General features: G+C 66.9%; 189 protein-coding genes, 7 tRNA genes, 6 pseudogenes and 1 riboswitch (2 of these 203 only partly in view). Of the genes and pseudogenes, 83 read left to right on the top strand and 119 right to left on the bottom strand.

Going from position 1 to position 230,686, the window contains the following annotated elements:
- The 13 genes from QFZ69_RS12130 to QFZ69_RS12190 all read right to left on the bottom strand — a co-directional run.
- Positions 1-196 carry the 5' end (the start) of an ABC transporter ATP-binding protein gene (locus QFZ69_RS12130; RefSeq protein WP_306918462.1) on the bottom strand. It extends 593 nt beyond the left edge of the window, so only the first 196 of its 789 coding nucleotides appear in the window; its start codon is at positions 194-196; its stop codon lies off the left edge, out of view.
- Between the two features lie 16 nt (positions 197-212).
- Positions 213-986, bottom strand: coding sequence for an ABC transporter permease (locus QFZ69_RS12135; RefSeq protein WP_307000149.1), 774 nt, complete (start codon positions 984-986; stop codon positions 213-215).
- A gap of 101 nt (positions 987-1,087) precedes the next feature.
- Positions 1,088-1,924 (bottom strand): ABC transporter permease, encoded by an 837-nt coding sequence (locus QFZ69_RS12140; protein ID WP_306918467.1) that lies wholly within the window; start codon positions 1,922-1,924, stop codon positions 1,088-1,090.
- A 38-nt stretch (positions 1,925-1,962) separates the two neighbouring features.
- A complete protein-coding gene (locus QFZ69_RS12145) occupies positions 1,963-2,493 on the bottom strand; it encodes a DoxX family protein (protein WP_306918469.1) in 531 nt (176 codons plus the stop codon).
- Positions 2,493-3,593, bottom strand: coding sequence for an LLM class flavin-dependent oxidoreductase (locus QFZ69_RS12150; protein ID WP_306918471.1), 1,101 nt, complete (start codon positions 3,591-3,593; stop codon positions 2,493-2,495). Before QFZ69_RS12150 ends, QFZ69_RS12145 begins: the two co-directional genes overlap by 1 nt.
- Positions 3,594-4,239: 646 nt before the next feature.
- Entirely contained in the window at positions 4,240-5,550 is a 1,311-nt protein-coding gene (locus QFZ69_RS12155; protein ID WP_306918473.1) for a Xaa-Pro peptidase family protein, read from the bottom strand.
- Positions 5,547-6,482 (bottom strand): NAD(P)-dependent oxidoreductase, encoded by a 936-nt coding sequence (locus QFZ69_RS12160; protein ID WP_306918476.1) that lies wholly within the window; start codon positions 6,480-6,482, stop codon positions 5,547-5,549. Before QFZ69_RS12160 ends, QFZ69_RS12155 begins: the two co-directional genes overlap by 4 nt.
- 79 nt (positions 6,483-6,561) lie before the next feature.
- Positions 6,562-7,296: an ABC transporter ATP-binding protein gene (locus QFZ69_RS12165; RefSeq protein ID WP_306918478.1), complete on the bottom strand. Its 735-nt coding sequence runs from the start codon at positions 7,294-7,296 to the stop codon at positions 6,562-6,564.
- Positions 7,293-9,236, bottom strand: coding sequence for a branched-chain amino acid ABC transporter ATP-binding protein/permease (locus QFZ69_RS12170; protein WP_306918480.1), 1,944 nt, complete (start codon positions 9,234-9,236; stop codon positions 7,293-7,295). The genes QFZ69_RS12165 and QFZ69_RS12170 overlap by 4 nt, the downstream gene beginning before the upstream one ends.
- Positions 9,233-10,114, bottom strand: coding sequence for a branched-chain amino acid ABC transporter permease (locus QFZ69_RS12175; RefSeq protein ID WP_306918482.1), 882 nt, complete (start codon positions 10,112-10,114; stop codon positions 9,233-9,235). The genes QFZ69_RS12170 and QFZ69_RS12175 overlap by 4 nt, the downstream gene beginning before the upstream one ends.
- Positions 10,115-10,132: 18 nt before the next feature.
- The gene (locus QFZ69_RS12180; protein ID WP_306918483.1) at positions 10,133-11,341 is read right to left on the bottom strand and encodes an amino acid ABC transporter substrate-binding protein; all 1,209 of its coding nucleotides are present in this window, start codon (positions 11,339-11,341) and stop codon (positions 10,133-10,135) included.
- 861 nt (positions 11,342-12,202) lie between these two features.
- Positions 12,203-12,871, bottom strand: coding sequence for a GntR family transcriptional regulator (locus tag QFZ69_RS12185; RefSeq protein WP_306918485.1), 669 nt, complete (start codon positions 12,869-12,871; stop codon positions 12,203-12,205).
- Positions 12,872-12,879: 8 nt separating this feature from the next.
- Positions 12,880-13,422, bottom strand: coding sequence for a VOC family protein (locus QFZ69_RS12190; protein ID WP_306918487.1), 543 nt, complete (start codon positions 13,420-13,422; stop codon positions 12,880-12,882).
- A 171-nt stretch (positions 13,423-13,593) separates the two neighbouring features.
- Here QFZ69_RS12190 and QFZ69_RS12195 point away from each other — a divergent pair, with 171 nt between their 5' ends.
- The 7 genes from QFZ69_RS12195 to QFZ69_RS12225 all read left to right on the top strand — a co-directional run bounded on the left by QFZ69_RS12195 (position 13,594) and on the right by QFZ69_RS12225 (position 25,249).
- On the top strand, positions 13,594-15,783 hold the full coding sequence (locus QFZ69_RS12195) for a thiamine pyrophosphate-dependent enzyme (protein WP_306918489.1): 2,190 nt from the start codon (positions 13,594-13,596) through the stop codon (positions 15,781-15,783).
- Complete coding sequence (locus tag QFZ69_RS12200; RefSeq protein WP_306918491.1) at positions 15,783-17,093, top strand: dihydrolipoamide acetyltransferase family protein; 1,311 nt, start codon at positions 15,783-15,785, stop codon at positions 17,091-17,093. Before QFZ69_RS12195 ends, QFZ69_RS12200 begins: the two co-directional genes overlap by 1 nt.
- A gap of 41 nt (positions 17,094-17,134) precedes the next feature.
- Positions 17,135-18,517, top strand: coding sequence for an aldehyde dehydrogenase family protein (locus QFZ69_RS12205; RefSeq protein ID WP_306918493.1), 1,383 nt, complete (start codon positions 17,135-17,137; stop codon positions 18,515-18,517).
- A 473-nt stretch (positions 18,518-18,990) separates the two neighbouring features.
- A complete protein-coding gene (locus QFZ69_RS12210; protein ID WP_306918495.1) occupies positions 18,991-20,541 on the top strand; it encodes a Re/Si-specific NAD(P)(+) transhydrogenase subunit alpha in 1,551 nt (516 codons plus the stop codon).
- Positions 20,538-22,010: a Re/Si-specific NAD(P)(+) transhydrogenase subunit beta gene (pntB, locus tag QFZ69_RS12215; RefSeq protein ID WP_306918497.1), complete on the top strand. Its 1,473-nt coding sequence runs from the start codon at positions 20,538-20,540 to the stop codon at positions 22,008-22,010. The genes QFZ69_RS12210 and pntB overlap by 4 nt, the downstream gene beginning before the upstream one ends.
- A 904-nt stretch (positions 22,011-22,914) precedes the next feature.
- Positions 22,915-23,913 carry an ABC transporter substrate-binding protein gene (locus QFZ69_RS12220; protein ID WP_306918499.1) on the top strand — a complete coding sequence of 333 codons (999 nt, stop codon included), beginning with the start codon at positions 22,915-22,917 and terminating at the stop codon, positions 23,911-23,913.
- 586 nt (positions 23,914-24,499) lie between these two features.
- On the top strand, positions 24,500-25,249 hold the full coding sequence (locus QFZ69_RS12225) for a Crp/Fnr family transcriptional regulator (RefSeq protein WP_306918501.1): 750 nt from the start codon (positions 24,500-24,502) through the stop codon (positions 25,247-25,249).
- Positions 25,250-26,155: 906 nt separating this feature from the next.
- Here the strand turns inward: QFZ69_RS12225 and QFZ69_RS12230 are convergent.
- Both QFZ69_RS12230 and QFZ69_RS12235 read right to left on the bottom strand, forming a co-directional pair.
- A complete protein-coding gene (locus tag QFZ69_RS12230; RefSeq protein WP_306918503.1) occupies positions 26,156-27,190 on the bottom strand; it encodes a LacI family DNA-binding transcriptional regulator in 1,035 nt (344 codons plus the stop codon).
- 292 nt (positions 27,191-27,482) lie between these two features.
- Positions 27,483-29,081: an IS1182 family transposase gene (locus tag QFZ69_RS12235; protein WP_306918505.1), complete on the bottom strand. Its 1,599-nt coding sequence runs from the start codon at positions 29,079-29,081 to the stop codon at positions 27,483-27,485.
- A gap of 793 nt (positions 29,082-29,874) precedes the next feature.
- Here QFZ69_RS12235 and QFZ69_RS12240 point away from each other — a divergent pair.
- The 3 genes from QFZ69_RS12240 to QFZ69_RS12250 are packed head-to-tail and all read left to right on the top strand — an operon-like array spanning position 29,875 to position 34,247.
- Entirely contained in the window at positions 29,875-30,255 is a 381-nt protein-coding gene (locus tag QFZ69_RS12240) for a hypothetical protein (protein WP_306918507.1), read from the top strand.
- On the top strand, positions 30,252-33,815 hold the full coding sequence (gene mobF / locus QFZ69_RS12245; protein ID WP_307000151.1) for a MobF family relaxase: 3,564 nt from the start codon (positions 30,252-30,254) through the stop codon (positions 33,813-33,815). The genes QFZ69_RS12240 and mobF overlap by 4 nt, the downstream gene beginning before the upstream one ends.
- A gap of 21 nt (positions 33,816-33,836) precedes the next feature.
- On the top strand, positions 33,837-34,247 hold the full coding sequence (locus tag QFZ69_RS12250; protein WP_306918511.1) for a hypothetical protein: 411 nt from the start codon (positions 33,837-33,839) through the stop codon (positions 34,245-34,247).
- A gap of 15 nt (positions 34,248-34,262) precedes the next feature.
- Here the strand turns inward: QFZ69_RS12250 and QFZ69_RS12255 are convergent.
- Positions 34,263-34,344 (bottom strand) — tRNA-Leu (locus QFZ69_RS12255).
- 205 nt (positions 34,345-34,549) lie between these two features.
- On the opposite strand from QFZ69_RS12255, the gene QFZ69_RS12260 reads away from it, so the two are divergent.
- Positions 34,550-35,155, top strand: a complete 606-nt coding sequence (locus tag QFZ69_RS12260; RefSeq protein WP_306918512.1) for an ANTAR domain-containing response regulator — start codon at positions 34,550-34,552, stop codon at positions 35,153-35,155.
- 88 nt (positions 35,156-35,243) lie between these two features.
- On the opposite strand, the gene pyk is transcribed toward QFZ69_RS12260, so the two are convergent.
- The 11 genes from pyk to hisI form a co-directional block, all read right to left on the bottom strand.
- Entirely contained in the window at positions 35,244-36,743 is a 1,500-nt protein-coding gene (pyk, locus tag QFZ69_RS12265) for a pyruvate kinase (RefSeq protein WP_306918514.1), read from the bottom strand.
- A 94-nt stretch (positions 36,744-36,837) separates the two neighbouring features.
- Positions 36,838-38,295 (bottom strand): glutamate synthase subunit beta, encoded by a 1,458-nt coding sequence (locus QFZ69_RS12270; RefSeq protein ID WP_306918516.1) that lies wholly within the window; start codon positions 38,293-38,295, stop codon positions 36,838-36,840.
- A complete protein-coding gene (gene gltB, locus QFZ69_RS12275) occupies positions 38,288-42,904 on the bottom strand; it encodes a glutamate synthase large subunit (protein WP_306918518.1) in 4,617 nt (1,538 codons plus the stop codon). Before gltB ends, QFZ69_RS12270 begins: the two co-directional genes overlap by 8 nt.
- A gap of 258 nt (positions 42,905-43,162) precedes the next feature.
- The gene (lgt, locus tag QFZ69_RS12280) at positions 43,163-44,329 is read right to left on the bottom strand and encodes a prolipoprotein diacylglyceryl transferase (RefSeq protein WP_306918520.1); all 1,167 of its coding nucleotides are present in this window, start codon (positions 44,327-44,329) and stop codon (positions 43,163-43,165) included.
- Positions 44,330-44,332: 3 nt separating this feature from the next.
- Positions 44,333-45,166 carry a tryptophan synthase subunit alpha gene (trpA, locus tag QFZ69_RS12285; RefSeq protein WP_306918523.1) on the bottom strand — a complete coding sequence of 278 codons (834 nt, stop codon included), beginning with the start codon at positions 45,164-45,166 and terminating at the stop codon, positions 44,333-44,335.
- Complete coding sequence (gene trpB, locus QFZ69_RS12290; RefSeq protein WP_306918524.1) at positions 45,163-46,485, bottom strand: tryptophan synthase subunit beta; 1,323 nt, start codon at positions 46,483-46,485, stop codon at positions 45,163-45,165. The genes trpA and trpB overlap by 4 nt, the downstream gene beginning before the upstream one ends.
- 110 nt (positions 46,486-46,595) lie before the next feature.
- A complete protein-coding gene (trpC, locus tag QFZ69_RS12295; protein ID WP_306918525.1) occupies positions 46,596-47,414 on the bottom strand; it encodes an indole-3-glycerol phosphate synthase TrpC in 819 nt (272 codons plus the stop codon).
- A 2-nt stretch (positions 47,415-47,416) separates the two neighbouring features.
- Positions 47,417-47,710, bottom strand: coding sequence for an HGxxPAAW family protein (locus QFZ69_RS12300; protein WP_306918527.1), 294 nt, complete (start codon positions 47,708-47,710; stop codon positions 47,417-47,419).
- An 88-nt stretch (positions 47,711-47,798) separates the two neighbouring features.
- On the bottom strand, positions 47,799-48,437 hold the full coding sequence (locus tag QFZ69_RS12305; protein WP_306918529.1) for a Trp biosynthesis-associated membrane protein: 639 nt from the start codon (positions 48,435-48,437) through the stop codon (positions 47,799-47,801).
- Positions 48,434-50,053 carry an anthranilate synthase component I gene (locus QFZ69_RS12310; RefSeq protein ID WP_306918531.1) on the bottom strand — a complete coding sequence of 540 codons (1,620 nt, stop codon included), beginning with the start codon at positions 50,051-50,053 and terminating at the stop codon, positions 48,434-48,436. Before QFZ69_RS12310 ends, QFZ69_RS12305 begins: the two co-directional genes overlap by 4 nt.
- A gap of 110 nt (positions 50,054-50,163) precedes the next feature.
- On the bottom strand, positions 50,164-50,637 hold the full coding sequence (gene hisI, locus QFZ69_RS12315) for a phosphoribosyl-AMP cyclohydrolase (RefSeq protein ID WP_306918533.1): 474 nt from the start codon (positions 50,635-50,637) through the stop codon (positions 50,164-50,166).
- A gap of 153 nt (positions 50,638-50,790) precedes the next feature.
- On the opposite strand from hisI, the gene QFZ69_RS12320 reads away from it, so the two are divergent.
- Complete coding sequence (locus QFZ69_RS12320; protein ID WP_306919668.1) at positions 50,791-51,435, top strand: TIGR03085 family metal-binding protein; 645 nt, start codon at positions 50,791-50,793, stop codon at positions 51,433-51,435.
- 103 nt (positions 51,436-51,538) lie between these two features.
- Here QFZ69_RS12320 and hisF read toward each other — a convergent pair whose 3' ends face one another.
- The 12 genes and pseudogenes from hisF to def all read right to left on the bottom strand — a co-directional run bounded on the left by hisF (position 51,539) and on the right by def (position 61,958).
- Positions 51,539-52,315, bottom strand: a complete 777-nt coding sequence (gene hisF / locus QFZ69_RS12325; protein ID WP_306918535.1) for an imidazole glycerol phosphate synthase subunit HisF — start codon at positions 52,313-52,315, stop codon at positions 51,539-51,541.
- A 79-nt stretch (positions 52,316-52,394) separates the two neighbouring features.
- Positions 52,395-53,237: an ATP phosphoribosyltransferase gene (gene hisG / locus QFZ69_RS12330; RefSeq protein WP_306918537.1), complete on the bottom strand. Its 843-nt coding sequence runs from the start codon at positions 53,235-53,237 to the stop codon at positions 52,395-52,397.
- Positions 53,238-53,365: 128 nt separating this feature from the next.
- Entirely contained in the window at positions 53,366-53,629 is a 264-nt protein-coding gene (locus QFZ69_RS12335) for a phosphoribosyl-ATP diphosphatase (RefSeq protein ID WP_123254457.1), read from the bottom strand.
- A 156-nt stretch (positions 53,630-53,785) separates the two neighbouring features.
- The gene (ribH, locus tag QFZ69_RS12340; protein ID WP_306918542.1) at positions 53,786-54,271 is read right to left on the bottom strand and encodes a 6,7-dimethyl-8-ribityllumazine synthase; all 486 of its coding nucleotides are present in this window, start codon (positions 54,269-54,271) and stop codon (positions 53,786-53,788) included.
- A 59-nt stretch (positions 54,272-54,330) separates the two neighbouring features.
- Positions 54,331-55,002 (bottom strand): GTP cyclohydrolase II, encoded by a 672-nt coding sequence (ribA, locus tag QFZ69_RS12345; RefSeq protein WP_306918543.1) that lies wholly within the window; start codon positions 55,000-55,002, stop codon positions 54,331-54,333.
- 48 nt (positions 55,003-55,050) lie between these two features.
- Positions 55,051-55,719, bottom strand: coding sequence for a 3,4-dihydroxy-2-butanone-4-phosphate synthase (gene ribB / locus QFZ69_RS12350; protein ID WP_373461938.1), 669 nt, complete (start codon positions 55,717-55,719; stop codon positions 55,051-55,053).
- A gap of 14 nt (positions 55,720-55,733) precedes the next feature.
- On the bottom strand, positions 55,734-56,387 hold the full coding sequence (locus tag QFZ69_RS12355; RefSeq protein WP_306918547.1) for a riboflavin synthase: 654 nt from the start codon (positions 56,385-56,387) through the stop codon (positions 55,734-55,736).
- Positions 56,387-57,589, bottom strand: a complete 1,203-nt coding sequence (gene ribD / locus QFZ69_RS12360; RefSeq protein ID WP_373461892.1) for a bifunctional diaminohydroxyphosphoribosylaminopyrimidine deaminase/5-amino-6-(5-phosphoribosylamino)uracil reductase RibD — start codon at positions 57,587-57,589, stop codon at positions 56,387-56,389. Before ribD ends, QFZ69_RS12355 begins: the two co-directional genes overlap by 1 nt.
- Positions 57,590-57,743: 154 nt before the next feature.
- Positions 57,744-57,894: riboswitch (FMN riboswitch) on the bottom strand.
- A gap of 126 nt (positions 57,895-58,020) precedes the next feature.
- Positions 58,021-58,678: pseudogene (rpe, locus tag QFZ69_RS12365) on the bottom strand (ribulose-phosphate 3-epimerase).
- Between the two features lie 75 nt (positions 58,679-58,753).
- The gene (locus tag QFZ69_RS12370; RefSeq protein WP_306918550.1) at positions 58,754-60,391 is read right to left on the bottom strand and encodes an RsmB/NOP family class I SAM-dependent RNA methyltransferase; all 1,638 of its coding nucleotides are present in this window, start codon (positions 60,389-60,391) and stop codon (positions 58,754-58,756) included.
- A complete protein-coding gene (fmt, locus tag QFZ69_RS12375; protein ID WP_306918552.1) occupies positions 60,388-61,308 on the bottom strand; it encodes a methionyl-tRNA formyltransferase in 921 nt (306 codons plus the stop codon). The genes QFZ69_RS12370 and fmt overlap by 4 nt, the downstream gene beginning before the upstream one ends.
- Positions 61,305-61,958, bottom strand: coding sequence for a peptide deformylase (gene def, locus QFZ69_RS12380; protein WP_306918554.1), 654 nt, complete (start codon positions 61,956-61,958; stop codon positions 61,305-61,307). The genes fmt and def overlap by 4 nt, the downstream gene beginning before the upstream one ends.
- Before the next feature lie 276 nt (positions 61,959-62,234).
- On the opposite strand from def, the pseudogene QFZ69_RS12385 reads away from it, so the two are divergent.
- Positions 62,235-64,098: pseudogene (locus QFZ69_RS12385) on the top strand (DUF222 domain-containing protein).
- Between the two features lie 540 nt (positions 64,099-64,638).
- Here QFZ69_RS12385 and QFZ69_RS12390 read toward each other — a convergent pair.
- Positions 64,639-65,484: a cytochrome gene (locus tag QFZ69_RS12390; protein ID WP_306918559.1), complete on the bottom strand. Its 846-nt coding sequence runs from the start codon at positions 65,482-65,484 to the stop codon at positions 64,639-64,641.
- Between the two features lie 185 nt (positions 65,485-65,669).
- A tRNA-Val gene (locus tag QFZ69_RS12395) sits at positions 65,670-65,741 on the bottom strand.
- Between the two features lie 348 nt (positions 65,742-66,089).
- On the opposite strand from QFZ69_RS12395, the gene QFZ69_RS12400 reads away from it, so the two are divergent.
- From QFZ69_RS12400 to QFZ69_RS12425, 6 genes are all read left to right on the top strand, one after another.
- Positions 66,090-66,162 (top strand) — tRNA-Gly (locus tag QFZ69_RS12400).
- A 46-nt stretch (positions 66,163-66,208) separates the two neighbouring features.
- Positions 66,209-66,279: transfer RNA gene (locus QFZ69_RS12405), tRNA-Cys, on the top strand.
- Between the two features lie 39 nt (positions 66,280-66,318).
- Positions 66,319-66,393, top strand: a tRNA-Val gene (locus QFZ69_RS12410).
- Between the two features lie 56 nt (positions 66,394-66,449).
- Positions 66,450-66,522 (top strand) — tRNA-Gly (locus tag QFZ69_RS12415).
- Between the two features lie 48 nt (positions 66,523-66,570).
- A tRNA-Val gene (locus QFZ69_RS12420) sits at positions 66,571-66,645 on the top strand.
- Positions 66,646-66,790: 145 nt separating this feature from the next.
- Entirely contained in the window at positions 66,791-67,099 is a 309-nt protein-coding gene (locus tag QFZ69_RS12425) for an antitoxin (protein WP_306918561.1), read from the top strand.
- Positions 67,100-67,312: 213 nt separating this feature from the next.
- On the opposite strand, the gene zapE is transcribed toward QFZ69_RS12425, so the two are convergent.
- Positions 67,313-68,350: a cell division protein ZapE gene (gene zapE, locus QFZ69_RS12430; protein WP_306918563.1), complete on the bottom strand. Its 1,038-nt coding sequence runs from the start codon at positions 68,348-68,350 to the stop codon at positions 67,313-67,315.
- A 241-nt stretch (positions 68,351-68,591) separates the two neighbouring features.
- On the opposite strand from zapE, the gene QFZ69_RS12435 reads away from it, so the two are divergent.
- The 3 genes from QFZ69_RS12435 to ybaK are packed head-to-tail and all read left to right on the top strand — an operon-like array spanning position 68,592 to position 70,532.
- Positions 68,592-69,509 carry a sulfurtransferase gene (locus QFZ69_RS12435; RefSeq protein ID WP_306918565.1) on the top strand — a complete coding sequence of 306 codons (918 nt, stop codon included), beginning with the start codon at positions 68,592-68,594 and terminating at the stop codon, positions 69,507-69,509.
- Positions 69,510-69,559: 50 nt separating this feature from the next.
- A complete protein-coding gene (locus QFZ69_RS12440) occupies positions 69,560-70,018 on the top strand; it encodes a SufE family protein (RefSeq protein WP_306918567.1) in 459 nt (152 codons plus the stop codon).
- A gap of 16 nt (positions 70,019-70,034) precedes the next feature.
- Positions 70,035-70,532, top strand: a complete 498-nt coding sequence (ybaK, locus tag QFZ69_RS12445) for a Cys-tRNA(Pro) deacylase (RefSeq protein WP_306918568.1) — start codon at positions 70,035-70,037, stop codon at positions 70,530-70,532.
- 89 nt (positions 70,533-70,621) lie between these two features.
- On the opposite strand, the gene QFZ69_RS12450 is transcribed toward ybaK, so the two are convergent.
- Positions 70,622-71,986 carry a S9 family peptidase gene (locus QFZ69_RS12450; RefSeq protein ID WP_306918570.1) on the bottom strand — a complete coding sequence of 455 codons (1,365 nt, stop codon included), beginning with the start codon at positions 71,984-71,986 and terminating at the stop codon, positions 70,622-70,624.
- Between the two features lie 116 nt (positions 71,987-72,102).
- Here QFZ69_RS12450 and QFZ69_RS12455 point away from each other — a divergent pair, with 116 nt between their 5' ends.
- From QFZ69_RS12455 to QFZ69_RS12505, 11 genes are all read left to right on the top strand, one after another.
- Complete coding sequence (locus tag QFZ69_RS12455; RefSeq protein ID WP_306918572.1) at positions 72,103-72,591, top strand: hypothetical protein; 489 nt, start codon at positions 72,103-72,105, stop codon at positions 72,589-72,591.
- Between the two features lie 14 nt (positions 72,592-72,605).
- Positions 72,606-73,100, top strand: a complete 495-nt coding sequence (gene msrB / locus QFZ69_RS12460; RefSeq protein WP_306918575.1) for a peptide-methionine (R)-S-oxide reductase MsrB — start codon at positions 72,606-72,608, stop codon at positions 73,098-73,100.
- 229 nt (positions 73,101-73,329) lie between these two features.
- Complete coding sequence (locus tag QFZ69_RS12465) at positions 73,330-74,754, top strand: DUF6421 family protein (protein ID WP_306918576.1); 1,425 nt, start codon at positions 73,330-73,332, stop codon at positions 74,752-74,754.
- The gene (locus QFZ69_RS12470) at positions 74,751-75,530 is read left to right on the top strand and encodes an SDR family oxidoreductase (protein WP_306918578.1); all 780 of its coding nucleotides are present in this window, start codon (positions 74,751-74,753) and stop codon (positions 75,528-75,530) included. The genes QFZ69_RS12465 and QFZ69_RS12470 overlap by 4 nt, the downstream gene beginning before the upstream one ends.
- A 63-nt stretch (positions 75,531-75,593) precedes the next feature.
- Positions 75,594-76,682 carry a low specificity L-threonine aldolase gene (locus QFZ69_RS12475; protein WP_306919670.1) on the top strand — a complete coding sequence of 363 codons (1,089 nt, stop codon included), beginning with the start codon at positions 75,594-75,596 and terminating at the stop codon, positions 76,680-76,682.
- Between the two features lie 135 nt (positions 76,683-76,817).
- Positions 76,818-77,465: a DUF3000 domain-containing protein gene (locus QFZ69_RS12480; RefSeq protein WP_306919671.1), complete on the top strand. Its 648-nt coding sequence runs from the start codon at positions 76,818-76,820 to the stop codon at positions 77,463-77,465.
- Between the two features lie 74 nt (positions 77,466-77,539).
- Positions 77,540-78,886 carry an HRDC domain-containing protein gene (locus QFZ69_RS12485; protein ID WP_306918580.1) on the top strand — a complete coding sequence of 449 codons (1,347 nt, stop codon included), beginning with the start codon at positions 77,540-77,542 and terminating at the stop codon, positions 78,884-78,886.
- A gap of 289 nt (positions 78,887-79,175) precedes the next feature.
- Positions 79,176-79,859 (top strand): hypothetical protein, encoded by a 684-nt coding sequence (locus QFZ69_RS12490; protein ID WP_307000153.1) that lies wholly within the window; start codon positions 79,176-79,178, stop codon positions 79,857-79,859.
- A complete protein-coding gene (locus QFZ69_RS12495; RefSeq protein ID WP_306918583.1) occupies positions 79,856-82,201 on the top strand; it encodes a multicopper oxidase domain-containing protein in 2,346 nt (781 codons plus the stop codon). The genes QFZ69_RS12490 and QFZ69_RS12495 overlap by 4 nt, the downstream gene beginning before the upstream one ends.
- Before the next feature lie 272 nt (positions 82,202-82,473).
- Positions 82,474-83,721 carry an acetyl-CoA C-acyltransferase gene (locus tag QFZ69_RS12500; RefSeq protein WP_306919672.1) on the top strand — a complete coding sequence of 416 codons (1,248 nt, stop codon included), beginning with the start codon at positions 82,474-82,476 and terminating at the stop codon, positions 83,719-83,721.
- Positions 83,718-85,883, top strand: a complete 2,166-nt coding sequence (locus tag QFZ69_RS12505) for a 3-hydroxyacyl-CoA dehydrogenase NAD-binding domain-containing protein (protein ID WP_306918584.1) — start codon at positions 83,718-83,720, stop codon at positions 85,881-85,883. The genes QFZ69_RS12500 and QFZ69_RS12505 overlap by 4 nt, the downstream gene beginning before the upstream one ends.
- A gap of 104 nt (positions 85,884-85,987) precedes the next feature.
- Here the strand turns inward: QFZ69_RS12505 and QFZ69_RS12510 are convergent, their stop codons facing one another.
- On the bottom strand, positions 85,988-86,359 hold the full coding sequence (locus QFZ69_RS12510) for a hypothetical protein (RefSeq protein WP_306918586.1): 372 nt from the start codon (positions 86,357-86,359) through the stop codon (positions 85,988-85,990).
- Positions 86,360-86,493: 134 nt separating this feature from the next.
- Between QFZ69_RS12510 and QFZ69_RS12515 the strand changes: the two genes are divergently transcribed.
- Positions 86,494-87,816: a glycosyltransferase gene (locus QFZ69_RS12515; RefSeq protein WP_306918587.1), complete on the top strand. Its 1,323-nt coding sequence runs from the start codon at positions 86,494-86,496 to the stop codon at positions 87,814-87,816.
- Positions 87,817-87,851: 35 nt separating this feature from the next.
- Here the strand turns inward: QFZ69_RS12515 and QFZ69_RS12520 are convergent, their stop codons facing one another.
- The 11 genes from QFZ69_RS12520 to QFZ69_RS12570 form a co-directional block, all read right to left on the bottom strand.
- Positions 87,852-89,351 carry an ABC transporter ATP-binding protein gene (locus tag QFZ69_RS12520; RefSeq protein ID WP_306918588.1) on the bottom strand — a complete coding sequence of 500 codons (1,500 nt, stop codon included), beginning with the start codon at positions 89,349-89,351 and terminating at the stop codon, positions 87,852-87,854.
- Complete coding sequence (locus tag QFZ69_RS12525) at positions 89,348-90,121, bottom strand: energy-coupling factor transporter transmembrane component T (protein WP_307000155.1); 774 nt, start codon at positions 90,119-90,121, stop codon at positions 89,348-89,350. Before QFZ69_RS12525 ends, QFZ69_RS12520 begins: the two co-directional genes overlap by 4 nt.
- A 3-nt stretch (positions 90,122-90,124) precedes the next feature.
- Positions 90,125-90,958 carry an ECF transporter S component gene (locus QFZ69_RS12530; protein ID WP_306918591.1) on the bottom strand — a complete coding sequence of 278 codons (834 nt, stop codon included), beginning with the start codon at positions 90,956-90,958 and terminating at the stop codon, positions 90,125-90,127.
- Between the two features lie 114 nt (positions 90,959-91,072).
- Positions 91,073-92,107: a nucleoside hydrolase gene (locus tag QFZ69_RS12535; RefSeq protein ID WP_306918593.1), complete on the bottom strand. Its 1,035-nt coding sequence runs from the start codon at positions 92,105-92,107 to the stop codon at positions 91,073-91,075.
- A gap of 9 nt (positions 92,108-92,116) precedes the next feature.
- A complete protein-coding gene (locus QFZ69_RS12540; RefSeq protein ID WP_306918595.1) occupies positions 92,117-93,094 on the bottom strand; it encodes an aldo/keto reductase in 978 nt (325 codons plus the stop codon).
- Between the two features lie 38 nt (positions 93,095-93,132).
- Positions 93,133-93,351, bottom strand: a complete 219-nt coding sequence (locus QFZ69_RS12545; protein ID WP_306918597.1) for a hypothetical protein — start codon at positions 93,349-93,351, stop codon at positions 93,133-93,135.
- A gap of 68 nt (positions 93,352-93,419) precedes the next feature.
- Entirely contained in the window at positions 93,420-93,977 is a 558-nt protein-coding gene (locus QFZ69_RS12550; RefSeq protein ID WP_306918599.1) for a hypothetical protein, read from the bottom strand.
- Positions 93,978-94,070: 93 nt separating this feature from the next.
- Positions 94,071-96,044, bottom strand: coding sequence for a 1-deoxy-D-xylulose-5-phosphate synthase (dxs, locus tag QFZ69_RS12555; RefSeq protein ID WP_306918601.1), 1,974 nt, complete (start codon positions 96,042-96,044; stop codon positions 94,071-94,073).
- A 221-nt stretch (positions 96,045-96,265) separates the two neighbouring features.
- Entirely contained in the window at positions 96,266-99,088 is a 2,823-nt protein-coding gene (locus tag QFZ69_RS12560; RefSeq protein WP_306918603.1) for an aconitate hydratase, read from the bottom strand.
- Between the two features lie 171 nt (positions 99,089-99,259).
- A complete protein-coding gene (locus tag QFZ69_RS12565) occupies positions 99,260-100,600 on the bottom strand; it encodes a class I SAM-dependent RNA methyltransferase (protein ID WP_306918605.1) in 1,341 nt (446 codons plus the stop codon).
- Positions 100,597-102,540 carry an APC family permease gene (locus QFZ69_RS12570; RefSeq protein ID WP_306919673.1) on the bottom strand — a complete coding sequence of 648 codons (1,944 nt, stop codon included), beginning with the start codon at positions 102,538-102,540 and terminating at the stop codon, positions 100,597-100,599. Before QFZ69_RS12570 ends, QFZ69_RS12565 begins: the two co-directional genes overlap by 4 nt.
- Before the next feature lie 178 nt (positions 102,541-102,718).
- Here QFZ69_RS12570 and QFZ69_RS12575 point away from each other — a divergent pair, with 178 nt between their 5' ends.
- The 3 genes from QFZ69_RS12575 (at position 102,719) to QFZ69_RS12585 (ending at position 104,899) form a co-directional block, all read left to right on the top strand.
- Positions 102,719-103,390, top strand: a complete 672-nt coding sequence (locus tag QFZ69_RS12575) for a TrkA family potassium uptake protein (RefSeq protein WP_306918606.1) — start codon at positions 102,719-102,721, stop codon at positions 103,388-103,390.
- Positions 103,391-104,137 carry a TrkA family potassium uptake protein gene (locus tag QFZ69_RS12580; protein ID WP_306918608.1) on the top strand — a complete coding sequence of 249 codons (747 nt, stop codon included), beginning with the start codon at positions 103,391-103,393 and terminating at the stop codon, positions 104,135-104,137.
- A 135-nt stretch (positions 104,138-104,272) separates the two neighbouring features.
- Positions 104,273-104,899, top strand: a complete 627-nt coding sequence (locus QFZ69_RS12585; RefSeq protein WP_306918609.1) for an Ig domain-containing protein — start codon at positions 104,273-104,275, stop codon at positions 104,897-104,899.
- Between the two features lie 117 nt (positions 104,900-105,016).
- Here the strand turns inward: QFZ69_RS12585 and QFZ69_RS12590 are convergent, their stop codons facing one another.
- The 4 genes from QFZ69_RS12590 to dut form a co-directional block, all read right to left on the bottom strand.
- A complete protein-coding gene (locus tag QFZ69_RS12590) occupies positions 105,017-105,763 on the bottom strand; it encodes a DUF3159 domain-containing protein (protein WP_306918610.1) in 747 nt (248 codons plus the stop codon).
- Positions 105,760-106,113 carry a hypothetical protein gene (locus tag QFZ69_RS12595; RefSeq protein ID WP_306918612.1) on the bottom strand — a complete coding sequence of 118 codons (354 nt, stop codon included), beginning with the start codon at positions 106,111-106,113 and terminating at the stop codon, positions 105,760-105,762. Before QFZ69_RS12595 ends, QFZ69_RS12590 begins: the two co-directional genes overlap by 4 nt.
- The gene (locus QFZ69_RS12600; RefSeq protein ID WP_306918614.1) at positions 106,106-106,825 is read right to left on the bottom strand and encodes a DUF3710 domain-containing protein; all 720 of its coding nucleotides are present in this window, start codon (positions 106,823-106,825) and stop codon (positions 106,106-106,108) included. The genes QFZ69_RS12595 and QFZ69_RS12600 overlap by 8 nt, the downstream gene beginning before the upstream one ends.
- A gap of 216 nt (positions 106,826-107,041) precedes the next feature.
- Positions 107,042-107,572: a dUTP diphosphatase gene (dut, locus tag QFZ69_RS12605; protein WP_373461893.1), complete on the bottom strand. Its 531-nt coding sequence runs from the start codon at positions 107,570-107,572 to the stop codon at positions 107,042-107,044.
- A 130-nt stretch (positions 107,573-107,702) separates the two neighbouring features.
- On the opposite strand from dut, the gene QFZ69_RS12610 reads away from it, so the two are divergent.
- On the top strand, positions 107,703-108,191 hold the full coding sequence (locus QFZ69_RS12610) for a DUF3093 domain-containing protein (protein WP_306918616.1): 489 nt from the start codon (positions 107,703-107,705) through the stop codon (positions 108,189-108,191).
- Positions 108,192-108,210: 19 nt separating this feature from the next.
- On the opposite strand, the gene QFZ69_RS12615 is transcribed toward QFZ69_RS12610, so the two are convergent.
- Positions 108,211-108,510 (bottom strand): DUF4193 domain-containing protein, encoded by a 300-nt coding sequence (locus QFZ69_RS12615; protein ID WP_306918619.1) that lies wholly within the window; start codon positions 108,508-108,510, stop codon positions 108,211-108,213.
- A 322-nt stretch (positions 108,511-108,832) separates the two neighbouring features.
- On the opposite strand from QFZ69_RS12615, the gene sepH reads away from it, so the two are divergent.
- A complete protein-coding gene (gene sepH / locus QFZ69_RS12620) occupies positions 108,833-110,242 on the top strand; it encodes a septation protein SepH (protein ID WP_306918620.1) in 1,410 nt (469 codons plus the stop codon).
- Between the two features lie 93 nt (positions 110,243-110,335).
- Here sepH and QFZ69_RS12625 read toward each other — a convergent pair whose 3' ends face one another.
- The 3 genes from QFZ69_RS12625 to QFZ69_RS12635 all read right to left on the bottom strand — a co-directional run bounded on the left by QFZ69_RS12625 (position 110,336) and on the right by QFZ69_RS12635 (position 115,112).
- A complete protein-coding gene (locus tag QFZ69_RS12625; protein ID WP_307000157.1) occupies positions 110,336-111,580 on the bottom strand; it encodes an alkaline phosphatase family protein in 1,245 nt (414 codons plus the stop codon).
- 1 nt (position 111,581) lies between these two features.
- The gene (locus QFZ69_RS12630; RefSeq protein ID WP_306918621.1) at positions 111,582-112,325 is read right to left on the bottom strand and encodes a DUF5998 family protein; all 744 of its coding nucleotides are present in this window, start codon (positions 112,323-112,325) and stop codon (positions 111,582-111,584) included.
- 84 nt (positions 112,326-112,409) lie between these two features.
- The gene (locus tag QFZ69_RS12635) at positions 112,410-115,112 is read right to left on the bottom strand and encodes a GNAT family N-acetyltransferase (protein WP_306918622.1); all 2,703 of its coding nucleotides are present in this window, start codon (positions 115,110-115,112) and stop codon (positions 112,410-112,412) included.
- A gap of 67 nt (positions 115,113-115,179) precedes the next feature.
- On the opposite strand from QFZ69_RS12635, the gene QFZ69_RS12640 reads away from it, so the two are divergent.
- Complete coding sequence (locus tag QFZ69_RS12640; RefSeq protein ID WP_306918623.1) at positions 115,180-117,723, top strand: DNA topoisomerase (ATP-hydrolyzing) subunit A; 2,544 nt, start codon at positions 115,180-115,182, stop codon at positions 117,721-117,723.
- A gap of 130 nt (positions 117,724-117,853) precedes the next feature.
- Here the strand turns inward: QFZ69_RS12640 and QFZ69_RS12645 are convergent, their stop codons facing one another.
- Positions 117,854-118,237 (bottom strand): VOC family protein, encoded by a 384-nt coding sequence (locus QFZ69_RS12645; RefSeq protein ID WP_306918624.1) that lies wholly within the window; start codon positions 118,235-118,237, stop codon positions 117,854-117,856.
- Between the two features lie 153 nt (positions 118,238-118,390).
- Here QFZ69_RS12645 and QFZ69_RS12650 point away from each other — a divergent pair, with 153 nt between their 5' ends.
- Complete coding sequence (locus tag QFZ69_RS12650; RefSeq protein WP_306918626.1) at positions 118,391-118,909, top strand: DinB family protein; 519 nt, start codon at positions 118,391-118,393, stop codon at positions 118,907-118,909.
- 72 nt (positions 118,910-118,981) lie between these two features.
- Here the strand turns inward: QFZ69_RS12650 and QFZ69_RS12655 are convergent, their stop codons facing one another.
- Positions 118,982-119,995, bottom strand: coding sequence for a GNAT family N-acetyltransferase (locus tag QFZ69_RS12655; protein WP_306918628.1), 1,014 nt, complete (start codon positions 119,993-119,995; stop codon positions 118,982-118,984).
- 188 nt (positions 119,996-120,183) lie between these two features.
- On the opposite strand from QFZ69_RS12655, the gene QFZ69_RS12660 reads away from it, so the two are divergent.
- From QFZ69_RS12660 to QFZ69_RS12670, 3 genes are all read left to right on the top strand, one after another.
- A complete protein-coding gene (locus QFZ69_RS12660; RefSeq protein ID WP_306918630.1) occupies positions 120,184-120,798 on the top strand; it encodes a Rho termination factor N-terminal domain-containing protein in 615 nt (204 codons plus the stop codon).
- The gene (locus tag QFZ69_RS12665; protein WP_306918632.1) at positions 120,785-121,273 is read left to right on the top strand and encodes a hypothetical protein; all 489 of its coding nucleotides are present in this window, start codon (positions 120,785-120,787) and stop codon (positions 121,271-121,273) included. Before QFZ69_RS12660 ends, QFZ69_RS12665 begins: the two co-directional genes overlap by 14 nt.
- Positions 121,274-121,368: 95 nt before the next feature.
- Positions 121,369-122,043: a DUF6766 family protein gene (locus QFZ69_RS12670; RefSeq protein ID WP_306918634.1), complete on the top strand. Its 675-nt coding sequence runs from the start codon at positions 121,369-121,371 to the stop codon at positions 122,041-122,043.
- Between the two features lie 88 nt (positions 122,044-122,131).
- Here the strand turns inward: QFZ69_RS12670 and cydD are convergent, their stop codons facing one another.
- Genes cydD through QFZ69_RS12685 form a run of 3 tightly spaced genes read right to left on the bottom strand, consistent with a single transcriptional unit; the run spans position 122,132 to position 128,489 of the window.
- A complete protein-coding gene (cydD, locus tag QFZ69_RS12675; protein ID WP_307000159.1) occupies positions 122,132-125,794 on the bottom strand; it encodes a thiol reductant ABC exporter subunit CydD in 3,663 nt (1,220 codons plus the stop codon).
- 6 nt (positions 125,795-125,800) lie between these two features.
- Positions 125,801-126,850 (bottom strand): cytochrome d ubiquinol oxidase subunit II, encoded by a 1,050-nt coding sequence (cydB, locus tag QFZ69_RS12680; RefSeq protein WP_306918636.1) that lies wholly within the window; start codon positions 126,848-126,850, stop codon positions 125,801-125,803.
- A 37-nt stretch (positions 126,851-126,887) separates the two neighbouring features.
- Entirely contained in the window at positions 126,888-128,489 is a 1,602-nt protein-coding gene (locus QFZ69_RS12685) for a cytochrome ubiquinol oxidase subunit I (RefSeq protein ID WP_306918638.1), read from the bottom strand.
- A 285-nt stretch (positions 128,490-128,774) separates the two neighbouring features.
- Between QFZ69_RS12685 and QFZ69_RS12690 the strand changes: the two genes are divergently transcribed.
- Positions 128,775-129,161: a BlaI/MecI/CopY family transcriptional regulator gene (locus QFZ69_RS12690; protein ID WP_306918640.1), complete on the top strand. Its 387-nt coding sequence runs from the start codon at positions 128,775-128,777 to the stop codon at positions 129,159-129,161.
- A gap of 6 nt (positions 129,162-129,167) precedes the next feature.
- Positions 129,168-130,157 (top strand): M56 family metallopeptidase, encoded by a 990-nt coding sequence (locus QFZ69_RS12695; RefSeq protein WP_306918641.1) that lies wholly within the window; start codon positions 129,168-129,170, stop codon positions 130,155-130,157.
- 11 nt (positions 130,158-130,168) lie between these two features.
- Here the strand turns inward: QFZ69_RS12695 and QFZ69_RS12700 are convergent, their stop codons facing one another.
- Together QFZ69_RS12700 and QFZ69_RS12705 are read right to left on the bottom strand one after the other, a co-directional pair.
- Positions 130,169-131,686 carry a M20/M25/M40 family metallo-hydrolase gene (locus QFZ69_RS12700; protein ID WP_306918644.1) on the bottom strand — a complete coding sequence of 506 codons (1,518 nt, stop codon included), beginning with the start codon at positions 131,684-131,686 and terminating at the stop codon, positions 130,169-130,171.
- Positions 131,687-131,843: 157 nt separating this feature from the next.
- The gene (locus tag QFZ69_RS12705) at positions 131,844-133,952 is read right to left on the bottom strand and encodes a type IIA DNA topoisomerase subunit B (protein ID WP_306918646.1); all 2,109 of its coding nucleotides are present in this window, start codon (positions 133,950-133,952) and stop codon (positions 131,844-131,846) included.
- A 224-nt stretch (positions 133,953-134,176) separates the two neighbouring features.
- Here QFZ69_RS12705 and QFZ69_RS12710 point away from each other — a divergent pair, with 224 nt between their 5' ends.
- Positions 134,177-134,398, top strand: a complete 222-nt coding sequence (locus tag QFZ69_RS12710) for a hypothetical protein (RefSeq protein WP_264356922.1) — start codon at positions 134,177-134,179, stop codon at positions 134,396-134,398.
- Between the two features lie 215 nt (positions 134,399-134,613).
- Here the strand turns inward: QFZ69_RS12710 and QFZ69_RS12715 are convergent, their stop codons facing one another.
- The 4 genes from QFZ69_RS12715 to QFZ69_RS12730 form a co-directional block, all read right to left on the bottom strand.
- On the bottom strand, positions 134,614-135,945 hold the full coding sequence (locus tag QFZ69_RS12715; RefSeq protein WP_306918650.1) for an RNA polymerase sigma factor: 1,332 nt from the start codon (positions 135,943-135,945) through the stop codon (positions 134,614-134,616).
- Between the two features lie 280 nt (positions 135,946-136,225).
- Positions 136,226-137,575 carry a DUF4192 family protein gene (locus QFZ69_RS12720; RefSeq protein WP_306918652.1) on the bottom strand — a complete coding sequence of 450 codons (1,350 nt, stop codon included), beginning with the start codon at positions 137,573-137,575 and terminating at the stop codon, positions 136,226-136,228.
- Between the two features lie 87 nt (positions 137,576-137,662).
- A complete protein-coding gene (locus QFZ69_RS12725) occupies positions 137,663-138,994 on the bottom strand; it encodes a nitrate/nitrite transporter (protein ID WP_306918653.1) in 1,332 nt (443 codons plus the stop codon).
- A gap of 35 nt (positions 138,995-139,029) precedes the next feature.
- Entirely contained in the window at positions 139,030-139,968 is a 939-nt protein-coding gene (locus tag QFZ69_RS12730; protein ID WP_306918656.1) for a proteasome assembly chaperone family protein, read from the bottom strand.
- A 329-nt stretch (positions 139,969-140,297) separates the two neighbouring features.
- Here QFZ69_RS12730 and QFZ69_RS12735 point away from each other — a divergent pair, with 329 nt between their 5' ends.
- The 4 genes from QFZ69_RS12735 to QFZ69_RS12750 all read left to right on the top strand — a co-directional run bounded on the left by QFZ69_RS12735 (position 140,298) and on the right by QFZ69_RS12750 (position 145,863).
- Positions 140,298-141,824: a leucyl aminopeptidase gene (locus QFZ69_RS12735; RefSeq protein ID WP_306918658.1), complete on the top strand. Its 1,527-nt coding sequence runs from the start codon at positions 140,298-140,300 to the stop codon at positions 141,822-141,824.
- A 239-nt stretch (positions 141,825-142,063) separates the two neighbouring features.
- Positions 142,064-143,449, top strand: a complete 1,386-nt coding sequence (gene lpdA / locus QFZ69_RS12740) for a dihydrolipoyl dehydrogenase (RefSeq protein WP_306918660.1) — start codon at positions 142,064-142,066, stop codon at positions 143,447-143,449.
- A 126-nt stretch (positions 143,450-143,575) separates the two neighbouring features.
- Complete coding sequence (sucB, locus tag QFZ69_RS12745; RefSeq protein WP_307000163.1) at positions 143,576-145,342, top strand: 2-oxoglutarate dehydrogenase, E2 component, dihydrolipoamide succinyltransferase; 1,767 nt, start codon at positions 143,576-143,578, stop codon at positions 145,340-145,342.
- A 170-nt stretch (positions 145,343-145,512) separates the two neighbouring features.
- Positions 145,513-145,863, top strand: coding sequence for a hypothetical protein (locus tag QFZ69_RS12750; protein WP_306918665.1), 351 nt, complete (start codon positions 145,513-145,515; stop codon positions 145,861-145,863).
- 171 nt (positions 145,864-146,034) lie between these two features.
- Here the strand turns inward: QFZ69_RS12750 and QFZ69_RS12755 are convergent, their stop codons facing one another.
- On the bottom strand, positions 146,035-146,622 hold the full coding sequence (locus tag QFZ69_RS12755) for a DUF4347 domain-containing protein (RefSeq protein ID WP_307000165.1): 588 nt from the start codon (positions 146,620-146,622) through the stop codon (positions 146,035-146,037).
- 390 nt (positions 146,623-147,012) lie between these two features.
- Between QFZ69_RS12755 and QFZ69_RS12760 the strand changes: the two genes are divergently transcribed.
- A complete protein-coding gene (locus QFZ69_RS12760; RefSeq protein ID WP_306918668.1) occupies positions 147,013-147,441 on the top strand; it encodes an OsmC family protein in 429 nt (142 codons plus the stop codon).
- 95 nt (positions 147,442-147,536) lie between these two features.
- Here the strand turns inward: QFZ69_RS12760 and QFZ69_RS12765 are convergent, their stop codons facing one another.
- Positions 147,537-151,112, bottom strand: coding sequence for a S41 family peptidase (locus QFZ69_RS12765; RefSeq protein WP_306918670.1), 3,576 nt, complete (start codon positions 151,110-151,112; stop codon positions 147,537-147,539).
- Positions 151,113-151,184: 72 nt separating this feature from the next.
- On the opposite strand from QFZ69_RS12765, the gene QFZ69_RS12770 reads away from it, so the two are divergent.
- Positions 151,185-152,087 (top strand): TIGR01777 family oxidoreductase, encoded by a 903-nt coding sequence (locus tag QFZ69_RS12770; protein WP_306918673.1) that lies wholly within the window; start codon positions 151,185-151,187, stop codon positions 152,085-152,087.
- 127 nt (positions 152,088-152,214) lie between these two features.
- Here QFZ69_RS12770 and QFZ69_RS12775 read toward each other — a convergent pair whose 3' ends face one another.
- Together QFZ69_RS12775 and QFZ69_RS12780 are read right to left on the bottom strand one after the other, a co-directional pair.
- Positions 152,215-152,811, bottom strand: coding sequence for a hypothetical protein (locus QFZ69_RS12775; protein WP_307000167.1), 597 nt, complete (start codon positions 152,809-152,811; stop codon positions 152,215-152,217).
- Entirely contained in the window at positions 152,799-153,959 is a 1,161-nt protein-coding gene (locus QFZ69_RS12780; protein WP_307000170.1) for a protein kinase, read from the bottom strand. The genes QFZ69_RS12775 and QFZ69_RS12780 overlap by 13 nt, the downstream gene beginning before the upstream one ends.
- Positions 153,960-154,057: 98 nt before the next feature.
- Here QFZ69_RS12780 and lipB point away from each other — a divergent pair, with 98 nt between their 5' ends.
- The 4 genes from lipB to QFZ69_RS12800 all read left to right on the top strand — a co-directional run bounded on the left by lipB (position 154,058) and on the right by QFZ69_RS12800 (position 157,101).
- A complete protein-coding gene (gene lipB, locus QFZ69_RS12785; RefSeq protein WP_306919675.1) occupies positions 154,058-154,735 on the top strand; it encodes a lipoyl(octanoyl) transferase LipB in 678 nt (225 codons plus the stop codon).
- The gene (lipA, locus tag QFZ69_RS12790; protein ID WP_306918677.1) at positions 154,732-155,739 is read left to right on the top strand and encodes a lipoyl synthase; all 1,008 of its coding nucleotides are present in this window, start codon (positions 154,732-154,734) and stop codon (positions 155,737-155,739) included. Before lipB ends, lipA begins: the two co-directional genes overlap by 4 nt.
- 89 nt (positions 155,740-155,828) lie before the next feature.
- Positions 155,829-156,590 (top strand): DUF4191 domain-containing protein, encoded by a 762-nt coding sequence (locus QFZ69_RS12795; protein ID WP_306918680.1) that lies wholly within the window; start codon positions 155,829-155,831, stop codon positions 156,588-156,590.
- A 154-nt stretch (positions 156,591-156,744) separates the two neighbouring features.
- On the top strand, positions 156,745-157,101 hold the full coding sequence (locus QFZ69_RS12800) for a DUF3817 domain-containing protein (RefSeq protein WP_306918682.1): 357 nt from the start codon (positions 156,745-156,747) through the stop codon (positions 157,099-157,101).
- Positions 157,102-157,114: 13 nt separating this feature from the next.
- On the opposite strand, the gene QFZ69_RS12805 is transcribed toward QFZ69_RS12800, so the two are convergent.
- Positions 157,115-157,552: an RDD family protein gene (locus tag QFZ69_RS12805; RefSeq protein WP_306918684.1), complete on the bottom strand. Its 438-nt coding sequence runs from the start codon at positions 157,550-157,552 to the stop codon at positions 157,115-157,117.
- A 295-nt stretch (positions 157,553-157,847) separates the two neighbouring features.
- Between QFZ69_RS12805 and glnA (QFZ69_RS12810) the strand changes: the two genes are divergently transcribed.
- On the top strand, positions 157,848-159,272 hold the full coding sequence (gene glnA / locus QFZ69_RS12810; protein WP_306918687.1) for a type I glutamate--ammonia ligase: 1,425 nt from the start codon (positions 157,848-157,850) through the stop codon (positions 159,270-159,272).
- 416 nt (positions 159,273-159,688) lie between these two features.
- Here the strand turns inward: glnA (QFZ69_RS12810) and QFZ69_RS12815 are convergent, their stop codons facing one another.
- Positions 159,689-160,153: a CoA pyrophosphatase gene (locus QFZ69_RS12815; protein WP_306919676.1), complete on the bottom strand. Its 465-nt coding sequence runs from the start codon at positions 160,151-160,153 to the stop codon at positions 159,689-159,691.
- A gap of 292 nt (positions 160,154-160,445) precedes the next feature.
- On the opposite strand from QFZ69_RS12815, the pseudogene QFZ69_RS12820 reads away from it, so the two are divergent.
- Positions 160,446-161,507 (top strand): annotated as a pseudogene (locus tag QFZ69_RS12820) (amidophosphoribosyltransferase); the annotation flags it as partial.
- A 38-nt stretch (positions 161,508-161,545) separates the two neighbouring features.
- On the opposite strand, the gene QFZ69_RS12825 reads toward QFZ69_RS12820, so the two are convergent.
- Complete coding sequence (locus QFZ69_RS12825) at positions 161,546-162,517, bottom strand: GlxA family transcriptional regulator (protein WP_306918689.1); 972 nt, start codon at positions 162,515-162,517, stop codon at positions 161,546-161,548.
- A 122-nt stretch (positions 162,518-162,639) separates the two neighbouring features.
- Here QFZ69_RS12825 and QFZ69_RS12830 point away from each other — a divergent pair, with 122 nt between their 5' ends.
- The 10 genes and pseudogenes from QFZ69_RS12830 (at position 162,640) to QFZ69_RS12875 (ending at position 170,001) form a co-directional block, all read left to right on the top strand.
- Positions 162,640-163,287, top strand: a complete 648-nt coding sequence (locus QFZ69_RS12830; RefSeq protein WP_306918691.1) for an isochorismatase family protein — start codon at positions 162,640-162,642, stop codon at positions 163,285-163,287.
- 332 nt (positions 163,288-163,619) lie between these two features.
- Entirely contained in the window at positions 163,620-163,820 is a 201-nt protein-coding gene (locus QFZ69_RS12835; protein ID WP_306918692.1) for a hypothetical protein, read from the top strand.
- A 132-nt stretch (positions 163,821-163,952) separates the two neighbouring features.
- Complete coding sequence (locus QFZ69_RS12840; protein WP_306918694.1) at positions 163,953-164,390, top strand: hypothetical protein; 438 nt, start codon at positions 163,953-163,955, stop codon at positions 164,388-164,390.
- Between the two features lie 64 nt (positions 164,391-164,454).
- Entirely contained in the window at positions 164,455-165,129 is a 675-nt protein-coding gene (locus QFZ69_RS12845; protein WP_307000173.1) for an MFS transporter, read from the top strand.
- A gap of 106 nt (positions 165,130-165,235) precedes the next feature.
- Positions 165,236-165,447, top strand: a pseudogene (locus tag QFZ69_RS12850) (rhodanese-like domain-containing protein); the annotation flags it as partial.
- 663 nt (positions 165,448-166,110) lie between these two features.
- Complete coding sequence (locus QFZ69_RS12855) at positions 166,111-166,323, top strand: heavy-metal-associated domain-containing protein (RefSeq protein ID WP_306918698.1); 213 nt, start codon at positions 166,111-166,113, stop codon at positions 166,321-166,323.
- Positions 166,324-166,553: 230 nt separating this feature from the next.
- On the top strand, positions 166,554-167,309 hold the full coding sequence (locus QFZ69_RS12860; protein ID WP_306918700.1) for a hypothetical protein: 756 nt from the start codon (positions 166,554-166,556) through the stop codon (positions 167,307-167,309).
- Positions 167,310-167,441: 132 nt separating this feature from the next.
- Positions 167,442-169,589 (top strand): annotated as a pseudogene (locus QFZ69_RS12865) (copper-translocating P-type ATPase); the annotation flags it as partial.
- A complete protein-coding gene (locus QFZ69_RS12870; RefSeq protein WP_306918702.1) occupies positions 169,492-169,755 on the top strand; it encodes a YHS domain-containing protein in 264 nt (87 codons plus the stop codon). The pseudogene QFZ69_RS12865 and the gene QFZ69_RS12870, both read left to right, overlap by 98 nt.
- A gap of 81 nt (positions 169,756-169,836) precedes the next feature.
- Positions 169,837-170,001: a hypothetical protein gene (locus tag QFZ69_RS12875; protein WP_306918703.1), complete on the top strand. Its 165-nt coding sequence runs from the start codon at positions 169,837-169,839 to the stop codon at positions 169,999-170,001.
- Between the two features lie 343 nt (positions 170,002-170,344).
- Here the strand turns inward: QFZ69_RS12875 and QFZ69_RS12880 are convergent, their stop codons facing one another.
- Positions 170,345-170,494, bottom strand: coding sequence for a hypothetical protein (locus QFZ69_RS12880; protein ID WP_306918705.1), 150 nt, complete (start codon positions 170,492-170,494; stop codon positions 170,345-170,347).
- A 324-nt stretch (positions 170,495-170,818) separates the two neighbouring features.
- Between QFZ69_RS12880 and QFZ69_RS12885 the strand changes: the two are divergent.
- Positions 170,819-171,025: pseudogene (locus tag QFZ69_RS12885) on the top strand (universal stress protein); the annotation flags it as partial.
- Positions 171,026-171,114: 89 nt separating this feature from the next.
- On the opposite strand, the gene QFZ69_RS12890 reads toward QFZ69_RS12885, so the two are convergent.
- The 5 genes from QFZ69_RS12890 to glnA (QFZ69_RS12910) all read right to left on the bottom strand — a co-directional run bounded on the left by QFZ69_RS12890 (position 171,115) and on the right by glnA (QFZ69_RS12910) (position 176,996).
- A complete protein-coding gene (locus QFZ69_RS12890) occupies positions 171,115-171,468 on the bottom strand; it encodes a hypothetical protein (protein WP_306918706.1) in 354 nt (117 codons plus the stop codon).
- A 108-nt stretch (positions 171,469-171,576) separates the two neighbouring features.
- Positions 171,577-172,092: a GNAT family N-acetyltransferase gene (locus QFZ69_RS12895; protein WP_306918707.1), complete on the bottom strand. Its 516-nt coding sequence runs from the start codon at positions 172,090-172,092 to the stop codon at positions 171,577-171,579.
- Positions 172,093-172,137: 45 nt separating this feature from the next.
- The gene (locus tag QFZ69_RS12900; RefSeq protein ID WP_306918708.1) at positions 172,138-172,554 is read right to left on the bottom strand and encodes a VOC family protein; all 417 of its coding nucleotides are present in this window, start codon (positions 172,552-172,554) and stop codon (positions 172,138-172,140) included.
- A gap of 80 nt (positions 172,555-172,634) precedes the next feature.
- On the bottom strand, positions 172,635-175,646 hold the full coding sequence (locus QFZ69_RS12905; protein ID WP_306918710.1) for a bifunctional [glutamine synthetase] adenylyltransferase/[glutamine synthetase]-adenylyl-L-tyrosine phosphorylase: 3,012 nt from the start codon (positions 175,644-175,646) through the stop codon (positions 172,635-172,637).
- Between the two features lie 9 nt (positions 175,647-175,655).
- Positions 175,656-176,996, bottom strand: coding sequence for a type I glutamate--ammonia ligase (gene glnA, locus QFZ69_RS12910; RefSeq protein ID WP_306918712.1), 1,341 nt, complete (start codon positions 176,994-176,996; stop codon positions 175,656-175,658).
- 263 nt (positions 176,997-177,259) lie between these two features.
- Here glnA (QFZ69_RS12910) and panB point away from each other — a divergent pair, with 263 nt between their 5' ends.
- On the top strand, positions 177,260-178,189 hold the full coding sequence (panB, locus tag QFZ69_RS12915) for a 3-methyl-2-oxobutanoate hydroxymethyltransferase (protein ID WP_306918713.1): 930 nt from the start codon (positions 177,260-177,262) through the stop codon (positions 178,187-178,189).
- Positions 178,190-178,268: 79 nt separating this feature from the next.
- On the opposite strand, the gene QFZ69_RS12920 is transcribed toward panB, so the two are convergent.
- Complete coding sequence (locus QFZ69_RS12920) at positions 178,269-178,433, bottom strand: SPOR domain-containing protein (RefSeq protein ID WP_306918714.1); 165 nt, start codon at positions 178,431-178,433, stop codon at positions 178,269-178,271.
- A 113-nt stretch (positions 178,434-178,546) separates the two neighbouring features.
- On the opposite strand from QFZ69_RS12920, the gene map reads away from it, so the two are divergent.
- Together map and ppgK are read left to right on the top strand one after the other, a co-directional pair.
- Positions 178,547-179,425 carry a type I methionyl aminopeptidase gene (gene map, locus QFZ69_RS12925; RefSeq protein ID WP_306918715.1) on the top strand — a complete coding sequence of 293 codons (879 nt, stop codon included), beginning with the start codon at positions 178,547-178,549 and terminating at the stop codon, positions 179,423-179,425.
- A 102-nt stretch (positions 179,426-179,527) separates the two neighbouring features.
- The gene (gene ppgK / locus QFZ69_RS12930; RefSeq protein ID WP_306918717.1) at positions 179,528-180,331 is read left to right on the top strand and encodes a polyphosphate--glucose phosphotransferase; all 804 of its coding nucleotides are present in this window, start codon (positions 179,528-179,530) and stop codon (positions 180,329-180,331) included.
- A gap of 215 nt (positions 180,332-180,546) precedes the next feature.
- On the opposite strand, the gene nrdR is transcribed toward ppgK, so the two are convergent.
- The 3 genes from nrdR to QFZ69_RS12945 form a co-directional block, all read right to left on the bottom strand.
- Positions 180,547-181,038 (bottom strand): transcriptional regulator NrdR, encoded by a 492-nt coding sequence (gene nrdR / locus QFZ69_RS12935; protein ID WP_306918718.1) that lies wholly within the window; start codon positions 181,036-181,038, stop codon positions 180,547-180,549.
- A 161-nt stretch (positions 181,039-181,199) separates the two neighbouring features.
- Positions 181,200-182,588: a histidinol dehydrogenase gene (gene hisD, locus QFZ69_RS12940; RefSeq protein WP_306918719.1), complete on the bottom strand. Its 1,389-nt coding sequence runs from the start codon at positions 182,586-182,588 to the stop codon at positions 181,200-181,202.
- Between the two features lie 40 nt (positions 182,589-182,628).
- Positions 182,629-183,198 carry a hypothetical protein gene (locus tag QFZ69_RS12945; protein WP_306918720.1) on the bottom strand — a complete coding sequence of 190 codons (570 nt, stop codon included), beginning with the start codon at positions 183,196-183,198 and terminating at the stop codon, positions 182,629-182,631.
- Positions 183,199-183,405: 207 nt separating this feature from the next.
- Here QFZ69_RS12945 and QFZ69_RS12950 point away from each other — a divergent pair, with 207 nt between their 5' ends.
- Positions 183,406-183,864: a flavin reductase family protein gene (locus QFZ69_RS12950; protein WP_306919678.1), complete on the top strand. Its 459-nt coding sequence runs from the start codon at positions 183,406-183,408 to the stop codon at positions 183,862-183,864.
- 33 nt (positions 183,865-183,897) lie between these two features.
- Here the strand turns inward: QFZ69_RS12950 and dnaE are convergent, their stop codons facing one another.
- The 23 genes from dnaE to dinB all read right to left on the bottom strand — a co-directional run bounded on the left by dnaE (position 183,898) and on the right by dinB (position 211,686).
- A complete protein-coding gene (dnaE, locus tag QFZ69_RS12955; RefSeq protein WP_306918721.1) occupies positions 183,898-187,455 on the bottom strand; it encodes a DNA polymerase III subunit alpha in 3,558 nt (1,185 codons plus the stop codon).
- Positions 187,456-187,615: 160 nt separating this feature from the next.
- Positions 187,616-188,560 carry an RluA family pseudouridine synthase gene (locus tag QFZ69_RS12960; protein WP_373461939.1) on the bottom strand — a complete coding sequence of 315 codons (945 nt, stop codon included), beginning with the start codon at positions 188,558-188,560 and terminating at the stop codon, positions 187,616-187,618.
- Positions 188,561-188,564: 4 nt separating this feature from the next.
- The gene (lspA, locus tag QFZ69_RS12965; protein WP_306918723.1) at positions 188,565-189,134 is read right to left on the bottom strand and encodes a signal peptidase II; all 570 of its coding nucleotides are present in this window, start codon (positions 189,132-189,134) and stop codon (positions 188,565-188,567) included.
- Between the two features lie 140 nt (positions 189,135-189,274).
- The gene (locus QFZ69_RS12970; protein WP_306918724.1) at positions 189,275-189,964 is read right to left on the bottom strand and encodes a DivIVA domain-containing protein; all 690 of its coding nucleotides are present in this window, start codon (positions 189,962-189,964) and stop codon (positions 189,275-189,277) included.
- 148 nt (positions 189,965-190,112) lie between these two features.
- Entirely contained in the window at positions 190,113-190,421 is a 309-nt protein-coding gene (locus QFZ69_RS12975; RefSeq protein WP_306918725.1) for a YggT family protein, read from the bottom strand.
- A 136-nt stretch (positions 190,422-190,557) separates the two neighbouring features.
- Positions 190,558-191,088, bottom strand: a complete 531-nt coding sequence (locus tag QFZ69_RS12980) for a cell division protein SepF (RefSeq protein ID WP_306918726.1) — start codon at positions 191,086-191,088, stop codon at positions 190,558-190,560.
- A gap of 89 nt (positions 191,089-191,177) precedes the next feature.
- Entirely contained in the window at positions 191,178-191,906 is a 729-nt protein-coding gene (locus QFZ69_RS12985) for a YggS family pyridoxal phosphate-dependent enzyme (protein ID WP_306918727.1), read from the bottom strand.
- On the bottom strand, positions 191,899-192,627 hold the full coding sequence (locus QFZ69_RS12990) for a polyphenol oxidase family protein (RefSeq protein ID WP_306918728.1): 729 nt from the start codon (positions 192,625-192,627) through the stop codon (positions 191,899-191,901). The genes QFZ69_RS12985 and QFZ69_RS12990 overlap by 8 nt, the downstream gene beginning before the upstream one ends.
- Before the next feature lie 112 nt (positions 192,628-192,739).
- Positions 192,740-193,960 (bottom strand): cell division protein FtsZ, encoded by a 1,221-nt coding sequence (gene ftsZ, locus QFZ69_RS12995; protein WP_306918729.1) that lies wholly within the window; start codon positions 193,958-193,960, stop codon positions 192,740-192,742.
- A 209-nt stretch (positions 193,961-194,169) separates the two neighbouring features.
- Positions 194,170-195,057 carry an FtsQ-type POTRA domain-containing protein gene (locus QFZ69_RS13000; protein WP_306918730.1) on the bottom strand — a complete coding sequence of 296 codons (888 nt, stop codon included), beginning with the start codon at positions 195,055-195,057 and terminating at the stop codon, positions 194,170-194,172.
- Positions 195,050-196,540, bottom strand: coding sequence for a UDP-N-acetylmuramate--L-alanine ligase (gene murC / locus QFZ69_RS13005; protein WP_306918731.1), 1,491 nt, complete (start codon positions 196,538-196,540; stop codon positions 195,050-195,052). Before murC ends, QFZ69_RS13000 begins: the two co-directional genes overlap by 8 nt.
- A 4-nt stretch (positions 196,541-196,544) precedes the next feature.
- A complete protein-coding gene (gene murG / locus QFZ69_RS13010; RefSeq protein WP_306918733.1) occupies positions 196,545-197,687 on the bottom strand; it encodes an undecaprenyldiphospho-muramoylpentapeptide beta-N-acetylglucosaminyltransferase in 1,143 nt (380 codons plus the stop codon).
- A gap of 6 nt (positions 197,688-197,693) precedes the next feature.
- Positions 197,694-199,262, bottom strand: a complete 1,569-nt coding sequence (ftsW, locus tag QFZ69_RS13015; protein ID WP_306918734.1) for a putative lipid II flippase FtsW — start codon at positions 199,260-199,262, stop codon at positions 197,694-197,696.
- 2 nt (positions 199,263-199,264) lie between these two features.
- A complete protein-coding gene (murD, locus tag QFZ69_RS13020) occupies positions 199,265-200,866 on the bottom strand; it encodes a UDP-N-acetylmuramoyl-L-alanine--D-glutamate ligase (RefSeq protein WP_373461894.1) in 1,602 nt (533 codons plus the stop codon).
- Positions 200,848-201,957, bottom strand: coding sequence for a phospho-N-acetylmuramoyl-pentapeptide-transferase (gene mraY / locus QFZ69_RS13025; RefSeq protein ID WP_306918737.1), 1,110 nt, complete (start codon positions 201,955-201,957; stop codon positions 200,848-200,850). The genes murD and mraY overlap by 19 nt, the downstream gene beginning before the upstream one ends.
- Positions 201,954-203,525 (bottom strand): UDP-N-acetylmuramoyl-tripeptide--D-alanyl-D-alanine ligase, encoded by a 1,572-nt coding sequence (murF, locus tag QFZ69_RS13030; protein ID WP_306918738.1) that lies wholly within the window; start codon positions 203,523-203,525, stop codon positions 201,954-201,956. Before murF ends, mraY begins: the two co-directional genes overlap by 4 nt.
- 6 nt (positions 203,526-203,531) lie before the next feature.
- Positions 203,532-205,184: a UDP-N-acetylmuramoyl-L-alanyl-D-glutamate--2,6-diaminopimelate ligase gene (locus QFZ69_RS13035; RefSeq protein WP_306918739.1), complete on the bottom strand. Its 1,653-nt coding sequence runs from the start codon at positions 205,182-205,184 to the stop codon at positions 203,532-203,534.
- Positions 205,185-205,302: 118 nt separating this feature from the next.
- The gene (locus tag QFZ69_RS13040; protein WP_306918740.1) at positions 205,303-207,099 is read right to left on the bottom strand and encodes a penicillin-binding protein 2; all 1,797 of its coding nucleotides are present in this window, start codon (positions 207,097-207,099) and stop codon (positions 205,303-205,305) included.
- A gap of 41 nt (positions 207,100-207,140) precedes the next feature.
- On the bottom strand, positions 207,141-207,806 hold the full coding sequence (locus QFZ69_RS13045) for a hypothetical protein (protein ID WP_306918741.1): 666 nt from the start codon (positions 207,804-207,806) through the stop codon (positions 207,141-207,143).
- Positions 207,803-208,798 (bottom strand): 16S rRNA (cytosine(1402)-N(4))-methyltransferase RsmH, encoded by a 996-nt coding sequence (rsmH, locus tag QFZ69_RS13050; protein WP_306918742.1) that lies wholly within the window; start codon positions 208,796-208,798, stop codon positions 207,803-207,805. Before rsmH ends, QFZ69_RS13045 begins: the two co-directional genes overlap by 4 nt.
- Positions 208,799-208,987: 189 nt before the next feature.
- The gene (gene mraZ, locus QFZ69_RS13055; protein WP_306918743.1) at positions 208,988-209,416 is read right to left on the bottom strand and encodes a division/cell wall cluster transcriptional repressor MraZ; all 429 of its coding nucleotides are present in this window, start codon (positions 209,414-209,416) and stop codon (positions 208,988-208,990) included.
- A gap of 380 nt (positions 209,417-209,796) precedes the next feature.
- Positions 209,797-210,171 carry a DUF3040 domain-containing protein gene (locus QFZ69_RS13060; RefSeq protein WP_306918744.1) on the bottom strand — a complete coding sequence of 125 codons (375 nt, stop codon included), beginning with the start codon at positions 210,169-210,171 and terminating at the stop codon, positions 209,797-209,799.
- 288 nt (positions 210,172-210,459) lie between these two features.
- Complete coding sequence (dinB, locus tag QFZ69_RS13065) at positions 210,460-211,686, bottom strand: DNA polymerase IV (RefSeq protein WP_306918745.1); 1,227 nt, start codon at positions 211,684-211,686, stop codon at positions 210,460-210,462.
- Between the two features lie 74 nt (positions 211,687-211,760).
- Here dinB and QFZ69_RS13070 point away from each other — a divergent pair, with 74 nt between their 5' ends.
- Positions 211,761-212,291, top strand: coding sequence for a hypothetical protein (locus tag QFZ69_RS13070; RefSeq protein ID WP_306918746.1), 531 nt, complete (start codon positions 211,761-211,763; stop codon positions 212,289-212,291).
- A complete protein-coding gene (locus tag QFZ69_RS13075; protein WP_306918747.1) occupies positions 212,288-213,382 on the top strand; it encodes a polyprenyl synthetase family protein in 1,095 nt (364 codons plus the stop codon). Before QFZ69_RS13070 ends, QFZ69_RS13075 begins: the two co-directional genes overlap by 4 nt.
- Positions 213,383-213,449: 67 nt before the next feature.
- Here the strand turns inward: QFZ69_RS13075 and QFZ69_RS13080 are convergent, their stop codons facing one another.
- Entirely contained in the window at positions 213,450-213,803 is a 354-nt protein-coding gene (locus QFZ69_RS13080) for an Rv2175c family DNA-binding protein (RefSeq protein ID WP_306918748.1), read from the bottom strand.
- A 299-nt stretch (positions 213,804-214,102) separates the two neighbouring features.
- Here QFZ69_RS13080 and QFZ69_RS13085 point away from each other — a divergent pair, with 299 nt between their 5' ends.
- On the top strand, positions 214,103-215,464 hold the full coding sequence (locus tag QFZ69_RS13085) for a lytic transglycosylase domain-containing protein (protein WP_306918749.1): 1,362 nt from the start codon (positions 214,103-214,105) through the stop codon (positions 215,462-215,464).
- A gap of 122 nt (positions 215,465-215,586) precedes the next feature.
- Positions 215,587-217,752, top strand: a complete 2,166-nt coding sequence (locus QFZ69_RS13090) for a Stk1 family PASTA domain-containing Ser/Thr kinase (RefSeq protein ID WP_306918750.1) — start codon at positions 215,587-215,589, stop codon at positions 217,750-217,752.
- 74 nt (positions 217,753-217,826) lie between these two features.
- On the opposite strand, the gene QFZ69_RS13095 is transcribed toward QFZ69_RS13090, so the two are convergent.
- Together QFZ69_RS13095 and QFZ69_RS13100 are read right to left on the bottom strand one after the other, a co-directional pair.
- Positions 217,827-219,218 (bottom strand): class II 3-deoxy-7-phosphoheptulonate synthase, encoded by a 1,392-nt coding sequence (locus QFZ69_RS13095; protein ID WP_306918751.1) that lies wholly within the window; start codon positions 219,216-219,218, stop codon positions 217,827-217,829.
- 63 nt (positions 219,219-219,281) lie between these two features.
- Positions 219,282-220,022 (bottom strand): 1-acyl-sn-glycerol-3-phosphate acyltransferase, encoded by a 741-nt coding sequence (locus QFZ69_RS13100; RefSeq protein ID WP_306918752.1) that lies wholly within the window; start codon positions 220,020-220,022, stop codon positions 219,282-219,284.
- 109 nt (positions 220,023-220,131) lie between these two features.
- Between QFZ69_RS13100 and QFZ69_RS13105 the strand changes: the two genes are divergently transcribed.
- The 4 genes from QFZ69_RS13105 (at position 220,132) to QFZ69_RS13120 (ending at position 223,720) form a co-directional block, all read left to right on the top strand.
- The gene (locus QFZ69_RS13105) at positions 220,132-220,950 is read left to right on the top strand and encodes a carboxylesterase (RefSeq protein WP_306918753.1); all 819 of its coding nucleotides are present in this window, start codon (positions 220,132-220,134) and stop codon (positions 220,948-220,950) included.
- On the top strand, positions 220,947-221,750 hold the full coding sequence (locus tag QFZ69_RS13110) for a carboxylesterase (RefSeq protein WP_306918754.1): 804 nt from the start codon (positions 220,947-220,949) through the stop codon (positions 221,748-221,750). The genes QFZ69_RS13105 and QFZ69_RS13110 overlap by 4 nt, the downstream gene beginning before the upstream one ends.
- Complete coding sequence (locus QFZ69_RS13115) at positions 221,743-222,342, top strand: hypothetical protein (RefSeq protein ID WP_306918755.1); 600 nt, start codon at positions 221,743-221,745, stop codon at positions 222,340-222,342. Before QFZ69_RS13110 ends, QFZ69_RS13115 begins: the two co-directional genes overlap by 8 nt.
- A 154-nt stretch (positions 222,343-222,496) precedes the next feature.
- Positions 222,497-223,720 (top strand): IS110 family transposase, encoded by a 1,224-nt coding sequence (locus QFZ69_RS13120; RefSeq protein ID WP_306919541.1) that lies wholly within the window; start codon positions 222,497-222,499, stop codon positions 223,718-223,720.
- A 499-nt stretch (positions 223,721-224,219) separates the two neighbouring features.
- Here the strand turns inward: QFZ69_RS13120 and QFZ69_RS13125 are convergent, their stop codons facing one another.
- Positions 224,220-225,323, bottom strand: a complete 1,104-nt coding sequence (locus QFZ69_RS13125) for an ROK family glucokinase (protein ID WP_306918756.1) — start codon at positions 225,321-225,323, stop codon at positions 224,220-224,222.
- A 175-nt stretch (positions 225,324-225,498) separates the two neighbouring features.
- On the opposite strand from QFZ69_RS13125, the gene QFZ69_RS13130 reads away from it, so the two are divergent.
- A complete protein-coding gene (locus tag QFZ69_RS13130) occupies positions 225,499-227,319 on the top strand; it encodes a long-chain fatty acid--CoA ligase (protein WP_306918757.1) in 1,821 nt (606 codons plus the stop codon).
- 78 nt (positions 227,320-227,397) lie between these two features.
- On the opposite strand, the gene QFZ69_RS13135 is transcribed toward QFZ69_RS13130, so the two are convergent.
- A protein-coding gene (locus QFZ69_RS13135) for a pyruvate carboxylase (protein ID WP_306918758.1) crosses the window boundary here: on the bottom strand, positions 227,398-230,686 show its 3' portion. It continues 107 nt past the right edge of the window; the window shows 3,289 of its 3,396 coding nt (coding positions 108-3,396); the start codon falls outside the window, past its right edge; its stop codon occupies positions 227,398-227,400.

Genomic DNA, 230,686 nt, shown 5'->3' on the forward strand with positions numbered 1-230,686 from the left:
TCTCGACCGAGCCCGTCGAGGGCCGAATGAGTCCGGCAATCGACTTGAGGAGCGTGGTCTTGCCGCAGCCCGACGGGCCGACGATCGAGACAAACTCACCGTCTTCGATGCTGAGGGTTATGTCACTGAGCGCCGTGCTGGCCGAGGCGCCCGACCCGTAAGTCTTGCTGAGATCACGTACTTCGAGAATCGACATGGAATGCCCTTTCTATTCAGGATTGAAGGGTGAGGCCGCGGTGCCAGCGCAGGAGGCGCTTCTCGCAGGCAAGGAACAGAACGTTGATTAGGAAACCGATGAGGCCAAGCAGCATGATGGCGGCCCAAAGGTCCACAATCTTGAAGCGACGCTGTGATTCGAGGAGGAAGAATCCGAGGCCGTTCGAGGCCAGCATCCACTCCGATAGCACCATGAGGATCAGCGCGAGCGACAGCGACACTCGCATTCCCGCAACGATTTTCGGCGATGCCGCAGGAAGGATGACCTGCAGGAATGTCCGCCAGAGGGGGATGTGGAATGCCTTGGCAGTCTCTCGGTAAGTCCTATCCACCGAACGAACGCCCTGCATCGTGTTCAGAAGCACAGGCCAGATGCAGCCGAAGACGATGAACGCCAGGCGCATCCAGTCGGTTCCACCCAGGATGATCAGGAAGATTGGAACCAACGCAGGCTTCGGCAATGACCGCATGAAGTTGACTGGTGGGTCGATGAACGCCGCAGCGCGGCTCCACTGGCCAGCGACTGACCCGACTGCGATTCCAATGACGACCGCAAGAAGCCACCCTGCGAGAGCGCGCGACATGCTGGGGATGACATCCGACCAGACAAGGTCGGTCGCGAACAGTGACGTCATCGGACCACTGAACCAGAGCTCGTAGAGACGTACGATGATGCGCGACGGAGAGGGAAAGAAGGGCGAAGCGGCGAGCGTGGTGAGGAGCTGCCAGAGCAGGATGAGTACGATCGCAGGGCCAAACCCCAAAAGCACATTTCTCGTGCGCCTCCCGACGCCACGCGGTGCGCCCCCTCGCCGAGCAGGAGGATTAGTTGCCCTACCACGCTTCGTTTGGATGATTTCGACGTGAGTCGTCATGATGCTGCTCCTCCTCGTGTGTCCCACGCGATGAATCGATCGGACAGCCTGGTCGTGAGCCAGTTCAGTCCGAAGCCCAGCACGCCCGCGAGGATGACCGCTGCAAACACCGTGTCGTGATTCAGGCCGGAGTAGCTGGCGAGAAGTATGTAGTACCCGACTCCGTCATTGGTACCCACCGTAATCTCAGCGGCAATGGCAACGGTCAACCCTGTCGAGAGGGCGAGCCGCAAGCCGGTGAGAATAAGAGGTAGCGCGCTCGGAAGGACAACGCGGAACCAGGTCTTCACCGTCCCCATCCGAAAGCTGCGGGCAGTTTCCAGCGCGACCCTGTCAACGCCTCGGACGCCGTACACCGTGTTGAAGAGCATCGGCCAGACGGCTACGTACAGCACAATGGCGACTTTCATGCTCAGCCCTTGGCCTAAGGTCAGGACGAGTAGAGGGATGATGGCAATTCCCGGCACGGACCTCAGGAAATCGATTATGGGCGTTGCCCCCAGTGAAACGGCCGAGTACGAGCCGATGAGCAAGCCGGCAGGCACGGCGATCACAAAACCAATTCCGACGCCGAGGAGGGTGGCCGTCAACGTCGCGCCAACCTCCGTCAGGAATGCGGGCTCGACCAGAAGCTCCACTGCTCGTGGCAATACGACGGATGCCGGCGGGAACAACTTCGGATTCACCAGTTCCATCCTGGCGATGATTTCGAAGGTCAGCGCTATAGCCGCGAAGCCAGCCATCCCGCTCAGCAGCAACTGGGCACGCCGCTTTAGGTGCGATTGTCGAGGCCAAACCCTCGATATCGGTGTTGTTTGTATTGAGGTTGTCATAGATTCGTATGTCTCCTTTGACATATTTTCTGTGCACGTCAGGCTTTTCTACGCCTGGTTGAGGCAACAACGATTCCACCGGCTGCACCAGCGAGAATCATGATGGCACCCCAAGCGATACTGGTATCGACGCCTACGAGGTGCGTGAAATATTTAGCTACGTCAACTCTGAACAGTGGGTCGAGCGCGTAAGCCCCGGGTCCCGTTAGTGCAATGCCCGCGACTGCGGCGAGCAGCACCAGTTCGTACTCGAATCCGTTCTTCTTGCGGTCCAGCCCGTTGCGCGCGTGGAGGATGACGACGTTCACCAAGGTGGATACGAGGAGTACCGCAGCTATCGAAACAAACAGTCCCGCGCCGAACAATGCGCCGCCGATGGTCTCGATGCAGCCGGCGATGGCGGCCATGACTTTTGGCGGACGAAAGCCCTGACGGTCGAAGAATGCGGCTGTCCCATTTAGACCCTCGCCGCCCCACCAACCGAGCAACTTTTGCGTGCCATGGAACATCATGACTCCCCCGACGACAACGCGGAGTATCAATAGCCCGGCATCAATCCCCGATTCCATTAGATCGGTCGTAACGAAGTCGACTCGAGCGTGCTGTACTCCGGGCGGAAAGCGGGAAGCACATCGTCGAGGAACAGGCGAAGTGAACGATCGGCTACCTCCGGGGTCATGAACCCGTAATTGAAGAGCAGCGCCATGTGCCGGATGCCCACATTTTCGTACTCGCGAAGCTGTGCCGTGACGGTCTCAGGGTCGCCGATGATGAGTGCCCGCTGAATGAACTCGTCAGGATTACTGGGCGATACCCCGACGACGCTCTTTAGGTGTTCCGAATCCTTGATGTGGCTGACCAGGCTAAAACTTCTTTTCTGGTTTTCGGCCATCAGCTCAAGACGTTCGCGTATGTCGCTTTCAGCCTGCTCGTTCGTTTCTGCCACGTAAATCTGCTTCTGAACCATGCTCCAATCAAGCAACTCCTGCACAGAAGCCTCTGGCACCCCTGAGCCGCGAAGTGCTTGCTCATACACCCTCCACCGGGTACCGAGCACGTCGGGGACATCCCGGGCAGAGAATAGATACCAACCTTTGTCCCCTGTCCAGGCCGCACCATCATCACTCTGGGCACCGCGCGCAAATTTCGGCATTCCTCCCCGGTACGAGCCTGGCATGATGCGCGTATGGAGGGTACCCCGCTCGAATTCAGTCTCCCACTCCATCGCAGGGTCCTCGATCCCCTTTGCCAAGGCCGCTTCCATAATCTCAAGGTTGTGGAACATCTGATCATGTCGGGTGGACGGGTTACGCCCCATTCCCGCATACTCGACCGGTGAACCACCAGGCGCGAAGCCAATGATGACTTCGCCTTTGGTCAGCACGTCGAGAAGATTAGCCTTCTGCGCCAACCGAAGCGGATTGTGCAGTGGGGGAACTGCTACTGCAAGGCTGAACCTGGTACCCGGGCGCACCTGAGGCGCGAGATGGGCTGCAAGCATAAAGTTATCGCCGTAAGTGTTGTAACCGGAGAAATGATGCTCGGTAAGAGCAATGCCATCGAAGCCAGCATCAGTAGCTTCACGGGCTTGCCGTATAAGGGTCTCGATGATCTCGACATCTTCTAGCGGGCCCCTGGTCTGCGCATTCAGGTAGATGGAAAATCGCACGGTTCTTGTCCTCCATTGGATGGGATGTGCATGTTGTTTTCCAAAGTCTCGCGTCGGCGGAACCTGGGTCAAAGCGCCTGTGGGGTATTGCACAATAACAGTGTGGAATTCTTCACACCTGTTGAGGACGGACTCAGACCTGTGAGTAAGAATGCCAATCTAACCCGCGTCCACTTTGGGTGAAGTGCAGCCTGATCCGGCCCCACTTCGTCGTCCCCTTGCCCTTCTCACATCGGAGACCCTCGTGAAGGTCTCGACCGTAAAGCTGGCCATTCAGAAGATGCCGCTTACCCCAATCAGCTGTCGGTGACGGTCGAAAAGTGAGCCATTGTCACGGCTTAGCCTCTGGTGGTCGTTGCCACACCTGAGCTCTTTTAGGAGCTGCAATTGGCAGAATCGAAAAGACCAAGTATGTCGCGGGGCTCCCCTCCCCCACGAACGCTGCACAAGCTCACTATGATCAGCTGACGAAACAGGGAATGGGCAATTCTGAGGCCTGCCGCATCGTCGGAATCAGCCGTAGTTCTGGCACGTACGGGTCCAGAGGACCGTGCCCTCTCCGGGTGCCATGGTTGTGCCGGGCGGCAAGAAGCGGGGCCTGCAACACGCAGACCCCGCTCCTTGCCGGTCCCGGCTATACGCGGAACTAATACTGTCCGGCCACGAAGAGCTCCTGGGCAGGGAACTTCGTGAGGACCTCGATACCGTAGTCGGTAACCACGACCTCCTCCTCAATTCGTGCTGCCGAAATGCCGTCGGAGCCTGGGCAATAGGTCTCCATGGCAAAGACCATGCCGGGCCGGATCTCCACCGGGTCCTTCATTGAATTCAGGCGGGAGATGATTGGCCGTTCGTGCAATCCCAGGCCCAGGCCGTGCGCGAACTGGAGACCGAAGGCAGCCAGCTCGTTGTCGAAACCGAAGTCCTGGGCCTTAGGCAGCACGGCCGCGACCTCGTCCGACCCCACACCCGGGCGGATGGCGTCGAGGGCGCGGTCCATCCATTCGCGAGCGGTGACATACGCATCGCGTTGCGCAGAGGTGGCCCACCCGACCCCGAACGTGCGGTAGTAACAGGTCCGGTAACCGTTGAAGGAGTGGATGATGTCGAAGAAGGCCTGGTCTCCGGGGCGGATGATACGGTCCGTGAAGTTATGCGGATGGGGGTTGCACCGCTCCCCGGAGATCGCATTGATGGCCTCGACCTGATCCGATCCATACTCGTACAGGCGCTTATTCGCGAGGGCGACGATCTCGTTCTCCCTGACGCCGGGGCGCAACGCCTCGGTAATGTCTTGGTAGACACCGTCGACCATCGCAGCCGCCTGGTTCAGAAGCATGATCTCGTCCCGGTTCTTGATCACACGGGCGTCCAGCATGGACTGCTGGGCGTCACTGACGGTAAGGCCTTGCCGTTGCATCTCGAACAGGAACGGTGGTTCGACGACGTCCAACCCGACAGGCATCTGCGCCAGCCCGTTCTCCTTGAGCAACGACACAATCTCCTTAACGGCTGTGACCATCAGGTCTGCACCCCCCTCAGGAGCAACAGCACCGCGGAATCCGAGGAAGCCGGGCCGGTGGTTCTCCGTCGGCATCCAGTCAGAGTAGAGCTGGTGGTGCCGCACAGCAGAACCAAAGTCCCACAGGATCGGATCTTTACCCCGCATCAGCAGCGCGTACCGGATCATCTTGTCCCCGAGCGCCCCGCCGATCCAGGTCTGCGTGGTGTACCGGATGTTATAGAAGTCGAAGAGCAGAAACGCGCCGCATTCACTTGCCTCGAGAGCCTCCTGAGCCCGGCCAAGCCGATACTTACGCAACCGGTCGAAGTCGACGCGGTGTTCGTAGTCGACCCCCATCTGGCCTGGTGCCCCGAGCGGCCTGACCTCGGGGGGACGCTGCGACGGACGCTCGAACCGGGCGGCGCCGACCGAGCCGTGGTTATGGTGCGTCACCGCTGAGGCTCGAGTCCGCTGGAGACGGACGCGTCCTCCGGGATCAGCTTCAGGCCGGCGCCGGCGGCAACAGTACAGATCAGGGTGGCGAAATCGTCCTCAGTGTTCCCATTGCCGACCTCCTGCGCAACGATGTTGCGGGTCATCGAAGCCACCGGCATCGGGACACCGAGCTCGTGACTGGCGGCCAGCCCGAGGTCGAAGTCCTTCTGCAGCAGAACCTGCGTGAAGGTCGGCGTGAAATCGAGGTTGACTAGCGCCGGGGTCTTGTAGCGGGTGAAGACAGAGCCCATCACGGAGTCGTTGAGGAAATCGAGGAGATCTTGTCGACGCACCCCGCCCTTCTCGGCCAGCACGGTAATCTCGGCCATGGACTGGGTGACGACTCCCAGGAAGATGTTGTGGGCAATCTTCACCAGGCGGGCCAATTCGCCCTCACCGACGTAGGTGACCTTTTGACCGAAGTGCTCGAGGACCGGCAGGGCTTCCTCATAGGCGGCCTGTGGTCCGGAGACCGCCACGGATAGTTTGCCGGCGGCGATGACCGCCGGGTTGCCGCTCACCGGGGTGGCCAACAGTGCCGTGCCGCGCTCAGCGGCGGCGGCGCGCAGCTTCTCAGAGGCGTCAATGGACACCGTGGAGGAGTCCGCTATCAGGTGGGGGGCACGGTCCGGATTGGTCAGCAGACCACCCTCCCCGGTCATCACCTGTTCCAGGTCCCGGGGCGCAGAAACCATGCTGAAGACGATGTCCCGGTCGGCCAGGTCCACGGGCCGCTCCACTTGGCGTGCGCCGGCGTCGACCAGGGGCTGCGCTTTGGAGGCAGTGCGGTTGTAGACCGTGACGTCAAATCCTGCCTTGAGCAAGCGCAGCACCAGCTGCGAGCCCATGCGTCCGGTGCCGATCCAGCCGATAGTGGGTTTCGTGTTCATTGGGATAGTCCTTTTCGTGTGTGTTTTTCTGGTGGTGGTGGTTCTGTTGCGGCCGGGGAGGCCGGCCGGGATCTGGGTGTCAGGCACCGGTGCTGCTCCCTTGGATGACGCCGCCGAAATACAGTGCGACCATCTCCGGGTTCTGGCTGATTTCTTCGGCCGGCCCCTCAAGCAGGACCCGACCGGATTCCATGACGATTCCTCTGCTGGCCATGCGCATCCCGAAGCGGACGTTCTGCTCGACCATGAGGATGGCCGTGCCACGTTGACGCATCATGGCCACGGACTCGTCGATTACGCCAAGGGACTTTGGGTCCAGACCCAGGGAAGGCTCGTCGAGGAGTACGAGCTTGGGGTCGAGCATTAGCGAGCGGGCAAATTCGACCATGCGGCGCTGGCCGCCCGAGAGCAGTCCGCACCGGGTCGAGAGGCGACCTTTGACCAGGGGGAATGCGTCCAGCACCTCAGCCAGCCGGTTCTTCACAAGCTGCCGATCGTGACGGATTACATAGGCGCCGAGGAGGATGTTCTCCTTGACCGTCATGTTGGGAAAGAGGCCGTTGGTCTGCGGGACTTGGGCCACGCCCTTGGTCAGGATCTGCTGTGGTGTCAGGTGGGAAATGTCCTCTCCATCTAGGAAGATTCGTCCCTCACTAGGATGAATGAGGCCGCTGACCGCCCGCAGGACGGTGGACTTACCTGCCCCGTTCGGACCGACGATGCAGCCGAGCTCGCCGCGGCCGATTTCGAAATCGACACCTTGGAGGACGTTTCCGCCACCATAGCCGGCGACTACGCCTTCAAGCCTGATCATGATGCACTCCCTTTGACGGCCATTCGCTTTGTGGCCGAGTTGTCGCTGTCGAGCAGGTAGTCGTCGCCCAGATAGGCGTCGATGACAGCATCGTCCTTCTGGATCTCGTCGGGGGACCCTGTGGCGATCACGTGGCCTTGGGCAAGGACACGGACCGGGTTGCAGAGACCCAGGACGAACGGCATGTTGTGTTCGACCAGCAGGAAGGTTTTGCCCTGGGCGTTGAGGTCACGGATGAGGTCCCCCATACGCTCGATGAGCGTCGGGTTGATGCCGCCGGCGGGCTCGTCCAGGAGGATGAGCTTCGGGTCCAGGACCAGAACCTGGGCCAGCTCGACGAGCTTCTGCTGACCGTAGGACAATGAGCCCGCCTTGGCCTGCTCGTAGCGGGACAGGCCTACGAAGTCCAGCAGTTCCCGGGCATGTTCTGCCTCCTTGCCGCTGACGGCGTCCAGACCCATCTGCGGGATTGAGAATGATCCGAGCGGCGCCGCGATATTCTCCAGCACCGACATTTCCTTGAAGAGCCTGGTGCTCTGGAAGGTTCGGCCGAGCCCGCGATGCGCGCGGCCCCAGGAGGGCATCCGGCTGATATCGGTCCCCCCAATCCGCACGGTGCCGGCGTCCGGCAGCAGGGTCCCGGAAATGAGGTTGAAAACCGTGGTCTTGCCGGAACCGTTCGGACCGATGAGTCCGGTGATGGACCCTTCGGGAACGGTGAATGTGCAGTCGTTGACGGCCTGGTTTCCACCAAAGGACTTGGATAGTCCTTCCACCTCGAGGATGGGAGGCGCCGCCTTCAGCCGTGCCTCCACTTCGGACGGGTTTGGCGCCTTGGGACGGTCACGGACCGACAGTTCGTCCGCGGCGCCGAGACGGGTTCCGGACAGGCCGGCGGTGCCGCGAGTCCGGATCCGTTCCAACTGATGTGACAGGGAGGGAAGAATGCCCTTGGGCAGCAGCACCACGAGGAAAATGAGCAGGAGCCCGAACATCACCAGTCGCGTGTTGCCTCCTCCACCGGTGTTGTTGGCAAAGATGTCCAGCGGAACCACGATGAACGCGCCCAGAACCGGACCGAAGAGTGTCCCGCGGCCGCCGAGGATTACGGCGAGCACCAACTGCACGCTGAGCAGGATCGAGAACATGTTCACAGGGTCAACGAATCCCATGAAGTATCCGTACACACCGCCGGCCATGCCGACGAACAGGGCGCTGGCACCAAAGGCGAGCAGCTTGTAGACCGGAGAGTTCACGCCCACCGTGCCGGCCTTACCCTCGTCCTCACGGATGGCGATAAGACCCAGACCGAACTTCGTGCGACGAATCCACCACGAAAGGGCCAGAGACAGGCCAAGCAGGACCACCAGGGAGAGGTGGATGGGCCAGTTGCCCCACTCGCGCGGCCAGGAGTACATCGGCATGGTGATACCCGACGTGCCGTTGGTGACGGCTTTCCATTCGGTCGCGACGAATCGCATGAGAAACAGCATCGCGATCGAGATGATCACGAACGACGGCCCACGGGAACGGTAGGTCACCAGGCCCAGGAGAACGGCCAACAGGGCAGTGACCAGTCCCGCCACGGGAACCCAGACCAATGGCGGCACCCCGGGAACGACCTTGGCCAAAATCGCCACGAAGTATGCCCCGAAGCCGATGAAGGCGAAGTGGCCAATGGACAGATACCCGGTGTAGCCGGTGATGATGTTCAGTCCGACAGCGCCGATGGCCACCACCAGTGCGATGATAACTGTCGATTGTGCGGAGCGGTTCGGAATGACGGGGAACAGCGCGATGACAACCGCTGCGATCCCCAGCAGGACGGTGACTATACGCCGGAGAGTCTCCGTCCTGGCCCACACCGGGACGTTAGCGGCCTCTGGCACCGTGACGGACTTTGGCGTGCTCGGCTTTGCATTCGTTTTGGTCGTGTTCATACCGTCGCGTCCTCCCTGAGTTTCTGCCCGAGAATGCCCTGAGGGCGCACTATCAGGATGATGAATATGATGAGGAAGGGCACGATCTCAACCCATGAGGCGCCGACGTACTGGGTGGCGAGTTGTTCCGCCACACCAATCAACAACGCTCCGATGACTGCGCCCATGAGGCTACCGAGGCCGCCCAGGACCACGATCGCCAGCAGTCGGGCGATCCACTGGTAGTGGGTTCCGGGGATGAAGGGGTACATCACGGCGATAATGGCGCCGCCTGCGCCAAGTGTGGCGATGCCAAGCGCGAAGGCGCTGGCAGAGATGGATTTGACGCTGACGCCGACAAGCAGTGCCCCGCTCTCGTTGACAGCAGATGCCCGGACTGCCCGGCCCATCCAGGTCTGGTTGAGGATAAGGAACAAGGCGCCCAGCAGGACCACCGCGATTGCCGCGGCGAGCAGCGTTGCTGTGGGCAGGAAAAACGGTCCGATCTGGACCGAGGTGTCCGTGTAGGCGGTGCGCACGGTTCTGGACTGGTTGCCCCAGACGAATCCGGCGATGCCCTCAATGGTGAGGGCGATGCCGAAGGTCACTAGGACAGTCATGGAGATGTGACTTCCACGCACGTGCCGCACCACGAGGTTGTAGCTGAGCCAGCCGACACCAAACATCACCGCGACGATGATGGGGACTGATAGCAGCGGGTCCAGGCCGGTCAAGGACCAGAGTGTGTAGGTGAGGTAGGCCGCGAGCACCGCGAAGGCACCGTGGGCCAGGTTGACGACACGCATCACGCCGAAAATCAGGGTGAGCCCCGATGACATGAGCGCATACACCGCGCCGACCAGGAGGCCGGTTATCAGGAGTTGGAGGAGGGTTATCATCTCTAGTGTCTCTCGGTCTTAGGATTCCCCGCCGCGCCAGCGGGTAATCCGGTCTGTAGTGGCGGCCTCAGCGGGAAGCACGACCTCGCTGACCTTGTTTTGCCACTGCCCGAGGAGGAACTCGCCCCGGGGGCTCCCGTCTTTGTTCCATTCCAGCGTTCCGAGGATGGTCTCCACCTGGTTGCCCCGCAGCCAGTCGGCCAAGGCCTTCTGGTCCTCGGTGCTGCCGACACTCTCAACGACCGAGGCCAGCACTTGGCCGGCCGCGTACCCGTCGGCTGCGTCTTCCGGCGGGAGTTCGCCGTGCATCTCGCGGTACTTGGCCACGAACTCCTTATTGCCGTTGGTATCAGCGTCGACGTGGTAGCTGGAGGAGAAGAGCACACCCTCGGTGTTTTCCACGCCAACGCCGTCCACGTATTGCTGGCCATAGGTCGGCGAAGAGCTCTGGTAGAGGATCTCCGGCTGGAAGTTCGCCCGGTTCAGAGCGCGGACAAAGTTCACACCGTCCTCAAACTGCGCCCCCTGGACGACCGCCTCGGCACCCGAGTCCCGAATGGCCGTCACAATCGCGTCGAAGTTCTTGGTTGCCGCGGGGTAGGTGTCAGCGTAGGCCGTTTCAATTCCAGCAGCCTCAAGCTTCTTCCTGACGCCCTCCACGGCCGGGGTGGCGAAGGGATCGTCCAATGAGGGATAAGCCACCTTCTGCGGGCGCTCCCCCTCGGGGAGGCCAATGATCCAGTCAGCGAAGGCGGCCCCCTGCTCGGAGGCCAGGGCCTGCTGCGAGAAGAAGCTGTACTCGAACCCGCGGTTGAACATCTCCGGTGAAGCGCACGAGGCACAGATGTAGAGCATCCCGGCACGTTCGGCGACTGTCGAGGCCGGAATATTCAGCAGCGAAGACTGGGTGCCCAGCAGCAGGTCCACGTTCTCATTGGAAAGCAGCTGGTTGTAGTTGGACACGACCGTGTTCTGATTGGTCGCGTCGTCCTTGTAAATCATCTCAACCTTGCGGCCAAGGATTCCGCCGCGCTCATTCTGTAGAGCTGCCCAGACCTCGTAGCCGCGCTGCGTATCCGCGCCGCCCTGGCTGAACTCACCCGTCAGGGGCAGCGAGGCACCGATTCGAATCGGGACCTCTGGCCCTGCGGCTGGGGCCTGGCATCCGGCCAGGGTCACCAGGAGTGCTGCCGCACTGGCCGCCGTAAAAAGCTTTTTTATGCTCACGATTTCCAACTTCCTTGTCAGACGGGGTCACGATTCAACGGACAGTAAACGCCGTTGTTGTGCAATCGATTTCCACTTGACTGTAGCGGGTGATGTGGATCATAGTCAACAGCAGGATCGGCAGGCTTTGACGTCACCCGGTGGACGTGAGGCGGGGCGGGGAGGCTGCTGATCCTCGAAGGCACGCAAGGCGGAAATTGGCATGGCTGCACCACCCGTTTCGGCGTCCAATACTCAGGCAAAACGTCCACTTTGAAATCGGTCCGCCATCTTTCGCGGCCCGGTTTTTCTGCGAGAGGATCACAAGAATGCGCGGAAACAGTACGTCAGCTAAGAAGCCGGCAGAGATGCCGGGTTCATGCCCGGAATGCGGACATCAGCAATGCCGCGACGGACAGTGGCACTGGTTAGGCGGAATGGTCGGAATTTCGCCGCAACCGGGACGGTGTTCTGATACGAGCCCTTCCGGAGGTCCTTGCACATGCACCTCGGGCAACCACCTGAATTTTTGAAGGCACTTTTTCTGACAAGACCCGGCTTACTGCTTACCGGCCCTTATCTATGACTTGTTTCCGGGCGACGGCGCTGCAGTGTGGCTGTCCGTAAAGCAATCCAAGGGGTCTGCTGTCGGTCGCAGGTTCGAAAACATCAGGCCAAATGTAACGATCCGGCGCCCCCCATGCCTCATCACACGCGGCACGAAAGAGCTCTCTGATCCGCGGCGGACATGCCGTCCTCCGCCGATCTGCCGGCCTCATCATCAGCCAGGGAATCTGACCGGAAGCATGCCTCCTCGGACCTCACCAGCTCGCGTTGTCGGTGGTGGCGAGGGTCATGCCGCACCAAAGTTGTGCCTGCGCTTTAGCTGTCCAGGAAGACGTCGGGATGGCTTGCCAGTCCAAGCCGGCTGCGGCGGATATGGCCCGCGAGCACCCACTCGGCCTCTTCGACGTCGCGCCGTCGAATCGCTCCGACGAGTAGTTGGTGGTCGAAGTGCAGGCTCCGGTCGCCGGTGCTGTAGAAGAGCCGGGTAGCGGCCCTCCGGTAATGCTGCGTCCGGTTCCACAGGCTGCGCACAGTGTCGCCCAGGACGGTCGTCTGCGCGGCTTCGAGGCAGCTGAGGTGGAATTCACGGTCCAGCTGCAAAAAGCGCTCGACGTCGGTCGTGGCCTCCATGGCGTCTGCCTGGCGCGCGAGGTGATCGATCTGCTCGTCAGCGAGGAGCGGGATGTTTATACCGAGCAACAGTGGCTCGAGCCGTTCTCTCATCCGGTACATCTCCTGGCATTCCGACAGGCTGATGCGGGTGACCCAGGCGCCGGCATTGGCCACAAGGGTGACCAGTCCTTCGGCCTCGAGGATCCTCAACGCGTCGCGCACCGGTAGGCGGCTCGCTCCATGCTGTTCTGCCAGTTCGTCCTGTCTGATCCGCTCGCCCGGACTGTAGTCACCGGCAAGGATGGCGTCGCGGAGCGTGGCCGCGATCCGTGCACCGGTCGCCCCATGGGCGGCCAGCTGGGGTGTAGTCATGGTTGTCCTCACTCCGCAGGATGGGCCGGGTGCCACAGCCGAGGCCCGTGGCTCTTCTCATATTCTTTACCATCGGGGAAGCTGACGAGTTCGAACTGCATGCCCCAAGGACTGCGGAAGTACACCCAGCGCTGCCCGGCAGCCGCCTGTTTGCTCGCTGTCGGTTCCCCCATGACCTCAACCCCTCGCTCGCGCAGATAGGTGACGGCGACGTCAAGGTCGTCAACGTAAAAGGCGATGTGATGGCCTCCGAGATCGCTGTTGCGGGGCTGGCCGTTTTGGCCGTCCGCCGATTCGTACAGGAAAACCTCGAAATTGGATCCGTGCCCAAGACGGTAGAACCTTATTTCGCGGATGACGGTGCGCGGGTGAACCCCCAGGTGAGTGCTCATCCAGTCCTCGTCGGACTGCTTTGACCCGAGCGTGTAAACCTCGTCGCAGCCCAGCACATCGACCAGGAAGCTGTGAGCCTCCTGGAGGTCCGGGACTGTGAAGCCAATGTGATCGGTTCCGCGCATCCCAGGGATCCCCGGTCGCTTTGCTGTTTCCATCGTTGTCTCCTTCATCTGACTAGGACACCTATTATATCCAATTGTCCGCGCTAGGGACGAAAAAGGCGCAGAAATCTCGGCATGTGGCTTGTATTGTATAAAATCTTAGGCTAGCCTCCTTGTCAGGACTTCAGCGGAACTTTCCGCCGGGCTAGGACAAAGGTGGCGATGATGCCAAATAGGAAACAACTGCAGACGGGGGCCGACTGGGTCGAGCTCACGACGACGGACGCCGATTGGGATGCCGCGGATCCGGTGTTGCTGGGCACGATGCTCAGTGAACTCCACCTGATCCGGGCTTTTGAGGAATCGGTTCTGGAGCTGGCAGGGGAAGGCCTCGTGCACGGCCCCGCCCACTCGAGCATCGGCCAGGAGGGTGGCGCGGTCGGCTCGATCGTCGGGCTGCGTTCCAGTGACGGTGTAAACGGCTCCCACCGGGGCCACCATCAATTCCTCGCGAAAGCGCTCACGCACGTTGGAGGGGGCAAGCTTGATCCCACGGACCCGGTGACGCCCGCGATACAGGCGGTCCTTCAGCGTACGCTTGCCGAGATTCTCGGACTTGCCCAGGGCTACTGCCGTGGCCGTGGAGGATCGATGCACCTGCAGTGGTTCGAAGCGGGGGCATTGGGCACCAACGCAATCGTCGGCGGCGGGGCCCCCATGGCAACAGGGAACGCCTGGTCCCAGAAGAACAGCGGGACCACGGACCTGACGATCAACTACTTCGGTGACGGTGCCGCTCAGATCGGCTCCGTGCTCGAATCGATGAACCTCGCGGCAGCATGGAAGCTCCCGGTGTGCTTCTTCATTGAAAACAACCTGTACGCCGTCTCGACCAGAGCCAATGAGATCACAGCCGACCCCCGATTCTCCGTTCGCGGGCAGGGCTTCGGCATCCCGTCATGGCGCGTCGACGGCATGGACCCGCTCGCGGTGTACCTGGCCATGGAAGAGGCGGCTGAGCGCATGCGCTCCGGCGAAGGCCCCACCGTGGTCGAGGTTGAGGTCTACCGCTTCTTTCATCAAAACGGCGCTTACCCCGGAAGCGCTTTCGGCTACCGAACGAAGGAAGAAGAGGCTGCCTGGCTGGCCCGTGACCCCCTGGACATGGTGGCGCGGAAGATGATCGATCGCGGGCAGCTGGACGAAGAGGGCGTCGCTGCCCTTCGCAGCCGAGCCCAAGAGGCCATGAAGCAGGCAGTCGACCAGCTTCTGGAAAGCGACCCGGAACGCCCCGGCAAGCGGCGCATCCGTCCTGAACTCTGGCCGGATGTCGGGTTCGTGAACGTCGGGATCCGTGGCGACGCGAGCGAGCTTGAGCAGTTGCGCGTAATGGACCCAGCCACGACGGAAGGTCCCCTCCGTGACGTCAAATTCGTTGATGCCGTGGCCGAGGTAATGAACCAGCGCATGGAGCAGGATTCCCGGATCGTAGTCATGGGCGAGGACGTCCATCATCTGAACGGTGGCACCAACGGTGCCACGAAGGGATTGGCCAAGAAGTTTGGCGACAGCCGGATCCTCGGTACCCCGATCAGCGAGAACGCCTTCGTCGGACTGGCCGGCGGCATGGCCCTCGATGGCCGATTCCGGCCTGTCGTTGAGTTTATGTACCCGGACTTCATGTGGGTCGCCGCCGACCAGGTATTCAACCAGATTGGCAAGGCCCGCCACATGTTCGGCGGCGATAACCCCGTACCGCTGGTACTGCGCACCAAGGTCGCCATGGGCTCCGGCTACGGATCGCAGCACCTGATGGATCCAGCGGGAATTTTTGCCACCAGCCCCGGCTGGCGCATCATCGCCCCCTCCACGGCGGCAGACTACATCGGGCTGATGAACGCCGCCCTTACCCTGCAGGATCCCGTCCTCGTGATCGAACATGTCGACCTCTACGGGGTCAAGGACCACGTGCCGGCGGAGGACCTGGACTACATCATCCCGCCGGGGTGCGCCGCAATCAGGCGCAGCGGATCGGAGGTCACAGTGATCAGTTACCTTTCGATGGTCAGGCACAGTCTCGAAGCCATCGAACAGACAGGCGTCGACGCCGAGCTCATCGATCTTCGGTGGCTCGATCGTGCGTCCATCGACTGGGAGACGATCGGCGCGAGCATCAAGAAGACCAACGCGGTGCTCATCGTCGAGGAAGGCGCCCAGGGAACGTCGTACGGCGGGTGGCTGGCCGATGAGATCCAGCGGCGCTACTTCGACTGGCTGGACCAGCCGGTGGCACGAGTCACCGGCGAAGAAGCATCGCCCAGCATCTCGCGCGTTCTCGAGCGGGCTGCCATCGCCCGGACCGAAGAAATCGTCGCCGGACTTGAGGCTGTGCGCGAGGGATTTGGGGCGCGGTAATGGCTGAGATTCTGCGTATGCCGGAAGTGCTCGCGGGCGCTTCCGAAGCTTCCATCCAAACCTGGCTTGTCTCGCAAGGCTCCGTGCTCGTCGTTGACCAGCCGATCGCGGAGATTGAGACCGAGAAGGCGACCGTGGAGCTGACAGCCGAGTTCGCCGGAGCTGTCGGCAGGATCCTCGTACTGGAGGGCGACAACGTCGCAGTCGGTGACCCCATTGCCGTGCTCCTGGGCGAGGGCGAGGCCGAGGACACTATCGAGGCGGCACTGGCGGGGGCAGGCTTGTCTGCTGCCGTGACACCGGAATCCGCGCCGCGGATATCCGAACCGACCGGGCAGCCGGCGTCCGGAGCTGAGGGGCTCTCGCCCAACGGGCGCGTCGCACATGCGCTCCCTGGCGCCGGCGACTCCGGGCGACGCTTCATGAGCCCTCTCGTGCGTCGCCTCGCTCGACAGCACGGGGTCGACGTAACTTCGGTAACTGGAACGGGTCCCGGCGGGCGCATCGTCCGCCGCGACCTCGATCGCCATCTCGCAGAACCAGACGAGAAGACGCAGCCCAGTGCCGCCGTCGAGCCCCCTGATTCCAGGCCGAAGGCTCCGCCTACCGCCCCGGGGCCGGTGTCGGCCGAATTCGAGGATGTTCCACTGGACCGGATGCGCAGGGCCATCGCGCGACGGCTCACTGAGAGCAAATCGACTGTTCCGCACTTCTACCTCACGGCTCATTGCAGGGCTGATGCCCTCTTAGCTCTGCGCCGTCAGGTCAACGAGACGGGAACGAGGAAGGTCTCCATCAACGACTTCGTCATTAAGGCGGTCGCCGGGGCGCTTGTTGACGTCCCCGAGGCGAATGCGATCTGGACAGGGGAGGCAATCCGCCGGTATTCGTCCGTCGATATCTCGGTTGCAGTGGCGACCGACGGGGGCCTCACCACTCCAGTGCTGCGGAGCGTTGAGCGTATGCCTTTGTCGGAGGTCAGCGCCGCAGTCGCCGACCTGGCCGAGCGAGGCCGTTCCGGCCGTCTTCGGCAGCACGAGCTCGAGGGAGGCAGCTTTTCGGTGTCGAACCTCGGCATGTACGGAACCACGGAGTTCACCGCTATCCTCAATCCGCCTCAGTCCGGGATCCTGGCCGTAGGCGCGGCGCGCCCGGCCGCTGTCGTTGGCCCGGACGGCGAGCTGGCCGTAGGGACGATCATGAGCGTAACGCTCTCGGCCGACCACCGCGTTCTCGATGGTGCCGTTGGCGCCCAGTGGCTTGCGGCCTTCCAGCGCCGCATCGAGAACCCCCTCTCAATCCTGATCTGACGCGCCGCGTCGCACCCCTAATGACTCAGAAAGGACCCCTTATGGGAACCATCCGAAGTATCGACCCGGCCAGCGGCGCCGAACTCGCGGCTTTCGAAGAGGACACCGCCGCCGTCGTGGAGCACAAGCTCGCGATGGCTGCTGCTGCCGTGCCACTGTTGTCCGCCGCCGGCTGGACCGCACGGGCTGCATGGATGCGCACCGCCGCGGACCTCTTGGAATCCGACATCGAAACGGTCTCGATGCTCATCACGAAAGAGATGGGCAAGCCCATCGCCCAGTCCCGGGCGGAGGTGGCGAAGTCGGCGCACGCGATGCGCTTCTACGCCGATAACGCCGAGCAGTTTCTTACCGGCAGGACGTTGGAAAACCCCGGTGCCGTGAATGCCTCCGCAGCGGGCACACGGTTCGACCCCCTCGGCGTCATACTTGCCGTGATGCCCTGGAACTACCCAATATGGCAGGTCGTCCGATTCGCAGCACCTGCCCTGATGGCCGGCAACGCCGGCGTCCTGAAGCATGCGTCCAACGTCCCGCAGTCAGCCGTCTACATCGGTGGGCTCTTCACCCGGGCAGGGTTCCCTGAAGGCTCGTTCTCGAGCCTTCTCATCAGCTCCCGCCGAGTCGCGGATATCGTTCGGGACCCACGCGTCACTGCGGTAACGCTGACGGGATCCGAGGGAGCCGGACGCTCCGTCGCAGCCACGGCAGGGGACGCGCTAAAGAAGGCCGTGCTGGAGCTGGGCGGCTCCGACCCGTTCATCGTCATGCCTTCTGCGGACATCGATGCCGCTGTCGAGACGGCCGTCAAGGCCCGGATGACCAACAACGGGCAGGCGTGCATCAACGCAAAACGCTTCATCGTGCAAGCGGACATCTACGACGAGTTCACCCGCAAATTCACCGAACGGATGTCCTCGCTCGTAATCGGCGACCCCAGCGATCCAGCCACCGACATCGGGCCCCTCGCGACGGAATCCGGCCGCCAGGAAATCATCGAGCTCGTCGAGGACGCTCGCGCCAAGGGGGCAAACATCATTGCCTCCGGGTCCGACAACGAGCAAGCGGGCGGCTGGTACTTCACACCGACGGCTGTGACAGGTCTGACCCCCGGGATGCGACTTTGGTCGGAGGAAGCATTTGGACCGGTCGCCTCCCTCTACGAGGCAGCAGACCTCACTGAGGCCCTAAAGATCGCCAACGGCCTCGAATTCGGTCTGGGCTCGGCGTTCTGGAGCACAGACACCGACGAGATTGACCGTGCGGTCCGTGAACTCCAAGCAGGAGCCGTGTTCGTCAACGGAATGACAATCTCCTACCCGGAATTGCCTTTCGGCGGCATCAAGCGATCCGGTTACGGACGGGAGTTGTCCATGGAAGGCATCCGGGAATTCTGCAACCTGAAAACCGTCTGGGTGGCCTGACCCAGAGCAGGGTGCGGCACCGGCCGGCTCACCGCCCAGGCGCCGATGCTCAGCTTCACCGGAAGGCATCGACTGCGCGTGGTTCGGTTGGCTGCATTTATTGGAGTGAGCTGCCGCCGCGACGGTTGACTCCCGTTTAAGGGGCGAGGGACGACAGATCCCGGGACCTGCGCATGGACTGTGAGCCAGGCCGTCGTAGGAGAACGGTCGTAAATGCCACGAGGTACAGGACATTGGGCAAGGTTTTCACGATGACCACCGGATGCCGCCGACCACTAGCGGCCATGAACTGCTAACCCCCTCAAGCTGCGTGTTGCCCCTGTTTGAGCACAGCGATGGTGCTGATGCCGTGTTTGCCGGCGCCAGCACCTCCACACCCGGTGGCCTGCTCCTGCGGATCAGTACCAACTCGTCCTGGATACCTGGCACCGGCAAACCACGGCATTGAACTGAATGAGAGAGGTAAGCACAACATGACCTGTATCGGGATCGTGGCCGAGTTAGGCAATGAAAAACGGGTGGCGGCGACGCCTGCCACCGTACGCCAGTTGTTGGGTTTGGGCTACGAGGTTGTGGTCGAGAAAGGCGCGGGTGAGGCCGCGTCCTTCCGTGACGAGGCCTACGCCGAAGCGGGTGCCCTGATTGTGGGGGCCGACGAAGCATGGGGCAGTGAGGTGGTGCTGCGGATTAACCCGCCCACCGAGGATGAGATCAGCCGTCTGGCCGACGGTGCGACGCTGATCGGGTCCCTAAGTCCAGGGCTGCGACCGGAACTGGTGGAAGCACTGGCCGCCCGACCGATCACCGCCTTGGCTTTGGACGCGGTGCCGCGGATCTCCCGGGCCCAGTCCATGGATGTGCTCAGTTCGATGGCGAACATCGCCGGTTACCGTGCCGTGATTGAAGCAGCCCATGAATTCGGCAGATTTTTCACAGGACAGGTGACCGCGGCGGGCAAGGTTCCGCCGGCGAAGGTTTTAGTTGCCGGCGCCGGTGTGGCCGGGTTGGCGGCGATCGGGGCTGCGAGCAGCCTCGGCGCGATTGTGCGGGCGACGGATCCCCGGCCCGAGGTGGCCGACCAGGTGAAGTCCATCGGCGGGACCTACCTCAAGGTTGAAGTCGCCGACGAGATGAAGTCCACAGACGGGTACGCCAAAGCCACATCCGAGGCCTACAACGCCCGCGCTGCCGAGATCTACTCAGAGCAGGCACGGGACGTGGACATCATCATCACCACCGCCCTGATCCCGGGGCGTCCGGCGCCGAAGCTGCTCACGGCCGAGGACGTGGCCGGGATGAAGGCTGGCAGCGTGATCGTTGACATGGCTGCCGGGCAGGGCGGGAACGTGGAAGGCTCGGTCGCCGGAGAACGCATCGTCACTGATAACGGTGTGGTGATTCTGGGGTACACAGATCTTCCGGCCCGTTTGCCGGCCCAGGCTTCCCAGCTGTACGGGACAAACATGGTGAACCTGCTCAAACTCCTGACCAAGGACAAAGACGGGCAGCTGAAGATCGACTTTGATGACGTGGTCCAACGCTCCGTGACGGTGGTCCGCGACGGTGAGAAGACCTGGCCCCCGCCCCCGGTCCAGGTCTCCGCCGCACCCGCAGCCACCACCCAGGCCCCCACCGAAAGCACTGCCCCGAAGAAGAAGGAAGGCCTCAGCCCGGCCGGCAAGGCCGGGCTCTTCGCCGCGGGCATCGCGGTGCTGTTCGGGATCAACGCGGTCGCCCCGGCGCCGCTGCCGCAGCACTTCACGGTGCTGATGCTCTCCATCGTGGTCGGCTTCTACGTCATCGGGAAGGTCCATCACGCCCTGCACACCCCGCTGATGTCCGTCACGAACGCGATCTCGGGGATCATCGTCGTCGGGGCTCTGCTGCAGGTCACCTCCGACAACGTCGAGATGCAGGTGCTCGCCGCCGTCGCGGTCCTGCTGGCCAGCATTAACATTTTCGGCGGCTTCGCCGTCACCCGGCGCATGCTCGCCATGTTCTCGGCCGGGAAGGCACGTTCATGAGCGCCGCCACCGAAGCAGCAGGAATTCTATCGAGGAGCCTTACCGTGTCTGACACCGTCTCCGGTCCGTTGACCGCCGACTCCATCGCGGGGGCGGCCTACATCGTCGCGGCCCTGCTGTTCATCCTCAGCCTTGCCGGGCTGAGCAAGCACGAGAAAGCCCGCGCCGGGGTCATCTACGGCATCACCGGGATGATCATCGCCCTGGCCGCGACGATCTGGCTGACCCTCCAGGACGCCTGGGGCACCGGCGCCGGCCTCACCGGCCTGGTCCTGCTCGTCGCCGCGGTGATCGTCGGCGGCGCCATCGGGCTCTGGCGCGCCCGCGTGGTCGAAATGACCGGCATGCCCGAACTGATCGCACTGCTGCACAGCTTCGTGGGCCTCGCCGCGGTCCTTGTCGGCTGGAACGGGCACCTCGAAGCCCCGGACCTGTCCCCGGACCTGACAGCGATCCACCACGCGGAGGTGTTCATCGGCGTGTTCATCGGCGCAGTGACCTTCACCGGATCGATCGTGGCGTTCCTGAAACTCTCCGCCCGGATGAAATCCTCACCCCTGATGCTGCCGGGCAAGAACGCCATCAACCTCGGAGCCCTCGCCGCCTTCATCGCCCTGACCGTCTGGTACGTCAACGACTCCCAGCTCTGGCTCCTCATCGTCGTCACCCTCCTCGCCCTCGGGCTGGGCTGGCACCTGGTGGCCTCCATCGGCGGCGGCGACATGCCCGTGGTCGTGTCCATGCTCAACAGCTACTCCGGCTGGGCCGCCGCCGCCGCGGGCTTCCTGCTCAACAACGATCTGCTCATCATCACCGGCGCCCTGGTCGGCTCCTCGGGCGCGTACCTGTCCTACATCATGTGCAGGGCCATGAACCGGTCCTTCATCTCCGTCATCGCCGGCGGCTTCGGCATCGCCGCACCGGCCGCGGCGGACGCAGAGTACGGCGAGCACCGCGAAATCACGGCCCAGGCCACCGCGGAAATGCTGACCAACGCCTCGTCCGTGGTCATCACCCCCGGCTACGGCATGGCCGTCGCCCAGGCCCAGTACCCCGTCGCCGAACTCGCCCACCAGCTCCGCGAGAAGGGCGTGAACGTCCGGTTCGGTATCCACCCGGTCGCCGGACGCCTGCCCGGGCACATGAACGTCCTCCTCGCCGAAGCCAAAGTCCCCTACGACATCGTCCTGGAAATGGACGAGATCAACGAAGACCTGGGCGACACCTCAGTAGTCCTGGTCATCGGCGCCAACGACACCGTCAACCCCTCAGCCGCCGAAGACCCGGGAAGCCCCATTGCCGGCATGCCTGTCCTAAGGGTCTGGGAAGCCGAGAACGTCGTTGTGTTCAAACGCTCCATGGCCGCCGGCTACGCCGGCGTCCAAAACCCCCTGTTCTTCCGCGATAACTCACAAATGCTCTTCGGCGACGCCAAACAACGCGTCGAAGACATCCTCCGAGCCTTTTAGCAGAGGGCGCCCCTTTTCGTAACCATCAGGGTCCGCAATCAGGCATGTTTTACCCAAGAAGACGAAAGAAGAGAGAAGAGACCATGCCCAAACGCCGAGTTCCTCCCATTGACTGTGTTCAAAAGGCCTTCCGATTTTGCATGCTGGAGCGGACTCCTTGCGCAGAAGAGGCACGAGCAACCCGCCAGGCTTTCAACATCGATGAACTTAACGCCTCGCCGTGGATTGGTCTCCACTACAGGCATGAGCTCTTGCTTCACTACAGGCACGAGCTGTTGGAGCAACATCCCATGGAATGACGTCACGGTTGGAGTTTGGAAGGCCACCTCAAAATTCAAGAATCCTGATTTCTGGATGGGCCTGACCCGGCCCGGCTACTCGGCTCAACACGGATATCGACCACAACCAAGGTCGACAAGACATGCCGCAGCTATCAGTCGTGGGCAGCATTTGCTCACAGCTTTCCTCCTGACCGCATCCCTGAAACACCATTTGGGATTGTTAGTTCTCCTGCAGGGTGCCCGAGCCGAAGAGGATCCGTACGCCGCGGTCCGTTAAGACCCTGGTTATCGGGCTCTATGGATCGTTCGACAAAGGCCTCATCGCTCTCAAAGCCTCGGCCTGTCCGGGACATCGTCGCAGGCCGTCAGATTTACTACGACATCGCCGGGGACGACTACTAAATCGACCCTACGACAAAACTCCCTGCAGCAGAGATGCGGGGTTTTCCTTTGATGAGGCCACCACCGCCCCCGGTATGTGAGATTATCCACACTCCCTTGGCGCGCGTGCTCATCCTTGGTCAGACTCGTGTGCAATCGATTGATTGTGTGCGGAACAAGCAGTGCACATTATCGGATGATGTCGGCAACGAGGCCGACACCCTTGAGCTGAGGAGTCCTAAATGTTTGGTTTGCTCGCTGGTGGACGGCGCATGGCAGCGCTGGCAATAGGCGCGACAGGGCTAATGATGCTGGGGGCGGGTTGCGCATGGCAGCCGACCCCCACTTCAGAGCTCGGTGCCGAGTTGACGAAAATAAAAGTGACGAACCCTTCGAACATGTCCAATGTTCCGCTGTACATCGGCATCAAGGAGGGATTCTTCGCCGAAGAAGGCCTCGAGATTGAGGCCGGAATCGACTTGGGCGCAGGCAGCACTGTGGAGGCTGTCATCGGCGGCCAGGTCGACATGGCCTGGGTCAACACCGGGGGGGCCCTAACTCCGTTTGGAGAGGGAATCGACATCAATCTGGTCGTCCTCACCGATCGTGGGACTCCCGGTAATCTTCAGGTAGTCGTGAAAGAGGATTCGCCGCTGAAAGAACTCGCTGATCTTCAAGGCAAAAAACTTGCAGTTCTATCCCCGTCTACGACATGTGTATGGCTCGTCAAGTCAGCCCTCGCCGCGCAGGGGCTTGATCCGGAGAGCGTCACCATGTCTGTCGTCTCGCCCCCGGAACACGCAATAGTGCTCGACACGGGTCAGGTTGATGCCACGTGTACGACAGACCCAACCAGGACCGCAATGGTCCAGGAATTGGGTGTGCGCTCGATCTTCGATCCGGCTAAGGAAGGAGTCGAAGCGCAACGAAGCTATCCCGTCGGTGGGTATGTCGTTTCCGGAAAGTACGCTGCCGAACACAAAGACGAGCTTCATGCCTTCCAGCGCGCACTCGCCAAATCGGCATCGTGGGCCAATGCGCACCCTGACGAGGTTCGCGCAACGCTCACCACCCTCGCCAGTGTCGATTCTGAGGTAGCGGCGGCTGTGACGCTCCCTGATTTTGTGGAGGAGGTTGGCGTTGCCGGGCTCGAATCGGAGATCCAAATGGTGGTCGACGCGACGTACGAGACCGGGATCTCGGAAACCAAAATCGATCAAAAGGGTTTCCTCTTTAACTAGCCCGGGTTCGCAGTTATGTCCCCAGCAACATCTCCTCCGGCCGCCGACAACGCTGGCGCGGGCGCAGTCAGTTAGAAGCCCTGGCCTCTGTCAGAAGGAGCGGGCAGGGACGAGTATGGGGGCTGGAACCTTCTCTTCAAGATGTCGTGGGTTGTCCCCAGACTTGATCCATTGGGGCGAGCCACATTTGAGGTTTGGAGGTTCCAGCCGTCCACGCTTTGATTCCGAGGCCCTGCAACTGACCTATGACCTCGCCGTCGAAACCGTCGCGGAAACCCTCGACCGGCGGAACGGCTCTCCAGCACCGGACCGCTTCCCCATGCCCTCTTGAGAGCATTCCGCTACATATCAGACAGGTATAGGGTCCGGGTAAGTAAAGCCGCGAGGCCGGCAGCAACAACCCTCGTGAGCAGCGCAGACCGAAGCAGCTTCACCATTTCTCCCAATGATTTGTTCCCTACGCACCCCACCCGACGACCTTTGCGGGGGGCTTGGCCGAGGCTACAGCTGTTTTGGGGCTTGTCTATAGGAACGCCTCCACCTTCGGTGAGGGGGAGGGAGGCGGAGACCGGCTATGATCTCTGGCATGCATGACACCGTGAAGTCGGCATTACCCATGCTCCTCTCCGCAGACCTATTGAAAGGTTTGCCGGAGTCGGTTGCCCGCGACTTCCTGAGTGTGCTCAACGTCGTGCGATTGCCCGCGCGTGGTGTCGTGTTCCGTGCGGGAGACCTTGGCGATCGAGTGTTCATTGTCATCAGCGGTAAGGTGAAGGTCACGCGTCCGAGTGATGATGGAAAAGACAACGTATTCACGATCGCCGGCCCCGGTGACCTGCTCGGGGAATTGTCGATTTTCGATGGAGCAGCCCGCCTCGCCACGGCTACTGCCATGCGTCCGACCCACGTCGGGTGGGTTGCCAACGCCGCAACGCGTGAGTGGCTTGAACGCCATCCCGAAGCTTCTCGCCGTTTCATGAGGATCCTGATAGACCGGATACGTCGGCAGAACGACGCGCTCGAAGACGTGTACGGGCTGGATGTGGGGACTCGTGTTGCCCGGGCGATTGTGCGACTGAGCGGGAGGTTCGGCCGCATTACGCAAGATGGCATACGCGTTGACCTCGGGATGAGCCAGGAGGAACTCGCCTTGCACGTACGTGCCTCAAGAGAGAGTGTCAACCAAGTGTTTTCCGTCTTCTCTCGCAATCAGTGGATCCGAAGGGACGGGAGCGAGCTCACGATCCTCGATGCACCTGCGCTTGCGAAGCGCACTCGCTATTCGGGCTCGGTTCTGCCCATCGGCGACGCGGGAGAGTCCTCATCGGAAGTGTGAAGTACTCGCATTTGAAATCCGTGGGAGGGCGTCCGCCGCCATCCGCCACCTGGCCGTTCGACATCGCACCTAAGAGGAGCGCATGTAACCCGTGGCGATGTCACCTCGCCGTCCTCTCCAGAGGCCGTATCAACGTCCTCTGGGCCATGCTCCACGAGCACATTATTTACCAGGAACCAATGCCAAGAATCAGCGCTCAAAGCTGCTTGACAGCAACATTGAGATTCCCAAGGCCCTGGCGCCAATCTGCCGAGCACTTCCGCAAGCCTCTCACGGATCATGACCGTGTCCGGGAAGCGCCTGGTCCGGTGCTCCTTCCGGCGGCGCGGCCGGTGACCTGTCCGTCCGCTGTGCAGGGCGACGGCCAAGTCCAGTCGTCCGCGCCCGTAGAGAGCCTGATAAACGGTTTCCGGGACGACCCGCATTTCGGGTTGTCCCGGGAAATCAGTGCGTAGACGGTTGCTGATCTGGCGGGGGGTCCAGCGCACCTGTTCGCGCACGAACTCCCGCAGCTGCGGGTTGCCGGCGATCTTCCCCCGTCCGCTGCCGGTTCCGTCTACGCTCCTCGCTGTGACGCCCATGAACGGCAGCTAGCAGAGGGTTCATGGATGTTCCGGTGGTTTTCCCTGCCCACGATCGACGGACTACGCCCGAGTTCCATGCGGCGCGGATGCTGCGCAAGGGCGGGCAAGAGGTCGGCCATCGTATCCGTTCCGACTGGGAGAGAAACCGGGCGGAGATAACGGCCGGCGTCTGATGCCAAATGGGAGCGTACATCTTGGCGTCGCCGGACTTCAGAACAACAGTGGCCGTGCCGCCATCGACAGTAGAAGAATGGCGCGGAAGTCCAGGTCAGTTGCGTCGCCGCCCCGGCACGGTCCGCAACAAACATCCGCCAACCAGGAATCAACCCCGCGGGGGTGCGGTGGATCCCCGGATCATGAGCGTTACGGGGAAGGTCAACTCCATCGCCCCGCGCCCCTCACCGTGTAACTGTCGGAGAAGTTGCCGGGCACTTTCAATGCCGAGTTGGCGCAGGGGCACCTGGACCGTAGTCAGCGGCGGGGAGAACTCGTCGGCGAACGGCATGTCATTGAACCCGACGATTGACATATCGCCCGGGCAAAGCAGACCGCGGGCACGCAAGGAACGCAGGGCCCCGAGAGCCATGAGGTCGTTGCCCGTTACCACGGCTGTCGGCCGCGACCGCGCCTCCGTGGAGGCGTCGAGAAGTGCGTCCATGATTTCTTGCCCTCCCTCCGGCGTTAGTGGCCCGCAATAGCTTGCGGTGACGGTCACCTCCGGATGTTGCCGGCACCACTCCTCGAATGCCGCGCGGCGCCCTGCCGTCGTAGATAGCCACTCAGGACCGTGAAGGTGGGCGATGCGGACGTGCCCGAGGGCTGCCAGGTGGTCGAGGGCTGCCCTCATTCCGCCGGTGTCGTCACCGTGTACTACCGGGAACGGACTCGACGCGGCCGCGCGGTTGACGAGCACGGCTCGAATTCCTTGCTCATGCAGACGATGGAACGACTCCCCCTCGTCCAATTGCGCCGTGGCTAGGATCAGCCCATCGACCCGCCGCTGCCGCAGAGACGCTAGGGCGGCCTCATAAGCGTCCTGACCCCCTTGGATGTCCGTCACCAGCGCCGTGTAGCCCGCCGGACGGAGGATCGAGTCTATTCCGCTGATGATCGGGGGGAAGATCGGGTTGAGGATGTCCGGGATTACCACGCCCACGGACATGGATTCATTGGTCCGCAGGCCTCGGGCCACGGCGTTGGGCACGTATCCAAGCTCGCGGGCAGCCCGCTGAACCCGACGGGTGGTTTCAGGGCTCAGCTTGACCTGCGTCCGTGGGTTTAAGGCACGGGAAACCGTTGATCTATGGACGCCGGCTACGCGGGCGACGTCGTCGATAGTGGCCGTCAAACGGCTCACCCCTCTCCCGCATGGTGCGGATCGACCTTCCGACTTCCCGATTCGCGACGCCGTCTAACAGCATAATAGGCCACGTTAGGCACCAGAGTGTTCAGCGCCAACTAGGAGCGCGCTGAACTAAGGGTTTTTGAGGGGCCTGCCCGGGCGTGCGGCGTCCGGACGGGCCCCTTCGTCGTGGCCGGCATCGCCCGGGAGCGATGTTTTCCGGTCGAGGGGCCGTTTCTGGGGGTAGTGGACGGCGGCCGGGTGGCCGTGAAGGGCGTGTGGAGGGGCACCCGTGGGCCCCGGGGGCCTATGCGGTGGCCCAGGCGCCGTCCCGGACGGTCAGCCCGAGGCTGAGAAGGCGTTTGAGGTTCACCGCGCCGGCCCGGAGCCGGAACCAGGCATCGTTTTTCGCCACGCCGAGGTAGCGCAGGCGCCGGTTGTTTCCGGCGGTGAGCCAGGCGATGGAGCGTTCGACCATGGGCCGGTGCTGTTTGTAGTCGGACTGGAAGTCCTCGTTCCGGGCTGCGGCGCGGTGGGTGCGCATCAGTTCGTGGTCGGGATGCAGTTCGATCTTGCGGCCGCTAGCCGCGGTCGTGCACCTGCCTTGCAGCGGGCACCCGCGGCAGGCGGCGCCGAAGGTGACGCGGCCCTTGGCCGTGATCCTGCGGCTGAGCCCGTTCGGGCAGGTCAGCGTCCCGGCGGCCTTGTCGTAGGCGAAGTCATCGATGGTGAATCCGCCCTCGATGGCCGCGGCCAGCGGTTTGGGTTTGACCAGGGCCCGGTGGCCGGCCGCGGCGAGGGCCTTGAGCATGTCCCCGGTGCCGTAGGCCGAATCACCGAGGGCGTCCACCTGCTGGCCGTTCTCCACGGTCGGGTCCGCGGCCAGCAGCCCGGCCCCGGCCTCGGCATCCGAGGAACCGGCACCGGCGGCCTTCGTCACCGCGGCGGCAGTCACGATCCCTGTCCCGGGCTCGTTGACGATGTGTGCCTTGTATCCGTCCCGCAGCGCCCTGCGGGTCTTGTGCGCGTGCCGCGCATCGGGGTCCACGATGGAGATCACCCGGTCCTTGACGGTTTTCCGGGCGATCTTCCACCGACCGTCCGTGCCGTCGGAGCCCTCGGCCGGTTCCACGTCCTGTCCGGCGACCAGCGCCAGCAGCGCATACGCTTCGGCGGCCTTCGGATCACCCTTGGCCTCCGGATCGTCCGGGTCCGCCGCGAACTGCTGCGGGTCCACCGCCGCCAGCAGCGCCAGCGCGTCGTTGACCAGGACGGAGACCAGTTCGTCCCGGGCCTGCGCGTCGTCCCAGGCGATGTCCGGTTTCCCGGCCCGGGTGTAGTCGTACCCGGTGGCGTGGGCCGCGATCAGGTCCTTGCCGCCGGGCACATCGCGGCCGAAGCGGCGCACGGCGGCGATCAGCTGCGTGACGGTGTCCTGCCGTGCGACCGCGTCATCCAGGACCGTCGAGTCAAGTGCCCTGCGGTTGCGGCCCTTGAGCACCCCGGTGGCGGTGACGACTTCGGTGACCGCGTCCATGATCCGGTGCGGGTCCGCACTTGCTGCCAAGCGCTTGCGCCAGTACACCAGCCTGGTCGGGTGGAACGCGGTATCCGTCAGCCCATACCCGCAGGCCGCCTTCCACCGCAGGTCATACGTCAACGCGTCCGCGGTCTCCCGGTCCGAAAGCCCGTGCAGGGCCTGCAGCACCAGCACCGAGCCGATCACCGACGCCGGCACCGAGGGCCGGCCCCGCTTCGACCCGAACAGGTCCTCCATCATCGAATCCGGGAACAGCCTGCCCCGGTGTTCGGCCAGGAACGCGAAAACGCTGCCCGGGGCCAACAGCTCCCCGGCCAGCGCTTCCACGTCCAACAGCGTCCGCTGTTCCCGCTCACGTCCTTGCATACCACCAGTCTTAATAACCAGCCCTGCAAGTCCAGCAGGCACGCCCTAAACTCTTCAGATTACGAACGAAGATTATTCAGCGCGCTCCTAGGCATTTTGTCTCGGCAAGTCGGAGGTACACAGCGCCAGTGAGTTGCTCCCCGCAAGATTAGGTCAGTCTGGACTACACCCCAACCTGACGTAAGGAGGCTAGGAGGAACGTGTGAGAGTAGAGCCTGTTCCCTACTTTGCTGACAGTGGCGCAAGAAGCTCATAGACCCAAACCGGACGCCGTGGGCTGTTATCTGTGATTCGTCAACTTGTCGCGACCGCTCTGGCGCCCCATAGTCGTCGGCACCGCGGACTGGAACAGACGGGAACCGTGCTGCCATCATTAGCAGTCAGGATTTCGGCTATGCGCAAGAAGCGTGCGATCCGAGGGCCAAAGCAGTACTCACGCATCAGCCGTACTCCCTCTGCGACGACACGAAAACATTCAGACCAACAGGCAACGAATGCCCTGCCGCACGACGCAAGGTAGAGCAGCGCACCACCATGCTCCGCCCGATCGACCACAGCTAATCTGCCCACCAACAGCCTCACACCTCTGGCATCCAAGGTCATCAGCGTGAGGACAGCACACGGATGGTCATGTCGGAACCGGGCCGCGGACTTATGAACCATCGTGACCCTCAAGAATTGCGAAGAGTGCGCGGCAGCCTTCGAGCCGTCCCGTAAGAGTCAGCGGTTTTGTTCAATCCGCTGCGGCAACAGGAAACGGGATCGTATACGTCGAGCTGCCCGCCGTCCTGCCATGGCGGTAGAGGCTGACGCCGGAGCCGTAGTTCCCAAGGACGAGCTGAAGGCACTGCAGCGAAGGCTTGCAACTAGGACAAGGATCTGCCAGCGCCGCGTCGAGATGCTCCAGTCCAAACTGCGCTCACAGTCCTGCGAGGTCGATCGACTCGAGGCAGAAAACGCCGAACAGCGTCGGAGCAACAATCTCCTGCAGTCGGAAATAGCTCGGCTAAAGCGTGCTCAGCGAACCAACGTGCAGGACCTCGCCCACATCGCTGCCTGGCTGGTCTCGCTGGCCAACGCCAAGGGCGTCGCTCTCGACTCCACGACGCTGAACATTCTCGACCGCCGCGGATGGCATCCATCCAAGCGCCAAGCAAGAGCGGCGCAGCCATGACGATGTCCATCGCACGACTCTCGGCACAATCCGGACTTCGCTACCTGTTCAAGACCACGATGATGGACGACCTCACCACTACTCCCCCGGACGCCTCCACCTACTACATGAAAGCCGGTACACCTGAGGGCCGATGGATCGGCAGCGGACTACAAGGGATCAACAGACGTGCCGGGGACGTCGTCACCGAAGCGGACGCGAAAGCCGTCTTCGATGCAGCTGTACATCCGGACACCAACGCCCCGCTGGGCCGACCTCACAGCCAACCCGCCGCTGTCGAAAAGAAAACCGGCCCGCACACCGTGAGGCACGCCGTCGTAGGTTTCGACCTGACCTTCAGCGTGCCGAAGTCAGTGTCAGTCCTCTGGGCACTCAGCCCTCGCAACGTGCAGGACAACATCCTCCGCACCCACCACGAGGCGGTGGAGGCAACCCTTGCCTGGTTGGAGGAGCAGGTCATCCACACTCGCGCAGGCCGAAACGGCGTCGCCCACGTGGGCACAAGGGGCGCCATCGCCGCCGCCTTCGACCACTGGGAATCCCGCACCGGCGACCCCCAGCTTCACACCCATCTCGTCATCGCCAACCGGATCCAGCGCATCACCGACGGCGCGTGGGTGACCCTCGACTCCCGCACGCTATACAAGGCTGCCGTGGCTGCCAGCGAACACTACAACGGTCTCTTATTCGACGCCCTTCACTGCCACCTCGGCAGCGACTCGGACATCCGCGTCCCCGTCGTCAATACGGGCAACCCCAGCCAGCAGCTCACCGGAATCGACGAGGACCTCATCCGCGAGTTCTCGAACCGGTCCCGGCTGATCAATCTGGAAACAGACCGCCTCGTCGCGGAGTGGACAAAGGAACACGGGCACCGGCCAAGCTCAGCAACGGTCATCAAGCTGCGCCAGCAAGCAACCCTGGCCACACGCGTCCCCAAGTCCGAGATTCCCACGCCCCTGCACGAGCTATCCAGGGCATGGAAGGCACGTGCGACCGCCAGAGGGTTCCCGCCGGACGACGTCATCGCGGCAACGATCAATCGCTCCAGAATTGCCCCTTTCGGCTTCACTGACTTCACCGCTGACTGGATCTCCGCCGTGGCAACCCTGACACGACAGCGGGTCGCTCACAAACGCTCAACCTGGAACCGCTGGAATCTCCTTGCGGAAGCCGAACGCGTCTGCGCCCACGTGCGTTGCAGCACCGCGGCGGCCAGGAGCGCACTCTTGGACGCCGTCGCCACCGCGGCCGAGCAGCAGTCCGTGCCTTTGAATGATTACCGGTACACCGTCCCTTCCCCCGCCGAGACAGACGTCCGGCACGGAACACGAAGCGTCTTCGACTTCCACGGATCGCGCCTCTACACCGATACGTCGACGCTCGCCTCCGAGGACGCGATTATGGCAGCAAGGAACGACGACGGCGGCCCAGCAATCCGCGCCGACGTCATCATGGATCTCCTTGACTATGTCCAACAACCCGAGAAGCGCATGCTTCACTCCGACCAGCGTGCCGCCGTTGCCGACGTGGTCCTGAGCGGCAACCGGCTCGACGCCATCGTGGGGCCAGCGGGCACGGGAAAGACGACAACCCTGAGTGCAGTGAAGGCAGTATGGGAAGCGGAGTACGGCGCCGGAAGCGTAGTCGGCCTCGCCCCGGCAGCTGCCAGCGCCGAAGTGCTGGGACGCGAGCTCGCTATGGCGGCGGAGAACGTCACGAAGTGGCTGCACGAATCGGCTGGCCAAGGGGCTAGTTCAAGGGCCGGACGCTTCTTCGACGTGCAGGCGCAATTGACCACGGCTCCTGTTGGCGAGCGCTGGAGCATCAAGTTAGCGCAGGAGGCTGCGCGGCTCGCTGCCATCCAGCAACGCTGGTGCTTCCATTCGAATCAGCTTGTCATCATCGATGAGGCTTCCATGGTCTCTACATTCCAACTTGCTGCGCTCGTGCAGCAGGCCCAGGAAGCGGGCGCGAAGATCCTCCTGGTGGGGGACCCCGGGCAGTTGGACGCCATCGACGCCGGCGGCGTGCTTGGTTGGCTGGACCGGAAGGGGAAGGCAACACGGCTGAGCACGATCTGGAGATTCCATGAGGAGTGGGAGCGCACAGCGTCGCTAAAGCTGCGGAAAGGTGACTATTCAGCCATCGCCGACTACGCGCACCATGGACGGATCCGGCACGGCACCTACCTCAATATGGCTGACCAGGCCTACCTCGCCTGGCAGGCAGATACTCGGGCAGGCAAGTCGTCCATCCTTATTGCCGCCGACAATGAAACGGTCGGCCTCCTCAACGAGCGCGCCCAGGCAGACCGCGTGGCGCAGGGTGAGGTGGATCCCGAGCAGACGGTGTTGCTCAGCGATGGCTTACGTGCCGGTTGCGGTGACGCCATCATCGCCCGGGGAAATGACCGGAAGCTAGTCGACAGCGGCGGTGCTTTCGTGCGGAATGGAACGCTGTTCGACGTCGAAGGCATCAGTCGGCGTCACGGCTCCCTGATCGCGCGGCGGCGGGACACAGGCGCGAGCGTCATACTCCCCCGGGCGTATCTAGGGACATCCGCCGAGCTGGGCTATGCAACAACGGCACACCGTTCCCAGGGCATTACGGTGGACACCGGCCACACGGTAGTCACTCAGGGCAGGCTCACCCGCGAGCTGCTGTATGTCAGTATGACCCGTGGCCGCTCTGGCAACTTCGCCTATGTCAGCGAAGGTGACGACGCCGACCATGCTGCCGTCGATCCATCCCTGCAACTCTCATGGCAGGGCATCCTTGGCGAGGTGCTGGCGGCTGAAGGTTCCGAGCGGACCGCCCACGAGGTGCGCGACGCGGAGCGCAGGAAGTCGGATAGCCTCGAGCGGCTCTACGCGGAGTATGACTATCTCGCGCAGATCGCTGCAGGGCTGGATCTTAGGCAGCATTTGGACGAACATGCCCGTGACGCCTCGCAGGAATTCGAACGGTCTCCGTCGTGGGGCGCAGCTGTCGCGGCATGGCGGAAAGCCACAGCCATCAGCCGGCAGGGTACCGAGCGCATGCTTATCCAGTTCTGCCAGGAAACTAGCAGTGCCAATGATCGCTGCGCTGTCCTGAGCATGCGCTTACGCCGGTTCGTGAAAGGACGGACGACGGCGGTTGAGGAACCTCTGGTTGAAAGGCTCACCATTCCGCGCCCTGATTTAGCGGCGATGATTCAGCAGGTCAGGGGACGCATCTCACAAAGGACGGAGACCGTGAGCATGGCAGCGCTGACAGAAGATCCTGAGTGGAAACGTGCTTTGCTCGAAGCCGTCGGAGATAGCACCAGCGGCGAAACGTGGCAGTTGGTCCGCGATGTGGCCATCTTTCGCGACAGGTGGGCCCTGCCGGATTCTCCCCTGCCCCTGGGCCCGGATCCGGCGGATTACGAATGGGAACAACGGGGCCAGCGTGAACGAATCAATGCAGCAATCAACAATGCTCATCGCCGTTGCACCGCTCAACTAGATGAATCAACCGTGGATTCAGCCCTCTCTCAGCAAGTCGTCCTTACAAGTGCCGGCTGGCAGCTCTAATCTGTTAAAGAGGTAATGCGAATGGTCGTCAATCCGGCGGTAAGACCCAAGGTAGCGACAACCGGACTAGTGATAGCCAGCGCGGTTGTCTTCATCGTCTTTGCCCTCTCATTCATAGCCTTGACTGCAACGGAACTTCTTCTCGTCGTGAAGATCATCGTTGGCAGCGTGTTGCTATCGACTGTTCTAGTGCTGGCGCTGTTATGGGGGAAAAGGTCCGCTCGACGGCGTACCTGGCTGGCTAACGCAGCACAAAGATGGCGATCCTTCAACAACGCCAAGCTGGCCAGCGGGACCACGGCAGAAGTGACCCTCCTCAGCGTGGACGCGGTGCAACCCACCGGCGCGTGGGTCACCATCATGTGGAACCGCTTCAACCACGTTCAGCAAGCCTGGATAGAAGCACTACCTGAACCAGTATGGCGGCTCTGACGTGCGAAAACACTGTGCCCGAGGTGGGACTCGAACCCACACACCTTTCGATACCGCATTTTGAGTGCGGCGCGTCTGCCAATTCCGCCACTCGGGCGCGGAGTACACCTTGTAACAATCAGCCTGCCCCAGTGCTGTGAGCAACGCGATCGCTTCCAGTGCGCGAAATTACTCTACATGCAGATAGGCTGAATTCCAGAATCGCGCCAGTGACGCCGCATCGAACCCAACCCGGTCCCAGTGCACCACGGGTCTAAACCTATGATGGTCTAGTTCCCGCCGTACCTTTCCAAGGAGTTCCCGTGTCAGAACAGACGGAGTCAACCCCCACTTCCAAGCCGGCGCGCCGCGTAGTCGTCGCCGAGGATGAGACCCTCATCCGCCTGGACATCATCGAGATCCTGCGGGGCGAGGGCTACGACGTCGTCGGCGAGGCGGACAACGGCGAGAAGGCCGTGCAGCTTGCCGAGGAACTGAAGCCGGACCTCGTCCTGATGGACGTCAAGATGCCCGTCATGGACGGCATCTCCGCCGCCGAGAAGATCGTCAAGGCCCGGATCGCCCCGGTGGTCCTGCTCACCGCCTTCAGCCAGAAGGAACTCGTCGAGCGCGCCCGCGACGCCGGCGCCATGGCCTACGTCGTCAAGCCCTTCACCCCGGCGGACCTCATTCCCGCCCTCGAGATCGCCCTGTCCCGGCACGAGGAGATCAAGGCCCTCGAGAGCGAGGTGACGGACCTGCAGGAGCAGTTCGCCACCCGCAAGCTTGTGGAGCGCGCCAAGAGCCTGCTGACCACCAAGATGGGCCTGACGGAGCCGGAAGCGTTCCGCTGGATCCAGAAGACCTCGATGGACCGCCGCCTCAGCATGCGCGAGGTTGCCGAGACCATCATCAACCAGGTCAACTGACCCGGTCGGTAAGAAACAAAGCAAAAGGGAGGGCCCCCACCGCGTGAACCGCGGCGGGGACCCTCCCTTCCTGCATGAACCTAAAGAACTAGCCCTGGTTGTTCTTCTTCTTCTTTTCCGGCCACGGGCCGAGCTTGTCCCTGGTAACCGCGGCTTCCCCGGTGCTGCCGAAGTCGGCGAGGTCGCCGACCTTGTGCACCTTCAGCATGTTCGTGGAACCGGCTTTTCCGGGAGGCGAACCGGCGGCAATGACCACCAGATCGCCGTCCTCCACTACGTCGAGTTCGAGCAGGCTGCGGTCCACCTGGGCGGTCATCTCGTCGGTGTGGCCTGCCATCGGGACCAGCACCGGCTGGATGCCCCACGTCAGGGCGAGCTGGTTCCAGACGTGCTCCACCGGGGTGAACGCAAAGACCGGACGGATCGGGCGCAGCCGGGAAAGGCGGCGGGCGGAGTCACCGGACTGGGTGAAGGTACAGATGTACTTCGCATCCAGCTGGTCGGCGATCTCGACGGCGGCCCGGGTGATGGCCCCGCCCCGGGTCTTGGGCTTGGTGCCCAGCGGGGGGACGCGTTCCAGGCCGTGGACCTCAGTGGATTCGATGATCCGGGCCATGGTCTTCACGGTCTCGATCGGGAACTTGCCCACGCTGGTCTCGCCGGAGAGCATGACGGCGTCCGCGCCGTCGAGCACGGCGTTGGCGCAGTCGGAAGCCTCGGCGCGGGTCGGGCGCGGGTTGTCGATCATCGACTCAAGCACCTGGGTGGCCACGATGACCGGCTTGGCCCAGCGGCGCGCCAGTTCGATGGCGCGCTTCTGCACGATCGGCACTTCCTCGAGGGGAAGTTCCACACCGAGGTCGCCACGGGCCACCATGATGGCGTCGAACGCGTCGATGATCTCATGAAGCTGCTCTACGGCCTGCGGCTTCTCGATCTTGGCGATCACCGGCACACGGCGGCCTTCTTCGTCCATGATCTCGTGGACCCGCTTGATGTCCGAGGCGTCGCGGACGAAGGAGAGGGCAACCATGTCCACGCCGCGGCGCATGGCCCAGCGCAGATCGCCCTCGTCTTTTTCGCTCAGCGCCGGGACGTTGACCGCAACGCCGGGCAGGTTGATGCCCTTGTTGTTCGAAACGTACCCGCCGACGATCACCTGGGCGACCACCTTGACGTCGTCGACGTCGATCGCGCGGAGCGCCACCTTGCCGTCGTCGATCAGCAGCGCGTCGCCGGGGTTGACGTCGTCGGTGAGGCTCTTCAGCGTCGTGGAGGCGATCTCCTTGGTGCCCGGAACATCCTCGGTGGTGATGGTGAACGTGTCACCGACCGCCAGCAGGTGCGGCCCGTCGACGAAGCGGCCGAGGCGGATCTTCGGCCCCTGCAGGTCCGCCATGATCGCGACGGGCTTCCCGAGCTGGCCTGCGGCCTTGCGGACGTTCTCGTACGTGGTGTCGTGCACGGCGTAGTCGCCGTGGCTCATGTTCATGCGGGCCACGTCGACGCCGGCTTCCAGCACGGCGAGCGTGTTCTCGAAGCTTGCGATTGCCGGTCCGAAGGTGGCCACTATTTTAGCGCGTCTCATATACCTACCCTAGTAGTCGATTTGCATGGATGAAGTTGTTGCCGGAGGGATCAGTCGGGGACGTCCGGACCCGGCGTTCGGACCGAGTGCCGGGCTAGAGGACGGCCATGGCCCGGTCGGTCGGGGCCACGGGGGCCGGAAGGATGGTGCTGCCCATCAGGAACTTGTCCACCGCGGCCGCGCAGGCGCGTCCCTCGGCGATGGCCCAGACGATCAGCGACTGTCCGCGGCCGGCGTCTCCGGCGACGAAGACGCCTTCCGTGTTGGTCATGTAGTAGCCGTCCCGGGCCACGTTGCCGCGGCCGTCGAACTCGGCCCTGACCTGCTCGGTGATCCCGGCGGGCTCTGCGCCGGTGAAACCGAGGGACAAAAAGACCAGGTCTGCGGGGATGATCCGCTCGGTGCCGGCCTTCGGGAGGCGCTTGCCGTCGACGAACTCGGTCTCGGCCACCTTCACGCCGGTCAGCTTGCCGTTCTCCCCCACGAACTCGACGGTGGAGACGAGGTAGGTGCGTTCGCCGCCTTCCTCGTGCGCGCTGGCAACCTCGAACAGCGTCGGGAACGTCGGCCAGGGCTGGTGGCCGGCGCGCTCCGCGGGGGGCTGCTTGCCGATCGCCAGGGTGGTCACCGAAGCGGCCTGGTGGCGGTGCGCGGTGCCGAGGCAGTCCGCGCCGGTGTCGCCGCCGCCGAGGATGACGACGTGCTTGCCGGCGGCGTTGATTTGGTTCTCGACCGTCTCCCCCGCCACAACACGGTTGGCCGGGACGAGGTAGTCCATGGCGAAGTGGACGCCTTCAAGATCACGGCCAGGGATCGGCAGGTTCCGCGGAACGGTGGCGCCGGTGGCAACCACGACGGCGTCGTACCGGCGTCGCAGCTGCTCCCAGGTCACGTCGGTGCCGACGGCGACGCCGGTCCGGAAGCGGGTGCCCTCGGCCTTCATCTGCTCGAGGCGGCGGTCGACCTGCTCTTTTTCCATCTTGAAGTCGGGGATTCCGTAACGCAGGAGCCCGCCGATCTTGTCGTCTCGTTCATAGACGGCAACCGTGTGGCCCACCCGGGTCAGCTGCTGCGCGACGGCCAGTCCGGCGGGGCCGGAGCCGACGACGGCGACCGTCTTGCCGGTGAGGCGGTGCGGCGGCAGCGGGTTGACCCAGCCGTTTTCGAAGGCCTGGTCGATAATCGACACCTCGACCTGCTTGATGGTCACGGCCGGCTGGTTGATGCCCAGCACGCAGGACGCCTCGCAGGGGGCGGGGCACAGCCGGCCGGTGAACTCGGGGAAGTTGTTGGTGGCGTGCAGCCGCTCGATCGCTTCCTCCCCCTTGTCCCGCCAGACCAGATCGTTCCACTCGGGAATGAGGTTCCCGAGCGGGCAGCCCTGATGGCAGAACGGAATGCCGCAATCCATGCAGCGGCCTGCCTGGGCCTTCAGGACACCCTTTTCCTGGGCTTCGTAAACCTCTTTCCAGTCCATGATGCGGACCGGAACGGGACGGCGTGGCTGGGTTTCACGCTGGCGTACTTTCAGAAATCCGCGTGGATCAGCCACCGGTCACCTCCAGGATTCGAGACCAAACTTCTTCGCCGTCGGGGTCAAGGCCCTCTTCGATGGCGTCAAGACGGGTTTGCAGTACGGCCGCGTAATCGCGCGGCAGCACCTTGGTTATGCGGGCTGCGGTGTCATCAAAGTTCTCCAGCAGACGGGCCGCGAGCAGCGACTCCGTTTCCTCGAGGTGCTTGACGAGCAGCCCGTGGACGATGTCGCGGTCCTCGGCGTCCAGTTCGCGCAGCTGCAGTTCCCCGGACTCCAGGGCCTGCTTGTTGACGCGGGTGGTCAGCAGATCCAGTACGAAGGCGGTGCCGCCGGACATGCCGGCGCCGAAGTTGCGTCCGGTGCGCCCGATGATGAGCGCCTGGCCGCCGGTCATGTATTCGCAGCCGTGGTCGCCGATTCCTTCGACCACCGCGGTGGCGCCGGAGTTGCGGACCATGAAGCGTTCGCCCACCTGGCCGCGCAGGAACAGCTCTCCGCTGGTGGCGCCGTAGCCGATCACATTGCCGGCGATGACATTGCGTTCCGCCGGGAAGACGTTGGTGCGGTCCGGGCGGACAATGATCCGTCCGCCGGAGAGTCCCTTGCCGACGTAGTCGTTGGAGTCGCCGTACATGCGCAGCGTGATGCCAGCCGGCAGGAACGCCCCGAGCGACTGGCCGGCGGTGCCGGTCAGCGTGATGTCGATGGTGTCGGGCGCCAGCACATCGGTGCTGAAGGTCTTCGTGACCACGTGGCCCAGCATGGTGCCCACGGAACGGTCCGTGTTGATCACATCGACGGCGATCTTCACCGGGGTGCGGTCGCTGAGCGCCTCGGCGGCCATCGCGATCAGGCGCTGGTCGAAGTGCTTGTCCAGCTCGTGGTTCTGGCCGGTCAGGTTGCGCAGCGGCGCGTCGTCGTCGAACTCCAGGCCGTGCAGGATCGGATCCAGGTCCAGCCCTTCGGCCTTCCAGTGGTTGATCGCCTCACGGGTGTCGAGCATTTCGGCGTGGCCGATCGCTTCCTCGATGCTGCGGAAGCCCAGCTCCGCCAGGATCTCGCGGACTTCCTCGGCGAGGAATTCGAAGAAGTTGACCACGAATTCGGGCTTGCCGTTGAAGCGGGACCGGAGCTCCGGGTTCTGCGTCGCGACGCCCACCGGGCAGGTGTCCAGGTGGCAGACGCGCATCATGATGCAGCCGGAGACCACCAGCGGAGCGGTGGCGAAGCCGAACTCCTCGCCGCCCAGCAGCGCGGCGATGACGACGTCGCGGCCGGTCTTGAGCTGGCCGTCGACCTGCACCACGACGCGGTCGCGCAGGCCGTTGAGCATCAGGGTCTGCTGCGTCTCGGCGAGACCCAGCTCCCACGGGACACCGGCGTGCTTGAGCGAGTTCAGCGGCGAGGCGCCGGTACCGCCGTCGTGGCCGGAAACCAGCACGACGTCGGCCTTCGCCTTCGTGACGCCGGCGGCAACCGTGCCGATTCCCACCTCGGAGACGAGCTTGACGTGCACCCGGGCCGAAGGATTCGCGCGCTTGGCATCATAGATCAGCTGCGCAAGGTCCTCGATCGAGTAGATGTCGTGGTGCGGGGGCGGGGAGATCAGCCCGACGCCGGGCGTCGAGTGCCGCGTCCGGGCCACCCAGGGGTAGACCTTCTGCGCCATCAACTGGCCGCCTTCGCCGGGCTTGGCACCCTGCGCCATCTTGATCTGGATGTCGTCCGCGTTGGTCAGGTACAGGCTCGTGACGCCGAAGCGGCCGGAGGCGATCTGCTTGACCGCGGAGCGGCGCTTGGGATCCAGCAGCCGGTCCACGTCCTCGCCGCCTTCACCGGTGTTGGACTTGCCGCCGAGCTGGTTCATCGCAATCGCGAGGGTTTCGTGCGCCTCCTGGGAGATGGAGCCATAGCTCATGGCGCCGGTGGAGAAGCGCTTGACGATGCTGGCGACGGACTCCACTTCTTCAAGCGGAACCGCGGGACGAAGCCCGGCCTTGAACTTCAGCAGCCCGCGCAGGGTCATCAGGTTCTGCGACTGGTCATCGACGCCGCGGGTGTAGGCCTTGAAGATGTCGTAGCGCCGCTCACGGGTAGCGTGCTGCAGCCGGAAGACGGTCTCCGGGTTGAACAGGTGCGGCTCGCCGTCGCGGCGCCACTGGTACTCGCCGCCGCCGAGCAGCGGCTGGTGCGGCTTCTCGATCCCGTTTTCGGGGTACGCCATCTGGTGGCGGGCAGCGACTTCGGCGGCGATGACGCCGAGTCCGACGCCGCCGAGCTGGGAGTGCGTGCCGGCGAAGTACTCGTCCACCAGGTCCTGGCCCAGGCCGAGAGCCTCGAAGGTCTGCGCGCCGGTGTAGGAGGCGACGGTGGAGATGCCCATCTTGGACATGATCTTCAGGACGCCCTTGCCGAGGCCCTTGATCAGGTTGTACACGCCGTCCTGCGGGGTGACCCCGACGACGTCGCCGGAGGTGATCAGCTGTTCCACCGATTCCATGGCCAGGTAGGGGTTCACGGCCGAGGCGCCGTAACCGATCAGGACGGCCACGTGGTGGGTTTCGCGGACGTCGCCTGCCTCGACCACGAGCGCGGTCTTGGTGCGGTTGGCGCTGCGCAGCAGGTGGTGGTGCACGGCGCTGACCAGCAGCAGGGACGGGATCGGAGCCCACTGGGCGTTTGAGTCACGGTCCGAGAGCACGACGTACTGGACGCCGCGGTTGATGGCGCCGGAAACCTGCTCGCAGATTTCCGTCAGCCGGGCGCGGAGCGCGTTCTCGCCGCCTTCGGGGCGGTAGAGGCCGCGGACCTTCATGGCGACCTTGTCGCCGTCGGCGTTCTCGATGTTCGCGATCTTGGCGAGCTGGTCGTTGTTGATCACGGGGAACGGCAGCGAGACCTGCGGCTGGCGGACCTGCTTGGTGTCCAGCAGGTTGCCGTTGGGACCGATAGCGCAGGTCAGCGAGGTCACCAGCTCTTCGCGGATGGCATCCAGCGGCGGGTTGGTGACCTGGGCGAAGGACTGCACGAAGTAGTCGAACAGCAGCCGCGGGCGCTTGGACAGCACGGCCACGGGCGTGTCCGATCCCATGGCGCCCAGCGGCTCGGCTCCGGTGCGGGCCATCGGGCCCAGCAGGATCTTCAGTTCCTCGGTGGTGTAGCCGAAGGTCCGCTGGCGGATGTTGACCGAGGCCGCGGTGTGCACGACGTGCTCGCGTTCCGGCAGGTCCTCGAGGTCGATCAGGTTGTCCTTGAGCCATTCGGTCCACGGGTTGGCCGCGGCCACCTCTGCCTTGACCTCGGCGTCGTCGATGATCCGGCCGGCCTCGGTGTCCACCAGGAACATTTTGCCCGGCGAGACGCGGCCCTTCTTGACGACCTTGGAGGGTTCGACGTCGATCACACCGACCTCGGAGGCGAAGACGACCAGGCCGTCTTCGGTGATCCAGTACCGGCCCGGGCGCAGCCCGTTGCGGTCAAGGGTGGCGCCGACGAGGTTGCCGTCGGTGAAGGAAACGGCTGCGGGGCCGTCCCACGGTTCCATCAGCAGGGAGTGGTACTCGTAGAAGGCCCGGCGGGCCGGGTCCATCGTGGCGTGGTTTTCCCACGCCTCGGGGATCATCATCATGATCGAGTGCGTGATGGGGCGTCCGGAGAGCCACAGCAGTTCCGCGACCTCGTCGAAGGATGCAGAGTCCGAGGCACCCGGGGTGCAGATCGGGTACAGCTCCTCGGGCGATTCCCCCAGCAGCGGATTGGCCAGCTGGGACTGCCGGGCGCGCATCCAGTTGCGGTTGCCCTTGACCGTGTTGATCTCACCGTTGTGCGCGATGGTGCGGAACGGCTGGGCCAGTGGCCAGGACGGGAACGTGTTGGTGGAGAAGCGCGAGTGGACGATGGCGAGCTTGGTCTTGAAGCGCTTGTCCGACAGGTCCGGGTAGAACGGCTCCAGCTGGGCGGTGGTCAGCATGCCCTTGTAGACGATCGTCCGCGAGGAGAGCGACGGGAAGTACACGCCGAACTTGTTCTGTGCGCGCTTGCGGATCCGCCAGGCGCGGGAGTCCAGTTCGTTGCGCTCCAGGACTTCCCCGGTGCTGGAGGCAAAGAACGGCTGCGAGAAGTAGGGCATGCAGGCCCGGGCCATGGCGCCGACGAGGTCGGCGACGATCGGGACTTCGCGCCAGCCGAGGACGGTCAGGCCCTCGTCGGCCGCGAGGCCTTCGATCCCGGCCTTGGCGGCATCGGCTTCGCGCTGCTCGGCGGGAAGGAAGGCGGTGCCCACCACGTACTGTCCGGGGGCGGGGAGTTCGAATTCGGTGACCGCTCGGAGGAACTCATCGGGCACCTGCATGAGCAGGCCGGCGCCGTCGCCGGTACCTTCATCGGCGCCGACGGCGCCGCGGTGCTCGAGGTTGCGCAGGGCGGTGAGGGCGGCATCGACGATGTCGTAGCCAGGTTCCCCGCGGAGGGTCGCGATGATGGCCAGTCCGCAGGCGTCCTTCTCCTGCTCCGGGTTGTACAGTCCGGCGGCTTCCGGCAGTGCCGCGAACCGCTTGAACGGAGACATGGCGGCGGCCGACTGATCGGACTCGGACCAACTGGGGCTGTGCAGGGTTTGGGTCATGGGAGACGTCCTTCCTCCTGATCGTGCGTATGGGAGGGACAACATTGGCCCGAATCGGTGCGCCGGCGTGACGGGCACAACAAAGAGTTTCTTACTGGAATTGTAGGTCAGCCGGGCGTCCTGTACGAACAAAATTACGCGGGCTGCTGACCCGGGATTGCGCGGACGGCTACAGTCCGCAGCATTCCCTGCTGCCACGACGCTGTGGATACGGGCCCGGCGAGCGGTGGCTCTGCGGCCCGGTTTGCCGTTGCTGGGCTACTTGCTACCGCCAGCTTCCGGCGCGGATCCGGCGGCGTGGTGGCCGGGTGCTCCGGCCGCCGGTGCTCCACTGGCGGGCGCGGTGCCGCCGGTGGGTTCCTTTGATGCTTCAGCTGGGGCAGAGGCATCTCCTGGACCGCTTTGGTTATCAGGGAGATTACCACGCGATTCACTATCTGAGACAGCGGCGTCCGAATGGCGGATACCTCCGGCGGGCGCCGGAACGGTCGCCGGTTCCTTGGTGCCGGCCCCGTCGGCCGCGGGCTCGCGTCCCGGCAGGTAGGGGGTGTCGGCGTCTGCGGGCTTACGCAGTCCCAGCACGATGAAGGCGGCCAGCGCCACCAGCAGGACGAAGATGCTGGTCCACACGTTGAGCCTGGCGGTGATCCCGAAGAGGTTGATCTGCTCGGCGTCGTCGATCCGCATCGCCTCGATCCACACCCGGCCGAGGGTGTAGTAGATCGCGTAGAGCCAGAACAGGCGCCCACGGCGGAAGTTGAAGCGCCGATCCAGCACCAGCAGGATGGCCACGCCGGCCAGGTTCCAGAGCGACTCGTACAGGAACGTCGGGTGGAAAAGCGTTTCGGCCGGCATGCCGGGCGGGAAGTTCGGGTTGTCGGCGTCGATCTGCAGTCCCCACGGCATTGTCGTGGGGCCGCCGAAGAGCTCCTGGTTGAAATAGTTGCCCCAGCGGCCGATGGCCTGGGCCAGCAGCAGCCCCGGCGCCGCGGCGTCGAGGAACGCCGTCAATTTGACGCCGGCCCGGCGGCAGCCGATCCAGGCGCCCACCGCCCCGAGCAGCACCGCGCCCCAGATACCCAGGCCGCCGCGCTGGATCTGCGGGATCAACGAGAGGTCACCGGTGCCGTCAAAGCCCGGGCCGAAGTACGCGTCCGGGGAGGACACCACATGGTAGAGCCGGCCGCCGATGATGCCGAAGGGAATCGCCCAGATGGCAATGTCCCAGACGCTGCCCTCCGGGGCTCCCCGCCTCGCCCAGCGGACCGAGGTCAGCCAGAGCCCGACGATGATGCCGGCCAGGATGCACAGCGCGTAAGCGTGGATGCGCAGCGACCCCCACGGCAGCGGGATGTCGAATCCGGACCAGTCCGGACTCGGAATGCTCGCGGGAACCATCGCCGCCATGTGGAGGACTGACTGCATTGCTTACGCTTCTTCCCTGGTAAGGCCGGTGCTGAGGTCTTTCGTCAAGGACGCTACCGCATCCACGCCGCCGTCGCGGATCGCGGCGACGAGGGCGGTCCCCACGATCACGCCGTCCGCGTACGCGGCAATCTCGCGGACCTGGTCCGCGTTCGACACGCCCAGGCCAACGCAGACCCGTGCGGCGCCGGCCGCGTGCGCCGCAGCCACGACGTCCTTGGCGGCCGAGCTGACCGAGGAGCGGGCGCCGGTGACGCCCATGATGGACACGGCGTAGACAAAGCCGCGGCTCGCATCCACGGTCCGCCTCATCCGTTCCGGGGAGGACGAGGGCGCCACCAGGAACACCCGGTCCAGGCCGTACTTGTCCGAGGCCGCCATCCATTCGGATGCTTCGTCGGGGATCAGGTCCGGGGTGATGAGCCCGGCTCCGCCGGCTTCGGCCAGGCGGCGGGAGAATTCGTCGACGCCCATCCGCAAGACCGGATTCCAGTAGGTCATGACAAGGACGGCGGCATCGGTCCTGCTCGTGATGCCGCGGACGACGTCGAAGACCTCGCGGACGCGGAAGCCCTTCGCGAGGGCTTCGGTGGTGGCGGCCTGGATGACCTGCCCGTCCATGACGGGGTCCGAATACGGGATGCCGATCTCGATCAGGTCGGCGCCGTTCTCGACAAGGGCGATGCCGGCAGCGATCGTGTCCTCAACGCTCGGGTACCCGGCCGGCAGGTAGCCGATCAGGGCCGCGCGGCCCTGCGCCTTGGCACGGTCAATCGCCGCCGCCGACTTGCTCGTGCCCGTCGTGTCCGGGCTGCCGGTCGATTCAACGCTGCTCACAGCTGCTCCCCCTCTTTGGCGATCTCCGACTCCGGTGAATCCTTGTCCAGCAGGTCAAACCATTCCGCGGCCGTGGCCACGTCCTTGTCGCCGCGGCCGGAGAGGTTCACGATCACGATCTTTTCTGACGCTTTGCCGTGGTCCTCGGCGGCGAGGCGCTGGCCTACCTTGATCGCGCCGGCGAGGGCGTGGGCGGACTCGATGGCCGGGATGATGCCTTCGGTGCGGCAGAGCAGCCGGAACGCGTCCATGGCCTCGCTGTCCGTGATGGGCTCGTAGCTGACCCGCCCGATGTCCGCAAGGTAGGAGTGCTCCGGGCCGACGCCCGGGTAGTCCAGGCCCGCCGAGATGGAGTGCGACTCGATGGTCTGGCCGTCGTCGTCCTGCATCAGGTAGGAGCGGGCGCCGTGCAGCACGCCGGGCTTGCCAAGCGTGATGGTGGCCGCGTGGCGTCCGGTTTCCACGCCGTCGCCGCCGGCTTCGAAGCCGTAGATCTTCACGGAGGGGTCGTCCAGGAAGCCGTGGAAGATCCCGATGGCGTTGGAGCCGCCGCCGATGCAGGCGCACACGGCGTCGGGCAGGCGGCCGGTCTGCGCCAGGATCTGGCCGCGGGCCTCCTCGCCGATGACCTCGTGGAAGTAGCGGACCATGGCCGGGAAGGGGTGCGCGCCGGCGGCCGTGCCCAGGAGGTAGTGCGTGTTGTCCACATTGGCGACCCAGTCGCGGAGCGCCTCGTTGATGGCGTCCTTGAGGGTCTGTGAACCGTTCGTCACCGGAATGACCGTTGCCCCGAGGAGTTCCATCCGGGCGACGTTCAGGGCCTGCCGGCGGCAGTCCTCGGCGCCCATGTAGACCACGCATTCCAGGCCCATCAGGGCGGCGGCCGTGGCGCTGGCGACACCGTGCTGGCCTGCGCCGGTTTCGGCGATGACGCGGGTCTTACCCATCCGCTTGGCGAGCAGCGCCTGACCCAGGACGTTGTTGATCTTGTGCGAGCCGGTGTGGTTGAGGTCCTCGCGCTTGAGGAACACGCGGACTCCCCCGGCGTGCTCGGCGAAGCGCTTCGCCTCGGTCAGCAGCGAAGGCCGGCCCGAGTAGTTCCGGTTCAGCTCGGCGATCTGCGCGGTGAACTCAGGATCGGCTTTGGCCTTCTCGAAGGTGTCCTCGAGCTCGTCCAGGGCCGCGATGAGCGACTCCGGCATCCATCGGCCGCCGTAGGAGCCGAAGTACGGTCCGGGGGCGTGCCGCAGGGATTCCCCACCCTGCAGGAACGCGTCCACGGCGCTTTCGTCTGAGCTGGCTGCTGGCGCATCGGCCATCAGTCTCACCATCCTGTTCCACTGCTCGCTAGTAAAGCTCTAAAAGTTCCTGCGGGTGCCCTGCGCCCGGTGCCGCTCGGGCCGTCAGGCTGGGACGTCCGGCGAATGCCTCAGGCGCGGGCGGCAATCTCTTCCGCTCCGGCTGCCATGAACTCCGCAATCCGCTCGCGCGGGGTTGCGTTCCTGACCAGGGCTTCGCCGACCAGGACCGCGTTGGCCCCGTTGGCCGCGTAGTGCCGGACGTCGTCGACGCCGCGCACACCGGACTCCGCGATCACGATCGCGGAGGACGGGATACTCCCGGCGAGTTCCGCGAAGACGGAGCGGTCGACGTCGAGCGTCTTGAGGTTGCGCACGTTGACGCCGATGATCCGGGCCTCGGCGGCGACTGCCCGCTCGATTTCCTCTGCCGTATGCGTCTCCACAAGCACGTTCATGCCGAGATCGCGGCTGAGGGCGCTGAACTCACGCAGTTGCGCGTCACTCAGGGACGCCACAATCAGCAGGATCAGATCGGCCCCGTGGGCGCGGGCTTCCCAGATCTGGTACTCGTCGATCATGAAATCCTTGCGCAGCAGCGGGAGATCCACGGCTGCCCGGACGGCGTCGAAATCGGCGAGCGAGCCGTTGAAGCGGCGCTGTTCGGTCAGCACGCTGATCGCTGCCGCACCGCCGCCGGCGTACTGCACGGCCAGCGAGGCGGGATCGGCGATGCTGGCGAGATCGCCTTTGGAGGGGCTGCGCCGCTTGATTTCAGCGATCACCTTCAGCTGGTTCCGCTCGGCCAGGTCGCCGCCCAGGGCGGCCCAGGCGTCGCGGGCTGGCGCCGCCCCGGCGGCACGTTCCTTCAGTTCCGCGAGCGGAACGAGGCGCTGGCGGGCCTCCATATCCTCCCTGACACCGGTGTTGATGTCATCGAGAACAGTCACGCTTAGTGGCCGGAGTTCTTCAGCTTGCTGCCACCGACGCCGTAGCCGGCCTTGCGCATGGCGAAGCCGACCAGCAGGCCGACCACCATGACCGCGCCGCCCGCGATGAAGATGGGGGTGTTGGCGATGACGAACGCGATGGACATGATGAGGGCGCCGAGGAGCATCACAAACACGGTGGTCCAGGCGGCGGGGCTGTTGCCGTGGCCGGTGGGTTCGCTGTGGCCGGCGCTGTCGTACGTGAAGGCGGCGGTTCCGGCAGCGGGCTTGGGGGGCGAAACGGTCTCTTTGCTCATTGAAATCTCCTCAGGACGAATACTGCTTACATTCTGCCATTTATTGGCGGCACTGTTTTTCCGCGTTGCTGGCCGCGCCCGCGCCGGCTCAGGTGGGATCGTCACCGCGCGACAGCCGGTCCCAGCTGTCAATCTCGTCCGCGGGCCCGGCCGGCGCTGCCGCCGGCCCGGCGCCGGCCCCGGTGGCCGCGGTCTCGTATTTGGTGCGGGCTTTCCAGTAACGTCCCGCGGGCACGATCGCCAGCGCGGTGAGGCCCAGCAGGGATCCGGCTACGACGGCGAGGGCCGGCAAGGCGGTGACGCCCACCTGGACGCTGCTCCCGCTGATCCCGGTGGCGGCGGCGATGGAGCCCTGGGCGGCGGCCAGCGGGTCGGCCTGGACGACAGCGGCGGCGCCGACGATGCCGGCGGCCGCGAGCAGGATGATGGCGGTGATGATCCACCGCGCGATCCGTCCGGCTATCGAGGCGGCAAGTCCACCGGCGAGGGCAACGAGCGCCAGTGCCGTCACCGTGGTGGCGGCCTTGCTGCCCTGCACCTGCAGCCCGTCCTGGCTGTTGACGGCCTGGCCCAGCTGCGTGGGGTCAAGGTGCACCGTGAGCCACGTCTGCGTGGTGGTGCCGAAGACGGCCAGGGCCAGGGCGGCGATGACCAGGACCAAGGTGGATTTCCGGGCCCAGCGCGGAACGGCGGGGCTGGTGCTCTGCACGGTGGTGTTGCGAGTCATTGCTGCTCTTTCCCGGCGTCCGCACTGCTCCCGGCGTCGTAGCTGATTTCGGCAGCCGGCTGGGAGGCGTCGGCGATCGCGTCGGCGGTGATGTTGCGCAGCGATCCGGCGGTGTGCACGGCGCGCATCGGGGCAGCTGCCTTGTTGACGGTCTCCAGGGCTTCGCTTTCGTTCACGGAGTCAGCGACGATCCCGCCGCCGGCCTGCACATAGGCCCGGCCTTCGCGCAGCAGGGCAGAGCGGATGGCGATTGCCATGTCCATGTCCCCCGCGAAGTCCAGGTAGCCCACCACGCCGCCGTAGATGCCGCGGCGGTGCGGTTCGAGTTCGTCCAGCAGGCGCAGGGCGCGCGGCTTCGGGGCGCCCGAGAGCGTGCCGGCCGGGAACGTTGCCCGCAGCACGTCATAGGCCTTGGCGGCCGGCGCGAGCTTGCCGACCACGGTGGAGACGAGGTGCATGATGTGGCTGAAGCGCTCCACCTCCATGAACTGCGTGACGTCGACGGAACCGGCGACGCAGACCTTGGACAGGTCGTTGCGGGAAAGGTCCACGAGCATCAGGTGTTCGGCGCGTTCCTTCTGGTCACCGAGCAGTTCCTCGGCCAGGGCCTTGTCCGCCTCGATCGTCTTGCCGCGCGGCCGGGAACCCGCGATCGGGTGGGTGATGACTTCCTCACCGGTCACGGTTACGAGCGCTTCCGGGGACGACCCGACAATCGAGTACTGCCGGCCGGCAGCGTCCTCGAGGCTGAAAATGTACATGTAGGGGCTCGGGTTGGTGTTCCGCAGCACCCGGTAGACGTCCAGCGGGTCAGCGCCGCATTCCATCTCGAAGCGGCGGGAGATGACCACCTGGAAAACTTCGCCGTCGACGATCGCCTCTTTGCCGCGGTCCAGTGCGGCCAGGTAGTCGGCCTCTTTCCAGCGTTCCTGCACGCTGGAGGCGAAGTCCAGGGCCGCGGTCTCCAGCACCGATACCGGCTGCTCGACCGGCGTGCTGACCTTGGCCAGCAGCGCTTTCACCCGGGCGACGGCGTCATGCCAGGCCTCGTCGACGCGCTCGGAACTGTTGTCGAAGTTGATGGCGTTGGCGATCAACAGCACGGTGCCGTCCATGTTGTCATGCACCGCCATATCCGTGACCAGGTTCAGGGCCATCTCCGGCAGTTCCAGATCGTCTTCCGGCGGGCTGGCGAGCTTCTCCCAGTGCCGGACCGTTTCCCAGCCCAGGAATCCGACCAGGCCCGAGGTGAACGGCGGCAGCCCTTCGAACCGTTCCGTGCGCAGCGCCTCGATGGTGTCCCGGATGGCGTCGACCGGGCTACCGTCCAGCGGCACCCCGACGGGCGGCCGGCCGAGCCAGTGTGCCTGCCCGTCCTTCGTGGTCAGGGTCGCCCGGGACCGGGCGCCGATGAACGAGTACCGTGACCAGGCGCCGCCGACCGCGGCGGATTCCATCAGGAACGTGCCCGGCTGGCCCTGCGCCAGCTTCCGGTACAGCCCGATCGGGGTTTCGGCGTCCGCCAGCACCTTGAGCCGGACGGGAATGACGCGGCTGTGGCCTGCGAGTTCACGGAACTCCGCCAGGCCCGGGCTGATGATTCCAAGGTCCTGCATGGCTGTGGTTTCCGCCTGTTCTGTCAGTTGTCCTGAGGGTCTATTGTGTGCCGGTGATTCCGCGGTCCGGAGCTGCAGCCCGTGGCCCTATGGGTGTGCGGGCGGCCGGTTCAGTCCGCGTGGCCGGCCACGGCGTCGAGCTCGCGGCCGTCGAAGCAGGTGCGGGTCCCGGTGTGGCAGGCGGCACCGACCTGGTCGACGCGGACCAGCAGGGCGTCCCCGTCGCAGTCCATGGCCAGGGACTTGACCCACTGCACATGGCCGGACGTGTCGCCCTTGCGCCAGTATTCCTGGCGGGAGCGCGAATAGAACGTCACGCGACCGCTGGTCAGGGTGCGGTGCAGCGCCTCGTCATCCATCCAGCCCAGCATGAGCACTTCATTGGTGTCGAACTGTTGGACGATCGCGGCGACCAGGCCGGCGCTGTCCCGCTTGAGGGCCTCGGCCAGTCCGGCGGGGAGGGGGCTGCCCGCCGGAGTCGCTCCCGGTCCCGGAGCCATTAGACCTGGGGCCGCCGAACTCGGGGCCGCCGAACGCGGGGCCGGCAAACTCGGGAGGGGGGCGGGGGCGGGCTGCTCAGACATCAGTTCAAGTCTAGTGCCTGCGCAGGATCAAAGCCTTGTCCCCCGGTGCCGCGCTTAACATCGGAGTCAACAAGGGGCGAAAAGCTCCGTGGCTGCCAAATCGGCGCCGGTCCAGTGCACACGCTCCGCCGTCTCGTGCTAGTTTCACAAGTGATGCATTTCGTCGACCCGTCCCGAGAAGTCCTGGCCGAAACCCTGCTGGCGGCCGGTCCCGACTCCCCCACGCTCTGCAGGGGCTGGCTCACGCGCGATCTTGCCGCCCACCTGTACCTGCGCGAGCGTAAGGCCGCCGTCGGTCTGGGGCTGCTGATCAAGCGGCTGGCCAAGGCCTCCGACAAGGCCACGGCCCAGCTGGCGGCCAAGCTCAAGACGCCGGACGACTACAACAAGCTGGTCCATGCCTTCCGTGCCGGCCCTCCCGCACTCTCCCCGATGAAGATCAAGGCCCTGGATGAGAGTTCCAACCTGATCGAGTATTTCGTGCACACAGAAGATGTGCGCCGGGCGGTTGACCGCTGGGCTCCGCGCGCCCTGGACGAGGAGTACTCGGACGCGCTCTGGGACGAGCTAATCAAACGCGCCGCGATCCTGTACCGCGGCGTGGACCTGGGCATCGTGCTGGTGCGGCCGTCCGGGCCCCGCCACGTTGCCAAGCGCGCTCCCGTGTCGGTGGCCATCGTGGGCGAGCCGGGCGAACTTCTGATGCACGCCCATGGCCGGACCCGCCATGCCCTCGTGACCTTCGAAGGCCAGCCGGACGCCGTCGCGCTGCTGCAGTCCGCCGAAGTCGGCCTGTAACTCCGCACCCGCTCCCTAACCTCGCAAGTCCGCACCGGCTCCCCGCCAGGGAACCCCGCGGGCGTGGGCCCGGGCTCAACCAACACTTGTTATCGGACCACTGTCAGCGGACTTCGAAGCCCGCCTCGCGGATGGCCGTCTTGACCTGGGCGATCATGTCCAGCGGCCCGAAGTGGAAGACCGACGCCGCGAGGACAGCGTCAGCGCCCGCCGCGACGGCCGGCGGGAAGTGCTCCGGCCTGCCGGCGCCGCCGGAGGCAATCAGCGGCACTTTGACCCCCGCCCGCGCGAGCCGGATCAGTTCCAGGTCGAAGCCGTCCTTGGTGCCGTCGGCGTCGATCGAGTTCAGCAGGATTTCGCCGACGCCCCGGTCCGCCGCTTCACGTGCCCAGGCGATGGCGTCGATTCCGGTCCCCTGGCGTCCGCCATGGGTGGTGACTTCGAAGCCGGAGGCGGTGGGCTGGGATCCCGGCCGGGTACGGCGCGCGTCGAGGGACAGCACCAGGACCTGCGAGCCGAAGTGCCTCGTGATCTCATCGATCACGTCCGGCCGGGCCACGGCCGCGGTGTTGATGGCTGCCTTGTCCGCGCCGAAGCGCAGGAGCTTGTCCACCTCGGCGACGCCGCGGACACCGCCGCCGACCGTCAGCGGGATGAAGACTTCCTCGGCGGTACGGCGGACGACGTCGAAGGTCGTCTCGCGGTTGCCGGAGGACGCTGTGACGTCGAGGAACGTCAGTTCGTCGGCGCCGCCGTTGTCATAGCGGTGCGCCAGCTCCACCGGGTCGCCGGCGTCGCGCAGGCCTTCGAAGTTGATGCCCTTGACCACGCGGCCGGCGTCGACGTCGAGGCACGGGATAACGCGCACGGCTACAGTCATGGCTTCTCCTGGTATTCGCTCACGGAAGATTCACTCACGGACGGTTGACGCCCGGACCGTTCATTCACGGACGCGCCGGTCAGATGCGGCAGGCGTGGATGCTGCTGACAAGGATGGCGCGGGCGCCGAGGTCGTACAGCTCATCCATGATCCGGTTGGTTTCCCGCTTCGGCACCATGGAACGGACGGCAACCCAGTCGGAATCGCGCAACGGGGAGACCGTCGGTGACTCAAGGCCCGGGGTGAGCGCCGCGGCGTCCTCGACGAGTTCCTTTCGGATGTCGTAGTCCATCAGCACGTACTGCCGGGCCACGAGGACACCCTGGAGGCGGCGGATCAGTACCTCGGTCGCGGGGTTCTGCTCGCCCTTGCGGCCGATCAGCACGGACTCGGAATTCAGGATGGGCTCGCCGAAGATCTCCATCCCGGCGGCCTTGAGGGTGGTGCCGGTTTCGACGACGTCGGCGATCGCGTCGGCGACGCCGAGCCGGACGGAGGATTCGACGGCGCCGTCGAGGCGGACGACCTTCGCCTTGATGCCGCGCTCCGCGAGGTAGCCGCGGAGCAGGCCGTCGTAGCTCGTGGCCAGGCGCTTGCCTTCGAGCTGGTCGACGGTGCTGAAGTCACCCACCGGACCGGCGAAGCGGAACGTGGAGGCCGCGAAACCCAGCGGCAGCAGCTCTTCTGCCTCAACCTCGGCGTCCAGCAGCAGGTCGCGGCCGGTGATGCCGACGTCGAGCGTGCCCTGGCCGACGTACACGGCGATGTCGCGCGGGCGGAGGAAGAAGAACTCAATATCATTGTCCGGGTCCACCATGACCAGCTCGCGGGTGTCGCGGCGCTGGCGGTAGCCGGCCTCGGCGAGCATGGCGGAGGCGGCTTCGGACAGGGATCCCTTGTTCGGGACGGCAACTCTCAGCATTGGAGGTCTTTCTTGGTCGGGACGGCGTCCGCTCGGGAACGGTCCAAGGAAAAGTCGGTTCAGGCACAGCGGGCCACGCAATACACCGGTTCCGCCTGAAAGCTCAGGCGGCTCCGGCGCGGACGTGGCTAGAGATGCTTGTAGACGTCTTCCAGGCTGAGTCCTTTGGCGAGCATCAGAACCTGCAGGTGATAGAGCAGCTGGGAAATTTCTTCCGCTGCGGCTTCATCGGATTCGTACTCGGCAGCCATCCAGACCTCGGCCGCTTCTTCCACGACTTTCTTACCGATGCCGTGGACTCCGGAATCCAGTTCGGCGACGGTGCGGGAGCCCTCCGGGCGGGCGGCTGCCTTCTCGCTCAGTTCTGCGAACAGCGACTCGAAATTCTTCACACCCCCCAGCCTACTTGCTCGGCCCCGGGCAACGCCTGCCGCGCCGTTGCATGACGGCCGGGATGTGAGCGATCCCACAGGCCTGCCGGAGCCGCACGGGGGACGGCCGGCCGGGGCCGCGTAGGCGGCACGGCCTCCGGCCCCGACCTGCGGGACTTAGCGGTACTGCTGCAGGGTCACTGCGGTGACGAGGGCCGCGGTGACGGCCTCGTGGCCCTTGTCCTCTTTGGATCCCGGCAGCCCGGCCCGGTCGATGCCCTGCTGTTCGGTGTCGCAGGTCAGCACGCCGAAGCCGACAGGCACGCCCGTCCGCACCGAGACTTCGGTCAGGCCCACGGTGGCTGCCTCGCAGACGTACTCGAAGTGCGGGGTGCCGCCGCGGATCACGACGCCGAGCGCCACGACGGCGTCGAAGTGCGGCGCCAGCCGGGCTGCGGCGACGGGCAACTCGAACGTGCCGGGTACACGAAGCACGGTCGGCTCGCTGATGCCGGCGTCCTTTGCGGCGCGGAGAGCGCCGTCCAGCAGGCCGTCCATGATCTGGGTGTGCCAGCTGGCTGCCACGATGGCCAGTCTCAGTTGGGAGGTTTCCTCGGACTTGATGGTGCCGAGGTCAATCTGGGGTGCGCCGTGTCCGGCCATCTGGGAATCCTTGTTCTGCTAAGTCTTTAGGGATTGCGAAGTCTTGAGGGGTTGCCCGGTCAGTCTTGTTCGTGCTCGAAGCCCCGCGGTCCGGCAACCGGCACCGCCGGCTGCATGTCCAGCACCAGCCGGTGGTCCATCCGGTCCTTCTTGGTCTGCAGGTATCGAATGTTCTGCTCCCGGGAGGGGACCTCGGTGGGAACCATTTCCACGACCCGGACCCCTGCCTGGGCGAGCCTGTCCTGCTTGTCAGGATTGTTGCTCAGCAGCCGGATCTCGTGCAGTCCCATCTCGGCAAGGATCTGCGCCGCCGCCTTGTAGCAGCGCGCGTCCACCGGCAGGCCCAGCTGCTCGTTCGCTTCCACGGTGTCGAACCCGGCTTCCTGCAGGGCATAGGCCTTCATCTTGTTGGCCAGGCCGATCCCTCGGCCTTCCTGCCCGCGCAGGTACAGCAGGGTCCCGCCGAACTCGTTGATCAGTTCCAGGGCGTAAGCCAGCTGCTCGCCGCAGTCGCAGCGGTAGGAACCGAACACGTCCCCGGTGAGGCACTCCGAGTGCAGGCGTACCAGCGACGCCCTCCCGTCAACGGGCGGCAGCGGCGAACTGACTGCGAGGTGCTCGGCCCCGGTGGCCAGATCGGTCCACGCCTGCGCCACAAAATGGCCGAAGGTCGTGGGCAGCTGGACGACCGGTCCGCCGCTGACCGGGTGCGGCTGGCGCCCCGTGCTCATTTCTTGTACATCCGACGTCGTCATCGTCTCTCCTTCATCAAGCGTCTTTCAGACGGTGTCCGCTGCCCGGGCCGGCAGGCTGGCCGGCGTCAGGTATTCCACCAGATCCGCAATCGAGATCAGGGGGCAGCCGTGCTCCAGCGCGAAAGCGCGCAGTCCGTCCAGCCGCATCATCTCTCCGTCGTCGTACACCAGCTCTGCTATGACACCCACGGGTTCGAGGCCCGCAAGCCGGCACAAGTCCACTGCCGCTTCGGTGTGGCCGGGACGTTCCCGCACACCACCCTTAACGGCACGAAGCGGGAAAACATGCCCGGGGCGTGTCAGGGCGGACGGCGTGCTGCCGGGATCGGCCAGGACCCGGGCGGTCAGGGCCCGGTCCGTCGCGGAGATTCCGGTGCTGACGCCGATCGCCGCGTCGCACGACACCGTATAGGCGGTGCCCTTGGAATCCTCGTTGACCTCCACCATCGGCGGCAGCGCCAGCGCATCGGCGCGGTCGGCGTCGAGCGGCACGCAAATCACTCCGGAGCTGTAACGCACCGTCCAGCCCATCAGGGCCGGTGTGGCGTGCTGGGCCGCGAAAATGATGTCGCCCTCGTTTTCACGGTCCTCGTTGTCGACTACGATGACCGGAAGTCCCGCCGCCATGGCGCGGATTGCGTCCTCGATCGGGTCGAGGCCCGGCCGCGGTGTGGTGTCCGTTGCGGCGGACAAATCCTTGAGGTGATTCACTGCGCCGCCACCTCCCCGCGTGCTGCTCCCCCGGCTGCTGCGCTGGAAAATGCGAGCAGGCGCTCAGTGTACTTCGCCAGCACGTCCACTTCGAGGTTTACCCGGCCGCCGGGATTCTTCGAGCCCAGCCCGGTCTCGGCCAGCGTGGTGGGGATCAACCCCACTTCAAACCACGGCGCCGGCTCGGGTGCCGGGCTTACGGCGGTCACGGTGAGGGACACGCCGTCGACGGCGATGGATCCCTTTTCGGCGACGTACCGCGCCAGGCCGGCAGGCACGGCGAAGCGGAGACGGTCCCAGTTGTCGAGGCCCTCACGCTCCAGAAGTTCCCCGACGCCGTCCACGTGGCCCTGGACGATGTGGCCGTCGAGGCGGCCACCGGCCGGAACGCAGCGCTCCAGGTTGACCGGGTCCCCGGCGGCGAGCTCGCCGATGGTGCTGCGGATCAGTGTCTCGCCCATGACGTCGACGCTGAAGTCCTTGCCGTCAATCTCGGTGGCCGTGAGGCAGACACCGTTGACGGCGATCGAGCCGCCCAGGGCGAGTCCCTCGGTAGTGCCGGGCGCGTGGAGCCGGACGGTGGCGCTGATGTCGCCGTTGCGTTCCACGGACAACACCTTCCCCTGCTCAGCGATAATTCCGGTGAACATCAATTGCCTCCTGAGGCGGTGTCCGCGCCGGTGCTGCGCGGAATGGAATCGGATGAAGTGGTGGCGGGGCTCAGGGCTGTGCCCGTTGTTGGTGCTCCCGCTGGGGCCGTGCTGTACGGCCTGGGGCGCAGGTGCAGCCGGAGGTCGCGGCCAAGCATCTGGACTGCCCCTCCGGCGGCGGCGTCCCATTCCCAGTGCTGGGCGTCGGCCAGGGTTGTGATGCCGAGGTCCGCCAGGGCCGGAGTGCCGGACCCGAGAAGCGTCGGGGCGAGGTAGACGATGAGTTCATCGACGAGCCCGGCGGCGAGGAAGGCGCTCAGGACCCGCGAGCCGCCTTCGACCATGAGGTGACGCACGCCCGCCGCGAACAGCTCGTCGAGCGCCTCACGGGGATCGCGCGTCGGCAGGTGCAGCACCTTGCCGTCGTCGCCGTTGATCGCCGCGTCCGCGGGAATGCCGCGGTAACCCATGACGGCGCGCAGCGGCTGCTTGCCAGCCGGCCCGCCGTCGGAGTTGCGGGCGGTGAGGCGCGGATTGTCGACCAGGACCGTCTGGGTCCCGACCAGGATGGCGTCGATCCTGCCGCGCAGGGCATGGTTGTCGGCGAGGGATTCCGGGCTGGAGATCCACTGGCTGGTGCCGTCCCCGGCGGCGATCCGGCTGTCGAGGGTCTGCGCGATGTGCAGGGTGACGAAGGGCCGTTTGGCGGCGACGGCGTCGAACCAGCGCCGGTTAAGGTCCAGCGCGGCGACTGCCCCGAGCCCGGAACGGACCCGGACTCCCGCGGCGCGCAAGGTTGCCGCGCCGCCGGCGGCAGGGTCATGCGGGTCGTCGACGGCGTAGACGACGTCGGTGATGCCGGCGTCGATGATCGCCTGGGCGCAGGGGCCGGTCCGTCCGCAGTGGTTGCAGGGTTCCAGGGTGACCAGCATAGTGGTGCCGCTGAGGTCATGGCCGGCGGCGGCTGCCTGGGCGATCGCGTCCGCTTCCGCGTGGGCCGTGCCGGCGCCGCGGTGGTAGCCGGTGACCAGCCGGGTCCCGTCGGCGGCCATGACGACGGCGCCTACCAGCGGGTTGGCACCCCGAGGCCCCTGCAGGGCTGCTTCGAGGGCCGCCTCCATGGCGGCGACCTCGGTACCGCTGAATCCGGCCCCGGACAGGTCCGCGCCTGCTTTCTGTTCGGTTGACTGTTGGACGCTCATTTACCTGGCACCGGGCCTCCAGAGGCCGCAGCGTCGGTAAAGAGCCATCGCAGAGAGTCCATGCCTGTCGTTCCTTCCCTCAAGAACCGCGATGGCTCCGGGGGTATACGACAGCCCTATTCTGCGGCGCCAAAAGGGAGCCGCAGTAACAGCTGTACGTGCTTCTCTCATCCAGACTTTAACTGTCGGTACCGGAGTTCCACCGGTTCAACCGTCCGCCGGCCCCCTCCCGAAGGAAAGGCCCGGCTCGCGGGTCGCGGACTATAACCGCCGGTTCGGACTTACACCGACCCCGGAGCACGTATGTGTGTTGTTATTCTGACACAACTACCGGATAGCTCCCGCTATTCCCCCGCCGCCGATGTTACGCCCGGCGTCATCTTTACGGTCTGCCGGCCGCGCGGCGCCTTTAGCGTCGGCCGCGCGGCGCCTCAGCGCTTACCGGCCGCGCGGAGACGGTCGATGGCTTCCGCCGGATCGGCGGCACCGTAAACGGCGGACCCTGCCACGAAGACATTGGCCCCTGCCTCCGCGGCGCGCAGGATCGTCTCCTCGGTGATGCCGCCGTCGACCTGCAACGCCACGCGCGCGCCTGAACCGTCAATCGCGGCGCGGGCGCGGCGAATCTTCGGCAGCGTCAGGTCCAGGAAGGACTGTCCGCCGAAGCCTGGCTCCACTGTCATGATCAGCAGGAGGTCGAGTTCCGTGAGCATGTCCAGATATGGCTCCACCGCGGTTCCGGGCCGGAGCGCCATCCCGGCCTTCGCTCCGCGGGCCCGCAGCTCCCGGGCAAGCTTGACCGGCGCAATCGAGGCTTCCGCGTGGAAGGTCACCGAGGCCACCCCGGCGTCGGCCGAAGCCCGGCGCCCAACGGTCGGCGTCGGCGATCATCAGGTGCGCATCCAGCGGCACCGGACTGACTTCCTGGATCCGCTTCACAACGGGCAGTCCGATCGTCAGGTTCGGCACGAAATGGTTGTCCATGACATCCACGTGCACCGCGTCGGCGTTGCTGATTCTGTGCAGTTCCGCCTCGAGGTTGACGAAGTCGGCGGAAAGGATGCTCGGGTTGATGCAGCACTGGGCCATGGGGTTCCTTTGCGGTCTGCTGAACGGTTCGGGTGTGTCTTCGCGGGCCTTCGGTGACCCGGTACCGCCTGGGTTTCAGGCCTTTTTGCGGATGAGCGCGAGGAACATGGCATCGGTCCGGTGGACATGCGGCCAGAGCTGGGCGGTGCGTTCGTGCCCGGCCTCGAGGTGGCCGGTGAGGCTGACGCTGTCCAGCACCGCACCGGCGTCGAGCAGTTCAAGGTCCTCGCGTTTCCGCAGTACGTCGCTGACGACGGCGGTGGTCTCTGCCGGGTGCGGCGAGCACGTCACATAGGCCACGACGCCGCCGGGCCGAACGGCTGCCAGGGCGGACTTGAGCAGTTCGCGCTGCAGCGGGCCGAGGTCGGTGAGGTCCTTGGGCGTGCGCCGCCAGCGGGACTCGGGACGCCGGCGCAGCGCGCCGAGCCCGGTGCAGGGCGCATCGACGAGGACGCGGTCGAAGCTTTCCGCCATTTCGGTGCCCACCTCGCGGCCGTCGCCGGTCCGCACGTGCCAGACCTCATGCGGGACCGCGGCAAGGGCCTGCCGGACCAGCTTCGCGCGGTGCGGGGCAGGTTCGTTGGCCAGCAGGGTCGCGCCCTGCTGCCCGGCGAGGGCGCCGAGCAGCGCTGCCTTGCCGCCGGGACCGGCGCACAGATCGAGCCAGCGTTCGCCGGCTCCGCCGCCGTTGTCGGCGCCACCAATTGTGTCCGTGCTTTCGGTGCCGCTGCTTGAGTCGCCGCCGCCGGTCAGGTCGACGGCGGCCATGGCCCGCGCCACGAGCTGCGAGCCGACATCCTGGACCCGGGTGCTGCCTTCGCGCACAGAGGCGAGACGGCCCAGATCGCCGCCGCTGGAGAGTGCCGAGCCTTCGACGAGTTCCCCGGGCGTGGCCCCACCTTCGAGCGCCTCGTCCAGGGTGCCGAGCCCGGGCAGCGCCACCAGGTTGACCACCGGCGCGGCATTGTCCGCCTCGAGCAGCTCGTCGATTTCGCTGACCGGTCGGCCGTGGGCCACGAGGGACTGCCGCAGCGCACGGACGATCCATTCCGGGTGTGCGTAGCGGATCGAGGCGACCTTCGTTTCGTCTGTCTCAGCGCTGAGCAGCAGGTCCAGCCACTCCTCAAGCGTGTGCGCTGAGACCTTGCGCAGCACGGCGTTAATCAGGGCCGAGGGCCCGGCCCCGATCACGGCGCGGGCGAGGCCCACGGTCTGATCCAGGGCGGCGTGGGCGGGGACGCGCATGGCCAGCAGCTGGTGGACGCCGATCCGGAGCGCATCGAGGATGGCCGGATCCAGCTGGTCCAGCGGCCGGTCCACACAGCGGGTCAGGATCGCGTCGTAGGTGCCCTGGCCGCGCAGCGCGCCGTAGCTGAGCTCGGTGGCGAAGCCGGCGTCGCGCTTTTCCAGTCTGTGGTGCCGGATCCGGGCAGGCAGCACGAGGTTGGCATAGGCGTCCTCGGAGGCAACGGCACGGAGCACTTCGAAGGCTACCAGCCGGGCCGGATCCGCCCGGCGGGTGCGCTGGGACGGCGCGTTTTCGGTGAAGCCGCGCTGCGGTCCGCGGTTGCGTTCCCGCCCTTGCGCGTTGCGCTGGCTGCCGTCGCGGCCGGTGCCCCGCTGACCGCCGCTGCCGCGCTCACCGCCGGCTCCCGCTCCGCCGCGCTGGGGTCCCCTGCCGCGGCCGCTGCCGCTAGTCCCGGAGTCGCTCATTGGAATACCACGCTTTCAAGTTTTGCCTGTCCGCGCGCCCAATCAGCGGCGGTCATCATTTTCTTGCCCGAAGGCTGGATCCGGGTAAGTTCCACCGGATGCGATCCGGTCCCGACCAGCACACTCTTGCCATCCAGGGCCAGCCGGCCCGGTAGCAATGCCGCGGCCTGGGGCCGGAGCAGCACGGGTTCCAGTTTGACCCGCTGCCCGTCCAGGGTGGTCCAGGCGCCAGGCTCGGGCGTGACGCCGCGCGCCCGCCGCCCGAGCGCCAGGGCCGGTTGCCGCCAGTCGAGCCGTCCGTCCTCGAGCGTCAGTTTGGGTGCCAGGCTGATGTCGCCCTGCTGCGGCACCGCGGCGGCCTTGCCGGCGTCGACGGCGGACAGCGTCTGGGTGAGCAGCACGGCGCCGCTGTGGGACAGCCGTTCCAGCAGCGCCCCTGCGGTGTCGTCCGGCCGGACGCCCTCGGTGAGGGTGCCGAAAACGGGACCGGTGTCCAGTCCCTCTTCAAGAAGGAAGGTGACGGCACCCGTGACGTCGTCTCCGGCGATGAGCGCCCGCTGCACGGGTGCCGCTCCGCGCCAGGCCGGCAGCAGGGAGAAGTGCAGGTTGATCCAGCCGTGGCGGGGCAGATCCAGGGCGGGACGCGGAATCAGGCCGCCATAGGCGACGATCGCGGCGACGTCAGGGGCGGCTGCAGCGATCCGGGCGGTGACGTCGGCGTCAATCCTGGCCGCGTGAATGATCTCGATGCCAAGTTCGGCGGCGCGGGCTGCGACCGGCGACGGCGTCAGGACCCGCTTGCGTCCCACCGGCGCGTCCGGTCGGGTGAGGACAGCGACGACGTCGAACCCTGCCTCGACGAGAGCGTCCAGGGAGGGGACAGCAACGGCGGGCGTCCCGGCGAAGAGAACCCTCACTGCGTTTTACCGAAGGATCCGGTCGCACCGGAACCGACAATGCCGGTAGCGGCGCCGGCACCGAAGGAGCCCCCGCTGGCACTGCTGGCGCCGAAGGAACCGCCGCCGAAGCTGGACCCGACCGTCTTGGCGCGCTTCGCCGTCGTCTGCTCCGTGATCGAGTCGTAGTTGGCGTTGCGGATGGCGCGCAGCGCGGCCTTGCGGTCCTCGCCTTCGAGCCGGTCGGTGAACAGGATGCCGTCGAGGTGGTCGGTCTCGTGCTGGAAGCAGCGGGCCAGCATTCCCTCACCCTCGACCGCGACCGGGTTGCCGTGCAGGTCAACCCCGGCGACGCGGGTGTGCAGGCGGCGGCGGACCGGGAAGCCCAGCCCGGGGATGGAAAGGCAGCCCTCGACCTCGTCCGGCTGGAAGTCCTCGCTGTTTTCCAGCACCGGGTTGATGATGTGTCCCTCGACGCCGCCGATGCGGTAGGTGAAAACGCGCTGGCTTACGCCGATCTGGGGAGCGGCCAGGCCTGCGCCCTCGACATCCTCCATGGTCTCGGTCATGTCCGCCACCAGCTTCGCCAGTTCAGGCCCGAATTCCGTCACGGGATCGGCTACTGTGCGCAGCACAGGATCACCGATGATGCGGATATTCAAAATGGCCATGTGCGGTCTGTCCTTACGGTGGCGGCTACGGATTCCTCCCAGTTTAGTGGCCCCGGCCCGCCTCTCGGACGCCGACGACCGATCCGGAAGCCGACCCTGATCGCGCTGCTTCGATTGTTCGGGCTGGCGCGGCTGCTCCGGCTTCCTGCGGCTGATCCGCCCGCGAGGGCCCATCGGGGTTTCGGATGCTGTCTGACGTCGGGGATGCCGTCGGGAACCGTGGCGCCATTTAGTGCACGTCGCTAAAAAGTCAGACTCCCATGAGAGCGTCTAACCATGGAAGGCGTCAGGGATTTCCTCCCGTTCCAGGACACGGACCAGGCCAGAAGCCAGTCCGCGGATCCCGGTGTGGACGCCGCCCTCGCGGTGCTCCAGGAAGTGAGCTCGACGGCGGTAGCGGACGCGGCGTTCTGGGGATTCCAGACCGCGTCCGACTTCGCCGGCCGGGTGGAGGAACTGTCCCGGACGGTGGAGTATCTGCAGCTCGTCGCAGCCGCCGCCGTGGACCGCACCCGGAAGCAGGCCACAGCCACGGCCGGCAGGGGCGCCGCGACCCCGGGCTGGACCACTGGCTGGCGGGACACTTCCAGCGGCGGCGAAGCCGGGAGTGTGGGCGGAAGCGTGGGCGCTTCGGCAGTTGCCGCCGGGACGATGGAGGCGAACGGGACGTCCGCTACAAACGGGGCAGGGGTGAAAACCAGGTCCGCGGACGACGGGTACCGGAACACCACCGAGTTTCTGCGGGCCCGGTTGCTGATCAGCGCCGCGGAGGCACGGCGCCGGCTCGTCCTCGCCGAGGAATTGCTCCCCCGCACCGGTCTCGGCGGCCGGCAGCAGCCTCCCGCACGTGAGGAACTCGGCGCCGCGGTAGCCTCCGCGGAGGTCGCATCCCGGGCCGCGAGCATCATCACAGCCGTGCTGGACCGGGTCCGGCACCTCTGCGACGATGAGACCGCGGTCCGGATGGAGCATGCCCTGACCCGGACCCGCTGCCGAGAACGATCCGGACTTCCTCGTCCGCGTCGCCCGGAGCTGGACCGACGCGATCGACCAGGACGGCGCCGAGCCCTCCGAGGAACTGCTGCGCCAGCTCCAGGGCGCGTTCATCCGCCGGCCCCGCCACGGCCTGCACCACCTGGAGATCTTCGCGACCGCCGAGCAGTTCGAACACCTCCTCACCGTCATGAACACCGCCACCAACCCCCGAACCACCCCGGACGCCTCCGCCGTCAACGGCAACGCGCCCGCCGCTGGCGCGTCCGCCACTGGCGCTACAACCGCGGTCAACCCGGCCGCCGGTGGCTTCGCCGCCGTCCCTGTGGCTGCCGCCGTCCCGGCCACTGCCGCCGTTTCGGATTCCACGGGCGTGTCGGCAGCAGATGCTGCGGCGTCGGGTGTGTCGGCTGCTGTGGGTGTTGCGGCTCCGGTGGGCGTTTGGGCTGCGCCCGGTACGCCCGCTGCCCGCTTCCCCGAGACGGATCCGCCCGCGGTCCTGGATCTCCGCTCGCGGCCGCAGAAACTGCTCGACGGCCTGGTCGGGGCCTGCAAGGCCGCCCTCGCCGCGGGATCCCTGCCCGCCACCGGCGGACTCCGTCCGCAGGTCATGGTCACCATCGACTACCGCGACCTCCTCGCCCGGCTCCAAGAGACCCGGGACGAGGCGGCAGGACAGCTCCCAAGCTCCGGGCGCTGGGAAGAACGCACCGGGACGCTGCTGTTCACCGGCCCCGTCACCCCCTCCACAGCCCGGAAGATCGCCTGCGACGCGGACATCATCCCGGTCCTGCTCGGCGGCGAGGGCAGGATCCTGGACATCGGCCGGACCTCCAGGATCTTCCCGCCCCACATCCGCAAAGCCCTCACCGTCCGCGACCAGGGCTGCACCTTCCCCGGCTGCACCATCCCCGCGTCCTGGTGCGAGGCGCACCACATCACCTACTGGTCCCGCGGCGGCACCACCGGCACGGACAACGGAACCCTGCTCTGCTCCCACCACCACCACCTGATCCACAAAGAACATTGGACCATCCAGCTGCTCACCGGGATCCCCTGGTTCATCCCGCCACCACACCTCGACCCCCGCCAACGACCCCGCCGCAACAACTACTTCCACCCCGCCGGCCACCCCCTGACCGCCTGATACACCACCGGACGGTGAAGGCTGCCTGAATCACCGCGCGAGAGCCGGAACCCAGCGGGTGGCCGTGCCATGACGGACGCCGGAGCGACGGCGTGACAGCGGGACGCACCACCCCGGGCACCGTGACGGCACGCCCCGCTTGTAAGCGCCGGGACGCAGCGTGCCGTATGGATTGCGCGTCGCCGCGTGGCTGAGAGTGAGGGCGACGCTGTCGGACGCTGTCGCGGGAAGTGGCGCGGTGTGATTGCGTCGATTCCACAAGCCAGCGGGTGAAATGCGTCACCCCAACAATGCGCCGCTGCAAGTGCACGGCATCTCCTCGACGGGTATCTGGTTTGGCTTTTCCAACGCAATCCCTGCCGCACGAAACCCCGCACCCGCTGCACGACCAGACGCCTCAGCGCATAACCGGCCGTTTCAGGGAAAAGACCGCGAGCCAAAGACCTCCAAGCACTGGAGTCCGCGGTCCGGCATCCTACGCTGAAGCCTTGGCTCGATCACCGTTACCGGATACGGCAGGGCTCACGGGCCCCTAAGGTCTCAGCGCTGTGGGGGCGGGGCCAGCGGGAGCAGTGCCGTCCCGGCTGCGGTGGTGTCAGCGGACATCTCCCAGACCCGCCGGAGGGCGCAGAACTTCCACCAGTGGTGCTTCAAGACGTCCGGGTTGGCGCGCTGCGGACGCACCTCGGTCTGGCCGACGGCAACCGCCAGCAGGATCGGGGAGTCGCCGTGCTTCCAGGACTCCCACTCCCCTGCCACCGGATCCACGAGACTTTCCTCGGCCTTCATCCCGGCCACGAGTTGCATGACCACCTTGTCGTCGAGGGGTTTGACCGTACCGTCCCGGCTGGTGCCCTTGGTCTTGTAGTCGATAAGGCAGATGCGGCCATTTATTTTGGCGACAAGGTCCAGGGTGCCGGCATAGCCGACGGATTTGTTCCAGACCGTGATCTCCGGCGCGATCGGTTCCACCTGGAAGAGCTCCCACCACTCGTCGAAGCGTGCCGCAAAGGCTTCCTCGCCGTTGGCGGCCAACGCCTCCCGGGTTTCCACCATCTGATGCGGCCGGCCGAGGGCACGCAGGGCGACCTGTTCGCAGTAATTGTGGACCCGGTCCCCGCGTTTGGCGGCGTCGTCCCGGTAGGATTCTGCTGCCTTGGCGGCGCGGCTCACTGCCTGGCGCACCTTCGCAGGGCTGCCCAAAATGCCGGGCAGGGTGGGGTCCTGGGCGAGGCTGTTCGCTCCCATGTACCCGAACCAGCCGTCAAGCCCGTGAGGCTGCTGACCGATCACGGTGGTGATGGACGGCACGGAGAACTGCTCGGACGTGGATCGTGCATACATCCGGCCATAGTCAGTGGCATGGGCAAGAAGTGGAGCGGTCATGGAAAAGACTCTTTCACGGGGGTCGGACATTGAAAGCAAAATCTACGAGCCACCCGCGGCCACCTAGACGCACGCGGCCAGGAACCAAGCAGGCGACCCCGCAGGACCGGAGCAGCCGCCCGCAGCGAGGACTGAAAACAAAATGGCCCGCCCCGCTCAGGGAGCGGAACGGACCATATATTCGGTGGGCGATACTGGGTTCGAACCAGTGACCTCTTCGGTGTGAACGAAGCGCGCTACCACTGCGCCAATCGCCCCGATGCCATTGAATGCTAGCCCACCCCGGCGGATATCTGAAATCGAACCCTCCCTGGCGCGAATGTCTCCACGGGACGGCCGACTGGGTGACCCGGCGGGACCGCCGTCGCCGCCTCCCTCGACTCAGGTAGCCGCCGCCGCATCCCCGCCCTGCTTCACTGACGCCGCCCCTCGCGGCCACTAATTACAGCCCTGTAATTAGCAAAAACCCCTAGAATCCAAGGATGCACGGGTGCCGTGGCCGCCTTGGACAACACGATTTGTAGATTGCCTGAACCTCCTATAGAGTTCTTACTCGTTGGAACGCGAGGAAATGCCGATTGCGGCGCGGAATTGCTGACAATAATGCGGACGTAGCTCAGCTGGTAGAGCACCACCTTGCCAAGGTGGATGTCGCGAGTTCGAATCTCGTCGTCCGCTCGCAGGACACTGTCACGGCAACGGTTCTTCGGAATCCTGTCTACACGGTGGGTTGGCCGAGAGGCGAGGCAGCGGCCTGCAAAGCCGTATACACGGGTTCGAATCCCGTACCCACCTCGGTGAAAACCCTGGTTTCCGGTTCCGGCCGGATGCAAGGGGCGATTGGCGCAGCGGTAGCGCGCTTCCCTGACACGGAAGAGGTCACTGGTTCGATCCCAGTATCGCCCACCAAAGCGAGGAAACTTGCTTGACCCAGTACCACCGGCCCGGCCGGCATGGACTGAAATGCGGACGTAGCTCAGCTGGTAGAGCACCACCTTGCCAAGGTGGATGTCGCGAGTTCGAATCTCGTCGTCCGCTCTCTGTTTGACCAGAATTTACAACTCCACTCCGGACCCTTCCGGTTGCGGGCGATTGGCGCAGCGGTAGCGCGCTTCCCTGACACGGAAGAGGTCACTGGTTCGATCCCAGTATCGCCCACCACAAAAGCAGCTCCCCCGGGGCTGCTTTTTTTGTACCCCGTTCTGCTTATTCCCCTGAGGGCGGACACCCTTGGCACCCCCACCAGCGCCGACTAGGGTGGAAATCGCAAGGAGCGATCTGGCTCCGCGACCGAAGGGAGGTGCCCGTGGGTTTACTTGACGATCTAAAGGGCAAGGCTCAGCAAGTTATTGGTGGCAATCATCACGCCATCAAGAACGGCATCGAAAAGGCCGGCGATTTCGTCGACTCCAAGACCGGCGGAAAGCACGCCGACAAGATCGATTCCGTTCAGCGGGGCGCTTCCGACTTTGTGGACAAGCAGAACGGCACGCCAGGCACTACGCCGGCGGCCGGGCAGCCTCCAGTGGACGGACAGCCTCCCGTCAACGTTGAGCCCCCTGTTACCGGCGTTGAGCCCCCTGTTACCGGCGAACCCCGGCAGCAGGGTCTTTAGCCAGGAACGTCAGCGAGGTGCCGGTCCCGCCGAGAGGCGGCGCCGACGCCTTCGGCGTTTAACAGGGCCATAACAAAGGCCAACGAACAGCGCGGAGTTCCAAGGGGCCCAGTCCGAGCAAGGAATGGGCCCCGTGGAACTCCGCGTCGTTGTTTAGGAGTCGTTGTTTAGGAACCAGCGTCGCCGTTTAGCAACCAGGTCGCCATTTAGGAACTAGGAGGGTTCGTGGTTCTGGCCCTCGCGCGCCAGGGCGGTAAGCCGGGACACGGCGCGGAAATACTTCTTCATGTATCCCCCGGTCATCATCTCCTCGGTGAACAGCTGGTCGAAGGGAACACCGCTGGCCAGGATCGGAACATCCTTGTCATAGAGCCGGTCGGCCAGCACCACAAAGCGCAGCGCAACGGCCTGTTCCGTGATGGTGTGCACGTTCTTCCACACCACGCCTTCGATGCCGTCCAGCAGCTGGCGGTAACGGCTCGGGTGGACACCGGCCAGGTGGTTGATCAGGGTGCTGAACTCGTCGCTGGCCACCGTCTTGCCGTCGAATTCGGCCTTCATGTGATATGTGAGCTCATCATTGCGCAGCGGAGACGGTGCGGCGGGCAGTCCGCGGTGCCGGAAGTCTTCGCCGTCGATCCTCACGACATCGAACTGGTCCGCCAGGACTTGGATTTCGCGGGCGAAGTCGACGGCGGCAAAGCGGCCGTCGCCGAGGGAACCGGGCAGGGTGTTGGAGGTCGCCGCGAGCTTGACGCCGGCGTCGGCCAGCTCGCGCATCAGCCGGGACATCAGCACGGTGTCACCCGGATCGTCAAGCTCGAATTCATCAATGCAGACGAGCCTGTAGTGGCTCAGCGCCTCCACCGTTTTGCGGAATGACAGCGCGCCGACCAGGTTGGTGTATTCGACAAAGGTCCCGAAGGCCTTCGGCCCGGGAGCGGTGTGCCAGAGCGAGGAGAGCAGGTGCGTCTTGCCGACGCCGAAGCCGCCGTCGAGATAGATCCCGGCACGTGAGGTGTCCTTCTTGCCGAACAGGCGCTTGAAGAGTCCGTCGCCGTCCCGCGCGCCGACTCCGGCCGCGAATCCTTCGAGGGCCCGGACCGCGGCGGACTGGCTGGGCTGGGACGGATCCGGCCGGTAGCTGGAAAACGACACCTCACCGAAACGCGGCGAGGGATAAAAACCCTTGAGGAGTTCATCCACTGAAACTGCCGGGGTGCGGGCGGCGAGCTGTTCGATCTGTACCAAGGTGGTCCGTTCTGCTGGTCTCTTGTCCCCAGAAAGAATACCGGCAATGCGGGCACTGCCCTGCGTTCCGGACCTGCGAGCGGACCCGAAAGCTGACCGAAACCGTGACCAAGGCCATGTTTCCGAGTGTGAACGAGGCGGGACATTCCCGGGGTGGCGTGGTTAGGGTTGGAGAAGACCCGGCGCCGCGATCGATCCTTCCGCGTCCCGGCCCTGACCGTTTCAGTGAAAGGCCACCACCATGCCCTATCCCGTTGAGCAGAACGAAAAATTCGCCGCCTACGCCCACCCTGAGCGCCTGGTCTCCACGGAGTGGCTCGCAACGGCGATCGAGGACGGGGCACTGGAGGGCGGCAGGCTCGTGGTGCTCGAGTCCGACGAGGACGTGCTGCTCTATGAGACCGGCCACATCCCCGGTGCGGTCAAGATCGACTGGCACACCGAGCTGAACGACGAGGTCACCCGCGACTTCGTGCAGGGCGAGGCCTTCGCCGCCATGGTCGCGGCCAAGGGCATTTCCCTTGACAGCACCGTGGTCATCTACGGCGACAAGTCCAACTGGTGGGCCGCCTACGCCCTGTGGGTCTTTGAGCTCTTCGGCCACGAAGACGTCCGGCTGCTCGACGGCGGCAGGGACAAGTGGATCGCCGAGCACCGCGCGCTCACCACCGAGACCACCGTGCCGGTTCCCGGCGAGTACCCCGTCGTGGAGCGCGACGACGCCCCGATCCGCGCCTTCAAGGACGATGTCCTGGCGCACCTCGGCAAGCCGCTGATCGACGTCCGCTCCCCCGAGGAATACACCGGCCAGCGCACGCACATGCCCGCGTACCCCGAGGAAGGTGCCCTGCGCGGCGGCCACATCCCCACGGCGGCCTCCATCCCGTGGGCCCGAGCGGCTGCCGGCGACGGCACCTACCGCAGCCGCCCGGAACTGGAGGCGCTCTACCTGGGTGAAGCCGGGCTTAAGGAAGGCGACGACGTCGTGGCGTACTGCCGCATCGGCGAGCGTTCCAGCCACACCTGGTTCGCCCTGAAGTACCTCCTCGGCTTCGACACCGTCCGCAACTACGACGGCTCCTGGACCGAGTGGGGCAACGCCGTGCGGGTTCCGATCGCCAAGGGCGCCGAACGGGGCACCCTTCCGGCTGCCCGTTGAGGCTCCGGCCGACCGGGACACAATCGCCCACCATGCGTAAGCTGGGAGTGATGAATACTTCTGCCCTCCCCGCCGCACTGGCGGAAATTGTTGACGACTTCCAGGCCCTGACCGAACCTGAACGGCTGCAGCTGCTACTTGAGTTCTCGCAGGGGCTGCCGGAGCTCCCGGACCGGCTCAAGGACCACCCGGAACTGTTGGAGCAGGTGGTGGAGTGCCAGACTCCGCTGTTCCTGAGCATTGAAACCGAATCGCACGACGGCGCCACGCCCGACAGTGTCCGGCTCTACTTCAAGGCACCGCGGGAAGCCCCGACCACCCGGGGCTTTGCCGGCGTGCTGCATGAAGGACTCGACGGTCTCAGCCCCGCCGAGATCCTGGCTGTCCCGGACGACATGCCGGAACTGCTGGGCCTCACCCGCGCCATCACGCCCCTGCGGATGCGCGGCATGACGGCAATGCTCGGCCGGATCAAGCGCAAGGTCTCCGCACTCCCGCAGCACTCCTGACGGCGGGAACGCTCAGATGGCCCGCAAGCAGGCGTCCCAAGGAACTCCGGCCACCGCAGCACTCGCGGCGGCCGGGGTTTCCTTTGTCTCGCACCCCTACAGCCAAGACCCGGCGGCGGCCAGCTACGGACTGGAAGCGGCGCAGCTGCTCGGTATCGATCCCGCCCGGGTCTTCAAGACCCTGATGGTCGACGTCGACGGGCGGCTGGCAGTCGGCGTCGTTCCGGTCAGCGGAAACCTTGACCTCAAGGCGATGGCCGCCGCCCTGGGCGCGAAGAAGGCCGCCATGGCCGACCCCGCCGCCGCGGAACGCCGCACCGGCTATGTACTCGGGGGTATCTCACCGCTCGGGCAGCGCCAGCCCTCCCCCACCGTTGTGGATGACAGCGCCCTGGGCCTGGACACGATCCTGGTCTCGGGCGGCCGGCGTGGCCTGGACATCGAGCTGAGCCCGGCCGAACTGATCCGGATCACCGGCGCCCGCACGGCCCGGATCGGCACCGGCCGGAGTTAGCCACGGCCCAGACACCGCCGGGATGACACTTGACCCCAATGTTTCCGGGGGAGCTTTGGGATCTGCTTTTTGTCCGTGCGAGGCTCGAGCTAATCCCGGGCGGCCTGGCCCGGGTTAGACCTCGGTGCGAGCTGCCGCCTTAGCCATGCCGTCACCAGCCGGTCCCAGCGTTCCGGGTCCACGTTCCATTCCTTCGTGTGCAGGGCACGGTCGAAGGCCTCGAAGGTGACCATCTCCGGGTTTTTTTCGGCCAGGGCGGCGGAGGGCCCGTAGGGGACATACTCGTCGTCGACGCTGTGGATGATGAGAGTCGGCGTCCGCAACTCCACCGCGCGCGAAACCCAGTCCATCGTCTTCAGGTCCACCGGCGCGGCGAGTCCGGTCAGCCGGCGCCCCAGCTTGTGGCTCATCATCAGCTGCCCATACCGGCCGACGGCGGAGGGGATCCGGTTCAGTTCCGCGTGGTGCGCCAGCACGTTCACCCAGTCGATCACCGGGGCGTCGAGGACCATGGCCCGGATCAGGTGGTGGTGCCGGGAAAGGTCCGCGGTCTGGAGGCAGATTGCCCCGCCCATCGACCAGCCGAACAGCACGACCTCGCGGGCGCCCTGCTCGAGGGCGTAGCCGATGGCCGCTTCGACGTCGCGCCACTCCGTCGAGCCGAGACCGTAACGTCCGTCCAGGGCCGAGGGCGCGAGGCCGTCATTGCGGTAGGAGATCAGCAGGCTGGTCAGGCCCAGGTCGTGGGCGGTGCGTGCCGCCCGGACGCCTTCCTGCCGGCTGGCGCCCCGGCCATGCACCATGATCGCCCAGACCTCCGCTTCGGGTGCCGGGACCAGCCACGCGGGCGCGGTCCCGCCGTCGACCTCGATCTGCACTTCTTCCGCGGCAAGGCCCATGCTCGCCGGGTCCGGATGCGCAGCGCCGCTCCACCAGCCGCGCCGGGCCGTGCTGAGGTCGCCGCTGTAGACGGTTTCGACTTCCCGCATCACGGTGCGCTCCGCCGGCGAGTAGGACACGATCCGGCCGATCCGCGCATGCCCCCGGCCGCCGTCAAAAAGGAAGCCGTAGACACCCTCAACGGTGTTATCGGGCGTGGCGGCCAGGATGACCTGTTGCCCCTGTCCGTCACGGATCACCGCAAGAATTTCCTGGTCCTCCTCGCGGACGCGGGCCGGAGTGATCACCCGGCGCGCGAAATACAGGGCGAGTGCGGAGGACCCGGCGGCGAGCAATCCGGCCGCGGCGCTCCCGCCGATGATGCCGCCCACCACCCACTTCGCACCGCCGGGCAGCGCATCCCCGGTGCCGGGGGCAAGGGCCCCGGGAGCCGCAGTGGCGGTGACCGCACTGCCGCGGAGAGTCCCCTGCCGGAACGGGTTGCGGCGGAAAGTCCTGCTGCGGAAAGTGGAGACCGATTTCGGGTCGGGCAGGAGGCGCTGGAAGGAAGCCATGCCACCATTCTTACCGAACTCCCCGCCCCAGGCCGCATCCGGCCGCTTCGGGCGCTTCGGACGCTCTGGATGCCTCAATCCGTGCGGGGCCGGCGGCGCCGGACTAGGCTGGGGGCATGAGTGATCCAATCGTCATTTTGACAGAAGAGCCCCTCGGCCGCGACGACCGCGTCAACATCGAAACCCTCGTTGCCGGCGGTGACGCGCCATTGGTGGTACTGGTCCCGGCTAATACCGAGCGGCATCTGCTGGTGGATTTCCTGGAGAACCTGTCCCTGCTGGAAGTCTCCAAGGCCTTCCGTGACCTGACGGCACACTCCGACCCTGCCGAGGAAAGGGCTGAGGCCGCCGAAACGCTGGCATCCTCAGTGGCAGCCCTGCGCGGCATCGGCGGCGGCGTCTCGGGAGAAATCGTCGAGGGCAAGCCGGTGGACGGCCTGGTCGCCAAGGTCAAGGAACTCGGCGCGGGGCAGGCAGTGGTGATCACCCGTCCGCACGCCATCGCAGACACCTTCCACACCGACTGGGCCAACAAGGCCCAGGACAAGCTGGGCCTGCCCGTCCTGCATCTGTATGCGGGATCGGGATTTATCGGGGACTCCTGAGCGTTATTGAGGCTATGAGCATTTTTAACAACAGGCCAAAAGTCCTGTCAACAGATTCCTCCGCTACCGGCCCTGCACCTGCCGCCGAATCCGGCAAACCGGCGGTTGAAAAGCCGGAGGAGCAGTGGCGCCAGGAGCTGACGCCCGAAGAGTACCGGGTACTCCGCCAGGCCGGGACCGAGCGCCCGTACACCGGTGAGTACTGGGATACCCACACCGCGGGCGTCTACCAGTGCCGGGCGTGCGGCAGCGAGCTCTTCACGAGCAACGAGAAGTTCGATTCGCACTGCGGCTGGCCCTCCTTCTGGGCCCCGCTGGCGGAGGGCACCGTCCGCTACATCCATGACCGCACGCTGGGCATGGAACGCGTGGAAGTCCGCTGCGCCGCCTGCGACTCCCATCTGGGCCATGTGTTCAAAGGCGAAGGCTACGGAACCCCCACCGACCAGCGCTACTGCATCAACTCGGTCTCCCTGAAGCTCGTCCCGGCGGACGACGCCGGGAAGTAACTGCCCGGACGACGGCGGAGCGGTGCGGCCTCGCCTCCACCGGAATAGGGCAGCCACGCCCCCCACTGGAGCTGGGCGGGTTTTCCGGGTCTCATGCCCCAGACTTTCTTATGCTCAGTCCTATTTTGCATTAGGACTCCTGTTTGCTTGCTACGCTCGCCGTAGATACCAAATAAGAGACGCAGCCGCACCCGCGATGCCTCGCAGCAAACAGAAAGGGCCTGCGACGATGACCACCACCGCACTCACTGCCACCGCCCCCATCACCGCCGGCACGCCCGGGTGGCTACGGCTTAAGGCTGCCGCCACCGCATTGCAGGCACTCCAGACGCAGGACGGCTCCGTTCCCGAGGCCGCCGACCATCCGGCCGCGGCCGGTCACGTTGAAGCCATCACCTCAGCCATCCAAACCCTCGCCCCGGCCTTCCCGCACGACGCGGATTACCTTGAGCTCCTCGTCGTCGACTTCGGACGCTGGGCCGCGGCCGGCTTCGGCGTCCCCGACTTCCTGGACTCACTGCAGGCCTTCCAGCCGCAGCAGCACCGGATCAACGGACTGCAGCACCTCGTGGTCTTCCCGATGTACACCCAGAACGGCAGCAACAACCGGCTGGTCGAAGCCGTGCTGATCCAGGTCATCTGGCCCGAGTTCATCGCCGGACTGGAGGCGGGCGAATACTCCAACAAACTCTTCGTCCCGATCCGCTTCCTCGACTTCACCCCCGGGTACAACACCAACTCGGCGGTCCTCTTCCCGGAAAGCGTTGCCGTCCGCGAAACCCCCACGTTCACCTGGGGCGCCATTTTCGCGGACCGCGAGGCGGCCCGTTTCCGCCGTGTGCTCCAGGCCGCGGCGGACATCACCTCGCTGCAGCTGCCCGAGGATGCCGCGGCCCTGCTTGAGGACCAGGATCTGACCCAGGAAACCTTCGTCATGTGGGACCTCATCCACGACCGCACCCACATGCGCGGAGACCTGCCCTTCGATCCGTTCATGATCAAGCAGCGCATGCCGTTCTTCCTCTACTCCCTCGAGGAACTGCGCTGTGACCTGACCGCCTTCCGCGAATCCGTGAAGATCGAAAAGGACGACGACGCGGACCCCGAAGCCCGCCGGCACGCCAAACTCGTCCAGTACGCCGTCATCTTCGACCGCATCTTCCGCTTCGCCATCACTGGCAGCCGGGTCCGCAACTACGACGGCCTCGGCGGGCAGCTGCTGTTCGCCTGGATGCACCAGCACCACGTGCTGCACTGGACGGACAGCAAGCTCAGCATCGACTGGGACGAGGCGGCCCACGTCGTCGTGGAACTCGGTGCCCGGATCGAGGAACTCTACTGGCGCTCGATTGACCGGCCGAAGATGGCCCACTGGCTCGCGGCCTACGAGCTGATCTCCGGGACCGTCACGCCCCACCCGGCCTCCGTCTGGGCCAAGGGGCCGGGCGCGCTGCCGCTGGAGGGACCGCCGCGCGGCCTCACCGACCAGGTCCTTGACGACGAGTTCCCGCTGTCCATGTTCTACGAGGCCCTGGAGAAGAAAATGCGGCCCGTGATCGAATCCACCGCCGGCATCACGGGATCGTCAGACTCCAGCACCGGCACCAGCAAAGACACAGCCGCCGGCGCCACTACGGCACTGAACGCAGGATGAGCGCAGCACGGATCCTGACCGTGGTGGTCACGGGCGGCAGCGGCCCCTCCGGGATCGCCACCGCCCGCGCCCTGCACCACGCCGGGCACACGGTCTTCACGGTCGGCTCCGACGGGCCGCGGATCGAGGCGGCCGCCGCGGAAGCGGGCAGCGGGGTCACCCCGCTGGTCTGCGACCTCGCCAGCCCGGCGGAGGTCCGGTCGCTGCACGCCACGATCACCGCCGGAACGGGAACAGTCGACGGCGTCATCCACCTCGTCGGCGGTTGGCGCGGCGCGAAGGGCATCGCGGACCAGAGTGACGAGGACTGGGACTTCCTGGAACGGAGCGCCATCACCACGGTCCGCAACGTCACCCGGGTCTTCTACGACGACCTCGCAGCCTCGGCCACGGGCCGCTTCGCCATGGTGTCCTCCACCGCGGTCAGCAGCCCGACGGCGGCGGCTGCCAGCTATGTGGCCGCCAAGGCCGCGGCCGAGGCCTGGACCCTCGCGGTGGCGGACGGATTCCGCCGCGACCAGACCGCGGCCGCCGGCAGCACCGGCAGCACCGGCAGCACCGGCGGGCCCGGCAGCACCGGCGGGCCGGCGGAGCTGCGCAGTGCTGCCTCCATACTGGTGGTCAAGGCACTCGTGGACGCCGGGATGCGGGCGAAGTCCCCCGAGCGCAGCTTCCCCGGTTTCACGGATGTCGAGGAGCTGGCCGCTGCCGCCGTCGGGCTCTTCACCACCCCGGCGGCCGAGCTGAACGGGCAGCGGCTGCTCTTGAGCCGTTGAACCCATGCCCTGGCTTTAGCCCTTGGCCCCGGACCTCCTTAGACTGAAAGTGTGAGCAAACCCATGACAAGCACCGTTGAAACCGCCCGCGCCAGCAACGCGGGACGGCTCCATGACCCGTCCGTCCGCGGCTTTGCCTCGGATAACTACTCGGGCGTCCATCCCGAGGTGCTGGCTGCGCTGGCCGCCGCCAACGAGGGCCACCAGGTCTCCTACGGAGAGGACGACTACACCGCCCGGCTCCAGCAGCTGATGGAAGAGCTCTTCGGCGAGGGAATCGAGTGCTTCCCGGTCTTCAATGGCACCGGCGCCAATGTGCTGGCGCTGCAGTCCCTGCTGCCCCGGTGGGGAGCTGTCATTTGCGCGTCCACCGCGCACATCAACATGGACGAGAACGGAGCCCCGGAGCGGATCGGCGGCATCAAGCTGCTGCAGGTCCACACCACCGACGGCAAACTCACCCCCGAGCTGATCGACAACGAGGCCTGGGGCTGGGGCGACGAACACCGCGCCCAGCCGCTGGCCGTGTCCATCACGCAGACCACGGAACTGGGCACCTGCTACACCCCGGAGGAGGTCCGGGCCATCGCTGAGCATGTCCATTCCAAGGGCATGAAACTGCACATGGACGGCGCCCGGCTGGCCAATGCCGCCGCCCACCTGAATGTGCCGCTGCGGGCCTTCACCAGGGACGCCGGCGTGGACATCCTCTCCTTCGGCGGCACCAAGAACGGGTTGCTCTTCGGCGAGGTCGTCGTGGCGCTGAACCCGGAAGCGGCCCACGGCCTGGTCTACCTGCGCAAGATGAACATGCAGCTGGCCTCCAAGATGCGCTTCATGTCCGCACAGTTCATCGCGCTGCTCGAGGGTGACCTGTGGCTGCGCTCGGCCTCCCACGCCAATGCGATGGCGGCCCGGCTGCGTGCCGGCGTCGAATCGATTCCGGGAGTCCAGTTGAGCCAGAAGACCGAATCCAACGGCGTCTTCGCGGTCCTGCCGGCCGGTGTCGCGGACCGGCTGCGCACCTCCTTCCGCTTCTACGACTGGAATGAGGCGGCCCGCGAGGTCCGCTGGATGTGTTCCTTCGACACCACAGAGGAAGACGTTGATGCCTTCATCGCGGCCATCAAGCGCGAGCTCGCGGCCCTCTGACACCGGCCGCCGCCCGCCCCGCTTCCGCCGGGCCCGCCGCTGCCCTGCCGGCACGTGCCCGGCCGGGCAGCGGCTTGCCCGCCCGGCCGGGCGGCGAGCCTGCCGGGCTTCCCACCCCGCGTTGCATAATCTTCCATTGTGAACGCACTCGACCAGGTTCCGGCAGATTTCCTCTTTGCCCTGGGAACCCTTCGACAAGCACGGTGCCGCAGTGAACTGCGCCTGGAGGAGATTCCGGCGCCCTCGAGGCTGGCACCCTTCGCCGTGGCCCTCGGGGCCGAAGTCCTCGTCCCGGGAGCCCCGGGAGCCGGAGCCGTCCATGGTCCGGCGGCAGCCGCCCTCGCGCCCGCTTCGGGGAGGGACGACGTCGAACTGGCCACCGGCCGCTTCATCCTGCTGCATGATCCCGACGGTTCCGCGGTCTGGGACGGGGAATTCAGGATCGTCACGTACATCCGCGCCCAGCTGGAGCCCGAGATGGGCAATGACGAAATGCTCGGTTCGGTCGCGTGGACCTGGCTCGTGGAAGCCCTGGACACCCATGCCGCGCCCTACCGTTCGGCCGGCGGCACTGCGACGAGGGTGTTGTCCGAAAGCTTCGGCACGCTCTCCGACCGGCCCAATTCGATCGACATCGAACTGCGCGCCTCCTGGACCCCTGCCAGCGCGGACATCACCTTGCATCTGGAGGCGTGGTCAGCAATGGTCTGCACTTTCGCGGGTCTTCCGCCGCTGCCTGAGGGCGTCTCCCCGCTTCCCCGCCGCCGGCGCGATCAGCCTTGAGCGGGCGCCGCTTCGGCCCTGATTTAGCCGGGGCGAAGTCCCCCGCGCCGGGTTGTCGGTAAACTGGAGTCATCATGACCCCTCAAATACCGGAAATCACCACGGCCGGCGCTCCGGCCGCTGAAACCCCAGCCCATATCACCGTGGAGGGCTTCGACAGCCTGGTCCCCGAGGTAATCGACCTCGATGCACCGCGCGACGGCGTGCCGCTGGTGATCGAAACCCAGTCCGGCCTGGAACGTTGCGCCGCGGCTCTTGCCGCAGGCCACGGCCCCGCCGGAGTGGACGCCGAACGGGCCTCCGGCTTCCGTTACGGCCAGCGCGCCTTCCTGGTCCAGATCCGTCGTGAAGGTTCCGGCACCTGGCTGATCGACCCCGAAGCCTTCGGCGACCTGCGGATCGTCAACGAAGCCCTGAGCGGCGTGGAATGGATCCTCCACGCAGCCAGCCAGGACCTGCCCTGCCTGTCCGAGCTCGGCATGTGGCCGGACAAGCTCTTCGACACCGAGCTCGCAGCCCGACTCGCCGGCCTGCCACGGGTGGGCCTCGCTGCCGTCATCGAACAGCTCCTGGGCTTCGGCCTGGCGAAGGAACACTCTGCCGCCGACTGGTCCACGCGCCCGCTCCCGGAACCCTGGCTGCGCTACGCGGCCCTCGACGTCGAGGTCCTCACCGAGCTGCGTGAGGAACTCATTGAGCTCCTCGTGGCGGACGGCAAGCTCGACTTCGCCGAACAGGAGTTCGCCGCGATCCTCGGGGCCGGTCAGGCCCCGCCCCGCGTCGACCCCTGGCGCAAGACCTCCGGACTCCACCAGATCCGCGACCGCCGCCAGCTGGCCGCTGTCCGTGAACTTTGGCTGGAACGCGACTCACTGGCGCAGAAGCGCGACGTTGCGCCCGGCCGGCTCATTCCGGACTCGGCCCTCGTGTCCGCGGCCAAGGCCATGCCCAGCACGGTCCCGCAACTGCTGGGCACCAAGGGATTCCACGGCCGCGCCGCCCAGCGGGAGGCGCCGCGCTGGCTGCGCTGCATCAGCACAGCCCGGACCCTCGAGGAGCTCCCGCCGCTTCACCTGCCCACCAACGCTCCCCCGCCGCCGCGCGTCTGGGCGGACCGCGATCCGGAGGCCGCCGCACGGCTTGCCACCGCCCGGCCCAAGTTGCAGGCCAAGGCGGAGGAACTGAACCTGCCGGTGGAGAACCTGCTGACCCCCGACTACCTGCGCCGGGTAGCCTGGCGTCCGCCGGCGGAACTCAGCGAGGATGGTGTGGCAGAGGAACTGCAGAACCTTGGCGCGAGGCAGTGGCAGATAGAACTCACCGCCCCGCTGATCGCTGAGGCCTTCCTCAACCCGGGCCCGCTGCCGGAAAGGGCCGCTAAGGCTGCAGCGCCTGAGGCCACAGCCGAGCCCGCCGAGTAGCGCCGGCTCCTCCGGGCCGTCGGTCGTTCCGGTCCAGGGTTTCTCCACCCTCCCCTGCCTCGCGTCGACTGTGTCCTAGCTGTCGGGTCCCCAGCCACGCCGGCCACGGCCGCCGCGGAGAACAGCTCGCCGTCCTCGGACTTGACGCGGGGTTGCTGCGCCTGGCCGCAGGGTCGGCAGCCCTGGTCCGCACCCGCACTCCGCGCAGGAGCTGTCCCTAGCTACCTACAAGGTTTCCCTAGGCGGCTGCGATCAGGATGAGCGAAATCCGCGAAGGAATCGGGGCCTCATGCATTCTCGTACCAGCCAGTTCACAGATCGGGGCTTGAGCCGCCGCCAGTTCGGATTGGTGCTGGGCGGCGGCGCTTTCCTGCTGCTGGCGGGAGGCACCTACGGCGTTGTCGCGCGAAGTCCGCAGCACACGACCCCCGGCGTCGCCACAGCATTCGGATCCCTGACCGTGGTCCGTGCCGGGCGACTTGCGCGCCTGGATGCCCAGGGCCGAACCGCCTTCAAGAGTCTGGCGGCAGCAGCTTCGCACATCACGGAAGGCACCGGTCCCGGGAGCGGCACCCAGTTCCGGCGGGTCAGCACCAGGGAAGACCTGGGCGGCGCCGGCCACGGCCACGACGCCGAAACCTTCGAGGATCCGGCGGGGCCGGAACCGGTGAACCTTACGTGGGCGGACGTCGTGTTGCTGGAAGTACAGCTTCAGAACGCCGGGCCCCAGCCGGTCCTGTTCAGCCCGGGGCAGCTTCGTTTGAAGCTGAGATCGCCAGCTACAACAATTACCCCACAGGACTCCGACCGCGCCCCGGGCCCCCTCGCTCCGCATGGCACCGAGCACATTCTGATCAGCTACCTGGCGCCGCGGGATTCCCTGGACCTGGAGCTGGAGTACTCGGACGAGCATCAGGACCGGACCCTGCCGCTTTCGCTGCCCGCCCTGACGGCGAACGGGGCGCGGCCATGAACACCTTGGACATCCACATCAACGAAGGTTACGTGCCGATGGTGGACGGCTCTCTGGTGTATCACCGGGGCTTCGGCGAGCGCCGCACCACGGTGTCGGACGCGCTGCCATCGCTGGTTCTGAGTCCCCGGGTCTTCACGGCCGCCGGGCAGGCTGTGGCCAGCAGGACCTATCCGCTGGCCGCCGCCTTGCCGCCGCACGGCAGGCCCGCACCGCTGCTGCCGGACCCGGCGCATCCCGGAGAGTACCTGGCGAGGAGGGGACACTGGGCCAGCTATTTTCCGGACCGGACCCTCATAGCCGAGACCGGCAGCACCATCCGGGTGATCGTGCGCAACCATCTTTCGCAGCCGCACGAACTCCGGTTCCATAGCGCCGGCCCAACCGGCGGGGATGTCGGGACGGGCCCGGTAGCTCCGGGAGCTTCACGCCTCCTTGAGTTCACGGCACCGCCGCCTGGAACCTACCTGTTCTCGGACCCGGGCAACGATCCCGTGGAACGGACCCTGGGCCTCTACGGCGGACTCGTGGTCATAGACCCCCGCAATGCCTGGCAGCTCTCCCCCGGCGGGACGGAGTTTGAGCGCCAGTGGCTATGGTTGTGCCACGACGTGGATCCTGGCTGGGCCCGCATCGCTTCCCGCGGCCAAACCGTGAATCCGGCCTCAACACCGGCCGTGCCACGGTACTTCACCGTCAACGGGTACGCGGGTTTCCAGTCGCTGGGAGCCACCACAGATGACGTATTGAACGAACGACGGAAGCAGGACACCCTGCCCTCGGGCCATCCGCGCGACACTGACGTGCGGAATTTCAGCGCCTCGCCCGGCCCCGGCGCCGTCCGCACCGGCCAGCTGATGAGAATGGTCAACGCGGGGATCGTGGACCATCAGCTGCACTTCCACGGCAACCACGTCTGGACCGTGCGCGCCAACGGCGTTGACTTTCCCCGTTCCGGTGGACGGGTCAGCGCGACGGGGGACGTCCTGCTCCAGCAGTGGGAGGACACCGTTCAACTGGCTCCGCTGGACCGAAAGGAGTCAGTGCTTCCGGTCCGGCGGCCGCCCGAGGTGGTGGACGAAGTATGGAAGGCCAGGACTGGCGACTGGACTTATCCGATGCACTGCCATGCGGAGCCCTCACAGACAGCTGCCGGCGGCCTCTACCCCGGCGGTCTCGTCGCCGACTGGGTACTGGCCGCGGACTCGAGCCCTGAATCGGGTCTTCCCGGCACCGCGGCGGACGGCCACCACAAGTACCGGAGCCAGGTGGAATTCGCCTCCGAACAACCCCATGAGGGAAGCCCCGAAACCCAGTTTGCCCTGCGTCCCGACGTCACCATGGAATTCGACTTCTTCAGCAGGAAATTGAAGTTCCCGAACGGCTCCGAACACGAAATCTGGAGCTTCGAGAATGGCAAGTCGGGGCGCGGACTCCCCGGCCCCTTGTTGCGGCTCACGGAGGGCCAGTTGTTCCATGGAACCGTCAAACCCAGCAAAAAGGTCCACACCATCCATTGGCACGGCATCGAACCCGACCCGCGGAACGACGGCGTCGGCCACACCTCGTTCGAAGTCACCGGGCACTACACGTACCAGTGGAGGCCGGAGGTCGGCGAGTCCGGGAACCCCAACCGCGGCTCCTCCGGAACCTACTTCTACCACTGCCACGTCAACACCCCGCTGCACGTCCAAATGGGAATGTTCGGGCCGATCATCGTCGATCCCCCAGTCAGCAAAACCTCCCCGCCGCCACCGGGGACCCGCCGCCATTCGGTGGACGGGCCACTCTACGACATCGCGACAGAGACTCTGATCGCGCCGTTCTCGATCGACGCGCGCTGGCACGAGCTGAACCATGCGGCCGGTTTGTCCGGAGACGACGCGGGCCTCAACCGCTTCGAGCCCAAACACTTTGTTCTCCTCGGCGGCACGGTCGCCAACCGCCCCAGAGGCGACAGGGTATGGGCGGTCTCCGCGATGCGAGCCAACGTTGCCGGCGGCCGCAACGCCCCGACCCTGGTGCGCATGGTGAACGTCGACTACTTCCCGACCCGCACACGGTTCCTGGACGCGGCCGGCAAACCGGCGAACATTGCCGAACTCATCGCCCACGACGGCCGCCCTTTCTGGAATACTCCCAATCCGACCGGCCCCGCCGTACAGCCCTCGCTGGCCGGCCAGCCGCTGCTCACGAGCATCATCAGGTCCGGTGCGGCAGAGAAGTTTGATTTCCTGCTGCGCCCGCCGGCTGCAGGGCGCTACACCGTCGCCATCGACTACGTGCACTGGATCACGGGAAGGATCCTGGCCACCCGGACCGTCGCCGTCACCGCGGCCTAGGAGCCCGCACTGCCGGCACGGCCCGGTCTCGCTGGCCCCGTGCAACGGCCTGCGGCTGGACACCTTGCCAGCTATATTACTCATGAGTAACATAGTGACTGATACCGCCTGGACGATGGCGCCGTTGGCTCCCGCTGCCACCGGCCCCGGTCCGGCACCCATGTCTCAATGAGGAGTACCACGTGAGCCAAGCCCGCAGCAGCGGAAAACCCAGTAGCGGAAAACCCAGCAGCGCGAATCCCCGCACCGCAGGTCCCCGCGCCGTCCGCGATATCGTCTTCGTCGACGGCGTCCGCACCCCCTTCGGCCGCGCGGGCGAGAAAGGCATCTACGCCGGAACCCGCGCCGACGACCTCGTGGTCAAATGCATCCGGGAACTGATGCGCCGCAACCCGTCCCTGCCCGCAGACCGCATCGACGAGGTCGCCATCGCCGCCACCACCCAGACCGGCGACCAGGGCCTGACCATCGGACGCAGCGCCGCCCTGCTGGCCGGCCTCCCCCGCACCGTCCCGGGTTTCGCGATCGACCGGATGTGCGCCGGCGCGATGACCGCCGTGACCACGACGGCGAGCGGCATCGGCTTCGGCGCCTACGACGTCGTGATCGCCGGCGGTGTCGAGCACATGGGCAACCACCCGATGGGCGCCGGCGCGGACCCCAACCCGCGCTTTCTGTCCGAACGGATCGTGGACCCGGCCGCCCTGAACATGGGCAACACGGCCGAGAACCTGCACGACCGCTTCCCGGCCATCACCAAGGACCGCACCGACGCCTACGCCGTCGCGTCCCAGGACAAGCTGGCGACCGCCTACGCCAACGGCCAGATCCAGCCGGACCTGGTCCCGGTCGCCACCATGAAGCCCGGCCAGGGCTGGACGGTCAACACCGTGGACGAGCCGCCGCGGCCGGGAACGTCGCTGGATGACCTCGCCGCGTTGAAGACCCCGTTCCGGGCCCATGGCCGGGTCACCGCCGGCAATGCCGCCGGCCTCAACGATGGCGCCACGGCGGCCCTGCTCGCTTCCGCTGAGGCCGCCGAGGAGCTGGGCCTGCCGGTTCGCATGCGGCTGGTCAGCTACGCCTATGCCGGGGTCGAACCCGAAGTCATGGGCATCGGACCGGTCCCGGCCACCGAAAAGGCGCTCAGGAACGCCGGCCTCGGCATCGCGGACATCGGCCTCTTCGAAATCAACGAGGCCTTCGCCGTCCAGGTGCTCAGCTTCCTGGACCACTTCGGCATCGCCGACGACGACCCGCAGGTCAACCGCTACGGCGGAGCGATTGCCGTCGGGCACCCGCTGGCGTCCTCCGGGGTGCGGCTGATGAACCAGCTGGCCCGCCAGTTCGAGGAGGATCCCTCCGTGCGCTTCGGCATGACCACAATGTGCATCGGACTGGGCATGGGAGCCACCGTCATCTGGGAGAACCCGCACCACGCCGAGTACGGCGAAGCCGTCGGTACTGCAGACGCCGAAGCCGCCGAGACCACCACCACCGAGACTGGAGCCGCAGCATGAGCGCCGCCGATTTCCGCCAGCTGGCCGATCTCTTCCCGAACGAGACGGTCACCCACTCCTACGTCCAGGACATAGAGCTGCCCCCCGTCGACGGCACGAGCCCCGGCACCTTCGCCCTGGTCACCCTGGACAACGGGCTGGACCACTCCAAGCCGACCACGCTGGGCCCGAACACCCTGATCGAACTGGGCACCATCCTGGAAGGACTGAAGGAGCGCGCCGCCCGCGGCGAGATCGTCGGCGTCGGCGTCACCGGCAAGCCGTACTTCCTGGCGGCCGGGGCGGACCTGTCCACGGTGAAGTCCCTCAACGGCCGCGACGACGGGCTGCGGATGGCCCGGCTGGGCCACGACGTCTATGCCACCCTGGCCAACCTCGGAGTCCCCAGCTTCGCCTTCATCAACGGTCTCGCCCTCGGCGGCGGCCTGGAAATCGCACTGCAGTCGACCTACCGCACGGTGTCCACCGGCGCCGGCGCGCTGGCCCTGCCCGAGGCCTTCATCGGCCTCATCCCGGGCTGGGGCGGCGTGTACATCCTGCCGCGGCTGATCGGTCCCGAGAACGCCCTCAAGGTGATGATCGAGAACCCGCTGAGCAACAACCGCACCCTCACCGGGCCGCAGGCCTACGAGCTCGGCATGGCCGACGCAATCTTCGAGCCCGCCGACTTCGTGGAGCAGTCCCTCGGGTGGGCCGCGCAGGTCATCGCCGGCACCGCGGCGCCGGAACGTGCCAACGCCGTCGACCCTTCCAGCCCGGGGGTTGCCGAACGCTGGGCGCGGGCCGTCGCCGCCGGCCGCGCCTTCGTGGAGGCCAAGACCTCGAACGCCTCACCGGCGCCGGCCAAGGTCCTGGACGTGATGGAAGCCAACCGCACCATGACGCAGGCCCAGTCCGCCGCACTCGAATGCGAGACCCTGGCGGACCTCATGCAGACCGACGAGTTCCGCTCCACCGTCTACGCCTTCCTGGACCTCGTGCAGCGGCGCTCCAAGCGCCCGGCCGGCGCCCCGGACCGCAAGCTCGCGCGCCCGGTGACCAAGATCGGCGTCGTGGGCGCGGGCCTGATGGCCAGCCAGCTCGCACTGCTTTTCGCCCGCCAGCTCAAGGTGCCCGTGGTGCTGACGGACATTGACCAGGCCCGGGTGGACAAGGGCGTGGGCTATGTCCACGCCGAGGTGGACAAGCTGCTGGCCAAGAAGCGGATCAGTCCCGACGCCGCCAACCGGACGCGTGCCCTCGTGACCGGTTCGGTGTCCAAGGACGCCTTCGCCGACGCCGATTTTGTGATCGAGGCGGTGTTCGAGGAACTCACCGTCAAGAAGCAGGTCTTCAAGGAACTCGAGGCGATCGTCTCACCCGAGTGCATCCTCGCCACCAACACCTCCTCGCTTTCCGTCACCGCGATGGCCGGGGAGCTGCGGCACCCCGAGCGGCTGGTGGGGTTCCACTTCTTCAACCCGGTGGCCGTGATGCCGCTGCTGGAGATCGTCCGCGCGCCTGCGACCGACGACGCCGCGCTGGCCACCGCCTTCGAGCTCGCCAAGGGACTCAACAAGACCGCCGTGCTCGTCAAGGACGCCCCGGCCTTCGTGGTCAACCGCATCCTGCTGCGCCTGATGGGCGAAGTGACTGCGGCGTTCGACGAGGGCACTCCCGCCGGGGTGGCGGACAATGCCCTGCGCCCGATGGGCCTGCCAATGACGCCGTTCACGCTCGGCGCCATGGTAGGGCTGCCGGTGGCGCAGCACGTCCAGGAATCCCTGCACGCTGCCTTCGGGGGCCGCTTCCCGGTCTCGCAGAACCTGCAGAAGCTCATCGACAACGGTGTGAAGTCCATCTGGGCACCCGGGAACGGCCCGGACGGCAAGCCGTTCATTCCGGCCGAGACCCTGGCCCTGATGTCCTTCGGCAACACGCCGTCCACCGGCGAGGATGTGCTGCGCCGGACGCAGGATGCGCTGGCGGAGGAAATCGGGATGATGCTCGATGAGGGCGTCGTGGCGGGCCCCGAGGACATCGATCTGTGTATGATCCTCGGCGCGGGCTGGCCGATGTTCCTCGGCGGCATCACTCCCTATCTGGACCGGGTCGGCGCCTCCGAGCGGGTCACCGGCAGGAAGTTCCAGACGCCGGGGGTGGCGTCCGGGCCAGCCGCGTAAAGCCCGCCGCTGCCGGCGACAGCCGCCGTTCGGTCCCACGACTGTGGCGCTCCGGGTGGCGGCCGTTGCCGTGTGCGGCAGCACGGGAACACAGCTCCCGGCCATCACTCTCCGGGCGCCAGCGCCGCCTCGAGAAGGACCCGCTGCAGCCAGGCGATGTAGCGCTCCTCCGTCCACCCGGCCTGCACCACCAGGTGTTCATACTGATAGGGGGACGTGAGAAGCCAGAGCGTCAGCGCCACCTCTTCCACCGGAACATCCGTCCGCAGCCCCGCGCGCTGCTTCAGCAAGCGGGCGATGGTCACGAAGTCCGCACGGATCCGCTCCTGCAGGCCGGCATGCGCGGAAGCGATGTCCGGGTCGCCCTGTGCGGCAGCCGCCGTCGCCTGCCACAACTGGCCTATCCTGCCATTGAGTTCCGCGGCGAAGGAGGCCAGGCCCAACAGTCCATCCCTCACATTCTCCTGGGCGAGCACTGCCTGCGCCTCGGCACCTCGAGGATGGCAGTGCGGAACGGTAGCGCCGCGGACTGGTAGTTTCCCTTGCCATATTGACTACTGCCCACAGCAATGAAAACTGGGACAACACAACCACCCAGCAAGGAGACACCATGGCATCGGTACTCGTCTGCTCCAGCCCCTTGGTCGGCCACGTCACGCCGATGCTCGCGGTTGCCGCCGGCCTGGTCGAACACGGGCACGGTGTCCGATTCCTGGCCGGTCGGCGCTTCGAGGACCAGGTCGCCCGGACCGGTGCCTCCTTCATCCCGCTGCCACCGGAGGCGGATTTTGATGACAGCCGCCTGGATGATGCCTTTCCCGGGCGCATCGGCCTGAAGGGGCCAAAAGGGATCCGCTTCGATATCCAGGAGATTTTCATGCGTCCGGGCAGGGCTCAGTATGAAGCCATCCTCGCCGCGTCCGCGGTGCGCCCGGTCGACGCTGTCCTGGCCGAATCACTCTTCATGGGCGCGGCGTTGCTGCTGGCCGGACCACGGTCCGGCCGGCCCGCGGTCATCAACTGCGGCATCGTCCCGCTGAGCCTGGCCAGCCGGGACACCGCCCCGTACGGGCTGGGCATTCCCCCGATGCCGGGATTGCTGGGGCGGGTTCGGAACCGCGCCTTGCAGACCCTGACCGAAAGGGTGGTCTTCGGTCCGGTGCAGAAGTACGCCGACCACGTCGCCCGGGACGTCACCGGCTCGCCATTCCCGACCTTCTTCATGGACTGGCCCCGCGCCGCCGACCGTATCGCCCAGTTCACCGTTCCGGATTTCGAATACCCGCGCTCCGACCTTCCCGGAACGGTCCACTTCGTCGGTCCGGTGTCTTCCGGCGGCAAGGGGTCCACCGGCGCTTCCGGCGCGGCCACGCTGCCGCCATGGTGGGATGATCTCGACGCCGGCCGCCCGGTTGTCCACGTCACCCAGGGAACCGTCGCGAACAGGGACTTCGACGACCTGGTCCGTCCCACCGTCGAGGGCCTGGCGCAGGACGACGTCCTCGTCGTGGTCAGCACCGGCGGCCGTCCGGTGGACACGCTCTCCGGCCCGCTGCCGGACAACGTCCGGGTCGCCTCCTACCTGCCCTACGACGAACTGCTGCCCAGGACCGACGTCCTGGTCACCAACGGAGGCTACGGCGGAGTGCAGTTCGCGCTCCGGCACGGCGTGCCGCTGGTCGTGGCAGGCCAGACCGAGGAAAAGCCCGAAGTGTGCGCCCGCGTGGCCTGGTCGGGCACCGGAATCAACCTGCGGACCAACCGGGCCAGGCCCCAAGCCGTCGCCAGAGCAGTCCGCGCCGTCCTGTCCGACAGCTCCTACCGGGAAGCGAGCAGCCGGATCGGCAGCGCGATCCGTGCCTCGCGCGGCGTGGACGGGCTGGCCGACCTGGTGGCGGACGTCTGCAGCGGCAGTCCGGTGGAACGCGAGTAAAGGGATACCGGCCGCCCTGGCATCGCCGCCGGAAATCAAGCGTCCGTCAGCCTGCCGTCCCTGAGCTCCAGCACCCGGCGTGCTGTCCTGTGCGCATAGCCGAGGTCGTGCGTGACCAGCACGATGGCGGCGCCCCGCGCGGCCGCGGCTTCGGCGGCGGCCTGCAGGGCCTCGAGCCCGTGCCGGTCCAGCCCGACGGTGGGTTCGTCCAGCGCCAGCACGGCAGGGTCCCGGGCCAGCACGGTGGCCAGGGCGAGCAGCCGCTGCTGCGAGGAGGCCAGCTCCGCGGGGTGCGCGTCGGCGGCGCCGGCCAGCCCGACGGCGGCCAGCGCTTCCGCTGCCCTCGCCACGGCACGCTCGCGGCCCAACAGCTTACGGAGCCCGAAGCTCACTTCCCGCAGCACGGTCCGTTCAAAGAGCTGGTCACGCGGGTGCTGGAACAGCAGGCCGATCTCCGCGGCCAGCGTCCCGGCGGGGACGCCGGCGATGCTGCCCCCGCGGATCCGTATTTCCCCGGCAGTCGGCCTGAGCAGGCCGTTGAGGGAACGCAACAGGGTCGATTTGCCCGCACCGTTCGGGCCGGTGATGGCCACGGTCTCCCCCGCCCGTACCACCAGGTCAAGGCCTGCGAGGAGTTGCCGCCGGTACGGGGCGTCGGGAGCGGGATATCCGAAGGACAGGCCCCTGACGTCCAGCTGCGGGACGCGGTCGCCGGCCCCCGCCGGCGGCAGGGCGGCCCGGGTTGGCTGTGCGCTCCCCGGGGGCGCCACCACGACGACCCCCGTCGCGGCGAGCTGCGGCGAGGCTGCCACGACGCCGGGGCGCCCGGCGGCCGTTACCGTCCCGGCGTCGAGCACAACCCAGTGATCGGCGGACCGGGCCAGTTCGTCCGCGCTTTGGCTGAGCTGCACGACGGCGGTCCCCGCGGCGGTCAGCCCGCGGACCAGCGTCCGGAGCTGCGCCGCGCCGTCGGCATCCAGCGACGCCACGGGCTCGTCCAGGATCAGCACGTCGGGACGGGTTATGAGGGCGCACCCCAGCGCCAGCCGGCGCAGTTCGCCGCCGGACAGCGTGGCCGGGTCGCGGTCCAACAGCGCGGTGAGGCCAAGGACTTCGGCGTTTCGCCCTACCTCCTGGAGCATCTCCGGCCGGGGTGTGCCGCGGTTTTCCAGGCCGAAGGCCAGTTCTTCGGCGACGGTGGCGCTTACCGTGGAAAGCATGGACGCCGGGTCCTGCGGGACGTAGGCCACCCGCCCGGACCAGGCGGCGGCGTCGATCCGCGGATCACCGGACCCGCCCCGGAACTCCAGCGTGCTGCCGGCGAGTGTCAGGCGGCCGCGCAGGTCGCCGGCGTCCCCGGGCCGGAGCCAGCCGCCGAGGAGCCTGCCCAGGGTGGATTTGCCGCTTCCGGACCCGCCCAGGACCGCTGTCAGGGTCCCGCCGGCCACGCTGATTCCAAGCCGATGCAGCGTCGGGACATCGTCGCCGTGGAAGGTGAAGCCGGTGATATCGGCACTCAGCAGCGGATTGTTCATGGTTTTCCCAATCCCGGCCAGGAGGTGGCCACGCGGAGCAGGACCGCCGCTGCCGCGAGCAGCAGGGCTGCGGCACGGAGCCGGCGCTGCGCCGGCGGGTCCGTCAGGGTCCGGTAGCTTGTCCGTGGTCCCGGCCGGGCAAAGCCGCGCGCGTCCAGCGCCTGGGAGCGGCTGCCGGCATCTTCGATCAGCCCCAGCACCAGCGGCACCATCTGCAGCCGGACGGCCGCGAGCCGGGACAGGAGTCCGCCGCGTAGCACCAGGCCGCGGGCTTGCTGCGCTTGTTGGATACGGTCGAGCCTGCGTGCAACGGCGGGCAACAGGGTCAGGGTGGATGCCAGGATATAGCTGAGCTGCCGGGGCACCCGGCGTGCGGTGAGGGCGGCGACGAGATCCGGGACGCTGACGGTGAAGGAGAACAGGAGCAGCACGAGTACCCAGGCTGCGGTGCGCGTTCCTGCTTCCAGGGCGAAGCCCAGCCCTTCCGCGGTGACCCTCGCCGGTCCCCAGGCGGCGAGGACGGTACGGCCCTCCGGGAAGAAGAGGCCGTGCAGCATCAGCAGCGAGAGCCCGAAAGGAACCAGGATGACCGCGGCGGCGGCCAGCACCCGGCGCGCCACCCCGGCCAGCCCGGCCAGCAGTCCCGCACTCAGCGTCACCGCCAGCGACAGCGGCCAGCTGGCCGCCGCCGTCGTAATGATGGCTGCGCTGACGGCCACGGTCAGTGCAGTAAACGGGTGGAGGCCGGAGCGAGTGCTTCCAGGGGGCACGGCTCAGGCTTCGGGCGTTCCCGGTGCCTTGCCGGCAAGCACCCGGAAGCGCCGGACGAAGGGGAACCGGTAGGTCGTGCGGCGCGGCAGGGCGTAGACGAGCAGCGCGGCGATGGTGAAGACGATCGCCTTGTCCATGGGGTCTGAGATCAGAGCCTGCTTGGTGATGGCGGCGAGCAGGGTGTCGCCCATGGCGCGGAAGGCGCTGACGATCGCCCCGGTGCCCACGCCTGCCGTGCCGCCGAAGACGAAGGCCGCGATCGGGGCGGAGACGACGCCGGCGAGGACACCGGTGAGGAAACCGGCGACCGGCGCGAGGTAGAAGCGGCGGAACAGTCCACCGCGGGCGGCGACGCCGGCCAGGAAGCCGATCAGCGCCGCGCCGGCCGCGAACGGCAGGACCGTCGGGTTGAAGAAGGACCACACGATGCTGCTCAGCGCACCCGTGGCGGCACCTGCCGCCGGGCCGGCGAGGACGGCGATCAGGACGGTGCCGATCGCGTCAAAGTAGAACGGCAGTCCGGTGGCGCCCATGAGCTGGCCCAGGACCACGTTCAGCACCAGCGCCACCGGCATCAGGACCAGGGTGGAGGTGGGGAGCACCGGCAGCACGGCGGCGATCAGCAGCATGGCGCCGAGCAGGAATCCGCCCAGCGCCACCAGGGCCGAGAAGCTGGCCGGGCCGTTGGCGATGTCCGCGGGCTGGGTGAGCACCAGGAAGACGTAGGTGGCCGCGATGGCGGCGGCGCCGGCAAGTTCCAGCAGGCGGCGGCGTCGGCCGGCCGCCGTTCCAGACGCGGGGCCGGAGGCAGGGTGGGTCAGGGACGGCTGTGACATGGAAAAGGGTCCTTCGGCTGGGGTAGCTGCAACATCCGCCTATGTCACCTCGGCGCAGCTACCATCCTAGCGAGCGGGAGGTCGTGCTCCCACCACGGACCGCGGACAGGCCAGCTAGCCCCGCCCGATCTCCCGGGCCAAGGCGCCCACGGAGGTGATCAGTTCGTCAAAACACTGGTCCGGATCGTTGGCGGCGACGATCCGGGCGTTGGGCGGCAAGCCCCACAGCCCCCGGTAGTCCGCCACCGTGGTGCCCCTGAGCATCGCGGAGGACGTTTCGACGTCGACCGTGGCCAGCCGGGTGAGCACCGGGGTACGTCCGACGGCGGCGCAGGCCGCGAAGGCATCGTGCATGTGCGCCACGTAGCCCTGGTCGTATTGCCGGTGGAATTCCAGATAAAACCGGATCGCGTCCGACAGGCAGGCCACGAGCGGGTTCGGCGAGGTGCTGCGCTGGCCGGCCGGCTGCTCCGGCAGGACCGGTTCCGGCGGCGCGCCGGCCGCCTCGGCCAGGCGTTGCAGGTGTTCCGGCCGCAGTTCGATCAGCTCCGTGGTTTCCAGTGCGCACACCAGCGGCAGCCGGTCCTCGGGCGCTCCACGGTAGGCCGTGAAGACCTCCTTCGCGGCGTGCGGGTCGACCGAGACGTTCCATTCCGCCGTGGGAGTGGTGTTGCCCTGGTAGTTGAAGCAGCCGCCCATGATGACCAGGTCCTTGAGCAACCGCGGCAGTTCCGGTTCCCGGCGCAGGGCCAGCGCAAAGTTTGTCAGCGGCCCGGTAATGATGCCGGTCAGCTCCCCCGGATGCGCGCGGGCCTCCTGCACCCAGACGTCGACGGCGTGCCGGGCCGAGATCGCTTGGCGGGGAGCCGGAAGCTCGGCGTAGCCGATCCCCTGCGGGCCGTGTGTTTCTTCGGTGGTGACCAGCGGAATTTCCAGCGGCACCTCGGCGCCGATGGCCACTTCGATCCCGGGCCGGCCGCACAGCTCCAGCAGCGCCAGGTTGTTCAGGGCCACCTGCCGGGCGCCTACGTTGCCGGCCGTGCAGGTGATCGCCTGGATGTGCACTTCCGGGCGCGACAGCAGGTAGACGAGGGCCAGGGCGTCGTCGATTCCGGTATCGACGTCCAGCAGAACGGAGTGGGTGGGCACAGCGTTCCCCTAGAACAGCGCCACTTTGGGCGTCCGCGGGAACAGGTCGTCGAGTTCGGCCAGGTCCGCGGCGCTGGGAATCCAGGCCACCGCCGCGGCGTTCTGCAGGACCTGCTCGGGCCGGGTGGCGCCGGCGATGACGCTGCTCACGGACGGCCGGGCGGCGAGCCAGGAGAACGCGACCTGGATCTCGTTGAGGCCGCGGGCGGCGGCGAAGGCGCCGAACGCCTCCAGCTGCTCCCAGTCGGCGTCGTGCACCAGGTTGGTGCGGGTGTGGCTGAGCCGGGAACCCGCCGGGGCGGCCCCCTGGGAGTACTTGCCGGTCAGCAGCCCGTTGGCGAGCGGGAAGTAGGGCAGGACACCGAGTCCGTAGGCTTCGGCGGCGGGGGTCACCTCCAGCTCCGCGCGGCGGTCCAGCAGGTTGTAGTGGTTCTGACTGGAGATGAAGCGGGAGCCGCCCCGTGCCCGTGCCACGAATTCGGCTTCGGCGATCTGCCAGCCGGCGCGGTTGGAGTGGCCGAGGTAGCGGACCTTGCCGCTCGTCACGAGCTCCTCCAGGGCCGCGAGCGTCTCGTCGATGGGCGTCAGCGGGTCCGGAGTGTGGAACTGGTAGAGGTCGATCCAGTCCGTCCCCAGCCGGCGCAGCGAGGCCTCGGCGGCCTTGATGATATAGCGGCGGGAACCGCGGGCCCCGAAATCGTTGCCGTTGGCGCCCCGGACGTCCATGCCGAACTTGGTGCCGATGACGGCGTCGTCCCGGCGGCCGGCGAGGGCCTTGCCCAGCATCGTTTCGCTGAGGCCCGGTTCCCGGCCGTAGTTGTCCGCGACGTCGAAGAAGGTGATGCCGGCATCCAGGGCCGCATGCACGACAGCGTCGGTCCCCTCCTGCGACTCGGTCGCCGTATGGGACCGGCCAAGGTTGTTACAGCCCAGGCCTACGACGGAGACGGTCAGCCCGGAATTTCCCACACGGCGGTATTCAGTCATGGGGTTCAGCCTATAACGGCCGCGGACAGGCCCCCGTGTCAGCCGGCCGGAAGATCCAGCCCGTGGTCGTCCAGGGCGTCCTGGAGCTGTGCCATGGTGCGCGGGCAGACCCCCGGCATGCCGGCGAGTCTCCGTTCGCCCAGTTGCACCAGCTGTTCCAGGGTTTCCACCCCGGCATGCGCCAGGGACCTCCGGGCCGGCGCCGCAATCCCCCGCGGAAGCGGAGTGCGGCCTGGTTCACGGGATTTCGGCGTCATGGCGTTGTGCCTTCCAATCGATTGCCCCCAAAGCTGATGTGAACTAGCAGTACGGACTACGGAGGGAACTACAAACTGAAGCTGTTGGCCGGCTTGGGTGAGTGCTTGAGCCTGAACGCGGTGTCACCGAAGGGTGCCGCGCCGATGCTGAGTTTGGTGAAGTCGAGATCCTCGCCGCGGATGCAGACCTTGATGGCGTTCACGGTCTTGTTGACGTCCGGGGTGAGGCAGAAGATGTTGAGTTTTGAGTCGCCGAATTCGGAGCGGTCCACGACGCCCAGGCCGCGCCAGGCCAGGTGGCTGATGAGCGCGTCCTTGGCTTTTTCCTCCAGGTAGCGGTCCCGGTCGGTGCCGTCCTTGGTCTTCAGGGCGTACTGGGCCACGACCCAGAACTGGTCCTCCTCGGGGATCTCCGCGTAGCCGTCCTCGGCGCACTGCACAGCGAAGGCATCCATCAGTCCCTCGGCGGCGGCGGCATCCGCGACGTCGGTCTCCTCGGTTTTGCTTTGGTGCCCTACAACGCCGTGGTTCATCACGAACTGGCTGTAGTCCTCGTCAAACCAGGCTTCCCTGAACTCGAGGACCCCTTCTTCATTCCGTTTGTAGACCCGGATAATTCCGCTCATGTGCCAGTTCCTTCCTGGACCGTGCTGCGATGGCACCAGGGCTGGTGCCATGCGACGGTATTGCTTCTTGGATTCGCTGTTCAGACGTGCTGGCTACAGCAGCGGCAGGCTGCCGGTGCTGGGGTGCTCCTGCCCGGGCAGGGGCCGGGCGAACGGCACCTTGGTCCCGAGGACCTGGGCGACGACGTCGTGCGTGATCTTCCTGGCGGTCAGCCCGACGCGCTCGAGGACCTGGCTGCGGCTGCCATGGTCGAGGAATTCGACCGGGAGGCCCACCTCGTTCAAGGCCGTGTCCACGCCGGCGGCCCGCATTTCCTGCCGGATCCGCGAGCCCACACCGCCGGCCCGCACGCCGTCTTCGATGCAGACGACAAGGCGGTGGTGCGAGGCGAGGGCGATGATGGACTTCCGGACGGGCAGCAGCCAGCGGGGGTCCACGACGGTGGAGCTGATGCCCTGGGCTCCGAGCCGGTTCGAGACGTCCAGCGCGAGTTCGGACATCGCGCCGACGCTGACGATCAGGACGTCGTTTTCGGTCGAGCCGTCGGGGCGCCGCGCGAGCACGTCCACCCCGTCGCTGAGCCGCTCGATGGCGTCCACTTCCGCGCCGACGCTGCCCTTGGAGTAGCGGATGACGCTCGGCGCGTCCCCGATGGTTACGGCCTCACGCAGTTCCTCGCGGAGCCGGCTGGCGTCGCGCGGGGCGGCCAGGTGCAGCCCCGGAACGATCTGGACCATGGCCATGTCCCACATCCCGTGGTGGCTGGCGCCGTCGGGGCCGGTGACACCGGCGCGGTCCAGGACCACGGTGACCCCGGCTTTGTGCAGGGCGACGTCCATCAGCAGCTGGTCGAAGGCGCGGTTCAGGAAGGTCGCGTAGACGGCTACCACCGGATGCAGCCCGCCGAAGGCCATGCCGGCCGCGGAGGTGAGCGCGTGCTGTTCGGCGATGCCGACGTCGAACACCCGTTCCGGGTGCCGGGCGGCGAATTTGTGCAGCCCGACGGGAATCAGCATGGCACCGGTGATGCCGACGATGTCCTTGCGCTCGTCGGCGAGGTCCGCGATCTCATCGGCGAAAACGGACGTCCAGGATTTCGCGCCGCCGGTCTCGGTGGGTTCGCCGGTTTCCGGATCGATGATGCCGACCGCGTGGAACTGGTCCGCGTCGTGCGCGCGGGCGGGCGCGTAGCCGTGGCCCTTCTCGGTCATGGCGTGGACGATCACGGGTCCGGCGTAGTTCCGGGCGGTGGAGAGGGCGTGTTCCATGGCCTGGAGGTTGTGGCCGTCCACCGGGCCGATGTACTTCATCCCAAGGTCCTCGAACATGCCTTGGGGCGCCCACCAGTCCTTGATGCCTTTTTTCATGGCGTGCAGGCTGCGGTAGGTGAACTGCCCGACCGTGCCGCCGTTCTGCAGCTTCCGGCGCCACCAGTCCAGCATGCCTTCGTACGCGGGTGTGGCGCGGAAGGAATCGATGGTGGGCCGCAACGAGGCCAGGTAATCGGCGAAGCCGCCGACGGTCGGGGCGTAGGAGCGGCCGTTGTCGTTGACGACGATGACCACGCGGCGCTTCTTGTCCGCGGCAATGTTGTTCAGGGCCTCCCAGGCCATGCCTCCGGTCAGGGCGCCGTCGCCCACGACGGCGATGACGTAGCGTTCCCCGTCGCCGGTGAGCCGGCGTGCCCGTGAGATCCCGTCCGCCCAGGACAGCGAGGAGGAGGCATGCGAGCTTTCCACGATGTCGTGCGGCGACTCGGCGCGGTCCGGGTAGCCGGAGAGTCCGCCCTGCTGGCGGAGGGTGCTGAAGTCCTGGCGGCCGGTGAGGAGTTTGTGGACGTAGGACTGGTGGCCGGTGTCGAAAACGATGCTGTCGCGGGGCGAATCGAAGATCCGGTGCACCGCGATGGTGAGTTCTACGACGCCGAGGTTCGGGCCGAGGTGGCCTCCGGTCTGGGAGACATTGCCGATCAGGAATTCCCTGACCTCGGCTGCCAGCTGATCCAGCTGCGCCTCGGACAACTTGCTCAGGTCCTGCGGATTCCGGACGGTCTCCAAGATTCCCAACGGCCCCTCCTTCGAGTGGTAGACATGCCTTTTAACTCTAACGCCTCCGGAACAGCCCGGGCGCCGGAACGCGAAGGCCCCGGCCGGTCAATGACCGGCCGGGGCCTTCCTGCTGCAGTTCCTCCCGTCCGGGAGGAGCCTCCGCTAGCTGGCGGAGATCGATCTCCGCGCACCCCGGGTAAAGCCGGCGATAAAGCGTCTGCCGGGTTTACCCCGGGGCCCTACGCGGAGATCTGGCGCAGCACGTACTGCAGGATGCCGCCGTTGCGGTAGTAGTCCGCCTCGCCCGGGGTATCGATGCGCAGGACCGCATCGAAGGACGTGGCGGAACCGTCTTCGGCCGTTGCCGTGACCTTGAGGGTCTTCGGCGTGGTGCCTTCGTTGAGGGCGGTGACTCCCTCGACGGCGAAGGTCTCCGTGCCGGTCAGGCCCAGGCTGGCAGCGGTTTCCCCGGCGGGGTACTGCAGGGGAAGGACGCCCATGCCGATCAGGTTGGAGCGGTGGATGCGCTCGTAGCTCTCGGCCACGACAGCCTTGACGCCCAGAAGCGCGGTGCCCTTGGCAGCCCAGTCACGGGACGAGCCGGAGCCGTACTCCTTGCCGGCCAGGACCACCAGCGGCGTGCCGGCGGCCTGGTAGTCCTGCGCTGCGTCGTAGACGTAGGCCTGCGGACCCTCCGGCTGCATGAAGTTCCGGGTGAAGCCACCCTCGACGCCGTCGAGCAGCTGGTTCTTGATCCGGATGTTCGCGAAGGTGCCGCGGATCATGACCTCGTGGTTGCCACGGCGTGAGCCGTAGGAATTGAAATCCTTGCGCTCCACACCGTTGGCCAGCAGGTACTGTCCGGCCGGGGTATCCGACTTGAACGAACCGGCCGGGGAGATGTGGTCAGTGGTGACCGAATCGCCGAGCTTCAGCAGCACGCGGGCACCGGTGATGTCGGTGACCGGCTCCGGCTTCGCCTTCATGCCCTCGAAGTACGGGGGCTTCCGCACGTAGGTGGAGTTCGGGTCCCAAGCGAAGGTGTCGCCGGCCGGCGTATCGAGTGACTTCCAGCGCTCATCGCCGTCGAAGACGCCCGCATAGCCGCGCGCGAACATTTCCTTGTCGATAGAGGAATCAATGACCTGCTGGACCTCCACCGGGTTCGGCCAGATGTCCCTGAGGAAGACGTCGTTGCCGGCGTCGTCCTTGCCCAGGGCGTCCGACTCGAAGTCGAAGTCCATGGTTCCGGCCAGGGCGTAGGCGATGACCAGCGGCGGGGAGGCCAGGTAGTTCATCTTCACGTCCGGGTTGATCCGGCCTTCGAAGTTGCGGTTACCGGACAGCACTGCGGTGACCGACAGGTCGTTGGCCTGGACGGCCTCGGAGATCTCGGCATCCAGCGGGCCGGAGTTGCCGATACAGGTGGCGCAACCGTAGCCGACAATGTAGAAGCCAAGCTTCTCCAGGTACGGCGTCAGGCCCGACTTCTCGTAGTAGTCGGTGACCACCTTGGAACCCGGGGCCACGGACGTCTTGACCCACGGCTTGGACGTCAGGCCCTTGTCCACGGCGTTGCGGGCCAGCAGTGCGGCGGCCAGCATCACGGAGGGATTGGACGTGTTGGTGCAGGACGTGATCGAGGCGATCGCCACGGCCCCGTGGTCCAGTTCGAACTCCCGGCCGTCTTCGGTGGTCACCTTGACCGCGTTGGAAATGCGGCCGGCCGCACCGTGTGCTGCCGAATAGACCGGCGGCTCGCGGTCCGTATCGGTGACATGGGTATCGGACCGGGTAAACGAGGGCGGGTCCGAGGCCGGGAAGGTCTCCTCCAGGGACTCGTCCAGGGTGCCGGCGTCGGCGTCGTGCTTGACGTAGTTGAGCAGGTCGTGGCGGAACTCGTCCTTGGCCTCGGTGAGCACGATGCGGTCCTGGGGACGCTTCGGGCCGGAGATCGAGGGAACCACGGTGGACAGGTCCAGCTCAAGGTATTCGGAGAACTTGATCTCGTGGGACGGATCGTGCCAGAGGCCCTGTTCCTTGGCGTAGGCCTCCACAAGGGCGACGTTCTCCTCGGAGCGGCCGGTGAGGCGCAGGTACTCGATGGTGACGTCGTCGATCGGGAACATCGCGGCAGTGGAGCCGAACTCCGGGCTCATGTTGCCGATCGTGGCGCGGTTGGCCAGCGGCACAGCCGCGACGCCTTCGCCGTAGAACTCGACGAACTTGCCCACGACACCATGCTTGCGCAGCTGTTCGGTGATGGTCAGGACGACGTCGGTGGCGGTGGCGCCGGCCGGGATGGAACCGGTCAGCTTGAAGCCCACCACGCGCGGGATCAGCATGGAGACGGGCTGGCCGAGCATGGCAGCCTCGGCTTCGATGCCGCCAACGCCCCAGCCCAGCACGCCCAGGCCGTTGACCATCGTGGTGTGCGAGTCGGTGCCGACGCAGGTGTCCGGGTAGGCCCGGACCACGCCGTCAACTTCACGGGTCATGACCGTGCGGGCCAGGTACTCAATGTTGACCTGGTGCACGATGCCGGTTCCGGGCGGGACGACCTTGAAGTCGTCAAACGCGGTCTGGCCCCAACGCAGGAACTGGTACCGCTCGCCGTTGCGCTGGTACTCGATCTCCATATTGCGCTCCAGTGCGCCGGAGTTGCCGAAGGCGTCGATCTGCACGGAGTGGTCGATCACCATTTCCGCGGGCGCCAGCGGGTTGACCCGCTTGGGGTCGCCGCCGAGTTCCTTGACGGCCTCACGCATGGTGGCAAGGTCCACAACGCAGGGAACGCCGGTGAAGTCCTGCATGATCACGCGCGCCGGCGTGAACTGGATTTCAGTATCGGGCTGGGCGCTGGGGTCCCAGCCGGCCAGTGCTCGGACGTGGTCGGCCGTGATATTGGCGCCGTCCTCGGTCCTCAGCAGGTTTTCAAGCAATACCTTGAGGCTGAACGGAAGGTTTTCTGCACCTTCAACGGAGTTCAACCGGAAAATTTCGTATTCGGTACCGGCTACATTAAGTTTGCCTTTTGAACCGAAGCTGTCCACAATGCTCATCGCAGGGCTCCTCTCGCAACAGTTTCATCTTTGTCGCGCCGCAGACCCCTTGCTAGTTAGGCCTGCCTAACTAGCACCGTGCCCCGTCAGGACGAGGTTGGGCGGGTATTGCATGAGGTCAGCCGTGATGACGGAACGCGACGTCGGACTACTACGCCCATCGTAGTGGCATCAGCGCCGCGGAGTCAGCAGCGCCACAGTCTCCATGTGGTGGGTGTGCGGATACAGGTCGAAGGCCCGCAGCCCCGAGAGTTCCCAGCCGCCCTGCCGGAAGTAGCCCAGATCGCGGGCAAATGACGCCGGATCGCAGGAGACATAGGCAACAGCGCGCGGCCCCGTGCCGATCAGTTGGTCCACGACGGCTTTGCCCGCACCGGCCCGGGGCGGGTCCAGGAGGATGGCGTCGAAGTTCCGCGGCTTCTGGCGCAGCACCCGCTCCACCCTGCCCTGGACGATTTCCACCTGCGGCGCCCCGTGCAGGTTCTTGCGCGCATCCCGGCTGGTGCCGGGCGAACCTTCCACGGACAGCACGGTTCCGGTCACTCCCACGGCGTCCGCGAGGGGCGCCGTGAAGAGACCGGCGCCGGCGTACAGGTCCGCCACCACCGCGCCCGATTCCAGGAATCCGCCGTCGTGCAGGAAACCGGTCAGGGCCCCCACGAGGGTGCCGGGCGCGTCGCGGTGGATCTGCCAGAACCCGTCGCCCGTGACCCGGTACTCATGGCCGGCCGCGGACTCCTGGACGTAGGTCCGCCCGCGCAGCTGCAGGGTCTCCCCCCTGGCCGGGTCAAGGCTGGCAACCGAGACGTTCTCCGGAAGCTGCGAGAGGATGGCGCTCAGCCGCTTGGCCCGGGTGCCGGGGGCCGGCACCAGGAGCACGAGCGGCCGGGAACCGTTGGCCGGGGCCGCGACCTCCACACGCTCGATGCCCTGCAGGTCGATCTCCCAAAGCCGGAGCGCGTTGATGCCGCCCACCGCGAGCGGCATCTCCCGGACCGGCAGGACCGTATCGGAGCGGTGGGCGTGCATGCCGAGCTTGCCGCCGGGGGTCACGGCGAAGCCGGTACGGGTCCGCCAGGCCAGGCCATCCTGTGCTGCCTGCTCCCCCACAGCCTCCACCTCCGTCACGCGGTCGACGCCGGCGAGTCGCCGCAGCTGCTCGGCCAGGACCTCGGACTTGAGGCCGCGCTGGCGTGCCAGCGAGATGTGGCCGAGTTCCGCGCCGCCGAGCGGCGGGTGGCGGTGGGACCAGGACCGTGCGGAATCGGCAAGATCCCAGAAGTGGTCCACCCGGTCCGGGGATGCGTCCAGGACCTCCACGACGTCGCCGCGCCAGAACTTCGCGTCCGGGCCGGCGTCGGTCAGGCGGACCCTGACCTTTTCGCCAGGGATGCCGTGCCGGACGAACACCACGCGTCCCTCGTGCCGGGCGACGCAGTGGCCGCCGTGGGCCACCGGTCCGACGTCGAGGACGAGATCGGCAGGGGCTTGCGTCGCGGTGTCGGGGCTCATTGGATATCCTGCAGTTTCTTGGCTTCTTCGGACGATTTCAGCTGCCACGGGACGCTGGCAACCATGACTCCCGGCTCGAAGTGCAGCCGGGTCTTGATCCGCAGCGCGGTCTGGTTGTGGACCAGCTGCTCCCACCATTTGCCCACCACGTACTCGGGGATGTAGACCACGATCAGGTCGCGGGGGGAATCCCGCCGCATGTTCTTGACGTACTCCATGATGGGCGTCACGGTCTCACGGAACGGGCTGGCGAGCACCGTTAACGGTACCGGGATTTCCAGCTTCTCCCAGTCGGCCACGGTCTGCTCGGTCTCTTCGGAGCTGATGTCCACCGTGATGGCGTCCAGCCGGGAGGGGCGGGAGGCGCGGGCGTAGGCCAGGGCGCGCAGCACCGGCTTGCGGACGTGCGAGACCAGCAGCACGGCGTGCACCCGGGTGGGCAGGGCCCGCGGCGAGGAGTCCTCATCCACGGCGAGTTCCTTGGCCACGTTGTCGTAATGCGCCCGGATGCTCCACATGATGAGGAACAGGACGAACATGGCGAGCAGCGCGATCCAGGCGCCCTGCTGGAACTTGGTGATCAGCACGATCAGGAGGACCAGCGCCGTCATGCCGAAGCCGACCATGTTGATGGTCCGGGACTTGAGCATCCGCCGCTTCACAGCCGGGTCTTTGGCGACCTTCAGTGCCCGGCCCCAGTGCCGGACCATGCCGAGCTGGCTGATCGTGAACGAAATGAAGACGCCCACGATGTACAGCTGGATGAGCTTCGTGACGTCGGCGTTGAAGGCGATGATCAGCACGAGGGCGCCGGCGGCCAGCGCCAGGACGCCGTTGCTGAAGGCCAGCCGGTCCCCCCGGGTGCGCAGCTGCCGCGGCAGGTAGCCGTCCTGGGCCAGGATCGAGCCAAGGACCGGGAAGCCGTTGAACGCGGTGTTGGAAGCGAACACCAGGATCACCCCGGTCGCGGCGACCACGATGTAGAAGAAGAGGGACCCGCTCCCGAAGATGGTCTGGGCGATCTGGCTGATGGCCGGGCTCTGGATGTAGCCCTCGGGCAGCGGATTGCCGTCCAGCAGGAATTCCGTCGCCGGGTCCAGCACGATGTGCACCTTGGTGGCGTTGGCCAGGTAGATGATGCCGGCCAGCATGGCGGACGCGATCACGCCGAGCAGCAGCAGCGTGGTGGCCGCGTTCTTGCTCTTGGGCTTCCGGAAGTTCGGCACGCCGTTGCTGATGGCCTCGATGCCGGTCAGCGCCGCGGCGCCCGAGGAGAAGGCCCGCAGCAGCAGGAAGGCCCCCGCGAGCCCGACGAGGCCTTCGTCGAAGCCTTCCGCCGGCACGATCGTGAACGCCGCGGAGGGCGCCTCGCCGAGCCGGCCGGTGGCCGCCTGGAAGATGCCCACGGCGGTCATGCCCAGGATGGACGCCATGAAGATGTAGGTCGGCACGGCGAAGACGCTGCCGGCTTCCTTGATGCCGCGCAGGTTCACGAGCGCCAGTATGATCACGCCGACGGTCGCGATGGCGGCCTGCTGGCCGTGCAGGGCGGGCACCGCGGTGGTCAGGTAGGTGGCGGCCGAGGACATCGACACCGCGACGGTCAGCACGTAGTCTACGAGCAGCGCGGAGGCGACGGTGACCCCGGCATACCTGCCGAGGTTCTCGTTGGCAATCTCGTAGTCGCCACCGCCGGAGGGGTAGGCGTGGACGTTCTGGCGGTAGGAGGCAACAACGGTCAGCAGCACCACCATGACGGCCAGCCCCACCCACGGCGAGAACGCCACGGCGCTGACTCCGGCGAGGGCCAGGGTCAGCAGGATTTCATCCGGCGCGTACGCCACCGAGGACAGCGCATCCGAGGCGAAAATGGGGAGGGCAATCCGCTTCGGCAGCAGGGTGTGGGCCAGCCGGTCGTTACGGAACGGCCGGCCTACCATCACCCGCTTCACGGCATTGAAAATTGTCAGCACCACACAAAGCTAGTCTCATTCGCAGGCGATGTCATGACGGCTCCACGTGCGTGCTGCTGGCGGCAAACCTCCGCTGGCTGCGGCCTGCCGCGTGGCCGGTAGAGTTTTACGCAGCAGCAGACAGCGAAGCATTTAGGAGGCACGTGTGGCGCACTTCGTCATCATGGGTTGTGGCCGGGTGGGGGCAACCCTGGCGCACACGCTCGAGGACGCCGGTCATTCGGTGGCCATTATCGACCAGGACGACCGTGCCTTCCGGCGCCTCCGCACTGGCTTCACCGGCCGGAAAGTCACCGGCGTCGGCTTTGACCGGGAAACCATGAAGCAGGCCGGCGTCGAGGATGCCTATGCGTTCGCGGCCGTCTCCAGCGGCGACAATTCCAACATCCTGGCCACTCGCGTGGCCCGGGAGACCTTCCACGTCCCGCACGTCGTGGCCAGGATTTACGATCCGGGCCGTGCGGAGATCTACCAGCGGCTCGGCATCCCCACGGTGGCGGCCGTGCGCTGGAGCGCCGACCAGGTGCTCCGCCGGATCCTCCCGGAGCAGCACCTCGCCGGTGACTTCCGGGACCCCTCCGGCCGGCTGGTGCTCGCCGAAATTGACCTCGACGCCGGCTGGATCGGGCATCCCGTCGCCGCGATAGAGCAAGCCGCAGGCATCCGGGTGGCCTACCTGACCCGGTTCGGCGAGGGCATCCTGCCCGGAGCCGGCACCTCCTACCAGGACGGCGATACGGTCCACGCCATGGTCGATGTGGACCGCACCACCGAAGTTGCCCATATTCTTGCCAAGTCCCCCGCCAAGGAGTTCTAAGTGAAAGTCGTCATCGTCGGCGCGGGAAGTGTCGGCTCGTCGATCGCCCGCGAACTGCTGTCCCACAAACATGAAATCCTGCTGATCGACCTCAAGCCGGAGGTGATCGGCCGCAGCGGCCTCCGGGGCGCCCACTGGCTCGTCGGCGACGCCTGCGAGCTCAGCACGCTCAAGGACGCGAAGCTCGAGGACGCCGACGTCGTGGTGTCCGCCACCGGAGACGACAAGGTCAACCTTGTGGTCTCGCTGCTGGCAAAGACGGAATTCGGGGTGGGCCGGACGGTCGGCCGGGTCAACAACCCCAAGAACGACTGGATGTTCGACGATTCCTGGGGCGTCGACGTCGCGGTCAACACCCCGCAGCTCATGACCGCCCTCGTCGAAGAGGCGGTGGAGATCGGCGACCTGGTCCGGCTCCTGACCCTGCAGACGGGTGTGTCCTCGCTGGTCGAGTTCACGGTCCCCCACGACTCGCACGTCATTGGCCTGACCGTCGGAGCCATCGACTGGCCTGAGGACTCGACCCTGGTGGCGATCCTGCGGGACCAGGCGCCGATCACCCCGAGCCGTGATGACGTGCTGGACGGCGGGGATGAACTGTTCTTCGTGACCACGATTGCCGCAGAGGACCAGCTGCGTGCCCTTCTTGCTCCGGAGACGCCGCCCGAGGACCGCTCTGCGGCCACCGCGGACCGGCAAGGCGCCGAAAACCACCAGCCGTCCGAGGACGACGGCTTCGCCGGCTGATTCGCGGCAGTCTGCGCGCCCCACTGCACCCTCAGCATGTCCGTCCGGTCACCCGATTTCCTTGACCGCTCACCTGAGCGGTCACATCCTTAGGGGTAGCGGGGAGACACCTCGCACATGCCAGGGGAGTCCCTCATGCGAAAGTTGATGCTCTTACTTCTTGTCCTACCGCTCCTGGTGCTTGGAGCGCCGCCCGCACAGGCCGCGACGTGCACCATCGACGCCCCGACCGTGCCGGCCACGACCGGCCAGGTCGGGACCGAGCTCACGTACTTCATCACGGTGACCGATTGTGCGTCGTCGAACAAGAGCCCGACGTTCAAGGTCGTCGACGGCCGCCTTCCCGCGGGCACGAAGCTGTTTGAGTTCGCCGGCAGCTCCGGGCTGATCAACGGAGTCCCCACGACCGCCGGTACCTTCACGTTCACGGTCGAGGTCAAGGACGAGACCCGTGCGACCGACACGGAGACCTTCACGATCGAGATCCTCCCGCCCGAGGCGCCGACCATCGCCACCGAGGCGCTCTCCAGCGGAACGGTCGGCGAGTTCTACTGCTGCGGCAACCTGTTCGCCAGCGGAGGCGTCCAGCCCTACACCTGGTCGGTGGTCGCCGGGGCGCTCCCTCCAGGCCTGGAGCTGCCGAAGCGGGAGAACACCATCTCCGGAACGCCCACCACGGCCGGCACGTTCACCTTCACAGTCCGCGTGACCGACGATCTGGACGCCTTCACAGAGAAAGAGTTCTCCATCACGATCAGTTGAGCGTCAGCCGGCCGCGTCCACGATGCTGTCGACGCGGCCGGCAATCTCAACCTCAGCGATCACCGGGCGCGCAATGCCGTGCTTGACACGACCCAATAGCCGGCTAGTCGTGTCCGGCTAGTCGTGTCCGGTTCCGTCGTCGGCGGGTGCCGGAGCCGGCGCGGGAACGGGGCGGGTCAGGAGCCAGGCCACCCAGACGCCGAGGATGTAGAGCGGCGCCCCCATCAGGAGGCGCGTCGTGGCCAGGGCGGCCAGGCCCGGCTCCCCCATGAAGTACAGCGGGACCTGGACGACCAGCCGCAGGACGAGCACCGAAACGATGACCCAGGTGCCGATCTGGTAGGCCTTCATCCGGGCAGGGTGCTTGCGCCACTCCAGGCCTTCGTTCCGGATGAACCCGAAGATCAGGCCGGCGAAAGGCCAGCGGAAGACAGTCGAGAGGGTCATCGCCAGAATGTAGGCCGTGTTGGTGAAGAAGCCCAGGACGTAGAAGTCCTCTGCCTTCCCGGTGGTGTTGGCGATCCACGCCGACAGTCCGACGCCGACGACCCCGGCCAGCGCCTGGGTCAGCGGACGGCGCTGGATGAGCCGGGCGATCGTGAACGCCGCGGCCGTTGCGAGCGAGCCGATCAGGGCTGGCGGCAGTTCCCGGGTGACGGTAAAGACAAGCAGGAACACCAGGCCGGGCAGGATGCTCTCGGCAATGCCCTGCACACCGCCCGCACTTTTCAGCACGTCGATGTTGCCGTTGCTGGAACGGTGCAGGCCGGCCTGGCCGGCGTACCCTTCGGCGAGCTGAGCCATGGTGGGCTGCTCGGCCGGGCCTCGTTCGGCTCCGGACTCGGACTTCTCGGGCAAGTTCATTGCTCCTCCTGGCGGGAGAGTATCTCGTAGCGGGGATTGAACATGGTGGGCAGCCCGTTCCGCACGGTGACCATGCCGTCGAGCCGCAGCTCCGTGCCGGCGGCGATGCCGGGGATGCGCCGCCGCCCGAGCCAGATGACCCGTAAGCGGGCTGGGGGGCCACTTCCCGTTGGTTTTGCCCTTACCGGCATACTCTCGTGGTCGACCACGGTGGCGGTAAAGGCGGCCACCTGGCTTGCCGGCGCGTACGTTACCGCCTCGATGAAGCCGCGGCACAGCACACGGCCGCGCTTCGGCAGTTCCCTGATGGAGAGCGGGACGGCGGATCCCTTGCTGGCGGCATCAGCCAATCTGCGTGATCTCCGGTCCACGTTCGGGTTTTTCGAGGTCCGGAGTAGCCTTGGGGGCCGGAGCCGCGGCGTCCTTCGGGAGGCGTAGCTGCAACAGGTCCCGCGGCGGCATGGGGTTCTCTCCCCGGACGACGACGATCTGGCGGAACAGCCCTTCCAGCCCGGCGGCGGCGTCACGGTCGACGGCGGCCTCACCGCCGAGGACGCCCCGCAGGAACCAGCGCGGGCCGTCAACGCCGATGAAACGGGCCACCCGGTAACCGTGGCTGCCGTCCAAGCCGCCGGCGGGAAGCTTGGCGAGGAGTTCGGTGCCGAACTCGCCCTGGATCTCCTCGACCTGGCCGCCCTGGCTTCCGACCGACTGTCCGATCTGTTCGCGGATCTCGTCCCAGAGCCCTTCGGAACGGGGCGCAGCGAACGCCTGCAGCTGGAGGCTCGAGCCGTCCAGGTCCATGGTGACGGCGACGACGCGTTGCGTTGCCTCCTCCACCTCAAGCCTGAGCTGCAGACCTTCCCGGGGCGCGATCAGCAGCGCACCGAGGTCCACGTACCCGTCCTGGTTCTCGATCTCCGACAGGTCGAAGGGACCGGTGGAGCCACGGCCGGTACCGTCGGCGGCATCCGCAGCGGAGCCCTCAGCAGTTGCCTCCGGGGTTTCCCCGGGATCGGTCAGCTGTTCCTGCTTGGCTTTCCTGCCACGCCCAAAAACCATCGGGTGTCTCCTTAGTTGTGTTATGCCGCCGCGGCGCTGTACATCCGCGTGCCGCCTGCCCGTCCGGTGGGCAACCGCCGGCTTAAAGTCCCTGCTCAAACCCTGACTACGCGCGGCTGAATTCCTGCCGCTTTCGAGGCGACTGCTCGCTGCCCCGATCGAACGGCCACCGCATGGTACGGCCACCGCATGGTATTGCGGCGGTCCAGCTCCGGCTCAGGCCGTGGTGGGGCCGAAGCCGCCGGTGGACCCGAAGCCGCCGCCGCCGCGGACCGAGTCGCTGAGTTCCTCGACGGCGAGGAACCTTGCGTGCTCGACACGCTGGATAACCATTTGTGCAATTCTATCGCCGCGCTTGAGTTCGATCGCCTCGTGCCGGTCCGTATTCAGCAGAGTCACGGCGATCTCTCCGCGGTAGCCCGCGTCAACGGTTCCGGGGGCGTTGACGACCGTCAGGCCGTGCTTGGTGGCCAGGCCGGAGCGCGGATGGATCAAGGCGACGAAGCCGTCCGGCAGGGCAATGGACACCCCGGTCGGCACCAGCCGGCGCTGCCCGGGCTCCAGCACGACGTCCTCGCGGGCGCGCAGGTCCGCGCCGGCGTCGCCCGGGTGCGCGTACGACGGCGGTTCCAGCCCGCCGTCGAGCATCTTCAGCTGCACGGTGAGGGTAGGGGTTCCGTACTCCCCGGTGCCCGATTCGGGCGGCTCGTCCGGGAGGGTGGTCACGCCGGTGTTTTCTTCAGTCACAGTCCCTCACTCTATCGCCAGCCCCGGGTTCGGCCTAGCCACCGTGGTCGGACCGGGGGCCGGCAGGCAGGTGGGGACGGCGCCAGGAGGCCAAGATGAAATAGCCCGGGAAAAGTGAAAAGCTGGACTCATGCCCGAATCCAGTGCAGCTGTGCCTGCCTCCAACACCCCCAGTGACACCGCCGTGGTCTATAGCGAGAAGCTCTGGCCTAATGTCTGGATCTGGCTGGTGGCGGCGGGACTGTCCGGCGCCGGGATCCTCGTCTTCGCGCCCATCAGCCTCACCGCCGGCATTACGGCCGCCGTCGTGCTCTTCCTCATCATCGCGGTGCTGCTGGTCCTGTCGACCCCCGCGATTACCGTGACCCGGTCCACGTTGCGCGTCGGCCGGGCAACGATCGAACGCCGCTTCCTCGGTTCCGTGGAGGCCTTCCGCGGTAAGGAAGCGACGGCGGAGCGCGGCCCCCGGCTCAACGGCCTTGCGTTCATGTGCTTCCGGGGCTGGGTGGATCCGGTGGTCCGCATCGAGATCACCGACCCCTCGGACAGGACCCCGTACTGGTTGACGTCCACCCGCCACCCCGATCAGCTGCGCGCCGCCCTGCAGGCCCGGAACTGATGCCCCGCGGCCGTTCCCTTTAGCCCTCGCAGTCCTTGCAGAACTTGAGCCCATCCTTTTCCCGGGCGATCTGTGAACGGTGGCGGACGAGGAAGCAGGAGGCACAGGTGAATTCATCGGCCTGGGCCGGCATGACCTGCACCAGGAGCTCTTCCCCGGACAGGTCTGCCCCGGGGAGTTCGTAGCCTTCAGCCAGTTCGGTTTCATCTTCATCCACGACTGCGGAAGGCTTCTCCGTACGCCGCGTTTTCAGCTCTTCGATGGAGTCCTCGTTGAGGTCCTCTTCGGACTTGCGTGGCGCATCATAGTCTGTCGCCATTAGTTGTTGCTCACACTCCGCTGGTTCGATTGATTCGCCGTGCCCCGACTGGTCCGCCGGGCCGGTGGCCGGGACCCCCGGGTCCGGTTCTCCGTTGTCAACGCCGGACACGCGGTTTTTGTGCCCGACGTCGGGTCATTTTTGCTTAAGCGTCTGGTGAAAGCCATAGGCGGCCGGTCTGCGGCCCGGCCTCCACCCCCTGAAGGGCAGAAATGCGCCGGAAATTCGCCGAAATTCGCGGCGCGCCCTCCGTCCTCACCCGAAATTGGTGCCGCGGGTGGCAGAGTTTCGATTGTTAGTAATGCCAGGGTGGAGGATTTGTATGCAGGGTCTACGGCTTGTAGGCGTCCACGACGACGGGGAGCATCTCCTGTTGAGCGGCGCCGGCGGCGAGATGTTCCAGCTGCCAATCGATGAAGCACTTCGGGTGGCAGCCAGCCGGACGTCGGCCAAAGCCGCCGGCGCGGCAGCCGCGCCGATTGCAATGTCCCCGCGCGATATCCAGACACGGATCCGCAACGGCTCGACTGCGGCGGAGGTTGCGGAGCTTTCGGGCATTCCACTCGTCAAAGTCCAGCGGTACGAAGGTCCCGTGCTGGCCGAGCGCGAGTACATCGCCCAACAGGCGCGCAAGGTGGAGGTCGCCTCCCCGGCCCCGGGCCAGGACGTGTACCGCTCGGTGTTCGGCGACAACCCGGCGTCCCTAAGCGACATGGTGGCGCACCGCCTGTCGGCGCACGGGATTGATCCCTCGACGGTTGAATGGGACTCCTGGCGCCGCCCGGACGGCAGCTGGAACGTGGCGGCCCGCTTCGAACAGAAGCCCGGCCACCCCGGCATCGGCGAAGAGCCTCCGGCGATGTGGACCTTCAATCCGGCCCGGAAATCGCTGCAGAACGCCAACCGCTGGGCGCAGCAGCTCAGCGAACTGGAGCCACTCGACGGGCCCGTCCCGGCGCGTCGGCTCTCGGCCGTTTCGGACCGCCCCTTCGACTTTGAGACCGACGCCGACGCCGCGGCCCGGACGGCGACGGCCCAGCACAACGTCATCCAGCACCTCCAGCTGCAGCAGAACCAGGAAGCGGACGGACTGCTCGACATGCTGCGCTCCCGCCGGGGCCAGCGCCTCGGCCTGGACGAAGACGCCGACGACGCCCTCGCCCTGCTCCTGACCAATGGGGTCCCGGCGGCCCACCCCCGGCCGTCCGAGGTCCCCTCCGAAGCCGAGGCCCGGTCCGAGGTCGAGGCCGCGGCCGAGGTTCCCGCTGATTCCGCTGCCGAGCCGGAACCGGATTCGGCCGGGGAAGCCGCCACGGCCCCGGAAGCGGACCGTCCGGAGGCGCCCGCGGAAGCGGAGGAGCAGCCCGGTGCGGACAGCTGGGGACGCCGCCGCGATGGCCGGCCCTCCATCATGTCCCGGCTCACCCTGGCGCCTGCGCATGAGGACACGGAGGACCACGCCCTCAAACTGCACGACGGCGTGAGCACGGAAACCCGGGAGATCACCCTTGCGGCATCCCAGCTCCGTCCGACCGGCCAGCAGGGTCCCACCCCGAGCAAAGGCCTCGACGAACTCCTCGGAGGCGGAGGCCCGCGCCGCCAGCAGCGTGACGCCGCTGCGGGGGCCCGCCCGGACCGTGAAACTGAGCAGCCGGAGCGCCAACCCGCGAAACCCAAGCGCTCCAGCATCCCCAGCTGGGACGACATAGTCTTCGGTACCCGCGGGGACTAGCCGCGGCCCCTGGCCGCTGGGAGTGGCCGCTGGGAGTGGCCGCGGCCAGGAGCCGCGGCGCTGAGTCAGCGCACGTGAGTCAGCACGCGTGGGTCAGCGGCGAGGAGCCCTGGACCCGTCGGCCTGGAAGCAGAGCAGCGGAACCTCGCGTTCGGCCTTGGTCAGGGAGCCGTGCTGGCCCACAACCTCCATGGCCGTCGCCGGCACCCGCCGGGTGTCATACAGTGCCAGCGCGTCCCGGGCGGCGATCAGAACGTCGCCGATCCGCGGCGCGACGTCCGCCCGGACCTCGCCAAAGAGCCCGGCGTCGACTGCTTCCTCGCGGGTGAACGCCCAGATCCGGTCACCGAAGCGGGCCCGCCAGGCTGCCAGCAACCGGGCGCGGCCGGCGTCGCCTGCCCCGTCCTCCAGGTAGAGATGGACCATGCGGGGCTCCCCCGCCGTGTGCCGGACGCCGGCGGTGAGGGCAGGATCCGCGGAATAGTCGATCCGCTGGGATTCCGGCACGTCAAGCATGCCGTGGTCCGCGGTGAGCAGCACAGTTGTGCCTGCTGGAAGCGTGGCGCCCAGCCTCCGCACCGTGGCGTCAAGTTCCTCGAGCTGGTGCTCCCACTGGGGCGACTGGCAGCCGTGCCGGTGCCCGGCCTTGTCCAGCTCGTTGACGTAGAAATACATCAGCGAGCCCCCGGCGCCGGCCATGGCTTCTGCGGCTGCGGCGGTCCTGGCGTGCGAGGTAGTCGCCGTGACGTGCCGACCACCCCGAAGTGCTGCCTGCGTCATGGGAGAGTTGCTGAACTGCGGCAGGCTCACGGTGGTGACATCCACGTGCTCCGCGGCACGCTCGAAGACGGTCGGAAAGGGTTGCCATAGCTGGGGATCCACGCCGGCGTCCCAGTTGCCGAGCATGTTCACTATCCGGTCCTGGTCCGGGTCGAGCACGTCGTAGCCCACCATCCCGTGCTGCCCCGCGGCCAGTCCGGTGCCGAAGCTGGCCAGCGAGGCCGCGGTGGTGGAAGGAAATGCGGAATCCAGCGACACCGGCACCTGCCCCTGGCCTGCCTGCATGACGGAGCGCAGGAACGGGGTGTGGGCGGACTTCTGCTTCAGCAGGTTCCGGCCCAGCCCGTCGGCCAGCACGACGCAGATCCGTTTGCCGGCGGGCAGGTCCAGCTGGTTTTCGAATCCCGGGACACCGATGCTGGCCGCGGCGCTGCTCAGCACTTCGGCGACGGAGCGGTGGCCGAACGCCGGCGCGGCGGGCGTCAGCGCGGGCAAGGTGCCGCGGTCGGATCGTGCCGAAGGGGCCGGAAACGGCTCGGGAGCGCGGACCGTCGCCATCTCAGCGCTGGTGGCCGCGGCTGAGGCGGTTTCCGAAGACCCCCATGCGGGCGCGCGGCGGCAGGCCGGGGCCGGTGTGTGGAGTGGGAGCCGAGGATCCGGTATTGACCGCCCGCAGGGCGCGGGCGAAAAGCTTGGCGTCCTGGACAGCCTGCAGCCCGTCGGCTTCGGCACTGATCCGGAGCACGATGTCTTCCTGGGCGATGGTTCCGCTGTAGCCGTGGTCCGCTTCGCATTGCGGATCGCCGCAGCTGGCCGGACCCATGTCGAGGCGTTGCCCGCCGGACCAGGCGATCGAGAGGGTCAGCTCGCGGACCGGGTCCGAGGACTTGTAGTCCTGCGGCTGGGCATAGACGTAGCTGAGCACCACAGAACGGATCTGTGTCACCGGGACGGACTCCGTGGAGACCTGGGCAACGGTCTGTTCGCCTGCCTCGTCGAGTTGCTGGTCGTCCACGTGGGTGATGACGAGCATGTCCTCGGTCAGCACCAGCACGCTGATGTGGCGCCGGACTTCGGTCCGGTCGAAGTGTGTTTCGAGATGGACGAGGTGCGCCACGCATTCGCGGCCGTCCAGGGCGTCGGCGACCACGTCGGCCACGAGCCGGGGGTAGAAACCGGCCTGCTGGAGGGCTCCCTCCAGGCTTTGACCCTGCGCGCTGTGGTCATGCAGGCCGTAGTGCTGCGGGCCCTGACGTCCGGAGACGGGCGCCGGGGAATGGGGTGTCGGAGGCTGGGAGCTCATGGTCTCCATTTTCACAGATCGGCTGGGGACATGCTAACCGCACCCTTCCAGGCCGGTGTGGGGCGGCGGACCGGCTGGGAGCGGTCAGCTGCGCATCGCCCGGCGCGCACTGTCGGTGCGCCGGGCAGCATTGGCGATCCGCACGTCGGCGGAGAGGATCGAGGCGCCGTCGGGCCCGGCCAGGACCGGGTTGAACTCCACGAGGGCGATTTCCGGATGGTTGTCCTTGAGACGGGTGAGCCGTGCGGCCAGATCCTCGAGCGCGGCAACGTCCACGGGCGGCAGCCCCTGGTAGCCGAAGAGTTTCCGCGAGGCACGCGGAGCCCGGATGAAGTCGTGGACGTCGGAGCCTGACAGCGGCGGGACGCGGTGTGCCCAATCGTCGAGCAGGTTCACGGCATCCCCGGCCAGGCCGAAGGAAACCACCGGGCCGAGCAGCGGGTCTTCGATGGCGCGGAAGGTGCAGGCCTGTCCGACCGGCACCATGGTTTGCACTTCCAGCGCGGGAGAGCCGTAGCGTTCCAGCGACCTGCGCATCTGCTGCACGTTCAGCCGCAGCGATGCGGCGTCCTGGATGTCCAGACGCACCCCGCCGAGGTCCAGCCGGTGCCGGAGGGCCGGGTCCGTGGTCTTCACGGCCACGGGCCAGCCGAGTCTGTCCGCGGCGGCGACAGCCTCCTCCGGTGTCTCGAAACATTCGGAGGGCACCACGTGGATACCGTAGTGCCCCAAAAGCCTGGCGGCTGTCGCCTGGTCCAGCGAGCGCAACTGCTCACCGCCCACGCCGCGGAGCAGCTCCTCCAGCTCCGCGCGGGTCCCCTCCGGCTCGCAGCCGTCGGGCTCCGTGAAGAGTCCCTGGTCCCGGTCCAGCCACTGGGCGTAGCGGACGACGGCGCCAAGGGCTGCGACGGCGGCGCCGGGGTTGGAGTAACACGGCACGCCGGCCCCGGCGCCCGGCTCCCGGTGGTCGGCGCCGACCATACCCTCCACATAAATGGACGGATCCAGGATGCCGCTGAAGGCGGCGACCACCGGTTTCCCGGCGGCCACCGAACATTCGGCCAGGACCCCGGCGATCTTCTCCACGGTCAGGCCACGCGCCGGCAGCAGCGCCACGACGACGGCGTGGACAGAGTCGACCGTGAGCGTTTCCTGCAGGCTCCGGCGCAGCGCCGGCAGCGCCAGCGACATGCCGGCGTCGAGGTCGACGTCGACGACGATGCGCTCCACGCCGAGCCCCTGCACAGCCGCGCTGTCCGCGACTACTTTGCCGAGGGCCCGGGAGTTGCTGAAGACCGCCAGGCCGGGGCCCTTGGGCAGCGGCTGGCTCGACACGATCTGCGCGACATCCAGAAGCTGCTCGATGGTCTCGACGCGGATCACCCCGGCCTGGCGCATCATCGCATCGACCGCCTCGGGAGGCGCCTGGGTGGTGCGCACCGCATGGCCGGGAGGAAGATCCAGTCCCATCGCGGCGGACTTGGCCACGATCACCGGCTTGGTCCGCGCCAGCCGCCGGGCCAGCCGGGAAAACTTGCGCGGGTTGCCGATCGATTCGAGGTAGAGGCCCACCGCCGTGGTGTCGGCGTCGTCCTCCCAGAACTGCATTAAGTCGTTACCGGAGACGTCGGCCCGATTGCCGGCCGAGAGAAAGGTGGAGATGCCCACCCGACGGCGGCTGGAGGCGGCGTACAGCGCGACGCCGATGGCCGCCGACTGGCTGAACAGCCCCAGGCCGCCGCGGCGGGCCAGCGAGGGCGCCATCGACGCGTTGAGCGACACGGCCGGGTTGGCGTTGACGATGCCCAGCGAGGCCGGGCCGATCACGCGCATGCCGTTGGCGCGGGCCTGCCGGACCAGTTCGCGCTGCCGGGCCAGGCCGCGTTCGCCGTCGTCCGCATAGCCGGCGGTGGCCACCACGATCCCCTTCACCCCGGCTGCGCCGCATTCCTCGACCACCTTGGGCACCTCGTCGTAAGGGACGGCGACGATGGCGAGCTTGACGGGGCCAGGAACCTCGGAAAGCCTGGCGAAGGAAAGCATCCCCGCGAGTTCCAGGGCCTCCGGGTTGATGGCGTAGACCGGGCCGGAGTAACCGCCCTCGATGATGTGTTCGAGCAGTTGGTAGCCGACGCTGCCCCACTTGCGACTGGCCCCGATCACCGCCACGGAGGACGGGGCGAGCAGTTCCTGGATGCTGCGCGCCTCGGCGCGATGCTCACGGGATTCCATCACGGCGCGGGACTTGTCGGTCGGATCAATGTTGAACTCGAGGCTGACCACGCCGTCGTCGAAATGGCGCTTGACGTCATAGCCGGCGTCCGAGAACACCATCAGCATTTTGCGGTTCTCCGGGAGCACCTCGGCACTGAACCTGCGGATACCGTTTTCGCGGGCGGCGGCTGCGAGGTGTTCCAGCAGGATGGACCCGATGCCGCGCCCCTGGTGGGCGTCGGCGATGTTGAAGGCTACTTCGGCCTCCGCCGGGTCTTCCAGCCGGTCGTAGCGGCCGATGCCCATGATCTCGCCGCCGATCGTGATCACGAGCGCCACCCGGTCCCGGTAATCCACTTCGGTGAACCGCTTGAGTTCCTTGCTGGAAAGCTTCGACTTGAACGCGAAGAAACGCAGGTAGATGGACTTCTGCGACTGGCCCACGTGGAAGGCCTGCACCGCCTCGGCATCGGCGGCGTGGATCGGCCGGAGATGGGCGGTTCCGCCGTCGCGCAGGACAACGTCGGCTTCCCAATATTCCGGATATACGCCGCCCGCGGGCTGATCCACCATAGGCTTAGCCTAGTCATTAACTTACGCAGCACACGCTCAGTACCCCTCAGAAGGACCCACCAGCCTCATGGCACGCCGCCAAACAACGCCCCCGGCAGGGGAAGCCAGCCCCGATTCCGCAGGAATATTCGTAGAGAACATCGTCGATATCGACGTCACTTCCGAGATGGAAGGGTCGTTCCTGGAGTACGCCTATTCCGTCATCTATTCGAGGGCGCTGCCTGATGCCCGCGATGGCCTGAAGCCGGTCCAGCGGCGCATCCTCTACATGATGAGCGACATGGGCCTGCGTCCGGACCGCGGCCACGTCAAGAGTGCCCGCGTCGTCGGGGAGGTCATGGGCAAACTGCATCCGCACGGCGACACCGCGATCTACGACGCCCTGGTGCGCATGGCGCAGGACTTCTCGCTGCGGCTGCCACTGATCGACGGACACGGCAACTTCGGCTCGCTCGACGACGGCCCGGCCGCGCCGCGCTACACCGAGGCCCGGTTAGCGGCCGCGGCGCTGACGCTCACGGACCACCTCGATGAAGACGTCGTGGACTTCGTCCCGAACTACGACAACCAGCTGACCCAGCCTGATGTCTTGCCGGCCGCGTTCCCGAACCTGCTGGTGAACGGCGCCACCGGCATCGCCGTCGGCATGGCCACCAACATGGCCCCGCACAACCTGGTGGAAGTCATTGCCGCCGCCCGGCACCTGATCGACAATCCGGACGCCACGCTCGAGGACATCATGAAGTTCGTCCCGGGACCCGACCTGCCCACGGGCGGCCGGATCGTGGGCCTGGACGGCATCCGCGACGCCTACGCCACCGGCCGCGGCTCGTTCAAGACCCGGGCCAAGGTGGAGGTCGAGCAGCTCTCGGCCCGCCGCACCGGCCTCGTTGTCACGGAGCTGCCGTACATGGTGGGTCCGGAGAAGGTCATTGAAAAGATCAAGGACGCCGTCAACGGCAAGAAGCTCACCGGCATCAGCGACATCGTGGACCTCACGGACCGCAAGCACGGACTGCGGCTGGTGATCGAGCTGAAAAACGGCTTCAACCCGAATGCCGTGCTGCAGCAGCTGTACCGCTACACGCCGATGGAGGATTCCTTCGGCATCAACAACGTCACGCTCGTCGACGGCCAGCCGCAGACCCTGGGCCTGCTGCAGCTGCTCTCGGTCTACGTGGACCACCGCATCAATGTGGTGCGGCGCAGGACGGCCTTCCGCCTTGGCAAGAAGAAGGACCGCCTGCACCTCGTGGAAGGCCTCCTCATCGCGATCGTGGACATCGACGAGGTCATCCAGATCATCCGGTCCTCGGACGAGGCGGCCGCAGCGAGGACCCGGCTGATGTCCATCTACGACCTCACTGAGATCCAGGCCAACTACATCCTGGAGCTGCGGCTTCGCCAGCTGACCAAATACTCCCGGATCGAGCTGGAAAAAGAGCAGGACGAGCTGCGCCGGGAAATCGCCGAGCTGGAGGCCATCCTGGGTTCCAGTGAGCTGCTCCGCGCCCTGGTGTCGTCCGAGCTGGCCGAAATTGCCCTGAAGTACGGCACCCCACGCCGCACCGTGCTGCTCGAGTCCGAGGCCGTCTCCCCCACCGTCGCCGCGGCGTTGGCCCCCGCTCCCGGTGCAAAAGGCAAGGCCGCCCCGCTGGCGCTCGAGATCGCGGACGATCCCTGCTGGGCGATCCTCACCGCCTCCGGCCAGATCGCCCGCACCGCCAACCAGGACAGCCTGGCCGAGGCCGGTCCGCGGACGCGGCACGATGTGTTCACCTCGGTGGTCAAGACCTCAGCGCGCGGCGAAATCGCGGCTGTCACCTCCCGGGGCCGCATGCTGCGGCTCCAGGTGATGGACATGCCCGCGCTGCCGCCGACCTCGGGCACGCCCAACCTGGCCGGCGGCGTTCCGGCCACGGACTTCATCACCCTGCTCAAGGGCGAATCGCTCGTGGCCTTTGCGCCGCTGGACGAAGTGCTGGCGATCGGTACCGCGCAGGGTGTGGTCAAGCGGGTCCAGCCCGACTACCCCCTGAACCGCGAGGACTGGGAAGTCATTGCCCTCAAGGACAAGGACACCGTGGTGGGCGTTGCGCCCGCCGGGTCCGACGACGTCGACCTCGTCTTCCTGACGCAGCAGGCGCAGCTGCTGCGCTTCGGCGCCGGTGCGGTCCGCCCGCAGGGAAGGACAGCCGGCGGCATGGCCGGGATCAAGCTGGCCGACGGCGACAAGGTGCTGTTCTTCGGCGCTGCCGCACCGGAAGACAGCGCGGCCGTCGTCGTGACCATCGCCGGAGCCACCGGCGCCCTGCCGGGCACCGCCCCGGGTGCCGCCAAGGTCACCGCGCTGGCCGAGTATCCGGCCAAGGGCCGCGCGACGGCCGGGGTCCGGGCGCACCGCTTCCTGAAGGGGGAGGACATCCTGCTGCTCGCGTGGACCGGGCACGGCCCGGCGAAGGCATCCTCGCTGGCCGGCGTGGCGCGTTCCCTGCCCGGCGAGCACGGCCGCCGCGACGGTTCCGGCATTCCGCTCTCGCAGGCCGTCGACGCGATCGGCCCGAGCATGGCCTGGGCCGAGGAAGACGTCGTCGTCCAGGCTGCGGACTAAGCACGCCCGGTCCGGAGAGGCCGCCGGGACGCGCTGGCTGTTCGGGCCGGGCCCGGCTGACCCGGATCCGCTGGGCCATGCCTCCGCGGACGCCGGGCTCGTAGGTCCCGGCGATCTCCGGGCTGGCGCCCTAGGCCATGTGGTTAAGGCTCAAAATGTTGCCCTCGGTGTCCAGGAACCACGCAGCCGAGCTCCCGTCCGGCGTGGTGGCAATGCCGTCTTCGGTTTTCAGGCCCGGAAAATCGTACTCCTCGAAGGTGATTCCCTTGGCCCGGAGCTCCGCAACGGCAGCGGGCAGGTCATCTACCATCCAGCCGATTTGGGTATTCTTGGCTGTCCCGGCGTTGGGCGTCTGGTACACGAAGAAGCTCGTGCCAGAGCCGCATTTGTAGCGCAGGTTGTCGTCGGCTTCCGGGTTTTCAGGTTCGAGCCCCAATTTGTCACGGTAGAAATCACGCGCACAGGTGATGTCCGCGGCCGGCAATATGGCGCCGACCTGCTGATCCTTGAGCATGGCTGTCCTCTTTCCAGGCCCGCCCCCCGGTAGGAATCCTACTCCTCCGGGACCCGCCTGTACCCGACAAACCCGGTCCCGCTGTCCGGTGCGGTTCGTTCAGTGGTGTGACTTCCTTCAGCGGCCGGGCAGAAATCCGCATAGACTGCGGGAATGCCTATCATCCCCGACACCAAGGACTGGACCTGGGTGCTGCAACGCCCTTGTCCGGAGTGCGGATTCGATGCCTCCACGACTACCCCTGCGACGGTCCCCGGGGTCGTGACCAGCATGCTCCCGCGCTGGCGGGCCGTCCTGCGGCGTCCGGACGTCGCGGTACGTCCCGATGAGACCACCTGGTCCACGCTGGAGTACGCCTGCCACGTCCGCGACGTCTTTGCCCTGTTCGACCAGCGGCTGTCCCTCATGCTGACCGACGATGACGCGCGCTTCGACGATTGGGACCAGGACCAGACGGCCGTCGAGAAGGACTACGCCAGCGCCGATCCGGCCGTGGTGGGCGCCGAACTGACCACAGCGGGCGAGCGGATAGCGGCGTCCTTCGCCGGCGTTCCGGAGGTGCGCTGGGGCCGCAAAGGCACCCGCAGCAACGGGTCGGAGTTCACCGTGCTGACCTTCGCGCAGTACTTCCTGCATGACGTCGTCCATCACCTCCACGATGTGGAGGGATAGCGCGTGGAGGGAAAGCGTGTGGACGGCCAGCGTGTGGACGGCCAGCCCGTGGACGGCCAGCCCGTCTGCTAGCTACACTGCCTTGTCCCAGGCCATGCTGCGGTTGACCGCAACGTAACCCAGCTTGGTGTACAAGGCCAGGGCTCCGGTCGGGTTCTCCGTATCGACGTCGAGCGAGGCTTTGTCCAGACCGGCCGCGGCGAAACGGCGCATCGCGTCGGCCAGGAGCGCCTGCGCAATCCCCCGGCCGCGGAATTCCCGGCGCACGCCCAGCAGGTCCGTGTGGCCCTCGTTGAAACCGCGGGACACTGCGCTTTCGGCGTCGTGGCTGGCCAGCTGGTAGCCGGCGACCCGGCCGCTGGACCGCTCCAGGACGACAGCGCTCAGGTCCGGCCGGGCAAGGGGATCGTGCACCACGAAGCCCCAGCCTTCCTCGTCCCGCGGCTCGCTGCCCCAGTGGTCCCGGAACGCATCGTTATGCGCCAGCCGGACCGGCTCGTGCAGTTGCGGGCCGAACGCCACGAGCTCCAGCTCGTCGTCCAGCTCGACCTCGGGGAAGCCGATGTCCAGGGGCCGGTGCATTTCGTTGTAGTAGCGGACAACCTGGTAGCCGCTACCCGCGAACAGCGTGGCCTGGTGCTCATGTTGCTGTTCCATCCGGAGCCGCAGTCTGGGTGTCCGGTCCGTGCTGGCCGAGCCTGCCTGGGCATCCTCGGCGAAGCGTTCGCGGGTCCGCTGTTCCATCCAACCCAGCAGTCCGGTCCCGATCCCCCGGCGCTGCCACGCAGGCTCGACGCATCCGAAGCCCACCGCTTTGTCCCCGTCCGGGTTCTTGGTGATCCGCCCGTAGGCGCGCGGAACGCCCTGCCTGTCCCGGCCCAGGATGCTGTTCGTGGCCGCCGGGTTCACCTTCGAGGCCAGGATCTGCGCCAGCTCGTCGTGGCGTTCGAACCAGACGGGCTGTTCGACGGCGGCCGTCCGGGCGATCAGGGCGGCCCAGCCGTCCAGGTCCCCGGCACCGGCGGGCCGCCATGTCAGCTGACGGTCCGGGCTGGCATGCGGGTCGGGCTCGGCTTGTCCGTTCATGGCAACAGGCTATCGTCCGGCCCGATTGACGCGCCAGAACCTGGCCGCAGTGCAGGTCATGCCCCGAATCGGGTCGGGACCGGGCGACGGGTCCGGGGACCTTGACAATGTCTCCGAAGCATAAGCAGATAATAAGTGTCCTTATTAGTAGTTTTGCTGCAGGCCCTGCAATACGAAAGGAACCGGCCATGACCGAAGAAAAGGGAAACCAGGCGCCGAACACCCCGGACGTCAGCGAAACAGAACTGCGCGAAATGAAAGCCGATGAACTTCGGCAGGAGGCCCGGGACGAAAATATCAGCGGGGCCTCAAGCCTGCGTAAGGAAGAGCTGGTGAAGGAAGTTGCCAAGGCCAAATCCGGGAACGAGACTTCGGACGGCAACGGCACCGATGCGGGCCCGAGCAGTGGTGATCTTGGAGCCGGACCGGAGGGCGGGAAGCTGCGTCACGGGGACAGCTCCTCGAAGTCTTTGAAGTACTCCCAGGAAGTAACATCCACGGACGATGAACCGGAACGTGAAGGCCGCAGCCTGGCCACCACGCACCATGAGGTGATCCGGCAGTGGGCTGAGGAACGGGACGGGGTTCCGGCGACGGTGGAGGGCACGGAACACGGTGACCATCTGGGCGTACTGAGGATCGATTTCGGCGGCGACGACGCCAAGCTGCGCCATGTCAGCTGGGAAGAATGGTTTGACACTTTTGACAGCCGCGGCCTGAATTTCATTTACCAGGAACAGCGCAGCGATGGGCAGCAGTCGAACTTTTTCCGCCTGGAGAATCCGGATCGTGAAGAAGGCTAGGGACCTTGCGGACTGTGCCGTGCCGGAGCACCGGCAGGAAAAGGGATCCCCATCCGGCACGGCGCACCTTAGGGGATCCCAGCTTGCCGTGGCGTGTGCAGGCCTTTTGTCATTGCTGACGCTGGCAGCTTGTACTCCTGACAGAACAGCAGCAGCGGCGGCGGCGGCCCAGGATTTCCACCGGGCCTTTATTGCCGGACACGTTTCCGAGGCTTGTTCCCTGCTGCAGGCCGAGACCCGGGAGAAGACAGCCGGCACCGGAGGCGCCGGCTCTTGTGAAAACCACCTGCGGGGCCAACAGTTGCCGGATGCGGGAAATATCCTGCACACCGATATATACGGACGCCACGCCCTTGTGGAATTTGAAAAGGACACTGTATTTCTTACTGCCTCAAAAGACGGCTGGAAAATAACCGCAGCGGGATGCACGCCAAACGGCGAAGCACCCTACCTGTGCGACGTGGGAGGCACATAACATGCGTTGGAGCTTCGCCCTGTACCTGATCGTGATCTTCGGCGGGCTTGCCTTCATGGCCCTGGTCGGCCTGGTACACGGTTAGGGGTGCCGGGTTGAAAAAAGCAGTGAGAAACAACGGTCTGAGCCTTTTCTTCGGAGTGATCTTCCTTCTGGCCCTACTCGGGCAGGGACTCACCGGTCACGCCCTGTTCAACCAGGAGCAGGTTTCCGCCGGACTCGACGAAATCACTGCGGCCCAGTACCTGACCTCATCCAGCTTCGCCGTCGACGTCTCCGAAAACTGGCAGTCCGAGTACCTGCAGTTCCTCCTGTACGTCTTCGCGACCATCTGGCTGGTCCAAAAAGGATCACCGGAATCAAAGGAGGTGGACCAGGGGGGCCTGGAATCTGACGAGAAACAGCTCGTCGGCGAGCACAGCAACCCAAAATCCCCGGCCTGGGCCAAGGCATCCGGCTGGCGCCGAACGGTCTACTCGAACTCCCTTGGACTGACGATGGGGTTGATCTTCATCCTGTCGTGGCTCGTTCAATCTATTGCCGGGAACAGCGCCTACAACGAGGAACAGCTCAGGAGCTTCCAGCAACCTGTCGGCTGGACCGAGTACCTCGTTTCCCCCGAGTTCTGGAACCGCACTCTTCAGAACTGGCAGTCGGAATTCCTCGCCGTCGGGTCCATGGTCGTTTTGTCCATCTACCTTCGCCAGCGGGGCTCACCGGAATCCAAGCCCGTTGGCTCCGCGCACGATGACACCGGCATGACCGGCTGAAAACGCATAAGGCCACGCCCGTAACCACCCACTGCACCGGCCCGCCCGGCACCATCACCTCTGCTGCCCGCCTGTCCCCGAGGTCCTCCTAAGAGGCGCTCACCAGAACGGGACGCAAGCTCGTGGCCGCGACGTTGTCGAGGTCCACGCGGCCGTCTCCGGCGTCGATGTCGTCCGGGTTGTGCGTCACGAGGACCACGGTGCGGTCCGTCAGGCCGTGCCGGAGTTCGGCCAGCAGGCTCCGGCCGGACTCCGCGTCCAGATGCGCCGTGGGCTCATCGAGCAGGATCACATCCGCCCCGGTCAGAAGGGTACGCGCGACCGCCAGCCGCTGGCGCTCCCCGCCGCTGAGGTAGGCGCCGCCTGGACCGATCCGGGTGTCCAGGCCGCGGCAGGCCCCGCTGCCGGCGTGGGTGTCCAGCCGGGCGAGGAGTGGGCCGAGGCCCACCGCGGCAAGGGCATGCTCCATCTGCTGCTCCGGCGGCGGCTGCGGCGCGTTCCGCCGGTCATCCCCTGCAGGGGCCGGAAATCCGAGCATCAGATTGCCGCGGATCGTGGAATCGAACAGGTGAGCCTCCTGCGGGCACCAGGCAACACGGCCGCTGACGGACAGCTCTCCGCTCCGTGCCGGCAGGAAGCCCAGGAGCGTGGCCAGCAGCGTGGACTTGCCGGAGCCCGAGGCCCCGGTCACCGCGAGCCAACGTCCCGGTTCCGCCGTCGCGGTGAGCCCGGTGAAGACTTCCGGGCCGCCCGGCCAGCCCGCAGACAGTGCCCGCAGCTGGATCCCCGGCTGGCCGCCCGGCCGGGACGGCACCGGCACGAGTCCGCCGGTCCTTTCGCCGGCCGGATCCTGGTCGAGCGGGTCCAGGACGCCGGCCGCGCTGATGCGCCGCAACACGGTCCGGAGTGCAGGGTACTGGCGGACCGCCGTCGTGATCCCGGCATACGGCTCCACGAGCGCGAGCTGCAACAGCACCACGACCGCAACAATTGCGGGCTCCACCGCTCCGCTGAGGGCCAGCGGCGCGGCCAGCACGGCGCTGGCCAGGGCAGCGGCTCCGCAGGCGAGCACCGTGAGCCCCTGGCCGAGGCCTTCGGCCCACGCGGACCGTTGGGAGGCTGCTGTCGCGGAGCGGTCCGCGCTGGTGATCGCCGCGAGGACCGGGGCGCAGACGCCGTTGGCGTGGAGTTCGGCGCGGGCGTCAAGGGCGGCCGCGACGCTGCGGAGCACACCGGAACGGAGCTGCTGCTCGGTGCGGGCGGACATCCGGTCCGCCGCGAGGGCCAGCGCCGGGGCTGCGACGAGGCTAAGCAGCGCGGCAACGGTCATGGCGGGCAGGGCCGCCGGCAGCAGCAGGCCGATCCCGGTCAATGCCGCCGCCGCGACGGCGACGGCGGTAAGCGGCGGCAGGACCACCCGCGGCAGCAGTTCCCGGACCGTGTCCACGTCGTCCACCACGGCGGCCAGGACGTTGCCGCCCTGCAGGAGTCGGCGCAACGACAGGGCACGGCGGCTCAGCGACTCCCAGAGCCGGCCGCGGAGCCGGGTCAGGGCGGCGAAGACGGCGTCGTGCAGCAGCAGCCGCTCCGCGTAGCGCAGCGTTGCCCGGCCGACGCCGAAGAAGCGCACTCCCACGATTGCGGTGAGCAGATAGAGGATGGGAGGCTGTTCGCTCGCCCGGATAATCAGCCAGCCGGACAGTCCGGCGAGGGCAACGGCAAAAAGTGCCGCCAGCGTGCCGACGGCTCCGGCGGCGGCGAACCTGGCCGTCACGGGCGCCAGCAGCCGGCGGAGCTGGGCTGCTGCCGAAGCCGTGGGACCGGTGCCGGCGGGGACCTCGCCTTCGGGGACACCTCTCACGGTGTCCCCGAAGCGCCGCGCGGCGGAATCCGAGCCTGTTGCGGCCGCCGCCAGCGGGGCCGTCGACACCTCGGGCTGCTGTTCCGGCAAGGGTGCCGGGACGCGGTGGGATGGTTCCGGCGCTGGCTGCCGCAGCGTCGCGGGCAGCGACGCCCGCAGCGTTGCAGGCGGCGTCGCCCGCGTCGACGCCGAGCGGACCGGCCCGACGGTTGCCCGGACAGGTGACGCAGTCCCGGTCGCGGGGGTCACCGGCACGAGGTCATCCGCCAGCCCGCGCGTCTCCGGGTCGTGCGCCACGAGCAGTACCGTCACCTGTCCGCGCAGCGCGGAGATCGCGCGGCTGATCACGTTGGCGGATTCCCGGTCCAGGTGGGCGGTAGGTTCGTCGAGCAGCAGCACGGTGGCTCCGGCCTCGATCCGGGCCAGGCCGCGGGCCAGCGCCACCCGGCGCAGCTCCCCCGGGCTGAGCTCGGCGGGGTGCTTCGCGGCGAGATGCCCCGCGGCGCAGGCGGCCAGGCAGCGGCGGGCAGCATCGTCCGTCTCCGCGGTGCACTGGCCCGCGGTCTGGCCCGCGGACCGGCCCAGGTACAGCCGCAGTTCGTCCAGCACGGTCGCGGCGACCATCACCGGGTGTTGTGGAACCCAGGCGAGGTCCGCCGTCGTGAATCCCTCAAGTCGACCGGTGACAGTGGTCCCGCCGCCCGCCCCGATGGTCCCGGCAAGCACGCCGAGGACTGTGCTTTTCCCGGCGCCGCTGGCACCGGTAAGCGCGGTGATCTTCCCGGGGGCAGCGGTGAAGCTGAGCGGCCCGACGGCGGGCCGGGTCCGCCCGCCGTAGCGGACGGCCAGCCCGGTCACGCAGACCGCCGGCGGTCCCGCGGGATGCATCGCTCCACTGGAAACCGCGGCCCCTGGGCCAGCGGCGCAAGCATCATCCCCCGGCCGCAGCGGTTCGGCTTCCGGTGCACCGAGCACGGCGGTGGTTTCGGCGAGCGCGGCGCGGCCCTCGTCGCTGGCATGGTGGGCGGTGCCCAGTTCCCGGAGCGGGAGGTAGCAGTCCGGGGCCAGGATCAGCGCCAGCAGCCCCGCTTCGAGGCCCATGTCCCCGTTGACCAGCCGGACGCCGATGAACACGGCCACCACGGCCACGGAGATGGTCGCTATGAGTTCCAGCGCGAGCGCCGAAAGGAACGCGGTGCGCAGGGTTCCCATGGTGCGCGAACGGTATTCCTCGGAGATGTCCTCGAGGGCCTTTCGCTGGGCGGCTGCCCGGCCGAGTCCGACGAGCACGGGGAGGCCCTTGGCGAGCTCGAGCATGTGGCCGGAAAGCCGGGCAAGCGCCGACTGGGCCTCCCGCACCCGGTCCTCGGTGTAACGTCCGATCAGGACCATGAACAGCGGCACGAGGGGCACGGTCAGCACGATCACGACGGCGCTGATCCAGTCTGCGAACAGGATCCGGGCCCCGAGCAGGAGCGGGATCGCCGCGCAGTTCACAAGGGCGGGCAGGAACTGGGTGTAGTAGCTGTCCAGGGCGTCCAGGCCACGCGTGGCCAGGATGGCGAGTCCGCCGGCGGACGGGCCCGCTGTCCGGGCTCCGTTGCGGAGCGCCCGTTCCAGCAGTTCTGAGCGCAGTTCCTCCTTCACGCCCAGCGCAGCCCGGCGCGCGGCGACCGCTTGGGCCCAGACCGTCAGGGAGCGCAGGATTACCCCGGCGAGTCCCCAGACCAGCTGCTCGCTCCAGGACGGGTTGTGGGCCAGCAGGCCCGCGAGCATGGAGGCAACCGCCTGACCCATCAGCACGAGGGACAGCGCCTTGAGGGTGGCGAGCAGACCCAGCACGTAGAGCGCGGAGCGGGTCGCGGGGCCGGACGGGAAGTGCGGGCGCATCGGGAGTCAGTCCTTGGGTGCCAGCGCTTTGGCGGCGATCGCGGGAAGGAAGCTGTGGGCTTCGGGGATGTGGGCGGCGCTCACGCGGCGCCGGAACACCCAGTAGGTCCAGGCCTGGTAGGCCAGCACGAGCGGTAGCCCGACGCAGGCCACAATGCTCATCAACCCCAGCGTGTAGTCCGAGGAGGAGGCGTTGAAGATCGTCAGGTCGAATTCCGGGTTGAGCGAGGAGGGAAGCACCACGGGGAATGCGGCGCCGAAGATCGAGGCGGTGCCGAGCAGCAGGAAGGCGCCGAGGGACAGGAACGCCATGCCCTCCGCCCCGTGCCGGGCGAAGTACCAGGCGAGGACCGCAGCGGCCACCGCAGCGGCCACCGCTATCACCGTCCAGGCTTCGCCGCTGAGCAGCTGCAGGCTCACCGCCCACCCGGCGAGCGGCAGCAGCAGCCCCGGCAGCAGCCGGACGAACCACCGGCGGGCGCGGTGCCGGACGTCGCCGTCGGTCTTCAGGGCCAGGAAGGCGAGGCCGTGCAGGAGCGAAAACCCGACGACGGCGAGCCCGCCGAGGACGGCGTAGGCGTTGAACCAGGCGAACGGGCCGCCCTCCCGGTCGCCGTTGGCGTTCAGCGGAAGCCCCGTGGTGGTGAGCGCCAACAGGGCGCCGACGCCGAAGGCTGCGGTGAGCGAGCCGGCCGAGATGGCCCAGTCCCAGCGGGCACGCCACTGCGGGGTGTCCACCTTGCCGCGGTATTCGAACGCGACGGCGCGGAAGATCAGCGCGACGAGGACCACCAGCAGCGGCAGGTAGAGCGCGGAGAACAGGGAGGCGTACCAGAGCGGGAAGGCGGCAAAGGTGGCGCCGGCCGCGGTCAGCAGCCAGACCTCGTTTCCATCCCAGACGGGTCCGATCGTGTTGAGCAGGACGCGGCGTTCGGTGTTGTTCCGGGCGAAGACCTTCATCAGCATGCCGACACCGAGGTCGAAGCCCTCCAGGAAGAGATAGCCCGTCCACAGCACCGCGATGGCAATGAACCAGATGGTGGGAAGCAGTTCCATGCTGAGTATCCTCTGCGTTTCTTTGGTGAACGGATGCTTAGTAGGCGAAGGCCAGGACGTCGTCGTCGGGTTTGCTGGAGCCGCGCGGGCCCTCCCCCGGGGTCTGGTCCTCGTTCTCATCGTCCGGGGAGTGCGCGAGTTCCGGCATGGCCGAGACCACGCCGCCGCGGATGTACTTGACCAGGAGCTTGACCTCCACCACGAGCAGCAGTGCATAGACGGCGGTCAGCACCACCAGGGAGGCCAGCAGCTCCCCGGCGGAGACGCCCGGCGAGACGGCAGCGGCGGTGAACATGAAGACCTGGTCGATCCCGCTGGGATCCGGGTTCGGCGCGACGACGAAGGGCTGGCGGCCCATTTCGGTGAAGATCCAGCCGGCGGCGTTGGCCCCGAAGGGAGCCAGGATGCCGACCACTGCCACGCGCATGAGGCCGCGGGAGGCCGGCACGGTTCCCTTGCGGGTGGCCCACAGCGCCACGAGCGCCGCGAAGGCTGCCAGCCCGCCGAAGCCGATCATCATCCGGAAACCCCAGTAGGTGACTTCCATGACCGGCACGTACTGGATCTCCTGGCCCGCCCGGTCCCCATAGATGGGGTTGTCCGGCAGGTGCGTGCCGTAGTCGGCCTTGTACTGGTCCAGGAGGCTGTTCACACCTTTGACCTCGGTGGTGAAATCGCCCTTGGCCAGGAAGGACAGGATGCCGGGGACCTCGATCACCGCCACGATGTCGTCGCAGTTTTTGGTGTCAAGGTTGCCGACGCTGAGCACGGAGAAGCCCGTGCCGTCGTGGCAGGCCGCCTCGGCGGCGGCCATCTTCATGGGCTGCTGTTCAAACATCAGCTTGCCCTGCAGGTCGCCGGTCAGGGCGGTGCCGGCAAAGGAGATCATGGCGACGACGGCGCCGATCCGGAGCGAGCGGATCCAGACGGCGTGGTCGGCCCGGTCCCGTCCCGGAACGCTTGATTCGCCCGGGATGACCCTGCCGTCCGCCCCGACCGTGTCGATCCCGTCGTGGCGGCGGCGCCACAGATGGTACCAGGCGATGCCGAGCAGGAAGGCGCCGGCCACGGCGAGGCAACCGAAGAGGGTGTGCGGGAAGGCGACGAGAGCGGTGTTGTTGGTGAAGACCGCCCAGGCGTCCGTCATGACCGGCCGGCCGTCGATCATCTCGACGCCGACGGGGTGCTGCATCCAGCTGTTGGCCACGATGATGAAGTAGGCGGAGAAGACCGAACCGATGACGGCGATCCAGAGGCAGGCGAGATGCACGGCCGGCCTGAGCTGCTTCCAGCCGAAGATCCACAGGCCCAGGAAGGTGGATTCCACGAAAAAGGCCAGGAGTGCCTCCATCGCAAGCGGCGCCCCGAACACGTCTCCGACGAAGCGGCTGTACTCGCTCCAGGCCATGCCGAACTGGAACTCCTGCACGATGCCGGTGGCGACGCCCATGATGAAGTTGATCAGGAAGAGCTTGCCCCAGAACTTGGTCATCCGGAGGTACTCCGGCCGGCCGGTACGGTACCAGAGCGTCTGGATGACGGCGACAACCAGACCCAGGCCGACCGTGAGCGGCACCATCATGAAGTGGTACACGGTGGTGATTCCGAATTGCCAGCGTGCGATTTCCAAGGCGTCCAAGGCAGTCCCTACTTTTCGCTAGGTCCGAAACTTCTACACGGCGTAGAACAGATTCTTCTACAGAGTGTAGAACAAATCGGCACCCTCTCGCATCCCGCAGCCGACGGCACGGCGCGCCACGACCCGGACCGGACCACGCCCCCTTCGATGGCGGCGCGCCGAACGGGTTGTTCTACCTGATGTAGAAAGAATGTGCAAAACGCGCTAAGTTTGAGGTTGAAGTGTTCACACGCCACCCGGCAGGCAGTCCAGCCACTCCGGGCGGCCGTCAAGAAGGACGTACCAATGGCAAGTCTCGGTGAACTGGAACGGGCAGTGATGGATCTGCTCTGGGCAGGCCAGGAGGCTGCGACGGCCAATACGCTGCGGGATCTGCTGGCGCAGAGCACCCGCGCGGAGGGCGGCACCGCGGGGCACGAGGGCAAGGATCTGGCCGTCACCACGGTACTGACGGTCCTGTCCCGCCTTGAGCGCAAGGGCCTGGTGGAGCGCGAGCGCGGCACACGGCCGCACCGCTACCAGGCGGTGTCCAGCCGGGCTGACCACACGGCCGAGCTGATGCATGAGGTCTTGGTGTCCGCGCCGGACCGCGAAGCCGTGCTGGCGCGTTTTATTGGTTCGGTCTCCGATTCGGAAGCGGAAACGTTGCGCAAACTGCTGGGCCGCAGCTAGCGCACGATGTTCTGGACCTCATGGTTTCTGGCGGTCCTGGCGATAGTCCTGGCGTGGCCGGTGCCTATCATGCTCTCCCGTGCCCAGTGGCCGGCCCGGTCCCCGTTTACGGCCATGCTCCTGTGGCAGGCGATTGCCCTTGCCGGCGGTCTCTCGATGATCGGCGCCATGCTTGTCTACGGGCTGGAGCCCGCCGGGGACAACCTGCTGGCGGGGCTGACGTCCCTGGCGGGGATGGTCTTTCAGAACGCGCCCACCACGGTGCTGGGCTTCTGGCACATCTTTGCGCTCTCTGCGGCGGCCCTGCTGACGGCACACCTCGTGTTCACCCTGCTGCTGACCTATTACAAGATCCAGCGGCAGAGGCGCCGGCACCGTGAACTGCTCGCCCTGCTGGCCTCGCCGTCCGCGGACGGTCCGAAGACCATGGTGCTCAACCTCGACTCCCCGGTGGCGTACTGCCTGCCGGGGGGCGCACGCTCCGTCACGGTCCTCTCCGACGGGCTGATGGCGGCGCTGGAACCCGCCGAGCTCCGGGCGGTCCTGATCCACGAGAATGCCCACCTCAGCCAGCGCCACCACCTCCTGCTCTGGGCCTTCGCCGCCTGGCGCCAGGCGCTGCCGTGGCTGCCCACCACGCGGCTCGCGCAGGAAGCGGTCAACTCGCTGATCGAGATGCTCGCCGATGATGTGGCGCTGAAGACGGAGAGCAAGGCAACGCTGATCCGGGCCATCGCGATCGTGGCCAGTGGCTCCGCCGGAGCACCGGAGACTCCGCTGGACTTCGGCGAACCGGGGCTGGTGGACGTCGAACCCGACCAGCCCGGCGCCATCGGCGGGACCGGTTCGGCGCGCACCACCGCCTCCCGGGTCAGCCGGCTGCTTTCCCCCCAGCCGCCGCTGCCGGAGCCGCTGCGCGCCGCCGTGCTGGCAGCCTGCCTGCTGCTGCTGGCCGTGCCGACTGCGCTGCTGATCGTCCCGGGCCTCCTCGGCTAAGTAGGCGCGGGCTACCTCAGCCTGCTGGGTCCCTTGAATTGGAGGTCCGCGAAGCCTTTGCCCGTGGCCGTGCCGTTTATCGCCGATTTGGTCTGGGCGAAGGTCAGCGTCGCGTGCGCGATCGCGTCGGCCATCTGATCGAGCACCGTGGTGTTGACGTTGGCGAGGGTATCGCAAGCCGCGTGGTAGCAGGGGTCGTGCGGCGCGCCCGCCGTCCCGCCGAAAATGGCCGCCTCTTCCGGAGTCTTCAGGTCCTCCGCGCCGGTAAACAGGCCCCCGGCCGGGATACCGTTCTCGATGAAACCGAAGTAGTCCGAGCGCCCGTCCAAGGCCGTCGGCGCGGCCGGCAGGTTTTGGGACGCGAAGTAGTCCAGAAAGACCCTTTCAACGACCCCGGAGCCATCAGGACCCGCTTCGCCGTACGATGAACCGTCGCCGTCGTAGACGTACCTGACATAGTTCGGCGAACCGACCATATCGAAATTCAGGTTGACGGCGTGATCCTTGAGCTGGCGGTCCGAAAGCCGGGAAACGTAGTAGTCCGAGCCGATCAGCCCGTCCTCCTCGCCGCCCCAGAAGGCGAACCGAACCCGGTTCCTCGCTTTTTCGCCGGTCTCCTTCAACTGGATCGCCGTCTCCAGGATGGCACCGACTCCCGTGCCGTTGTCGTTGATTCCGGGTCCCTCGCCGACGGAGTCCAGGTGCGCGCCGACGACCACCTTCCGGTCGGCACGTCCGCCCGTATCGGCCAGGATGTTGAAGGACCTTATCCGGGTGACCGTGGCATCAACGGCCAAGCGCAGTGTTGCAGCGCCGAACGCGGCAAGTTCGGCGCCGTTGTCAAAGGTCGTGCTAAGGACCGGGACCTTGACCTGGGGAGCCTCCAGGGTTCCACCGAACAGGCCCATACGGTCATCTCCCGGTACCACATCGCCCTGATTGAAGACGATCACGCCGGCCGCCCCGGCGGCGACGGCGTTGTCCACTTTGTCCCGGAAACCGCAGGTGCCGCGCTGGATGAGGGCGATGTGGCCGGACGGGAAGCCCGAGAAATCAGCTCTCTCACAGCCGCTCGTCGAGCCGCGGTCGCCGGCAAGGTTGATGTCGACGTCGCTGACCCGGGCAGTCACCTCACCGGCACCGGAATAGTGCATATCCAGGAACCCGTCCGTGGCACCGTAACCGTAAATCCTTGGCATCGGGGAGATGCGCTCCAGGGCCGCTGCCACGAAGTCGTACCGGTGGTACGTGAACCGCTGGCGGACCGGTTTGTAGCCGGCGTCCTTGAGTTCGTCCTCGATATAGCGGGCCGATTTCTCGTATCCCCGTGTTCCGGCAGCCCGGTTCCCGCCGTTGGCCTTCGCGGCTGCCTGCAGCGCCTTGAGGTGGGACATGATGTTTTTCGCGGACACGGCAGCCCGCAGGTCACCGGAGTCCGCTCCTGTGTCGGCGGCGGCGGGCGGTGCGAATCCGACTGCCAGCCCCATCGTGGCCGCGATGGCCGCAGCGCGCATTCTCCGGTGCCTCATGCGAACTCCTGGATTTTGCGGAATCCGGTTCCGGGCGTCCGTGTCCGGATCGGTGACAAAACAGTATCCGAAGGAGGAACGCAGGGTAAGGGGGCCGAGGCCCGGGCGGCGCGGCGGTGACCTGAGGGTTCAGGTGAGCCGCCTGGGCGCGCCGGCGTCAGGCGTCGATCCGCTCCCGGTCCAGGCCGGCCGCGCCGGCAATGATGAAGTCCTTGCGCGGCGCGACGTCGGAGCCCATCAGCAGGTCGAAGGTTTCCTCGGCCTGCTTCGCGTTTTCGATTCCGACCTTGCGCAGTGTCCGGTGCCGCGGGTCCATCGTGGTCTCGGCCAGCTGCTCCGCGTCCATCTCCCCGAGGCCCTTGTAGCGCTGGATCGGTTCCTTGTACCGCTTGCCTTCCTTGGCGAGACCGGCCAGGAGCACGTGCAGCTCCGCCTCGGAGTAGGTGTAGATCATCTCGTTGGCCTTCTGGCCGGCGTTGATGACCTCCACCCGGTGCAGCGGCGGGACGGCGGCGAAAACCCGGCCTGCATCGATCATCGGGCGCATATAGCGGAAGAACAGGGTCAGCAGGAGGGTCCGGATGTGGGCGCCGTCGACGTCGGCGTCCGTCATCAGGATGACCTTGCCGTAGCGGGCGGCACCGATGTCGAAGCTCCGGCCGGAACCGGCGCCGACCACCTGGATGAGCGCGGCGCATTCGGCGTTGGAGAGCATGTCCCCGACCGAGGCCTTCTGTACGTTGAGGATCTTGCCGCGGATGGGCAGGAGCGCCTGGAAGTCGGAGGAACGCGCCAGTTTCGCCGTTCCCAGGGCGGAGTCCCCCTCCACGATAAACAGTTCGGAGCGCGCGACCTCGTCCGTGCGGCAATCCGCCAGTTTCGTGGGCATGGAGGAGGTCTCCAGTGCGTTCTTGCGGCGCTGGGTTTCCTTGTGCACGCGGGCCGAGACGCGGGACTTCATCTCGCTGACGACCTTTTCCAGCAGCAGCGCGGACTGAGCCTTGTCGTTGCGGTTGGCGGAGTTCAGCTTGGCGTTGATCTCCTGCTCCACGACCTTCGCAACGATGGCGCGGACTGCGGAGGTGCCCAGGATCTCCTTGGTCTGACCCTCAAACTGCGGTTCCGCCAGGCGCACGGTCAGGACCGCGGTCAGACCCGCGAAGATGTCGTCCTTTTCGATCTTGTCGTTGCCCGCCTTGAGCTTGCGGGCGTTGCTTTCCACGGCCTTGCGGAAGGTCTTGAGCAGGGCCTGCTCGAAGCCGGACTGATGGGTGCCGCCCTTGGGCGTGGAGATGATGTTCACGAAGCTGCGCACGCTGCTGTCGTAGCCGATGCCCCAGCGCAGGGCGACGTCCACTTCGCAGTCCCGTTCCACTTCGGCCAGCTGGCTGTGGCCTTTATCGTCCAGGACAGGGACGGTTTCCTTGAACTTGCCGGTCCCGTGCAACCGCCAGATGTCCGTCACCGCGGGGTCCGCTGCGAGGAACTCCACGAACTCGGAGATGCCGCCGTCGTGGTGGAAGACTTCCTCGTGCGGGCCGGCCTCCCCAGGGGTCCCGGCGACCCTGCGCTCGTCCCGCACCGTCAGCTTCAGGCCGGGGACCAGGAACGAGGTCTGGCGCGCGCGGGCGGCGAGTTCGTCGTAGGAGAACCTGGCGTCCGGGGTGAAGATCTGGCGGTCCGCCCAGTACCGGATCCTCGTGCCGGTGACGCCGCGTTTGGCCTTTCCGACAATGTCCAGCACGGAGCCATCGATGAACGGTTCAAAGACGGTCGACGGGTCCGGCTTGGTGCCCGGGTCCTTGAACCGGCCGGGTTCGCCCCGGCGGAAGGACATCTTGTAGGTCTTACCGCCGCGGTCCACTTCCACGTCCAGGCGGGAGGACAGCGCGTTCACGACGGATGCGCCCACGCCATGCAGGCCGCCCGAGGCGGTGTAGGAGCCGCCGCCGAACTTGCCGCCTGCGTGCAGTTTGGTGAAGACCACCTCGACGCCGGAGAGCCCGGTTTTCGGTTCGATGTCCACCGGAACGCCGCGTCCGTCGTCGTGGATCTCAACCGAGTTGTCCGCGTGCAGGATGATCTTGATGTCATGGCCGAAACCGGCGAGGGCCTCATCCACGGAGTTGTCGATGATCTCCCAGAGACAGTGCATGAGTCCGCGGGAATCCGTGGAGCCGATGTACATGCCCGGGCGCTTGCGGACGGCCTCGAGGCCTTCCAGCACGGAGAGATGCCGGGCGGTGTAATCAGAACTTGGTGCCACAGGGCGGAAACTCCTTCAGGGACGGACAGTCAGAGCATATTTGACGCTCCTACTAGGGTAGTCGGAGTGCCGCCGTGCGACGGGTCGCCACTCCCTACAGCGGCCGGTGCCACTTCCCCGTTATCGAGACGTGATACGCGCAGAGCGAAAGTGGACCATCCTTGCCATGCTTTGGCTCCGAATGCTGGTTATATAGGTATACCGAACTACCAAGGAGGCCGAACATGACAACAGCAGTTGCGGACCGCACACTCACCACCGTTGACCGGTGCGATCGTTGCGGTGCACAGGCGTATGTCCGGGTTGTTCTCGGTGCCTCCGGCGGTGAGCTTCTCTTCTGCGGCCACCACGCACGCGCCGTAGAACCCACACTCAGGCCACTCAGCTCTGACTGGCACGACGAGACCGGACGCCTGCACGAGAAGGCGCCGCTCCCGGTCGACTAGACCACATCCAGTCACTCAACGCCTGGCCGGCCCAGATGCCGAAGCGCCGGTCCAAGACCTGGGAAGCAGCAGACGAGGGCCCCTCCGTTCGGAGGGGCCCTTTTTGTCGGCCTGAACAAACCGTGCCGGCCAGGGACCCCGAAGGCCCCAGGGACGGCGAAGGCCCCCGCCGGATGCTGATCCCGCGGGGACCTTTGCGGAGCTGGAGCCGGAGCCTAGTCCAGGTAGTCCCGCAGGACCTGGGACCGCGAGGGGTGGCGCAGCTTGGACATCGTCTTGGATTCGATCTGGCGGATCCGCTCCCGCGTGACCCCGTAGACCTTGCCGATTTCGTCTAAAGTCTTCGGCTGTCCGTCGGTCAAACCGAAACGCATCGCCACGACGCCGGCCTCACGCTCGGAGAGCGTGTCCAGCACGGAGTGCAGCTGTTCCTGCAGCAGGGTGAAGCTCACGGCATCGGCCGGGACAACGGCTTCGGAGTCCTCGATCAGGTCACCGAATTCGGAGTCGCCGTCCTCGCCGAGCGGGGTGTGCAGTGAGATCGGTTCACGGCCGTACTTCTGGACTTCGACGACCTTTTCCGGAGTCATGTCCAGCTCGAGGGCCAGTTCCTCCGGCGTGGGTTCGCGGCCGAGGTCCTGCAGCATCTGGCGCTGCACGCGCGCCAGCTTGTTGATGACTTCGACCATGTGCACCGGGATACGGATGGTGCGGGCCTGGTCGGCCATGGCGCGGGTGATCGCCTGGCGGATCCACCAGGTGGCGTAGGTGGAGAACTTGAAGCCCTTGGTGTAGTCGAACTTCTCGACGGCACGGATCAGCCCGAGGTTGCCCTCCTGGATCAGGTCAAGGAACAGCATGCCGCGGCCGGTGTACCGCTTGGCCAGCGACACCACGAGGCGGAGGTTGGCCTCCAGCAGGTGGTTCTTCGCGCGTTTGCCGTCGTGGATGACGAATTCGAGCTCGCGCTTCAGCTTCGGGTCCATGGACCCGTCGTCGGCGTTGATCTTTTCCTCGGCAAACAGCCCTGCCTCGATGCGCAGGGCCAGGTCCACTTCCTGCTCTGCGTTAAGCAGGGCGACCTTGCCGATCTGCTTCAGGTAGTCCTTGACGGGGTCGGCCGTGGCGCCGGCCGACATGACCTGCTGCACGGGGGCGTCGTCATCGTCGGCATCGGAGTAGACAAATCCGGAACCGGTCGTGGCGGCAGCAGCCTTGCCCGGAATTTCTTCGCCGTCGTCACCGATCTCTACGACATCAGCCGGGACATCATCGAGCTCTACCTCAATCTCGGCGTCTTCGTCGTCGTCGCCGCGGCCGGCCTTGCCGGCGGCCTCAGCCGCGGCCTTAGCGCCGGGCTTCGGCCCGCGCTTCTTGGGTTCAGGCTTGGCGAGCGCCGATGCGGTGTCGTCGCCTTCGGGCAAGGCTGTGTCTTTGACGGCCTTGTTGGCAGCGCGCGTCGCGGCGCGCTTGGCGTTCGTCGCCGCCTTCTTGTCCTCGGGGGACAATACGTCGGCGGGTTCCTTCTTCGCGGAAGACGGGGTCACAGAAAACCTTTCTAGCGGCGGTCTGTGGAATCACCATACGGGCAACACCACTATGACCCTGTCAAGTCCGTGTTTTTCATCAAGAGCCACCACGACCAACAGAGCCACTAAGTAGAACTGCTGGGGCGGCCGTAATGTTCCCCGTTTTCCGGGTTCGCTACGAGCACCTGATACACGGACCCAACCGGGTCTCGGCAACCATTGTCTCATGATTTTCAGAATGGGTTCCGTTCCGGGGCGGGGTTACGTGATTTGGCGGGGAACTGCGTTCCGGTCACCGTCACGCCGCACCCGGCTCGAACTTCTGCCACGCGGCGTTCCTCCTTGCCGCCCACCCGCACAAGGTGCCACGGCCCACGAGCTCCGCCAGGAGGGCGGCCAGCCGGTAGCCCGGATGTTCCGCTTCGGCCCGACTGAACAACGCATCAGCGAAGGAGCCCTTGCCCCGGCACCATTCAATCCAGCCGCGTCCTGTAAGCGCGGCAGCCGCGGCGTCCCCGCCGGCCTCGCCCAGCTGCACGAGGACCCGCTCCAGGCTTGCCATCCGCGGCCAGTCCGGCACGGACGGTGCCAGCCCAAGCAGCACGTCGCCATAGCCCGGAACCTCCGGAGAGCCGTCCCATGCGCCACTGGCACTCCCGCCGCGCGGCAGGAGCGGCCCGAAACCATCCAGCGGCGGCAGCGGAACCGGAGCCGGCGGTGGAGGCGCCTGCCGGCCGGCAGCGGACCGGGCCTCCGGCACTGACCGCAGGGCCGCCAGCGCGCCCGGCACTGTCCCGGGATGCACCGCCGGCGCTCCAGCGGCCGGCCCGGAGCGCGGCCCGGAAGGGTCGAACATCCCGAAGTCCGCCGCGCCCTGTTCGGCCGCCTCCGGGCCGGCGGCCGCCATCACCAGTACGGCATCGCGCCAGGCCGGCACGCGGAGAGCTGCCCGCAGGTAGCCCGCGAGCCCCACGGGCAGCGGGGGTCCGGCGGGTGAGCGCAAGACCACGTCCCAGACGTCCAGTACCTGGGCAAACTGCAACCGGTCGCGGGTGTGTCCGGAGAACAGCCGGAACCAGTTCCGTTCCGATTCGAGCACCGCCGGGTCCTCGGGAAGCGCGAACGGGCCGGGCGCCTCGGCGCCGGGCGCGGGCCCGACGGTGCTGCCCCGGAAGACCATCTCCGCATTGAGCTTGCTGTTCCTGATCTCGTCGACGGGCCGGCCGGGCGGGGCGCAACAGGAAGGATCGGTGCAATACGCGTTGCGCCAGTGCTCGGCGCCGATCAGCCAGGCGTCCCGCACCGGCATGCCGCATTCCGCCAGCGCACGCTCCAGCTCTTCGAGCAGTTCGGCCCAAGGCGCACCGGCCCCGCCGGTGACCGTGGCGTCGCTGCCGGTGAAGAAGGCGAGCAGGACCCCGTCCGCCTCGTCGTCTGCCTCCAGATAACCGGCCACGGTGCTGGCGAATCCGGCGAAACCGCCGGGACTCCCGTCCGCCGGGAGGTCGACCCGGAGGGTTGCCCCGAGCCGCTTGCCCTGCATGGTCATGGCCACGAGGCTGCGCGACGGCCAGTAGCCGAGGGAATGCGGGATGAACCCGAGGACGTCTTCGGGGCCGGTGATTTTCAGGTGATCTGGAGCTGTCATAGCGCCAGCATGGTCGTCCCGTGCCCCGGCGTCAGCCCTGCGACCGTCGTATGTGGACAACCACACCCCCGGGACCGTTCCCCCGGATCAGGGCCGCTGGCGGCGTTCCGTACTGAGCCGGCGGCGCCGGGCGAGTGCTGCGCGCAGCGGAGGTACGACGACGCCTTGGGCGGCCATCTGCCGGCGCACCTTGCGCCGGGTGATAAGGATGGCCCCGGCCCCCAGAGCGAGCAGGAGGAACTGGACGCTCAAGGCGATCCGGAACGGGTCGAGCCCGTAGAGCTCCCCCTGGGAAAAGCCCGTGGTGTGCAACACGTCGAGCACCAGGCCGATCAAATAGATGGCCACGAGCGCGGCAATGAACCCGCCGACGTTGACAATGCCCGTGGCGGTTCCGATCCGGTGCGCAGGGTTGAAAGTCCGGGCGAAGTCGAAGCCGATCATGGAGCCGGGACCGCCGATGGCCAGCACCACCACGAGTCCGGCCAGCAGCCACAGCGGGGACCGGCCCGGGAAGAGCAGCACCGCCGCCCAGGCCGCGGCCGTGGCGGCAGAAATCAGCAGGACCATGGTGGAACGGCGCAGCGGGTGCCGGGAAACGAAGGTGCCCATGAGGGGCCCGGCGGCAATGGCGGCCGCCACGTACAGGGTCATGAGGGCGGAAACGGTGACGGTATCCAGGCCTTGGGCGGAGATCAGGAACGGATAGCCCCAGGTCATCGCGAACACCGTGCCGCTGAACTGTATTGTGAAGTGGCTCCACAACCCGAGCCTGGTGCCGGGCTGCCGCCAGGCATGGGACAGCGAGACTCCGGTGGCGCGCAGCCCCTGGGAGGGTGCGGGAGCGGGGTGTCCCGGCGGCAGGTCCTGCAGCAGGACCAGCACGAGCACGACGGCGAGGGCGGACATGGCGGCCAGCGTCAGGAACGCGGGGGTCCAGCCGGCCGTGTGCAGGATCATGGCGAACGGCACGACGCTGAAGAGCTGGCCGAGCTGGCCGGACATGCCGGTCAGCTGCGTGAGCAGCGGAACCCGGCCGGGAGCGAACCAGAGCGGGATCAGCCGGATGACGGCGATGAAGGTCATGGCGTCCCCGGCGCCGACGAGCACACGGCCAAGGACTCCGCCGGGGATGCTGTCCGCGAAGGCCAGTTCCAGCTGTCCGAGCCCCATCAGCAGTGCGCCCGCGGCGATCATGGTGCGGGAACCGAGACGGTCCACGAGCACGCCGACCGGGATCTGGAGGCCCGCGTAGACGAGGAGCTGCAGCACGGTGAAGAAGGAGATCTCGGCCGCGCTGGCATGGAAGCGCTCGGTGGCCTCCAGCCCGACGACACCGAACGACGTGCGCTGGCTGACCGCCACCAGATATGCGAAGATCCCGACGATCCAGATCAGCCAGGCTCGGGGTGCGGTCACCCCTCCATTATGCCCGCTCCCGGAAGAAATAGTATTTATTCCCCGGGTTCTTTGCGGGCGAGGTAGGCCTCCACGGCCGCGCCCAGCGCGTCCGCATTCGGAAGCTGGTCGTTCTCGTCGGCCAGCAGGGACCGCCGGACGGTCCCCTCAGCATTCTCGTCGTAGCGCGTCTCGAGCCGGGACACGACCTGCTGGACTTCCTCCGAGGCGGCGATCTGCTCGGCGATCTGCCGGCCCACTTCGCGGCCGGCTTCGCGCAGGCGGTCTGCGGGGAGCATGAGCGAGGTGGCCGCGCCCAGGTATTCCAGCCCGGCCACTGCAGCCGTGGGGTATTCGGCCTCCGCAAGGTAGTGCGGGACGTGGATCACGTAGCCCGCGACGTTGCGTCCTGCCGCGACGAGCCGCAACTCGAGGACATGCCCCACGGCGGCCGGCACCTCGACCGTCGGCTTCCACGCCGAGATCCCCTCGATGAGGTCCGGGCGGTTGCCGTGGACCGTCACGCCCACCGGCCGCGAGTGCGGGACCGGCATGGGGATGGAATGGATCCAGGTGACCAGGTTGACGTCGAGGTTCTCGACGATGCCGACGACCGCTCGGGCGAACCGCTCCCACTGCAGGTCCGGCTCGAACCCGGCGAGCAGGAGGAAAGGGTTCCCCAGACCGTCAACGAGCCGGTACAGCGCAAGGCTCGGGGCCTGGTAGTCCTGGAGGTGGTCCTCGACGAAGCTCACCTGCGGGCGCCGGGTCCGGTAGTCGATCAGCTGGTCGGCGTCGAACTCGGCGATCATCTCTCCGTCCAGCGTGTCCAGCATTTCGGCGGTGATCTGGCTGACGACGTGACCGGCGTCGGCGAAGCCGGTGAAACCCATGACGAGGTTCAGTCCGCGCAGCTCCGGGCTGTGGAACAGCGCGTCATCACGCAGGTAAAGCGATTCGGGGTCCAGCAAGGAGCCGGAAATCCGTTCAATCACGGCATGTTCCTTTCGCAATAGCAGCGGTGGGAGGAGCGGGACCAGGCCCCGCGTTTGGCGGAGATTTCCGGACGCTACGGCCCGACTGGCAGTGGTTGGGATACTTCGTACAACGCCCGGGGCTGCGCTGGAATTCCTGCCACAGGTGTGCTCCAGCTCTCATTCAATTGAACAGTCGCCCGGCGGAGAGACTACGATCGGAACTGCCTCGTTGACGGCCTTGAAGACACCGAAGTCCCGTCTCAAGCCGACTGTGGCACAGGTTTCCATGGCAGGGCACCGAACATGCAGTTCCTGCCGAAAATCAGAGAGAATTGAGGACAGTCCTCGTGGTCAAGAATACTGAAGTGAACCTTAGTGCAATCGCCGGGGACCTGAAGAAGTCCCCCAGCGACGCCCTCGTCATCGGCGTGGGACAGGGTCCGGACGGTCCTGTCCTGCTCCGCAACCCCTTGCCGGCGAAGGCCGCCGAGGCGTTGGCGGAGTCACTGAGCATTCTTGGCGTCACCGGGGCGGTCGACCAGGCCCACCGGCTGCCGGGCCTGCCGGAAGCCGGAGCGGCGGTGCTGGTGCTCGCCGGCGTCGGCAAGCTTGCCGCGAACCAGCCCCTGACCGAGGAAGCGCTGCGCCGTGCCGCCGGCTCCGCCGTCCGCCAGCTGGCCGGCGTGGACACCGTCGCCTTGGCCCTCCCGACGGCGTCCCTGGCCGACGTCGCAGCCGTTGCCGAAGGTGCCGCGATGGGCGCTTACTCGTTCACCGAATACCGCACCTCCAGGGACGGCCTGAAGGACCCGGTCAGGAACGTCGCCATTGTCACCGACCTCGCCGCCGACCGGGGCCTGCAGCCGACACTGAACCGGGCGGCCCTGATCGGCAAGGCAGTGAACGCGACCCGCTCGCTGGTCAACCAGCCGCCCAGCCACCTCTACCCCGAGTCCTTTGCCGGCGCCGCCAGGGAACTCTCCAAGGGCCTGCCCGTCAAGGTCACGGTCTGGGACGAGAAACGCCTGGACAAAGACGGTTTCGGCGGCATCCTGGGCGTCGGAAAGGGCTCCACCCGGCAGCCCCGCCTGGTCAAGGTCGAATACGCGCCGGCCAAGGCGACCGCGAAGATCGCCCTCGTCGGCAAGGGCATCACCTTCGACACCGGCGGCATCTCCATCAAACCGGCCTTGGGCATGGGCGACATGAAGAGCGACATGGCCGGCGCCGCCGTCGTGCTTAACACGGTGCTGGCCATCGCCGGCCTGGGCCTGCCCGTCAAGGCGACCGCCTGGCTCTGCATTGCCGAGAACATGCCCTCCGGTGCCGCCCAGCGCCCGGCCGACGTCCTGACCATGTTCGGCGGCAAGACGGTGGAGGTCCTGAATACCGACGCCGAAGGCCGCCTGGTCATGGCGGACGGGATCGTCGCGGCAAGCCAGGAATACCCGGACGCCATCATTGACGTCGCCACCCTGACGGGCGCACAGCTGATCGCCCTCGGTGACCGCACCGCCGGTCTCATGGGCTCGGACGCCGTCATCGGACCGATCAAGGCCGCCGCGGACCGCGCCGGCGAGCTGGTCTGGCCGATGCCGCTGCCGGAGGAACTGCGGGCCAGCCTCGACTCGCAGGTCGCGGACATCGCCAACATCGGCGAACGCCACGGCGGGATGATGACAGCGGCCGTGTTCCTGCGGGAATTCGTCGGCAAAGGCAAGGACGGCGAGCAGATCCCGTGGGCCCACATCGACATCGCCGGCCCTTCCTTCAACAACGGCAGCCCGTATGGCTACAACCACAAGCAGGGCACCGGCTGCACGGTGCGGACCCTGGTGGCCTACGCCGAGGACATCCTGGCCAACCGCGTGTGAGCGGATGAGGGGCTTGGTGGCCGGGAAAATGACACCCCGGCCACCAAGCCGCGTGACACTGGACACAAGCGCTCCACAAACGCCACGGCAAGGTGGAGCATGTATTAGTGGTTCGCTAAGGTGAACCTCGGTAGTTCCAAATGAAAGGGAACCGGCCGGCCGGCATAATCTCGGCAGACCGTTCCAATGACCAGATGATGCGTACTCTCGCGTCATCATTCACGCGAGGGAGCGTTTTAGTGGCCGATCAGGCAACTGCGCAAGAATTCGACATCCTGGTACTCGGCGGCGGCAGCGGCGGCTACGCAACTGCCCTGCGTGCTGTTCAGCTTGGACTCACCGTCGGCCTGATCGAAAAGGCCAAGCTCGGCGGCACCTGCCTGCACAACGGCTGTATCCCCACCAAGGCCCTGCTGCACTCCGCAGAGCTCGCCGACCACGCCCGTGACTCGGCCAAATACGGCGTCAACGTCACCCTCGACAGCATCGACATCACCGCTGTCAACGCCTACAAGGACGGCATCGTTGCCGGCAAGTTCAAGGGCCTGCAGGGCCTGATCAAGGGCAAAAAGGGCATCACGGTCATCGAAGGCGAAGGCAAGCTCCAGGGCACCGACGCCATCGTCGTGAACGGCACCGCATACAAGGGCAAGAACATCGTCCTCGCGACCGGCTCATACTCCCGGACGCTGCCGGGCCTGGAAATCGGCGGCAAGGTCATCACCTCCGACGAAGCCCTCACCATGGACTCGATCCCCAAGAGCGCGATCATCCTGGGCGGCGGCGTGATCGGCGTCGAGTTCGCTTCGGTCTGGAAGTCCTTCGGCGTCGACGTCACCATCGTCGAAGGCCTCCCCTCGCTGGTGCCGAACGAGGACGCGACGATCGTCAAGGCCTTTGAGCGCGCCTTCAAGAAGCGCGGCATCAAGTTCTCCACCGGTGTCTTCTTCCAGGGCGTCGAACAGAACCACGACGGCGTCAAGGTCACCCTCGTGGACGGCAAAACCTTCGAAGCCGACCTCCTGCTCGTGGCCGTCGGCCGCGGCCCGGTCACGGCCAACCTCGGCTACGAAGACGCAGGCATCACCATCGACCGCGGCTTCGTTCTCACCAACGAGCGACTGCACACCGGCGTCGGCAACATCTTCGCGATCGGCGACATCGTCCCCGGCGTGCAGCTGGCGCACCGCGGCTACCAGCAGGGCATCTTCGTCGCCGAAGAGATCGCCGGCCTCAAGCCCGTCATCGTCGAAGACGTCAACATCCCCAAGGTCACCTACTCCGAGCCCGAAGTCGCCACGGTCGGCTACACGGAAAAGGCCGCCAAGGAGAAGTTCGGCGAGGACCAGATCCAGACCCAGGAATACAACCTCGCCGGCAACGGCAAGAGCTCCATCCTAGGCACCAGCGGCCTGGTCAAGCTGGTCCGCCAGAAGGACGGCCCCGTGGTCGGCGTGCACATGATCGGCGCCCGCATGGGTGAGCAGATCGGTGAAGCCCAGCTGATCGTGAACTGGGAAGCCTACCCGGAAGACGTGGCCGCGCTGGTCCACGCCCACCCGACGCAGAACGAGTCCCTGGGCGAGGCCCATCTGGCACTGGCGGGCAAGCCCCTCCACGGCTAGCAGTTCCGCCCGCACCACAGCAAGAACATCAGGCTTAGTGCACCCGGCCTAAAATGCCGGGTGCACTAAGCTCGACCAAGGCAGAAATCATCCGCACTAAAGATCAATAAGGAGAACGGGGACGACATGTCTGAATCCGTTAACTTGCCCGCCCTCGGTGAGAGTGTCACCGAAGGAACCGTCACCCGCTGGCTCAAGCAGGTAGGTGACCGGGTGGAGGTGGACGAGCCGCTGCTCGAGGTTTCCACCGACAAAGTAGACACCGAGATCCCCTCTCCGATCGCCGGCGTGATCGAGGAAATCCTCGTCGCCGAAGACGAGACCGCTGAAGTCGGAGCCCCGTTGGTCCGCATCGGCGACGGCTCCGGGTCCGCGGGCGAAGCCGCCCCGTCTGCGGGCGCGGCCGAATCAGCACCGGCCGAGTCGCCGGCGGCTGCCGAAGCACCGGCGCCTGTTGCCGAAGCTCCGGCGCCTGCTGCTGAAGCCCCCGCTGCGGCTCCCGCCGGCGAGGGCCACGAGGTGACGCTCCCCGCCCTGGGTGAGAGCGTCACCGAGGGTACCGTCACCCGCTGGCTGAAGAGCATCGGCGACACCGTCGAGGTGGACGAGCCCCTGCTCGAGGTCTCCACGGACAAGGTCGACACCGAAATCCCGTCCCCGGTCGCCGGCACGCTGCAGGAAATCCGCGTCAATGAGGACGAGACGGCCGAGGTCGGCTCCGTCCTCGCCGTGATCGGCTCCGGCGCCGCTGCTCCCGCTGCTCCCGCTGCGGCCCCCGCTCCCGAAGCCCCAGCTGCCCCGGCAAAGGAAGCTGTACCGGCCGCCCCCGCCGAGGCACCCCAGGAAGCTCCCAGGCAGGAGGCCCCCGCCGCCCCGGCCGAAGCCCCCAGGCAGGAAGCCCCGAAGCAGGAGGCCCCAGCCGCTGCTGCTCCCGTGTCGGCCGCTCCCGCCGAGTCCGGCTATGTCACTCCCCTGGTCCGCAAGCTCGCCAACCAGCAGGGCGTTGACATCTCCTCGCTGACCGGAACCGGCGTCGGCGGCCGCATCCGCAAGCAGGACGTGCTTGCAGCCGCAGAAACCAAGGCCGCTCCGGCCCCCGCAGCAGCCGCGCCGGCAGCGTCCGCTGCCCCCTCCCGGGCCGCAGCTCCATCGGCGGCCGACGTGTCCTCGCTGCGCGGCAGCGTGCAGAAGGCGCCCCGGATCCGCCAGGTAATTGCCCGCCGCATGCGTGAGTCCCTGGACATCTCCACCCAGCTCACCCAGGTGCACGAAGTGGACATGACCAAGGTCGCCAAGCTGCGTGCCAAGGCCAAGAACTCCTTCCAGGCCCAGAACGGCTCCAAGCTGACCTTCCTGCCCTTCATCGCCAAGGCTGTCGCCGAAGCCCTGAAGCAGCACCCGAAGGTCAACGCCTCCTATGACGAGGACAAGCAGGAGATCACGTACCACAACGCCGAGCACCTGGCGATTGCCGTGGACACCGACAAGGGCCTGCTGGTTCCCGTCATCTCGGACGCCGGCAACCTGAACCTGGCCGGCCTTGCCGGCAAGATCGCCGACGTCGCGGACCGTACCCGCAACGGCAAGATCGGCCCGGACGAGCTTTCCGGCGGAACCTTCAGCATCACCAACATCGGTTCCGTGGGCGCCCTGTTCGACACGCCGATCATCAACCAGCCGCAGGTCGCCATCCTGGGCACCGGCGCGATCGTCAAGCGCGCCGTGGTGGTTCCCGACGAGAACGGCGATGACTCGCTGGCCATCCGTTCGATGATGTACCTCTCCCTCACGTACGATCACCGCCTGGTGGATGGCGCCGACGCGGGACGCTTCCTGCAGACGCTGAAGGCGCGCCTCGAAGAAGGCGCCTTCGAAGCCGACCTCGGCCTCTAGGTTCTCAGAACACCGACGGCGACGGCGGTGCGGGCGCCGGTGGGAATCCACCGGACGGCCCGTACCGCCGTCGCCGTTTCCTGTGTCCGTCCCTTTCCCTTTGGAAGCAGTTCCTGGACCGCCAGCGGGTCCTACTACATTGTGTAGAACGCTCTCGTTACACTGATGCCATGAACATCGTCTATAACATCATGGTCTTCCTGCACATCGTCGGCGCCGCCATGATCGTCGGCATCTGGATCGGCCAGATGAAGAAGCCCACCGTCCACCCCCGCCAGTTCGACGGCGCGGCCCTGCAGCTCATTACCGGCATCGTGATGATGGGGCTCATCCCGGCGCTGGACATGGATGCCAACTACTTCAAGCTCGGCATCAAGTTCGCCATCGCCCTGGCAGTCGTTGTCCTGGCGTTCATGGGCCGCCGCAAGTTCAAGAAGGACGAGCCGATCAGCAAGGGTCTGGCGCACAGCGTCGGCGGCCTGGCCCTACTGAACGTGGCCATCGCCACCCTCTGGCAGTAGTCCACGCCCGCCGAAATGACGACGGCGACGCACTCCGAGCGGGTGCGTCGCCGTTGTAGCCCGGCCCGTCAGTGGCCGGCGATGCAGAATTCACGCCACTGCAGTCCGGAATCACCGCCGGCGGCACCGCGCCTCTGAAGGCAAGGCATACGAGGCTTTAGGGCCGTCGCTTTAGGGCCGTCCTACCTTCGCCTCAAAAGACCCATCAGGGTTGCCTCGAACGTAATCACCGAAGTTGATGCGATAGACGGGGTTGTGTGCCCCAGTCCCAGCGTAGACGGGTACGCCGAAAGCCCGCGCAAGACCGACAATCAACGGACGATTCTGCCCGGCGTCGCAGTGTTGAATGTGCACGGATCCGCCCGGCGAGAATAGCGGCCGCAGCGACGATAGAAGTGGCGTGAACGACGCGACGTTTGCGCTGGTGATAAAGTCCCTCCCGATCTCAATACCGGCGCTGTTGCCATGGTCCAAGATGTTGAGCCTATGCATGGTTTGTCTCGGCGAAATTGCTTTGCGAACGTTTGCGACCATCGTCCGTGTGTCCACCATGTATACCTCGCCGGTTCGCGTGAAACTTGCCATCCAGCCGACCATATCGCTGTCGTCGATGACTGAAACTTCGATCGTTGCGGGCGGAGCGTGGCGGCGATCTGCTGACTCAACCAAGGCGTCATCGCCGGGCAGCGGACCAGGATCCCACCGCTGAAGCAGGAGCGACGTAGCGCGGTTGCCGACCTGTCGCTGAAGAGCTACCACGCTCGCGTACTTTCCAGCGACGATCGGGGTGTGGCGCGACGACTCCCTTGAGGCGTCGTTGCGGTCCCTATGGGAGAGCCGGCGTGCTTCCACGTATTTGACGGTAGCGCCTCACCCCGCAGAATGTCCTGCCCAGAGGGGCAGACCTCGGTACTGGGACGGCCATGGCGATCACTTCCAAAGCTAGTTGGGTGGACGGCGCTGGTTTGTTCGCTGTGAAAGCCGGGTTAGGGCGTCGGACAGTCGTTGCCCTCGGCAATCCTGCTGTACGTGGTCACAATCCTCTGAGAGCGGACACCCCGTGCACGGCCGGCGCCAAATCCCTAGGATTGGACACGGCACGGTCCGGCGCTTCGCCGGGCCGCGGATTCACAACGACGAGGAGTGGACATGGCAGCAACACGCACAGCACACACTGTATGGAATGGCGACCTGATGACGGGCGCAGGCAACACAACGCTGGACAGCTCCGGACTGGGTAACTTCGATGTCACCTGGAAGGCGCGCGCCGAGGCCTCCGAGGGCAAGACCAGCCCCGAAGAGCTCATCGCCGCGGCGCACTCGGCCTGTTTCTCGATGGCCTTCAGCCTCGCCGTCGCGCAGGCCGGCCACACGCCCGAGGAAGTCAACACCAAGGCGGATGTCACCTTCGTGCCCGGCACAGGTATCACGGACAGCCACCTGACGGTCAGCGCTCGGATCCCGGGGATCACCGACGACGAATTCCAGCGCATCGCTGAGGAAGCCAAGGTGGGCTGCCCTGTCTCGGCTGCCCTGACCGGCATCAAGATCACCCTGGACGCTTCGCTGGCGTCCTAGTACGCCAGAGCCACACGCAGAAGGCCCCCGCTCCTGAATCTTTCAGGGGACGGGGGCCTTCCGCGTAAAGCCGCGGTGTCGGGTTTCCGGGCTGGTTATTTGCCGGGCTGGCGCGCCGGCAGCGGTGCGGGCCGCACCTGCCGGTAGCCTTCCCGCAGCGGGGGCCGGTCGGTCGGCAGTTCCTGGATCATTTCCTTCAGCGCGCCGATCCCGTATTCCAGCTGCGGATCGGTCCTTGCGGCGTACGCGTGGGGCGGGAAGTCCACTTCGATGTCGGGAGTAACACCGAAGTTTTCGACGCCCCAGCCCACTCCGCCGGAGAACCAGGTGGCGTAGCGCGGCTGCGTGACGCCGGTACCGTCCGCGAGGGCGAACCGGTTGTCAATGCCGACGACGCCGCCCCAGGTCCGCGTACCGATCACGGGACCGATCCCCCGCAGTTTGGAGACCTGGGCGATGATATCGCCGTCGGAGCCGGCGAACTCGTCGGTGAGGATGACAACGGGGCCGCGCGGTGCGTGGTGCGGGTACGTCCGGGGCTTCTCCCCCCGGGGCATGCTCCAGCCGGTGACCTTGCGTCCGATGAGTTCCGCCACCAGCTGGGAGGTGTGCCCGCCACGGTTGCGGCGGACGTCCACGATCAGCCCGTCGAGCGCCGTCTCGGTGTCGAGGTCGCGGTGGAGCTGGGCCCAGCCGTTGGCCAACATGTCCGGGATGTGAAGGTAGCCGAAGGTGCCCTGGGACGCTTCGCGGACGGTCCGGCGGTTGGCGGCCACCCATTCCTGGTAGCGCAGCCGTTCCTCGTCCTTGACCGGGACCACGGCCACCCGGCGATGCTTCCCGGCCCGGTTCCCGTGTCCGGGGCCATTGCGCAGGGTCAGTTCCACGGCGCGGCCGGCGGCGCCGACCAACTGCATGGCGGGCGTCCTGCAATCGGAGAGTTCCACCCCGTCGATGGCCAGCAGCACGTCGCCGGGTTTGGCGTCCGCGCCCGGCCGGGTCAGCGGTGAGGTGGCCAGCGGGTCGGAGGATTCGCCGGCCAGGATCCGGGTGATCTCCCAGCCCTCACCGGTGAAGGCGAGGTCCGCGCCGAGGCGGCCCTGGCCGTTGCTGCCGTTCTCGGTAACGGCGGCGGGACGGACGTAGGCGTGGGAGGTGCCCAGCTCGCCGTGGAGTTCCCAGAGCAGGTCCACGAGGTCGTCGTGGGAGCCGAGCCGGTCCACGATCGGCCGGTACCGGGCGTGCACGGAGTCCCAGTCCTGGCCCGCCATGTCCTCAGTCCAGAAGAAGTCCCGCTGGAGGCGCCAGGTCTCGTCAAAGGCCTGGCCCCAGACGCTCAGCGGGTCCAGCTGCACGCGGATACGGGTGAGGTCCACCTTGACCAGCTGGCCGGATTCCTCGTCGGCCTTGGCACCGGCCGGGGTGACGCGGATCTGCTTGTCCTGCACGAAAACCACCTTGTCCCCGTCGCCGGAGACGCGGTAGCCGTCCAGCGCCTCGACAATCGTGGTGGTGCGGCGCATGGCCAGGTCGAAGCGGACGAGGGACGGCGCGGCATTCTTGTCGTCCAGACTCGCACGGCCGTCACCGGTCACGCCGGAGAGTTCGCTGTCGAGCCAGAGCAGGGCGCCGGGCGTGGCCGTGAGCGCCGAGTAGTTGCCCTGCGGTACTGGAACGGAAATCACGCGGTGGGCCAGGCCTTCGGCGTCGACCCGGACGGCCGGAACCCCGTCCTTCGCGCCCTCTTCGGCGGCGTCGGCAGCCCGTCCGGCGTCGACGTCGTCCTGCAGATCGACGGTCGGGCCGAACGGCGAGGGGGTGTCCGCCGCGAGGGCCACCAGGTACGGCTTGATCGGGCTCGGGAAGGACAGGTCGAAGGAGTGTCCGTCATAGACCGGGTCGAAACTGCGGTTTGAGAGGAAGGCCAGGTACTTGCCGTCCGGCGTGAACGACGGCGATTCGTCGCAGAAGCGTCCGTCGGTGACGTCGACGAGGACGCGCTTCCCGTCGCCCGCCTCCGGGGCGGCATTAACCTGGGTGATCCGCAGCCGGCTGCGGGAGCCGAAGGAGGTGACCGGCTCGGACCAGCCCAGCCAGGCCGAATCCGGAGACCAGCTGAAACCGTCGATGCTGCCTTCTCCGATACTGCTGACGAGCGACAGGGTTCCGCTGCGGGTGTCCGCCAGGTAGATGTCTCCAAAGGCGGTGCCCACGGCGAGCCAATTGCCGTCCGGGCTGGCCTCGATGGCGCTGGCACGGCCCGGCTTGGGGAAATCGATCCTCGTTGGCCGACCGGACGCCGCGGCGGCCTGCAGGGCCGGGACGGCGGCGTCTGCGGCGTCTGCGGCGGGATCGGCGCCGGCCGTATCGGCAGCGTCGACAGCGACAGCGGCAGCGGAAGCGTGCGGGGCGGGGGCATGCGGGGCGGGGGCCACCGGGGCCACGGCGTGCGGCCGGGTCAGCGAGGCTGCCGAGACCGGCTGCGGCAGCGGCGTGCCGGCGTCGGAATCCTCCCGCGCCGTGGCGGGACTGGAGGCGGCCGCCGGCGGGGTGGGCCCGACGCGTTCCTGCCCCCCAGCCGGCGGCGCGGCGATGGCTTTGAGGTACAGCGCCTCCACGCCGTCGTGGTCGGCAACGTAGGCGATCCGGCCGTCGCCGAAGGGCCGCGGCAGTCGTGCCCGGACGCCCGGCGTGGCTTCCAGGACGCGGGACGGGCCGTCCTTGTGCCGCAGCCAGTGGAGGGTGCCATGGGCTTCCACGGCGCTGGATCCCCCGGTACGGTCCGGAACAACATCGCCGAGGTGTCGGGAGGGATTCAGCGGGACGCGGCGCCGTGCCTGCGAGGCCGAGCCGAGCGAGATCCCGAGTTTGACGGCGTCCGTGCCGAGGTCCGGCAGGAGCCAGAGTTCGCCGGCCGATTCAAAGACGACCCGCTTGCCGTCGGTGGCGGCGTGCCGGACGTAGAAATCCTCGTGGTCCGTGTGCCGGCGGAGATCGGTGCCGTTCGGCAGCACGGAGTAGAGGTTGCCGTAGCCCTCGTGGTCGGACAGGAACGCGATTCGTCCGTCCACCCACATCGGGTCGGTGAGGTTGCCGTCCAGCTCGGGCGCGAGCCGTTCAAATTCGCCGTTTCCGTCCCCGTCAATCCAGAGTTTGCCGGCGGTCCCGCCACGGTACCGCTTCCACCAGGCCGGTTCCCGGGAGAGCACGCTGGCGAGGACCACGGGGCGCTCGTCGCCCACGACCGGGCCGAATGCGACGGACTCGACCGGGCCGAACGGGAGTTCCGCGGCCCAGCCGCCGGTCTCGGGCAGGCTGTAGGCGTGGGTGTGGCGGCTGTCGGCCTGGCGGAAGGCGCTGGTGACGACGACGTCCCCGGCGGGAGTGAAGCCTTTGACCCGGGTGGAGCTGTGGCCGAAGTAGCTCAGCTGCCGGTAGCCGCCGCCGTCGACCTCCGCCGTGACGACTTCCGGGGCCGTTCCCTGCACGACGGTCCACACGAGGCGCTTGCCGTCCGGCGTGAAGCGGGGGTTGCGGGCGGGCAACTGCAGTGAGGAGACCCGCCAGGCGCGGCCTCCTCCGAGGGGCGCAATCCAGACGTCGTCCTCGGCCACAAAGGTGACCAGATCGCCGTGCAGATGCGGGAAGCGGAAGTAACTCGAAGAGGTCATCGTCCGATCATAGTCAAGAGCACCCTGCTCTCCGGGAGGTTTCCCGGCCGTGCGGGCATGGTGAGATGGATCATGCGAATCATTGTGGCCGGAGCCTCGGGGCTGATCGGAACCGCCCTTTCCCGTGCCCTGCGCGGCGCCGGGCACGACGTCGGCGCCCTGGTCCGGCGGCCGCCCGCCTCCCCGGCCGAGTTCCGTTGGAATCCGGCCGAGGGCCGCATCGATGAAACCGCACTTCGGGGAGCAGATGCGGTGGTCAACCTCTCGGGCGCCGGAATCGGCGACCGGCCCTGGACCCGGGCCCGCATCAACGAACTCCGCAGCTCCCGGCTCGGTCCGACGCGGACCCTTACAGCGGCCATGGCCCGGCAGGAGAAGCCGCCCGCCGTGTTCCTCAGCCAGTCCGGCTCCGGTTACTACGGCGACGCCGGCCCGGTGGTGCTGCGGGAGAACGCGCCTGCCGGCGAGGGCATCCTGGCCAGGCTCTGTGTGGACTGGGAGGCCGCGGCGCACGAGGCCCCCGCCGGCGTCCGTGTGGTCACGCCCCGCACCGGCGTAGTCCTGAGCCGCTCCGGCGGGGCCCTGGGCCGACTGTTGCCGCTGTTTCGCCTCGGCGTCGGCGGGCCTCTCGGCAACGGCCGGCAGTACTGGCCCTGGGTCACGCTGCCCGACGTGGCCGGCGCGTTCGGGTTCCTGCTGACGACACCGCTGTCCGGTCCGGTGAATGTGTGCGCCCCGGAAAGCGCGGACGTGAACTCACTGACAGCGCAACTTGCCGGGGCGCTGCACCGGCCGGCGCTGCTGCGGGTACCGGCGCCAGTGCTGCGGCTGGTGATGGGCAAGCTCGCGGACGAACTATTGCTGGCGAGCCAGCGGCTGGAGCCGGCGATGCTCAGCGAAACCGGCTTTGAGTGGCAGCACCCGTCCCTAGCCCAGGCAGCCGCGTGGGTGGCGGGCAGCGGCCCGGAGGCCTGACGTGCCGGCCCACTGCCCGCCCGATCTGCCTGCCTGACCTGCCCGCCTGACCTGCCCGGCTGAGCCGACTGCCTGAGCCGGCTGCCTGGCCGCCTGGCGCAGACCGCTCGCCCCCCGACGTCGGCCGCTAACCCCGTAGCGGGCTTCCGGGGAGGATCTCCTGGATCCGCCACCGGCCGTCGACCGGCACGAGTACCAGCCGGAGCCGCTCCTCGGCGCCGGCGCCGGCCTCGGCCACCAGCGCACCCCGAGCGTCCCGCTCCTGGTGGGCGGACGGCGCCACGCTGACAGCCAGAACCGTCCGCCACGGGCCGCTGTCCGTTGCGCGTTCCACTGCGCTCAGCACGGTGGAGAAGCCCGTCAGCACATGGCCGGACTCCCTCAGCCGGGCGCCGATCCTGCCGTCCGCGGCCGCAGCCGGGGACTCCGGGGCATTGACCTCCTCCAGCAGGCGCAGGTCCCCGGAGTTGAAGGCCAGCGAGCGGAGCCGGGACAGTCCACGGACGGCCTCTGCAGGGTCTTCCGAACCGAGCAAGGCCTGGATGTCCTGCGGGACCGTGGCGGGCGCGGCCGGCTGCGAAGCCGCAGGATCGGGCGGCGAACCGGAGGAACGCCCGTCGGCCGGCTCTCCCGGACCGGGAGCGGGGGCCGCGGGGAATGGCGACGGCAGCCGGGCGCCGGCCAGCAGCCAGGCACCGGCGAGGACCAGCGTCAGCGCGAGCACCGCGGACACCATTCGGAGAACGCCGGTGCCGGCACGGGGGCGGCCCCCGCACCGGGGCTCCCCGCCCCGGCGCTCCCCGCCCCGGCGCGGACGTCAAGACCCCGGCCGGCCGCGTGCCTTGCCGCTGGGCGGGCCGGCGCGGCCTCCCGCGCCGGGACCGCGGCCGGGTTCCGCCCGATCCCGCGGGTGAATGGGCGGGACCAGCCGCGGAGCCTTTCCGCCCCGAGCTCCCCCGGCGTGCGGGGCAGCGCACGCCGGGTGAGCAACTCCGGGATCACCGTCGGGTGGACCGAGCCGGACAGGTCCACGGGCTCCGCCATAGCGCTGCGATAGACCGCGGCGGACAGCTCGGAGGCCGTTGGCCGGAGCCGCCGGTCCTCTTGAAGGCCTGCCTCCAGCGCCGCGGCCAGGGCGGCCGGAACCCCCGGCACCAGCAGCGGCAACGGCGGACGCTGATTCCCCGGTTCGGGGGCGCGTCCGGACAGGCAGTACCAGCCCAGGGCGGCAAGGGCATAGATGTCGCGTTCCGGCTGCAGCCCGGCCCGCACGGCGTCCACGCGCGCCGGGTCGCGGAAGCCATCCGTGCCGTGCTCCGCTGCCGTGGTCGCGTCCGCCACCATCCTCGCGACCCCCAGATCCGCCAGCAGTGGCTTGCCGTGCGCCGTGAACAGCACATTGCCGGGGGCGACGTCGCCGTGCGTGAAGCCGTGCGTGTGCAGGTAGGCCAGCGCCTGGGCGATCGGAGTCAGGACCGTCACTGTCTCCCCGGCACCCAGCCGTCCGCGGCCCGCCACGAGCGCTGCCAGCGAGCCGCCGGGAGCATAGTCGAGCACCAGGCCAAGCCCACCACCACCGTCGACGGCGGCCTCCTGGGACCGGTCCAGCCGCACCACCGCGTGCGCCCTGACCAGGTGGTCGTTGTCCAGGGCGGACAGGATCCTGACTTCGCGCCGCATCCCCGTTTCCGGGTCCGTCCCCTCCCCCGCAGCTCCGCCGCCGGGCGCGAAGCATTTGAGCGCAAAGTCGCGGCCCGTCGACTGCTCAGTGGCAAGCCAGACCGTGGCGCTGCCGCCCCGGCCCAGGCAGCGGCCGACGGTGTAGCCGGGAACGGCGGGCGGCTCAGCGCCGGGCCGGGCGAAATCCTCCATACCCTAGGAATAGCCGAATCCGGGGATTCCCGCAGAAGTTATCCACAGGCGTGAGAGCTTAAGCACACAACCGGGCACGGTTCCGGGCGAGGGCTAAGCTGGATGCCATGACTCTTCAGTTCCTCCAGCTGGGTCTCGCCCCGGAATTCGTTGACTACTCGCACGGCTGGGACCTCCAGCGCGAACTCCACGAAAAGGTCGCCGCCGGGACCGCGCCCAGCACCGTACTGCTGCTCGAACATTCCGCCGTTTATACGGCCGGTAAACGCACCGAGGACCACGAACGCCCCTTTGACGGAACTCCGGTGGTTCCCGTGGACCGCGGCGGCAAACTCACGTGGCACGGACCCGGACAGCTCGTGGGCTACCCCATCATCAAGCTCAGGAACAAGGCAGGAATCCGCGACTACGTGGAGCGCCTGGAGGCCGTCATCATCGCCGTGCTCGCCGACTACGGCATCGACGCCGTACGGATGAAGGGCCGCGCCGGTGTGTGGATCGATCAGGATGAGAAAGGCCCCGCCCGCAAGATCGCGGCCATCGGCATCCGGGTCCACGACGGCGTGACCATGCACGGTTTCGCCATCAACTGCAACAACGATCTTGCGCCCTATGGCCAGATCATTGCCTGCGGAATCACCGACGCCGGTGTCACGACGATCGGGCAGGAGACCGGCAGGGACGTCACCCCGGCCGACCTCGTGTCGCGGATCATCGAAGAACTGCGCAACAATGAAGAAGCCCTAGTTGCAACCCATGAAGGAGCTTTACCGTGACACTGGTACCAGAAGGCCGGAAGCTGCTGCGCATCGAGCAGCGAAATGCGGCCACACCGGTGGAGCGTAAGCCGGAGTGGATCAAGGCCAAGGTCCAGATGGGCCCCGAGTTCGTGCAGCTCAAGAACCTGGTCAAAAAGGAAGGCCTCCACACCGTCTGTGAAGAGGCCGGCTGCCCCAACATCTTCGAATGCTGGGAGGACAAGGAAGCGACCTTCCTGATCGGCGGCTCCGAATGCACGCGGCGCTGCGATTTCTGCCAGATCGACACCGGCAAGCCGTCCCCGGTGGACATGTTCGAGCCCACCAAGGTGGCCCGCTCCGTCCAGGCGATGCAGCTGCGCTACGCCACCGTGACCGGTGTGGCCCGGGACGACCTCGCCGACGAGGGCGTCTGGCTCTACGCCGAAACGGTCCGCAAGATACACGAGCTCAACCCGGGCACCGGCGTCGAGCTTTTGATCCCGGACTTCTCCGGCAAGCCGGAACACATCGAGGCGATCTGCGATTCCAAACCCGAGGTCTTCGCCCACAACGTCGAAACCGTGCCGCGGATCTTCAAGCGGATCCGGCCCGCGTTCCGCTACGACCGCTCCCTGGACGTGATCACGCAGGGCCGCAAGCTCGGCATGGTGACCAAGTCCAACCTGATCCTGGGCATGGGCGAAACCCGCGAGGAGATTTCCGAGGCGCTGCGGGACCTGCACGAGGCCGGCTGCGACCTGGTCACGATCACCCAGTACCTGCGCCCGAGTGAGCGGCACCTTCCGGTGGACCGCTGGGTCAAGCCGCAGGAGTTCGTCGACCTGCAGCAGGAAGCGGACGAGATCGGCTTCCTCGGCGTCATGTCCGGGCCGCTGGTCCGCTCCTCCTACCGGGCAGGGCGGCTCTGGGCCACCGCGATGCGCAAGAAGGGCTGGGAAATCCCAGCCGAGCTCGCCCACATCGAAAGCTCCGGCAGCACCCGCCAGGAAGCCAGCTCACTGCTCGCCGCACACTCCTGACCCCGGCCGTCACGGCTGCGGCAAAGGGCCGGCACCGGAGCACTCCGGCGTCCGGCTCTTGGCCATCAATCGCGTAGAATTAAGGCACTATGGCGAATTCCTCTGATTCCAGCACGTCCACTCCGGCAGCCGATGCTCCGAAGCGTGGCCTTTTCTCCCGCAAGCCCAAGGTAGCGAAGGTCAAGAAGCCGAGCCGGCTGAAGCAGATCCGCGAGGTCTTCCAGATGACCCGGCGCCACGATCCGATGGTGCCGTGGCTCATGCTGCTGGCCTTCCTGGGTGTGGTGGCCGTCAGCCTTCTGGTCGGCTTCCTGCTGGAAAACTGGATCACCGGCCTGATCATCGGCATCGCCCTCGGTGTCCTCGCGGCCACCCTGATCCTGTCCCGCAGGGCGGAGCGCGCCGCCTTCGCGCAGATTGAAAACCAGCCCGGCGCCTCGGGCGCCGCACTTGGCACGCTCAAGCGGGGTTGGATCGTCGAAGAACAGCCGGTCGCCGTGAACCCGCGCACCCAGGACGCCGTCTTCCGCGCCATCGGCCGGCCCGGCGTCGTGCTGGTCAGCGAAGGCCCCGCCACCCGGGTGAAGCCGCTGGTCGACGCCGAACGCAAGCGCCTCGCCCGCATCCTGCCCAATGTCACCATCCACGTGGTAGAAACCGGCCGCGGCGAAGGCCAGGTGCCCATCAGCCAAGTCGCCAAGAAGATGAACAAGCTGAACAAGGAACTGACCAAAATTGAGGTCAACGCCGTGTCCAAGCGCATTTCATCGCTCGGAAGCCGCCTGCCGATCCCGAAGGGCATCGATCCCTACAAGGCCCGCCCGGACCGCAAGGCCGCCCGCGGACGCTAGCCGCCTAGCGCCAGCCACCAGAACTTCAGGAGTCGCCCCGGTTACCGCCTTCAGGCCGCAGCCGGGGCGATTCCTCTATCAAGACCTTTCCGGCGCGCAGCAAGACGCCGACCGACCCTTGCCCGTCCCGCAGGACAGAATCCGGAGACTCCCCATGAAACTGCCATCCACGCCGGCCGCGATCCGCGTCTTCCGCCTCCTGGCCATCGCCGAGGCCTTCAGCTGGGCCGCCCTGTTGACCGGCATGTTCTTCAAATGGGTCGCCCGGACCACGGAGCTGGGCGTGGAAATTGCCGGTCCGGTCCACGGCGCGTTCTTCATCGCCTACGGCATCACCGCCCTGGTCCTCTGGCGGCTGCAGCGCTGGCCGTTCCGGGTGGCGCTGTTCGCCGGGCTCTCGGCCGTCTGCCCTTTTGCCACGGTGTGGTTCGAACGCTGGGCCGGGCGGCACGGATTCCTCACGCCGGCCGCGGCGGCCCCGGAACCGCTCCCGGAGACAACGCGCGTCTAGCCGCTGCCGGCAGTTACATCCGGACCAGCACGGTATTCACGGCCTTGTCGTGCAGCCCGCGCTGGTCCGGGTCGAAAATGACGGCGGGGATCACGAGGCACAGCAGCAGGGTGCGGACCAGGGCCGGGAGCGGACCTGCGGGGCCGCCACCCAGCCGGACCACGTGGATCCCCATGATCCGGTGCCCGATGCTGTAGCCGAGCGTGCCGATCAGCAGCGCCTGCCCGGCAGCGAAGACGGCCAGTGTGGCCCAGGGGTTCCCGGCAAAGGCATAGTTGCTGATGAGCAGGGCAATCCCCCAGTCGATGCAGATGGCCAGGATGCGGCGGCCGGCACGGGCAATCGAGCCCGGGCCGGACTCGGGCAGGCCCAGCCGCTCTCCGGGGTACTTCGAGATGCCGGATGTGTCCGGCCCGCTGAGCCATGAACCTATGTCTTTGCGATCAACCACCCTTCAAGACTATCGGGAAAGCCGGGCAGCCCTCGCTGTTCATAACATGGGCCCGGAGGGCCACACTGTGGAACCGGGTTGGCCACACTGTGGACGCCGACTAGCGTTTACCTGTCCGGGCATTCTGTAACGTGCCCGAAACAATGCGGACACCGGAGGGAAATCCCGTGTCCTTAGGGTGGTAACAGTTGCTGGCGGCATAGGAGCGGGGCGAACTTTACGTTTTCCCCGCTGTCAGACTGCGCTGGACCATATGGCCTGACGGCCAGATCTTTCATATGCGTAAGGAGCATAGATGTTCAAGACTGCGGACGAAGTCCTCAAGTTCATCAAAGACGAAGACGTGCGATTCGTCGATATCCGCTTCACCGACCTCCCCGGCGTTCAGCAGCACTTCAACGTGCCCGCCAAGAGTGTTGACGCGGACTTCTTCGTCAACGGCCAGCTTTTCGACGGATCCTCCATCCGCGGCTTCCAGGGCATCGCCGAGTCGGACATGCAGCTCATCCCGGACGTCACCACGGCGTTCCTCGACACGTTCCGCCTGGAGAAGACCCTCGCGCTGAACTTCTCGATCGTGAACCCGCGGACCGGCGACCCGTACCACCGCGACCCCCGCGGCGTGGCCGAGAAGGCAGAGGCCTACCTCGCGTCCACCGGCATCGCTGACACGGCTTTCTTCGCGCCGGAGGCCGAGTTCTTCGTCTTCGACAACGTGCAGTACCAGTCCTCCCCGCAGGGCAGCTTCTACAAGATCGATTCCGAGGAAGCCCACTGGAACACCGGCCGCGAAGAAGAAGGCGGAAACCTCGGCTACAAAACCCCCATCAAGGGCGGTTACTTCCCGGTCTCCCCCACCGACAAGCAGGCTGACCTCCGCGACGCCATGTGCATCGCCCTGGACGAGGCCGGCCTTGAGGTCGAACGCAGCCACCACGAGGTGGGCTCCGCCGGCCAGGCCGAGATCAACTACAAGTTCACCACCCTGACCCACGCGGCAGATGACCTGCAGAAATTCAAGTACGTCATCAAGAACACCGCCGACGCCTGGGGCAAGTCCGTCACCTTCATGCCGAAGCCGGTCTTCGGTGACAACGGCTCGGGCATGCACTGCCACCAGTCGCTGTGGAATGGCGGCGAGCCGCTGTTCTACGACGAGAAGGGTTACGCCGGCCTCTCCGACATGGCCCGCTGGTACATCGGCGGCCTGCTGAAGCACTCCTCGGCCGTGCTTGCCTTCACCAACCCGACGGTGAACTCCTACCGCCGCCTGGTCAAGGGCTTCGAAGCCCCGGTCAACATGGTCTACTCGCAGGGCAACCGCTCGGCCGGTATCCGCATCCCGATCACGGGTTCCAACCCGAAGGCCAAGCGCATCGAATTCCGCGCTCCGGACCCCTCGTCGAACCCGTACCTCGCCTTCGCCGCCCAGCTCATGGCCGGCATCGACGGCGTCCGCAACCGCATCGAGCCGCCGGCCCCGATCGACAAGGACCTCTACGAGCTCCCCGCCGAGGAAGCCAAGGACATCCCGAAGGCCCCCGGCACGCTCGAGGAAGCCCTGGATGCCCTGGCCGAGGACAATGAGTTCCTGCAGGCCGGCGGTGTCTTCACCCAGGACCTGATCGACACCTGGATCGAGTACAAGTACGAGAACGAGATCCGTCCGCTCTCGCTGCGGCCGAACCCGTACGAGTTCGAGCTGTACTACGGCGTCTAGCCGGAACACGCGGCCAAACGGCGCTTAACCGGCAGCTAGTCCGCAGACGGTCCGCAAAATTTCAGATACAGCAAAAAGCGGGTCTCAGGATTGGCTTGGCGGGTTCTAGCGGTCGTTGCAACACCCAAGATTCTTGGGAGTTGCAACGACCGTGTCGTTTTTAAGCGAGGAAACTGCCGGGCGGAGGAAGTACACGCCGGCGCAGAAGGAGCAGTTCTTTTCGGTGCTGGGCCGGCTTGGAAGTGTGAGCGCGGCCGCGAGGGAACTCGGCTTCAATCAGATGACGTGCTACCAACGGGTCCATAGATCTCGGCTCCCCAAGCGGTCCCATCAGTACTTTCGGCAGCGGAAGACCGGCTTGAGCCGGCGGAAGGCGGCAGCAGCGGTCCGAGTCATTGCGGGAGCGGGTCGCACGGCTATTCACCGGCAAGCGTGTGACGGTGGGATTTATCCCAAGGCTGATCCCACTCCAATTCACGGAGCAGCCAGTCCAGCACGTTGGCAGTGAAACCCCAGACACACCCATTGGCCAGTGGAAAACCTGGACCAGCCCATTCCTCGCCCTGCAACACGGTAGTACGGCGCGCAGGACCGGCAAGGTAGCTGCGAGTCACCCAAGGGCTTGACTGGATCTCATCCTCCTGCCAGTCCTGTGGCAACTGATCTTGATGGGCTTCTTCGAGCCAGGCCAGCACGGGGGTCACAACGTTCCCGCTCGCCAGCATGGCCAGTGCCGGTAGCGTACCGGGTATGTGCTTCTGGGTCAGGGGTATTCCGGATTCCTCGTAGCATTCCCGCATGGCAGCAGCCCCGGGGCTTTCCTCCGGCTCGATCCCGCCGCCAGGGAAAGCGAACTCGCCGGGTGATACCGCGAAGTGCAGGAGCGCCGTACTAGCAGGAACGCTACGTCCTCACCATCCACTGGGTTCGCCAGTATAAGCACAGCACTCGCGCGCAATGTTTGGTGATGTTCCTCGGTGCCGAGCGGCAACCCGGGCCAGCCCCACTGCTGCCTATGGGGCCGGTTCATAAGGTTGGCCAGTTGCTGCCCCGGGTTGATTATCCGCTGATCCTTGCCACCGCAGCGCTCCTTTCAGCTTAACAAGGTAATTCATTTGGGCAGCGGGCATGTCACTGATCCTTAACTTCAGGCCGGGGAGACCAGGGACTCGCAAGGGCGACTTCTGCTTCGTCTTCATGGACGAAGGCACCCTCTACGCCGCCCGCGACACCTACGGGATCCGCCCGCTGGTCCTGGGCCGGCTGGAACGCGGCTGGGTGGTAGCCTCCGAGCAATCCGCCCTCGCCACCGTCGGCGCCAGCTTCCTCCGCGAGATCGAACCCGGTGAATTCATCGCCATCGACGAGGACGGCGTCCGGTCCCAGCGCTTTGCGGAAGCGACGCCGGCGGGCTGCGTTTTCGAGTACGTCTACCTTGCCAGTCCGGACGCCGCCATCGCGGGCCGCTCGGTGTACGAGTCCCGCGTGGAGATGGGCCGCCAACTGGCCCGGGAGAACACCCAGGAAGCGGACATCGTCATCCCGGTCCCGGAATCCGGCACGCCCGCGGCCGTGGGTTACGCCGAGGAATCCGGCATCCCGTTCGCGCACGGCTTCGTCAAGAACTCCTATGTGGGCCGCACGTTCATCCAGCCCTCGCAGACCCTGCGCCAGCTCGGCATCGGGCTCAAACTCAACGCCCTCGAATCCGTGATCCGCGGCAAGCGCGTCGTTGTGGTGGACGATTCGATCGTCCGCGGCAACACCCAGCGCGCCATCGTGCGGATGCTCCGGGAAGCCGGCGCCGCGAGCGTCCACATCAAGATTTCCTCCCCGCCCGTCAAGTGGCCCTGCTTCTACGGCATCGACTTCGCCTCCCGCGCGGAACTGATCGCCAACGGCGCCACCATCGACGAGATCACCCAGGCCATCGGCGCCGATTCGCTCGCCTACATCTCCGAAGACGGCATGATCCACGCCACCCGCCAGCCACGCGAACGGCTCTGCACCGCCTGCTTCACCGGCAAGTACCCCATCGAGCTGCCGGGTGGCGACAAGCTGGGCAAGAACCTGCTGGAACGCACCGACCTCCCCGTCCGGGCAAGCACCGTCGCTGCCCCTCTGGGCACGCCGGTTGCCGTCGATGCCGCCATCCGCCTGGATGAGGACCCGGCCGAGAAAGCCGGCGCCACCGGAAGAGATCCGGGCATCCCTGTTATGTCCGCGACGTTTTGATGCTGCCACGCGTAGCTCGGGGATGGGCGGCGCCCTGCCTAGTTAGATCCTTTTTTGAGGTCTTCAGTGTCGCCGAATCGCCGGCGGTATGAACTCGGTGTCGTTGCGTATTCGGCGACGAAGCGTTGTCGGAAGGTCACGGCACTGTCGAATCCGCATTCTTCAGCGATTTTTGCCACGCCCAGGTCTGTAGCCTCCAGGAGCGAACGTGCATGATCGAGCCGCAGCGCCCGTATCCACTTGGCAGGACTGCTCCCGGTGGCATCATGAAAGACCCTATTGAAGTGGCGTTTGCTCATGCACGCCCGGGCGGCTAAATCATCGACGGACAACGGTTCGCGGAGGTTCCCGGCTGCCCACTGAAGAATTTTTGAAATCGGGTCCTGGCCATCTTGGGGCGGAATCGGGCGCCGGACATACTGGGCCTGGCCGCCTTCACGGTGTGGGGCGAGCACGAGATGCCGGGCGAGTTCGGTCGCTGCAGTGGATCCCAATCGCGTACGGACGATGTGCAGGCAGGCGTCCAGGGCGGAGGCCGTGCCTGCGGAGGTAAGCATGTCACCGTGGTCGATGTAAAGCGCCGAGGGATCGACGGTGACGAAGGGATTCTGCTCCCCGAATTCCCGGCTCTTTGCCCAGTGGGTCACTGCTTTGCGCCCGTTAAGGACTCCGCTGCTGGCCAGGGGGAAGGCCCCCAGGCACAGGCCGACGAGCAAGGTGCCGGCAGACTGGGCGGAGGTTAGGGTCTGCTTCAAGCTGTCGCTGACCCGCGGAAGTTCAGCCGGCCAGGAAGGGATCACGACCATATCGGCGTCTTTGACTTCATCGGGACCCACGACGCCATCGATCAGCATCCCTTCGGCCGTGGTTACCGGTTGTCCGCTTTCGGTCCACACCATCGTGTTCCAGTCAGGGGCCAGACCAAGCCGTTTCACTTCTCCGAAGACGAGGAGCGGAACGGAGAGATGAAACATGGTGATGCCACTAAAGGCGTAGATCGCGATCTTCATATGTCCTATTGTCATCGAAAGGTGGCTTTTGTGCCACTCACGGCTGCGGGGTAAACGCTGGGATTCTGGAATTAGTGGTTGCGATTATGCGCAGCCTCCAACTTCTACGAAAGGAACGGGTCGTGAACGCACCCCGTCGCGCTTTGATCATCATCGATGTCCAGCAGGAGTACTTCGAAGGACTCCTCCCCATCCAGTACCCGGATCGTGATACCTCGATTGCGAACATCGTGAAGGCCGTCGACACCGCCGGACAGGCCGGTCTGCCGATCGCCGTCATCCAGCATGAGTTGCCTGAGGGTGCCCCTGTCTTTGCCAAAGGGACGCCCGGGTGGAATCTGCACCCGGAGGTGGCAGCTCGTTTCTCAACGTCCTGGAAGCACGGCACGAAGGCTGTAGCCAGCGTCTTTGAAGATGCCGGCCTGGTTCAGTGGCTGCGGGACAACGACGTCGACACCGTGACTCTCGTCGGCTACATGACCAACAATTGCGTCATCGGCTCGGCGGCCGGGGCCGAGCCGCTGGGATTCGCCGTTGAGGTCCTCTCGGACGCCACGGGAGCAGTACACCTCCTTAATGAAGCCGGAAGCGTCCCGGCGCAGCAGGTGCACGAAACCCTCATGGTGGTTCTTCACTCAAACTTTGCTGCCGTGGCAAGCACCACCGCTTGGGAAAACGCCATTGGCCAGAACGCCGGCCTGCCGAAGAGCGATCTGGGCTCCTCCATCCTCGCAGGCCAGGCAGCTTTCACCGCAGTCAGCGCACCCTAGCCCGGGGCCGGTGGTGGGCCGAATCAATGGGCCCCCCACCGCCGCAAGGCAGGCGCCCAGAACAAGTGGCCGATCGGGCAGGCAGTACCGTCTCTTGCTTTGCAGTCAATCGTCCGGGCGGGCGGAATCCTGGCCGCCGGTAGTTGTCGCGTGTTGCGTTTTTCTCCTTCAGATGCTGCGGCGTGTCCTTGGCCCGCCGGGCTCCAGCTGCTGGCAACCGGCCCAGGCGACGTGGGCCGAAGCACCGGCACGGACTCATTGCGCTGATATTGTGCGCTGGGAAAAGGTACGCGTCCCGGGAGGTGCGCTCCCGACGAAGCGGACGGGAGGGATTGGCTGTAGCCGATGTGGATGCAGGCACTGATGTAGACCACGGTCGCCGGCGGTGCCTCATCCTGGGCTCCGGCATCGCGTATACCGGCAGAAACAGCCGCGGACGAAATCCCGCTCTCCCCCAGGGACACTCCCTGCAGGCACAGGAACGTTCCATCGAACTCATCGCCGACGCCTTCGAAATGCCCGGCCAGGGCTAAGCTGCATCGTCTTGACCCGCCCCACACCAGAGAAATTGACACAAATCGTTGGATAAAACACGTGCAGCAGAGGCCAAGCCTGTAGCTTCACCAGAAGCATCAGATGAAAACCGGGCAGTCCAACGACGGATCGTGGGAATCCTGGTGGCGGGGCAGATCCTTGGAGGCCTCGGGATGGGGGCCTCGCTGTCCCTCGGGTCGCTGCTGGCTGTGCAGGTATCGGGCTCGACCTTGTGGTCCGGGATGGGAGCGACGATGAGCACTTTGGGCGCGGCCGCGTTCGCGATCCCGCTGGCCCGTCTCGCGATGAGGCGCGGACGCCGCTTCTCACTCGCCCTGGGCGCCCTGATCTCCGGTACGGGAGCCGCCGTCGCCATCGCTTCTGCAGCAGCGTCCACGTTCGCCGGGTTGCTCGTGGGACTTGCCCTGCTCGGGGCCGGAACAGCCGTGAGCTTCCAGGCACGCTTTGCCGCGACAGATCATGCTACAGCCCGGACCCGCGGGCGTGACCTTTCGATTGTTGTGTGGTCAACCACCATCGGGGCTGTGGCCCGGACCCAACCTTTTTGAACCGGGGGAAGCCTTCGGCCGGCTGCTTCAGCTGCCCTCCCTGACGGGTGCCTTCGCGTTCACCGTGATCGCGCAGCTCCTGGCGGCGCTCGTCTACATCATCGGGCTCCGGTCCGCCCCGCTGGCCGCGCTCTCCAGGGCCGGGGCAGGCGCCGGGCGGCCTGCCTCGGGATTCGCCATCCTGGGAGGCAACGCCAAGGCACGTTTCGCAGTCACTGCGGTCGCGCTCAGCCACGGCATCATGGTCGCGCTCATGTCGATGACCCCGGTGCACCTTCACGACCACGGCGCCAGCCTGGCTGTTGTGGGCATCACCATCAGCCTGCACGTCGCCGGCATGTTCGCGCTCTCCCCCGTGTTCGGCTGGCTCTCGGACCGGACCGGCCGCGTCCCGGTCCTCCTTGCCGGGCAGGGGATGCTGCTGGCCTCCCTCGTGCTCGCCTGGCTCGCCCCGCACGCCATGGTCACGCCAAGTCTCATTCTCTTGGGCTTGGGATGGTCCGCCTCGATAGTCTCCGGGTCAGCCCTTCTCACCGACACACTCACTGCAGGCGAGCGTCCCGCCGTGCAGGGAGTCTCGGACCTGATCATGAACCTGACCGGGGCAGCGTGCGGGGCCCTGGCCGGGCCGGTCCTGGCCGTCATCGGCTTCCCGGGACTGGCAACCGCAGTCATTCCCCTCGTAGCGGTCATCGTCGTCTGGACGGCATTACGCGCACTCCCGGCCCGCAGCGCATAAGCCATGAGCCCGACGACAACTGCGGGGCAAGGTGCTGCTGCCGGGAACATACACGGGTCTTGTCTTCCCGGCAGCGGCCCAGGACAGGGATTTCCGCTCCATCCTCATCCCCGACTCCGCCCAGCTCAGCGGCGGCCGTCCTTGTGGCACCTGGACCAGCTCCCGGCCGAGGGCATCATTGTGACCTACTGCCAAAGCGGGGTCCGGAACTCGGTCGCGGCCAGCGCCCTGCGCCGCGCCGGCTACGACGTCGTCGAACTCGACGGCTGCTACGCCGCCTGGGCCGCACACCAGAACTCCGTGGCCTCCGCCGGCTAAGCCGCGCAGCACCAAAAACAGTTCCACCCATGATCGGCGGCGGACCGGGAAACCGGACCGCCGCCGACGGCCTTCCCTCCAGCGACGAAGCGCAATGACATCCGGCAACACTCCACAGCGACGCCTCATGCCGCGCCCTTCCGGCCCGCCTCGCTGGGGTCGGCGCTGTTTCGCTGCCGAAGCTGCCGCTGCTGGCCTGCCCGCCCTTTCGGGCCTGCTCCTCCGTGTCTTCCCGTTTCCGAACTGTCCGGGATTGTTTTGGTCTGCCGTAACTCTCACCTTTCATTCGACATTTTCGTGAGTTTGTAATAATGCAGAGGTCGGTGTCCGCTGATGCCAGCCTGCCCTGAATCAGATGGGCATCGGGTACGTGCTGGTTGGATGAAGTGCTCTGCCGTGAGCAGCCCTGACAACACTGCCTTTTAACGAGTCTCCGGTTGTATGCCCGGCGCGCTTCCCCATTACCGTAAGCGGCACCCCGTAGCCCTCGGCCCGCATGGTGGCGGCGGCACTGAGACCAGAAGCCCCTGCCAGACGATGATGACTTTCTGCTGTTCCATTCCTTCTCCCCTACCCGCAGCGGCGGTTGACAGCGATACCCCCTCGGGGTATAGGGTACTACAGATATACCCCTATGGGGTATCGAACGGAAAGGAAGCGACCATGATGACCACTGAATTCCAGGTGACCGGGATGACCTGCATGCACTGCGAGCTGTCCATACGCGAGGAGGTCGGAGAGATTCCTGGCGTTGAATCCGTTGAGGTAAGCCATCAGACCGGCAAGCTTGTGGTGACTGGCGGTGAGACCGTCGAAGAGGGTGCGGTCATCGCGGCCGTCGAACAGGCAGGTTACCAGGCGGTGCGGTCAGCATGAACGCTGCTGGGCGCCTGGGAGCATATGCGGCCGGGTTGGCAGTAGCATTCACCGGTGCGTTTGCCGCTGCAGGGGCCGTCGTTCCTGAAGGTACGGTCTCGGCCTGGATGCAGAGCGTGGATGGCCCAACGGACCAGCACGCCTCTGATCAGCACAGCGGTGGACAGGAGGACTCACCCGCGCCGGCTTCGTCCTCCGGAACTGCCCGGACGGGTTCCCCGGTTCGGGGTGTGGCTATGGAGCAGGGCGGCTACCTGCTCCAGGGCATCTCCGCTCCGGAGGCCGTCGGGCAAGCTGGGGAACTGTCGTTCACCATTACAGGCCGGGACGGGAAACCGGTAACCGCCTTTGACACTGAGCATGAGAAGGACCTGCACCTGATTGTGGTGCGTTCGGACGGGGCGCATTACCGTCATGTGCACCCGGTGATGGACGAGGCCGGGCGCTGGGCCCTGCCCTGGTCGTGGGATGCCGCCGGCACTTACCGGATCTACGCCGACGTCGTGCCGTCCGGCACGGGCGGGAACTTGACTCTGACCCGGACGGTTGCGGTGGCCGGCGACTTCGCGCCGGCAGCTTCTGAGGTGGCCGCCACGGATGGGGTCGACGGGTTCCAGCTCTCCCTGAACGGTGAACTGTCGGCCGGATCCGCGTCGACGCTGACGGTCAACGTCAGTCGAAACGGGCAGCCGGTGACTGACCTGCAGCCTTACCTGGGAGCTTACGGGCACTTGGTGGCGCTTCGCTCCGGGGACCTGGCCTATCTGCATGTGCACCCTGAAGGTGCTGAACCGGTCGGAAACGAAGTTTCCGGGCCGGCGGTTGAATTCGCCACCACGGCGCCCACCCCGGGCCGCTACTACCTCTACTTCGATTTCCAGGTTGACGGGACGGTCCACAGCGCCGGATTCGCCCTCGACACGCACGGATCCTCCGCCACGAGCACCGGCGACAGCGCAGCTGACGACGGTCACAGCGATCACTGATCCATCCCTACCATCCCCGGCGGACCGCCAGGACAGGCGGACCCCGCACCGGGAGAAAGAAGTTTCCCATGTCTGAAAACTCCACCCTGTTCCAAGTGCCGGGTCTCGACATCGAACTCGAGATCGGCGGGGCTGAAGCACCGGCTGATCGGCAGCGCCGTGCTCGGAATACCGGCCATAGCGATGGCGATGCTTCCGGTACTGCAATTCACCTACTGGCAGTGGCTGTCCCTGGCGATGGCCGCACCCGTAATCATTTGGGCCGGCTGGCCGTTCCACAAGGCCGCCTTCACCAATTTGCGCCACGGCACCGCAACCATGGACACCTTGATCTCGATGGGCACCACCGCGGCGTTCCTGTGGTCGCTTTACGCGTTGTTCTTCGGTACCGCCGGCACCCCGGGCATGACGCACCCCTTCGAACTGACAGTTGCTCCCACCGACGGGGCGGGCAACATCTATTTGGAGGTCGGTGCCGGGGTGATCATGTTCATCCTGGCCGGACGCTACTTTGAGAAGCGTTCCAAACGCCGGGCAGGGGCAGCCTTGCGCGCCCTGCTGGAGCTTGGTGCCAAGGAGGTGGCCGTACTGCGCGACGGAGTTGAGACCCGCATCCCCACCGAGCAGTTGTCCGTGGACGACGAGTTCGTGGTCCGTCCCGGCGAGAAAATCGCCACCGACGGCGTTGTGGTCAGCGGCCGCAGCGCGGTCGATGAGTCGATGCTCACCGGTGAATCCGTGCCGGTAGAAGTGGGCGAGGGAGATCCCGTCACCGGGGCAACCGTCAATTCCGGCGGCCGGCTCGTGGTTCGTGCCACCCGGATCGGAACTGACACCCAACTGGCGCAGATGGCCAAGCTGGTAGAGAACGCCCAGTCGGGCAAGGCCGAAGCCCAGCGGCTGGCCGACCGGATTTCCGGAGTGTTCGTGCCGATCGTCATCGCCATCGCGGTGGCAACCATGGCTGCCTGGCTCGGTGCCGGATTCCCTGTAACGGCAGCGTTCACTGCCGCTGTGGCGGTGCTCATCATCGCCTGCCCCTGCGCCCTCGGCCTGGCCACGCCCACGGCGCTGTTGGTCGGAACCGGGCGCGGAGCTCAGCTGGGCATCCTCATCAAGGGCCCTGAAGTGCTGGAATCCACGCGCAAGGTCGACACCATTGTGCTGGATAAGACCGGCACCGTCACCACGGGCAAGATGACGCTGCAGGACGTGCACACCGCACCCGGCACGAGCACGGAGGAACTGCTCCGCATCGCCGGCGCCGTTGAGGATGCTTCCGAGCATCCCATCGCCCAGGCCATCGCCAAAGGTGCCACCGAGCGGGTCGGGGCGCTGCCGGCCCCGGAGTCCTTCGCCAACCTCGAAGGCCGCGGCGTGCAGGGCGTAGTCGATGGGCACCTGGTGGTCGTGGGCCGCGAGTCGATGCTCGAGGACTGGTCACTGTCCATGCCGGCGGACCTGGCTAAGGCCAAATCCCAGGCGGAGGCCGCCGGGCAGACCGCCGTGGTCGTGGCGTGGGACGGTGAAGTCCGGGGTGTGCTCACGGTTGCCGACGCCATCAAGGACACCAGCGCCCAAGCCATCCAACAGTTCCGGGCCCTGGGGCTGACGCCGGTGCTGCTCACGGGCGACAACCGGGTAGTGGCCGAGCAGGTCGCCGCTGAAGTGGGCATCGGGCAGGTGATCGCCGAGGTCCTTCCCCAGGACAAGGTCCGTGTAATCACGGATCTGCAAGCACAGGGCAAGGTCGTGGCCATGGTGGGCGACGGCGTCAACGACGCCGCAGCCCTGGCACAGGCCGACCTTGGTCTGGCTATGGGCACCGGAACCGACGTAGCGATCGAGGCCGCCGATCTTACCCTGGTCCGAGGGGACCTCCGCGGCGCCGCCGACGCTATCAGGCTGGCACGGAAGACACTGGGCACGATCAAGACCAACCTGTTCTGGGCCTTTGCCTACAACGTGGCCGCCATCCCGCTGGCCGCCCTGGGCCTGCTCAACCCGATGCTCGCCGGAGCGGCGATGGCCTTCTCCAGCGTCTTCGTCGTCGGCAACAGCCTCCGCCTTAGCTCCTTCACCAGCACGGCGGTAACCCCGTCACCGGCCGCAAGCGCTCAAGCGCGCGGCAGCCGATCGACGCCTAAACCCAACAACCACGAACGAAAAGGACATCTTACAAATGGAAAAGAGCACCGGAAGCTGCTGCGGCGGCCACGCCACCACGGACACCCGCAGCCAGGACCTGAACCTGACCGCCCGCCCCGAGCAGAGCGCTGATGCAATAGCCCAGTGCCCGGTCATGGCCGGCACTCCCGTGGTCAAGTCCGATGCCGAGGCCAAGGGCCTCTACCGTGACTATGAGGGCCAGCGGTACTGGTTCTGCTGCGCCGGCTGCGGACCCGCCTTCGACGCCGACCCCGCCAAATACGCCTACGTCCGGTAACCGGCCGGCACAGGAGTGATCTGGGGTGCGGTGGCCACTGGTCACCGCACGCCTTGCCCTGCCCGGAACAAGGAGCCCGTCATGGACGCTATCGCCTCCAAGGAGAACTCCACCACCGGGTACCCTGCCGGGACGGCCTCCACCGATCGGCACACGGACCACGGCCACATCAGCAACAAGGCCTGCGCCTCCGGCGCCGGTGCTACCGCACAGGCGCCAAACGGCACATCCGATGAACAGCAATAACCTGGCGCGGGGCGTAATCGGAAAACATCGATACCGGCTGAACCCGCCGCTGACCGGGCATCTCACCCCGGTGCGGGCCGCGGGGGTGAGTGCGATCGCTCCCGCCCCGGGCTTCTGCCGTCCAAAGGTTAATACAAGGCACTCCGGTAAGACTGGGAGCGTTCCTCACCTTGGCAGTGAAGGTGCCCTTCTGGCCAGGTTAGGGAACCGCCGGGTCCGGGAACGAATTCTATTCGCCCCGAACCCGGCCACCACGAGGAGCTCCCTCCCGATGCTGGTACTCCACTCGGTGTGGTGATCGTGTGCGGGCAGCCCGGGCCTATGCTCGGAAGCAGGGCCGACGTCACGCCGGTTGAATCTCAACCAGCGGTTCCTGCGTTGAATCGAGAGTTTGCACTGTGACGGCCTTGGCCAGACTTAACGCGAGTACGTAGGTCAGCGCGAACGTGTATAGGCGGAGGTCGAAGACCTCCCCGGCGAGCAGCGACAGCACGGTCCGTTCCTGTCCACCGTTCCGCCGACGAGGCCGTTGACGGCTACCAGGAGCATGACTGGGCCAGGTTCTGCCGCAGACCCAGCGTGACGCCGTCTTTTTAGGGGACTGAAAATAGGCGTGTGAGCCGCTGGGCAGATTTCTGGACCATGTGAGCGAGAGCCTCGACATCGAGTTCGGGCAGTCGGAGCCTTGATACGGTCGCGGTGATGGAGCCAGCAATGGCGCCGTCGACGAAGTAGGGGGCACTGACGCCAAAGGCGTTGGTGCGTTCGGTGAGGGGTTCCAGTGCGAGCTTGTCGAGTTCGCTCGGCGGGCGCCGGCGCCGCGCTGCTGGTGGTTGGGCGGCGCGGCCACGGAGGCTTCCTGGGCATGCATCTTGGGTCCGTAAGCTCAGCCTGCGTTTCACACGCTGACTGCCCGGTGCTCGTGGTGCATTCGGACGGTGAGGTGCACGCTGAGGCCAGCCACCGCACACACCGTTTCTGGAAGGGCTCCAAGACCAAGGGCCAGGACCCGTCCAAGCCATAGATCCCGGGCCGTCGTTCCTCTAACGGAAACGCACCCGCAATTCCTTGCCGGTGGCGGTCACCCATGGACGTCGGGCCGGCGCCCGTCGATTACTCCGAGTCGGGCTTCTGTTGCCGATCTCGGATATTCTTCGCGATCTCGTCAATCTTCTCCTTTACGATCTTCCCGGCTTCCGACAGGCTCTTTTCCGCGCTGGTCAGCGGATCCGGCTGCAAGTAGACGTCCTGACCGATGGGCAGATCATACTCATCCTTCAGGTGGGTGCCTCCAGCGACCCCGAGGAGAGCTAAATAGACCCGCCCCTCGGTCTTGGCAATGCCAGCGATAGTGCCGTAAACAACGGTGAATTCATTGGACTGAAAGCTGATCGTCTGGCCCACATGACGCCGATCAAGCTCACCAGCCGGTACGGCCTTCTCAGACTGACTTCCGATGTAGTTCATTGACTGCTCCTAATCGTCGAGGACACGCGTATCGCAGCAGTCTACAAGCCGCAGGATCATCGGCCATAAGGAACGGCCAGGCCTGTCCCTTGCCGTCAAGCTCGCGGGTCAGAAGGCCCGGTACATGGTCCGCTGCGGGCCGGCCTCGCCGCCGAGATACTGGCCCCGGTCCTCGAAACCGGCCTTGCGGTAGGCGGCCTGGCCGGCCGGATTGACTTCATTGACGGAAAGTACGACGCCGGCCTGGTCCCCGCCGAGCGCAGCCGTCAGTTTGGCGGCGGCCCGGACGGCAGCATCGGCGGCGCGGGTTCCGAAGCCCTTGCCCTGGTGCCGCCGGTCAATCAGGAAGCCGCGGAGCAGCCAGACGGACTCATCGTCCGGCCACCCGGCGAGGGTAGCGGCACCGGCCTGCAGCGTCAGCACGCCCACTGCCGCTCCGTTGGAGTCAACCGCAAAGGGGTAGCGGGATTCCTCTTCGAGCGCCACCAGCGTCATCCGCAGCGGATCCCCGACGAACCGGCGCTGGTCCTCCCCCACCTCCAGCTCCGCGATCTCCCCCAGCTTGACGGCGCGGGCGTCGTCGTCGAGGTTCTTCAGCGGGAGCAGCCACACGTTTTCAGCCATGACAGAAGCGTACCCAGTCTGCCGTCGCGGGACCGGGCCGGTGGACTACAGCGCGGCGTCCTTCGGCGGTCCGGCCGGGTCCATCCAGAAGACCTCCCAGAGATGACCATCGGGGTCCTGGAAACTGTGGGTATACATGAACCCGTAGTCCTGGGCTTCCTCGGAGGGCGTGCCGCCCGACGTCAGGGCCGTCCGCACCATCTCGTCGACGGCTTCGCGGCTTTCCACGGAGAACGCCATAATGGCCTCCGCTGTGCTGCTGGCGTCGGCGACCGGCTTGGACGTGAACGTCTGGAAGTACCCCTCCACCAGCAGCATCACAAAGGCGTCGTCGTTGACGATCATGCAGGTGGCATTCTCATCGGTGAAGTCAGGGTTGAAGGAAAACCCGAGCGCGGTGAAAAACTCGACCGTCTTGTCGAGGTTCTGGACAGGAAGATTCAGGAACATTTGCTTGGCCATGGGGCCAAAGTAGCACCGAGGCGGTGGCGTGTCAGCCCTTGCGGCCCGCCGGCAGGTCCCTGCTACTCGGGGGGGCGCCGTCACTGACCGTAAAAAACCCGTTCGAACACACTCCGGGCGCGCCGGCCGAGCCGCAGGTAGTCCTCTTCGAGCGCAGCAGCGTTTCCCTGTCCGTAGCCGCACCACCGCGCCACCGCCTCCAGGTCGCGGCGCGAGGACGGCAGCAGATCCGAGGCCCGGCCGGTCCAGATCACGTTGGCCGACCGGATCCGGCTCGCCAGCCGCCAGGACCGGAGCAGGACTTCGACGTCCGCTTCCGCCAGCAGGCCCAGGCGGGCCGCCGCCTCCAGCGCTTCCGCCGTGGAGGTGGTCCGCAGTTCCGGATGCTTGCCCGCGTGCTGCAGCTGGATCAGCTGGGCCAGCCATTCGACGTCGCTCAGGCCGCCGCGGCCGAGCTTCAGGTGGCGTGCCGGATCCGCTCCGCGGGGCAGGCGTTCGGCCTCGACCCGGGCCTTGACGCGCCGGACCTCCCGCACATCATGCCCGGACAGCTCCTGCGGGTAACGGATCGGATCGATGAGGGCCGTGAAATCGCGGGCCAGCTCGTCGTCGCCTGCCATCGGGCGGGCACGCAACAGCGCCTGGGCTTCCCAGATGAGCGACCACCGCCGGTAGTACTCGGCGTAGGACTCCAGGGAGCGCACCATGGGGCCGCTCTTGCCCTCGGGCCGCAGGTCGGCGTCGACCATCAGCACGCGCTCGGCCAGGATGGCGGGTTTCAGCGGCTGGGTCAGGAGGTTGGAGAGCCGGCCGACAATCCGGGCGGCCTGGTTCTGGGCCTCCTCTTCGGGTACCCCGGGCAGGCCCCGGTGGACGTACACCACGTCGGCGTCCGAACCGTAGCCGATCTCCCGCCCGCCTTGCCGGCCCATGGCGACAACAAGCACGTGCGTCTTGAGCGGCTCCCCGCCCGTGACCATGGTTTCCGCCACACGCAGGGCACCCAGCACGGCAGCGCGGTCGGTGTCGGCGAGGGCGGCGCCGACCTGGTCCTGGTCCAGCAGTCCGGCGCTGTCGGCGATGGCAATCCGCAGGATCTCCCGGCGGCGGATGAGCCGGATCAGGCGCATCGCGCTTTCCGGCTCCGCGTGCCGGGACATCTTCGAAGCGATCTCCTGCCACTGCGCCTCGAAGCTCAGGGGCACGAGTTCCTTGTCTGAGCCGAGCCAGGCCACCGATTCCGGCGACACCTCGAGGAGGTCGGCAATCAGCCGGGAGTTGGCGAGGACGTGGCAGAGCCGCTCGGCGGCCGCGGTCGAATCCCGGAGCAGGCCCAGGTACCAGTGCGTCGTGCCGAGCGCTTCGCTGACGCGGCGGAAGGCGAGCAGGCCGCCGTCGGGATCAACGCCCTCGGCGAGCCAGCCCAGCAGGATCGGCAGCAGTTGCCGCTGGAGTGCGGCGCGGCGGCTGACGCCGGCCGTGAGGGCTTCGATGTGCCGCATGGCGCCCTGCGGGTCGAGATAACCGAGCGCGGCGAGCCGCCCCTGGGCGGCTTCCGGGGTCAGCCGGGCTTCCTCGCTGCTGAGCGTCGCGGCCGTATTCAGCAGCGGGCGGTAGAAGATGCGTTCGTGCAGCTCCCGGACCGAGCGCTTGGTCTTGCGCCAGGAGGCCATCAGGGCATCGGGCTTGGGCCGCTCGCTGGAGAAGGGGCCCAGCACGGCTTTCGCCAGGGCGCGCAGCGCGGCCTCGTGGACCGGCATCAGGTGGGTGCGGCGCAGCTGGAAGAGCTGGATCCGGTGCTCGAGCAGCCGAAGGTAACGGTAGGCCCGGTCGAACTCGGCGGCGTCCGAACGGCCGATGTACCCGCCGGCGGACAGCGCGGCGATGGCGGAGGTGGTGTCCCGGCGGCGCAGCGATTCGTCGGATTTTCCGTGCACCAGCTGCAGCAGCTGGACGGTGAACTCGACGTCGCGCAGTCCGCCGCGGCCCAGCTTGATCTGGCGCTGCTCCTCCTCGGCGGGAATGTGCTCGGTGACCCGGCGGCGCATGGAGCGGACCGATTCCACGAATCCTTCGCGGCCGGCCGAGGACCAGATCAGCGGCGCGACGGCGGCCTCGTACCGGGCCCCGAGCGCGGTGTCCCCGGCAATGGTCCGCGCCTTCAGCAGGGCTTGGAACTCCCAGCTCTCGGCCCATCGGGCGTAGTAGCTCTCATGCGAGGCCAGGGTCCTGACCAGCGGCCCGGACTTCCCCTCCGGCCGCAGGTTGGCATCGACCTCCCAGAGCCCCGGCTCACGGCCCGTCGACATGATCGCCCGCGAGATGCCGGCGGCGAGGGTGGTACCGATGGTGTTGGCACGCGAATCCTCCAGCTCGCCGGATTCGATCACGTAGATGACATCGACGTCGGAAATGTAGTTCAGCTCGCGGGCGCCGCACTTGCCCATGCCGATCACGGCCAGCCCGACGTCGGCCACTTCGGCGGCGCTGAAATGGTCGGCGGCCTCGGCCCGGGACACGGCGAGGGCGGCCTCGATTGCGGCGCCGGCGAGGTCGGCCAGCTCGGCTCCCGCGGCGGGGAGGAAGTCCAGCGGGTCGGCGGCGCAGAGGTCCTTCACCGCGAGCTCGACCAGGCCGCGCCGGTAGGCCGTGCGCAGGGCTTCGTAACCCTCCTGCCCGGACAGTCCGGCGACCGGCCGGGCGGATTTCGGATCGGCGCGCACGGACTGCAGCAGACGGGCGCGGAGCACCGCGGCGTCCGCTGCCAGGGGCTCCGGGCTGGCCGTCACCTCGAAGGCGTCAAGGTGCTCGGGGTGGCGGATCAGGAACTCGCCCAGCGCCTCGGAGGCGCCCAGCACGCGGTACAGCGGTTCACTGGTCTCCAGCTCCGCCGCCGCCAGCTTCCGGAGGGCCGGGTGCTTCTCGATCAGCCGGACCAGCGACTGCAGGGCGGTATCCGGGTTCGCGGCGAGCTGCAGCCCGGCAAACAGGACGTCCTGGTCGAGCCCCGCCAGCTCCGGGGCGGCCAGGAACCGTTCGCCTTTCTCCAGATCACTGAAGCCGGCGGCGATGAGGCGTCGTGCCAGGCTCACCGGGGTCGCCTAAAGGATGCCGAGGTTGCGCTGCAGTTCGTAGGGCGTCACCTGCAGACGGTAGTCCTGCCATTCGGCCCGCTTGTTGCGCAGGAAGTGCTCGAACACCTGCTCGCCGAGGATCTGCGGCATCAGTTCGGATTCCTCCATGGACCGGATGGCGTCGTGCAGGCTGGCCGGAAGCGGGTCGTGGCCCATGGCCCGGCGCTCGGCCGAGCTCAGCGACCAGATGTCGTCCTCGGCCGCGGCGGGCAGCTGGTAGCCCTCCTCGATGCCCTTGAGCCCGGCGCCGAGCAGCACGGCGTAGGCGAGGTACGGGTTGGCCGCGGAGTCGATACCGCGGTACTCGATCCGCGCCGACTGGCCCTTGCCCGGCTTGTACAGCGGCACCCGGACCAGGGCGGAGCGGTTGTTGTGGCCCCAGCTCAGGTAGCTCGGAGCCTCTCCCCCGCCCCACAGGCGCTTGTAGGAGTTCACGAACTGGTTGGTCACCGCGGTGAACTCGGGGGCGTGCTTAAGGATGCCGGCGATGAACTGCCGGGCGGTCTCGGAGAGCTGGAACTCGGCCCCGGCCTCGTAGAAAGCGTTCGTGTCGCCCTCGAAGAGCGAGAAATGGGTGTGCATGCCGGAGCCCGGGTGGGCCGTGAACGGTTTCGGCATGAAGGTGGCGTAGGTCCCCTGCTGCAGCGCGACTTCCTTGATCACGGTCCGGAACGTCATGATGTTGTCCGCCGTCTGCAGGGCATCCGCGTAGCGCAGGTCGATCTCGTTCTGCCCGGGCCCGGCCTCGTGGTGGCTGAACTCCACCGAGATGCCGACCGATTCGAGCATGGTCACGGCGGTGCGGCGGAAGTCCTGGGCCACGCCGCCCGGGACGTGGTCGAAGTAACCGCCCTCGTCGACCGGTACCGGCGCACCGTCGGGCCCCGGCTGCTGGGACTTCAGCAGGTAGAACTCGATCTCGGGGTGCGTGTAGCAGGTGAACCCCATATCCGCGGCCTTGGCCAGGTTGCGCTTGAGCACGTTGCGCGGATCCGCCGCGGAGGGTTCGCCGTCCGGCGTCAGGATGTCGCAGAACATCCTGGACGTTGCCTCCGTCTCGCCGCGCCAGGGCAGGATCTGGAAGGTGGCCGGGTCCGGCTGGGCCAGCATGTCGGATTCGAAGACGCGGGCCAGTCCTTCGATCGAGGAGCCGTCAAAGCCGAGGCCTTCCTCGAACGCGCCTTCCACTTCCGCCGGCGCCAGCGCCACCGACTTCAGCGATCCCACGACGTCGGTGAACCACAGACGCACGAACCGCACGTCGCGCTCTTCGATCGTCCGCAGGACAAACTCTTGCTGGCGGTCCATTGTGGCCTCTTTCCGGTCATTCGTCCGTGCCCCAGGCCCTTCGTGCATGGGTCCCGCAGCTGCTCTCCGTTCACTTTACTAATCATTGGCACCGATTGCTGGCGCGGCCGCCGCGCGTAACACAGCGTTAACATAGGGGCCCCGGACCGGGCGCCCTGCCTCCTGCCCGCGGCCGCACCGCCGCCGCCGGTGTGACGCGATTCACCGGATCCGGGCATGGACCCCGGTAGCTAGCACGCGCGGTATCGCACTACGCTCGTGCCATGGCCACAAGCATCAGCCCCGATCCCAGCACGCCCGCCGAAGTTGCGGCCCCCTACGGCAACGGACCGGCGGCCGGCTCGCCCGCGACGGCTGGCCGCGGGGGCACGTCGCCGTCGGACGCCGGGCGGAAAGCGGTGGCCAGGATCCGCACCCACCACCTCCACCAGGCCAAGCTCAACGGCGAACGCTTCGCCATGCTGACCGCCTACGACCAGTACACGGCGGAAATTTTCGACCAGGCCGGCATTGAAGTCCTCCTGGTCGGCGACTCGGCCTCCAACAACGTCTTCGGCAACGAGACCAGCCTCCCGGTCACCGTGGATGAGCTGATCCCGCTGTGCCGGGCCGTGACGCGCTCGGCCCGGCGCGCTCTTGTCGTGGCGGACCTGCCGTTCGGCAGTTACGAGGTGTCCGCCCAGCAGGCGGTGGCGACCGGCGTGCGCTTCCTCAAGGAGGGACTCGCCCACGCGGTCAAGATTGAAGGCGGCAAGTTCTACGCCGAGACCGTCCGGGCCATGGTCCAGGCCGGGATTCCCGTCATGGCGCACATCGGCTTCACCCCGCAGAGCGAACACGCCCTCGGCGGCTACCGCGTCCAGGGCCGCGCCGACGACGCTCAGCGGCTGATCGACGACGCCGTCGCGCTGGCCGACGCGGGCGCGTTCAGCGTACTGATGGAAATGGTTCCGGCCGAGACGGCCGCCGCGATTGACGCCGCGGTGGCGGTCCCCACCATCGGAATCGGCGCGGGCAACGCGACCACCGGCCAGGTGCTGGTGTGGCAGGACATGGCGGGCCTGCGCGGCGGCAGGATGGCCAAGTTCGTCAAGCAGTATGCGGACCTGCGGACCTCGCTGGGCGACGCCGCCAGGGCCTACGCTGAAGACGTCCGCTCCGGGCAGTTCCCCGGCCCCGAACACTCGTTCTAGGGTTCCCGGCCCGGCGCCGCCCGGCCCAGCGCCGGCAGCGGTCCCTGCCGCTCCGGGCCACGGCCCCTGCTGCCCCGACCTAGTCGTCGTCGTCTTTTTCCCAGGCCTCGTTGCGCGCCCTGACCTTTTCCAGGGCGTGCTCGGCTTCTTCCCGCGTCTTGTAGGGGCCGATCAGCTGGCTCCAGTCGGACAGGGCGTCCTCTTCAACCTCGTGCGTGTTGACGTTGTACCAGTACTCGGGCATCGCTGCTCCTCTTGTTCCGCCGTACTTTCCGGAGTTGTTTTCCGGCGTTGTTTTCCGCAGTTGTTTTCCGGCCGTGTTTAACGGCCGGAGGCCGCTCCTTATATGATCAATCTATGCCTTCACTTGCCTCGACTGCACCCATCGGCACCCTGGTCCCGGGAACAGTCAGCCCACAGCTTTCCGTACCGGCGTCCATCCCCCGGCCCGAATACGTGGGAAAGCCGGCACCGGCCAAGTTCACCGGGTCAGAGGTCAAGACGGCGGAGACCATCGAGAAGATCCGGATCGCGTCACGGATCGCGGCCCAGGCGATCGTGGAGGTCGGAAAGCACATCCAGCCCGGTGTCAGCACGGACCAGCTGGACCGGGTGGGCCACGAGTTCCTGCTGGACCACAAGGCCTACCCGTCCACGCTCGGCTACCGCGGCTTCCCCAAATCGCTGTGCTCCTCGCTGAATGAGGTGATCTGCCACGGCATCCCGGACAGCACCGTCGTCCAGGACGGCGACATCCTCAACATTGACATCACCGCCTTCATCGGCGGCGTGCACGGCGACACCAACTACACCTTCCTGGCCGGCAACGTCGACGAGGAATCCCGTCTGCTCGTCGAGCGCACCCAGGAATCGCTGAACCGCGCCATCCGTGCGGTGGCGCCCGGCCGCGAAATCAACGTGATCGGCCGGACCATCGAGTCCTACGCCCGGCGCTTCGGCTACGGAGTGGTCCGCGACTTCACCGGGCACGGCGTCGGCGAGGCCTTCCACACGGGCCTGATCATTCCGCACTACGACGCCGCCCCCGCCTACAACACCGTGATGGAGGCAGGTATGGTCTTTACGATTGAACCCATGCTCACCCTCGGCACCGTCGACTGGGATATGTGGGCCGACGATTGGACGGTGGTGACCCGGGACCGCATGCGCACCGCCCAGTTCGAACACACGCTGCTGGTGACCGAGTCCGGCGCCGAGGTCCTCACCCTCCCCTGAGCCCTTCCCCCTGAGTCCTGCCCCATCCCAGCGGACCCCGGTCTTCCGCCGGCCCTGGGCCGCACCTTTCCTAGCCCGCCCCCTGCCACGAACGGAATCACATTGCCCAAGAAGGACGAGAAGTCGAAGAAGAACTCCCTGCTGATCGGCATTGACATCGGCGGCACCGGGATCAAGGGCGGGATCGTCGATCTGAAGAAGGGCAAGCTGGTGGGCGACCGGCTCCGCGTGCCCACCCCGCAGCCATCCACTCCTGAAGCTGTTGCCGAAGTCGTGGCGCAGGTCGTCACCGAGCTGTCCAAGCGTTCCGACGCCCCGGACGCGGACGCCCCGGTCGGCGTGACCTTCCCGGGCATCATCCAGCACGGTGTCGTCCACTCGACGGCGAACGTTGACCACGCCTGGCTGGGCCTCGACATCGATGCCCTGCTCACGGCCCGGCTGGGCCGCCCCGTCCAGGTCATCAACGACGCCGACGCGGCCGGCCTGGCCGAGGCGCGCTACGGCGCCGGCGAAGGCGTGGCAGGCACCGTGCTGGTCATCACCCTCGGCACCGGGATCGGTTCGGCCTTCATCTTCGACGGCAAGCTCGTTCCCAACGCCGAGCTGGGCCACCTGGAAATTGACGGATTCGACGCCGAGAGCAAAGCCTCGGCCGTGGCCCGTGAGCGTGACGGACTGAGCTGGGAAGAGTACGCCGTGCTGCTGCAGCGGTACTTCTCCCATGTCGAGTTCCTCTTCTCCCCCGAACTGTTCATCGTCGGCGGCGGCATCTCCAAGCGCGCGGACGAGTACCTGCCGCGGATGAAGCTCCGCACGCCGATTGTCCCGGCGGAGCTGAAGAACGACGCCGGCATCGTCGGTGCCGCCATCGAGGTCGCGCTGACGCACAAACTGGCCAAATAGCACCAAGGCTGCCCCGGCGTCGGCGACCCGACGCCGGGGCAGCCTTGTTCGACGCCGCCGGGGCGCTGGGTCCACTGGTGGCCGTCGTCAACAATGCGGCGCCGTGCTGCCGGGGTCCGGCGGCAGATAGCGTCTTGGTTGGTGCCGGTGGTGGCCGCGGCTTCCCCTCCGCTGCCACCACCGGAGTCTTTTGGTCCGGCTCCCGGGAACGGGGGCTAGAGCGGACTCTTCTCGGAGCTCTTGCCCTCCAGGCCCTTCGAGCCGGCCTCGTGGCGGAGCAGCGAGATGGCGGCTTCAAAGTCCTCGAGGGATTCGAAGGCCTGGTACACACTGGCAAAGCGCAGGTAGGCCACCTCGTCCAGCTTCTGCAGCGGGTTGAGGATGGCGAGACCGACCTCGTGGGCCTCGATCTCCGCCGCGCCGGAGGCACGGATGGCCTCTTCGACCTCCTGGGCAAGCATGGCGAGGTCATCTTCGGTCACGGGACGGCCCTGGCAGGCTTTCCGGACTCCATTGATGACTTTGCTGCGGCTGAACGGCTCGCCGACACCGGAGCGCTTGATCACGGTCAGGCTGGTGGTCTCCACGGTCGTGAACCGCCGGCCGCATTCGGGACACTGCCGGCGGCGCCGGATGGCTGATCCGTCGTCCGCGATCCGGCTGTCCACCACGCGGGAATCAGGGTTACGGCAGAACGGGCAATACACGTGTTTCCCTCCCCTGTCGCACGCAAGCCTGGACTGAACGCTGGACTCGCTGGATTCACTGGCCTTGCTGCTGCCGGAACGGTCGCCGGCAGCTAGCTCTCACCATCAGTTTACGACTAGATGTAGCTGAATAACAAGCCTGTAATTACTATATGTAGTGGTCAGGCGCCGTTTCCGAACCTTGCCGTGACGGCCTCGCCATGCGCTGGCAAATCTTCCGCCCCGGAGAGGCTCACGATGTGGGCGCTGACCTGTTCCAGTGCCGCACGGCTGTAATTGACGACCTGGATGGCGCGCAGGAAAGTCGTGACGTTCAGTCCGGAGGAGAAGGCGGCCGTGCCGCTGGTGGGCAGCACATGGTTGGACCCCGCACAGTAGTCCCCCAGGCTGACCGGGCTGTAATCGCCGACGAAGATGGCCCCGGCATTCCGGATCCGTGCGGCCACGCGGGCGGCGTCCGCGGTCATGATTTCCAGGTGCTCCGCGGCGTAGGCGTCACAGACGGCGATCCCCTGCTCCAGGTCGTCCACCAGGACAACACCGGACTGCGGGCCGGAGAGGGCCTCACGGACCCGCACGCTGTGCTTGGTCCCGGCTGCCCGGCGTTCCAGCTCCTCGCGGACGGCTGCCGCGAGCTCCGCGGAATCCGTGATGAGTACGGAGGCAGCCTGGGGGTCGTGCTCGGCCTGGCTGATCAGGTCAGCGGCGACGAGGTCCGGCCGGGCGGTGGCATCGGCCAGGATCGCGATTTCGGTGGTGCCGGCTTCGGAATCGATCCCCACGACGCCCTTCACGAGGCGTTTGGCCGTGGCGACGAAGATGTTGCCCGGACCCGTGACCACATCCACGGGGTCCAGTCCGGCATCGGGCCCGGACTCAGTCCCGGAGGCCGGGACGCCGTAGGCGAAAGCGGCAATGGCCTGGGCACCGCCAATCGCGTAGACCTCCTCGATGCCGAGCAGGCAGGCGGCCGCGAGGATGGTGGGGTGCGGCAGACCGCCGAAGTCCTTTTGCGGCGGTGACGCCAGGGCAATGGATTCGACGCCGGCTGCCAGGGCCGGGACAACGTTCATGACCACCGAGGACGGATACACCGCAAGGCCGCCGGGGACGTAGAGACCCACCCTGCCCACCGGGACCCAGTTCTGGCTGACGACGGCACCGTCGCCCAGTTCGACGTCGGTGTCCGCCGGGCGCTGGGCGTCGGCGAAACGGCGCGCCCGCCGGATGGACTCTTCCAGTGCTGCCCGCACGGCGGGATCGAGGCCGGCAAGCGCTGCCTGCAGGGCCTCTGCCGGGACCCGCGGATGCTCCTGCTCGACGCCGTCGAACCTCAGCGCCAGCTCACGGAGGGCTTCGAGGCCGCGGCTGCGGACCGCCGCGATGATGCTGAAGACCTTTTCTTCCGCGTCGGCCATGGTGCCGGTCTGCGCCCGCGGCACGGCGGCGCGGAGGCCGGCCAGGGACAGCCGCTGGCCACGCAGGTCGACCGTGCGGAAAGTCAGGTCGGCGGCGGCCGGGGGCACAGGGCTCTCAGGTGTAAGGGTCACCCGTCCATTTTACGTGCCGGTCCGCGGTCTCCGGACGCTGTTACGCCAAAGGATCCCCGGAGGCCGGCTTCTTCGGGGCCACGGAGAACCTGCCAAGGAAGATGGACAGCGCGACGGCGGCCGGCCAGATCACCAGGACGGCGTAGGAGCGCAGCGAAAACGCAATGCTGGCGTTGCTCGAGGTGTCCTCCGGCGCGCCCCACCAGAGGCCGCACAGCACGCCGGTTCCCCAGGCAAGGAGCGCTCCGAACGCCCCGGCGGCAACCGCCAGGACGACGTCCTTGGACGACGGCTCCTGATGCTTGGTGCCGGCCGCCAGTGCCCCGGCGATGCAGCCGGCAAGCAGGAACAGCCCGGCCAGCATCAGGTCCCGCGGGAGCCGCGCGTCCGGATTGCTGCCGTTGCGAAGCGCCGGGTCGCCCGAAAGGATGTTCAGCCCCGAGGGCGCCAGCACCCACCAGAGCAGTCCCACCGGCACTCCGGCAGCGGCGATGGCTGCTGCCCTGCGCAGGCCCGTGCTGCTGGCCCCACGGCCTTGGACCTGGCGCCCGCGACGGTGTTCGCCGTGGCCCGGGCGCTGGACCGGGACGTGTACTGCAGGCTCTGTCATGCAACAAACCTTAACAAGCTTTTGGGCCGGCCGGCCGCATGGCAGCGTGCGTTCCCGGATGACGGTCCATGACGGCGGCAGGTAAACAAGTACCGCGGCCTGTCCGGGAGCAATACGCTGGCAGGGTAGAAACATTCCGCACGGGCAGCAGGGAGTTGGATCGCAGTGGCCTCAGACGACGGAGCCTTCGAAGGAACGTTCAAGGAAATGTTCCGCCGGCATGCGGCAGGTGTGGCGATCATCACCGCCAACTACAATGGCGTGCCGTTCGGTTTCACCGCGACCTCGGTGGCCTCGCTTTCGGCCAAGCCCCCTCGGTTCACCTTCAACATGGCGCGCACCTCCAGTTCCTGGCCGGCGGTGGCCAATACCACCTACATCGGGGTGCACATGCTCGGGCTGGAGAACCAGGAGCTGGCCGACCGTTTCGCCAGGACCCGCGACCGCTTCGAAGGCGACCACTGGGAGATGGGACCCCACGAGGTTCCTGTCCTGAAGGACGTCGCGGGCTGGCTGATCGGCAAGGTCCAGATGCGGCTCTCCTTCGAGAACAACGCGGTGGTGGTTGTCGAGGTGGTGGAAGGCGAGGTCGGCGACGACGGCGCTCCCCTGCTCTACCACTCCGGCGCCTACAGCCAGCCGGTCCCGCTGGACTACGAGATCTGAACCCCGGGCAAGGCGGCCGCTACCGGCCCGGCGCTAGCCATCCAGGCAGGTCGAGCCGAGGAGCACCTTGAGGTCGCCGAACAGCGACGGACTCGGGTTGACCCGCAGGTGCACGGGCAGTCCCATGACTTCCACCCGGGAGTCGCCCTGGAGGTGCAGGCGGACCTCCGACTTGCCGCGGTGAGTCCTGAGCACATCGCCGAGTTCGGTCACCACGGCTTCGGTGGCCTTGTGCGTCTGCATGGTGATCACCAGGGGCCCGTTCAGGCCCTCGCTGAGGTCCGGGACGGAGAGTTCCATGCAGTTCAACGCCACGGCGCCGTCGTCGCGGCGCTGCAGCCGGCCCTTGACCACCACGATCAGGTCTTCGGCCAGCACCGAGGCGATGGGCCCATAGACCTGGCCGAAGAACATGACCTCGACGGAACCGCCGAGGTCCTCGATCTCCGCGCGGGCATAGGCGTTGCCGCTGGCTTTGGCGATCCGGCGGCTCAGGGAGGTGATCATGCCCGCGATGGTGACGATGGCGCCGTCGTGCGGGCCGTCCTCGGCGATCAGCGAGGTGATGGACTGGTCGGCGTGCTGGCTCAGGAGCCCTTCGAGCCCTTGCAGCGGGTGGTCCGAGACGTAGAGGCCGAGCATGTCCCGTTCGAACGAGAGCTTGTCCTTCTTCTCCCATTCGGGAAGGTCGGGGATCTCGATGCTCAGGGACGCCTCGGATTCGGCTTCGTCGAAACCGGCGAAGAGGTCGAACTGCCCGATCGCCTCGTTGCGCTTGAGCGTGATCACGGAGTCGATCGCTTCTTCATGGACCATGGCCAGGGCGCGCCGGTGATGGTTCAGCGAGTCGAAGGCACCGGCCTTGATCAGGGATTCAATCGTGCGCTTGTTGCACACCACGGCGGGGACCTTCATGAGGTAGTCCTTGAAGGACGTGTACGCGCCTTCTTTCTCGCGCGCCGCGACCATGGCCTCGACGACGTTGACCCCGACGTTGCGGATGGCGCCCATGCCGAAGCGGATGTCGGTGCCGACCGGGGTGAAGTTGAGCGCTGACTCGTTGACGTCCGGCGGCAGCACCGTGATGCCCATGCGACGGCATTCGTTGAGGTAGATCGCCGACTTGTCCTTGTCGTCGCCGACGCTGGTCAGCAGGGCGGCCATGTACTCCGGCGCGTAGTGCGCCTTCAGGTAGGCGGTCCAGTAGGAGATCACGCCGTAGGCGGCCGAGTGCGCCTTGTTGAAGGCGTAGTCGGAGAACGGGAGCAGGATGTCCCAGAGGGTTTTGACGGCGGCCATGGAGTAGCCGTTGTCCTGCATGCCCTGGGAGAAGCCGGCGAACTGCTTGTCCAGCTCGGATTTCTTCTTCTTGCCCATGGCGCGGCGCAGGATGTCGGCCTGGCCGAGGGTATAGCCGGCGAGCTTCTGCGCCACGGCCATGACCTGTTCCTGGTACACGATCAGGCCGTAGGTCCCGCCGAGGATTTCGGCGAGCGGTTCCTCCAGCTCCGGATGGATCGGGATGACGTCCTGGATCTTGTTCTTGCGCAGGGCGTAGTCGGTGTGCGCGTTGGCGCCCATGGGGCCCGGCCGGTAGAGGGCCAGCACGGCGGAGATGTCTTCGAAGTTGTCAGGCTTCATGAGCTTGAGCAGGGCGCGCATGGGACCGCCGTCGAGCTGGAACACGCCAAGGGTGTCGCCCCGGGCCAGCAGCTCGTAGGACGGGGCGTCGTCGAGGGCCAGGGATTCGAGGTCCAGGTCCACGCCGCGGTTCATCTTGATGTTTTCGAGGGCGTCGGAAATGATCGTGAGGTTTCGCAGCCCGAGGAAGTCCATCTTGATCAGGCCGAGGCCCTCACATGTGGGGTAGTCGAACTGCGTGATGACCTGGCCGTCCTGGATGCGGCGCATGATGGGGATGACGTCGATGATGGGGTCCGAAGACATGATGACGCCGGCCGCGTGGACACCCCACTGCCGTTTCAGGCCCTCGATGCCCAGGGCGGTCTCGAAGACCTTGGCGGCTTCGGGGTCGGTGGCGACGAGCTGCCGGAAGTCCCCGGCCTCGCCGTAGCGCTTGGAGTCCTTGTTCTGGATGTCCGCGAGCGGGATGTCCTTGGCCATCACGGCCGGCGGGAGGGCCTTGGTGAGCTGTTCGCCCATGCTGAACGGGTACCCCAGCACGCGCGAGGAGTCCTTGAGCGCCTGCTTGGTCTTGATGGTGCCGTATGTGACGATCATCGCGACGCGTTCGTCACCGTATTTGCGCGTCACGTAGTCGATCACTTCGGAGCGGCGGCGGTCATCGAAGTCGACGTCGAAGTCAGGCATGGAGACGCGGTCCGGGTTCAGGAACCGTTCGAAGATGAGGCCGTGCGCCAGGGGATCAAGGTCGGTAATGCGCATGGCGTACGCCACCATGGAGCCTGCACCCGAGCCGCGGCCGGGACCTACCCGGATGCCGTTCTTCTTGGCCCAGTTGATGAAGTCGGCCACCACGAGGAAGTAGCCCGGGAATCCCATGGAGGTGATGACGCCGAGTTCGTAGTCCGCCTGGGTCCGTACCTTGTCCGGCACCCCGGCCGGATAGCGGTAGGCCAGTCCCGTGGCCACTTCCTTGACCAGCCAGGAAGTCTCGTCCTCACCCGGCGGGCAGGGGAAGCGGGGCATGTAGTTGGCGCCGGTGTTGAACGAGACCTCGCAGCGCTCGGCGATCAGCAGCGTGTTGTCGCACGCCTCGGGATGGTCGCGGAACAGTTCCCGCATTTCCTGCGGCGACTTCAGGTAGTAGCCGCTGCCGGAGAAGGCGAACCGGGACCCGCCGTTGTCGTAGCTGGGTTCCAGCAGGGTCGAGCCGGACTGGATGGCCAGCAGGGCCTCGTGCGCCTTGGCGTCGTGCTCGTGCGTGTAATGCAGGTCATTGGTGGCCACCAGCGGCAGGTTCAGGTCCTTCGCGAGGCGCAGCAGGTCGCCGGTGACGCGCCGCTCGATGTCCAGGCCGTGGTCCATGAGTTCGCAGAAGTAGTTGTCGGCCCCGAAGATGTCGCGGAACTCGGCGGCCGCCTCCAGTGCCTCCCGGTACTGGCCGAGCCGGAGCCGGGTCTGGACCTCGCCCGAGGGGCAGCCGGTCGTGGCGATCAGGCCCTCGGAATACGTGTTCAGCAGTTCGCGGTCCAGCCGCGGCCATTTGCCGAACACGGCGTCCAGCGAGGCGATGGACGAAGCCCGGAAGAGGTTCCGCATGCCCTTGTTGTTGTAGCTAAGCAGGGTCATGTGCGTGTAGGAGCCACCGCCGGAAATGTCGTCCTTGCGCTGGTTTTCCTCGCCCCAGCGGACCCGGCTCTTGTCGGTGCGCGCGGTTCCCGGCGTCACATACGCCTCGACGCCGATAATCGGCTTGATGCCCTTGTCGGTGGCCCGCTTCCAGAAGTCGAAGGCCCCGAAGAGGTAGCCGTGGTCCGTCGTGGCCAGTGCGGGCATGCCCAGCCGCTCGGTTTCATCGAACAGCTCGCCGAGCCGGGCGGCGCCGTCCAGCATGGAGTACTCGGTGTGGTTATGGAGATGGACAAACGAGTCGTTGCTGGAAGTCACCGGACTATTCTAGTGCCGGCATCGATCCGGCTTTGCCAGGCACGCGCGGCGGACAAAACCGGCACCCCGGCAAGCGCCGGCCAAAACACCCGGGACACGCGGGTCAGGGGCGGATCAAACACCGGCTAAATGCCGGGTCAGGGACGGATCAAACGCCGGGTCAGGCCTGTCCGGATTCGAGGACTTCGAGGGCATAGCTCAGGTCCTGGGGGTACTCGCTGGTGACTGTGACCCGCTCCCCCGTCCGTGGGTGGTCGAAGGACAGCTGGCGGGCGTGCAGCCACTGCCGTGTCAGTCCCAGGGTCGCGGCGAGCCGCGGATCGGCACCGTAGGTCAGGTCACCGGCGCAGGGGTGACGGAGGGCGGCAAAGTGCACCCGGATCTGGTGGGTACGCCCCGTTTCCAGGTGCACCTCCACGAGCGAGGCCTTGCCGAAAGCTTCGAGGACTTCGTAGTGGGTGATGGAGTCGCGGCCGTCCTCGATCACGGCGAACCGCCAGTCGTGGCCCGGGTGCCGGCCGATCGGCGCATCGATGGTGCCCGCCAGCGGGTCCGGGAGGCCCTGGACGACGGCGTGGTACACCTTGTCCACAGTACGTTCCTTGAACGCGCGCTTCAAAGCGGTGTAGGCGTTTTCGGTCTTGGCGACGACCATGACGCCGGAGGTTCCGACGTCGAGCCGGTGCACGATGCCGGCCCGCTCCGGCGACCCGGAGGTCGAGATCCGGTAGCCCGCGCCGGCGAGTCCGCCGACGACGGTCGGGCCCACCCACCCCGGCGAGGGGTGTGCTGCCACGCCCACCGGTTTGTCGAGAACGACGAACTCGTCATCGTCCAGCAGGATTTTCAGGCCTTCCACTACTTCCTCCACGACTTCCAGGGGGTCCCGCCGTTCCGGGACGACGACGTCGAGGACGGCGCCGGGGCTGAGCTTGAGGGACTTGCCGACGGGCTTGCCGTTGCAGCTCACGTTGCCTTCGGCAATGAGCGTGGCGGCCTGCGAACGGGAAATATCCATCAGCTTCGCCAGCCCGGCGTCCACCCGGCTGCCGGCAAGGTCGTCCGGCACCACAAAGTGCCGGGGCGCCGCGGAGTCGATCACCATGTCATCAGTCATTCTGCTGTACCGGTTCCTTCTGGTGGTGCGAGCCGTCGAGGGAAATGCCCCTCAGGGTGAGCAGGCAGATGATCACAACGGAGGATACGACGGCCGAATCGGCAATGTTGAAGATCGCGAAGTTGGGCAGCTGGATGAAGTCCACCACATGGCCCATGGCGAAGGAGGGCTCCCGGAACAGCCGGTCGGTGAGGTTTCCCAGGGCGCCGCCCAGCAGCAGGCCCAGCGCCAGCGCCCACCAGACCGAGCCCAGCTTCCGCAGCTGGAGCAGGATCGCCACCGAGACGGCGGCCATGATGATGGTGAAGACCCAGGTGATGTTTTCTCCGATGGAGAAGGCTGCCCCGGAATTGCGGATGTAGTACCAGTGCAGCAACGGGGGCAGCACCGGGATCCGCTCGCCCTCGACCATGGTGCTGGTCACCCACAGCTTGGTCAGCTGGTCGAACACGTAGGCGAACACCGCAAGTCCGGAGAAAACCGAGAGCAGCAGGGCACGGCGGGGCCCGGCGTGCGCAACCGGCGCAGGCGAGGTGGCGTCAGGGGTTGGGGCGTCAGTCATAGGGCTTTCGTTCGGGAGCCAGTGCTGGGACTGGGGGCCTACTGCCGGGGCGGTCAGGCCACGGACTGTGGCGGTTAATGCCAAAAGCCGGCGGCCGAGGAGTCCTCAGCCACCGACTTTCAGAATACTTGGCTTTTTGCCTAGGTGTTGGCTTCGACCTCAGGGGCCGCCACCGAACCACGGGCATCCAGATCGCGCAACTGGCCTTCGATGTATGCCTTCAGGCGTGAGCGGTAATCGCGCTCGAAGCCGCGGAGCTGCTCGACCTTGCGTTCCAGCACGGAGCGCTGCTGCTCGAGGGCACCCAGGATCTTGCGGGACTTTTCCTGGGCATCGTTGACAAGGCCGCTGGCCTCAATCTGGGCCTCGGCGATGATTTTGTCGCGCTGCTGCTCGCCGTCTGCGATGTGCTTGTCGTGCATCTGCTGCGCCATTGCGAGCAGGCCGGCCGCGGACTCCGACGCCGGGGTAGCGGCGGCCGCGGGTGCCGGGGCGGCTGCCGGGGCAGGAGCACGCTCGGCCTCTTTCTTCTTGGCAGCTTCGGCAGCCTTGGCCTCGGCTTCTGCCTTGGCGCGGTCTTCTTTTTCCTTGTCGGCCTTGACGGGAGCCGGCACCTTTTCGACCACGGGAGCCGCGGCGGTGGAGCTGGCAGGCGTGCCAGCGCTGAGCTCGGCGAGCTTCCTGCGCAGCTCGTCGTTCTCCTGGTTCAGGCGTCGCAGTTCGACGACGATCTCGTCCAGGAAGTCATCTACTTCGTCCTGGTCGTAGCCTTCGCGGAACTTGGTCGGCTGAAAGCGCTTGTTGACAACGTCTTCTGGCGTCAAAGCCATCTGGTCACCTCGTTGGTCTAGTTAGTCAGTAGGCCTTTCGGCCGTCAAACTACGGTACCTAAATATGGTCTGGTTACTCTAATTCAACACCGCAGTGTCAAACCGGAGTTTTCTATCAGTTTGGCGGCGGAAGGGGTCCGCTGCCCCGCTAGGCTGCGATCGGCTGGGCGTAGACGAGGCCCCTGGCGAAGGCCATGGCCACCGACACGGCAATGAACAGCAACAGGAAGCCGAGGTCCAGGGAGATCCCGCCCAGCCGCAACGGCGGGATCAGGCGCCGGAGCAGTTTGAGCGGCCTGTCCGTGATGGAATACACGGCGTGCGCGGCCACAAGCGCCACTCCGCGCGGCCGCCAGCTCCGCGCGAACATCTGGACCCAGTCAAAGACAAGCCTGACAATCAGGGCCACGAAGAAGAACAGCAGTGCGAGATAGACAAGTCCGAAAACGATTCCCATGAGTTAGCTCATATCTCCATGTTCATTCCGGATACCGCAGTGTCCTTGGGATGGTTACGCCTCTATTTCAACACGGATACTTCAGCACGGATGCCAGACAGGTGTCCCTGCCTGGCATCCGGAGAGAAATCCTGTATTAGCTCTGGTTGAAGAAGCTGGCCTGGGTCTCGCTGATCTTCTTGTCATCGCCGATGACTTCAACGTACGACGGCGACAGCAGGAATACCTTGTTCGTGACGCGTTCGATGCTGCCCCGCAAGCCGAAAACCAGTCCTGCGGAGAAGTCGACGAGCCGCTTGGCGTCCGCTTCTCCCATGTCTGTGACGTTCATGATGACGGGGATGCCGTCACGGAAGCTTTCACCGATGAGCTTGGCATCGTTGTAGGAGCGCGGGTGGATCGTGGTGATCTGCCGGAGTGCGGTGGGTTCTTCGCGGCTCAAGGCCGCTCGCTTGATGGGTGTCACAGGTGCGCGATATTCCTCTTCAGCGGCGTGGGGCTCCTCCCGGGGGACCTCGCGGACAGGCGCCGGCGCACGGCGCTCCTCGCGGTCGTGCTCCATGGAATCGTCCTCGTCCTTGTGCGGTTTCGGGTGCTCAGACTCGTAGTGTTCCTCGCCATCGGCGAGCCCAAGATAGATCATTGTCTTGCGCAGAGCGCCAGCCATGGTCGACTCCTAATCGTGTCCGTAAGCGGGCCGCTCAAAATGACCTGACAGCCTTGGAATTCCCGCCATTACCTTCCAATACGTTGAACCTACCGCAACGCCGGACGCGGACCGAGAATATCGGAGCCAATCCGAAGGTGTGTCGCACCGAACCGGATCGCCGCTTCGAGGTCCTGGCTCATGCCGGCGGAAACGCCGGTGGCGTCCGGGTACGTGGCCGTCAGCCGGGCCGAGATTCCTGCGAGCTGCTCGAACGCGCGGACCGGGTCCTTGCCGAGCGGGGCCACCGCCATGATGCCTGCCAGCCGAAGTCCCTCGGAGCCTGCCAGCCGCTCCGCCAGCTCGGGGACGTCCGCGGGGAGCGACCCGCCCCGGTGCCCGTCGGCGTCGTCGTCGAGGCTGACCTGGATGTAGCAGTCCAGCGGCCCGCGCCCGGTGCGCCCGTGTTCGGCGGCCATGGCCTTCGCCAGGGCTTCGGCGAGCTGGGGCCGGTCCACGGAGTGCACGGCGTGCGCGTACTTCACGACGGACTTGGCCTTGTTGCTCTGAAGCTGTCCGATGAAGTGCCAGCGGAGGTCAAGGTCGCCGAGTCCGGCCGCCTTGTCCGCGGCTTCCTGGTCCCGGCTTTCTCCCACGTTGGTGATGCCCAGCGAGGCAAGCCGCCGGACGTCCTCGGCGGGGTGGAACTTGGTGACCACTATCAGCTGCGGCGGCGCGTCCTGCCTCCCGGCGGCAGCGACGGCGCGGTCGATCCGTTGCCGGACGGCGGCGAGGCGCTCCCGGAGCTGCGCCAACCGGGTATCGTGCTGCTCAGCCATCGATGTCCGCCCCCGTCCCGGCCCCGGGACCAGTCCAGACCAGGCCGGCGAACCGTCCGGTGTGGCGGTCGCGGCGGTAGGAGAACAGTTCGTCGTCTTCAAGCGTGCAGCCGCCGGAGTATTCGACGGCCACGCCGGCGGATTCCAGCTGGTGGCGGACGCCGGCCGGCAGGTCCAGCCCGGGCGTCCCCCGGGAGGTATCGCACCAGGTTCCGGGGACGATCATCCCGACCTCAGCCCGCATTCCGGCCGGCACTTCATAGCACCGGCCGCAGACGGACGGCCCGATCCATGCGCTGATTTCCCCGGCTCGGAGCTCCCGCATCCGGGCCACCGCGGCGGGGACCACGCCGGCGGCGACGCCGGGCCGTCCCGCGTGCACCACGCCGAGCACCGGCCCTCCCCCGGTTTCACTGCCCACCAGGACCACGGGGACGCAGTCCGCGACCATCACGGCAAGGGCAGCGCCGCGGGATACCATGGCGTCCGCGGTCGGGGCCGGGACGGCTGGACCGGCGGCGATCGTGGCGACTTCGCTGCCGTGGACCTGGTTCATGTACTGGAAGCCGCGGCCGCCCAGGCCCGCGGACCGTTCAAGTTCGCGGCGGCGGCCCCGGACGTCCGCCGGATCGTCGCCGACGTGGAGCGCCAGGTTGCCGGCAGCGGCGTTGGTGAAACCCACCCAGACGCCCGGCCGGACTTCCGCCCGCCACGAAAACACTCGAAACCCCCGAACCACCGCCAACAACACTGCCTACCTTTTAGACCGAGCTTCGATCCTACGAGAAAGCACCATGGCACTGCCAACCGGCAGTGCCATCGTGCGTCGGGATCTACTTCAGGAAGTCGGGGACATCCAGGTCATCGGAGTGGCGGCCGGACAGGTCCGGTTCCACAACCGACGGCAGGTCGACGTCGAAACCCGAGTCCGCCGGTACGGCGGACGCGCGCTGCTGGCCCCAGCCGCCGAGGCCGGAAGCTCCGACCGTTGCGTGCAGCGGCTGGACGTGCGCCGAGGCGGGTGCCTGCGCGGGAGCCGGGGCGGGGGCCGCCGGGCGCTGCGGCGCGGTCTGCGGCAGCGACTGGTCCATGGACGGCGAGGTGGCCTTGACGTCGTCGAACCCGGCGGCGATGACCGTGACGCGGGCTTCGTCGCCGAGGGCGTCGTCGATGACGGCACCGAAGATGATGTTGGCTTCCGGGTGGGCAACCTCCTGGACCAGGCGGGCTGCTTCGTTGATCTCGAACAGGCCGAGGTCCGAGCCGCCCTGGATGGACAGCAGGACGCCGTGGGCGCCGTCGATGGAGGCCTCGAGCAGCGGCGAGGCGATGGCGAGCTCCGCGGCCTTCACGGCACGGTCTTCGCCGCGTGCCGAGCCGATGCCCATGAGCGCCGAACCGGCGCCCTGCATGACCGACTTGACGTCGGCGAAGTCGAGGTTGATCAGGCCCGGGGTGGTGATCAGGTCGGTGATGCCCTGGACACCGGACAGCAGGACCTGGTCGGCGGAACGGAACGCGTCCAGGACGGACACGTTGCGGTCGCTGATGGAGAGCAGACGGTCATTGGGGATGACGATCAGGGTGTCGACTTCGTCGCGGAGCGCGTCGATGCCGGCCTCCGCGGAGCCGGCGCGGCGGCGGCCCTCGAAGGTGAAGGGCCGGGTGACGACGCCGATGGTCAGCGCGCCGAGCGAGCGGGCGATGCGGGCCACGACGGGTGCGCCGCCGGTTCCGGTGCCGCCGCCCTCGCCGGCGGTCACGAAGACCATGTCTGCGCCGCGGATGACCTCTTCGATCTCGTCGGCGTGGTCCTCGGCAGCCTGCTTGCCGACCTCAGGGTTCGCCCCGGCTCCCAGCCCGCGGGTCAGCTCGCGACCGACGTCGAGCTTGACGTCCGCGTCGCTCATCAGCAATGCCTGGGCATCGGTGTTGATGGCGATGAATTCGACGCCGCGGAGACCGACTTCGATCATGCGGTTGACTGCGTTCACGCCACCGCCGCCGATGCCGACGACCTTGATGACGGCCAGGTAATTCTGCGGAGCTGCCACGTTACGTGTCCCTTGTTCGTGTTCTATTGCGAAAACTGATTGGAGTCGGACTTGAAGCTTTGAACATTAACCTTCGGGTTGAAGGTTATAGTTATGTCAAGTAACTCATGTCTGGAACGGTATTTCCTATGTAGGGGACATTCAATAACCGGCGCCGCGTGTCGCGCGAATACCGGCCAAATACCCCAAAAATGTCGTGCGCACGGAAACTAGCGGGTGACCGGGTGCCGGGGCACGCTGACATCGTAGATCCGCACGGGGTTTTTCGGGTCGGCGGGAACCTTGAGCAGGGCGGCCAGGACCCGTGCCTTGAGTTCCTTCTCCCCCGCGTTCCCCCAGATGATCGTCTGCCCGTCCACAAGTTTGAGTTCGACGGCGTCCGCGGACTTCGCCGACGCGTCGGAGAGCCTGGCGAGCACGTCCGCCGGAAGAGCGCCCAGCACCCCGGTAATGGCGTGGAACAGCTCCGCAGCCAGAACGCCCTCCCCGGCGTCAATGACGGGCAGCGCCACCGGGGCGTCCCCGGTGGTGGCACTGAGCGCGATCCCCTCGACATCCACCAGCTGCAAGCCGTCACGCTGCTTGAGCTTGGCCACCGGGACGCGCTCGGTGATACGGACCGCCAGCGTGGCGGGCGGGCGCGCCTGGATGGTCACGGCCTTGATCTGGACGAGCGGCTGGAGCAGGGCCGTGACGTCCTCGTCGCCGATCTGCGGCAGGGGCTTCCCCTGCAGCGGTGCCAGGGCGGCCTGCACCTGCTCCGCGCTCAGCAGCTTCGTGCCCTCCACGGTGACGGTCCGCAACGCCAGCAGCGGAGTGTAGACGGCCGCCAGGACGATCGCCGCGACGAGCGCCGCGATGACCCCGATGGTGCTCAGGACGATCCTTTTCCGTCGCTTGGCCTTGGGCTCCGGGAAGGACAGGATATTGTCCTGCTGCGTTTCCGCAGCGCCGGGTGCAACGGAGGGCGTGCCCGGCCCGGGTTCGGCCCTGGACGCCGAGATGACGTCCGTCGGTGTCCCGTCCGGACGGTCCGGGAGGTCCGGACGTGAGCGGCGGGCCCCGGTCTTGTACGTGGGGCGGCGGGTGCTAACCACCGGCTGCTCCGGACTCCGGCGCCCCGGGCTTCAGCGTTCCGGACGCCGGCGACCCGGACTCCGGCGCTCCGGACTCCGGCGCTCCGGCTGTCAGGGCGTCGACTATGAGCGGGCCGTAAGCGGTGACATCGCCGGCTCCGGCTGTCAGCACGATGTCGCCGGGGTCTGCCGCCGCCACCAGGGCCTGCACGGCGTCCCCGCCCGGGCCCACGAGCCGGCCCCCCGGGCCCAGGTGTTCGGCGATCAGCCGGCTGCTGACGCCGGGGATGGGGTCCTCGCGGGCGGGATAGATGTCCAGCACCAGGGCCGTGTCCGCGGCGTTGAGCGCTTCGGCGAATTCGCGGGCAAATTCGCGGGTCCGGGAAAACAGGTGCGGCTGGAAGAGCACATGCACCTTGTGCCCGCCGGCCACAGAGCGGGCGGCCGACAGCGCCGCCCGGACCTCGGTGGGGTGATGCGCGTAGTCGTCGTAGACCCGCACCCCGCGGCCCGCACCCTTGAACTCGAAGCGCCGCGACGCCCCGGAAAAATGCGCGAGGGCTCCGGCCGCGGCCTCGGGAGCGACACCGAGTTCGAGCGCGACGGCGAACGCCGCGGCCGCATTGAGCGCGTTGTGCCTCCCGGGAACCTGCAGCTCGACGCCTAACCGGCCTTCGGGGGTCTCGATCCGGACGTCGCCGGTGCCGCCGTCGTGCAGCTTGACCTCGGCGTCGTCCGTCGTGCCGTACAGGACCACCCGGGTGTTGCCGCGCTCGAGCGTGCGCCGGGCCAGCGCCCGGGCTCCGTCGTCGTCCGCGCACGCGACCAGGACGCCGTCCGCGGGGAGCAGTTCGGTGAAGCGGTCGAAGGAGGCGTAGACAGCTTCGGCGGTGCCGTAGTGGTCCAGGTGGTCAGGTTCAACGTTGGTGACTACGGCGATCTGCGGGCGGTAGTTCAGGAACGAGCCGTCGGACTCGTCTGCCTCGGCGACGAAGATGCGGGAGCTGCCGGAGGCCGCGTTGACGCCCAGCGCCGGCACGTTCGCGCCGATTGCGAAGGAGGGGTCGAGCCCGGCGCCCTGCAGCAGGACCGTGATCATCGACGTCGTGGTGGATTTCCCGTGCGTGCCGGCCACGGTCACGATGGTGTCGTCCGCCATCGTCGATGCCAGCGCTTCGGAGCGGTGCAGCACGGGCAGGCCGGCGGCCCGTGCCGCGGCCAGTTCGGGATTGTCCGGACGGATCGCTGAGCCGGCCACCACGGTTTGCGCGTCGCCGAGGTTGGCGGCGGCGTAGCCGGCGTGGATCCGGGCACCGGCTGCGGCGAGCTCGGCCATGACCGGGAGGTCCTTGGCATCGGAGCCGCTGACCGGCAGGCCGCGGGCCACCATGATGCGGGCGACGGCGGACATGCCCACCCCGCCGATGCCGATGAAGTGGACCCTGCCGAGGGACTCCTGCGGGCGCACGGCCTGCGGCTCCGGCTGGTCTTGGTGCTGGGTCATGGCGTTACCGCTTCCTGCTGTGCTGTTTCGAAGATACTGCCCTCGACGACACTGCCGCTTCAAGGACGAGATCGGCCATCCGCCGGTCTGCGTCGCGGATGCCGAGCTGCCCGGCGCTATGTGCCATCTTGGAAAGCCGACCGCGGTCCAGGAGCAGCGGGATGATGTTCCGGCGGACCCACTCCGGGGTGAACGCGTTGTCCGCCACCATCAGGGCGCCGCCGGCGTCCACCAGGCCGGCAGCGTTGAGGGCCTGCTCGCCGTTGCCGACGGGGAGGGGCACGAACACCGCGGGCACGCCGACGGCGGCCACCTCACAGACAGTCGCCGCCCCGGCGCGGGCCAGCAGCAGATCGGCCGCAGCGTACACCGATTCCATCCCGTCCACGTATTCCACCTGCCGGTACCCGGGGGCCGCGAGCGGTTCGCCGTCGGCATCAAGGACTGACTTGTCCCGCCCGGTGAGGTGCAGGGTCTGGATCCCGGCTTCGGCGAGGGCACCGACGGAGGCCGCGATGGTCCGGTTGATGCTTTGCGCGCCCGAGGATCCGCCGGTGACGATGAGCGTGGGCTGTCGGGGATCAAGGCCAAGCGCCGTCCGGGCAGCCGCCCCGGCGGCCGGACGGTCGAGGCCGGAGACCTCCCGGCGCATGGGCATGCCGATGTGCACGGCTCCCGGGAGCCTGGTGCCGGCGAACGCCACGGCCACTTTTGCACCCAGCCGGGCCCCCACGCGGTTCGCGAGTCCCGGCCGGGTGTTCGCTTCGTGGAGAACGATCGGGATCTTCCGTCGTCGGGCGGCGAGGTACATGGGCGTGCATACATACCCGCCGACGCCGACGAGGACGTCTGCGCCGGCCTCATCGAGGATGACACCGGCCTGCTTCACCGCGCCCGCGAGCCGACCGGGAAACCGGAGCAGGTCCAGTGAGGGTTTGCGCGGAAAGGGCACCCGGCTGATGGTGGCGAGGTCCAGCCCCGCGGCCGGGACCAGCCGGGCCTCCATCCCGTTGGGGGTGCCGACGGCAAGGAGCCGCGCATCGGGCCGGGCTTCCCGGATCGCATGTGCGATGGCGAGGAGCGGGCTGATGTGCCCGGCTGTTCCACCGCCGGCGAGGACGATGGACAAGGGCGACTCGGTACTCATGAAGGCTTATTTCCGCTTTCGTGCTGGGTTCTTGGGTGCCGGGTTCCGGGCGGGGTTCCTGGCTGCAGGATTGGTCGGTGCCGCGTTCTTCGGTGCCGCGTTCTTCGGCGCCCCGTTGCTCGGTGCCGCGTTCTTCGGCGCCCCGTGCTGCGGGGCGGGACTGGATGGTGCGGTGTCCGCGTTCCGGGCGGCGGCCCGGGCGGCGGCACTTTTTCGAAGGGATCCGGCGAGGCCGGCCGGGCCGAACCGGAACATGCCCTTGGGCTGCATCCCGGGCGCCATCTGGGCCCGGGCCAGAGACAAGACTACGCCGATGGCGCACAACGACATCAGGAGGGCTGAGCCGCCATAGGAAATGAACGGCAACGGGATGCCCACCACGGGAGCCAGGCCGGTGACGACCGCCATGTTGACGGTGGCCTGGCCGAGCAGCCAGACCATGATGGTCCCCGCAAGAACCCGGTGGAACATGTCCTTCTGCGCCACGACGACGCGGTAAATGGCGGTGCCCAGGATGCCGAACAGGACCAGGACCACAAGGGTGCCGATCAGGCCGAGCTCCTCGCCGATGATGGCGAAGATGAAGTCATTGTGGGCCTCGGGAATCCAGCTGTACTTCTGCCGGCTCTGCCCCAGCCCCACCCCGAACCAGCCGCCGGAGGCAAGCCCGTAGAGGCCGTTGGTCGACTGGTAGTTCAGGTCCGAGCCGTCGGCGCAGGTCTGGCCGGTCCAGGACAGGATGCGGCAGACGCGGTTGGGGTTCGTGATGGCCAGGACTGCTATGAAGGCGCCGCCCAGGATCGCGCCGATGCCGAAGACGTAGAGCCGGACCCCCGCGAAGAAGAGCGCCGCGGCGGTGATGATCATGACGATCATGGCCGTGCCGAGGTCGTTGCCGGCCAGGATCAGGCCGATCACGAGTGCCGCGACCGGTGCCACCGGGATCAGGGCGTGTTTCGACTGGCTGAGGAGCTTGGTTTTGGCACCGAGCACCGTCGCCATCCACAGGGCGAGGGCCAGCTTGGCTGCCTCGGAGGGCTGGAAGGTGAACGGCCCGACGTCGATCCAGTTCTTGTTGCCAAGGGCGCTGCGCCCCATCAGGAGCACCAGCACGAGCAGGATCAGCGCGAGGAAAATGGCAAGCCACGCGAAACGTTTGAGCCACACGACGTTGACGCGGGAGAGCAGGAACATGCAGAAGACGCCGATGGCGGCGAACACGCCCTGCTTGAGGGCGGCTGAGTAGGGCGACTCCCCCGCGGCGATGGCCTCGACACTGGAAGCGGAAAGCACCATCAGAATGCCGATCGCGGTCAGCGCCAGCGTGGTTCCGAGGATCAGGTAGTACGTCGAGCCGTTGCGGGACTTCCCGGTGCCTTCCAGTGCGGACCAGAAGCCCCGGGACCAGCCGCGGACCCTGCCGAGGGGCGAGAGCCGCCTGGCGGGGACCGGCGCGGCTTTCCGGCCCGGTGCGCCGGGCGCCTTCCCTGATGGTGCCTGACCGGATGGTGCCTTCACGGCGCCGGTTCTTGGCGCGCCGGGCTTGGCCGGGGTGCGTGTGGGCGTGCTGACCATTGTTACTCCTCGCTGGTCTGAGCCTGCCCTTCCACGAGCTCGCGGACAGCTTCGATGAAGGCGTCGCCACGGTGAGCGTAGGAAGAGAACTGATCCATGGATGCAGCCGCCGGGGCCAGCAGCACAATGTCCCCCGAGGCGGCCAGCTGCGCCGCCGAGGCGACGGCCAGGGCCATCACAGCCTCACCGGAAATCGGCGATGGGCCTGCGTCGGCATGGGCCGGTCCGGCAGTCTGCACGTCTTCAGTGTCGCCCTTCGCCGGCGCGATCACGGGGACATCGGGTGCGTGTCGCTGCAGCGCGGACAGAAGGTCGCCGGCGTCGGTACCGATCAGCACCACTGCCTTGAGCCGCTTGGCCTGCTCCCGGACCAGCGCGTCGTAGTTGACGCCCTTGGAAAGTCCGCCGGCGATCCAGACGACGTTGTCGAACGTGGACAGCGAGGCGGCCGCGGCATGGGGATTGGTGGCCTTGGAGTCGTTGATCCAGAGCACGCCGTCGTGGCGGGCAACGACCTGGATGCGGTGGTCGCCCGGGAGGTGGTTCAGCAGGCCCTGGCGGACCGCGGAGGGCTCCACCCCGTAGGCGCGGACCAGGGCGGCGGCAGCGAGGGCGTTGGCCACCATGTGCCGCGGTGCCACCGGGCCCAGGTCGGCGACGGGGGCCAGCTCGACGGCGCTGTCCTTGCGTTCGGCGATGAAGGCGCGGTCCACCAGGAGGCCTTCGACGACGCCGACCATGCTGATGGCGGGGGTGAGGGTGGTGAAGCCCACGGCGCGGCACCCCTCCACGACGTCGGCTTCCTCCACCATGCGTTCGGTTTCGATCTGCTCCGCGTTGTAGATGCACGCTTTTTGGGTGTTCTCGTAGACCTTCGCCTTGTCGGCCAGGTAGGAGGTGTAGGACCCGTGCCAGTCGATATGGTCTTCGGCGACATTGAGGCACACACTGGCGACCGGCGACACGGAGTGGCTCCAGTGAAGCTGGAAGCTCGAGAGTTCGACGGCGAGGACGTCGTATTCCACCGGGTCCCGGAGGGCGTCCAGGATCGGCGTGCCGACGTTGCCGACGGCGATTGCCTGGAGCCCGGCGGCCTGCAGCATGGACTCTGTCAGGCCGACCGTCGTCGTTTTGCCGTTGGTGCCCGTGATGGTCAGCCAGTCCGCGGTCTTGCGGCCCGCGCGTTCGCGGACCCGCCAGGCGAGTTCGACGTCGCCCCAGACGGGGATGTGCGCCCTGGCGGCGGCAGCCAGCAACGACTGGTCCGGCCGCCAGCCCGGTGAGGTGACGATCAGGTCCGGTTTCGCGCCGTCGACCTTGGGCACCGTGAGTACGGCCTCCTCGCCCAGCAGCACGTCCACGGCGCCGACGATCCGAAGCGTGTCCGCCTGCGCGTGCGCTTTCGGGCTGGTCGCGGCGTCCACCACCACCACCCGGGCGCCAAGCTCGATCAGGGTGTCTGCGGCGGCGAAGCCGGAGACGCCGATGCCGGTCACGACCACCCGCAGGCCGGTCCAGTCGGAATCCCAGCTGACCAGGTCCTGCAGCCGGGCTGACGTGGTGAGCGCTGCGGGGATGGGGCCGGTCACAGGAGCACCACCCATTCGGCGTAGAAGATTCCGAGCCCGGCGGCGACAAACAGCCCGCAGAGGATCCAGAAGCGGACAACGACGGTGACTTCCGCCCAGCCCTTGAGTTCGAAGTGGTGCTGGAGCGGGGCCATTTTGAAGAACCGCTTTCCCTTGGTGATCTTGAAGTAGCCGACCTGGATGATGACGGACAGGGTGATCAGGACGAACAGGCCACCGATGAAGGCCAGCAGCAGTTCGGTCCGGGAGAGGATCGCGAAGCCTGCGACGGCGCCGCCGATGGCCAGTGATCCGGTGTCGCCCATGAAGATTCTTGCCGGTGAGGTGTTCCACCAGAGGAAGCCGACCAAGGCGGCGCTGAGGATGGCCGCGAGCAGCGCGAGATCCAGCGGATCGCGCACGGAGTAGCAGCCGCCGCCGGCCTGCCGCGGGGAGCCGCAGGCCTGGTTGCTCTGCCAGATGCCTATCAGGGTGTAGGCGCCGAACACCATCACGGAGGCGCCGGCGGCGAGCCCGTCGAGGCCGTCGGTGAGGTTCACGCCGTTGGTTGCGGCGGTGACGATCAGGTTCGACCACAGCACGAAGAGGATGGCGCCGAGCACGGTTCCACCGAAGGCGAGGTTCAGCCACGGGATGTCGCGGACCAGGGAGATCTGAGTGGACGCGGGGGTCAGCCCGTCCTCGTCGGGGAACTGCAGCACCAGGACGGCGAACGCGACCCCGACAGCGCCCTGCAGGATCAGTTTGGCCTTGACGTCCAGGCCGAGGCTGCGCTGCTTGGAAATCTTGATGAAGTCGTCGAGGAATCCGACGAACCCCATTCCGACCATGAGGAACAGCAGGAGCAGGGCCGAGGCGGAGGGTCCCGGTGAGGCCGGGTTGATCATCCACATGATCAGGTGGGTCAGCCCGTAGCTGGCGAGGACGGCCAGGACCACGATGGTGCCGCCCATGGTGGGCGTTCCGCGCTTGGTGTGGTGCGTGGTGGGACCGTCATCGCGGATGAATTGCCCGTAGCTCTTGTGGACCAGGAGCCGGATGAACAGCGGGGTGCCCACGAGGGCAAAGAGCAGCGCCAGGCCGGAGCCCATCAGCAGTGCAATCACAGCAGCGCACTCCCTTCAGTGGCGGTTCCGGCCGGTTTTCCAGCCGCGGATTCCGCGGCATTGGCAGCAGCGCCGGCGGCGGGGGCGCCGGGGGCTTGTGGAGGCAATGCTATCCGATCGCCCAGATGGCGCAGCCCGATGCTGTTCGAGGACTTGAACAGCACCAGGTCCCCCGGCTGGAGTTCAGCCTGCAGGAGCTCATAGGCCTCGTCGGCGGTCTCGGTGAAGACGCATTCCTCGCCCCAGGATCCTTCGTTGACCGCGGAAACGTAGAGCGAACGCGCTTCCCTGCCCACGACGACCAGCCGGGAGATGTTGAGCCGGACCACCTGGGTGCCGACGGCTATGTGCTCGCGGATGGAGTCAGGGCCCAGTTCGAGCATGGCGCCGAGCACCGCCCAGGTCCGACGGCCCCGGCCGAGGTCAGCCAGGGTCCGCAGGGCCGCCCGCATGGAGTCCGGGTTCGCGTTGTAGGCATCGTTGATGATGGTGACGCCGTCGGCCCGTTCGGTGCGCTCCATCCGCCACCGGCTAGCAGCGGTCTGCGCGCTCAGCGAGGCAGCGATCGTTGCCGGGGCGATGCCCGCGGCGTGGGCAGCCGCGGCCGCAGCCAGCAGGTTGCCGACGTGGTGGGCCCCGATCAGCCGTGAGCCGACGTGGCGGCTGGCGGTGTCCCCCGGCAGGAAGAGCTCGAATTCGGGGTTTCCCGAGGCGTTCAGTTCAACGCCTTCCGCGCGGACACGCTCTGCACCGACTCTGTCGGAACGGTCGCTGCGGGCGGCCTGGGCGGAGTAGCCGAGCACGGCGGCGCCGGTGCGGTCAGCCATGGCGGCGACGCGGGCATCGTCCAGGTTGAGGACGGCGGTGCCGGCGGCCGGGAGGGCTTCGACGAGTTCGCCCTTGGCGACGGCGATGTTCTCCACTCCGCCGAATTCGCCGGAGTGCGCTGTGCCGACCCCAAGGACCACTCCGATGTCGGGGCGGACCATGTCCGCGAGGTAGCGGATGTGGCCGACACCGGTGGCGCCCATTTCGATGACGAGGTAGCGGGTGTCAAAGCCCGCTTTGAAGACGGTCAGCGGGACGCCGACCTCGCCGTTGTAGGAGCCAAGCGGGGCGACCGTCCTGGCTCCGGCGCCGTTGTCGCCGCCGGCGGCGGCGAGGATGCCGGCCAGCAGGTCCTTGGTGGTGGTCTTGCCCGCGGATCCGGTGATGCCGATGACGGTCAGCGGTGCGCCTTCGGCGTTCCGGCGGGCCCGGATCCGGCGGACTGTCTCGGCAGCCAGGGCCCCCATGGCCAGGACGGAGTCCTCAACGACGACGGCGGGGTAGTTCCGCCCGTCGGCGTCGGCGACCTCATGCTCCACGAGGGCCAGCACCGCGCCCCGTTCGAAGGCGGCGCCCACGAAGTCGTGGCCGTCGGCCGCCTCCCCCGGTTTTGCCACGTAGAGGGAACCCGCTGCGGCTTCACGGGAGTCGGTCACCACGGAACCGGGGGTGATGTCCGGTTCCGCGGCCAGCCGGCCGTTGGTCAGGTCGGCGATTTCCGCCGCGGTAAGTGCAATCATCTCGGTTTAGGACTCTATCCGCTGGTCTTGGAGAACGGTGAATCCCCGTGCTGTCAAGGCGGAGCGGAGCTCCACCCTGTCGTCGAGGGCGAGGTTGACGCCCTTGACTTCCTGCCATACTTCGTGGCCCCGCCCTGCGACCAGGATCGTGTCCTCCGCCCGGGCGAGCTCAACGGCCCTCCGGATGGCGGCGTCGCGCGGGAAGACCTCGACAACCGTGCATCCCAGGCCCTCGCGGTCCTTGGCCTCGAGGGCTCCGGCCAGAACGTGGGCGCGGATGGCCCCGGCATCCTCGTCGTGCGGGTCGTCGTCGCTGACAATCACGGTGTCCGCGAGCCGGGCGGCGATGGCTCCCATCGCCGGGCGCTTGCTCTGGTCGCGCTGACCGGTGGCGCCGAAGACGATGATCACCTTGGAGCCCGGTTCAGGCGAGCGGACAGCTTCGAGGGCCCGGGCCAGGGCGTCGGGGTTGTGGGCGAAGTCGACCACCGCGGCGGGAGCTGCGGAGATGAGCTGCATGCGACCCGGGACGGCGACGGTGAAGGGATCCCGGGCGTCGAGGGCGGCCTGCACCGTGGCGGCGTCGTGCCCGCCGGCGAGCACCATGGCAGTGGCGAGTGCGGCGTTGGCAACATTGAAGCCGCCCGGAAGGCCGGTGTGCACGCGCAGGGCCGGACCGTTCCGGTGCTGCAGGGTGAAGTCGGTCCCGAGTCCCCGCGGGGACTGGCCGGTGACCGTCCAATCCGCTGCCGGTGCTCCGTCCCCGCGTGCCGCCGGCGCCGTGGCGAGGGTTGTGACCGGAATGCCGGCCGACGCCGCGAGCCGCCTGCCCCACTCGTCGTCGACGGTGATCACCGCGGCGCGGGCGCGCTCGGCCGTGAAGAGCCGGGCCTTGGTCTGGAAGTACTCCTCCATGCTGCCGTGCAGGTCCAGGTGGTCCTGGGTCAGGTTGCTGAAGCCGACGACGTCGAACACGACGCCGTCCACGCGGTGGAAGGAGACGGCGTGCGAGGAGACCTCCATCGAGGCGGCATCGAGGCCGCGTTCGCGCATGAGGGCCAGCAGGGCATGGACGTCGGTGGATTCCGGCGTCGTGAGCAGGCTCGGGATCGGCTCCCCGCCCGCGAGGATCTCGATGGTCCCGATCAGGCCGGTCTTCTGGCCGAGGGCTCCCAGCAGGGCGTTGATGAAATAGGTGGTGGTCGTCTTGCCATTGGTACCGGTGACGCCGTAGAGGGCAGGCGAGGCCGCGTCCTCCGGCTGGCCCCGGTAGATCAGGGCGGACAGCCGGCCGACCAGGCTGCGGGGTTCCGCCGCCAGCAGTACCGGGACGGAGACGTTGGAGAGCGCCAGCAGCCGCGCCCCGGCGTCGTCCGTGAGCACCGCCGCGGCCCCGGCCGCTACGGCTTCGGAGACGAAGTCCGCTCCGTGCCGGGTGGCGCCCGGCAGGGCGACGTACAGATCACCCGGCTGGATGCTCCGGGAGTTCAGGGAAATTCCGGTGACCTGTACCGAGCCGGATGCCCCGGGAACCACGACGCCGATTGTCTCCCCGACGGATGCCAGCGGCACTGCGGCGACCCCGGCGGGCCGGAATGCCGCGGTGGAGGCCTGACCGGACGGCGCGGCGGAATTCTCGGGGGCGTTGAGCTCTGACAAGGGAATCTCCGTTTGTGGTGCGAGTGGATCTGGCGCTGCGCACGGAGGATTCTCCGGCCCGCAGGCTTGCTGGATGGTTCGGGCTAGCTGCTGGTTCGGAACGCGGGCGGTGCCGGTACTACTTGGCGTACTGCGGCAACCGGACGGGCTCCCCGGTGGACGGCTGGACGTTGTAGATCCGGAGCACCTGGCTCATGACCGAACGGAACACCGGTCCGTTGGTGATGCCGTAGATGCTGCCCTTGGGCCGCTGCAGGACCACCTCAACAATAAACCGCGGATCGTCCATCGGCGCCATCCCGACCATGGAGGCGGTGTAGCCGCAGAAGCCCGACTTGCCGTCGTCGCAGGGCGATTCCGAGGTGCCCGTCTTGGCGCCCACCCGGTAGCCGTCGATCCCCGCATCCTTGATCTGGCCCTCCGTCACGGCACTCTCGAGGATGTCGCGGACCTGCTTGGCGGTGTCCCGGGAAACGATCTGACGAGGCAGCCGGGCGGGCACCTTCTCCTCGGTACCGTCGGGGTTGATGTAGCTGTCGATCAGGCGGGGCTGGAGCATGACGCCGTCGTTGGCGATGCTCTGGTAGGCGCGCACGGTCTGCAGCGTGGATTGGGAGACGCCCTGGCCGAACAGCACCGTGTACTCCTGCCGGCCGTCCCATTCCTCGGCCGGTGTCAGGATGCCGGTGGCTTCAGCCGGAAGGCCGATCTGCGGGGCTTCCCCGATGCCGAACTTCTGCAGCCAGTCGTGGCGCTGCTCCCTGCTGAGCCGCTGCCCGGCCATGACCGTACCGGTGTTCATCGACCAGCCCAGGATGCCGGCCAGGGTCCGCTCCTCGGTGCCGTGCGCGAAGGCGTCGTTGAAGGTCTGACCGTCCACGGTATACGACGTCGGGATGGTGAATGTCTCCAGCGGGCTGGATTTGCCTTCCTCGATCAGTGCGGCAGCGGTGATCATCTTCTCCACCGACCCGGGTTCGTAGGCGGCGGTCACGGCGCGGACACCACGGTCCTCCGCTGCGGTCATGCCCGGGTCGTTGGGGTCCGGGGAGTCGGTGTCCGCCATGGCGATGATGTCGCCGGTCTTGACGTCGGAGACGATGATGACGCCCCACTCCGCTCCGAGCTTGTCCCGCTGGCTCTGGATGGCCTGCTGGGCGAAGTACTGGAGGTCCGAGTTCAGGGTGAGTCTGATGTCCTTGCCGTTCACGGCGGGGGTCAGCTGGTCCACCCCCACCGGGATGCGCAGCCCGTCCGCGCCGATCTCGAAGAGCCGCTTTCCGGGCGTCCCCTTGAGGATTTCGTCCTGGGTCTGTTCGAGGCCGGACTGGCCGGTGGTGCCGTCCATCAGGAAGCCGATGATGCCGCCGGCAACGGCCCCGTTCGGGTAGACACGCTTGCTGGTGCCTTCGCTCACGAGCCCGGGGATCTGCAGTTTGGAGACCCGGTCCTCGACGTCGGGCAACAGGTCCTTGGCCACGATGTAGTACCGCTTGGTGCCGGTGAGGGCGTCCCGGACGTCGCTCCGGTCCATGCCCAGCAGCCCGGCGAGCTCGGTGATGCCCTGGTCCCGGGAGACCTTCACGATCTCGTCCTTGCCCTCGTCGAGCCTTGGGAACGACTCGGTCTTGGTGTTGACGGTCTGGTCCACCACGATGTTGTAGCGGATCACGCTGCTGGCCAGCACGGTGCCGGCGGAGTCCAGGATGCTGCCGCGCTCAGCCGGGAGTTCTATCGGCGTGAGGCGGTTGTTCAGTGCCGCCTCGGCCATGCCACCGACATCGAGTCCCTGGACGAGGAACAGCTTGCCGCCGACGACGAGCAGGAGCGTGAGCATGAGGCCGAGGCCGAGGCGCAGCCTCCGTGTGGCGCTCGGCACTTTAGCCTTGCGTGCCGTGCGGGTTTTCTGCGCCACGATGTTTCCTTGCTGCTTGCCTGGCTGGTGTTCGACCTGGGTTACTGTCCCGGAACCTTCTGAGCGGGGGGCGGGACGGACCCGCCGTGGAGTTCGACGGCCGGTTCGGGTGCGGCCGCCGGCGCGGCCGGTTCCGCCGCTGCGGCGGGGGCAGCAGCGGCCACCGGGACGTCGGCGGTGGGCTTGCGGTTCACGAGCGGCTCAATGCTGGTGGCGGGCGGGACGACGGTGAGCTGACCTGCGACGGCGGGCGCGGCGATGACGGCGCCCCGCGCGTCGCCCTTCACCGCGGCCTTCGCCTTGCCGGTGACGCTGAGGGTGGACAAATCGATCTGGCCCTTGCCCGTGGAAGCGACCATGCCGAGCTCGGTCGCTTTGGCGGCCAGGTTCTGGGGGGCGTCGAAGTTCTGCACCTGCTGGGTGAGGTCCTGGTTCTGCTTCGTCAGGGTCAGCTGGTCGCTCCGGAGCTGGACCAGCTGGTACTGAGCGCTGGATACCGAGATGTTGAGGACCAGCACCGCCATCAACGCCACGGCGAGGATGCCGAAGCACAGCACCACAAACGGGGCGCGGCGCTTGCGCGGGGCGGAACGGACCAGCGAAAGCGGCGTGCGGGACTTGCGGGCCGGGCCCGGGTTCAGCCCGGGCAGGGCGCGGGCGGTAGCGCCAGTGGACACGGGGTATCGGTTCAGGGCAGCGGTGCTCATGCGTCTCTCCTGGCTCTGATGCGTTCCACGGCGCGGAGCCTGGCGGAAGCTGCGCGCGGGTTTTCGGCGATTTCGGCGGCGGTGGGCACCTCGGTGCCCTTCGTGAGGGTCTTCAGTTCGGCCTTGTGTTCCTCGAGCTCCACCGGGAATCCGAGCGGGGCCGAGGATCTGGAGCCGGCCTGGAAGAAGCCCTTGACGATCTTGTCCTCCAGCGAGTGGTAGGACATCACGACGACGCGGCCACCGACGGCGATGGCTTTGATGGCCGCGGGGATCGCACGCTCCAGCACATCGAGCTCTTCGTTTACCTCGATCCGGAGCGCCTGGAACGTGCGCTTGGCAGGGTGCCCCCCGGACTTCGCGGCACCCGCCGGGACAACCGCGCGAATCTGCTCGACGAGCTCACCGGTGGTGGTGAAGTGCTTCTCGGCCCGGGCGCTGACGATGCGGTTGGCGATCCGGCCGGCGAACTTCTCTTCCCCCCACTTCCGGATGATCCGGACGAGGTCCTCTTCGCTGTAGTTGTTGACGACGTCGGCGGCGGTCTGGCCCCGGCTGGTGTCCATCCGCATGTCGAGCGGGGCGTCAAAGGAGTATGCGAAGCCGCGTTCCCGCTCGTCGAGCTGGAGCGAGGAAACACCCAGGTCCATCAGGACGCCATGGACCTGGCTGAAGCCAAGGTCCTCGACGACCCCCGGGATTTCGTCGTAGACGGCGTGGACCAGGTCGATCCGGCCGGCGAAGGGCTTGAGCCGCTCCCCCGCCAGAGCAAGGGCCTCCTCGTCGCGGTCGATGCCGATCAGGTGCAGGTCCGGAAAGCGCTGGAGCATGGCTTCGGAGTGCCCGCCCATGCCGAGGGTGGCATCGATGACCACCGGGGTTTCGTCTCGGCCCCGGGCGGCCTCGAAACCGGGTGCCAACAAATTAATGCACCGGTCCTTGAGGACCGGTACATGCCGTTCGGACGTGGGCTTGTGCTGTGGGTCAGTCATGCCTGCGTCCTTTCATTTTCCGGGTGTTCGGGTGTTCGCTGCGCTGCCGCGCGGTCCGTTTCTTAATCCAGATCCCCATCCGCGCCTACCCTGCGCCCGCCTGGCTCCGGGGAAGTGAGCCAGGTGAACACCGGATGGGCGGCTGGAGATCTCGGTCAAGAAGCGTGCCGTGCTGGTAATCGCCGGGGTCTAGAGGATCCCGGGTATTGCGTCGTCGGTCTCCGAGAAGGCTGTTTCCTTGTCGGCCAGGTACTCATTCCAGGCGTGGGCGTCCCAGATCTCCGCCCGGGTTCCGGCGCCGATAACGGCCAGTTCCCTGCCGAGTCCTGCGTATTCCCGGAGCGCCTGCGGAATTGTCACGCGCCCCTGCTTGTCAGGTACCTCGTCAGAGGCTCCAGAGAGAAAAACCCGGATGTAGTCACGCGCCTGCTTGTTGGAGATTGGCGCCTCCCGCATCTGCTCGTGAACCCGGCCGAATTCCGCCTCACTGAAGACGTAGATGCAACGCTCCTGGCCCCTTGTGAGAACCAGCCCGCCGGCCAGTTCCTCGCGGAACTTTGCGGGAAGGATGATTCGGCCCTTTTCGTCCAGACGCGGCGAATGCGTGCCGAGAAACACGGCCCACCGCCCGTCTGTTCGTAGGAAGCCCAACGTCCCCTTGTGCTGCCACTACCCTCTTACGTCCTCCACATTACTCCACATCCCTCCACAGTCAACGACACACTGCAGATATTTGGGTCTTTTCGGGGCACTGGCGCCCTGCCGTTCCCAGTAAGGGCAAGGAATGACGGCCGGTGGTGCGAAGTGGAGGAATTTCGGGCTCCGGCGCCCCGGGTTCCCGCTTTCGTCCGGAGGCGGGGCCGGCCGCAGGGTCCTGGACCTCCATGGACGTCCAAAAATGCCCCGCTTAACGTCAAAAGACCCGCCGAAGCGGGTCTTTTAGTACCTCCGGGCTGCCTGTGGTGGGGAATGGAGGAGCGCCCGACGTCGGAGGGCCCCTAGGACTCCCCCCGGTGCCGTTCGTCCCAGCGTTCCTCCAGGTTGCTCATGAATGAGCTTCTGGACTTTCCGGGCTTCCCCGCGCCTCCACCGGACTTGGCCTTGCCGGGAGCGGAGCTGCGCATGGTCGCAAAGTAGACGCCCGCTCCCATCACGACAAATCCCAGTACCCCGACCAGTATGTTCTGGACGGTCACGCCGACCAGCAGGAGCAGCACGCCCGCGAGCGCGGCCAGCACCCCAATCACCAGATGGCGGGTGGACCATGAGCGTCCCGGGTCCGAGCCCATCGAACTGGCGAACTTGGGATCGTCCTCATGTAGCTGCTTCTCAAGTTGCTCAAGCAACTTCTGTTCGTGCTCCGAGAGCGGCATCACGACCTCCTTAAAGTCGGCCAACGTCCAGACTTGACGTGGCCAGTGTCCCTGAACCCATAACGACCGGGATTCCTGAGTGGTTCCCGTTCGCCGTCGTTGGTCGAATCGGGGTGCCCACATGGGGTTTGCCTCGGTCCCTGTTGGGTGTTCTGCTGGTCACGCATCAGCCCGAACGCTCGTTCCAGTCGTTCCAAACTTTGTATATATAAGGATAGTTTGTCGCGGGCAGTTCTGAAAGACGCTGGGCCAGTTGGCACGCCGAAACGACCACCCGACGGCGGGCTGTCAGCCGGCGCCGCTGCCCGGATCAAGAAGTCGGGCCGGCAGCACCGACTTTGTCCCAAATTTTCGCGTTACGGCGTCCAAGGCCTGCTCGGCGGCGCGCCAGTTGTCATCCCGGCGGTCCAGGCTCAATTGCAGTGGGGCCTGAGCCGCTTCCTCCAGCTGCTCGGCCCGGATGCCCACGAGCCGGACCGTCATCGGCCGGTCCCCGACGGATTCCAGGAGCTGCACGGCCACAGCATAGAGCAGCTGGGCGCTGTCGATCGGTGTGCTGACCGTCCGGCTGCGGGTAATTGTGGAGAAATCCGCATACCGAAGCTTGAGTGCAACGGTTCGGGCGTGCATGCCGGCGCTGCGGAGCCGCTCGGCGGTGCGGTGCGAGAGGCGCAGCAGTTCCCGGTGCAGCAGCGCATCGTCGGCCGTGTCCACCGCGAAAGTCTCTTCCGCCCCGATGCTTTTCTCCAGCCGCACCGGGGTTACCGGGCGGGGGTCGATCCCCCAGGAGAGGCGGTACACGTGTTCGCCGGAGGCGCCAAGCACCTTCCGAAGCGACGGCAGCGGCGAGGCTGCGACGTCGGCCACAGTGCGGATTCCCAGCCGGGACAGAACCTCGACGGTCTTGGCGCCGACGCCCCAGAGCGCACTCACCGGCAGGCTGTGGAGATAAGGCAATGTCTCCTCAGGCCCGATCAGCAGTAAACCGTCCGGCTTGCACCGGGTGGAGGCAATCTTGGCCACGAACTTGCTGGCCGCGATCCCCACGGACGCCGTGATGCCCAATTCCCGTTGGACCCGGGCCCTGATGAGCTCGCCGATCTCCCGGGGCGGACCCAGCCTGCGGATTGCGCCGCCGACGTCGAGGAAGGCCTCATCCACGCTCAGCGGTTCGACCAGATCGGTGATCGAGCCGAAGATGGCCATGATCTGTCCGGACACCTCGTAGTACAGCTTGTGGCGCGGCTCGATGATGACGGCCGACGGGCACATGCGGGCCGCGACCACCATCGGCATCGCCGAACGCACCCCGAAGGCGCGGGCCTCGTAGGAGGCGGAAAGCACGACGGACCGCTCCGCGGGGTAACCGACGATCACGGGCTTACCCTTGAGGTTTGGCCGGCCGCGCAGCTCCACCGAGACGAAGAATGCATCCATGTCCACGTGCAGGATACTGCTGCGCCGGAGTTCGCGAAGCCTCGCTTCAAGCTGCTGTTTATCTCTGTCCGGCCCCACGGCATCAATCCTATGTCCCGGGACTGACTAAACTGGAGGCTGAATCCGGCGTCAACACCAGGAGGAAAGTCCCTGTGAAGGTTTTTGGAGAGCGCAAACGTGCTGCGGTTGCCGTTTTTGCTGCGGGCACCCTAATGGCCCTGGCCGCCTGCACGCCCGCCGCGGGGACCGCTTCCTCGACCACCCTGTCAGGACCGGCCGCAGCCTCGACCGCGCCCGCTACCACCACCGCCCCTCCCAAACCTTCCGCTGAGCCCGGCACCTCGGCCACGGTAGGAGCCCTGGTCCCGGCATTTCCGCAGCAGCTCCTGCCGCTGATGCCCGGCGCAAAGGTGGTCTCCAGCAGTTTCGACAAGACGACCGCGCCGGCCACGGTGGCACTGGTCGGCAGCAGCACGGCCCCGGCTGCCGACGTCCTGGCCTTTTACACGGCTCAACTGGAGGCCCAGGGCTTCAAGGCCGTCCCGGGCGAGACGGTGGGCTCGGTCCCGTCGAAGGATTTCCTGCGCGGTGACAACGAGACCGTCAACATTTCCGTGGTGGAGACCGCTGGCATCTCGACCTTCACGATCGGCGCGAACGTCGCTGCCGAGTCGGTCAAGTGACTCTCGCGGAGCAGCTGCGCCTTGAACAGACTGGCTACGTAGCCGCCGTCGCGGGCAAGCTCACCGATTTCCTGTCCACCCGCCACGCCGTCATGTCCTCCATTTCACAGGACATCGACCCACTGATGGGCTCCATTTCCAACCTGGTCACCGGGGGCAAGAGGCTGCGGGCACTCATGTGCTACTGGGGCTGGCGCGGGGCAGGCGGGGAGGCCGGTGCCGGCGAAGTGGTCACAGCCGGGTCTGCCCTGGAGCTGTTCCAGGCCGCCGCCCTCATTCACGACGACATCATTGACCGCTCGGACACGCGCCGCGGCGGGCCCAGTGTACACCGGCGCTTCAGTGACCTCCACGAGACCCAGGGCTGGGCGCTCGACCGGGAACGGTTCGGCCATGCCGCGGCCATCCTGACCGGAGACCTGTGCCTGTCCTTCAGCGAGGAGTCCTTCACGGAAATCGGGGACCGGGCCGCTTCGGGCAGCCGGGCACGGCTGATCTTCAACCTGATGCGCGCCGAGGTCATGGCCGGGCAGTACCTGGACATCCTGGAAGAGGTTGCCGGACCGCGGCGCGACCGGGCAGGCGCCGTCAGCCGGGCCCAGTCGATCATCCGCTTCAAGTCCGCCAAATACTCCACCGAGCACCCTCTGGCCCTGGGCGGGGCGCTGGCCGGCGCGTCGGACGAACTACTTCGAGGCTATTCGGCCTTTGCCCTCCCGCTGGGCGAGGCCTTCCAGCTTCGGGACGACGTGCTGGGGGTATTCGGCGACCCGGTGACGACCGGCAAGCCTGCCGGGGACGATCTGCGCGAAGGGAAGCGGACTGTCCTCGTGGCGTTCGCTCTGGACCAGGCCACGCCGGCCGAATCGGCGTTCATCGATGCACGGCTGGGAAACCCCGGGCTGGATGAGGCGGACATCGACGAGATCCGCCGCATCATCGTTGACTGCGGCGCGCTGCACGCCACCGAAGTCTTGATTGAGGAGTTCGGACGCGCAGCCTTCGCGGCCCTCGAGCTGTTGCCGCTGGAGGAGCTGCCCAAGACCGCGCTTCGGAAGCTGGCCGAGGCCACGGTGAGCCGAACCGCCTGACAGGCCTCCAGGGGACCGGCCTGCCTCCCGGTGCGTCCGCGGACGGACTCACCGGGGAAAACCCGTGCTACCAGGCGAGGGACTGTGCCCGGCGGCGGATCTCCGTCTTGCGCCCTTCGCGGAGGGCGTCGATCGGGCGCCCACGGAGCGAATCGTCCGGGGTAAAGAGCCAGGCGATGAGTTCCTCGTCGGAGTAACCCGCGTCGGACAGCACCACGACCGTGCCTTTAAGGCTCTCGACCGGGTGGCCGTCCTGGATGAATGCCGCGGGCACCGAACGAATCCGCCGGTCGCCGACCCGCAGTGCCGCCAGTGCACGTTCATCGAGGAGCGCATGGACCTTCGTAATGGAAACATTCAGAAGCTGGGCAACATCGGGCAGGGGCAGCCATTCGCCCACAAGGCTTTCTACAGTACTCACGGATCAAGACTGCCATGGCGGACGCTTCTGCGCCTAGTCGTGGCCGGGCTCTTACCGGCGCTTAATGCCCCGCCCGGCCTTGGACTGCCACCGCGAACACGACCCTATTAATCAGCGCATTCTGCCCGACACACCCGGAGTGTTTGTTTGCATAATGTCCGGGCGTTCTTGTGCTAACTACCAAATCATGAGACATTCACATAGACCACATTTGTAACAGCATTAACAAAGGTCACACTGGTAACGCCAGTAACACCGGCCTAACCCGCAGCGTTCGCCGCTGAGAAGAGGATCTTTCCATGACGACGTTCCGTTCGCCGAAGCCCCCAGCGCGGCCCAGCCTGCCGTTGATTGCGGCGACGACGGCCGCCCTTCCCGCGGTAGTCCTTTCCTCCTTGGCGGTTGCCCAACCGGCGTCAGCCGAGTCCCGCAGCCGCTCCATCCCGGCCACCCTGGCGGCCGCCATGCGTGCGCAGGCACAGGGGGTGACTCCGCTGGTGTCCGCCATGATTCCGGCCGCCTCGGTCTCGGCGGCCATCCCCACATCCCTGCGTCCGACCCAGGCCACGGCCCCGGCCGAGTACACCATCGAGCGCGGGGACACGATCAGCGGAATCGCCGGTAAGTTCGGCCTGGACACATACGCCGTACTGGCGCTGAACAACCTGCAGGCCAACACGATCATTTACCCGGGGCAGAAGATCCAGCTCGGCGGGAATGCACCGGCACCGGCTCCCGCGGCACAGCCGAGCGCACCGGAGTCCACCGGAACTTCCTACACGGTCGAGCCGGGCGACACCCTGGGTGCGATCGCAGCACGCCACGGCGTCCAGCTCGCGGAGGTCCTGGGCTGGAACGGGCTGAACTTGGGCTCCATCATCTATCCCGGCCAGAAGATCACGATCGGCGCCGGCACGACGGCTCCGTCGCCGTCCGCTCCGGCAGCCCCGGCTCCGGCGGCAACCCCCGCCGCCCCCGCCTCCGGCTCGTACACCATCAAGGCCGGCGACACCCTCTCGGGAATTGCGGCCCGGAATGGCGTCAAGCTCACGGACATCCTCTCCGCCAACCGGCTGACCATGAGCACCATCATCTACCCCGGCCAGAAGCTGGTGCTTGCGGGCGGGTCATCGATCGCACCGGCGTCCAGCCAGACTCCGGCCACCGTGACCCCGTTGGTGCCCAGCACCTTCCTTGGGTTCACCTACCCGGCAGCCGTGGTCAGCTCGGCCAACCAGAACAAGGCCTTGCTCAACGCCGCCCCGGTCCCGAGCCGCGAGCAGATGAAATCCATCGTGGCCGATACGGCCCGCCGGATGGGCGTGGACGCCTCCCTGGCGCTGGCCTTCGCCCTTCAGGAATCCGGTTTCGACCAGCGCGCGGTCTCCCCCGCCAACGCGATCGGAACCATGCAAGTGATCCCGTCCTCGGGCGAGTGGGCGTCTGATCTCGTGGGCCGCCAGCTGAACCTGCTGGACCCCTATGACAACGCCGTCGCCGGTGTCGCCATCATCCGCCAGCTGGTCCGCACCAGCAGCGACCTGGACAACGCGATTGCAGGCTACTACCAGGGCCAGTACTCGGTCAGCACGTACGGCATGTACGAAGACACCAAACAGTATGTGGCCGCCATCAAGGCCCACCAGAAGAACGTCGGCTAGGTCCCGGGGGACAGAGCCACCGGCCTGAACGCGTTCCGCCAGGCTCCCCCGAAGGATAACGATACGGGTCCGGATCTGATGTTGATCCGGGCCCGTTTCCGTGCAACGTTTAGGATCATAAGGTGCAGGAATACACGTCGGACCCTCTCGTTGGCACTTTGGTGGATGGCCGGTACCTGATTCAGTCCAGGCTGGCCAGCGGAGGCATGTCCACGGTCTACCTGGCTACGGACGGCCGGCTCGAGCGCGACGTGGCCCTCAAGGTGCTGCACCCGCATCTGGCCGGAGACCCCCAGTTCCTGGACCGCCTCGGACGCGAGGCCAAGGCGGCGGCCCGGCTGTCCCATCCGCACGTCGTCGGTGTCCTCGACCAGGGCGAAGACGGCCGGATCGCGTACCTCGTCATGGAGTACATCAAGGGCCACACCCTCCGTGACGTTCTCAAGCAAAGAGGTGCGCTCCCGCCGCGTCTCGCCCTGGCCCTGGTCGCCCCCGTGGTGGAAGGGCTCGGAGCCGCCCACGCGGCCGGCCTCATCCACCGGGACATCAAACCCGAAAACGTGCTCATTGCCGACGATGGCCGGATCAAGGTCGGTGACTTCGGACTTGCCCGGGCGATCTCCACCTCGACCAGCACCGGAGCCCTGATCGGAACGGTGGCCTACCTCTCCCCCGAACTGGTTCTCGGCAAACAGGCCGACGCCCGCAGCGACATCTACTCTGTCGGCATCATGCTGTACGAGATGATCACCGGCCGGCAGCCGTTCGACGGCGACGTACCCATCCAGGTGGCATACCAGCACGTCAACTCGACCGTGGGTGCCCCCTCGGCGTTGGTCCCGGGCCTGGCCGAAGAAATCGATGAACTGGTGCAGTGGTGCACGGCTAACGATCCGGACAAACGGCCTGTGGACGGAAACACGCTGCTGTCCGAACTCCGGCACATCAGGACCAACCTGAGCGACGCCGAACTCGATATCCAGCCTCCGGCGGCGCACGCATCTGTTCCCCCCGTGCCTCCCCCGACGGGTCCGCCAACCCTCGGACGCCCCGCCGGGCGCCCCGACGGGAAGGCCGCCCCGGACGGCCCCGCGGACGAAGGGGACCCGCACTCCCGGACCGAGGTGATCGGCGGGATCCAACGGCCCACCGAAATCATCTCCCGCGGCAGTAACCCCACCACGGTGATGTCCGCGGCTCCCCGGCGCCCGGCCTACGGCCCGCTCTCCGCCCCGGACGAGGCTCCGGACCCCTACGGCGAGGGCTCGTACGACGACGACGGCCGGGGCACAGTGGCGGGGCCCGCCAGCAAGCGCACGCAGCGCAAGCTGGACCGCGATGAGGAGAAGGCCCGCCAGCGCGCTGCGGCCACCCCGGTCCGGTCCCTGCGTGCAGGCAATCCCCGCCGCCGGGGTCTGCTGTGGATCCTGCTGCTGGTCATTGCCGCGCTGCTCGCCGCCGGCGCCGGCTGGTTCTTCGGCATGGGTCCCGGCTCCCCCGGGACAATTCCGCAACTGGCCAACAAGACGGTGGCGGAGGCGCAGCAGCTGCTGCGGACCGCCGGCTTTCAGTCCACCATTGAGGACGTCTACGACGACAATGTCCCGCCGGGGCTTGTCGTCGGGTCGGAACCCGACGCCGGACAGGTCATCCGGAAGTTCCACACGGTGTCACTGGCCGTCTCCAAGGGTCCCGAGCTGTTCCCGCTGCCGGAGCTGACCGGAAAGACCCTGGACGAGGCCAAGACGACACTTAACGGCGCCGGGATGGCCCTGGGACAGATCACCGAAACGTTCGACGAATCGGCAGCCGCCGGCACCGTCCTGTCCCAGGCCCCGCGCAGCGGCAATCCGGTGAAGCACGGCACTCCCGTGGCGCTGACCGTCTCCAAGGGCCCGCAGCCCATCCCGGTTCCGGATGTCCGCGGCCAGGAGCAGGACGACGCGGTGAAGGCCTTGGAGGCCGCCGGACTCAAGGCCGTGATCGCCCCGGGGACGGTCAACGACCGCCGGGTCCCCAAGGGCGCCGTGCTGGCCCAGGACCCCGCCTCCGGGAACCTCACCAAAGGCGGCGCCGTGACCTTGACCATTTCCGAGGGACCGCGGTTCGTCGAAGTCCCCAGCTTCATCGGCAAGCAGGCCAAGGAAGCCGAGCAAGCCCTGAGGCAGCTGGGCTTCGAGGTCCGCATTAACAACATCCTCGGCGGCTTCTTCGGCACCGTCCGGGACCAGGACCCGGTGGAAAAGACGGTGCCGGAGGGCTCCGTCGTCACGCTGACCGTGGTCTAGCAGCCCGGAAAGCCAAACAGCTCCGCCCGGCTGGATCAGCCGGGCGGAGCTGTCAGGTACTTCCGGTCACCAGCTCAGCGCTTCGACAGGGCTCCCGCCACCAGGAAGGCCATCTCGAGGGACTGCATGTGGTTCAGGCGCGGGTCGCAGACGGATTCGTAGCGGTCCAGGAACGCTTCCTGGTCGATCGGGTCGGCGCCGCCGAGGCACTCGGCCACGTCGTCGCCGGTCATTTCCACGTGCAGTCCGCCCGGGACGGTGCCGAGGGCGTGGTGGACCTCGAAGAAGCCGCGCACCTCGTCGATGACGTCGTCGAAGTTGCGGGTCTTGTAGCCGTTGGGCGAGGTGACGGTGTTGCCGTGCATCGGGTCGGTGACCCACAGGACCTGGGCGCCGGAGGCGGTGACACGCTCCACCACACGCGGCAGCTTCTCGCGGATATTGGCCGCTCCCATCCGGGTGATGAAGGTCAGGCGGCCGGGCTCGCGGTCCGGATCCAGTTTGTCGATCAGCCGCAGGGCGTCGTCGCCGCTCGTGGACGGGCCGAGCTTCACACCGATCGGGTTGCGCACCCGGGAGAGGAAGTCGACGTGCGCGTTATCCAGCTCGCGGGTCCGCTCGCCGATCCACAGGAAATGCGCGGAGGTGTCGTAGGGGAAACCGGTCCGCGAATCGATCCGGGTGAGGGCGCGCTCGTAATCCAGCAGCAACGCCTCGTGGCTGGCGTAGAACTCCACGCGCTTCAGCGCTTCGAAATCCGCCCCGCAGGAGGCCATGAACTGGATGGCACGGTCAATGTCCCGCGCCAGCGACTCGTAGCGGGCGTGCGCCGGGTTCTCCGTGAAGCCCTTGTTCCACTGGTGCACCAGGCGCAGGTCAGCGAAACCGCCCTGGGTGAAGGCCCGGATCAGGTTCAGCGTGGAGGCGGAGGTGTGGTACGCCTTGAGCATCCGGCTGGCATCGTGTGCCCGGGACCCGGGGGTGAAGTCGTAGCCGTTGACGATGTCGCCGCGGTAGGCCGGCAGCGTCACGCCGTCGCGGGTCTCGTCGTTGGAGGAGCGCGGCTTGGCGAACTGGCCTGCCATGCGTCCCATCTTGATGACCGGCATGGCCGCACCGTACGTCAGGACCACCGCCATCTGGAGGATGGTGCGGACCCGGGCGCTGATCTTATCCGCCGTGGCGGCCTCGAACGTTTCCGCGCAGTCACCGCCCTGGAGCAGGAATGCCTTGCCCTGCGCCGCAGCCGCGAGCCGCTCCCGCAGGATGTCCACTTCGCCCGCGAAGACAAGCGGCGGCAGGACGGAGAGCTCCTTGACCGAGGCTTCAAAGACTGCCTGGTCCGACCAGCTCGGCTGCTGGGAGGCCGGCAGGTCCCGCCAGTGATCCAGGCCGGGATAGTTGGCTGCACCGCTCCGGGCAGTGCTGGTCAGGGAAAAGGCCGAAGGCGCAGATAGCTCAGTCACCCTCTAAGGATAGTTGCTTCGCGGGTTCCCCGGAGCCGTCCGTCATTGACCGTCCCGGGCCCGTCACACACTTCCCGGTGTTGCCCCGTCGCCCGCGGCTCCGTCCGCAGACTTCCCGGTTGCTTTTCCGGCGAGCCGGAGCTTGACGGCGGCGGCGTACTCGTCGACGTATTCCTGGCCGGAGAGGCGCATCAGCGCATACATGATCTCGTCCGTGACGGAACGCTGGATCAGCCGGTCATCCTCCATGCCGTAGTAACGGCTGAAGTCGAGCGGCTCCCCGAAGATCAACCCGATGCGCCGGATATTGGGCACCCGCTTGCCGATCGGCTGGACCTTGTCCGTTCCGATCATGGCCACCGGGATAACCGGAACCCGTGCCTGCAGTGCCAGCCGTGCCACGCCTACCTTGCCGCGGTACAGCCGCGCGTCCGGGCTGCGCGTGCCCTCGGGATAGATCCCAAGGAGCGAGCCGTTCTTCAGCACGTCCATGCCCGCGTCCAGCGACTGGGCCGAGGCCGCTCCCCCGGACCGGTCCATCGGCAGTTGGTTGGTCAGCCGGAAGAAGGCGGCGGTCAGTTTGCCCTTGATTCCCGTGCCCGTGAAGTATTCGGATTTTGCCAGGAACACCACGGGGCGGGGCACCATGAGGGGCATGAAAATGGAATCCGAGAAGGAGAGGTGGTTCGAGGCCAGGATGGCCGCGCCCTCGGCGGGAACATTGTCCAGGCCCTTGACCCAGGGCCGGAACAGCGTCTTCAGCACCGGCCCGAGAACGAACGTCTTCATGAACCAATAAAACACGGGCGTACCTCTCCGGAAGGCGTCCGGCCGGTCCTTCGTCGGGCCGGCCGGGACTTCAATGACAGCCTACTCTAGTGAGTTTTGCGCCGAACAGTGACACGATGGGCACATGACCGGAAGCAGCACTCCCCTGGCGCCCGCAGCGTTCAGTTACCCCGGCCACGGCGCCAACGCGGGCATCGGGGTGGCGATCTGCCACGGCTTCACCGGCAGCCCGCTCAGTGTCCTTCCCTGGGCCCGGCACCTGGCTGACCAGGGCTTCGCCGTGTCGGTCCCGCTGCTGCCCGGCCACGGCACCGACTGGCGCGACCTCGCCCGCCACCGCTGGCAGGACTGGTACACGGCCTTCGAGGTCGCGTACCAGGAACTAGCCGCGGGAACCCGGGACTGTTTCGTTGCCGGGCTCTCCATGGGCGGGACGATCGCGCTGCACACCGCGGCCCGGCATCAGGTCGCCGGAGTCGCCGTCGTTAACCCCGGGCTGAGCTTCTACGACCGCAGGGTGCGGTACATCGGGCTGCTGAAGTACCTCCAGCGGACCACGGTCCCGCTCCAGGAACAGAACCCGACGGCGGCATTCACCGAGGACGGCGACTACTCGCTGACCCCGCTGGCGGCCGTCCACCAGCTGAGCCGGCTGTTCAGGGCCACCGCAAGGGAGCTCCCCCGCGTCGAGGCCCCGGCCCTTGTCTTCAAGTCGGACACCGACGCCGTGGTCCCGCCGTCGTCCCTGAAGCTGCTGCGGCGCCGTCTCGGCTCCCGCGACGTGGAGGTCGTCCCGCTGCGGAACAGCGGCCACGTGGCCACGCTCGACGTCGAAGCGCCGCTGATCTTTGAACAATCCACCCGTTTCTTCCTGCAGCACGCAGCCGCAGCGTCCGCGTCGGCTTCGCAGCCGTCGGCCACAACAGCACCGGAGAGCCCATGAGCACGAGCCCCGACCACACGCCGTTCAGCGCCCCGTTCACCGGCACCGGCCCCCGGACCGGGGTCGTGCTGTCCCACGGCTTCACCGGCAGCCCGCACGGCGTCCGGGACTGGGCACGGTCCCTGGCCGACGCCGGTTACGCCGTACGGATGCCGTTGCTGCCCGGCCACGGCACGAGCTGGCAGGAGCTGGCCAGGACGCGCTGGCAGGACTGGCACGGCGGCCTGGACGCTGCATACCTGGAACTGGCGGACGAGTGCGAGCACATCGTCGCAGCCGGCTTGTCCATGGGCGGTGCACTCGCGCTCCGGATCGCTGCCACCCGTCCTGTGGCCGGCGTCGTGGTGGTGAATCCCGGTCTCGTGATCGACGACCCCCGCGCCCCGCTGGCCGGCATCCTCAAGCTCGTGCTCAAGAGCACCCCGGCCATCGCCAACGACATCCTCAAGGCAGGGATCACTGAGGGCGCCTATCCCCGGACCCCGGTGGCCGCCGCGCATGAGCTCAACAAGATGTTCAAGGACACGGTGCGGCTGCTGCCGCGGATCACAGCCCCGGTCCGGGTCTACCGCTCCGCCGTGGACCATGTGGTCTCCGATTCGAGCATGCTGGCGCTGCGCCGCGGGCTGACCCACGCCCCGTTGGAGGTCATCCGGCTCGAAAACAGCTACCACGTGGCGACCATGGACAACGATGCGCCTGAGATCTTCCGCGGCTCGGCGGAGTTTATCCGCACGGTGATTGCCGCCGGCACGCCGGGCACGGCCCACGCTAGCCAGAAGGACACGGCAGATGACTAGACCGGACCCCAACTCTCCTGACCCCGATTCATCGGATTCCCGCGCCAACCAGGACGACGCCGTCTGGCTGGACCTTGTGGCCAGGCTTGAGGGCAGCCCAGGCCCGGAAGACCCGAAGAACAACCCGACCAGCGGCCCTGCCGGGGAATCCGCTCCGGCCAGGCCGTTCAGCGACTTCGACCCCTTGGGACTCGCCGGTGGCCCGCCCATCGAACTTTCCGCCAAGGAACGGCTTGCCCGGACGCCGGAGGCAACAGGCGCGCCGGGTGCCGTGGACTCCTCCGGCCGGGATGCTGCCATGGACGGTCCGGAGGCTCTGGCCGGGCCCCGTGACTACGAGGCCGACGACGACGATGGAGCCTTTGTGCCGGAGGAGCCGCCCAGCCTTGCCGGCGCGGACCCGATGACGGTGCTGGCCTGGCTGGGCGCCGTCGGCGGCCCGATCGCCCTCCTGATGTCCGCCATGTTCTGGCGCTCCGCCCCGCTGATGGCCGTCCTGGCCATCGTCGCGGCCTTTACAGCGTCGGTGGTCTTCCTGATCATGAAGCTTCCGGGCGAGAAGGACGAGCACGACGACGGCGCCCGCGTCTAGGACGGTTACTCCCCTGGGATTGTTCCCAGCTGATATGAGTTGAGTTGTTCCTTCACAAACACCTCCGGAGATGCCAGAAGGGAAGTATCAGATTCCTTTGAGGATCTGGCGCTGGGCCGTGGGATCCTCCTGTCACTTTCCGGAGGTGGAGATGATGTCTCTTGATGTTGCTGTGGTGCGGGCGCCAACGGTTGTTGTTGTTGCTGTCGATGTGGGAAAGTCGACGGTCGCGTTGTCGGTCACGGGCGCAGATCGCCGGCGTTTGCTGGGTCAAGTGGATTTTAAGATGACAGCGCCGGGGCTTGAGGCAGTTCTGGCACGTGTCCGCCGCGTGCTGCCCGTTGCCGGGGCCCTGGTCAAGGTGGGGATAGAGGCTGCAGGCCACTACCATCGTCCTTTGCTGGCACCGTCTGCATGGCCTGCCGGGTGGGAGGTACTGGAGCTGAATCCGGCACACGTCGCCGAGCAACGGCGTGTCCAGGGCAGGCGCAGAATCAAGACCGATGCGATCGATCTTGAGGCGATCACCGAGCTGGTACTCGCCGGCCGCGGGGTTCCGGTGCGGTCCCGGGAGCTGGTCATCGGTGAACTGGCTGCCTGGTCCGCGCATCGGAGGCGACGGGTCCAGACCCGGACTGCCACGAAGAACCAACTGCTGGGCCAGCTGGACCGCTGTTTCCCAGGGCTTGGCCTGGTTCTGCCCGATGTGTTGGGCACCAAGGTCGGCAGGTTCGTCGCGGAACACTTTGCCGATCCGCACAGGCTGGCGGCCCTGGGCGCCGGCCGGTTCATCCGTTTCGCGGCCGTCCGGGGACTGCAGGTGCGACGGCCGGTGGCGGAAGGGCTGGTCACGGCCGCACGGGATGCGTTGCCAATGCCTGACGCTGCCGTCGCCAGGGAGGTTTTGGCCGCGGATCTGGTGTTGTTGTCGGACCTGGACGCCCAGGTAACGGCGGCCGAGGCGGCGATGGCCGCGTTGCTGCCCCGTAGTCCTTTTGCCACGCTGATCACGGTCCCCGGTTGGGGAACGGTCCGGGCCGGGAATTACGGTGCCGCCGTGGGCGACCCGCACCGCTGGCCCGGACCGTCTCAGGTCTATCGGGCCTCAGGGCTGTCTCCGATGCAGTACGAGTCCGCCGGCAGGCGCCGGGACGGTTCCATCAGCCGCGAAGGCAGCGTGACCCTGCGCCGGGCGCTGATCGACCTGGGCATTGGCCTATGGCTCTGCGACGGGCCCAGCCGCGCCCACGCGGCCGCGTTGAAGGAGCGTGGGAAGAACGGTGGCGTCGTCGCCTGTGCGATGGCGCACCGTGCCAACCGGATCGCCTACGCCTTGGTGCGTGACCAGACAGCCTACGACCCCGCGCACTGGGCCTGAGCAAACCCCCAGGCTTTCCCGGATAGCTGCCGGCCGCACCGCGGCGTACGGAGCGGTCAACGTGGAGCGCCCGCAGCGCAGCGAGGACGAACGACGTTGACAGCGACAAGCCGCGGCGCACGATCATGGCGGCCCGGAAAGCCAGCGCCCGGTCCGGATCGATCAAGGAGGTGCCCGGAAGCCCTTCACAACCCGGCTCAGCGGTGAGACGCTGGAACCGACGAAGGGCCGGATCAGACGCCGTTTCCGCTATGGCGGACGCTTCACGCGTTACGCCGAGGCTAGCTTGGCGCCCGGCCCTTCGCCCATGGCAGCAGCCCGAACGACGCCAGATGACCCTGTACACACAGAGGCCGCATAAGTCAGCGTGGGCGCTGCCCCATCCCTCGACGTCGGGCCCCAGCCGCAAACCGCAAGCCACAGCACAAAAGCCGCCGCCGCGTCACCGAGGAGGCACTGCCGCATGCCCGACGATGCTATTGACAAGACCTATAGCCAGCTAGCCGTGCATGCGGCTGCTGACCCGGGACAGGTCCGCGGCCCCGATCAGGCCGGCGTTCGGACCGAGTGCAGCGAGTTCGATCCGCGCCGCCGGACGGAACCCTCGTCCGGTCAGGTTCCTGGCGAAGGCCTTCCGGGCCGGTGCCACGAGCAGTTCGCCGGCGTCGCAGAGTCCGCCGCCAATGACGAATGTTCCCGGATCCAGCGCGGCGGCCAGGTTGGCCAGGCCCAGCCCGAGCCACTCGCCGACGTCTTCAAGGAGCTCGCGCGAGGTGGGATCCCCGGCCTCGGCCAGATCCGTGACGATCACCCCCGTGATGCTGTCCACCCGGCCGTCCACGACCTTAAGCAGCTCCTGGGCCACCGGCGAGTTGGCGGCCGCCAGCTCGCGTGCCTCCCGGCCGAGCGCATTGCCGGAGGCGTACTGTTCCCAGCAGCCGCGGTTGCCGCATTCGCACCGGTGGCCGCCCGGCAGAATGACCTGGTGGCCGAATTCCCCCGCCACGCCGAAGCGGCCGCGCTCCAGCCGACCGTCCATCACCATCGCGCCCCCGATGCCGGTGCCGAGCGTGATGCAGACCAGCCGGTTCTCTCCCCGCCCGGCCCCGAAGCGCCACTCGGCCCAGCCGGCTGCATCGGCGTCGTTGGTCAGCAGCACGGGGCGGCGCAGCAGCCGCTGCAGATTGTCCCGCAACGGCTCATTGCGCCAGGCCAGGTGCGGGCTGAACAGCACCGTCCCGCCGTCGAGGTCCATCCAGCCAGCGGCGCCGATCCCGACCGAGCGGATCCGGTGCCCCCGGCCCAGTTCCTCGACGAGTTCCACGATGACCTGTTCCACTGCCCGGGGGTCATTGCCCGGGGTGGAGCGCTTGGCCTGGCTCAGGATCCGGCCCTCGGCGTCCACGACCCCCGCGGCCACCTTGGTGCCGCCGATGTCCACGCCGATGGCGAGACCCTTCCGCCCCAGCCTCAGGTGCTCACGCAGCCCCTGCCCCGCGGCCGTTCCACCGGTCCCGCCGCCCGCACGGTCAAGGGTCCGTCGCCGCCAGGCGGCAGGCCTGCGGTAGGGGGCGGGGTGCGGGCCGGGCATCGGTGTGTGCATGGTTCCACATTCTATTCGCCGGACGGCCGGTGTCCGGGGATCGCCGGGCTTGGCGCCGGAACGGGCCTTAGCCATAAAGTTACCCACGAGTAGTGGCGCGGAACACATTCGGCGCAGCCACATACTAGGCTTAGCAGTACCCCGCTGCGGGTCTATGGATATCTAAGGAGCTATCGTGCGAGAAATCAGTGTCCCGCCCCTGGTGGACGTCCCCCCGGAATGGAACGTCACGGACCTGGTGCTGCGCCAGGCCGCCAAGGCGTCAAATCCCGCCCTGTTCTCGCGCCTTGATGCTGCGGGCCAGTGGCAGGACGTCCGGGCCACTGATTTCCTGGCCGACGCCTCCCTGCTCGCGAAGGGCCTGATGGCCAGCGGCGTTGCCGCCGGCGACAGGGTCGGCATCATGTCCCGCACCCGGTACGAATGGGCCCTCATCGACTTCGCCATCTGGTTTGCCGGCGCCGTGTCCGTTCCCATCTATGAGACCTCCTCCCCGTCCCAGGTCGCCTGGAACCTGGGCGACTCGGGCGCCGTTGCCGCCTTCGGCGAATCCGCCCATCACGAGGACATCATCCGCCAGGCTGCGACATCCGAAGGCCTGACCGCGCTGGCGCACGTCTGGCAACTCGAGGGCACGGGCCTGGATGAGGTCCGCGCGGCAGGCACGGAGATCAGCGACGAGGAGCTGGAGTCCCGGCGCAGCACGGCAGGCCTGACAGACATCGCCACGATCATCTACACCTCCGGGACCACGGGCCGCCCCAAGGGCTGCGAACTGACGCACGGCAACTTCGTGGAGCTCTCCGAAAACGTGCTGGCCACCTCGCTCGGCGCCGTCGTGAACGAAAATGCCAGGACCATCATGTTCCTGCCGCTGGCGCACGTCTTCGCGCGCTTCATCTCCGTGCTGGCGGTGGCAGCCGGCGTCACCGTCGCGCACACCCCCGACATCAAGCACCTGCTGCCGGACCTGCAGAGCTACCAGCCCACCTTCATCCTCGCGGTACCGCGGGTCTTCGAGAAGGTCTACAACTCCGCCCTGACCAAGGCCGAAGACGGCGGCAAGGGCGCCATTTTCCACCGTGCCGCGGACACCGCCATCGCGTACTCGCGGGCCCGGCAGACCGGGAAAGTGGGCCTCGGGCTCAAGCTCCAGCACGCGGTGTTCGACAAGCTCGTCTACAGCAAGCTCCGCGCCGCGATGGGCGGACAGGTGGCGCACGCCGTTTCCGGCGGCGGCCCGCTGGGCGAACGCCTCGGGCACTTCTTCCAGGGCATCGGCATGCAGATCCTGGAAGGGTACGGCCTGACCGAGACGACGGCCCCGGTCACCGTGAACACCCCGGAGCTGATCAGGATCGGCACCGTCGGCGCCCCGATTCCCGGCAACGCCGTCCGCATTGCCGACGACGGCGAAATCCTCGTCAAGGGCGTGTGCGTCATGCACGGCTACTACCAGCGCGAGGACCTCTCCGGGGACGCCTTCGAGGACGGCTGGCTGCGCACCGGCGACATCGGACAGCTCGACGAGCAGGGGTTCCTGACCATTACGGGGCGCAAGAAGGAAATCATCGTCACGGCCAGCGGCAAGAACGTCGTTCCTGCCCTGCTCGAGGACCAGATCCGCGCCGACGCGCTCGTCTCGCAGGTGCTCGTGGTCGGTGACAACCGCCCGTTCATCGGCGCCCTCGTCACGCTCGACGAGGAGGCCCTGCCCGGCTGGCTGCACCGCCACGGCCTGCCGGCGTCGACGACCCTCGCCGAGGCGACCGACAACGCGGTCATCAAGGCCGCGGTGCAGGAGCTCATCAATTCCGCCAACCAGTCGGTGTCGCAGGCCGAGGCCATCAAGTCGTTCCGGATTGTGCCGGCCGACTTCACCGAGTCGTCCGGACACCTGACCCCGTCCATGAAGGTCAAGCGGGCCCAGGTCTTGAAGGACTTCGAGGACGTGATCGAGGAGATGTACAGCTCCCCGCGTCCCGCCCACGCATAGCAGGCGCATGATCACAAAGAAGGGTCCTTCCGGCTTCCGCCGGAAGGACCCTTCTTTGTTGCCGCCGATCCGGAAGCGTTACTCGACGACCAGGAGCAGGTCCCCGCCCTGGACCTGTTCCACGGCGCTGATCGCAAGCCGCGACACGGTGCCGGCCACCGGCGTCGTGATTGAGGCTTCCATCTTCATGGCCTCGATCGTGGCTACGGTATCGCCTGCCTTGACCGTGTCCCCGGTCTTGACGGTCAGGGTGACGGCACCCGCGAACGGGGCGGCCACCTGGCCCGGCTGGGCGGTGTCGGCGCGTTCGGCCGCCTTGACGTTGCTGACCACGGAACGGTCGCGGACCATCACCGGCCGGGACTGGCCGTTGAGGGTGCACATCACGGTGCGCATGCCCTTCTCGTCCGGTTCGGAAACGGCTTCGAGCGAGGCGATCAGGCGGACGCCCTTCTCCAGCTCGATTTCGTGCTCCGCGCCGCGCTGCAGCCCGAAGAGGTAGTCGCGGGTGTCCAGCACCGAGAGGTTGCCGTACGTTTCCACGCTCTTCAGGTAGTCCTTGGTCGGTCCGGCGAAGAGCAGCCGGTTGAGGGTGTGCTGCCGCGTCCTGGAATCGGAGTTGAGGGCGGCGCTGTCCTCGGCACTGAGCTCGACGTCGCGGACCTTGACGGTGCGGCCCTGCAGGGCTTTGGTGCGGAAGGGTTCCGGCCAGCCTCCGGGCGGGTCGCCCAGTTCACCGGAGAGGAACCCGATCACGGAGTCCGGGATGTCGTACTTCTGCGGGTTCTCGTTGAAGTCCGCGGGGTCGGCATTGAGGCCGACGAGGTGCAGGGCGAGGTCGCCCACCACCTTGGAGGACGGCGTCACCTTCACGAGCCGGCCAAGGATCCGGTCCGCTGCGGTATACATGTCCTCGATGGCTTCGAACTGCTCTCCGAGGCCGAGCGCCATTGCCTGCTGGCGCAGGTTGGAGAGCTGGCCGCCGGGGATCTCGTGCTGGTAGACGCGTCCGGTGGGGCCCGGCAGGCCGGACTCGAAGGGTGCATACACCCGCCGCACGGCTTCCCAGTAGGGTTCCAGCGCGCACACGTTCGCGAGGCTGAGTCCGGTGTCGCGCGGGGTGTGGGCCAGCGCGGCCACGAGCGCCGAGGCCGAGGGCTGGCTGGTGGTGCCGGCCAGCGACGCCGATGCCACGTCCACCGCGTCCACGCCGGCGTCAACGGCAGCCAGCAGCGTGGCCAGCTGGCCGCCTGCGGTGTCGTGGGTGTGCAGGTGGACGGGAAGGTCGAACCGTTCGCGCAGCGCACCGACAAGGCGCGCGGCGGACGCCGGGCGCAGCAGCCCGGCCATGTCCTTGATGGCCAGGATGTGCGCGCCGGCGTCGACGATCTTCTGGGCCAGCTCGAGATAGTAGTCCAGGGTGTAGAGCTTTTCCTCCGGATCCAGCATGTCCGCGGTGTAGCACAGGGCGACCTCCGCGACGGCGGTGCCCGTATCGCGGACGGCCCGGATGGCCGGGGCCATCTGGTTGACGTCATTGAGGGCGTCGAAAATGCGGAAGATGTCGATGCCGGTGGCCGCCGCCTCGTTGACGAACGCGACCGTGACCTCTTCCGGGTACGGCGTGTAGCCCACGGTGTTGCGTCCGCGCAGGAGCATCTGCAGGCAGACGTTCGGCAGCGCCTTGCGCAGCGCGGCCAGGCGGTCCCAGGGGTCTTCGCCCAGGAATCGGAGGGCGACGTCGTAAGTGGCGCCGCCCCAGGCCTCGACGGAGAGCAGTTCCGGGAGCAGTTTCGAGACGGCCGGGCCGGCCGCCACCAGGTCCCGGGTCCGGACCCGGGTGGCGAGCAGGGACTGGTGCGCGTCCCGGAAGGTGGTGTCCGTGACGGCCACGGCATCCTGGGCACGCAGGGCCTGGGCGAAGGCTTCCGGTCCCAGTTCCTGGAGCCGCTGGCGGGACCCTGACGGGGCCGCGGAGTCGTCCGTGACGGGGAGCTTGTCGGCGGGGTCACTGTGGACCGTGAGTTCGCCGTTGGGCTTGTTGACGGTGACCTCGGCGAGCCAGGTCAGCAGCTTGGTACCGCGGTCCGCGGAAACACGGGCCTTCAGCAGCTGGGGGCGTTCGTCAATGAACGAGGTGGCCACGTTGCCGGCCACAAAGTCGGCATCGTCCAGCACGGCCTGCAGGAAGGAGATGTTGGTGGACACCCCGCGGATGCGGAACTCCGCCAAGGCGCGGCGGGCCCGGGCCACGGCGGCCGGGTAGTCGCGGCCGCGGCAGGTGAGCTTGACCAGCATCGAGTCGAAGTGCGGGCTGATCTCGGCACCCGAGTAGACGGTGCCGCCGTCGAGCCGGACACCGGCGCCACCGGCGGAACGGTAACCGGTGATCTTGCCGACGTCGGGCCGGAAACCGTTGGCGGGGTCCTCGGTGGTGATGCGGCACTGCAGGGCTGCGCCCTTGAGCTGGACGGTCTCCTGCGAGAGGCCCAGGTCCGCGAGGGTCTCGCCGGCGGCGATCCGCAGCTGGGCCTGGACGAGGTCGACGTCGGTCACTTCCTCGGTGACGGTGTGCTCGACCTGGATGCGCGGGTTCATTTCGATGAACACGTGCTGGCCGGCGCGCTCCCCGACGGTGTCGACCAGGAACTCCACGGTTCCGGCGTTGACGTAGTTCAGCGCCTTGGCGAACTTCACGGCGTCGCGGTAGAGCGCCTGCCGGATGCCTTCGTCCAGGTTCGGTGCCGGGGCGATCTCGATGACCTTCTGGTGGCGGCGCTGGATGGAACAGTCACGCTCGAAGAGGTGCATGACGTTGCCCTCGGCATCGGCCAGGATCTGGACTTCGATGTGGCGGGGGCGCAGCACGGCCTGTTCGAGGAACATCGTGGGGTCACCGAAGGCGGCGTCCGCTTCCCGCATCGCGGCCTGCAGGGCTTCGGGCAGTGCCTCCCGGGTGTCCACGCGCCGCATCCCGCGGCCTCCGCCGCCGGCAACGGCCTTGGCGAAGATCGGGAAGCCGATTTCGTCGGCGGCGGTGATGAGTTCGTCGAGGTCCTTGGACGGCTGGCTGGACTTGAGGACGGGGACGCCGGCCTTGCGGGCTGCCTCAAGGGCGGCAACCTTGTTGCCGGCCAGTTCCAGCACCTCAGCGGGCGGACCCACGAAGGTGATGCCGGCTTCGGCGGCGGCCCGTGCCAGGCGCGGGTTCTCGGAGAGGAAACCATAGCCGGGGTAGATGGCATCCGCTCCGGCTTCCTTGGCCACACGTACGACCTCGTCGACGTCGAGGTAGGCCCGGACCGGATGGCCCTCTTCGCCGATCAGATATGCCTCGTCGGCTTTCTGGCGGTGGATCGAATTACGG

The organism is Arthrobacter sp. V1I7, assembly GCF_030817015.1.
Lineage (GTDB): Bacteria > Actinomycetota > Actinomycetes > Actinomycetales > Micrococcaceae > Arthrobacter.

Bases quoted from the DNA above. Each gene is read 5' to 3' on its own strand.
- QFZ69_RS12140 (WP_306918467.1), bottom strand. From the start codon at position 1,924: ATGACAACCTCAATACAAACAACACCGATATCGAGGGTTTGGCCTCGA.
- QFZ69_RS12145 (WP_306918469.1), bottom strand. From the start codon at position 2,493: ATGGAATCGGGGATTGATGCCGGGCTATTGATACTCCGCGTTGTCGTC.
- QFZ69_RS12160 (WP_306918476.1), bottom strand. From the start codon at position 6,482: ATGAACACGAAACCCACTATCGGCTGGATCGGCACCGGACGCATGGGC.
- QFZ69_RS12165 (WP_306918478.1), bottom strand. From the start codon at position 7,296: ATGATCAGGCTTGAAGGCGTAGTCGCCGGCTATGGTGGCGGAAACGTC.
- QFZ69_RS12170 (WP_306918480.1), bottom strand. From the start codon at position 9,236: ATGAACACGACCAAAACGAATGCAAAGCCGAGCACGCCAAAGTCCGTC.
- QFZ69_RS12175 (WP_306918482.1), bottom strand. From the start codon at position 10,114: ATGATAACCCTCCTCCAACTCCTGATAACCGGCCTCCTGGTCGGCGCG.
- QFZ69_RS12185 (WP_306918485.1), bottom strand. From the start codon at position 12,871: ATGACTACACCCCAGCTGGCCGCCCATGGGGCGACCGGTGCACGGATC.
- QFZ69_RS12190 (WP_306918487.1), bottom strand. From the start codon at position 13,422: ATGGAAACAGCAAAGCGACCGGGGATCCCTGGGATGCGCGGAACCGAT.
- QFZ69_RS12195 (WP_306918489.1), top strand. From the start codon at position 13,594: ATGCCAAATAGGAAACAACTGCAGACGGGGGCCGACTGGGTCGAGCTC.
- QFZ69_RS12200 (WP_306918491.1), top strand. From the start codon at position 15,783: ATGGCTGAGATTCTGCGTATGCCGGAAGTGCTCGCGGGCGCTTCCGAA.
- QFZ69_RS12205 (WP_306918493.1), top strand. From the start codon at position 17,135: ATGGGAACCATCCGAAGTATCGACCCGGCCAGCGGCGCCGAACTCGCG.
- QFZ69_RS12210 (WP_306918495.1), top strand. From the start codon at position 18,991: ATGACCTGTATCGGGATCGTGGCCGAGTTAGGCAATGAAAAACGGGTG.
- pntB (WP_306918497.1), top strand. From the start codon at position 20,538: ATGAGCGCCGCCACCGAAGCAGCAGGAATTCTATCGAGGAGCCTTACC.
- QFZ69_RS12220 (WP_306918499.1), top strand. From the start codon at position 22,915: ATGTTTGGTTTGCTCGCTGGTGGACGGCGCATGGCAGCGCTGGCAATA.
- QFZ69_RS12225 (WP_306918501.1), top strand. From the start codon at position 24,500: ATGCATGACACCGTGAAGTCGGCATTACCCATGCTCCTCTCCGCAGAC.
- QFZ69_RS12235 (WP_306918505.1), bottom strand. From the start codon at position 29,081: ATGCAAGGACGTGAGCGGGAACAGCGGACGCTGTTGGACGTGGAAGCG.
- QFZ69_RS12240 (WP_306918507.1), top strand. From the start codon at position 29,875: ATGGCGGTAGAGGCTGACGCCGGAGCCGTAGTTCCCAAGGACGAGCTG.
- mobF (WP_307000151.1), top strand. From the start codon at position 30,252: ATGACGATGTCCATCGCACGACTCTCGGCACAATCCGGACTTCGCTAC.
- QFZ69_RS12250 (WP_306918511.1), top strand. From the start codon at position 33,837: ATGGTCGTCAATCCGGCGGTAAGACCCAAGGTAGCGACAACCGGACTA.
- pyk (WP_306918514.1), bottom strand. From the start codon at position 36,743: ATGAGACGCGCTAAAATAGTGGCCACCTTCGGACCGGCAATCGCAAGC.
- gltB (WP_306918518.1), bottom strand. From the start codon at position 42,904: ATGACCCAAACCCTGCACAGCCCCAGTTGGTCCGAGTCCGATCAGTCG.
- lgt (WP_306918520.1), bottom strand. From the start codon at position 44,329: ATGCAGTCAGTCCTCCACATGGCGGCGATGGTTCCCGCGAGCATTCCG.
- trpB (WP_306918524.1), bottom strand. From the start codon at position 46,485: ATGGCCGATGCGCCAGCAGCCAGCTCAGACGAAAGCGCCGTGGACGCG.
- QFZ69_RS12300 (WP_306918527.1), bottom strand. From the start codon at position 47,710: ATGAGCAAAGAGACCGTTTCGCCCCCCAAGCCCGCTGCCGGAACCGCC.
- QFZ69_RS12305 (WP_306918529.1), bottom strand. From the start codon at position 48,437: ATGACTCGCAACACCACCGTGCAGAGCACCAGCCCCGCCGTTCCGCGC.
- QFZ69_RS12310 (WP_306918531.1), bottom strand. From the start codon at position 50,053: ATGCAGGACCTTGGAATCATCAGCCCGGGCCTGGCGGAGTTCCGTGAA.
- hisI (WP_306918533.1), bottom strand. From the start codon at position 50,637: ATGTCTGAGCAGCCCGCCCCCGCCCCCCTCCCGAGTTTGCCGGCCCCG.
- QFZ69_RS12320 (WP_306919668.1), top strand. From the start codon at position 50,791: ATGCATTTCGTCGACCCGTCCCGAGAAGTCCTGGCCGAAACCCTGCTG.
- hisF (WP_306918535.1), bottom strand. From the start codon at position 52,315: ATGACTGTAGCCGTGCGCGTTATCCCGTGCCTCGACGTCGACGCCGGC.
- hisG (WP_306918537.1), bottom strand. From the start codon at position 53,237: ATGCTGAGAGTTGCCGTCCCGAACAAGGGATCCCTGTCCGAAGCCGCC.
- ribH (WP_306918542.1), bottom strand. From the start codon at position 54,271: ATGGCCGGACACGGCGCACCCCAGATTGACCTCGGCACCATCAAGTCC.
- ribA (WP_306918543.1), bottom strand. From the start codon at position 55,002: ATGAGCACGGGGCGCCAGCCGCACCCGGTCAGCGGCGGACCGGTCGTC.
- QFZ69_RS12355 (WP_306918547.1), bottom strand. From the start codon at position 56,387: ATGTTCACCGGAATTATCGCTGAGCAGGGGAAGGTGTTGTCCGTGGAA.
- ribD (WP_373461892.1), bottom strand. From the start codon at position 57,589: ATGAGCGTCCAACAGTCAACCGAACAGAAAGCAGGCGCGGACCTGTCC.
- QFZ69_RS12370 (WP_306918550.1), bottom strand. From the start codon at position 60,391: ATGAGCGACTCCGGGACTAGCGGCAGCGGCCGCGGCAGGGGACCCCAG.
- def (WP_306918554.1), bottom strand. From the start codon at position 61,958: ATGGCCATTTTGAATATCCGCATCATCGGTGATCCTGTGCTGCGCACA.
- QFZ69_RS12390 (WP_306918559.1), bottom strand. From the start codon at position 65,484: ATGACCGCTCCACTTCTTGCCCATGCCACTGACTATGGCCGGATGTAT.
- QFZ69_RS12435 (WP_306918565.1), top strand. From the start codon at position 68,592: ATGCCCTATCCCGTTGAGCAGAACGAAAAATTCGCCGCCTACGCCCAC.
- QFZ69_RS12440 (WP_306918567.1), top strand. From the start codon at position 69,560: ATGAATACTTCTGCCCTCCCCGCCGCACTGGCGGAAATTGTTGACGAC.
- ybaK (WP_306918568.1), top strand. From the start codon at position 70,035: ATGGCCCGCAAGCAGGCGTCCCAAGGAACTCCGGCCACCGCAGCACTC.
- QFZ69_RS12450 (WP_306918570.1), bottom strand. From the start codon at position 71,986: ATGGCTTCCTTCCAGCGCCTCCTGCCCGACCCGAAATCGGTCTCCACT.
- QFZ69_RS12455 (WP_306918572.1), top strand. From the start codon at position 72,103: ATGAGTGATCCAATCGTCATTTTGACAGAAGAGCCCCTCGGCCGCGAC.
- msrB (WP_306918575.1), top strand. From the start codon at position 72,606: ATGAGCATTTTTAACAACAGGCCAAAAGTCCTGTCAACAGATTCCTCC.
- QFZ69_RS12465 (WP_306918576.1), top strand. From the start codon at position 73,330: ATGACCACCACCGCACTCACTGCCACCGCCCCCATCACCGCCGGCACG.
- QFZ69_RS12470 (WP_306918578.1), top strand. From the start codon at position 74,751: ATGAGCGCAGCACGGATCCTGACCGTGGTGGTCACGGGCGGCAGCGGC.
- QFZ69_RS12475 (WP_306919670.1), top strand. From the start codon at position 75,594: ATGACAAGCACCGTTGAAACCGCCCGCGCCAGCAACGCGGGACGGCTC.
- QFZ69_RS12485 (WP_306918580.1), top strand. From the start codon at position 77,540: ATGACCCCTCAAATACCGGAAATCACCACGGCCGGCGCTCCGGCCGCT.
- QFZ69_RS12490 (WP_307000153.1), top strand. From the start codon at position 79,176: ATGCATTCTCGTACCAGCCAGTTCACAGATCGGGGCTTGAGCCGCCGC.
- QFZ69_RS12495 (WP_306918583.1), top strand. From the start codon at position 79,856: ATGAACACCTTGGACATCCACATCAACGAAGGTTACGTGCCGATGGTG.
- QFZ69_RS12505 (WP_306918584.1), top strand. From the start codon at position 83,718: ATGAGCGCCGCCGATTTCCGCCAGCTGGCCGATCTCTTCCCGAACGAG.
- QFZ69_RS12515 (WP_306918587.1), top strand. From the start codon at position 86,494: ATGGCATCGGTACTCGTCTGCTCCAGCCCCTTGGTCGGCCACGTCACG.
- QFZ69_RS12520 (WP_306918588.1), bottom strand. From the start codon at position 89,351: ATGAACAATCCGCTGCTGAGTGCCGATATCACCGGCTTCACCTTCCAC.
- QFZ69_RS12530 (WP_306918591.1), bottom strand. From the start codon at position 90,958: ATGTCACAGCCGTCCCTGACCCACCCTGCCTCCGGCCCCGCGTCTGGA.
- QFZ69_RS12540 (WP_306918595.1), bottom strand. From the start codon at position 93,094: ATGACTGAATACCGCCGTGTGGGAAATTCCGGGCTGACCGTCTCCGTC.
- QFZ69_RS12545 (WP_306918597.1), bottom strand. From the start codon at position 93,351: ATGACGCCGAAATCCCGTGAACCAGGCCGCACTCCGCTTCCGCGGGGG.
- QFZ69_RS12550 (WP_306918599.1), bottom strand. From the start codon at position 93,977: ATGAGCGGAATTATCCGGGTCTACAAACGGAATGAAGAAGGGGTCCTC.
- QFZ69_RS12560 (WP_306918603.1), bottom strand. From the start codon at position 99,088: ATGAGCATTGTGGACAGCTTCGGTTCAAAAGGCAAACTTAATGTAGCC.
- QFZ69_RS12565 (WP_306918605.1), bottom strand. From the start codon at position 100,600: ATGAGCCCCGACACCGCGACGCAAGCCCCTGCCGATCTCGTCCTCGAC.
- QFZ69_RS12570 (WP_306919673.1), bottom strand. From the start codon at position 102,540: ATGGTAGGCCGGCCGTTCCGTAACGACCGGCTGGCCCACACCCTGCTG.
- QFZ69_RS12585 (WP_306918609.1), top strand. From the start codon at position 104,273: ATGCGAAAGTTGATGCTCTTACTTCTTGTCCTACCGCTCCTGGTGCTT.
- QFZ69_RS12590 (WP_306918610.1), bottom strand. From the start codon at position 105,763: ATGAACTTGCCCGAGAAGTCCGAGTCCGGAGCCGAACGAGGCCCGGCC.
- QFZ69_RS12600 (WP_306918614.1), bottom strand. From the start codon at position 106,825: ATGGTTTTTGGGCGTGGCAGGAAAGCCAAGCAGGAACAGCTGACCGAT.
- QFZ69_RS12610 (WP_306918616.1), top strand. From the start codon at position 107,703: ATGCCCGAATCCAGTGCAGCTGTGCCTGCCTCCAACACCCCCAGTGAC.
- QFZ69_RS12615 (WP_306918619.1), bottom strand. From the start codon at position 108,510: ATGGCGACAGACTATGATGCGCCACGCAAGTCCGAAGAGGACCTCAAC.
- sepH (WP_306918620.1), top strand. From the start codon at position 108,833: ATGCAGGGTCTACGGCTTGTAGGCGTCCACGACGACGGGGAGCATCTC.
- QFZ69_RS12625 (WP_307000157.1), bottom strand. From the start codon at position 111,580: ATGGCGACGGTCCGCGCTCCCGAGCCGTTTCCGGCCCCTTCGGCACGA.
- QFZ69_RS12630 (WP_306918621.1), bottom strand. From the start codon at position 112,325: ATGAGCTCCCAGCCTCCGACACCCCATTCCCCGGCGCCCGTCTCCGGA.
- QFZ69_RS12635 (WP_306918622.1), bottom strand. From the start codon at position 115,112: ATGGTGGATCAGCCCGCGGGCGGCGTATATCCGGAATATTGGGAAGCC.
- QFZ69_RS12640 (WP_306918623.1), top strand. From the start codon at position 115,180: ATGGCACGCCGCCAAACAACGCCCCCGGCAGGGGAAGCCAGCCCCGAT.
- QFZ69_RS12645 (WP_306918624.1), bottom strand. From the start codon at position 118,237: ATGCTCAAGGATCAGCAGGTCGGCGCCATATTGCCGGCCGCGGACATC.
- QFZ69_RS12650 (WP_306918626.1), top strand. From the start codon at position 118,391: ATGCCTATCATCCCCGACACCAAGGACTGGACCTGGGTGCTGCAACGC.
- QFZ69_RS12655 (WP_306918628.1), bottom strand. From the start codon at position 119,995: ATGAACGGACAAGCCGAGCCCGACCCGCATGCCAGCCCGGACCGTCAG.
- QFZ69_RS12660 (WP_306918630.1), top strand. From the start codon at position 120,184: ATGACCGAAGAAAAGGGAAACCAGGCGCCGAACACCCCGGACGTCAGC.
- cydD (WP_307000159.1), bottom strand. From the start codon at position 125,794: ATGCGCCCGCACTTCCCGTCCGGCCCCGCGACCCGCTCCGCGCTCTAC.
- cydB (WP_306918636.1), bottom strand. From the start codon at position 126,850: ATGGAACTGCTTCCCACCATCTGGTTCATTGCCATCGCGGTGCTGTGG.
- QFZ69_RS12690 (WP_306918640.1), top strand. From the start codon at position 128,775: ATGGCAAGTCTCGGTGAACTGGAACGGGCAGTGATGGATCTGCTCTGG.
- QFZ69_RS12695 (WP_306918641.1), top strand. From the start codon at position 129,168: ATGTTCTGGACCTCATGGTTTCTGGCGGTCCTGGCGATAGTCCTGGCG.
- QFZ69_RS12700 (WP_306918644.1), bottom strand. From the start codon at position 131,686: ATGAGGCACCGGAGAATGCGCGCTGCGGCCATCGCGGCCACGATGGGG.
- QFZ69_RS12710 (WP_264356922.1), top strand. From the start codon at position 134,177: ATGACAACAGCAGTTGCGGACCGCACACTCACCACCGTTGACCGGTGC.
- QFZ69_RS12720 (WP_306918652.1), bottom strand. From the start codon at position 137,575: ATGACAGCTCCAGATCACCTGAAAATCACCGGCCCCGAAGACGTCCTC.
- sucB (WP_307000163.1), top strand. From the start codon at position 143,576: ATGTCTGAATCCGTTAACTTGCCCGCCCTCGGTGAGAGTGTCACCGAA.
- QFZ69_RS12750 (WP_306918665.1), top strand. From the start codon at position 145,513: ATGAACATCGTCTATAACATCATGGTCTTCCTGCACATCGTCGGCGCC.
- QFZ69_RS12760 (WP_306918668.1), top strand. From the start codon at position 147,013: ATGGCAGCAACACGCACAGCACACACTGTATGGAATGGCGACCTGATG.
- QFZ69_RS12765 (WP_306918670.1), bottom strand. From the start codon at position 151,112: ATGACCTCTTCGAGTTACTTCCGCTTCCCGCATCTGCACGGCGATCTG.
- QFZ69_RS12770 (WP_306918673.1), top strand. From the start codon at position 151,185: ATGCGAATCATTGTGGCCGGAGCCTCGGGGCTGATCGGAACCGCCCTT.
- QFZ69_RS12780 (WP_307000170.1), bottom strand. From the start codon at position 153,959: ATGGAGGATTTCGCCCGGCCCGGCGCTGAGCCGCCCGCCGTTCCCGGC.
- QFZ69_RS12795 (WP_306918680.1), top strand. From the start codon at position 155,829: ATGGCGAATTCCTCTGATTCCAGCACGTCCACTCCGGCAGCCGATGCT.
- QFZ69_RS12800 (WP_306918682.1), top strand. From the start codon at position 156,745: ATGAAACTGCCATCCACGCCGGCCGCGATCCGCGTCTTCCGCCTCCTG.
- glnA (WP_306918687.1), top strand. From the start codon at position 157,848: ATGTTCAAGACTGCGGACGAAGTCCTCAAGTTCATCAAAGACGAAGAC.
- QFZ69_RS12825 (WP_306918689.1), bottom strand. From the start codon at position 162,517: ATGAAGATCGCGATCTACGCCTTTAGTGGCATCACCATGTTTCATCTC.
- QFZ69_RS12855 (WP_306918698.1), top strand. From the start codon at position 166,111: ATGATGACCACTGAATTCCAGGTGACCGGGATGACCTGCATGCACTGC.
- QFZ69_RS12870 (WP_306918702.1), top strand. From the start codon at position 169,492: ATGGAAAAGAGCACCGGAAGCTGCTGCGGCGGCCACGCCACCACGGAC.
- QFZ69_RS12875 (WP_306918703.1), top strand. From the start codon at position 169,837: ATGGACGCTATCGCCTCCAAGGAGAACTCCACCACCGGGTACCCTGCC.
- QFZ69_RS12890 (WP_306918706.1), bottom strand. From the start codon at position 171,468: ATGAACTACATCGGAAGTCAGTCTGAGAAGGCCGTACCGGCTGGTGAG.
- QFZ69_RS12895 (WP_306918707.1), bottom strand. From the start codon at position 172,092: ATGGCTGAAAACGTGTGGCTGCTCCCGCTGAAGAACCTCGACGACGAC.
- QFZ69_RS12900 (WP_306918708.1), bottom strand. From the start codon at position 172,554: ATGGCCAAGCAAATGTTCCTGAATCTTCCTGTCCAGAACCTCGACAAG.
- glnA (WP_306918712.1), bottom strand. From the start codon at position 176,996: ATGGACCGCCAGCAAGAGTTTGTCCTGCGGACGATCGAAGAGCGCGAC.
- panB (WP_306918713.1), top strand. From the start codon at position 177,260: ATGGCCACAAGCATCAGCCCCGATCCCAGCACGCCCGCCGAAGTTGCG.
- QFZ69_RS12920 (WP_306918714.1), bottom strand. From the start codon at position 178,433: ATGCCCGAGTACTGGTACAACGTCAACACGCACGAGGTTGAAGAGGAC.
- map (WP_306918715.1), top strand. From the start codon at position 178,547: ATGCCTTCACTTGCCTCGACTGCACCCATCGGCACCCTGGTCCCGGGA.
- QFZ69_RS12945 (WP_306918720.1), bottom strand. From the start codon at position 183,198: ATGACAGAGCCTGCAGTACACGTCCCGGTCCAGCGCCCGGGCCACGGC.
- QFZ69_RS12950 (WP_306919678.1), top strand. From the start codon at position 183,406: ATGTTCCGCCGGCATGCGGCAGGTGTGGCGATCATCACCGCCAACTAC.
- QFZ69_RS12960 (WP_373461939.1), bottom strand. From the start codon at position 188,560: ATGGTGATCGACTCCGCGGCGCCCCGGCACTTTGTGGTGCCGGACGAC.
- lspA (WP_306918723.1), bottom strand. From the start codon at position 189,134: ATGACTGACGCCCCAACCCCTGACGCCACCTCGCCTGCGCCGGTTGCG.
- QFZ69_RS12970 (WP_306918724.1), bottom strand. From the start codon at position 189,964: ATGGCTTTGACGCCAGAAGACGTTGTCAACAAGCGCTTTCAGCCGACC.
- QFZ69_RS12975 (WP_306918725.1), bottom strand. From the start codon at position 190,421: ATGGGAATCGTTTTCGGACTTGTCTATCTCGCACTGCTGTTCTTCTTC.
- QFZ69_RS12980 (WP_306918726.1), bottom strand. From the start codon at position 191,088: ATGGCTGGCGCTCTGCGCAAGACAATGATCTATCTTGGGCTCGCCGAT.
- QFZ69_RS12985 (WP_306918727.1), bottom strand. From the start codon at position 191,906: ATGGCTGAGCAGCACGATACCCGGTTGGCGCAGCTCCGGGAGCGCCTC.
- murC (WP_306918731.1), bottom strand. From the start codon at position 196,540: ATGACCCAGCACCAAGACCAGCCGGAGCCGCAGGCCGTGCGCCCGCAG.
- murG (WP_306918733.1), bottom strand. From the start codon at position 197,687: ATGAGTACCGAGTCGCCCTTGTCCATCGTCCTCGCCGGCGGTGGAACA.
- ftsW (WP_306918734.1), bottom strand. From the start codon at position 199,262: ATGGTCAGCACGCCCACACGCACCCCGGCCAAGCCCGGCGCGCCAAGA.
- murD (WP_373461894.1), bottom strand. From the start codon at position 200,866: ATGGGTGGTGCTCCTGTGACCGGCCCCATCCCCGCAGCGCTCACCACG.
- murF (WP_306918738.1), bottom strand. From the start codon at position 203,525: ATGATTGCACTTACCGCGGCGGAAATCGCCGACCTGACCAACGGCCGG.
- QFZ69_RS13045 (WP_306918741.1), bottom strand. From the start codon at position 207,806: ATGAGCACCGCTGCCCTGAACCGATACCCCGTGTCCACTGGCGCTACC.
- rsmH (WP_306918742.1), bottom strand. From the start codon at position 208,798: ATGACTGACCCACAGCACAAGCCCACGTCCGAACGGCATGTACCGGTC.
- QFZ69_RS13060 (WP_306918744.1), bottom strand. From the start codon at position 210,171: ATGCCGCTCTCGGAGCACGAACAGAAGTTGCTTGAGCAACTTGAGAAG.
- QFZ69_RS13085 (WP_306918749.1), top strand. From the start codon at position 214,103: ATGACGACGTTCCGTTCGCCGAAGCCCCCAGCGCGGCCCAGCCTGCCG.
- QFZ69_RS13105 (WP_306918753.1), top strand. From the start codon at position 220,132: ATGACCGGAAGCAGCACTCCCCTGGCGCCCGCAGCGTTCAGTTACCCC.
- QFZ69_RS13110 (WP_306918754.1), top strand. From the start codon at position 220,947: ATGAGCACGAGCCCCGACCACACGCCGTTCAGCGCCCCGTTCACCGGC.
- QFZ69_RS13115 (WP_306918755.1), top strand. From the start codon at position 221,743: ATGACTAGACCGGACCCCAACTCTCCTGACCCCGATTCATCGGATTCC.
- QFZ69_RS13120 (WP_306919541.1), top strand. From the start codon at position 222,497: ATGTCTCTTGATGTTGCTGTGGTGCGGGCGCCAACGGTTGTTGTTGTT.
- QFZ69_RS13125 (WP_306918756.1), bottom strand. From the start codon at position 225,323: ATGCACACACCGATGCCCGGCCCGCACCCCGCCCCCTACCGCAGGCCT.